This window comes from Arthrobacter sp. BK1 (assembly GCF_056680055.1).
The window spans coordinates 1605988-1828432 of sequence record NZ_CM155263.1 but is presented as its reverse complement, the minus strand read 5'-3'; the positions used below and the strand labels follow the sequence as shown (position 1 = coordinate 1828432).

Annotated in this window: 214 protein-coding genes, 4 tRNA genes, 1 other RNA gene, 3 pseudogenes and 1 riboswitch (2 of these 223 running past the window's edge); of the genes and pseudogenes, 127 read left to right on the top strand and 95 right to left on the bottom strand. The window is 65.8% G+C overall.

The window, feature by feature from the left end; translation table 11 throughout:
• The 5 genes from AC1MCA_RS08175 to AC1MCA_RS08155 all read left to right on the top strand — a co-directional run.
• Window positions 1-307: the 3' end of a glycerophosphodiester phosphodiesterase gene (locus AC1MCA_RS08175; RefSeq protein WP_479802572.1), read on the top strand. 602 nt of this gene lie to the left of the window's left edge; the window shows 307 of its 909 coding nt (coding positions 603-909); the start codon falls outside the window, past its left edge; its stop codon occupies window positions 305-307.
• A 25-nt stretch (window positions 308-332) separates the two neighbouring features.
• Window positions 333-1118, top strand: coding sequence for an AzlC family ABC transporter permease (locus AC1MCA_RS08170; protein ID WP_479802570.1), 786 nt, complete (start codon window positions 333-335; stop codon window positions 1116-1118).
• Entirely contained in the window at window positions 1115-1426 is a 312-nt protein-coding gene (locus tag AC1MCA_RS08165) for an AzlD domain-containing protein (RefSeq protein WP_479802568.1), read from the top strand. Before AC1MCA_RS08170 ends, AC1MCA_RS08165 begins: the two co-directional genes overlap by 4 nt.
• A gap of 89 nt (window positions 1427-1515) precedes the next feature.
• Window positions 1516-1758, top strand: a complete 243-nt coding sequence (locus AC1MCA_RS08160) for a hypothetical protein (protein ID WP_479802566.1) — start codon at window positions 1516-1518, stop codon at window positions 1756-1758.
• A gap of 96 nt (window positions 1759-1854) precedes the next feature.
• On the top strand, window positions 1855-2196 hold the full coding sequence (locus AC1MCA_RS08155) for a hypothetical protein (RefSeq protein WP_479802564.1): 342 nt from the start codon (window positions 1855-1857) through the stop codon (window positions 2194-2196).
• Between the two features lie 199 nt (window positions 2197-2395).
• Here AC1MCA_RS08155 and AC1MCA_RS08150 read toward each other — a convergent pair whose 3' ends face one another.
• Window positions 2396-2614: a hypothetical protein gene (locus AC1MCA_RS08150; protein ID WP_108600037.1), complete on the bottom strand. Its 219-nt coding sequence runs from the start codon at window positions 2612-2614 to the stop codon at window positions 2396-2398.
• Between the two features lie 160 nt (window positions 2615-2774).
• The gene (locus tag AC1MCA_RS08145) at window positions 2775-3470 is read right to left on the bottom strand and encodes a TetR/AcrR family transcriptional regulator (protein ID WP_479802561.1); all 696 of its coding nucleotides are present in this window, start codon (window positions 3468-3470) and stop codon (window positions 2775-2777) included.
• A gap of 120 nt (window positions 3471-3590) precedes the next feature.
• Between AC1MCA_RS08145 and AC1MCA_RS08140 the strand changes: the two genes are divergently transcribed.
• From AC1MCA_RS08140 to AC1MCA_RS08115, 6 genes are all read left to right on the top strand, one after another.
• Window positions 3591-3923 (top strand): thiamine-binding protein, encoded by a 333-nt coding sequence (locus AC1MCA_RS08140; protein WP_479802560.1) that lies wholly within the window; start codon window positions 3591-3593, stop codon window positions 3921-3923.
• A gap of 90 nt (window positions 3924-4013) precedes the next feature.
• Window positions 4014-4721, top strand: coding sequence for an O-methyltransferase (locus AC1MCA_RS08135; protein ID WP_479802558.1), 708 nt, complete (start codon window positions 4014-4016; stop codon window positions 4719-4721).
• A gap of 84 nt (window positions 4722-4805) precedes the next feature.
• Window positions 4806-5285, top strand: a complete 480-nt coding sequence (locus AC1MCA_RS08130; RefSeq protein WP_108600041.1) for a Dps family protein — start codon at window positions 4806-4808, stop codon at window positions 5283-5285.
• Between the two features lie 30 nt (window positions 5286-5315).
• On the top strand, window positions 5316-6371 hold the full coding sequence (locus tag AC1MCA_RS08125) for a hypothetical protein (protein WP_479802556.1): 1056 nt from the start codon (window positions 5316-5318) through the stop codon (window positions 6369-6371).
• Window positions 6365-7753 (top strand): PIG-L family deacetylase, encoded by a 1389-nt coding sequence (locus tag AC1MCA_RS08120; protein WP_479802554.1) that lies wholly within the window; start codon window positions 6365-6367, stop codon window positions 7751-7753. The genes AC1MCA_RS08125 and AC1MCA_RS08120 overlap by 7 nt, the downstream gene beginning before the upstream one ends.
• A complete protein-coding gene (locus AC1MCA_RS08115) occupies window positions 7728-8531 on the top strand; it encodes a glycosyltransferase family 2 protein (RefSeq protein ID WP_479802552.1) in 804 nt (267 codons plus the stop codon). Before AC1MCA_RS08120 ends, AC1MCA_RS08115 begins: the two co-directional genes overlap by 26 nt.
• Window positions 8532-8690: 159 nt before the next feature.
• Here the strand turns inward: AC1MCA_RS08115 and AC1MCA_RS08110 are convergent, their stop codons facing one another.
• The 4 genes from AC1MCA_RS08110 to AC1MCA_RS08095 form a co-directional block, all read right to left on the bottom strand.
• Window positions 8691-9839 carry a YihY/virulence factor BrkB family protein gene (locus AC1MCA_RS08110; RefSeq protein WP_479802551.1) on the bottom strand — a complete coding sequence of 383 codons (1149 nt, stop codon included), beginning with the start codon at window positions 9837-9839 and terminating at the stop codon, window positions 8691-8693.
• Between the two features lie 118 nt (window positions 9840-9957).
• Window positions 9958-10566 (bottom strand): DUF3618 domain-containing protein, encoded by a 609-nt coding sequence (locus tag AC1MCA_RS08105; RefSeq protein ID WP_479802550.1) that lies wholly within the window; start codon window positions 10564-10566, stop codon window positions 9958-9960.
• The gene (locus AC1MCA_RS08100) at window positions 10563-10994 is read right to left on the bottom strand and encodes a phage holin family protein (RefSeq protein WP_479802547.1); all 432 of its coding nucleotides are present in this window, start codon (window positions 10992-10994) and stop codon (window positions 10563-10565) included. The genes AC1MCA_RS08105 and AC1MCA_RS08100 overlap by 4 nt, the downstream gene beginning before the upstream one ends.
• Window positions 10994-11950 (bottom strand): hypothetical protein, encoded by a 957-nt coding sequence (locus AC1MCA_RS08095; RefSeq protein WP_479802544.1) that lies wholly within the window; start codon window positions 11948-11950, stop codon window positions 10994-10996. The genes AC1MCA_RS08100 and AC1MCA_RS08095 overlap by 1 nt, the downstream gene beginning before the upstream one ends.
• A gap of 189 nt (window positions 11951-12139) precedes the next feature.
• On the opposite strand from AC1MCA_RS08095, the gene AC1MCA_RS08090 reads away from it, so the two are divergent.
• Complete coding sequence (locus AC1MCA_RS08090) at window positions 12140-12811, top strand: hypothetical protein (protein WP_479802539.1); 672 nt, start codon at window positions 12140-12142, stop codon at window positions 12809-12811.
• 220 nt (window positions 12812-13031) lie between these two features.
• Complete coding sequence (locus AC1MCA_RS08085) at window positions 13032-13970, top strand: sigma-70 family RNA polymerase sigma factor (protein WP_479802535.1); 939 nt, start codon at window positions 13032-13034, stop codon at window positions 13968-13970.
• Here AC1MCA_RS08085 and AC1MCA_RS08080 read toward each other — a convergent pair.
• Window positions 13856-14812, bottom strand: a pseudogene (locus tag AC1MCA_RS08080) (glycosyltransferase family 9 protein); the annotation flags it as partial. The gene AC1MCA_RS08085 and the pseudogene AC1MCA_RS08080 sit on opposite strands and share 115 nt — an antisense overlap.
• 96 nt (window positions 14813-14908) lie before the next feature.
• Between AC1MCA_RS08080 and AC1MCA_RS08075 the strand changes: the two are divergent.
• Genes AC1MCA_RS08075 through AC1MCA_RS08045 form a run of 7 tightly spaced genes read left to right on the top strand, consistent with a single transcriptional unit; the run spans window position 14909 to window position 21750 of the window.
• Window positions 14909-15445: a D-glycero-alpha-D-manno-heptose-1,7-bisphosphate 7-phosphatase gene (locus AC1MCA_RS08075; RefSeq protein ID WP_479802533.1), complete on the top strand. Its 537-nt coding sequence runs from the start codon at window positions 14909-14911 to the stop codon at window positions 15443-15445.
• Window positions 15445-16533, top strand: coding sequence for a glycosyltransferase family 9 protein (locus AC1MCA_RS08070; RefSeq protein WP_479803337.1), 1089 nt, complete (start codon window positions 15445-15447; stop codon window positions 16531-16533). Before AC1MCA_RS08075 ends, AC1MCA_RS08070 begins: the two co-directional genes overlap by 1 nt.
• The gene (locus tag AC1MCA_RS08065; RefSeq protein WP_479802531.1) at window positions 16530-17552 is read left to right on the top strand and encodes a glycosyltransferase; all 1023 of its coding nucleotides are present in this window, start codon (window positions 16530-16532) and stop codon (window positions 17550-17552) included. The genes AC1MCA_RS08070 and AC1MCA_RS08065 overlap by 4 nt, the downstream gene beginning before the upstream one ends.
• Before the next feature lie 52 nt (window positions 17553-17604).
• Complete coding sequence (locus AC1MCA_RS08060) at window positions 17605-18858, top strand: glycosyltransferase (protein ID WP_479802529.1); 1254 nt, start codon at window positions 17605-17607, stop codon at window positions 18856-18858.
• Window positions 18855-19571, top strand: coding sequence for a D-sedoheptulose-7-phosphate isomerase (locus tag AC1MCA_RS08055; protein ID WP_479802527.1), 717 nt, complete (start codon window positions 18855-18857; stop codon window positions 19569-19571). The genes AC1MCA_RS08060 and AC1MCA_RS08055 overlap by 4 nt, the downstream gene beginning before the upstream one ends.
• Complete coding sequence (gene rfaE2 / locus AC1MCA_RS08050; protein ID WP_479802525.1) at window positions 19568-20947, top strand: D-glycero-beta-D-manno-heptose 1-phosphate adenylyltransferase; 1380 nt, start codon at window positions 19568-19570, stop codon at window positions 20945-20947. The genes AC1MCA_RS08055 and rfaE2 (AC1MCA_RS08050) overlap by 4 nt, the downstream gene beginning before the upstream one ends.
• Window positions 20948-20997: 50 nt before the next feature.
• Entirely contained in the window at window positions 20998-21750 is a 753-nt protein-coding gene (locus AC1MCA_RS08045; protein WP_479802523.1) for an SDR family oxidoreductase, read from the top strand.
• Between the two features lie 4 nt (window positions 21751-21754).
• Here AC1MCA_RS08045 and AC1MCA_RS08040 read toward each other — a convergent pair whose 3' ends face one another.
• Entirely contained in the window at window positions 21755-22924 is a 1170-nt protein-coding gene (locus AC1MCA_RS08040) for a glycosyltransferase family 9 protein (protein ID WP_479802521.1), read from the bottom strand.
• A 125-nt stretch (window positions 22925-23049) separates the two neighbouring features.
• Here AC1MCA_RS08040 and AC1MCA_RS08035 point away from each other — a divergent pair, with 125 nt between their 5' ends.
• The 3 genes from AC1MCA_RS08035 to AC1MCA_RS08025 are packed head-to-tail and all read left to right on the top strand — an operon-like array spanning window position 23050 to window position 27017.
• On the top strand, window positions 23050-24471 hold the full coding sequence (locus tag AC1MCA_RS08035; protein ID WP_479802519.1) for an aldehyde dehydrogenase family protein: 1422 nt from the start codon (window positions 23050-23052) through the stop codon (window positions 24469-24471).
• Entirely contained in the window at window positions 24468-26018 is a 1551-nt protein-coding gene (rfaE2, locus tag AC1MCA_RS08030) for a D-glycero-beta-D-manno-heptose 1-phosphate adenylyltransferase (protein ID WP_479802517.1), read from the top strand. The genes AC1MCA_RS08035 and rfaE2 (AC1MCA_RS08030) overlap by 4 nt, the downstream gene beginning before the upstream one ends.
• A 60-nt stretch (window positions 26019-26078) precedes the next feature.
• Window positions 26079-27017, top strand: coding sequence for a spermidine synthase (locus tag AC1MCA_RS08025; RefSeq protein ID WP_479802515.1), 939 nt, complete (start codon window positions 26079-26081; stop codon window positions 27015-27017).
• On the opposite strand, the gene AC1MCA_RS08020 is transcribed toward AC1MCA_RS08025, so the two are convergent.
• A complete protein-coding gene (locus AC1MCA_RS08020; protein ID WP_479802513.1) occupies window positions 27007-27933 on the bottom strand; it encodes a LysR family transcriptional regulator in 927 nt (308 codons plus the stop codon). The genes AC1MCA_RS08025 and AC1MCA_RS08020 overlap by 11 nt on opposite strands.
• A 130-nt stretch (window positions 27934-28063) precedes the next feature.
• Here AC1MCA_RS08020 and AC1MCA_RS08015 point away from each other — a divergent pair, with 130 nt between their 5' ends.
• Both AC1MCA_RS08015 and AC1MCA_RS08010 read left to right on the top strand, forming a co-directional pair.
• Window positions 28064-29446, top strand: a complete 1383-nt coding sequence (locus AC1MCA_RS08015; RefSeq protein WP_479802511.1) for an MFS transporter — start codon at window positions 28064-28066, stop codon at window positions 29444-29446.
• Window positions 29447-29502: 56 nt separating this feature from the next.
• Window positions 29503-30252: a 3-hydroxybutyrate dehydrogenase gene (locus tag AC1MCA_RS08010; RefSeq protein WP_479802509.1), complete on the top strand. Its 750-nt coding sequence runs from the start codon at window positions 29503-29505 to the stop codon at window positions 30250-30252.
• A 5-nt stretch (window positions 30253-30257) separates the two neighbouring features.
• Here the strand turns inward: AC1MCA_RS08010 and AC1MCA_RS08005 are convergent, their stop codons facing one another.
• Both AC1MCA_RS08005 and AC1MCA_RS08000 read right to left on the bottom strand, forming a co-directional pair.
• Complete coding sequence (locus AC1MCA_RS08005; protein WP_479802507.1) at window positions 30258-30620, bottom strand: hypothetical protein; 363 nt, start codon at window positions 30618-30620, stop codon at window positions 30258-30260.
• A gap of 124 nt (window positions 30621-30744) precedes the next feature.
• A complete protein-coding gene (locus AC1MCA_RS08000) occupies window positions 30745-31137 on the bottom strand; it encodes a winged helix-turn-helix transcriptional regulator (RefSeq protein WP_479802505.1) in 393 nt (130 codons plus the stop codon).
• A gap of 142 nt (window positions 31138-31279) precedes the next feature.
• On the opposite strand from AC1MCA_RS08000, the gene AC1MCA_RS07995 reads away from it, so the two are divergent.
• Window positions 31280-32146, top strand: coding sequence for an SDR family oxidoreductase (locus tag AC1MCA_RS07995; protein ID WP_479802503.1), 867 nt, complete (start codon window positions 31280-31282; stop codon window positions 32144-32146).
• A 215-nt stretch (window positions 32147-32361) separates the two neighbouring features.
• Here the strand turns inward: AC1MCA_RS07995 and AC1MCA_RS07990 are convergent, their stop codons facing one another.
• Window positions 32362-33000, bottom strand: a complete 639-nt coding sequence (locus tag AC1MCA_RS07990) for a LysE family translocator (RefSeq protein ID WP_479802501.1) — start codon at window positions 32998-33000, stop codon at window positions 32362-32364.
• Here AC1MCA_RS07990 and AC1MCA_RS07985 point away from each other — a divergent pair.
• From AC1MCA_RS07985 to AC1MCA_RS07970, 4 genes and pseudogenes are all read left to right on the top strand, one after another.
• Window positions 32999-33355, top strand: coding sequence for a hypothetical protein (locus AC1MCA_RS07985; protein ID WP_479802499.1), 357 nt, complete (start codon window positions 32999-33001; stop codon window positions 33353-33355). The genes AC1MCA_RS07990 and AC1MCA_RS07985 overlap by 2 nt on opposite strands.
• A pseudogene (locus AC1MCA_RS07980) lies at window positions 33349-33583 on the top strand (helix-turn-helix transcriptional regulator). Before AC1MCA_RS07985 ends, AC1MCA_RS07980 begins: the two are co-directional and overlap by 7 nt.
• Window positions 33580-34551: an NAD(P)-dependent alcohol dehydrogenase gene (locus AC1MCA_RS07975; RefSeq protein WP_479802498.1), complete on the top strand. Its 972-nt coding sequence runs from the start codon at window positions 33580-33582 to the stop codon at window positions 34549-34551. The pseudogene AC1MCA_RS07980 and the gene AC1MCA_RS07975 overlap by 4 nt, the downstream one beginning before the upstream one ends.
• Before the next feature lie 107 nt (window positions 34552-34658).
• Window positions 34659-36206, top strand: coding sequence for an HNH endonuclease signature motif containing protein (locus AC1MCA_RS07970; protein ID WP_479802496.1), 1548 nt, complete (start codon window positions 34659-34661; stop codon window positions 36204-36206).
• Window positions 36207-36310: 104 nt separating this feature from the next.
• On the opposite strand, the gene AC1MCA_RS07965 is transcribed toward AC1MCA_RS07970, so the two are convergent.
• On the bottom strand, window positions 36311-36928 hold the full coding sequence (locus AC1MCA_RS07965; protein ID WP_479802494.1) for a DinB family protein: 618 nt from the start codon (window positions 36926-36928) through the stop codon (window positions 36311-36313).
• A 10-nt stretch (window positions 36929-36938) separates the two neighbouring features.
• Window positions 36939-37751 (bottom strand): GNAT family N-acetyltransferase, encoded by an 813-nt coding sequence (locus tag AC1MCA_RS07960; protein ID WP_479802492.1) that lies wholly within the window; start codon window positions 37749-37751, stop codon window positions 36939-36941.
• 190 nt (window positions 37752-37941) lie between these two features.
• On the opposite strand from AC1MCA_RS07960, the gene AC1MCA_RS07955 reads away from it, so the two are divergent.
• From AC1MCA_RS07955 to AC1MCA_RS07940, 4 genes are all read left to right on the top strand, one after another.
• Window positions 37942-38763 carry an IclR family transcriptional regulator gene (locus tag AC1MCA_RS07955; protein WP_479803335.1) on the top strand — a complete coding sequence of 274 codons (822 nt, stop codon included), beginning with the start codon at window positions 37942-37944 and terminating at the stop codon, window positions 38761-38763.
• Window positions 38764-38985: 222 nt separating this feature from the next.
• A complete protein-coding gene (locus AC1MCA_RS07950; protein WP_479802490.1) occupies window positions 38986-40704 on the top strand; it encodes a urocanate hydratase in 1719 nt (572 codons plus the stop codon).
• Between the two features lie 4 nt (window positions 40705-40708).
• Window positions 40709-42355: a histidine ammonia-lyase gene (hutH, locus tag AC1MCA_RS07945; protein ID WP_479802488.1), complete on the top strand. Its 1647-nt coding sequence runs from the start codon at window positions 40709-40711 to the stop codon at window positions 42353-42355.
• A 152-nt stretch (window positions 42356-42507) separates the two neighbouring features.
• Window positions 42508-42744 (top strand): hypothetical protein, encoded by a 237-nt coding sequence (locus AC1MCA_RS07940; RefSeq protein ID WP_479802486.1) that lies wholly within the window; start codon window positions 42508-42510, stop codon window positions 42742-42744.
• Between the two features lie 71 nt (window positions 42745-42815).
• Here AC1MCA_RS07940 and AC1MCA_RS07935 read toward each other — a convergent pair whose 3' ends face one another.
• From AC1MCA_RS07935 to AC1MCA_RS07915, 5 genes are all read right to left on the bottom strand, one after another.
• The gene (locus AC1MCA_RS07935; protein ID WP_108599945.1) at window positions 42816-43073 is read right to left on the bottom strand and encodes a hypothetical protein; all 258 of its coding nucleotides are present in this window, start codon (window positions 43071-43073) and stop codon (window positions 42816-42818) included.
• Between the two features lie 180 nt (window positions 43074-43253).
• Window positions 43254-43655: a universal stress protein gene (locus AC1MCA_RS07930; RefSeq protein WP_108599944.1), complete on the bottom strand. Its 402-nt coding sequence runs from the start codon at window positions 43653-43655 to the stop codon at window positions 43254-43256.
• A gap of 60 nt (window positions 43656-43715) precedes the next feature.
• Entirely contained in the window at window positions 43716-45326 is a 1611-nt protein-coding gene (locus AC1MCA_RS07925; protein WP_479802484.1) for a tripartite tricarboxylate transporter permease, read from the bottom strand.
• The gene (locus AC1MCA_RS07920) at window positions 45326-45838 is read right to left on the bottom strand and encodes a tripartite tricarboxylate transporter TctB family protein (RefSeq protein ID WP_479802482.1); all 513 of its coding nucleotides are present in this window, start codon (window positions 45836-45838) and stop codon (window positions 45326-45328) included. The genes AC1MCA_RS07925 and AC1MCA_RS07920 overlap by 1 nt, the downstream gene beginning before the upstream one ends.
• Window positions 45835-46845, bottom strand: coding sequence for a Bug family tripartite tricarboxylate transporter substrate binding protein (locus AC1MCA_RS07915; RefSeq protein ID WP_108599941.1), 1011 nt, complete (start codon window positions 46843-46845; stop codon window positions 45835-45837). The genes AC1MCA_RS07920 and AC1MCA_RS07915 overlap by 4 nt, the downstream gene beginning before the upstream one ends.
• A gap of 234 nt (window positions 46846-47079) precedes the next feature.
• On the opposite strand from AC1MCA_RS07915, the gene AC1MCA_RS07910 reads away from it, so the two are divergent.
• Together AC1MCA_RS07910 and AC1MCA_RS07905 are read left to right on the top strand one after the other, a co-directional pair.
• On the top strand, window positions 47080-48672 hold the full coding sequence (locus tag AC1MCA_RS07910) for a sensor histidine kinase (RefSeq protein WP_479802480.1): 1593 nt from the start codon (window positions 47080-47082) through the stop codon (window positions 48670-48672).
• Window positions 48669-49343, top strand: a complete 675-nt coding sequence (locus AC1MCA_RS07905; protein WP_479802478.1) for a response regulator — start codon at window positions 48669-48671, stop codon at window positions 49341-49343. Before AC1MCA_RS07910 ends, AC1MCA_RS07905 begins: the two co-directional genes overlap by 4 nt.
• 58 nt (window positions 49344-49401) lie before the next feature.
• On the opposite strand, the gene AC1MCA_RS07900 is transcribed toward AC1MCA_RS07905, so the two are convergent.
• From AC1MCA_RS07900 to hutG, 3 genes are all read right to left on the bottom strand, one after another.
• Window positions 49402-50409, bottom strand: a complete 1008-nt coding sequence (locus AC1MCA_RS07900) for a cation efflux transmembrane domain-containing protein (protein ID WP_479802476.1) — start codon at window positions 50407-50409, stop codon at window positions 49402-49404.
• Window positions 50406-50891, bottom strand: coding sequence for a transporter substrate-binding domain-containing protein (locus AC1MCA_RS07895; RefSeq protein ID WP_479802474.1), 486 nt, complete (start codon window positions 50889-50891; stop codon window positions 50406-50408). Before AC1MCA_RS07895 ends, AC1MCA_RS07900 begins: the two co-directional genes overlap by 4 nt.
• A 113-nt stretch (window positions 50892-51004) precedes the next feature.
• Window positions 51005-51976, bottom strand: coding sequence for a formimidoylglutamase (hutG, locus tag AC1MCA_RS07890; RefSeq protein ID WP_479802472.1), 972 nt, complete (start codon window positions 51974-51976; stop codon window positions 51005-51007).
• Window positions 51977-52138: 162 nt separating this feature from the next.
• Between hutG and AC1MCA_RS07885 the strand changes: the two genes are divergently transcribed.
• On the top strand, window positions 52139-53443 hold the full coding sequence (locus tag AC1MCA_RS07885) for a cation:proton antiporter (protein ID WP_479802470.1): 1305 nt from the start codon (window positions 52139-52141) through the stop codon (window positions 53441-53443).
• Window positions 53444-53462: 19 nt separating this feature from the next.
• Here the strand turns inward: AC1MCA_RS07885 and AC1MCA_RS07880 are convergent, their stop codons facing one another.
• Window positions 53463-54905: an NCS2 family permease gene (locus AC1MCA_RS07880; RefSeq protein ID WP_108598998.1), complete on the bottom strand. Its 1443-nt coding sequence runs from the start codon at window positions 54903-54905 to the stop codon at window positions 53463-53465.
• Between the two features lie 176 nt (window positions 54906-55081).
• Between AC1MCA_RS07880 and AC1MCA_RS07875 the strand changes: the two genes are divergently transcribed.
• The 4 genes from AC1MCA_RS07875 (at window position 55082) to AC1MCA_RS07860 (ending at window position 59086) form a co-directional block, all read left to right on the top strand.
• On the top strand, window positions 55082-55525 hold the full coding sequence (locus AC1MCA_RS07875; RefSeq protein ID WP_479802468.1) for a helix-turn-helix transcriptional regulator: 444 nt from the start codon (window positions 55082-55084) through the stop codon (window positions 55523-55525).
• 9 nt (window positions 55526-55534) lie between these two features.
• Window positions 55535-55945 carry a VOC family protein gene (locus tag AC1MCA_RS07870; protein ID WP_108599000.1) on the top strand — a complete coding sequence of 137 codons (411 nt, stop codon included), beginning with the start codon at window positions 55535-55537 and terminating at the stop codon, window positions 55943-55945.
• The gene (locus AC1MCA_RS07865) at window positions 55942-58332 is read left to right on the top strand and encodes an ATP-binding cassette domain-containing protein (RefSeq protein WP_479802466.1); all 2391 of its coding nucleotides are present in this window, start codon (window positions 55942-55944) and stop codon (window positions 58330-58332) included. Before AC1MCA_RS07870 ends, AC1MCA_RS07865 begins: the two co-directional genes overlap by 4 nt.
• 70 nt (window positions 58333-58402) lie before the next feature.
• On the top strand, window positions 58403-59086 hold the full coding sequence (locus AC1MCA_RS07860; protein WP_479802465.1) for a copper resistance CopC family protein: 684 nt from the start codon (window positions 58403-58405) through the stop codon (window positions 59084-59086).
• A gap of 24 nt (window positions 59087-59110) precedes the next feature.
• On the opposite strand, the gene AC1MCA_RS07855 is transcribed toward AC1MCA_RS07860, so the two are convergent.
• Window positions 59111-59749, bottom strand: a complete 639-nt coding sequence (locus AC1MCA_RS07855) for an FAD-binding protein (RefSeq protein WP_479803333.1) — start codon at window positions 59747-59749, stop codon at window positions 59111-59113.
• Between the two features lie 418 nt (window positions 59750-60167).
• On the opposite strand from AC1MCA_RS07855, the gene AC1MCA_RS07850 reads away from it, so the two are divergent.
• From AC1MCA_RS07850 to AC1MCA_RS07830, 5 genes are all read left to right on the top strand, one after another.
• A complete protein-coding gene (locus AC1MCA_RS07850; RefSeq protein WP_108599004.1) occupies window positions 60168-61205 on the top strand; it encodes a universal stress protein in 1038 nt (345 codons plus the stop codon).
• Window positions 61206-61226: 21 nt separating this feature from the next.
• Window positions 61227-63989, top strand: coding sequence for a PEP/pyruvate-binding domain-containing protein (locus tag AC1MCA_RS07845; protein WP_479802463.1), 2763 nt, complete (start codon window positions 61227-61229; stop codon window positions 63987-63989).
• A gap of 99 nt (window positions 63990-64088) precedes the next feature.
• A complete protein-coding gene (locus tag AC1MCA_RS07840; RefSeq protein WP_479802461.1) occupies window positions 64089-65300 on the top strand; it encodes a LolA-like protein in 1212 nt (403 codons plus the stop codon).
• Window positions 65297-66265 (top strand): ABC transporter ATP-binding protein, encoded by a 969-nt coding sequence (locus tag AC1MCA_RS07835; protein WP_479802459.1) that lies wholly within the window; start codon window positions 65297-65299, stop codon window positions 66263-66265. The genes AC1MCA_RS07840 and AC1MCA_RS07835 overlap by 4 nt, the downstream gene beginning before the upstream one ends.
• A 106-nt stretch (window positions 66266-66371) precedes the next feature.
• Window positions 66372-67205, top strand: a complete 834-nt coding sequence (locus tag AC1MCA_RS07830) for an ABC transporter permease (RefSeq protein ID WP_479803332.1) — start codon at window positions 66372-66374, stop codon at window positions 67203-67205.
• A gap of 59 nt (window positions 67206-67264) precedes the next feature.
• Here the strand turns inward: AC1MCA_RS07830 and AC1MCA_RS07825 are convergent, their stop codons facing one another.
• From AC1MCA_RS07825 to AC1MCA_RS07810, 4 genes are all read right to left on the bottom strand, one after another.
• Entirely contained in the window at window positions 67265-68749 is a 1485-nt protein-coding gene (locus AC1MCA_RS07825; protein ID WP_479802457.1) for a C40 family peptidase, read from the bottom strand.
• Window positions 68750-68972: 223 nt separating this feature from the next.
• Window positions 68973-69893: a cation diffusion facilitator family transporter gene (locus AC1MCA_RS07820; protein WP_108599382.1), complete on the bottom strand. Its 921-nt coding sequence runs from the start codon at window positions 69891-69893 to the stop codon at window positions 68973-68975.
• 10 nt (window positions 69894-69903) lie between these two features.
• On the bottom strand, window positions 69904-70332 hold the full coding sequence (locus tag AC1MCA_RS07815) for a metallopeptidase family protein (protein ID WP_479802455.1): 429 nt from the start codon (window positions 70330-70332) through the stop codon (window positions 69904-69906).
• Between the two features lie 40 nt (window positions 70333-70372).
• Complete coding sequence (locus AC1MCA_RS07810) at window positions 70373-71347, bottom strand: DMT family transporter (protein ID WP_479802453.1); 975 nt, start codon at window positions 71345-71347, stop codon at window positions 70373-70375.
• A 124-nt stretch (window positions 71348-71471) separates the two neighbouring features.
• Here AC1MCA_RS07810 and AC1MCA_RS07805 point away from each other — a divergent pair, with 124 nt between their 5' ends.
• Window positions 71472-72164 (top strand): DsbA family protein, encoded by a 693-nt coding sequence (locus AC1MCA_RS07805; protein ID WP_479802451.1) that lies wholly within the window; start codon window positions 71472-71474, stop codon window positions 72162-72164.
• Here the strand turns inward: AC1MCA_RS07805 and AC1MCA_RS07800 are convergent.
• Window positions 72157-73188, bottom strand: a complete 1032-nt coding sequence (locus AC1MCA_RS07800; RefSeq protein ID WP_479803330.1) for a PHP domain-containing protein — start codon at window positions 73186-73188, stop codon at window positions 72157-72159. The genes AC1MCA_RS07805 and AC1MCA_RS07800 overlap by 8 nt on opposite strands.
• Window positions 73189-73356: 168 nt before the next feature.
• On the opposite strand from AC1MCA_RS07800, the gene AC1MCA_RS07795 reads away from it, so the two are divergent.
• The 8 genes from AC1MCA_RS07795 to AC1MCA_RS07760 all read left to right on the top strand — a co-directional run bounded on the left by AC1MCA_RS07795 (window position 73357) and on the right by AC1MCA_RS07760 (window position 76142).
• Window positions 73357-73429, top strand: a tRNA-Glu gene (locus tag AC1MCA_RS07795).
• Between the two features lie 91 nt (window positions 73430-73520).
• Window positions 73521-73594 (top strand) — tRNA-Asp (locus tag AC1MCA_RS07790).
• 48 nt (window positions 73595-73642) lie between these two features.
• Window positions 73643-73718: transfer RNA gene (locus AC1MCA_RS07785), tRNA-Phe, on the top strand.
• Between the two features lie 124 nt (window positions 73719-73842).
• Complete coding sequence (locus tag AC1MCA_RS07780) at window positions 73843-74325, top strand: Asp23/Gls24 family envelope stress response protein (RefSeq protein ID WP_479802449.1); 483 nt, start codon at window positions 73843-73845, stop codon at window positions 74323-74325.
• Window positions 74322-74513: a DUF2273 domain-containing protein gene (locus AC1MCA_RS07775; protein ID WP_108599379.1), complete on the top strand. Its 192-nt coding sequence runs from the start codon at window positions 74322-74324 to the stop codon at window positions 74511-74513. The genes AC1MCA_RS07780 and AC1MCA_RS07775 overlap by 4 nt, the downstream gene beginning before the upstream one ends.
• Window positions 74510-74890 carry a hypothetical protein gene (locus AC1MCA_RS07770; protein WP_479802446.1) on the top strand — a complete coding sequence of 127 codons (381 nt, stop codon included), beginning with the start codon at window positions 74510-74512 and terminating at the stop codon, window positions 74888-74890. Before AC1MCA_RS07775 ends, AC1MCA_RS07770 begins: the two co-directional genes overlap by 4 nt.
• Before the next feature lie 26 nt (window positions 74891-74916).
• Entirely contained in the window at window positions 74917-75534 is a 618-nt protein-coding gene (locus tag AC1MCA_RS07765; protein ID WP_479803328.1) for a hypothetical protein, read from the top strand.
• Window positions 75531-76142, top strand: a complete 612-nt coding sequence (locus tag AC1MCA_RS07760) for a hypothetical protein (RefSeq protein ID WP_479802444.1) — start codon at window positions 75531-75533, stop codon at window positions 76140-76142. The genes AC1MCA_RS07765 and AC1MCA_RS07760 overlap by 4 nt, the downstream gene beginning before the upstream one ends.
• Window positions 76143-76184: 42 nt before the next feature.
• Here AC1MCA_RS07760 and AC1MCA_RS07755 read toward each other — a convergent pair whose 3' ends face one another.
• Window positions 76185-78020, bottom strand: a complete 1836-nt coding sequence (locus AC1MCA_RS07755) for a glycoside hydrolase family 13 protein (protein WP_479802442.1) — start codon at window positions 78018-78020, stop codon at window positions 76185-76187.
• Window positions 78021-78160: 140 nt separating this feature from the next.
• Between AC1MCA_RS07755 and AC1MCA_RS07750 the strand changes: the two genes are divergently transcribed.
• From AC1MCA_RS07750 to AC1MCA_RS07730, 5 genes are all read left to right on the top strand, one after another.
• Window positions 78161-79447 carry an ABC transporter substrate-binding protein gene (locus AC1MCA_RS07750; RefSeq protein WP_479802440.1) on the top strand — a complete coding sequence of 429 codons (1287 nt, stop codon included), beginning with the start codon at window positions 78161-78163 and terminating at the stop codon, window positions 79445-79447.
• A gap of 6 nt (window positions 79448-79453) precedes the next feature.
• Window positions 79454-80491 (top strand): carbohydrate ABC transporter permease, encoded by a 1038-nt coding sequence (locus AC1MCA_RS07745; RefSeq protein WP_479802439.1) that lies wholly within the window; start codon window positions 79454-79456, stop codon window positions 80489-80491.
• A complete protein-coding gene (locus tag AC1MCA_RS07740) occupies window positions 80488-81384 on the top strand; it encodes a carbohydrate ABC transporter permease (RefSeq protein WP_479802437.1) in 897 nt (298 codons plus the stop codon). Before AC1MCA_RS07745 ends, AC1MCA_RS07740 begins: the two co-directional genes overlap by 4 nt.
• Complete coding sequence (locus AC1MCA_RS07735; RefSeq protein ID WP_479802436.1) at window positions 81381-81632, top strand: hypothetical protein; 252 nt, start codon at window positions 81381-81383, stop codon at window positions 81630-81632. The genes AC1MCA_RS07740 and AC1MCA_RS07735 overlap by 4 nt, the downstream gene beginning before the upstream one ends.
• Window positions 81633-81786: 154 nt before the next feature.
• Window positions 81787-82842: a LacI family DNA-binding transcriptional regulator gene (locus tag AC1MCA_RS07730; RefSeq protein WP_479802434.1), complete on the top strand. Its 1056-nt coding sequence runs from the start codon at window positions 81787-81789 to the stop codon at window positions 82840-82842.
• A 70-nt stretch (window positions 82843-82912) separates the two neighbouring features.
• Here AC1MCA_RS07730 and AC1MCA_RS07725 read toward each other — a convergent pair whose 3' ends face one another.
• Both AC1MCA_RS07725 and AC1MCA_RS07720 read right to left on the bottom strand, forming a co-directional pair.
• Complete coding sequence (locus tag AC1MCA_RS07725) at window positions 82913-83887, bottom strand: DUF8083 family protein (RefSeq protein WP_479802432.1); 975 nt, start codon at window positions 83885-83887, stop codon at window positions 82913-82915.
• A 34-nt stretch (window positions 83888-83921) separates the two neighbouring features.
• Window positions 83922-84728, bottom strand: a complete 807-nt coding sequence (locus AC1MCA_RS07720; protein WP_479802430.1) for an exodeoxyribonuclease III — start codon at window positions 84726-84728, stop codon at window positions 83922-83924.
• 142 nt (window positions 84729-84870) lie between these two features.
• Here AC1MCA_RS07720 and AC1MCA_RS07715 point away from each other — a divergent pair, with 142 nt between their 5' ends.
• From AC1MCA_RS07715 to AC1MCA_RS07700, 4 genes are read left to right on the top strand one after another with little or no spacing between them, the layout of a single operon-like run.
• Window positions 84871-86370, top strand: a complete 1500-nt coding sequence (locus tag AC1MCA_RS07715; RefSeq protein ID WP_479802428.1) for a CoA-acylating methylmalonate-semialdehyde dehydrogenase — start codon at window positions 84871-84873, stop codon at window positions 86368-86370.
• On the top strand, window positions 86370-87458 hold the full coding sequence (locus tag AC1MCA_RS07710; protein WP_479802426.1) for an enoyl-CoA hydratase/isomerase family protein: 1089 nt from the start codon (window positions 86370-86372) through the stop codon (window positions 87456-87458). The genes AC1MCA_RS07715 and AC1MCA_RS07710 overlap by 1 nt, the downstream gene beginning before the upstream one ends.
• Entirely contained in the window at window positions 87451-88401 is a 951-nt protein-coding gene (gene mmsB / locus AC1MCA_RS07705; RefSeq protein ID WP_479802424.1) for a 3-hydroxyisobutyrate dehydrogenase, read from the top strand. Before AC1MCA_RS07710 ends, mmsB begins: the two co-directional genes overlap by 8 nt.
• Window positions 88398-89174, top strand: a complete 777-nt coding sequence (locus AC1MCA_RS07700; RefSeq protein ID WP_479802422.1) for an enoyl-CoA hydratase — start codon at window positions 88398-88400, stop codon at window positions 89172-89174. Before mmsB ends, AC1MCA_RS07700 begins: the two co-directional genes overlap by 4 nt.
• Here the strand turns inward: AC1MCA_RS07700 and AC1MCA_RS07695 are convergent.
• Window positions 89161-90150: an NAD(P)/FAD-dependent oxidoreductase gene (locus AC1MCA_RS07695; protein ID WP_479802420.1), complete on the bottom strand. Its 990-nt coding sequence runs from the start codon at window positions 90148-90150 to the stop codon at window positions 89161-89163. The two genes, AC1MCA_RS07700 and AC1MCA_RS07695, sit on opposite strands and share 14 nt — an antisense overlap.
• Before the next feature lie 66 nt (window positions 90151-90216).
• On the opposite strand from AC1MCA_RS07695, the gene AC1MCA_RS07690 reads away from it, so the two are divergent.
• On the top strand, window positions 90217-90798 hold the full coding sequence (locus tag AC1MCA_RS07690) for a helix-turn-helix domain-containing protein (protein WP_479802418.1): 582 nt from the start codon (window positions 90217-90219) through the stop codon (window positions 90796-90798).
• A 61-nt stretch (window positions 90799-90859) separates the two neighbouring features.
• Window positions 90860-91516 (top strand): DedA family protein, encoded by a 657-nt coding sequence (locus tag AC1MCA_RS07685; protein ID WP_479802417.1) that lies wholly within the window; start codon window positions 90860-90862, stop codon window positions 91514-91516.
• A 9-nt stretch (window positions 91517-91525) separates the two neighbouring features.
• Here AC1MCA_RS07685 and AC1MCA_RS07680 read toward each other — a convergent pair whose 3' ends face one another.
• A complete protein-coding gene (locus AC1MCA_RS07680; RefSeq protein ID WP_479802415.1) occupies window positions 91526-92041 on the bottom strand; it encodes a MarR family winged helix-turn-helix transcriptional regulator in 516 nt (171 codons plus the stop codon).
• Window positions 92042-92138: 97 nt separating this feature from the next.
• Between AC1MCA_RS07680 and AC1MCA_RS07675 the strand changes: the two genes are divergently transcribed.
• Window positions 92139-93341 (top strand): acyl-CoA dehydrogenase family protein, encoded by a 1203-nt coding sequence (locus AC1MCA_RS07675; protein WP_479802413.1) that lies wholly within the window; start codon window positions 92139-92141, stop codon window positions 93339-93341.
• A gap of 90 nt (window positions 93342-93431) precedes the next feature.
• Here AC1MCA_RS07675 and AC1MCA_RS07670 read toward each other — a convergent pair whose 3' ends face one another.
• Window positions 93432-93635, bottom strand: coding sequence for a cold-shock protein (locus AC1MCA_RS07670; RefSeq protein WP_013599688.1), 204 nt, complete (start codon window positions 93633-93635; stop codon window positions 93432-93434).
• Between the two features lie 146 nt (window positions 93636-93781).
• Between AC1MCA_RS07670 and AC1MCA_RS07665 the strand changes: the two genes are divergently transcribed.
• Window positions 93782-94531, top strand: coding sequence for a glycosyltransferase family 2 protein (locus AC1MCA_RS07665; RefSeq protein WP_479802411.1), 750 nt, complete (start codon window positions 93782-93784; stop codon window positions 94529-94531).
• Window positions 94532-94535: 4 nt separating this feature from the next.
• On the opposite strand, the gene AC1MCA_RS07660 is transcribed toward AC1MCA_RS07665, so the two are convergent.
• The 5 genes from AC1MCA_RS07660 to AC1MCA_RS07640 all read right to left on the bottom strand — a co-directional run bounded on the left by AC1MCA_RS07660 (window position 94536) and on the right by AC1MCA_RS07640 (window position 99387).
• Window positions 94536-95462 carry an alpha/beta fold hydrolase gene (locus AC1MCA_RS07660; RefSeq protein ID WP_479802408.1) on the bottom strand — a complete coding sequence of 309 codons (927 nt, stop codon included), beginning with the start codon at window positions 95460-95462 and terminating at the stop codon, window positions 94536-94538.
• Between the two features lie 37 nt (window positions 95463-95499).
• Complete coding sequence (locus tag AC1MCA_RS07655) at window positions 95500-96498, bottom strand: alpha/beta hydrolase (protein WP_479802406.1); 999 nt, start codon at window positions 96496-96498, stop codon at window positions 95500-95502.
• A 174-nt stretch (window positions 96499-96672) separates the two neighbouring features.
• On the bottom strand, window positions 96673-97884 hold the full coding sequence (locus AC1MCA_RS07650; RefSeq protein ID WP_479802402.1) for an acetyl-CoA acetyltransferase: 1212 nt from the start codon (window positions 97882-97884) through the stop codon (window positions 96673-96675).
• Window positions 97881-98567, bottom strand: coding sequence for a CoA transferase subunit B (locus tag AC1MCA_RS07645; protein WP_479802399.1), 687 nt, complete (start codon window positions 98565-98567; stop codon window positions 97881-97883). Before AC1MCA_RS07645 ends, AC1MCA_RS07650 begins: the two co-directional genes overlap by 4 nt.
• 73 nt (window positions 98568-98640) lie before the next feature.
• Entirely contained in the window at window positions 98641-99387 is a 747-nt protein-coding gene (locus AC1MCA_RS07640; protein ID WP_479802396.1) for a CoA transferase subunit A, read from the bottom strand.
• 199 nt (window positions 99388-99586) lie between these two features.
• Here AC1MCA_RS07640 and AC1MCA_RS07635 point away from each other — a divergent pair, with 199 nt between their 5' ends.
• A complete protein-coding gene (locus AC1MCA_RS07635) occupies window positions 99587-100369 on the top strand; it encodes an IclR family transcriptional regulator (RefSeq protein WP_479802391.1) in 783 nt (260 codons plus the stop codon).
• 150 nt (window positions 100370-100519) lie between these two features.
• On the opposite strand, the gene nadE is transcribed toward AC1MCA_RS07635, so the two are convergent.
• Both nadE and AC1MCA_RS07625 read right to left on the bottom strand, forming a co-directional pair.
• The gene (gene nadE / locus AC1MCA_RS07630; RefSeq protein ID WP_479802388.1) at window positions 100520-101341 is read right to left on the bottom strand and encodes an ammonia-dependent NAD(+) synthetase; all 822 of its coding nucleotides are present in this window, start codon (window positions 101339-101341) and stop codon (window positions 100520-100522) included.
• Between the two features lie 137 nt (window positions 101342-101478).
• The gene (locus tag AC1MCA_RS07625; RefSeq protein ID WP_479803326.1) at window positions 101479-102495 is read right to left on the bottom strand and encodes a LacI family DNA-binding transcriptional regulator; all 1017 of its coding nucleotides are present in this window, start codon (window positions 102493-102495) and stop codon (window positions 101479-101481) included.
• Window positions 102496-102715: 220 nt separating this feature from the next.
• Between AC1MCA_RS07625 and AC1MCA_RS07620 the strand changes: the two genes are divergently transcribed.
• The 18 genes from AC1MCA_RS07620 to AC1MCA_RS07535 all read left to right on the top strand — a co-directional run bounded on the left by AC1MCA_RS07620 (window position 102716) and on the right by AC1MCA_RS07535 (window position 126487).
• The gene (locus tag AC1MCA_RS07620) at window positions 102716-103576 is read left to right on the top strand and encodes a sugar phosphate isomerase/epimerase family protein (protein ID WP_479802383.1); all 861 of its coding nucleotides are present in this window, start codon (window positions 102716-102718) and stop codon (window positions 103574-103576) included.
• Window positions 103573-104586, top strand: coding sequence for a Gfo/Idh/MocA family protein (locus tag AC1MCA_RS07615; RefSeq protein WP_479802378.1), 1014 nt, complete (start codon window positions 103573-103575; stop codon window positions 104584-104586). The genes AC1MCA_RS07620 and AC1MCA_RS07615 overlap by 4 nt, the downstream gene beginning before the upstream one ends.
• A gap of 193 nt (window positions 104587-104779) precedes the next feature.
• A complete protein-coding gene (locus AC1MCA_RS07610) occupies window positions 104780-106300 on the top strand; it encodes an ABC transporter substrate-binding protein (RefSeq protein ID WP_479802376.1) in 1521 nt (506 codons plus the stop codon).
• Between the two features lie 108 nt (window positions 106301-106408).
• Window positions 106409-107350 carry an ABC transporter permease gene (locus tag AC1MCA_RS07605; protein WP_479802374.1) on the top strand — a complete coding sequence of 314 codons (942 nt, stop codon included), beginning with the start codon at window positions 106409-106411 and terminating at the stop codon, window positions 107348-107350.
• Window positions 107347-109221, top strand: coding sequence for a dipeptide/oligopeptide/nickel ABC transporter permease/ATP-binding protein (locus AC1MCA_RS07600; RefSeq protein WP_252566820.1), 1875 nt, complete (start codon window positions 107347-107349; stop codon window positions 109219-109221). Before AC1MCA_RS07605 ends, AC1MCA_RS07600 begins: the two co-directional genes overlap by 4 nt.
• A complete protein-coding gene (locus AC1MCA_RS07595) occupies window positions 109218-110123 on the top strand; it encodes an ATP-binding cassette domain-containing protein (protein ID WP_252566822.1) in 906 nt (301 codons plus the stop codon). Before AC1MCA_RS07600 ends, AC1MCA_RS07595 begins: the two co-directional genes overlap by 4 nt.
• Window positions 110124-110170: 47 nt before the next feature.
• Window positions 110171-111031 (top strand): sugar phosphate isomerase/epimerase family protein, encoded by an 861-nt coding sequence (locus tag AC1MCA_RS07590; protein ID WP_479802372.1) that lies wholly within the window; start codon window positions 110171-110173, stop codon window positions 111029-111031.
• Window positions 111032-111104: 73 nt separating this feature from the next.
• Complete coding sequence (locus tag AC1MCA_RS07585; RefSeq protein WP_252575599.1) at window positions 111105-112271, top strand: Gfo/Idh/MocA family protein; 1167 nt, start codon at window positions 111105-111107, stop codon at window positions 112269-112271.
• Window positions 112272-112377: 106 nt separating this feature from the next.
• Entirely contained in the window at window positions 112378-113439 is a 1062-nt protein-coding gene (locus AC1MCA_RS07580) for a LacI family DNA-binding transcriptional regulator (protein ID WP_479802370.1), read from the top strand.
• Window positions 113440-113519: 80 nt separating this feature from the next.
• Entirely contained in the window at window positions 113520-114926 is a 1407-nt protein-coding gene (gene uxaC / locus AC1MCA_RS07575) for a glucuronate isomerase (protein WP_479802368.1), read from the top strand.
• Window positions 114923-116350 carry a mannitol dehydrogenase family protein gene (locus tag AC1MCA_RS07570; RefSeq protein WP_479802366.1) on the top strand — a complete coding sequence of 476 codons (1428 nt, stop codon included), beginning with the start codon at window positions 114923-114925 and terminating at the stop codon, window positions 116348-116350. Before uxaC ends, AC1MCA_RS07570 begins: the two co-directional genes overlap by 4 nt.
• A gap of 297 nt (window positions 116351-116647) precedes the next feature.
• Window positions 116648-118078 (top strand): glucuronide transporter, encoded by a 1431-nt coding sequence (gene uidB, locus AC1MCA_RS07565; protein ID WP_479802364.1) that lies wholly within the window; start codon window positions 116648-116650, stop codon window positions 118076-118078.
• A gap of 45 nt (window positions 118079-118123) precedes the next feature.
• The gene (manD, locus tag AC1MCA_RS07560) at window positions 118124-119353 is read left to right on the top strand and encodes a D-mannonate dehydratase ManD (RefSeq protein ID WP_160677348.1); all 1230 of its coding nucleotides are present in this window, start codon (window positions 118124-118126) and stop codon (window positions 119351-119353) included.
• Between the two features lie 76 nt (window positions 119354-119429).
• Window positions 119430-121709 carry a gluconokinase, GntK/IdnK-type gene (locus tag AC1MCA_RS07555; RefSeq protein WP_479803324.1) on the top strand — a complete coding sequence of 760 codons (2280 nt, stop codon included), beginning with the start codon at window positions 119430-119432 and terminating at the stop codon, window positions 121707-121709.
• A 141-nt stretch (window positions 121710-121850) separates the two neighbouring features.
• Entirely contained in the window at window positions 121851-123704 is a 1854-nt protein-coding gene (gene pyrE / locus AC1MCA_RS07550; protein ID WP_479802362.1) for an orotate phosphoribosyltransferase, read from the top strand.
• A gap of 136 nt (window positions 123705-123840) precedes the next feature.
• Window positions 123841-124599 carry a GAF and ANTAR domain-containing protein gene (locus AC1MCA_RS07545; protein ID WP_108600584.1) on the top strand — a complete coding sequence of 253 codons (759 nt, stop codon included), beginning with the start codon at window positions 123841-123843 and terminating at the stop codon, window positions 124597-124599.
• A 91-nt stretch (window positions 124600-124690) separates the two neighbouring features.
• Window positions 124691-125299: a hypothetical protein gene (locus tag AC1MCA_RS07540; RefSeq protein WP_479802360.1), complete on the top strand. Its 609-nt coding sequence runs from the start codon at window positions 124691-124693 to the stop codon at window positions 125297-125299.
• A 141-nt stretch (window positions 125300-125440) separates the two neighbouring features.
• The gene (locus AC1MCA_RS07535; protein ID WP_479802358.1) at window positions 125441-126487 is read left to right on the top strand and encodes a thioesterase domain-containing protein; all 1047 of its coding nucleotides are present in this window, start codon (window positions 125441-125443) and stop codon (window positions 126485-126487) included.
• Here AC1MCA_RS07535 and AC1MCA_RS07530 read toward each other — a convergent pair.
• Entirely contained in the window at window positions 126484-127314 is an 831-nt protein-coding gene (locus AC1MCA_RS07530) for an HAD-IIA family hydrolase (RefSeq protein ID WP_181365128.1), read from the bottom strand. The two genes, AC1MCA_RS07535 and AC1MCA_RS07530, sit on opposite strands and share 4 nt — an antisense overlap.
• Before the next feature lie 292 nt (window positions 127315-127606).
• On the opposite strand from AC1MCA_RS07530, the gene AC1MCA_RS07525 reads away from it, so the two are divergent.
• From AC1MCA_RS07525 to AC1MCA_RS07510, 4 genes are all read left to right on the top strand, one after another.
• Window positions 127607-128608, top strand: a complete 1002-nt coding sequence (locus AC1MCA_RS07525) for a hypothetical protein (protein ID WP_479802356.1) — start codon at window positions 127607-127609, stop codon at window positions 128606-128608.
• 19 nt (window positions 128609-128627) lie between these two features.
• Window positions 128628-129299, top strand: a complete 672-nt coding sequence (locus AC1MCA_RS07520; RefSeq protein WP_479802354.1) for a TrmH family RNA methyltransferase — start codon at window positions 128628-128630, stop codon at window positions 129297-129299.
• Window positions 129300-129640: 341 nt separating this feature from the next.
• Complete coding sequence (fbaA, locus tag AC1MCA_RS07515) at window positions 129641-130660, top strand: class II fructose-bisphosphate aldolase (RefSeq protein WP_108598986.1); 1020 nt, start codon at window positions 129641-129643, stop codon at window positions 130658-130660.
• Entirely contained in the window at window positions 130660-131085 is a 426-nt protein-coding gene (locus AC1MCA_RS07510; protein ID WP_479802352.1) for a DUF3151 domain-containing protein, read from the top strand. Before fbaA ends, AC1MCA_RS07510 begins: the two co-directional genes overlap by 1 nt.
• Window positions 131086-131249: 164 nt before the next feature.
• Here AC1MCA_RS07510 and AC1MCA_RS07505 read toward each other — a convergent pair whose 3' ends face one another.
• The gene (locus tag AC1MCA_RS07505; RefSeq protein ID WP_108598988.1) at window positions 131250-131882 is read right to left on the bottom strand and encodes a uracil-DNA glycosylase family protein; all 633 of its coding nucleotides are present in this window, start codon (window positions 131880-131882) and stop codon (window positions 131250-131252) included.
• 215 nt (window positions 131883-132097) lie between these two features.
• Window positions 132098-133306, bottom strand: coding sequence for a cobalamin-independent methionine synthase II family protein (locus AC1MCA_RS07500; RefSeq protein ID WP_479802350.1), 1209 nt, complete (start codon window positions 133304-133306; stop codon window positions 132098-132100).
• A gap of 12 nt (window positions 133307-133318) precedes the next feature.
• Window positions 133319-133425, bottom strand: a riboswitch (SAM riboswitch).
• Window positions 133426-133701: 276 nt separating this feature from the next.
• Here AC1MCA_RS07500 and AC1MCA_RS07495 point away from each other — a divergent pair.
• The 4 genes from AC1MCA_RS07495 to AC1MCA_RS07480 all read left to right on the top strand — a co-directional run bounded on the left by AC1MCA_RS07495 (window position 133702) and on the right by AC1MCA_RS07480 (window position 137332).
• Window positions 133702-134991 (top strand): adenylosuccinate synthase, encoded by a 1290-nt coding sequence (locus AC1MCA_RS07495; RefSeq protein WP_108598990.1) that lies wholly within the window; start codon window positions 133702-133704, stop codon window positions 134989-134991.
• A 308-nt stretch (window positions 134992-135299) separates the two neighbouring features.
• The gene (locus AC1MCA_RS07490; protein WP_479802348.1) at window positions 135300-135659 is read left to right on the top strand and encodes a YegP family protein; all 360 of its coding nucleotides are present in this window, start codon (window positions 135300-135302) and stop codon (window positions 135657-135659) included.
• A 255-nt stretch (window positions 135660-135914) separates the two neighbouring features.
• Window positions 135915-136466 carry an RNA polymerase sigma factor gene (locus AC1MCA_RS07485; RefSeq protein WP_479802346.1) on the top strand — a complete coding sequence of 184 codons (552 nt, stop codon included), beginning with the start codon at window positions 135915-135917 and terminating at the stop codon, window positions 136464-136466.
• Window positions 136463-137332, top strand: coding sequence for a hypothetical protein (locus tag AC1MCA_RS07480; RefSeq protein ID WP_479802344.1), 870 nt, complete (start codon window positions 136463-136465; stop codon window positions 137330-137332). The genes AC1MCA_RS07485 and AC1MCA_RS07480 overlap by 4 nt, the downstream gene beginning before the upstream one ends.
• A 52-nt stretch (window positions 137333-137384) precedes the next feature.
• Here the strand turns inward: AC1MCA_RS07480 and AC1MCA_RS07475 are convergent, their stop codons facing one another.
• Genes AC1MCA_RS07475 through acs form a run of 4 tightly spaced genes read right to left on the bottom strand, consistent with a single transcriptional unit; the run spans window position 137385 to window position 142655 of the window.
• Complete coding sequence (locus tag AC1MCA_RS07475) at window positions 137385-137879, bottom strand: CoA-binding protein (RefSeq protein ID WP_479802342.1); 495 nt, start codon at window positions 137877-137879, stop codon at window positions 137385-137387.
• On the bottom strand, window positions 137876-139246 hold the full coding sequence (locus AC1MCA_RS07470; protein WP_479802340.1) for an O-acetylhomoserine aminocarboxypropyltransferase/cysteine synthase family protein: 1371 nt from the start codon (window positions 139244-139246) through the stop codon (window positions 137876-137878). The genes AC1MCA_RS07475 and AC1MCA_RS07470 overlap by 4 nt, the downstream gene beginning before the upstream one ends.
• On the bottom strand, window positions 139246-140445 hold the full coding sequence (gene sfnG, locus AC1MCA_RS07465) for a dimethylsulfone monooxygenase SfnG (protein WP_479802338.1): 1200 nt from the start codon (window positions 140443-140445) through the stop codon (window positions 139246-139248). Before sfnG ends, AC1MCA_RS07470 begins: the two co-directional genes overlap by 1 nt.
• A complete protein-coding gene (gene acs / locus AC1MCA_RS07460) occupies window positions 140442-142655 on the bottom strand; it encodes an acetate--CoA ligase (protein WP_479802336.1) in 2214 nt (737 codons plus the stop codon). Before acs ends, sfnG begins: the two co-directional genes overlap by 4 nt.
• Window positions 142656-142943: 288 nt before the next feature.
• Between acs and AC1MCA_RS07455 the strand changes: the two genes are divergently transcribed.
• Window positions 142944-143369: a CoA-binding protein gene (locus tag AC1MCA_RS07455; RefSeq protein ID WP_479802334.1), complete on the top strand. Its 426-nt coding sequence runs from the start codon at window positions 142944-142946 to the stop codon at window positions 143367-143369.
• Between the two features lie 21 nt (window positions 143370-143390).
• On the opposite strand, the gene AC1MCA_RS07450 is transcribed toward AC1MCA_RS07455, so the two are convergent.
• On the bottom strand, window positions 143391-144419 hold the full coding sequence (locus AC1MCA_RS07450) for an isopenicillin N synthase family dioxygenase (RefSeq protein WP_479802333.1): 1029 nt from the start codon (window positions 144417-144419) through the stop codon (window positions 143391-143393).
• 45 nt (window positions 144420-144464) lie between these two features.
• Between AC1MCA_RS07450 and AC1MCA_RS07445 the strand changes: the two genes are divergently transcribed.
• Genes AC1MCA_RS07445 through AC1MCA_RS07430 form a run of 4 tightly spaced genes read left to right on the top strand, consistent with a single transcriptional unit; the run spans window position 144465 to window position 146099 of the window.
• Entirely contained in the window at window positions 144465-144899 is a 435-nt protein-coding gene (locus tag AC1MCA_RS07445; RefSeq protein ID WP_479802331.1) for an MmcQ/YjbR family DNA-binding protein, read from the top strand.
• Window positions 144892-145434: a DUF1990 family protein gene (locus AC1MCA_RS07440; RefSeq protein WP_108598598.1), complete on the top strand. Its 543-nt coding sequence runs from the start codon at window positions 144892-144894 to the stop codon at window positions 145432-145434. Before AC1MCA_RS07445 ends, AC1MCA_RS07440 begins: the two co-directional genes overlap by 8 nt.
• Before the next feature lie 32 nt (window positions 145435-145466).
• Window positions 145467-145784, top strand: a complete 318-nt coding sequence (locus AC1MCA_RS07435; protein ID WP_479802329.1) for a putative quinol monooxygenase — start codon at window positions 145467-145469, stop codon at window positions 145782-145784.
• Between the two features lie 21 nt (window positions 145785-145805).
• Window positions 145806-146099 carry a DUF503 family protein gene (locus AC1MCA_RS07430; RefSeq protein ID WP_131684587.1) on the top strand — a complete coding sequence of 98 codons (294 nt, stop codon included), beginning with the start codon at window positions 145806-145808 and terminating at the stop codon, window positions 146097-146099.
• Between the two features lie 79 nt (window positions 146100-146178).
• Here the strand turns inward: AC1MCA_RS07430 and purL are convergent, their stop codons facing one another.
• Genes purL through purS form a run of 3 tightly spaced genes read right to left on the bottom strand, consistent with a single transcriptional unit; the run spans window position 146179 to window position 149511 of the window.
• Window positions 146179-148488, bottom strand: a complete 2310-nt coding sequence (gene purL / locus AC1MCA_RS07425; protein WP_479802327.1) for a phosphoribosylformylglycinamidine synthase subunit PurL — start codon at window positions 148486-148488, stop codon at window positions 146179-146181.
• The gene (gene purQ / locus AC1MCA_RS07420; protein WP_108598602.1) at window positions 148485-149258 is read right to left on the bottom strand and encodes a phosphoribosylformylglycinamidine synthase subunit PurQ; all 774 of its coding nucleotides are present in this window, start codon (window positions 149256-149258) and stop codon (window positions 148485-148487) included. Before purQ ends, purL begins: the two co-directional genes overlap by 4 nt.
• A gap of 1 nt (window position 149259) precedes the next feature.
• Entirely contained in the window at window positions 149260-149511 is a 252-nt protein-coding gene (purS, locus tag AC1MCA_RS07415; protein WP_056631212.1) for a phosphoribosylformylglycinamidine synthase subunit PurS, read from the bottom strand.
• A 259-nt stretch (window positions 149512-149770) separates the two neighbouring features.
• Between purS and AC1MCA_RS07410 the strand changes: the two genes are divergently transcribed.
• The 3 genes from AC1MCA_RS07410 (at window position 149771) to AC1MCA_RS07400 (ending at window position 153736) form a co-directional block, all read left to right on the top strand.
• Window positions 149771-149968, top strand: coding sequence for a hypothetical protein (locus tag AC1MCA_RS07410; protein ID WP_131684584.1), 198 nt, complete (start codon window positions 149771-149773; stop codon window positions 149966-149968).
• A 128-nt stretch (window positions 149969-150096) separates the two neighbouring features.
• Window positions 150097-150414, top strand: a complete 318-nt coding sequence (locus AC1MCA_RS07405; protein ID WP_479803322.1) for a substrate-binding domain-containing protein — start codon at window positions 150097-150099, stop codon at window positions 150412-150414.
• A gap of 214 nt (window positions 150415-150628) precedes the next feature.
• The gene (locus AC1MCA_RS07400; RefSeq protein WP_479803321.1) at window positions 150629-153736 is read left to right on the top strand and encodes a S8 family serine peptidase; all 3108 of its coding nucleotides are present in this window, start codon (window positions 150629-150631) and stop codon (window positions 153734-153736) included.
• A gap of 63 nt (window positions 153737-153799) precedes the next feature.
• Here the strand turns inward: AC1MCA_RS07400 and AC1MCA_RS07395 are convergent, their stop codons facing one another.
• The 4 genes from AC1MCA_RS07395 to AC1MCA_RS07380 are packed head-to-tail and all read right to left on the bottom strand — an operon-like array spanning window position 153800 to window position 156223.
• Window positions 153800-154201: a serine protease inhibitor gene (locus AC1MCA_RS07395; protein ID WP_479802325.1), complete on the bottom strand. Its 402-nt coding sequence runs from the start codon at window positions 154199-154201 to the stop codon at window positions 153800-153802.
• Window positions 154198-155151: a 3-methyladenine DNA glycosylase gene (locus tag AC1MCA_RS07390; protein ID WP_479802323.1), complete on the bottom strand. Its 954-nt coding sequence runs from the start codon at window positions 155149-155151 to the stop codon at window positions 154198-154200. Before AC1MCA_RS07390 ends, AC1MCA_RS07395 begins: the two co-directional genes overlap by 4 nt.
• The gene (locus AC1MCA_RS07385; RefSeq protein ID WP_479802321.1) at window positions 155108-155689 is read right to left on the bottom strand and encodes a serine protease inhibitor; all 582 of its coding nucleotides are present in this window, start codon (window positions 155687-155689) and stop codon (window positions 155108-155110) included. Before AC1MCA_RS07385 ends, AC1MCA_RS07390 begins: the two co-directional genes overlap by 44 nt.
• A gap of 24 nt (window positions 155690-155713) precedes the next feature.
• Window positions 155714-156223, bottom strand: coding sequence for a MarR family winged helix-turn-helix transcriptional regulator (locus AC1MCA_RS07380; RefSeq protein WP_479802319.1), 510 nt, complete (start codon window positions 156221-156223; stop codon window positions 155714-155716).
• 79 nt (window positions 156224-156302) lie between these two features.
• Here AC1MCA_RS07380 and AC1MCA_RS07375 point away from each other — a divergent pair, with 79 nt between their 5' ends.
• Complete coding sequence (locus AC1MCA_RS07375; RefSeq protein WP_479802318.1) at window positions 156303-156545, top strand: hypothetical protein; 243 nt, start codon at window positions 156303-156305, stop codon at window positions 156543-156545.
• A gap of 141 nt (window positions 156546-156686) precedes the next feature.
• Window positions 156687-156902: a hypothetical protein gene (locus tag AC1MCA_RS07370; protein WP_108599893.1), complete on the top strand. Its 216-nt coding sequence runs from the start codon at window positions 156687-156689 to the stop codon at window positions 156900-156902.
• Window positions 156903-156990: 88 nt separating this feature from the next.
• On the opposite strand, the gene AC1MCA_RS07365 is transcribed toward AC1MCA_RS07370, so the two are convergent.
• Entirely contained in the window at window positions 156991-158349 is a 1359-nt protein-coding gene (locus AC1MCA_RS07365) for an aspartate kinase (protein ID WP_479802316.1), read from the bottom strand.
• 215 nt (window positions 158350-158564) lie between these two features.
• Here AC1MCA_RS07365 and AC1MCA_RS07360 point away from each other — a divergent pair, with 215 nt between their 5' ends.
• From AC1MCA_RS07360 to AC1MCA_RS07350, 3 genes are all read left to right on the top strand, one after another.
• A complete protein-coding gene (locus AC1MCA_RS07360; protein ID WP_479802314.1) occupies window positions 158565-159536 on the top strand; it encodes an ABC transporter ATP-binding protein in 972 nt (323 codons plus the stop codon).
• The gene (locus tag AC1MCA_RS07355) at window positions 159533-160678 is read left to right on the top strand and encodes an ABC transporter permease (protein ID WP_479802312.1); all 1146 of its coding nucleotides are present in this window, start codon (window positions 159533-159535) and stop codon (window positions 160676-160678) included. Before AC1MCA_RS07360 ends, AC1MCA_RS07355 begins: the two co-directional genes overlap by 4 nt.
• 273 nt (window positions 160679-160951) lie before the next feature.
• Window positions 160952-161893, top strand: coding sequence for a hypothetical protein (locus AC1MCA_RS07350; RefSeq protein ID WP_479802310.1), 942 nt, complete (start codon window positions 160952-160954; stop codon window positions 161891-161893).
• A 4-nt stretch (window positions 161894-161897) separates the two neighbouring features.
• On the opposite strand, the gene AC1MCA_RS07345 is transcribed toward AC1MCA_RS07350, so the two are convergent.
• The 5 genes from AC1MCA_RS07345 to AC1MCA_RS07325 form a co-directional block, all read right to left on the bottom strand.
• Window positions 161898-162494 (bottom strand): GNAT family N-acetyltransferase, encoded by a 597-nt coding sequence (locus tag AC1MCA_RS07345; protein WP_479802308.1) that lies wholly within the window; start codon window positions 162492-162494, stop codon window positions 161898-161900.
• A gap of 13 nt (window positions 162495-162507) precedes the next feature.
• Window positions 162508-163107: a recombination mediator RecR gene (recR, locus tag AC1MCA_RS07340; protein ID WP_108599898.1), complete on the bottom strand. Its 600-nt coding sequence runs from the start codon at window positions 163105-163107 to the stop codon at window positions 162508-162510.
• Window positions 163108-163185: 78 nt separating this feature from the next.
• Window positions 163186-166617 (bottom strand): DNA polymerase III subunit gamma and tau, encoded by a 3432-nt coding sequence (locus tag AC1MCA_RS07335; protein ID WP_479802306.1) that lies wholly within the window; start codon window positions 166615-166617, stop codon window positions 163186-163188.
• Window positions 166618-166692: 75 nt separating this feature from the next.
• Window positions 166693-166789, bottom strand: an RNA gene (gene ffs, locus AC1MCA_RS07330) — signal recognition particle sRNA small type.
• A gap of 93 nt (window positions 166790-166882) precedes the next feature.
• Entirely contained in the window at window positions 166883-167206 is a 324-nt protein-coding gene (locus AC1MCA_RS07325) for a hypothetical protein (RefSeq protein WP_479803319.1), read from the bottom strand.
• 313 nt (window positions 167207-167519) lie between these two features.
• On the opposite strand from AC1MCA_RS07325, the gene AC1MCA_RS07320 reads away from it, so the two are divergent.
• Window positions 167520-167604 (top strand) — tRNA-Ser (locus AC1MCA_RS07320).
• A 117-nt stretch (window positions 167605-167721) separates the two neighbouring features.
• Here AC1MCA_RS07320 and AC1MCA_RS07315 read toward each other — a convergent pair.
• On the bottom strand, window positions 167722-168639 hold the full coding sequence (locus AC1MCA_RS07315) for an oxygenase MpaB family protein (RefSeq protein ID WP_108600892.1): 918 nt from the start codon (window positions 168637-168639) through the stop codon (window positions 167722-167724).
• A gap of 230 nt (window positions 168640-168869) precedes the next feature.
• On the opposite strand from AC1MCA_RS07315, the gene AC1MCA_RS07310 reads away from it, so the two are divergent.
• The 3 genes from AC1MCA_RS07310 to AC1MCA_RS07300 all read left to right on the top strand — a co-directional run bounded on the left by AC1MCA_RS07310 (window position 168870) and on the right by AC1MCA_RS07300 (window position 172067).
• On the top strand, window positions 168870-170393 hold the full coding sequence (locus tag AC1MCA_RS07310; RefSeq protein ID WP_479802304.1) for a M23 family metallopeptidase: 1524 nt from the start codon (window positions 168870-168872) through the stop codon (window positions 170391-170393).
• Between the two features lie 77 nt (window positions 170394-170470).
• Window positions 170471-170956 carry a glutathione peroxidase gene (locus AC1MCA_RS07305; protein WP_479803317.1) on the top strand — a complete coding sequence of 162 codons (486 nt, stop codon included), beginning with the start codon at window positions 170471-170473 and terminating at the stop codon, window positions 170954-170956.
• Between the two features lie 163 nt (window positions 170957-171119).
• A complete protein-coding gene (locus AC1MCA_RS07300; RefSeq protein WP_479802302.1) occupies window positions 171120-172067 on the top strand; it encodes a phosphodiesterase in 948 nt (315 codons plus the stop codon).
• 28 nt (window positions 172068-172095) lie between these two features.
• Here AC1MCA_RS07300 and AC1MCA_RS07295 read toward each other — a convergent pair whose 3' ends face one another.
• Together AC1MCA_RS07295 and AC1MCA_RS07290 are read right to left on the bottom strand one after the other, a co-directional pair.
• Entirely contained in the window at window positions 172096-173511 is a 1416-nt protein-coding gene (locus AC1MCA_RS07295) for a stealth family protein (protein WP_108599407.1), read from the bottom strand.
• Between the two features lie 325 nt (window positions 173512-173836).
• On the bottom strand, window positions 173837-174766 hold the full coding sequence (locus tag AC1MCA_RS07290; RefSeq protein WP_479802301.1) for a hypothetical protein: 930 nt from the start codon (window positions 174764-174766) through the stop codon (window positions 173837-173839).
• Window positions 174767-174914: 148 nt separating this feature from the next.
• Between AC1MCA_RS07290 and AC1MCA_RS07285 the strand changes: the two genes are divergently transcribed.
• Complete coding sequence (locus tag AC1MCA_RS07285) at window positions 174915-175214, top strand: type II toxin-antitoxin system VapB family antitoxin (RefSeq protein WP_181365168.1); 300 nt, start codon at window positions 174915-174917, stop codon at window positions 175212-175214.
• Window positions 175207-175878, top strand: a complete 672-nt coding sequence (locus AC1MCA_RS07280) for a LytR C-terminal domain-containing protein (RefSeq protein WP_479802299.1) — start codon at window positions 175207-175209, stop codon at window positions 175876-175878. The genes AC1MCA_RS07285 and AC1MCA_RS07280 overlap by 8 nt, the downstream gene beginning before the upstream one ends.
• Window positions 175879-175896: 18 nt before the next feature.
• Here the strand turns inward: AC1MCA_RS07280 and AC1MCA_RS07275 are convergent, their stop codons facing one another.
• Both AC1MCA_RS07275 and AC1MCA_RS07270 read right to left on the bottom strand, forming a co-directional pair.
• The gene (locus AC1MCA_RS07275) at window positions 175897-176538 is read right to left on the bottom strand and encodes a TetR/AcrR family transcriptional regulator (protein WP_479802297.1); all 642 of its coding nucleotides are present in this window, start codon (window positions 176536-176538) and stop codon (window positions 175897-175899) included.
• A 38-nt stretch (window positions 176539-176576) separates the two neighbouring features.
• Window positions 176577-177296 (bottom strand): annotated as a pseudogene (locus tag AC1MCA_RS07270) (DsbA family oxidoreductase); the annotation flags it as partial.
• 168 nt (window positions 177297-177464) lie between these two features.
• Between AC1MCA_RS07270 and AC1MCA_RS07265 the strand changes: the two are divergent.
• The gene (locus AC1MCA_RS07265; protein ID WP_479802295.1) at window positions 177465-178583 is read left to right on the top strand and encodes a glycosyltransferase family 4 protein; all 1119 of its coding nucleotides are present in this window, start codon (window positions 177465-177467) and stop codon (window positions 178581-178583) included.
• An 18-nt stretch (window positions 178584-178601) separates the two neighbouring features.
• Complete coding sequence (locus tag AC1MCA_RS07260; protein WP_479802293.1) at window positions 178602-180824, top strand: amylo-alpha-1,6-glucosidase; 2223 nt, start codon at window positions 178602-178604, stop codon at window positions 180822-180824.
• On the opposite strand, the gene AC1MCA_RS07255 is transcribed toward AC1MCA_RS07260, so the two are convergent.
• The 5 genes from AC1MCA_RS07255 to AC1MCA_RS07235 are packed head-to-tail and all read right to left on the bottom strand — an operon-like array spanning window position 180765 to window position 185472.
• Entirely contained in the window at window positions 180765-181298 is a 534-nt protein-coding gene (locus AC1MCA_RS07255) for an N-acetyltransferase family protein (protein ID WP_479802291.1), read from the bottom strand. The genes AC1MCA_RS07260 and AC1MCA_RS07255 overlap by 60 nt on opposite strands.
• 28 nt (window positions 181299-181326) lie before the next feature.
• Window positions 181327-182322, bottom strand: coding sequence for a sugar phosphate isomerase/epimerase family protein (locus tag AC1MCA_RS07250; RefSeq protein ID WP_479802289.1), 996 nt, complete (start codon window positions 182320-182322; stop codon window positions 181327-181329).
• A 1-nt stretch (window position 182323) separates the two neighbouring features.
• Window positions 182324-183577, bottom strand: a complete 1254-nt coding sequence (locus AC1MCA_RS07245; RefSeq protein WP_479802287.1) for a Gfo/Idh/MocA family protein — start codon at window positions 183575-183577, stop codon at window positions 182324-182326.
• Window positions 183578-183586: 9 nt separating this feature from the next.
• Window positions 183587-184717: a Gfo/Idh/MocA family protein gene (locus tag AC1MCA_RS07240; RefSeq protein ID WP_479802285.1), complete on the bottom strand. Its 1131-nt coding sequence runs from the start codon at window positions 184715-184717 to the stop codon at window positions 183587-183589.
• Entirely contained in the window at window positions 184714-185472 is a 759-nt protein-coding gene (locus tag AC1MCA_RS07235) for a sugar phosphate isomerase/epimerase family protein (RefSeq protein WP_479802283.1), read from the bottom strand. The genes AC1MCA_RS07240 and AC1MCA_RS07235 overlap by 4 nt, the downstream gene beginning before the upstream one ends.
• A 134-nt stretch (window positions 185473-185606) precedes the next feature.
• On the opposite strand from AC1MCA_RS07235, the gene AC1MCA_RS07230 reads away from it, so the two are divergent.
• A complete protein-coding gene (locus tag AC1MCA_RS07230) occupies window positions 185607-186818 on the top strand; it encodes an ROK family protein (protein ID WP_479802281.1) in 1212 nt (403 codons plus the stop codon).
• Window positions 186819-186824: 6 nt separating this feature from the next.
• Here the strand turns inward: AC1MCA_RS07230 and AC1MCA_RS07225 are convergent, their stop codons facing one another.
• Entirely contained in the window at window positions 186825-187784 is a 960-nt protein-coding gene (locus AC1MCA_RS07225; RefSeq protein WP_479802279.1) for a D-2-hydroxyacid dehydrogenase family protein, read from the bottom strand.
• A 144-nt stretch (window positions 187785-187928) separates the two neighbouring features.
• On the opposite strand from AC1MCA_RS07225, the gene AC1MCA_RS07220 reads away from it, so the two are divergent.
• Entirely contained in the window at window positions 187929-189110 is a 1182-nt protein-coding gene (locus AC1MCA_RS07220; RefSeq protein ID WP_479803315.1) for an MFS transporter, read from the top strand.
• Window positions 189111-189379: 269 nt separating this feature from the next.
• Here AC1MCA_RS07220 and aceB read toward each other — a convergent pair whose 3' ends face one another.
• Together aceB and aceA are read right to left on the bottom strand one after the other, a co-directional pair.
• Window positions 189380-191032: a malate synthase A gene (aceB, locus tag AC1MCA_RS07215; protein WP_108598951.1), complete on the bottom strand. Its 1653-nt coding sequence runs from the start codon at window positions 191030-191032 to the stop codon at window positions 189380-189382.
• A gap of 250 nt (window positions 191033-191282) precedes the next feature.
• The gene (gene aceA, locus AC1MCA_RS07210; protein ID WP_479802277.1) at window positions 191283-192599 is read right to left on the bottom strand and encodes an isocitrate lyase; all 1317 of its coding nucleotides are present in this window, start codon (window positions 192597-192599) and stop codon (window positions 191283-191285) included.
• 181 nt (window positions 192600-192780) lie between these two features.
• Between aceA and AC1MCA_RS07205 the strand changes: the two genes are divergently transcribed.
• Window positions 192781-194268, top strand: coding sequence for a helix-turn-helix domain-containing protein (locus AC1MCA_RS07205; RefSeq protein ID WP_479802275.1), 1488 nt, complete (start codon window positions 192781-192783; stop codon window positions 194266-194268).
• A gap of 137 nt (window positions 194269-194405) precedes the next feature.
• Here the strand turns inward: AC1MCA_RS07205 and AC1MCA_RS07200 are convergent, their stop codons facing one another.
• From AC1MCA_RS07200 to AC1MCA_RS07190, 3 genes are read right to left on the bottom strand one after another with little or no spacing between them, the layout of a single operon-like run.
• Window positions 194406-195416 carry a TAXI family TRAP transporter solute-binding subunit gene (locus AC1MCA_RS07200; RefSeq protein ID WP_479802273.1) on the bottom strand — a complete coding sequence of 337 codons (1011 nt, stop codon included), beginning with the start codon at window positions 195414-195416 and terminating at the stop codon, window positions 194406-194408.
• Complete coding sequence (locus AC1MCA_RS07195; RefSeq protein ID WP_479802272.1) at window positions 195409-196929, bottom strand: sensor histidine kinase; 1521 nt, start codon at window positions 196927-196929, stop codon at window positions 195409-195411. The genes AC1MCA_RS07200 and AC1MCA_RS07195 overlap by 8 nt, the downstream gene beginning before the upstream one ends.
• Window positions 196926-197594 carry a response regulator transcription factor gene (locus tag AC1MCA_RS07190; RefSeq protein ID WP_479802270.1) on the bottom strand — a complete coding sequence of 223 codons (669 nt, stop codon included), beginning with the start codon at window positions 197592-197594 and terminating at the stop codon, window positions 196926-196928. The genes AC1MCA_RS07195 and AC1MCA_RS07190 overlap by 4 nt, the downstream gene beginning before the upstream one ends.
• A gap of 257 nt (window positions 197595-197851) precedes the next feature.
• Here AC1MCA_RS07190 and AC1MCA_RS07185 point away from each other — a divergent pair, with 257 nt between their 5' ends.
• The gene (locus tag AC1MCA_RS07185; RefSeq protein WP_479802268.1) at window positions 197852-199240 is read left to right on the top strand and encodes an MFS transporter; all 1389 of its coding nucleotides are present in this window, start codon (window positions 197852-197854) and stop codon (window positions 199238-199240) included.
• Window positions 199241-199684: 444 nt separating this feature from the next.
• Window positions 199685-200977 (top strand): serpin family protein, encoded by a 1293-nt coding sequence (locus AC1MCA_RS07180; protein ID WP_479802266.1) that lies wholly within the window; start codon window positions 199685-199687, stop codon window positions 200975-200977.
• Window positions 200978-201099: 122 nt separating this feature from the next.
• On the opposite strand, the gene AC1MCA_RS07175 is transcribed toward AC1MCA_RS07180, so the two are convergent.
• From AC1MCA_RS07175 to AC1MCA_RS07160, 4 genes are all read right to left on the bottom strand, one after another.
• Window positions 201100-201951 carry a hydroxymethylpyrimidine/phosphomethylpyrimidine kinase gene (locus AC1MCA_RS07175; protein WP_479802264.1) on the bottom strand — a complete coding sequence of 284 codons (852 nt, stop codon included), beginning with the start codon at window positions 201949-201951 and terminating at the stop codon, window positions 201100-201102.
• Window positions 201948-202157, bottom strand: coding sequence for a hypothetical protein (locus AC1MCA_RS07170; RefSeq protein ID WP_479802262.1), 210 nt, complete (start codon window positions 202155-202157; stop codon window positions 201948-201950). The genes AC1MCA_RS07175 and AC1MCA_RS07170 overlap by 4 nt, the downstream gene beginning before the upstream one ends.
• A gap of 189 nt (window positions 202158-202346) precedes the next feature.
• Window positions 202347-203264, bottom strand: a complete 918-nt coding sequence (locus AC1MCA_RS07165; protein WP_479802260.1) for a TIGR01777 family oxidoreductase — start codon at window positions 203262-203264, stop codon at window positions 202347-202349.
• Between the two features lie 17 nt (window positions 203265-203281).
• Window positions 203282-203938, bottom strand: a complete 657-nt coding sequence (locus AC1MCA_RS07160) for a TetR/AcrR family transcriptional regulator (protein WP_479802258.1) — start codon at window positions 203936-203938, stop codon at window positions 203282-203284.
• 198 nt (window positions 203939-204136) lie between these two features.
• On the opposite strand from AC1MCA_RS07160, the gene AC1MCA_RS07155 reads away from it, so the two are divergent.
• Entirely contained in the window at window positions 204137-204853 is a 717-nt protein-coding gene (locus AC1MCA_RS07155; RefSeq protein WP_108599652.1) for a queuosine precursor transporter, read from the top strand.
• A 176-nt stretch (window positions 204854-205029) separates the two neighbouring features.
• Here the strand turns inward: AC1MCA_RS07155 and AC1MCA_RS07150 are convergent, their stop codons facing one another.
• The 6 genes from AC1MCA_RS07150 to AC1MCA_RS07125 form a co-directional block, all read right to left on the bottom strand.
• Window positions 205030-205971 carry a type IV toxin-antitoxin system AbiEi family antitoxin domain-containing protein gene (locus AC1MCA_RS07150; protein ID WP_479802256.1) on the bottom strand — a complete coding sequence of 314 codons (942 nt, stop codon included), beginning with the start codon at window positions 205969-205971 and terminating at the stop codon, window positions 205030-205032.
• 185 nt (window positions 205972-206156) lie between these two features.
• Complete coding sequence (tgt, locus tag AC1MCA_RS07145; protein ID WP_479802254.1) at window positions 206157-207473, bottom strand: tRNA guanosine(34) transglycosylase Tgt; 1317 nt, start codon at window positions 207471-207473, stop codon at window positions 206157-206159.
• Between the two features lie 33 nt (window positions 207474-207506).
• Window positions 207507-208232 carry an SRPBCC family protein gene (locus AC1MCA_RS07140; protein WP_479802252.1) on the bottom strand — a complete coding sequence of 242 codons (726 nt, stop codon included), beginning with the start codon at window positions 208230-208232 and terminating at the stop codon, window positions 207507-207509.
• Window positions 208233-208293: 61 nt separating this feature from the next.
• On the bottom strand, window positions 208294-209283 hold the full coding sequence (locus AC1MCA_RS07135) for a DUF6707 family protein (RefSeq protein ID WP_479802250.1): 990 nt from the start codon (window positions 209281-209283) through the stop codon (window positions 208294-208296).
• An 87-nt stretch (window positions 209284-209370) separates the two neighbouring features.
• Window positions 209371-209910, bottom strand: a complete 540-nt coding sequence (locus tag AC1MCA_RS07130) for an NUDIX hydrolase family protein (RefSeq protein ID WP_108597822.1) — start codon at window positions 209908-209910, stop codon at window positions 209371-209373.
• 94 nt (window positions 209911-210004) lie between these two features.
• On the bottom strand, window positions 210005-210751 hold the full coding sequence (locus AC1MCA_RS07125) for a VOC family protein (protein WP_479802248.1): 747 nt from the start codon (window positions 210749-210751) through the stop codon (window positions 210005-210007).
• A gap of 105 nt (window positions 210752-210856) precedes the next feature.
• Here AC1MCA_RS07125 and AC1MCA_RS07120 point away from each other — a divergent pair, with 105 nt between their 5' ends.
• Window positions 210857-211459, top strand: a complete 603-nt coding sequence (locus AC1MCA_RS07120; RefSeq protein ID WP_479802246.1) for a YdeI/OmpD-associated family protein — start codon at window positions 210857-210859, stop codon at window positions 211457-211459.
• A 32-nt stretch (window positions 211460-211491) separates the two neighbouring features.
• Here AC1MCA_RS07120 and AC1MCA_RS07115 read toward each other — a convergent pair whose 3' ends face one another.
• The 4 genes from AC1MCA_RS07115 to AC1MCA_RS07100 all read right to left on the bottom strand — a co-directional run bounded on the left by AC1MCA_RS07115 (window position 211492) and on the right by AC1MCA_RS07100 (window position 216714).
• Entirely contained in the window at window positions 211492-212658 is a 1167-nt protein-coding gene (locus AC1MCA_RS07115) for an ABC transporter ATP-binding protein (RefSeq protein ID WP_479802245.1), read from the bottom strand.
• Window positions 212655-214247, bottom strand: coding sequence for an ABC transporter permease (locus tag AC1MCA_RS07110; RefSeq protein ID WP_479802243.1), 1593 nt, complete (start codon window positions 214245-214247; stop codon window positions 212655-212657). Before AC1MCA_RS07110 ends, AC1MCA_RS07115 begins: the two co-directional genes overlap by 4 nt.
• 4 nt (window positions 214248-214251) lie before the next feature.
• Window positions 214252-215313, bottom strand: coding sequence for an iron ABC transporter substrate-binding protein (locus tag AC1MCA_RS07105; protein ID WP_479802240.1), 1062 nt, complete (start codon window positions 215311-215313; stop codon window positions 214252-214254).
• 165 nt (window positions 215314-215478) lie between these two features.
• Window positions 215479-216714 carry a glycoside hydrolase family 76 protein gene (locus AC1MCA_RS07100; RefSeq protein WP_479802238.1) on the bottom strand — a complete coding sequence of 412 codons (1236 nt, stop codon included), beginning with the start codon at window positions 216712-216714 and terminating at the stop codon, window positions 215479-215481.
• Window positions 216715-216813: 99 nt separating this feature from the next.
• Here AC1MCA_RS07100 and AC1MCA_RS07095 point away from each other — a divergent pair, with 99 nt between their 5' ends.
• On the top strand, window positions 216814-217623 hold the full coding sequence (locus AC1MCA_RS07095) for an SDR family NAD(P)-dependent oxidoreductase (RefSeq protein WP_479802236.1): 810 nt from the start codon (window positions 216814-216816) through the stop codon (window positions 217621-217623).
• 77 nt (window positions 217624-217700) lie between these two features.
• Window positions 217701-218867: an acyl-CoA dehydrogenase family protein gene (locus AC1MCA_RS07090; RefSeq protein ID WP_479803313.1), complete on the top strand. Its 1167-nt coding sequence runs from the start codon at window positions 217701-217703 to the stop codon at window positions 218865-218867.
• 21 nt (window positions 218868-218888) lie between these two features.
• Here AC1MCA_RS07090 and AC1MCA_RS07085 read toward each other — a convergent pair whose 3' ends face one another.
• Together AC1MCA_RS07085 and AC1MCA_RS07080 are read right to left on the bottom strand one after the other, a co-directional pair.
• Window positions 218889-219731 carry a DUF1684 domain-containing protein gene (locus AC1MCA_RS07085; RefSeq protein WP_479802234.1) on the bottom strand — a complete coding sequence of 281 codons (843 nt, stop codon included), beginning with the start codon at window positions 219729-219731 and terminating at the stop codon, window positions 218889-218891.
• Complete coding sequence (locus AC1MCA_RS07080; RefSeq protein WP_479802232.1) at window positions 219728-220339, bottom strand: TetR/AcrR family transcriptional regulator; 612 nt, start codon at window positions 220337-220339, stop codon at window positions 219728-219730. Before AC1MCA_RS07080 ends, AC1MCA_RS07085 begins: the two co-directional genes overlap by 4 nt.
• 127 nt (window positions 220340-220466) lie before the next feature.
• Here AC1MCA_RS07080 and AC1MCA_RS07075 point away from each other — a divergent pair, with 127 nt between their 5' ends.
• Window positions 220467-221147 carry an NADPH-dependent F420 reductase gene (locus tag AC1MCA_RS07075; protein ID WP_479802231.1) on the top strand — a complete coding sequence of 227 codons (681 nt, stop codon included), beginning with the start codon at window positions 220467-220469 and terminating at the stop codon, window positions 221145-221147.
• A 131-nt stretch (window positions 221148-221278) separates the two neighbouring features.
• Window positions 221279-222445, top strand: the beginning of a protein-coding gene (gene ppc / locus AC1MCA_RS07070; RefSeq protein WP_479802229.1) for a phosphoenolpyruvate carboxylase. The gene runs 1656 nt beyond the window's last position; 1167 of the gene's 2823 nt are visible here — the first part of the coding sequence; the start codon lies at window positions 221279-221281; its stop codon lies beyond the right edge, outside the window.

Genomic DNA, 222445 nt, shown 5'->3' with positions numbered 1-222445 from the left:
GCTGGGGCCGCTCACGGGCACCGCCGTCGCAAACGTCATGAAGGCGGCACAGCTGGAAGGCGAACGCATCCTCGACGACTGCGAGGTTCTCCTCGCCGGTCCCGGAATCATCTACGTCCGCGAACACGCCAGGACCGTTCAGCGCTGGCTGGAGTCCGGCCGCCGCTTCCGGGTGTGGACAGTGGACACCGAACGTGACGTGGCACTGTGCCAGGGGCTGGGGATTCAGGAGATCACCACCAACAGGCCGGCCCAGGTGCTGGCGCAACTCCAGTCGACCGGGCAGCAGGTCCAGCTGCCGTCCTGACCTGTTCCTGTGATTGAGTGGAACCATGCCTTTCCGCCGGTCCGCACCGAAACTCCTCGCTTCTCCTGCGGTCCGGGTAGGCCTCTCCATCAGCATCGCCACCGGCCTGTACGGAATTTCCTTCGGCGCCCTGTCCGTCACCTCGGGACTTGATTTCTGGCAGACCATGGCGCTGAGCCTCCTGCTGTTCAGCGGAGGTTCCCAGTTCGCGTTTATCGGCGTGGTGGCCGGCGGCGGCTCAGGCGTGGCGGCCATGAGCGCGGCAACCCTGTTGGGCATGCGCAACGGGATCTACGGGATGCAGCTGAACGCCCTCCTGCATCCCACCGGGTGGCGGCGGTTTGTTGCCGCCCAGCTCACCATCGACGAGTCGACGGCAACCAGCAGCGGCCAGACCGACCCCGCTGAGCAGCAGCGCGGTTTCTGGACTGCAGGGATTGGCATCTACGTGCTCTGGAACCTGTTCACCGCGGTGGGTGCCCTTGCGGGAAGCGGGCTGGGCGACCCCAAGCAGTGGGGACTGGACGGGGCAGCCGTGGCCGCATTCCTGGCGCTGCTGTGGCCGCGGCTCAAGGGTCGCGAGCCTGCGGCGATTGCCGTGGTCTGCGCGCTGGCCACCGTTGTCGCCGTACCGTTCGTACCCGCCGGCGTGCCCATCCTCATCGCGGCCGTGGTTGCCGCCCTGATCGGCTGGTTCAGCCACGGGCGCAGCGATGAAGGGCTGGAACCGGATGTCGATCCCTACGAGGAGCATCACCACGGCCACGGCAACCCCCACGGCAACGGGGACGCACGGCGGGCGGGTCTATGAATCTCTGGATCTGGCTGCTGTTGGCCTGTGCCCTTGCCTATGCGTGGAAGCTGGTGGGCTACTTTGTCCCGGCCAAGCTGCTGAAGGACCCCCGGATGTCGCGGGTGGCCGGGACCATGACCATCGGACTTCTGGCCTCGCTGACCATTGTCAACACGGTTGCGTCCGGTCAGGCCCTGGCGGCTGACGCGCGGCTGGGTGCCCTCGCTGCCGCCGCCGTCGCCCTGGCCTTCCGGGCGCCCTTCCTGCTGGTGGTTCTGCTGGGTGCCGGCACAGCAGCATTGCTGCGGCTGATCGGGTGGAACTAGCGGCCGCCTCTGGTGGAGCAGCTCAGTGCGGTTGTAGGCTGGGTTTTGGCTATGCAGTTGGCCGTGGAACTCTGGCGTCAGGGATCACCATGGAAAAAAGACTGCACGCAGTAAGTGCCAGATCCGGCAAAGCCCGGAAGAATGGGCGGGCCGGGCTTCCGATCAGGCGGTTCTTCACAAGGTTCCGGTCGCTGGCCGATCTGCCCGCGGAGGATCTGGACCTGCTCTCCGAACGGATCAGGCTGGCGTTGGATCTCAGCCAGGGATCTGAAACGACCGCCTTGCACGCAGCCGTCCGGGCCGAACTCCGCAACCGCGAATCGGCGCGCTGAATATCGGCGCCGAAGTAAATGCTGGCTCAATGCTGAAACTATCGCCGGACACCATGTCGGCGGGAGCGATGTGTGCGCCCGAGAGGAGCCAAGTCGATGAACGAACCACAGACTGATGAACCCCAAACGGATAAGTCAGAGGCCGACGAGCCACAGACGATGGAATCACCGGCCACCGCTCCGGATGCCGAAGCTACCGGCGCTAAGCAGCAGGGCGCCGACAGATCGCGGCAGAGGTACGATGCGAGCACGTCAGAAGCGACCAGGGAAATGCGGGATACCTCCAGGCGCCGCCGTGATGCTGAAGAAAAGCTGCAGCAGCACCTGAAGGAGGCCAAGGACCACGTGCCACACCAGCACGAGGAGACTGACCAGCCCGATGACCAGCCCTCAGCCGCCGAGGGGCAAGATGCCCCAGAGGGGCACAACAACAGCTGAGGAGCACGACGCCGGAACCCGCCGTGCCACAGGCTGGGGGCGCCAGGAAGCTGCGGCCCAGGCAGGCCGCGCCCCAGCAACCGGGCATGACGAAACAGCCGACGAGAACTGCTGATCAGAAGCTTGGGCAGGTCAGCCGCTCAGGTAGGGAGCGCTTCAGGTCAGGTCGGGGCTGTCAGGTCTGGTCCGGCTGTGGGGTTCAGGCAGTTTGCTCGGCCTCTGGTGACCCGTTTCGACGGGCACTTTCTTCGACGGCAAGCTCATACCAGGACTGCGCGCCGAACGCCGGCGCAGGGGTATCGAGGTTTTGGTAGAGCGCGTCCAGTAAATTGGCGAGCTCTTCCGCTGCCAATGATGGAAGGACTTCTTCAGGGCCCCGGGGATCGCTGATGAACAGGGCAAGCTGGGTATCGTTCATCGCAGGATGAGGTGGGTCGGAATAAGTACGCAGGACGGCTTCATGGAGTGCTCCTCTGGTAATTCAGAGGCTGGCTGCGTAACCCCACTTGAGTCTAATCCAACGAAGTGATGCCTTCAATGACCGCGGCGGGAGGCCCGCCGCCGTCAGCTGAAACCGGTCAGCTGAACTGCGGTCCTTTGTACTGGTTCGGCTGGTACCGGGAGGGCTGCGACGGACTCTGGAACGGCGGCGGACCCGGGAGTTGCGACGCGGGCAGCGGAACGTACGCCGGCAGCGGACGGCTGGGCCGTTCGCTGCGGATGGCGTCCTCAATCAGCGCCACGGGCCTCCGCCAGGCATCCGACCCCGGCTCCATGGTGTCCACCACACCGATCAGCATGGCAAGCAGCCGGAACATGTCGGTCATGGAAATATCCGGACGCAGCGTTCCCTGACCCTGACCCCGGCTGAGCAGCACGCTGATGGAATCTATGAGGGATCCGGTGATCCCGGTCAGCAATTCGCGCCGGCCCGCCACGGCACCCAGGAGGTTTGCGTCATCACTGGCCGCAGCCATGATGGCCTCGATGACCCGCATCAGTCCGGTGGCCGGGTCGATATCGGCCAAGGCATCGACGATGACCGGATCAACCGTTTCGCGGAGCTGCCGGTTGAGGGCTGCCAGGACCAGTTCCTCCTTGTCGGCGAAGTTCCTGAACAGGGTGGCAGGGCCAACGCCCGCCGTCGTCGCGATTGTCTGGAGGGGAACTTCCGGACCATGCTCGCGGAAGCACTGACGCGCCGCCGTGATGATCTTGTCCACGTTCCGGGCAGCGTCTGCGCGTAGTGGTTTGCGGACTACGTCGATGCTCATCCGATCAGGCTAGCAACGCAGCAGACGGCGGACACGGTTACCCGGGGGTAGCTGGTTATGTGACGTTCCGGGCGTCGATTCAGCCCCGGGTGGAGCCCTGGTGCATGGGAGACTGGCCATATGTTGCTTGCATTTTCAGTTGCCCCCTCCGGTACGCCTGCCAGTGGTGCCCGCCCCACGGACGCTTCAGTGCACGACGCCGTTGCTGCCGCAGTGAGGATCGTCCGGGAATCCGGGCTCCCCAACCGGACGAGCTCGATGTTCACCGAGATCGAAGGCGAATGGGACGAGGTGTTCGAGGTCGTCAAGCGCGCCACGGAAGCTGTGGGCGAGTTCGGCAGCCGCGTCTCACTGGTCATCAAGGCTGATATCCGGCCAGGTTACTCGGGTGAACTCAGTGCCAAGGTCGACCGCCTGGAACAGGCACTCTCCGACGGTCAACCGGCCGAATAACAGGCTGCTGGGCTTCGCTGCGGGCGCGGTTCCGACGCCGCCCTCCTTGGAAGCCTTCCATGGCCGGAGGCGACCTGCCAGAATGTGGCCATGTCTGAGCACAAGCCCTCTGCGCGCGGGCCTTTTGAACACAAGCCCCAGGCTGGGTGGGTGGCTGTCGAAGATTTCCTCACCGAAACCGTGGTGCACCCTGACGCCGCCCTGGAGCGGGCCGTGCAGTCCGCTACCGATGCGGGCATGCCGCCCATCGAAGTGACGCCGAATGCCGGCAAGCTGCTCAAGCTCCTGGTCCAGGTGTCCGGTGCCCGCCGGGTGCTGGAGATCGGCACCCTCGCAGGGTTCAGCGCCATCTGGATGGCTCAGGGACTTCCCGACGGCGGCCGGCTGGTGACGTGCGAATACCTCACCAAACATGCGGAGATTGCCCGTGCCAACGTGGCGGCAGCGGGTCTGGCGGACAAGGTGGAGGTCAGGGTCGGCCCCGCTTTGGACACCTTGGCAGCCCTGCACGCCGAAGGCCAGGAACCTTTCGACTTCGTGTTCATCGACGCCGACAAGGAAAACAATTCCAACTATCTCGACTGGGCCGTCAGGCTGGGCAGGCCCGGCACCACGGTAGTCCTGGACAACGCGGTGTGGGAGGGAGTGGTCCTGGACCCTGCCATGGACCTGGTCAATGCGCCGGGGATCATCGGCGCCCTGGAGTTGCTGGGGAAGCACCCGCAACTCGATGCCACGGTGATCCAGACCGTCGGATCCAAAGGCTGGGACGGGTTCGCACTGGCCCGGGTGAGGTGACCAGCCGCGTCAAGTGGTAAGTATGCTTAGAATAAGTCTCCCGGCCGGATCCCCGGACGGAGTGCCCAGCAGCGGAGGAACATGATGAAAGCGTCACCCACCCTGGCCAGCAACCTTCAGATGGTGCTCACGGACCTGATCGAACTGCACATGCAGGGCAAGCAGGCGCACTGGAACATCGTCGGGACCAACTTCCGCGACCTCCACCTCCAGTTGGATGAGATCATCGCCGCTGCCCGGTTGTTCGCGGACCAGGCAGCCGAGCGCATGAGGGCCCTGCACGCCCTTCCTGATGGCCGGAGCAATACGGTCTCCGGCGATACCCGGCTCGACCAGTTCCCGGCAGGACTGACGTCCACGAAGGATGCGGTCAAGCTCGTCACGAACAGGCTTGAACGGACCGTCCAGACCATGCGGGATGTCCATGACGAGGTGGACGAAGAGGACCCCACCAGCGCGGACCTTCTGCACGCCGCCATTGAACGCCTCGAGCAGTTGGCATGGATGGTGAACGCGGAAACCATGAGCCCGTCGGCGGCCGTTACCGAACCTGCCGATAAATAGGCGCCCGTGGACCGCACCGTTCCGGGGCCCGTGCACTTTCGTTCCGATGCAGCGCCCGACGCCGGCCTGGTCACCTTGCTGGACGGCGTGGCCACTGCTGCGGGGGACGTTCCGGCCCTCCTGGCGATAGCCAGGGCGGCAGGGACCAAGGCGCCGCTGCCGGGCCAAGGCAGGACGGCCGCGCTGTGGGAGCTGCTGGCCTCAGTCGCGGCCGTGGACGTTGCGGCGGCGCGGATCTTCGAGCCGCACTTTGATGCACTGGCCATCCTCGCCCAGTCGGGCCGTGATCCCGGGCAGGTGCGCGGGGCCTGGGGTGTCTTCGCCGCCGAAGGTCCGGGCGCCAGGCTGGAGGCGAAATCGGGTGACGCCGGGATCCTGCTGAGCGGCTCAAAACCGTGGTGTTCCCTGGCCTCGAAATTGGACCATGCAGTGATCACTGCGCACACCAATACCGGGGGCAGGGCCGCCTTCACCGTGGACCTCCGCCAGCCCGGTGTGACGTGCGAGGAACCTGCCTGGGTGGCGCGTGGACTGCGTGAGATTCCTAGCGGTACCGTCCATTTCAGCCAGGTTCCGGCAGAACCCCTGGGCGGCGATAACTGGTACTTCAGCCGTCCCGGATTTGCCTGGGGCGGCATGGGAGTGGCCGCGTGCTGGCTTGGCGGTGCGGTGGGTGTGGCGCGGGACTACAGGGACTCGCTCATCACCGCTGCGGAGTCCGGCCGGGAACCCGACCAGCTTGCGCTGGCCGCCTTGGGCGAAACCGATCGGATCCTCACGGCTGCGCTCCAGTATCTTGCGCGCGCAGCCTCTCGGATCGACGCCGGCGCCGGCACCGAGGAGGACAAACCGGGCACAGGGCGAAGCGGGTGGAGCGAAGCGCTGCGTGTGCGCGGAACGGTAGCCTCCGCCGTCGAGCGTGTCCTTGCCCGGGTCACCGGCAACCGCGGGCCGGCGCCGCTGGCGTTCGACGAACCGTACGCCAAGCGGATGGCTGACCTTGCGCTGTACGTACGCCAGCACCATGGGATGCGGGACGACGCGCAGCTGGGAAAGCTGACGCTCACGGAGGAGTATCCATGGTGACCTTCTCCCACACAGACCAGGGCACGGACGAGGCAGCCTGGGCGGCGAGCGGGCTGCCGGCCATTGCCGAACTGCCCCTGGACGGACAGGAAATGGCGGCGATGCGGTTTCTGGTCCTCGTGGCACACCCGGATGACGAGGCCTTGGGTGCTGGTGGCCTGCTGGCGGGTCTGCATGCACTGGGCGGGGACGTCGAGGTGCTGCTGTTTACGGCGGGGGAGGGATCTCACCCGGACTCGGTGACCATCACACCGGAGCAGCTGGCGGCCACCCGGCTGCAGGAGTTTGCGGCCGCCATGGATGCTCTGGGACTGGGCGGGTCCTGGCGGTTTCTTGGCCTGCCGGACAGCGGCCTGGCGCAGCGGAAACCGGAAATCGCTGGTCTGTTGAGGAACGCCATTGACCGAAACCCCGGGCAGCATGTTGCCATGGTGGCTCCGTACCGTGCGGATGGCCACGCGGACCATGATGCACTGGGCTTGGTCGCGGCTGAGATCGCAGGCGAGGGTGGCCACGCCCTGCTCGAGTTTCCCATCTGGTACTGGTTCCGGGCCTCGCCGGAGGATCCTGCCTGGCACACGTGGGTCCGGCTTCCCCTGGACCGGAACCAGCAGGCCGCCAAGGCTGCCGCCCTCAGTGCCCACACCAGCCAGCACAGCCCACTCTCCGAGCTGCCGGGGGACGAAGTGCTCCTCGGCGAGGGCTTCCTGCAGCATTTCACCCGCGGGTTCGAGACCTTTGCCTGGACCCCGCCGCGTACGCTTGCAGCCCACACCAGCGCACCCCACACCAGCGCCGATGCGCAACGGATCTTCGATGCCGTCCACGCGGGCTCGGAGGATCCGTGGGAGTACACCACCAGCTGGTACGAACGCCGCAAACGCTCCCTCACCCTCGCCGTACTGCCGGGGGAACAGTACCGCTCAGGGCTGGAAATTGGCTGCTCCATCGGCACTCTCTCGGCTGAATTGGCGACCCGATGCACCCGGCTCCTGGCAGTGGATGCCAGCAGTACCGCGCTGGAACTCGCGGCCAAGCGGCTCGCGGAGTTCCCCGGCGTCGATACCCGGCAACTGACCCTGCCGGACGAGTGGCCCGGCGGCAGCTACGACCTGGTGGTGGTCTCAGAGGTGGGCTATTACCTGTCGCCCGCGGAGTTTGAGGTTCTGCTGCGGCGGATCGAGGACTCCATGGAGCCCGGCGGCACGCTGCTGCTGTGCCACTGGCGGCACCCGGTGTCAGGCTGGGAGCTCGACGGCGATTCGGTCCACTCGTTGGCGCGGAACCTCCTGCGCTGGCGCACCGCAGGGCTGTACCGGGAACGCGATTTTGTGCTGGAAACGCTGGTGGCGCCCGTTGATCCCGGACCCCGGCGGCGCTGAGATGGAGCACGGGCGGACGGACTTCCGGATCGCGAAAGTGGCCGTGGTGATCCCCGTCCACAACGAGGAACAGCACCTGGAGCGGGCTCTGGACGGCGTCCGGGCCGCAGCCGATGTACTTCAGGCCAGCCGTCCGGAGCTGGACCTGGCCATAGTGGTGGTCCTGGACAGCTGCACGGATAACTCAAGCGCGGTGGCCGCCCGAATCGCAGCCTCCGATCCCCGCCTCAGCCTGTGTCACGTACCGTTCCGCAGCGTCGGCAGAAGCAGGCGCGCCGGCATCAGGACCATCCTCAACGGACACCACAAGCCCGACCTCGAAGCGGGCCTCCCGCCCGCCACCGGGACGTTATGGCTGGCCAACACCGATGCCGATTCCCATGTTCCCGAAGATTGGCTGGTGCGCCAGGTGATGCTGGCCGACAGCGGGGCTGACGCAGTTCTGGGAACTGTGGAACCCGATGCCGCGGGGATGGACGGCGAACTGCTGCGGCGGTGGCACCTTCGGCATACTTTGGCCGAGGACCATCCGCACGTGTTCGGTGCGAATCTTGGCGTGCGGGCGTCGGCGTACCTGCTTGCCGGCGGCTTTCCCCGGCAGCGCTCGCACGAGGACCGGGTGCTGGTGGACCGGCTGCGCCGCCGGGGGTTCAGCGTTACTTCAACCGACACCGTCCGTGTACTGACCTCCGGGCGCACCGAAGGACGGGCGCCGCATGGGTTGGGCGCCTATCTTTTGGCGCTGCGGATGGAATCCGCGGTTGCCCTGGAAAGCTGAGGAGACAGAGCGAGGGGGCCGACGACGACTGGGGGGACTGGCCTCGGTCTCAGAAGAGGCCACCTCGCCGCCGACCCCGCCTGATACCCGGACAAGACCGACCCGGGAAACATTGAGGAATCTGCTGATAACAATTTTCCCCCAAGTTTCCCGCGCTGCCTAGTCCCGGCCTGCTTTCCTCCGGCCGGTGTTGTCCGGGACATTTTTATCCCGGTCGGTGTTGCCGTGACGTCCCGTCTCGTCCTGGTCCGACTGGTGGCTTTCGCGCAGCTCACGGCCACGCTTGATGTCCTCTTCTTCCTGTTTCTGCATCTTCTCGCTCTTCTTGGTGTCCCGCGGCGGCAGCTGGAGGGTTTCTTCAGCTTCGATTCCTGCCTGAAGCTGGCGTCCGCGTTCCATCTCAGCGTCGAACTCGGCACCGAACAGCAGGGACATGTTGAGGATCCAGAGCCACAGCAGCATGACGATCACGCCGCCCAATGCGCCGTAGGTCTTGTTGTAGTTGCCGAAGTTGCCAACATAGAAGCCGAATCCGAGGGAGGCCAGCATGAAGATCACCAAGGCGATGAGGGAGCCGAGGCTCATCCACCGGAACTTGGGCTGCTTCACGTTAGGGGTGGCGTAGTACAGCACAGCGATGATCACGATGACCAGCGCTATGATCACCGGCCATTTGGCGATGTTCCAGATAGCGAGGAAGACGCCGCTCAGCCCAATGAGTCCGCCCACGGCCTCAGCCACAGGCCCGCTCAGGACGAGCATGCCGGCGAGGAGGGCAACAATGACCACTGCAAGCAGCGTGACGGCCAGCATGGTGCCCCGCAACTTCACGAACGGGCGGCCTTCGTCGACCTCGTAGATCCGGTTCATGGCACGCCCAAAGGCGCCCACATAACCGGACGCGGACCACAGCGCGGTGGCAAGGCCGATGAACAGCGTGAAGCCGGCCGCGGGGGCTGAAGCGAGCTCCTCAACGGGGCCGCTGACGGTATTCACTGTTTCGGCCGGAGCGAATCCGCGGACAATTTCCAGTAGGGCCGTGGTCGTCTTTTCCGGATCGCCGAACAGGCCGATCAGCGACACCAGGGCAAGCATCGCGGGGAAGAGCGACAACACGGCGAAGTAGGTGAGCGCCGCGGCAAGGTCGGGGCACTGGTCCTTTGTAAACTCCCTGAAGGTCTTCTTGGCGATGTACTTCCACGAGGGCTTGGTGACGTCGGCAGGGCTGTCTGGTTTGCGGGAATCATCCGGTGCTGGAGCCTGGCCAGCCTTGGCGGTGCTGGTTTCTGAGGCATCTTGAGTGGCCATGATGCGTCCTCTCATTGTGGTTGGCAAAGGACAGGCCGGTTCCGCCAGCGGGGGCGGAACCGGCCTGTCGGTGATGCTGATGGAAGCAGGGCACCGCTGGGTGCCGGGTGCTTACGGGTCAGGTGTTCTGGACGTGGTCTTTGGCGTCGGTTGCCCGGTCTTTGACGTCGGTTGCTGCGACCTGGCCTTCGGCTTTGACGTGTTCGGCGGCGTCGGTGGCGGTGGCTTTGACGTTTTCCATGGCCTCGCGGGCGGGTTCCTTCAGGCCCTGGGCCATGTCCTTGGCGGCCTCGGTCAGTTCCGTGGTGACCGGTTCCGCGGCGGTCTTGAGGGCGTCGGCGGCTTCGCGTTCCTTCTCGCTGGCCGGGATCAGGGAGGAGAGCAGCATCCCGGCGCCGAAGGCGACAAGGCCTGCGGCCAGGGGGTTGCCCTGGGTCTTGGCCTTGACCTGCTGGGGTGCGTCCCCGATGGCCTGGCCGGCGTCGTGCAGGACGTTCCCGGCGCTGTCGGTGCGGTTGTGGACCCCGCTGTGGACGCGGGTGGTGGCGTCGTCGGCTGCTCCCATGACTTTCTCCTTCACGCCGAAGACGGCGTCTTTGACCTTGTCCGTTTGCCGGTGGACGATATTGGACGGGGTGACTTTGTCTGCCACGGCGTCCACGTTGGTGCCCAGGCGGGCGCGGGTGGCTTCAATGTCTGATCGGATTGCGTCCGGGTTATCGCTCATCGTTTTACCTCACCGGGTTTCAGGGTTGGGGGGATTTCAGAGAGTGTTTCGGCGGTCTGGGGCATGCCCTGGACCTGTTTGAGGTTCTTTCGACCCACCGAGGCCAGGACCGCGGCGATGATGCCCCAGATCACGGCGACAACGACGGCGGACCAGCCGAGGCCCATCAGCTCGCCCAGGGCGTACCAGAGGGCGAGGGAGAGGAACAGCAGGACGAAGTGTCCGGCGACGCCGGCGCCGGCGAGCATGCCGCCGCCCTTGCCGGCCCGGGTTGCGGACTGCTTCAGCTCGGCCTTGGCGAGTTCCACTTCCTGGCGCATCAGCGTGGACAGGTCACGGGTCACCTCACCGAGCAGATCACCCAAAGAGGTGTTATCCGCCTTCGCGTGCGCCGCCGATGGCGGAGATTCTGGAATCTGGCTGCTCATCACGGCCTGCCGGTCTGACCGTCCGCGGAACGGTCACGGGTCAGTGGATCATTGGCCATCGGATCGTCGGCAAGCTGCCGGTCGCCCAGGGGATCGTCAGCGAGGCGGTTGCCCGACCACGGCTCTTCCACGAGCTGGGGGCTGTCCAGGGCGCTGGCCGGACGCGCAGCATCGCCGTACGCGCTTCCCGGCGCGCCGCCGTCGTATCCTGCCGTAGTGGTTGCCGGGCCGGGGACCTGGACCGGTGGCGTCGGAATGGTCCCGCCGCCCGACGGCGTGTACCCCTCTGCCGTGGTGCCGTAGGTGCCGGAACCGTAGCTTGAGACGGCCCGGTTCGTGGAGGTTTCCGGTGCCCCCGCGCTCAAGCTGCGCGTCAGCCGGCCCGCGAGAACGCCGGCGCCGGCTGCCAGGAGGAGGAACGTTCCGGGACGCTGGCGGGCGAAGCTCTTGACTTCGTTCAGCAGTGAACCGGGGTCGCGGCCATCAAGCCAGGACGCTACGGCCTGCGAACGTTCGGCCGCCTGGCGGACCAGGTCCGAGGCGACGCCGGGCCGGTCGGAGGCCAGGGCCATGGCGTGCAGTTCGTCGGAAACCGACCGGAGGCCGCTGGCTACCTTCTGCTGCTGGGCACCGGCCTGGTGGGTGAGATCGCTGCGGGCCTGGTAGAGGAGATCCTTGGCATTCGACTTCGCTTCCGAGGCGACGTTGGCCGCTTCGGTCTTGGCGGTTGCAGCCACGCTTTGAGCCGATTCGGCCGCAGTCCGTGCGACGTCTCCGGCCTCCTCTCTCACAGCATCCTTGCGGGACGTCCCATAGGAATCGCCCGTCACCGGTGCTGTTTGCTGCGAGGTCGATGCTGCCGAGGGGAACGTGGTGGCTCTGCGCTCACCTGTGATCCCTGTTGTGGCCGGGGGAACCGTGTAATCCGAATCCTCAGGCCATTGGTTCTCTGTCATCTTCGCTCTCTCTTTCCAAAGAAGGCCGGTTGTTGATCAAGAACCAGCAATACTGGCCGTAAAATAGTAAGCATGATTACTAACAGAACGTAAGTACCCTTATTGATAGATTTTCAAACGGGCCGTCAGCGCCTGCCGTCTTGGCATCGCCGGACCCGGTCACAACGGAGTTGAAAGAGGTGGGTAGCTTTGGACGTTGCACCCTGGGTTTGGATAGTCATTGCGATTGTTGTGGTGGCGCTTATTGTGCTGCTGCTGCTAACCGGACGCCGCCGCCGGGCGCTGCAGGCGAAGCGGGATGAAGCGCACCGCGAAAAGGCCGCAGAAATACGCAGGGAGGCCGAGAACATCGAACTCGATGCCCGCGAAAACGAAGCCCGGGCTTCCAGGGCCCGCGCTGATGCGGAGCAGGCCCAGATCCAGGCGGCGCGGCTGAAGCAGGAAGCCGACAAGAAGGCCGCCGAAGCCAGGTCGCTCCGCGAGAATGTAGCCGAGCACACCCGTAAGGCTGACGAGATCGACCCCGACGTTCATGCAGACCGGGATGGCAGGACCAGGGAAAACCGGACAGCCGCGATGCAGCCGGCTGCGGATCGCACGGATGGCGCTGAGCACACCGACCGCGCTGAGACAGTCGGTGCGGATAGTAGAGACCGCAGGGATCGCTCCGATCGCGCACCCAGGGACCCGATGGACCGGTCCGATCAGCCTGACGAGACAGACGCTGGCCGAGCGGAGAGGACTGACGGTGACCGGGCGGAAGTGACCGATGCGGAACGTTCGCGGGTAGCCGATACTGACCGGGCGCGGTTGGCTGAACGGGAACGGGCCGCCCGCGACAAGCCGGCGTCGGGCATCTAGCCCAACCGATGCGCTGGCCCGCACAGGAAACAACGCGGGGTCACTTTTCGCCCAATGAAGGCAACTTATCGGGCGGGGAGTGACCCCGCGTTGCTTGTGCCCTGCGGCTACCCGGACCGCCACTTCCCGGGAAGGCATTGTTTTATAAGCAAGCTTATGATTTCCTACTGCTAAGTCTTGCCGCAGGCTTTCGGATCCAGACCCGAAGGAGCCACCGACAATGCCTGAATTCCTTGCTGCGTTCGACGGCGAAGCTGCACCAGTCCGGTCCACACCGCCGGAATTACCGTTGGATGTGCCGCTGGAGGCCCTTCCACGGAGCCCGGCGCAGGGACGCGGACGGCTTCGGGAGGCGTTTGAGAACGAACTGGTCCTGGACTATCTGGACCTTGCTGAAGCGCTGGCCGCGCGTTTCGAAGCCCGCGGCCGCGAGCGCGACGATCTGAACCAGGTGGCCTACCTTGGCCTGGTGAAGGCGGCACGTGGCTTTGACCAGGCCAAGGGCGGCAGTTTCCCTGCCTATGCCGCCCCCACCATCACCGGAGAGCTGAAGAGGTACCTGCGGGACCGGAGCTGGATGGTCCGGCCGCCGCGGCATATCCAGGACCTCCGTTCACGGCTGTTCCGGGCCGAGCCTGAGCTCGCGCAGATCCTTGGCAGAAATCCGAACGTCTCAGAACTTGCCGGTCACCTCGGCGTTGACGGTGCCGAGGTCCAGGAGGCCCTCAGCGCCTCCAACAGCCTCCATCCGGACTCGCTCGACGCCGTCGATCCCCACAGTGATGCACCGCCCATCGCGGAGGTGCTTGCTTGCCCCGACGTGCCGTTGGAGCGGCTGGAGGATCTCACCTGCCTCCGCGAGGCAATGCAGGAACTTGATGCCGCCGACCGGGAATTGCTTTACCGCAGGTACTTCTGCGAGGAGACCCAGGTGGAACTGGGCAGACGGCTGGGAATGTCGCAGATGCAGGTTTCCCGCCGGCTGGCCAGAGTGCTCGTGGACCTGCAGCACAAGCTGGCTGACAGCACTCAGTGTTCTGATTCGAGCTCTGACGCAGCCCTGAGCACCTCCTCAACTGTCACGCCCAGCAGGGCAGGGTCCGGCGTGTCGGCAAAGGGATCGCCGCGGCGGAGCCGGTCCCGCGTCAATACCCGGTGAGGCCCGGGGGGCGGACCCCAGCGCTCCGGGCCCACGGGGCCGAACAGAATGATCGAAGGCCGGGCATACGCGGATGCCAGGTGTGCTGCTCCGGTGTCTGCGGAAACCACCAGCCTCGCGCCGGCAATGCAGGCCGCGAAGGTTTGCAGGTCCAGCTTGCCTGCCAGGACGGCGGAGCCAGGAAGGCCCGCCAGGGTGCAGATCCCCACTGCCCGGGGACGTTCGTCGGCGCTTCCCGTGAACACCACCTGATGGCCGCTGCCGGACAACCGACTGGCCACCTGGGCGAAGCGCTCCGCGGGCCACAGCCTGCTCGGGAAGGCGGCACCTACGTGGATGACTGTGGCGCCCGGAAACGGTACAGCGACGGCGGGGCGGCGCAATGCACACTCCTGGGGGTCCGCGTCGATTCCGTGCCACTGCAGCAGGCGCGTCCAGCGTTCCCGCTCGTTCGTTTCCTCCACCCAGGCGGGTCCAGCCGGGCTGCCGCCCATTGGGCCCTTATGGGCAATAAGAACCTTCGGGCCCAAGGAGCGCAGCAGTTCAGTGCTTTGGGGTCCTTTGCCGTGCAGGTTGACGGCGATGTCAATCGCTTCCGCGCCGTCGGGCAGTGCCGGGAGCGGGCCTGTAAGCCCGGAGTGGGGCAGCAGCTCGTAGCCACCCACCAGGTCCAGCGCGCCGGCAAGCCACTCCGGGCCGGCATAAAGCAGCCGATGGTGCGGGTACGCCCGGCGCAGGGCATGGAGGGCTGGAACGGCTACCAGCAGGTCGCCGAGGCCAAGCGCGCGCAGCACCAAAAGGACTGGCCGGTGAGCTGCATGTCCGTCCTGCCCGGTGTTCATCGCCCCGCCTTTCGCTTCGCCATGTCAGTGGATTCTATTCCGGCGAATTGCTCCGCGCGCTGTTTAGGAGCAGTGGTGCGAGGGAACTACGTCGGTATGGGAAGCTCCGAAACTCCTCAGCTCAAGGCCGTGCTGTTCGATCGGGACGGGACGCTGGTGGTTGATGTGCCCTACAACGGCGACCCCGCGCTGGTCGAGGCGATGCCCGGTGCCAAGGCTGCGCTGGATTCCCTCCGTGCCGGCGGCTTTGCAGTGGGCGTCATCACCAACCAGTCCGGAGTGGCGCGGGGTCTCCTCACGGCCGCCGATGTGGTTGGCGTCAATGCAAGGGTGGAGGAACTCCTGGGACCTTTTGACGTGTGGGAGATGTGCCCGCACTCCGCGGAGGACGGCTGCCCCTGCCGGAAGCCGGCGCCGGGGATGGTGCTCAGCGCGTGCCGTCGCCTGGGAATCCTGGCCTCGGAAGCTGCGCTGATCGGCGACATCGGGAGCGACGTCCGGGCCGCAGAGGCTGCAGGGGCCCGCGGAGTCCTGGTGCCTACGCCGGTCACCCGGACCGAAGAGGTGGACGAGGCGAGGCTTGTGGCCCGGGACCTCGCCGCAGCTGTGGACCTGCTGCTGGAGCGGGCATGATGGCACACGTGCTGGTGGCGCGGCTCGATAGCCTGGGTGACGTCCTGTTGGCCGGGCCGGCAGTGCGGGCGGTGGCTAACGGACGCCTGCCGGACGGAAGCCGGCCCAACCACGTGGTGATGCTGTGCGGACGCCAGGGCGAAGCAGCAGCATCGATGTTGCCCGGCGTCGCGGAGGTCTACACCTGGGACAGCCCGTGGATCAGGAACCCGGCGCCGAAGATGACCGTGCCGCACGCGGACCGGCTGATTGAGTATGTGCGGAACTCCCGGATCACCGAGGCTGTCATCCTGACCTCCTTCCACCAGTCCCCGCTGCCCCTGGCGCTGCTGCTGCGGCTGGCGGGCGTGGAACGGATCACCGGGGTCTCCACCGATTATGCGGGCTCCCTGCTGGACGTCCGGCTGAGGCCCGGTGAGGACCTCGTGGAGGACCAGCCGGAAGCAGAACGGGCGCTGGGCATTGCCAGGGCAGCCGGCTTTCCGCTGCCCCTGGGCGACGATGGCAAACTCAGGGTCCAGCCGGTGCCTGCAGTGAACGATCTGGTGGGCGACGGGCCCTACGTGGTGGTCCACCCGGGAGCCGCGGTCCCGGCCAGGGCCTGGCCGCCGCTCCACCACGCCGCCGCCGTCGAACTCCTCGCCGGCGCCGGGCACCGGGTTGTGGTGACGGGCGGACCGGACGAGACGTCCCTGACGGCCACGGTCGCCGGCCCCTCGGCCATTGACCTGGGCGGCCGCACCGACCTGCGGACCCTGGCCGGAGTACTCGCCGGAGCCGACGCCGTGGTGGCCGGGAACACCGGGCCTGCCCATCTGGCTGCCGCCGTGGGAACCCCTGTGGCGTGCCTGTTCTCCCCGGTGGTGCCTGCCGTGCGCTGGGCCCCATACGGCGTCCCCCTCGAACTCCTTGGCGACCAGAACGCCGCCTGCCGGCTCACCCGGGCAAGGATCTGCCCGGTCCCCGGCCACCCGTGCCTGGATTCGGTATCGCCGGAGGATGTGATGCACGCCGTCGGGCGCCTGATCGGCGGTGTGTCCTCGTTAAGCACCCATCTCAGCACGCGCAGGAAGGACCGCAGCCGATGAGAATCCTCCTCTGGCATGTCCACGGTTCATGGACGGACGCCTTCGTCCGGGGCCGTCATGAATACCTGTTGCCGGTACTCCCGGAAGGTGGGCCGTGGGGCCTGGGACGCGCCGGCAGGCCGTGGCCGGGCTCAGTGCAGCAGGTACCGCTGGCGGAGCTCGACGCCGACAGCGTGGACGCCGTCGTGCTGCAACGGCCGGAGGAAATCGAGGCAGTCCACCAGGCTTTGGGGCGGCGTCCCGGCGTCGACCTCCCGGCCGTCTACCTGGAACACAACACCCCGAAAGGCAACTTCCCCTTCACCCGGCATCCGCTCGCCGATCAGGACAGCATTCCGCTGGTGCATGTGACCCACTTCAACAAGCTCGCCTGGGACAACGGGTCAGTGCCCGCGCTGGTGATCGAGCACGGCATACCGGACCCGGGTCCGCTTTACACCGGCGAACTGCCCGAACTGGCAGTGGTGGTCAATGAGCCCGTGCGGCGGGGACGCGTCACCGGAACGGACCTGTTGCCGGCCTTCGCCGCCGTGGCACCGCTGCACGTGTTCGGGATGAAGACCGAAGGCCTGCTCGCCGCGTCGGGTTTCGACGATGCCCGGCTGCATGTCCGGGGGGACCTGAAACCGCGGGAACTGCACCGCGAGCTGGCCCGCTGCCGGGTTTACGTCCACCCGATGCGCTGGACGTCGCTGGGACTTTCCCTCCTGGAAGCGATGCATCTTGGCATGCCGGTCCTTGCCCTGGCAACCACCGAGGCACCCCGGGCGGTACCGCCCGAAGCGGGCGCCGTGTCCGCCGACGTCGGCGAACTGCTCCGCAGCGCCGCCCGCCTCATCGCCAACCCGGAGGAAGCCCGACGGCGGGGCGCTGCGGCCAGGGAGGCGGCCCTCGCCAGGTACAGCCTGGCCCGTTTCCTGGCCGACTGGGACACCGTCCTGGCGGACCTGCGGCCCCGGGCCGTGTACTCCAACTACCACGATCACTACCGCGAGGCAGAAAAGCAGGCACTCAGATAAACCAACGTCTGGAAGAGAAGATCCTTGTTCCGGTGCGAGAGAGGAAGACCCCATGAAGATCTCCATGGTTTCAGAGCATGCCAGTCCGCTGGCCGCACTGGGCGGCGTGGACGCGGGCGGGCAGAACGTGCACGTGGCCGCACTGTCCGCGGCCCTCGCCAGGCGGGGACACGCCGTCACCGTCTACACGAGGAAGGACTCGCCGGACCTCCCACCCCGCGTCAAGGCAGGGCCGCGGCTCGAAGTGGTGCACGTGGAGGCCGGTCCGGCGAGCCACGTGCCCAAAGATGAACTGCTTCCCTACATGGAGGAACTGGCCCGCGGCATGGCCACGGACTGGGGCCAGCGGCCGCCGGACGTCGTGCATGGCCATTTCTGGATGTCCGGCATGGCAGCGCTTGATGCTGCCAGACGCGGCGAGACAGGCTACCGGATCCCGGTGGTCCAGACGTTCCATGCGCTCGGCACCGTTAAGCGACGGCACCAGGGCATCGATGACACCAGCCCCCTGGAACGCCGCTGGCTGGAGCCGAGGGTCGGACGCGACGCGGACCGGATCATCGCAACCTGCTCGGACGAAGTGTTCGAACTCAAAGCCATGGACATTGACACCGGCAAGGTGTCGATCGCACCCTGCGGCGTGGACCTGGACCTCTTCTCCGCTGACGGCCCGGCGGAGTCCCGTCCGCGCCGGCACCGTATCCTCTCGGTGGGAAGGCTCGTTCCACGGAAGGGTGTTGACCTGGTGATCCGCGCCCTGCCGCTCTTGGCCGCGGAAGGCTATGACGACGTCGAACTACTCATCGTGGGCGGTGGCGCCGAGCCCGGGCTCCTGGAATCAGACCCTGAAGTGCGCCGGCTCCTGACGCTCGCTCATGACCTCGGCGTCGCCAACCGCGTGACGCTGCGGGGGCAGGTGCCCCGCGACGCCATGCCCCGGACCTTCCGCAGTGCAGACGCGGTGGTCTGCACCCCCTGGTATGAACCCTTTGGCATCGTTCCCCTGGAAGCGATGGCCTGCGGCGTTCCCGTGGTGGCGGCCGCCGTGGGCGGGCTCCGCGACACCGTGGTGGACCACCGGACGGGGATCCACGTACCGCCACGGGATCCTGAGGCGATTGCCTCCGCGCTGGCCCTCCTGCTGGGCGACCCGGCACTCCGGGCGGAGCTTGGCGCCGCCGGCCAGCAACGTGCGCGCTCACGGTATTCGTGGGACCGGGTGGCTGTCGAAACGGAAAAGGCCTATCAGCTGGCAATCGCAGGAATGCCTGCCAGAACGGTCCCGATGGAAGGGGCTGTACTGTGACTGCCGAATGGTCCCTCCGCGACGACGAGCTCCAGGCCCTGGACGGTCAGGTCCGCTTCCCCGAAACCCTGCCGGGCCTCGATGCCATGGAAGCCCTTGACGGCGGCGCCGCGGAGGCAGTGCGGCTCCACCTGGACAATGTCATGCCGGCACTGGATTCACTCCGCGCCCAATCCGGCCGGCTGGCCGCCTGGGGTGTTGAACTGGCGAACCGGCTGCTCAGCGGGCAGCGGCTTCTGGCTGCCGGGAACGGCGGCTCGGCGGCCGAGGCCCAGCACCTGACGGCAGAACTGGTGGGCAGGTTCGACGGCGAGCGCGTCCCGTTTTCGGCAATCTCGCTGCACGCAGAAACCTCGGCAGTGACGGCCATCGCCAACGACTACGGGTTCGAGGAACTCTTCGCCCGCCAGGTCCGTGCGCACGGCCGCTCCGGGGACGTACTGGTCCTGCTGTCCACCAGCGGCCAAAGCCCCAACCTGCTGCGCGCTGCGGAGACGGCCGCAAGGCTGAATATCACCACGTGGGCGCTCACCGGCCCGGGCCCCAATCCACTGGCCACAGCGTGTGACGAGGCGGTAGTGATCGACGCCGTCAACGCCAATGCGCAGGAGGGGCACCTGATCGCCCTGCACGCAGTCTGCCGTGCCTTCGATCTTGAGATCAGCCGGCGCGGCTCCGCACACCGGTCTCCGGACGCGGGAGGCAGGCCATGAGAATCGTGGTGGTGGGCGATGTGATCCTGGACGTCGACCTGACCGGGACAGCAACGCGGCTCAGCCCGGATGCACCGGTTCCCGTGGTGGATGTGGCAAGCGTCAGGCGCCGCGCAGGCGGCGCGGGGCTCGTTGCCCGCATGCTGGTGCAGGACGGCTGGCCCGTCACCCTGGTCACGGTACTGGCGGACGACGACGCCGCGCGGCTGGTGGAGGCTGCGCTCGCGGGGGTGCGGCTGGTGGCCGGCCCCAGCGGCTCCCCGACGCCGGTGAAGACCCGTGTCCGGGCCGGAACGCACCCCGTGGTCCGTTTCGACCAGGGCTGCGGCGCGGCACCGGTTCCGGAGGTGACCCCTGCGATGCTGCGGGCAGTCGAAAAAGCGGGCGCGGTGATCGTGGCCGATTACGGGCGGGGCCTGGCCGCAAATCCCCAGCTGAGGGAACTGCTCGCAGGGCTGGCGGACGATGTCCCTATCGTGTGGGACCCCCATCCTTCCGGCGCCCCTCCGGTGGCCGGGGTTTCGGTGGTGACTCCCAACCTGGCCGAAGCGCACCAGGCCGCCGGTCCCCGGGCATCAGGACTTTACGGCTCCGCAGCGGACGGCGCAGCAGAAGTGGCCGGCATCCTGCTCGATGAATGGCGCAGCCGCGCCGTCCTGGTCACCACGGGGGAGCGCGGGGCGCTCCTGCTGCGGGAGCGGGACCGCACCCCCCGTCCGGTCCCGGCGCCCCGCGTTGAGTCGGGCGATCCTTGCGGCGCCGGTGACAGGCTGGCGGCGAGCCTTGCGGTCCACCTCCTCGGCGGCAGGGACCTCGAAGACGCTTCCGTGCTTGCCGTCCACGAGGCGGCGGACTTCCTGGCGGCCGGCGGGGTGGGTGCATTGCCGGATCCGCCGGTCCCGGGCAGGCCACGGCACCGCACCGCCGAACCCATGATGCTGGCCCGTCGGGTGCGGGACAACGGCGGAACGGTGGTTGCCACGGGCGGCTGTTTCGACCTGCTCCATGCCGGGCACGTCAGATCGCTCACCGCTGCCCGGGAATTGGGGGATTGCCTGATTGTCTGCCTGAACTCCGATGCGTCGGTGCGGCGGCTGAAGGGCGAACAGCGCCCCATCATGAACCAGCACGACAGGGCTGAACTGCTTCTGGCGCTCGAATCCGTGGACGCGGTCCTGGTTTTTGACGAAGACACCCCGGAAGTCGCCTTGGACCGCCTCCGGCCCGATATCTGGGTCAAGGGCGGGGACTACAAGGGGGCCCGGCTGCCTGAAGCCGAACTGGTGGAGAGCTGGGGTGGGCGCTGCGTTACCGTGCCGTACCAGCCGGCCCGCTCCACCACGGTCCTCGCAGATGCCCTCGGGAAAGTCAGCTAGGCCCGGAAGCAACAACCTGATGAACCTGCCGTCCATATGAAAGGAACACCATGACCACCGATCCAGCAGTGAGCACTGACCCATCCCCGGGACCCGGACCGTCCTGGCCCGAACCGGCCGGACCCGGCCGCGTCCTCGTCACGGGAGGGGCTTCGGGCCTGGGTGCCGCCGTCGTCGACGCAGTGCTGAGGGCGGGCGGGACGCCCGTGGTCCTGGACCGCGACATCAGCAGCGTCCCCGGCGTGAAAGCCTTCGAGGTGGACGTTGCGGACCGGGTGGCGGTGGAGCAGGCAGTCCGGGAGGCCGCGGAGTCGTTGGGCGGCCTCGATGCAGTGGTCACGGCGGCAGGAATCGACCGGTGCGGCAAACTGGCGGACGTTGCCGCCGGGGAGTGGGAGAAGGTGGTCGCCGTCAACCTGTTCGGCACCGTCTCGGTGGTCCGGGCCGCACTGCCATTTCTGAAGGGCTCCCACGGCAGGGTGGTAACCGTCGCGTCCACGCTGGGCAAGCGGGCGGTGGCCGATGCGACAGCCTATTGCGCCTCGAAATTCGGTGTGGTCGGCTTCAGTCACGCCTTGGCAGCCGAGACCGGCGGGGAGATCGGCGTGACCACCATGATCCCCGGCGGCATGAAGACCCGTTTCTTTGACGACAGGACCGAACAGTACAAACCCCAGGATGATTCCCGGCTCAACGATCCGGGCAACGTGGCCCAGGCGATCCTGTTTGTGCTGTCCCAGCCGACGGGCTGCGAAGTCCGGGAGATGCTGATCTGCCACGAGGAGGAGGGCTCCTGGCCGTGACCCGTTACTGTGCCAGCAGGCTCCGGACGTCTGCGGCGACCCCGTCCGTGTCGATTCCCTCCATCAGGGAATCGTTGTGCGGGCAGCGCGGAGCGGTCCAGCCCACCTGGGTCACGTCGGCGCCGCACGCCGGACAACGCGTCACCCAGGACAGGTGGATCCGGTGCCTGCCCCGCCCGAGGGGGCCTGAGGTCAGCGCGTTTCCGGCCCAGTAAATCCCCACGGTTGGTGTTCCCAGAGCCTGCGCCAGGTGACGGGGACCGCTGTCGTTGGCCAGGACGGCATCAGCCCGGGCGAGCAGGGCCGCCAGTCCGCCCAGTTCCAGCCGGCCGGCAACGTTGATGACAGGCCCGGCACCGTTCCCGGTGGAGTGCCCGACGGCGGCACTCACCACGGCTTCCGCCAGCCCCTTTTCGCCCGCGTCACCGATCACCAGCACCCGGCCGCCGTCGTCGGCAACTGCCCGGGCGACGGCTCCGAAAGCTTCGGCCGGCCAGCGGCGGCGGGGGTCGCTGGCGCCGGGATGGATGACCAGCAGGGGAGTGTCCCCGGGCGGCAGCTCGGTGCCCAGTGCCGCAGGCAGTTGCGCCACGAAGCGGGCCCGCGGGTTCAGCCTGGCCTCCAGCAGCACTGGCGCCGCGCCTGCGAGGCCCGCCACCTCCAGGGCGCGCGACGGTTCGTGCTGGTAGTAGGTGTAGGGCAGCGTCCGTTCCAGCGGCACCGCATCCGGGGTAGCGGATCCCACTGTGTGCCGGGCCCCCAGCCTCAGCAGGAACGGGTTCGAATAGCGTCCGCCGCCGTGGAGCTGCACCGCGAGATCGAAGTGCCGTTCGTGCGCGGTGTTAAAAAACCGTTCGACGGCGGCCGGTTCCTCCTTGCCCGGGCGGACCCCTTCGGCGAACGGCAGGATCATGACGTCGTCCAGCGCAGTGAGGGTGCCGGACACCAGGGCGTCCTGAAGGGGCGTCCCCAGCAACGTCACCGTGGAGCCCGGATAGGCCGCTTTCAGCGCGGAGACGGCCGGAAGGGCAAACATCAGGTCGCCGAGTCCGCCACCGCGCAACAGGGCGATCCGGGTGATGTCCCGGAATTTGTCCAGCAGCGGGCCGACGCCCGGGCCGGCGGCGGGTCCGGCGGCTGGTCTTTCAGCGGGTCCGTTCCCGGAATCTTCCATTGGACCGTTTCCTTCCGTGCGCGTGCTGCCACCCTACGGACGGACGGGCGGCGTGGCTACCTCGGTGTAAACGTCGCCACCCGGGGTAAGGGACAGCAAGGAGAAGTACCCCAGGGAGGAGTTCCATGGATACGAAGGCCATGCCCATTGCCGCTCAGACCGCATCCAACCACGCCGGGATCATTGTCCGGGATCCGCGGACAGGCGAGGTCCTGTGGTCCGTGCCCGAGCCGGAACCGGCGGACGTGGCGCATGCCGTAAAGGTTGCCCGGGAGGCGGCCGGCGGATGGGCGGCGAGCCCTGCCGCCGAGCGGGGCGCCGGGCTCCACGCCGCAGCCCGGGCACTGAAGGCTGCCGCGGCTGACCTGGCGGGCCTGAACGCCAGCGAGACCGGGCGCCCGGTGGAGGAAGCCCTGGCCGGGATCGATGCCGGGGTGTCCACGTTGGTGCAGTATGCAGAGGTGGGCCCGGTGCACCGGGGGCACAGCCTGAACGGCAACCGGTTCGCCGCCGATTACACCGTGGCCGAACCCCGCGGAGTGGCCGTATTGCTGACGCCATGGAATGATCCTGTGGCTGTTGCGTGCGGCCTGATCGGCGCGGCATTGGTCACCGGCAATACGGTGGTCCACAAACCGAGCGAACGTTGCCCGCGGCTTGGCGAGGCACTGGGCGAGGTGCTGGCGCCGGCGTTCCCGCCAGGTGTGCTCACCACGATCTCCGGCGGGGCGGGTGTGGGGAAGCTCCTCACCCAGGCAGGGGTGGACGTCATTGCCCACGTCGGGTCCAGCGAGGCCGGGGCGCGGATCGCCGAGGCCGGTCTGCTCAGCGGCGCGCACGTGATCCGCGAAAACGGCGGGAACGACCCGCTGCTGGTGGACCGGGACGTGGACCCGCTCTGGGCGGCGGAGCAGGCGGCCATTGGAGCGTTCAGCAACAGCGGCCAGATCTGCACCTCGGTGGAGCGGATCTACGTCCACGCGGACATTGCCCGCCCATTCTGCGCTGCGCTGGAAGCCGAGGCCGCGCTCCGCAACAGCAACGGAACCTTGGCCCCGCTGGTGGACACCCGGATGCGGGACGCGGTTCATGCCCAGGTGGCCCAGGCCCGGGAACTCGGGGCGCACGCGGTGGAAGGCGGGTCCGTCCCCGAAGGGCCCGGTGCTTTCTACCCGGCCACCGTGCTCGTGGAATGCACGGACCGCATGCGTGTGATGACAGAGGAGACGTTCGGGCCGGTGGCACCGGTGCAGGTGGTGGCGAGCTTTGAGGAAGGGCTTCGCCAGGCTGCGGGCGGCAAGTATGGCCTGGCCGCCACCGTGCTCACCGGAAACATCGCGCACGCCCAGCAGGCCATCGCCGCCCTTCCGGTGGGGACCGTAAAAATCAATGAGGTGTTCGGCGGCGCCCCCGGAGGTTCGGCGCAGCCCCGCGGCGTGAGCGGACATGGCTTCGGATACGGGCCCGAACTACTGGACGAATTCTCCCGTGTGAAGGTGGTCCACCTGGCCGCTCCGCCGCAGCAGTCCGCGGCAGGTGCGCCATGACCCCGCGGGACCCGGCAGGACAGGACAACCTCTCCAGCCAGCGTGCCCTGTCCGGCTGGCTTCCCAGGCGTCTGGCTGCCGAACGCCCTGCCATCCTGGTCATCGGCGACGTGATGCTCGACGGCTGGTGGAGCGGAACCATCGAACGGCTCTGCCGGGAGGCACCCGCCCCGGTGGTTGACATCACCTCCCGGGAATCCGCTCCGGGAGGCGCTGCCAACACAGCGATGAACCTCGCAGCCCTCGGTGCGCGGGTGTCCGTGGCCGGGATTATCGGCAACGACGACGCCGGGGCGGCCCTGCGCCGGAAACTTGAGGATGCCGGCATCGACGTCAGCCATTTGCACAGCCATCCGGCCATGGTCACCACCACCAAAATCCGCATCAGCAGCGGCGGCCAGGTGATGCTCCGCATCGATGACTCTGCCAGCACGGTTCCGGCCGAGGCGCTGGCCGCGCTCGCAGCCTCAGTTGCCGCCGCCGTCGAACATCAGGACGCGGTGATGGTGTGCGACTACGGCACCGGCGTGCTGGCGGATCCGGTGCAGGCTGCCATTCTTACAGCGCTCGCGGCCGGGGACACCGCGCCGGAACCAACAACGGAACGCCCGCTGACGGTGATTGACGCCCATGATCCCCGGCCCTGGGCGGTGCTCCGGCCGGACCTGGTGACCCCCAACGCCCGGGAAGCGGCACGTCTGCTGGACCTGCGCCTTCCCGGCGGCGCCGGCAGGATCGGCGTGGTGACCAGTCACCGGGACGCGCTCCTGGAGTCCACGGGAGCGCGGGCCGTTGTGGTCACGCTGGACCGGGACGGGACGGTGCTCTTTTCGTCGGATGGCAGCACCCACCGGACCTGGGCTCGCCCTGCGGCCGAAAAGCAGGCGTCCGGCGCAGGCGATACCTTTGTTGCTGCCCTTACCCTTGCCAGGTCGGTGGGTCTGCCGCTGACTGCCAGCCTGGATCTGGCCCAGGCAGCCGCGGACGTGGTGGTCCACCAGCCGGGCACGTCAGTGTGCAGCACAGCCCAGCTCAGCAGGCACCTGGAGAGCTTTGCCGATACCGCCCTGCCGGCGGATGAACTTGCCCGGCAGGTGCAGGCGCACCGGGCCCAGGGGCAGCGGATCGTGCTGACCAACGGCTGCTTCGACGTCCTCCACAGCGGCCACACCCGCTACCTCACGCAGGCCAAACAGCTCGGCGACATCCTGGTGGTGGCGCTGAACAGCGATGACTCCGTCCGCCGGCTCAAAGGCCCGGGCCGGCCCATCAACACTGAGGCTGATCGCGCAGCCGTGATCGCCGCACTCAGCTGTGTGGACTACGTAACAGTCTTTGACACCCCCACGGCCAGTCCGCTGATCCGCCGGCTCCAGCCCGAGGTCTATGCCAAAGGCGGGGACTACACTCCGGAAATGCTGGCGGAAGCGGACGTGGTGGAAGAATACGGCGGGCGGGTGGCCATCCTGGACTACGTCGCGGAACGGTCCACCTCCGCCGTGGTGCAGCGCATCCAGGCCGGCAAGGGTGCCGTGCAGGCAGACTAGGCTGCCTGCACCATGCCCCGTCCTCTAGGGTTGAACCATGACTGAAGCGGCACACGGATAATGGCTAAACGCGGCAAGTCAGGCGGTAGGAACAGCCAGCGTCCGGCGGCGGGTGTCATCGACGTGCCAAAGGGAACCCGGCCGGACGGCCCCGTTGAGGGCGTCTACTACATCGATACCGGCGACTGTGAGCTGATCGCGGACCAGGACAATTCCAACGGCTGGCTCCTGAAAATCAACGGTGTGATGAGCTCCCACATCGACCTCGCGGACCCGCTGTTCCTGGACTTTGAATACATGCGCTGGATGGCGGCGCTGATCGAGTCCCGCTGGCCGCTGCCGCCCAAAGGCGGCCAGTCCAAGGCGCCGGATTCCCACAAGCTGCGCGGCCTGCACCTGGGCGGGGGCGCCTGTTCCCTGGCCCGCTACTTCCATTCCGCCTACCCCGACGCACGCCAGGTGGTGGTGGAACTTGACGGCAAACTCGCCGAGTACGTCCGCGGCTGGTTCGACCTGCCCAAGGCACCCCTGCTGCGGCTCCGGGTGGGCGAAGCACGCACTGTCACCGAGACATTGACGGAGGACAGCCGGGACTTCATCATCCGCGACGTTTTTGCCGGATCCCTGACGCCGCGTCCGCTCACCACGGCGGAGTTCAACGGCCACATCAGGCGGGTCCTGGCTCCCGGCGGGATCTACGTGGTGAACTCAGGCGACGCCCCCGATCTGAAGAACGCCCGCGAGGACGCGGCCACCATCGCGGCCACCTTTGAGCACACGCTCATCATCGCCGATCCCGCAATGCTCAAGGGGCGCCGTTACGGGAACATGGTGATGGCCGGGAGCGACAGCCCGCTCGACGGCGACCCGCAGCTTGCCCGGCGGCTCCTGGGCGGTGCCGTTCCGGCGCACATCTGGAGCGACGCCCAGGTCCGCGCCTTTGCCGCAGGGTCGCCCGTGCGCCACGACCCCGCACCACCCCCGCTGGTTAATCCGTAGGGGCCCGTTCAGGACGGGGTTTTGCCCGCCCCAGCAGTGCTTCCCGATGCGCCAGGGTCTGGCCCCTCAGTGCCTGTACTACCGCTGCCACGGCCGGGCGCCGCATTGAGTCGGGCCGGAGCACCATCCAGTAGGGCAGCAGTTCGGCAAATTCATCCGGCAGCAGGCGGACCAGGTCCTGGTGCAGATCACCCATGAAACAGGGCAGGAAACCGATGCCTGCTCCGGCACGGGTGGCCTCCACATGGACAAACACGTTGGTGGAGGTGAGCCCGTCCCGCATGGCCGGCACCAGGCGGCGCGGAGCGTCGAGATCGTCAACCTGCAGCATGGAATCCACAAAGTACACCAGGGGGTGCTCCGTCAGTTCCGCCACGCTGGCGGGCGTTCCGTTCTCCGCCAGGTAGGCGCGGGAGGCGTACATCCCCAGCATGTATTCGCCCAGCCGTACGGCCTCGGCGCGGTGGACCTGTGGCTCACCCACCACCACTTCAATGTCCAGCCCCGAGCGCTGCTGCAGTGCGCGCCGGGTCATGGTGACCACCTCGACGCTGAGGCCGGGGTGGTCCCTGCGCAGCCGGGCCACCGCAGGGGCGGCGATGTAGGCGCTGAAACCGTCAGTCGCGGTCATGCGGACGGCGCCGGTGATCGGGTCCGGTACCTGGCCGGCCGGTCCCAGCGCACTGACTGCCGCTTCCACCTGCTCGGCAACCCGGACCGCTTCGGTTCCAAGTTCCGTGAGCTCCCAGCCGCCCGCGGCCCGGGCGAGGACGCGGCCGCCCAGCACTTTCTCCAGCGCGGCGATCCGGCGTGAAACAGTGGTGTGGTTCAGCCCCAGGGCCTGCGCCGCCGTCGTAAATTTTGCTGACCTGGACACCTCAAGGAGCACCAGCAGGTCATCGGGGTTAGCCTTCATATCTGCAATTATGCACATGGCTCCTGCTGGATTGGCCATTGAAGGCCCGACTTTGTGCAGGGATACTCAGTGGAGCCATTAGTGCTGTGGATCACAGCGCGTGTCAAAGTGGACACTAAGGAGAAACCCAATGAGCGTAGAGCAGCGCTCGGCAGATAATGCCGCCGGACCCGCATCCAAGGGATCCGGACTTAAGAAGATCGTGGCCGCCTCAATGGTGGGCACGGTAGTGGAATGGTACGAATTCTTCCTCTACGCCACTGCGGCAACCCTTGTCTTTGGCAAGTACTTCTTCCCCGCCACCGGCAACGAGCTGGACGGCATCATCCAGGCCTTCATCACCTACGCCGTGGGCTTCGTGGCCCGCCCGCTCGGTGGCATCGTGTTTGGCCAGATCGGCGACAAGCTGGGCCGCAAACCCACGCTTCAGCTCACCATCATCATTATCGGCGTGTCCACGTTCCTGATGGGCTGCCTCCCGGGCTTCGCCGACATCGGCTACCTTGCGCCGGCGCTCCTGGTGTTCCTCCGCTTCATCCAGGGCTTCGCCCTCGGTGGCGAATGGGGCGGCGCCGTCCTTCTGGTCGCCGAGCACAGCCCCAACAAGTCCCGCGGATTCTGGTCCAGCTGGCCCCAGTCCGCCGTTCCCGTGGGCAACCTGCTGGCCACCCTGGTCCTGTACATCATGTCCTCCACCCTCAGCCCGGAAGCATTCCTCAGCTGGGGCTGGCGCGTGGCGTTCTGGCTCTCAGCCGTGATCGTGTTCGTTGGCTACTACATCCGCACCCACGTCACCGAGGCCCCCATCTTCCTCGAGGCCAAGGCCTTGGTGGAGAAGGAGCAGGCTGTCAGCTACGGCGTCTTCGAAGTGGTCCGCAAGTACCCCAAGGGAATCCTGCAGGCCATGGGGCTGCGTTTCGCGGAGAACATCATGTACTACCTGGTGGTCAGCTTCGCGATTGTCTACCTCAAGAGCGTCCACAAGTACGACACGTCCTCGCTGCTGCTGGCGCTCCTGATCGCCCATGTCATCCACTTCCTGGTCATCCCGCAGGTGGGACGCCTCGTGGACAGCTGGGGCCGGAAGCCGGTGTACCTGATCGGTGCCATCACCGGCGCCACCTGGCCGTTCTTCGCCTTCCCGATGTTCGATACCAAGAACGCGTTTGTCATTGTCCTCGCCGTGACGATCGGCCTGTGCCTCCACGCGTTTATGTACGCCGGGCAGCCTGCCATCATGGCTGAGCTCTTCCCCACCCGGATGCGCTACGCCGGTGTGTCCCTGGGTTCACAGGTCACCTCGATCTTCGCCGGTTCGCTGGCGCCGCTCCTGGCCACCCAGTGGCTCAAGGACACCGGGTCCTGGCTTCCCACGGCCATCTACCTGGTAGTGGCGTGCGCCATCACCACAGTGGCAGTGTTGAGCCTGAAGGAGACAAAAGGCATCGCCCTGGAAGAAGTGGACAGGGCCGACGCCGAGCGCGAGGGTCTGCTCACGGCAAGCTCACGCTGAGCTCTTGAGCCGCTGACGCCTGAAGAATGAGGGACACGATGGGAACGGGATCTGCTATGGAAAACACACTGAACGGCCGCAAGGCCCTCGTGACCGGCGGTGCCAGCGGGATCGGCGCAGCGTGTGTCCGCGAGCTCGCCGCGCGTGGGGCGAAGGTGGTGGTTGCCGACGTCGACTCTGCCGGCGCCTCAGCCCTCGCCGACGAAGTGGGCGGCACCGCCTGGGCTCTTGACCTGCTGGACGTGGACAAGCTCGCTACCCTGAGCCTGGACTGCGACATCCTGGTGAACAACGCCGGAATCCAGCGCATCAGCCCTATCGAGAATTTTGATCCGGTGGAGTTCCGCCGGATTATCACCCTCATGCTGGAAGCGCCGTTCCTGCTGATCCGGGCAGCCCTTCCGCACATGTATGCCGGCGGATTCGGCCGCATCATCAACCTGTCCTCGGTGCACGGGATCCGTGCCTCCCCGTTCAAAAGCGCGTACGTATCCGCCAAGCACGGCCTGGAAGGGCTGAGCAAGGTGACGGCGCTGGAGGGCGGGGAGCGCGGGGTGACGTCCAACTGCATCAACCCCGGCTATGTCCGCACCCCGCTGGTGGAGTCGCAGATCGCCGACCAGGCCAAGGTCCATGGGATCCCGGAATCCGAGGTCCTCGCCAAGGTCATGCTCACCGAAGCCGCCATCAAACGGTTGGTTGAGCCGGAGGAAGTGGCCTCCCTGGTGGCCTGGCTGGCGTCCGATCACGCAGGCATGGTCACCGGAGCCAGCTACACCATGGACGGCGGCTGGTCCGCCCGCTAAGGCGCCTAATCCTGCCGCTTGAGCAGGCGGTGGTCGACATAGTAAATTCCCGCCGCGGTTCCGACTCCAACACTCGGACCGCGGCGGGATACCACTATCCCCTCGCGCCGGCCGTTGAACGGATCCTCTGCCACCACGGCATCGCCCACCCGGTAAGGGCTCCTCGGAGCCAGCGTTCTTCGGACCCATCCGCTGATGCGGGCCATAGCCCGGGCGATGAGGGCTGACAGGCTAAGCGGCCGGCCCATACTGGCCAGATCCTGGACGTGCGTTTTCACCATTGAAACCACTCCTTGGAGCAGCACCTGGCCGCTCGCTGCGGTGCGGTTGCCGGAACGCTCCCAGCAGAGGATGGTCCTCCTATTCACGGCTGGCACCTTAGGAATACGTTATGCGCTATTCACACCAGTCACACCAGTAACATGTACTCATTTTTTGTATGGCCACCACTTGGAAGCATTCCCGTCAGCCCTCCCCGGACAGAGTTGCCGCTCAGCGCTGGCCGTTGATGATGTCGTCGGCATTCTTGTAAGTCCATGTGACCAGCGGGACCAGCAGTGCGGTCAGTTCATAGCCGCGCCCAGTCAGGCTGTAGTCCACCCGCGGCGGTATCACCGGCTGGGCCTTCCGGAGCACCAGGCCATCCTTTTCAAGGGTTTTCAGGGTCTGCGCGAGCATCTTCTCGCTGATGCCTTCTGCGCGGCGCCGAAGTTCGCTCCACCGCTGCTCGCCCTCGGAGAGTGACAACAGGACCAACACGCCCCACTTGGAGGTGATGTGGTCCAGCACCGTGCGGCTGGGGCACCCTGCGGGGAACACGCCGTCGGCGAAGTCCACCGGCAGTGGAGCCGGCAGGAGACTTACTTCCAGGTTGCTGTTCGCCATGCCTTTAGCTTACCGAAAGATGCGTACCTAACCTACGGGTTAGTACCTAACTTTAAAGTGCGTACTCTCCCTGAGGAAGTTATTTGCCAGGTTCCTCGTTGTGCAGGGTGACCCCCTTTAGAGATGGTGAAAGGAACCACCCATGAGCATCGTTATTACCGGAGCAACCGGACAGCTTGGCCGCCACGTCGTCGAGGCCCTCCTGAAGGAGAACGTTCCGGCAGCGGGAATTGTGGCGGCAGGCCGCTCCATCGCGAAGCTTTCGGACTTCGCAGCACGCGGCGTGCAGGTCAGGGCCATGGACTACACGGACGCCGCTTCCGTGGCGAAGGCGCTCCAAGGAGCCACCAAAGTCCTCCTGATCTCCGGCAGCGAGGTAGGCCAGCGGGTTGAGCAGCACCGCACCGTCATTGAGGCCGCGAAGGCCGCGGGCGTCGGGCTCATTGCCTACACCAGCATTGCCAACGCCGATACCACCGGCATGAAGCTGGCTGCCGAACACCAGGCAACCGAGGCCATCCTCAAGGACTCCGGAATCCCGTTCACGATCCTCCGCAATGGTTGGTACCTCGAGAACTACACCGAGCAGCTTCCTGGCACGCTGGCGCAGGGCGCCCTCGCCGGCAGCGCCGGAGAAGGCAAAGTCAGCGCCGCGTCCCGCGTGGACTATGCCGAGGCTGCCGCCGCCGTGCTGGTTGCAACTGAGAACCAGGCGGGCAAGGTCTACGAGCTGGGCGGGGACCACTCGTTTACGCTGGCTGAACTTGCCCGGGAAATCAGCACTGCGTCCAACAAGACCGTGGCCTACCAGGACCTGCCCGCCGGGGACTACGCCGGGCTGCTGGCAGGCTTTGGCGTGCCGCAGGCCTTCGCCGACATCCTGGCGGACTCTGACCTCGGCATCGCGCGCGGCGACCTGCAGGTGGGCGGCTCCGATCTCCGCGACCTGATCGGCCGTCCCACCACCCCGATGCCCGCCGCCGTGCGCTCCGCCCTCGCCGCCGTCTGACGGGCACCCGGATTAGCGGACGCGGCGCCGCGACAGGGCGGGTGCCGTGAAGGAGGCGGGTGCTGTGAAGAAGGCGGGTGTGGTGAAGAAGGCGGTCGGGTAGGTCCCCGCCACCAGGCACCCTCCCCAGACGCTCTGGCACTACCTGCAGGTTTTCACCCAACGCTCTCTCACTTTTCTGACCGGTTCATGAGGTGGGGGAGCGTTGGCGGTTGTCAGGACTTGCTGCCCGTCAGCGCCAGCGTTCCGCCGAGGCCGATCATCATGACTCCGCCGGCGGCGCCAAGGGTGGAGATGCGCTTCGGGGAACGGGCAAACCAGTGCCGGGCACTGCCGGCGGCCAGTGCCCAGACGCTGTCGGACGCGAGTGCAATCAGCAGGAAAACCGCGCCCAACGACGCAAGCTGCAGCGGAATGCTGCCGGCCCGGTAGTCAACGAACTGAGGCAGCACGGCCACGAAGAAAACGATCGATTTGGGGTTCGTGGCACCCACCAGGAATCCCTCGCCCAGCATGCGCCAGGTGGACGACGGCGGCACTCGGCCGGCCGCCGTCGTCGTACGTCCGCCCCGGTGCCGGATCGCCTGAATGCCGAGATACACGAGATAAGCCGCGCCGGCGAACTTGATGATCGTGAACAGCACCATCGACTGTGCCAGTGCCACGCCGACTCCCAAGGCCACCGCGATGATCTGCGGCACCATGCCCAGTGCATTTCCCAGCACACTCAGGAGCCCGCCCTTTCGCCCGAGGGCGAGCGAACGGCCGATGACAAACAGCACGCTGGGGCCGGGAATGGCGATGAGGACCAGCGACGCCAGGGCGAACGCCAGGAGATTGGTGAGGGGAACCATGCCTGATAGTAACCTCGGCCTCCGCCAAGGGTCGATGCTGGCCGCCTGCGGAACCGCAGTGGCGGTTTCCGCCGCAGCGTTGAAGTCTCATCCGTCTGAAAATGTTGAAACCCATGTCTGGGTTTTTCATTGGCGATGTCAGGTTTGTTTTACATTGGGGCTTGCGGCGGGAGTGGGAATGGCCTTCGAAGAGAAGAGCGCCTGGATCATGGGGGTGGTTTCCGTGGGCTCCTGCGGCGCCTATCTGGCCATCGTGCTGGGCCTCGCCGGCATCTACCTGACGTTTGTGTTGTCGGCGATTCTGGGTTTTATTGCGAAAATCGTTGCCTACCGACGCGGTTTCGAGCCATGGTAAAGCCAACCCGGGTCACCAACGACATCCGTCGGATCCGGTTCGAGCGCGGGGAGATGACCCAGGCCGAGCTTGCGGAGCGCGTGGGCGTCACCCCGCCAGACAGTTATTGCCATAGAACAGGGGCGGTACTCGCCGTCGCTGGAGATGGCTTTTCAGATCGCCCACGTGCTCAGCGTTCCGCTGGAGGACGTCTTCCAGTACCCGGATCGTGAAGGAGACGCATCATGAAAGCTATCGTGCAGGATGTCTACGGGAATTCGGACGTGCTCAGGTTGCGGGAGATTGCCCGGCCCGCACCAGCTGAAGGCGAGGTGCTCATCCGGGTCCGCGCCGCTGGCGTCGACCAAGGAGTCTGGCACCTCATGATGGGATTGCCCTACCTCATCCGGCTCTTTGGCTACGGGCTGAGGAAGCCGAAGGTGCCGGTCCGTGGACGGGAGGTGGCCGGCGTCGTGGAAACCATTGGGGCCGGCGTGACCCGGTTCCAGCCAGGCGATGAGGTGTTCGGCACCTGTGAGGGGTCTTTTGCCGAGTATGTCTGCGCGAAGGAAAAGCTGCTGGCCCGCAAGCCAGCCAATCTGAGCTTCGAAGAGACTGCGGCCGCACCCATCTCGGCCGTTACCGCTCTGCAGGCGGTCCGGGATGCCGGACGGGTTGTTGGCGGTCAAAAGGTCCTGGTCATCGGGGCGGGCGGGGGAGTGGGGTCCTTCGCCGTGCAGGTTGCGAAGGCGTTCGGGGCAGAGGTCTCCGGGGTGTGCAGCACCGGCAAGGTGGACCTCGTCCGGTCCCTTGGCGCGGACCACGTCATCGACTACACCCGGGACGAATTTTCGCAGGCAGGAGTGCTCTACGACGTCATTGTGGACACCGCCGGCAACAGGCCGCTGTCGGTCCTACGGCGTGCGCTCACATCAAAGGGAGTGTTGGTGATCGTTGGAGGCGAAGGTGGCGGGAAGCTGACCGGCGGGTTCCAGCGGTCCCTCGGTGCGCCGTTGGTCTCGCTGTTCTCCGGACAAAAACTCAAGGGGCTCGTCGCGAAGGAGTCCTTCCACGATCTAGAGGCACTGACAACACTGATCGAAGATGGCAGCGTGAGGCCAGCGGTGGACAGGGTGTTTCCTCTGGCAGAAGCCCCCGCCGCTGTCGCCTACCTGCACGAGGGCAAAGCCCGCGGCAAGCTGGTTGTCAGCATTTAGGGAACCTGACGGTACAGAACATCCAGGCGATTGGACCGACTCGAGAGTTATCCACATAGGCCTTAGTTCACACCTTAAATGTCGGTGCCCCGCAGGATGATGGGGGTATGGAAAGCATGACGGCGGATGAGGTGTTGGAGCGCATTATGGCGTCTGCCGCTGTCCCCGTCGTTGCCGCTGGCCCCTTCGTAGCCGCCGGCCGCGTCGTTGCCGCTGACTGTGCCGTTGTCCCGTCCCGACGCCCTGGGAGTCGCGATGGCGCCGCCGGCGCCGAGGCCAAGGATGACGTAGCCCTGGGTGAGGTGCTGTTTCTGTCGGATCCTTTGCGTCGGCAGAAGGATGATTGCCTGGACCGGTTGGCCGGGATTGCCCGGCTTGAGGCCCGGACCGCGGCGGAGAAGGTCCGCGTACTCGCGGAATTGGTCGAGGTCTGCACGGCGTTGGACCCGCCGGCGCTGTCGCCGCAGGAGGCCACCGCGCAGGAAATGGCGTTGATCGCGGAGGTCGCCTGTGCCTTGACGGTCGGCGAGCGGACCGCCGGGGCCCTGCTGGCCGAATCCCACACTCTGACCACTGATTTGCCGTTGACCCTGTCCGCACTCACGGCCGGGGAAATCTCGTGGCAGCACGCCCGGGTGATGGTGGACGAGACCACCAACCTTGACCGCGCCGCAGCGGGGGCGTTGGAGGGGCACTTCCTGGACCCTGACGCACCCAACCCGGCCCGCGGCCCGGTCGGGGAACTGGTCGCGTCCCGGTTCCGGCATAAGGCCCGGACATGGCGGGAACGGCACCACCCGGTCAGCATCGAAAAACGCCACACCCGGTCCGTGGCGGACCGGCGGCTGGAATACCGCCCGGACCGGGACGGCATGGCCTGGCTCTCGGCGTACCTGCCCGCGGACCAGGCCGCCGGGATCTGGAACCAGCTCACGGCCGCGGCCCGGGCGCTGCAGGGCCCGGACGAGGACCGCACCCTGACCCAGATGCGCGCCGACACCACCGCGACCCTGCTCCTCGAAGGCACAGGTGAGATTGCCGGCCAGCCGGGTGGGGGCGGAACCATGGGTGGCGGCACGGGCGGAAGTGCCGTGGGGCGGGTCCCGGTGCCGCGGGCGCAGGTCCTGGTCACCGTGCCCGTCATGTCCCTGCTCGGTGCCACGGATGAACCGGCGATGCTGGACGGGTACGGTCCGATCCCGATCACCATGGCACGCAGGCTCATCGCCGACGGCGCCACCTCCTTCCACCGGGTCCTGATCGACCCCAGGGACGGTGCACCGCTGGAGATCGGCCGGACCAGCTACCCGGTCACCAAAGCCCAACGCCAATGGCTCAGACTGCGTGATGGGAAGTGCCCGTTCCCCGGTTGCAGCAACGCCTCCCTGGATAACGAAGCGGACCATCTCCTCGCCTGGGCGCACGGCGGAACCACCGGGATCAGCAACCTCGCCCAGCCGTGCCCGAAGCACCACAAGCTCCGGCACACCACAGGCTGGACACCCGGACCCGCCACCACGACCGAACCGCCGGGCTGGATCTCACCCACCGGCAGACACTACGCCAGCGAACAACCCGACTGGGAACCACCACGGTTACCGGACAAAATTGCAGGACACGCAACGGAAACAGGAGCCGCGTCGCAGCACGAGTGAAGAACCTGCACGGGTCGTTACCGCGCGCCTGGAATCCGGGCCGAGCTTTCCCCAGATTGGCGACCCGTGCAGGTTGGCGGACCCGTCCAGGTTGGCGGACCCGTTCAGGTTGAGGGGTTATGACGGTCTTGAGTCTTCGGCGTCGCATCGAAGGCAGCCCGCGCCGCGTCCTCAACGGCGGAACGGTGAGCGGCCCATTCCTCCGGGCTTCGTGGGGTGAGGTTCGGATCCCCGGGCCGCTGGCCGGCGGTTCCATCGATAAGTTCGCGCAGGATGTCTGCATGGCCCAGATGATGGGCCCTTTCCGCAACCATGTGAACCAAGATCTGGTGCAGGGTGACGTGCCGCCTGTCCTCTGGCCACCACGGCACCACCCCGGGTGCATCCAACGGCAGCGCATCGATGGTCGCGTCGCTGTGCGCCGCTGCCGACAGGTGCAGCTCAACGATGTCCGCACGGCTTTCGTCGGCGGGGACCCATAGGTCGGCGTCGGGCTTGGCATCGTCGTCGTACCAAGGCAGGGGGACTCCGCTGGGACGTCCGAAGACCTCACCAAAGTAGCCAAGTTCCACCCTGGCCAGGTGCTTGACCAGCCCCAACAGGTTGGTGCCTGTGGGAGTGAGAGGCCGGCGGATGTCGTACTCGCTCAGCCCGTCCAGCTTGCCCAGGAGGTTATCCCGCCGGACCCGCAGATAGCGGTGCAGCGTTTCCTTTTCGTCCATGACGGGCACTCTATCCAATGGCGCCGGAACCGCCGGCGGGCGGCGTCCACACATACGGTGTGGTGGTCGTGATTGCGGTGAATCCCAGCCTTCGCAGGATCGGCTCGCTGTCAGCAGAGGCATCCACTTGGAGGTACTTCACCCCTCGGGTGGCCGCCACCCGGGCGCGGACGGCCACCAAAGCCTTGTAGATCCCGCGACCACGCCATTCCTCCAAGGTCGAGCCACCCCAAAGGCCGCCGAAGTCCGTGCCGGGGTTGATCTCCAGCCAGGCTGCCGACACCACAACCCCTGCAGCCTCGGCCATAAAGACCACCAGGTTTTCCGGGTCCGCCGCCAAGCGGCCATGCAGATCGTCAGCCAGCCAGCCGTAATCAACGCCCCACACTGCGGATTTCATGGCGGCAATCCGTTCAAGGTCGCACAGTCCGGACACCTGTCTTAGCTGTACGTCTTCCGGGACCATGGGCTCAACGGCCATCGTGGCCGATTCGCCTGCCATGACGGTTTCCTTGCCTTCCGGCAGGAAACCTGCGGCGAGGAGGCGAAGCTCGAGATCTCCTGGGTGGTCATGCGCCCGGGTTTTCCACTCCACGGCTTCTCCGCAGCCGGCAAAGTACTCACGCTGTTCCTCGATCAGCCGGTCGAGTATTCCGCCCTCCGCCCCGAGATCACGGGCTGATTCGATGAAGCCCCGCCGCTGTCCGGTCACTCGAAGCAGATGTCCCAGCAGTTGATAGTCGTGGCCCGCCGGAACCACCAGGGGCACCAGTTTGCGGAGCTGGGAATCGTACGCAGCAAGGATCTCGGCGGGTGTGGTCACGCGGTTCAGCCTAGGACACTGTCGACGGGAAGGGTGACAGCCCACCATAGTCTGGTATTCCAGACGCAAATAGTGTTCTGATGGCTCTGAAGCCCTCGGCCAAGGGCGCAAGGTTGAGTACGGGATCCCGGACAGTGCGGGAGATGCCGGCACCAAAGAGCAGATCGACGGCAGAGGATGGAGACCCATGATGGCAAATGCGGAAGCTGAGCCCCCAAGAGGCCGTGAGCCAAAGGTGGCATCGAAGGTCCCAGCCGCCGAGAACACCCTGCGCATCCTCAAACTGCTGGCCTCGAAGCGGGGGCCGATGGCGGCGTCGAGCATTGCCACGTCACTGGGCCTGCCGCGGTCCAGTGTCTACCACCTCCTGGGCGTGATGGAGGCGAACGGGTTTGTCCTCCACCTGCATGAAGAGCAGCGCTACGGGCTCGGCATCAGCGCCTTTGAACTCAGCTCGGCCTATTCGCGGCAGGAGCCACTTTCGCGTTTGGGCCGGCCATTGCTGGCATCGCTGGTGGACGTCATCGGCGAAAGCGCTCACTTGGCGGTGCTCCATGGGCGGGACGTGCTGTACATCGTGGAGGAACGGGCCAAGAACCGCCCGTCGCTGGTGACCGACGTCGGCGTCCGTCTCCCGAGCCATCTCACCGCCAGCGGCCGGGCAATTCTTGCCGCGCTGCCGAAGTCACAGGTCCGGGCGCTCTATCCGAATGCCGCGGCGTTCACTGCCCGGCATGAGGTGGAAGGCGCCATCATGAAGTACTCGGCCCTTTCCTCGCATCTCGACCAGGTCAGGCAGCGCGGCTACGCCACGGAGCACGGCGAGGTGACGCCCGGGTTTGGTTCCATCGCCGCCGCCGTCACGGACCACCTGGGATGGCCGACGGCGGCAGTCGCCGTGACCTTCCTGGAAGACAAATTGCCGGCGGACCAGTGGCCGATGCTCGCTGCCCGGGTGCAGAAGGTTGCGGACGAACTCTCGGTCCGCATTCACGGACGCCCCGCCAAGTAACACTGACCCAAGAGAACTGACCAGATAGCACTTGCCCGGCTGGGCAATGCCCAACCGGCCGCCGAACTGGCAGCCGAATTTGGTTTGCCCCATAGTCGGGCTACGTCAGGACCGCGTCTGTAATACCGGACAGCACCCCCCGCAATGCCCTGTTGCCGCCGCTGGCGGGGGGCTTTAGTTGATAGAGAACCTCTTACAGGCACAACAGGAGAAGGAGCCACCATGGCACCCGCCGATTTCACCACCGGTGCCCGCCCGGTCAAAGCAGCCCGCGGCACCGAGCTCACCGCCAAGTCATGGCAGACCGAAGCGCCGCTGCGCATGCTCATGAACAACCTGGACCCGGAGGTCGCCGAACGCCCCGATGACCTCGTGGTCTACGGCGGCACCGGCCGGGCAGTCCGGTCCTGGGCTGCGTTCGACGCGATCACGCGCACCCTGGAAACCATGGAAAAGGACGAGACCCTGCTCGTCCAGTCCGGCAAGCCGGTGGGCGTTTTCCGCACCAACGAATGGGCGCCGCGCGTCCTCCTCGCCAACTCCAACCTCGTTGGCGACTGGGCCAACTGGCCGGAATTCCGCCGGCTCGAGGCCGAGGGCCTGATGATGTACGGCCAGATGACCGCCGGATCCTGGATCTACATCGGCACCCAGGGCATCCTGCAGGGTACTTTCGAAACCTTCGCCACAATCGCCCGCAAACTCACCGGTGACGAGAACGGCACCCTCGCCGGTACCCTGACGCTCACCGGAGGTTGCGGAGGGATGGGCGGGGCGCAGCCGCTCGCTGTCACGCTGAATGACGGCGCCTGCCTGATTGTCGACGTCGACGAGACCCGCCTGCGCCGCCGCGCCGGCAAGCGCTACCTGGACGAAGTGGAAACCGATCTCGACGCCGCCATCGCCAAGGTGCTCAAAGCCAAAGAGGAGCGCCGCGGCTGGTCAGTCGGCTACGTCGGCAACGCTGCCGCGGTCTTCCCGGAGATCCTGCGCCGCCACAACGCCGGCGAGCTCACTGTGGACATCGTCACGGACCAGACCTCCGCCCACGATCCGCTGAGCTACCTCCCCGAAGGCATCTCGGTAGCGGAATGGCACCGTGAAGCCCAGGCCGATCCGGAGGGCTTCACCAAAAAGGCCCAGGCGTCGATGGCCAGGCACGTCCAGGCCATGGTGGAATTTCAGGACGCCGGAGCCGAGGTCTTCGACTACGGCAACTCCATCCGCGACGAAGCCCGCAAGGGCGGCTACAACCGCGCCTTCGAGTTCCCCGGCTTCGTCCCCGCCTACATCCGCCCGCTGTTCTGCGAAGGACTTGGCCCGTTTCGCTGGGTGGCGCTCTCCGGTGACCCCGAGGATATCGCCGTCACCGACGCGGCCATCAAGGAACTCTTCCCTGAGAACAAGCACCTGCACCGCTGGATCGACGCCGCCCAGGAACGGGTGGAGTTCGAGGGACTGCCGGCGAGGATCTGCTGGCTGGGCTATGGCGACCGCGCCAAGGCCGGCCTGCTGTTCAACCAGCTCGTCAAGGAGGGCAAGGTCAAGGCGCCCATCGTGATCGGCCGCGACCACCTCGACTCCGGCTCCGTCGCTTCCCCGTACCGCGAGACCGAAGCCATGGCGGATGGCTCCGACGCGATCGCCGACTGGCCGCTGCTCAACGCCCTGCTCAACACAGCTTCCGGGGCCACCTGGGTCTCCATCCACCACGGCGGTGGGGTGGGCATCGGCCGCTCCATCCACGCCGGGCAGGTATCTGTCGCCGACGGCACCGACCTCGCGGCACAGAAACTCGAGCGCCTCCTCACCAACGACCCCGGCATGGGCGTCATCCGCCACGCCGACGCCGGTTACGACCGCGCCGTCGAGGTGGCCAAAGAACGCGGCGTCCGCATCCCCATGAAGGAATCGGCTGATTCCGCAGAAGAAACGAAGTAATACCATGACTGTCCCCACAAACTCCCTAACCTCGCAAGCACGGCCAGGGAACCCTGTTCGCGTGGGCCCAACCCACGAACCGCTGACCGTCACCCTCGGCTCCAGCGGAGTCACGCCCGAGGACGTCGTCGCCGTCGCGCGCCACAACGCCAAGGTGACCATCTCCCCGGAAGCCCTCGACACAGTGGCGAAGGTCCGCGCCCACATCGACGACCTCGCCAACAGCGAGACTCCTGCCTACGGCATCTCCACAGGCTTCGGTGCGCTGGCCAACAGGCACATCCCCAACGAGCTGCGCACGCAGCTGCAGAAATCCCTCATCCGGAGCCACGCGGCGGGTATGGGCCCGGCCGTGGAACGGGAAGTGGTCCGTGGCATCATGTTCCTGCGCGCCAAAACGCTCGCTTCGGGCCGCACAGGCGTCCGCCCCGTGGTGCTGCAGACCATGGTGGACGTGCTCAACGCAGGCATCACTCCCGTGGTCCGCGAATTCGGTTCACTCGGCTGCTCCGGCGATCTCGCCCCGCTCTCCCATTGCGCCCTGGTGCTGATGGGCGAGGGCGAGGCGGAAGGGCCCGACGGCGTGACATACGGCGGGCGGGGCGGGGAGCCTGTTGCCGCGCTGCTCGCCCGGCACGGCATCGAACCCGTCACCCTCGCCGAGAAGGAGGGCCTGGCGCTGGTCAACGGTACCGAGGGCATGCTGGGCATGCTCCTGATGGCCATCGCGGACCTTCGCCAACTGGTGACGACGGCTGATATCACCGCCGCGCTGAGCGTTGAGGCCCTGCTGGGTACCGATCAGGTGTTCCTGCCGGAGCTGCACGCTGCACTCCGGCCGCACCCGGGCCAGGCCGCCAGCGCTGACAACATGCTGCGTGTGCTGTCCAATTCGCCCATCGTGGCCTCCCACCGCGTGGGTGATTCCAAGGTCCAGGACGCCTACTCCCTGCGCTGCGCCCCCCAGGTTGCGGGCGCGGTAAGGGACACCGTTGACTACGCTGCCCTGGTTGCATCCAGGGAACTCGCCGCCGCGATCGACAATCCGGTGGTCCTCCCGGACGGCCGTGTCAGCTCCAATGGAAACTTCCACGGAGCCCCCGTGGCCTATGTGCTCGACTTCCTTGCCATAGCTGCAGCGGACCTGAGCTCCATCGCAGAGCGCCGCACGGACCGGATGCTTGATCCTGCGCGTTCACACGGACTTCCCGCTTTCCTCGCGGACGATCCCGGGGTCGATTCCGGCCTCATGATCGCGCAGTACACCCAGGCGGGCCTGGTCTCGGACAGCAAGCGGCTGGCAGTTCCCGCCTCGGTGGACTCGATCCCCAGTTCGGCCATGCAGGAGGACCACGTTTCGATGGGGTGGCACGCCGCCCGCAAGCTGCGCAAATCAGTGGAGAACCTGCGCCGCGTCCTCGCCATCGAACTGGTGACCTCAGCACGGGCCCTGGACTTCCGCACGCAGCAATCCGGGGGCCGCCTGGTTCCGGGCCCGGCGGGGAAGGCCGTGGTGGAGGTGCTGCGGACCGTCGTCGAGGGCCCTGGCACGGACCGGTTCCTGTCGCCGGAGCTGGAGGAAGCTGACCGGCTGGTCGCCTCCGGGCGTGTGCGGGCGGCTGCAGAATCTGCGGTGGGAGTACTTGCCTGAACGGGAATATTCTTCGCGGCTGCGGGCAATCTCGAAATATGATGCAACACGCACATTTTGCCGGCGGCAACTGTAGTAGAACTGAAGGTGTAGCAAAAGTCACATCAAGGATGCTGTGGCGCAGGACGTAATACAAAGGGGTAGAAGTTCACATGAAAGCACGTGGGGCAGTTCTTTCGAGGCGCAATGCCCATTCGGCCACGATCTCGGACTGGGGAGCGCTTCAGGCCGGGGACCGGGTGGAAATCATTAAGCACGCGCATGTCATTGCAGATGGCGTCGTGGAGGAAGTATCGCAGAGCGGGAACGTGCTGTGGCTCGTACCGGCCAGCCCGTCAGAGAAGGAGTCCTTCCTGAAATCCGACGGTGTCGAGGTCCGCAGGAGCTGACCAAACGCAACAAAGTCCCTGCAGTCCGGCGGTACCGGACTGCAGGGACTTTTGTGCTTAAACCGGCCGGATCAGGCCGCAATGCTTTCGTAGGTCTCACCGAAGGGAACCGACTCGTCCACGGCCACCTGGAAGCGTCCCGGGTGGAGGCGCGTCACCAGGATGCCGCAGGCAGATGCCTTCGCGGTCTCGATCAGCGTGGCAACAGCCTTGTCCAGTCCTTCGTGCATTTCATGCGCGGTGGAAAACTGCAGGTCCAGGGATCGGGAAGCTGCGGCCTCACCCGTCGCCACGGCGGCCAGGGGGCGTTCCATTGTTGCTGTATTCATGTGCCGAACTTTCTGTGTTTCGTGCCAAAGGCTCGGTCAATCATACCCGGTGAGGCAAGTGAGATGTCAGATGACTGGTCTTTGCGGCATCTTGACGCGCAAAATCCGAAGCTTCTTCGCCGGCCAGCGCCGCTTGGGCCGGAGTGGCGAAGAAGCTTCGGATCCGCAGGATGCCGCGGCTCAGGCCGTTGCACCTGCCTTGACGGCCAGCACGGGGCAGTCGGCCTCCAGCAGGATCCGCTGGGACGTGCTGCCCATGATCAGTTTGCCCACCGGTGTGCGGCGGCGCAGGCCGATCACAATCAGCTCGGCTTTTTGCTCCTCGGCGGCGTCCAGCACTTCGGCGGCTGCGTCGTGGCCGCGGACGGGCTGGATGATGGCGTGGTCTATACCCTGGGCGGCAAGGCGTTCCTCGATGGTCTGGATCTCGGGTTCCTGCGCGTAGCGGTTGTCCACCAGTGCGTCACCCTTGGAAGAGTTGATCACGAGCAGCTTGCTGTTGCTCTTCCGGGCTTCCAAAATTGCCTGGGTCAGGGCCGCTTCGCCCTCGGGCGTAGGGACGTATCCCACCACAATCGTCATGGCTGTTCCTCTGTTTCTGTCAGTTGATCTACTGCTGCGGGGCCGGGTGCCCCTGACTGGTTAGGCGTCGCCGTCGCCACCGGGGGTTGCATCAGCGCGGTGGCTGCCACCGCCGCCGCTGCCGCCGGCTTCCCCCGGGGGGACTGTGCCGGAGCCGGTTGAGGGTATCCCCGCAGAAACGGCCGCCGGCCGGTTCCGCCGGATCAGCTTGAACAGCAGCGGCCAGAGCAGGATGATCGCCACGATGATGTAGATGACGACGGCGATCGGCTCGCTGAAGAGGCCGGCAGGGTCGCCGGCGCTGAGCTGCAGCGTCTGGCGGAGCTGCTTTTCCAGGCGCGGTCCGAGGATAACGCCCAGGATGAGCGGCAGGACGGGAAGTCCGAAGCGCCGCATCATGAAGCCCAGCGCACCGAGCGCCAGCAGCAGGACCAGGTCGAACGCCTGCAGGTTCACCGAGTAGGCGCCCAGCGTGGCGAAGAACAGGATGCCTGCGTACAGGTAGGGCCGGGGGATCTGCAGGAGCTTCGCCCACATCGGTGCCAGCGGCAGGTTGATGACCAGCAGCAGCAGGTTGCCGATGAAGAGGCTGGCGATGAGGGCCCATACCAGTGGTCCCTCGCTCTCGAACAGCTGCGGCCCGGGCTGGATGCCGTACTGCGTGAACGCTGCCAGCATCACTGCCGCCGTGGCGTTCGTAGGCAGCCCCAGGGCCAGCATCGGGGTCAGTGTGCCCGCGGCTGCAGCGTTGTTGGCTGCTTCGGGACCGGCCACACCCTCGATGGCGCCTTTGCCGAACTCCTCGGGGTGCTTGCTGAGGCGCTTTTCCGTGACATACGAGAGGAAGGTGGGAATCTCGGCGCCGCCGGCAGGCAGTGCACCGAAGGGGAATCCGAAGGCCGTGCCGCGGAGCCAGGGCTTCCAGGACCGCTTCCAGTCCTGCTTTCCCATCCACGGGCGTCCCACCGGAATGACCTGCAGCGGGTTGCGGCGCAGGTGCGCGGCAACCCAGAGTGCCTCGCCCACGGCGAAGATGGCCACTGCCACCACCACGATGTCCAGGCCGTCCGCCAGGAGCGGCACGCCGAACGTGAGCCGGGCCTGGCCGGTGACCACGTCCAGTCCCACCAGGCCGATGGCCAGGCCAAGGCCCAAGGACGCAAAGCCCCGAAGCCGTGAGGAGCCCAGGACTGCGGTGACTGCCAGCAGGGCCAGGACCATGATGGCGAAGTAGCTCGGAGCGCCCAGGCTGACGGCGAAATCCACCACGATCGGAGCGCAGAGCGCCAGGAGGGCGGTGCCGATGGTGCCGGCCACGAACGAGCCGATGGCCGCCGTCGCCAGTGCCTGTGCGGCCCTGCCGGCTTTCGCCATCTTGTTGCCTTCGATGGCCGTGACCACCGACGACGATTCACCTGGCGTATTAAGCAGGATGGAGGTGGTGGAGCCGCCGTACATGCCGCCGTAATAGATGCCGGCGAACATAATGAACGCGCTGGTGGGTTCCAGGGCGTAGGTGACCGGAAGCAGCAGTGCCACGGTCATGGCCGGGCCGAGGCCCGGGAGGACGCCGACGGCGGTGCCCAGGATGACGCCGATGACGGCGTACATGAAGTTCAGGGGGGTCAGGGCGGTGGCAAAGCCGTCCATCAGGGAGGAGAAGACATCCATCAGAGAATCCCTTCCAGGAGCCCGGCGGGCAGGTTGATGCCAAGGCCAAGGTAGAAGCCGTAAAAGGTCAGGAGGGACATGGCCACGGAGATGAGGCCGTCACGGATGTAGTTCCGGCCGCCCAGTGCCCAGACGCTGCCCCAGAACAGGATGGTGCCGGAGATGACCCAGCCTGCCCAGTCGATGAGCAGGATGTTGGCGATGAAGGCTCCCATCAGCGGCAGGACGGTCTTCCAGTCGGCGGGGTGGGTGAGGTCCACGTCCTCGCCGCCTTCGGCTTCGCCCTGGCCGCCGCGGAGGACGTTGACTGCCAGGAACACAGCGCAGACCAGCAGCAGGCCGCCCACGATGAACGGCAGTGTCTTTGGTCCTACGGGATCAGACTGGGAGTAGGGGGTGATGATGCGGGCCGCGTCCGCGATGACCAGGGCCCCGGCCGCCCCGAGCAGGAGGACAACCCCCAGCTCGGAGCGGCCTTTGAGCCGTGAGGCCAGTGTGGGTGAGGAGCTCACGCCAGGCCAAGCTTCGTGAGGACGTCCGCCACCCGCTTGTCCTGCTCGGCAAGGAAGCTTTCGAACTCAGCTCCGGTGATGAAGGCGTCGCTCCAGCTGTTGGTCTTCAGGGCTTCCTTCCAGGCAGCCGTGCCGTGCATCTTTTCAAGCGCGGCGATCAGCTTGGCCTTGTCGGCGTCGGTGATGCCCGGAGGGGCCACGATACCGCGCCAGTTGGTGAACACCAGGTCGATGTTTGATTCCTTGAGCGTGGGGGCGTCCACGCCTTCCAGCCGCTTCTCGCCACTGGTGGCCAGGACGCGGACCGCACCGGATTCGATCTGCTTGAGGTACTCACCGGCACCGGAGGCCGCGAAGCCCACCTTGTTGCCGAGAATGGCCGGGAGGAGGTCCCCGCCGCCGTCGTAGGACACGAAGTTCACCTTGGTGGCATCGATGCCGAGGGCGCCGGCGAGCTGCATGGGCAGCAGGTGGTCCGGGCCGCCGGGGGAGGATCCGCCGCCAACGCTGATGGAACCGGGGTCAGCTTTCCACGCCGTGACCAGGTCGTCGATGGTCTTGAAGGGCGAATCCTTGCTGACCATGATGGCGCCAGGCTCTTCGATCAGTTTGGCCAGCGGAGTGGTGGCCGTCAGCTTGGACTCTGACTTGTTGGTGTAGCTCGCTCCCACCACGCCCAGGCCCATGAGCATGGTGAGGTTGCCGTTGCCCTTTTCGTTGACGATACGTGCGAGGCCCACGGTGCCTCCGGCGCCGGCGAGGTTGAAGACCTCGGGGTTCGTGGCGATTTTCTCGTCTTCGAGGACTTTGGCCGCCACGCGGGCGGTGGTGTCATAGCCGCCGCCTGCAGTGTTGGGGACCATGATCTGGAAATTGGTCAACGGACCTGCAGCGGCGCCCGTGGTGGTGGAATCGGTGGAGCTTTTCCCGGTGGCCCCGCAGCCGGTGGCCATCAGGGCGATGCCGGCGGCGACGGCGGCAATTCGCAATGCGCGGATCTGGCGCATGTGTTCCTCTTCTCTGAGAATGTTCAACAAAAAACTGACTGGTGATCCGATGCTAGGCCCGGAAGTGACGGGCATCACTCTTGTGTACGCAGAGAAAGTTAAGTTCATTGCGTTCACGTTTCCAGCGGCCCACCGGGCCCGGATAGCCCCGTACGCTGGGATATAGTTCCGGTACCCCCGCGAGGGCCCCGCGCCGCACCAGAGGAAAGAACAACAGTGTCTCGACGTAGAGGAATGTCCCTCGCTGGGCAGTACCTGGCGCTGCAGTTGCTGATTGTCCTCGCCGTGCTGGTGGCCGTGGCCGCGATTTCCCTCGCGCAATCGGCGGCCGATTTTGAACGGATCGAGGGCCGCCGGGCGCTGTCCGCCGCTGAAGCGCTGGGCGCCAATCCCACGGTGCGCGCTCTCCTTCCCGACGCCGAACCCAGGGTCGGCTCAGCCCTCCCCGCGGTGGCCGAGTCAGTGCGGACGGTCTCCGGGTCCTCACACGTGGCGATCGCCAAGCTGGACGGCACGGTGGTGACCTCGTCCGATCCGAGCCTCCTGGGCCAGCCGCTGGAGCTGGGTGAGAGCAGGGTCATGCAAGGCCGCGCCTGGACCGGCACTGTGGGTGGATCCGGTTCACAGACCCTCTCAGCGCACGTTCCTGTCCTTGATGACAGCGGCAGGATGATCGGGATTGCCTCCATCAGCCGGCACTATCCCTCCGTTCTCGAGCGCCTGGGCGACGCCGTCCCCAACCTGCTGACCTACCTCGGTATCGCCAGCGTGCTGGGAGTGGCGGGCTCCCTGTTGCTGGCCCGCCGGGTGAAGCGGCAGACGCTCGGCATGGAACCCAGCGAAATCACCGGCCTGGTGGAAAACCGCGAAGCCATGCTTCACGGGCTGAAGGAGGGTGTGGTGGCACTCGATCCGCACCAGCGCGTCACGGTTGCCAATGACAGTGCCCGCGAACTTCTCGGACTGCCTGCCGACTGTGTGGGCAAGGACCTCGCGGCGCTCGCGGTGGATCCTGCCCTCAAGGAAGTGCTCACCCAGGAGCAGGTGGATCCGGACCGGCTGGTGTTGGTGGGGGAGCGGCTCGTGGTGCTGAACCGGGTGCCGATCCGGTCCCGCGGCCGGAATATCGGCGCCGTCACCACCCTGCGTGACCGTACCGAACTGTCCTCGTTGGAACGCGAACTGGGTGCCACCCGCACCGCCACAGACACTCTGCGGGCGCAGGCCCACGAATTCGCCAACCAGCTGCACGTGATCTCGGGCCTGATCCAGATCGGTGAGTACGATTCGGTGGTGCAGTTCGTCAATGGTGCCACCGTGGACCGCACCCGCCTCAATGACGAGGTCACCAGCCGGATCCAGGACCCCGCGCTGGCCGCGCTGCTGATCGCCAAGGCCAGCCTCGCCACCGAACGCGGGGCGACGCTCCAGCTGGATCCCGAATCCGCCCTGGGCCGCGTGGATGACGATCTCTCACGGGACCTGGCCACCGTCGCCGGGAACCTCGTGGACAACGCGTTCGACGCCGTCGCCGGGCTTCCGGCGGGAAGCGTCAGCGTGCTGGTGCAGGACGGCGGCACTACGGTCACCGTAACTGTCCGGGACAACGGCCCGGGGGTCCCCGACGCCGGCCGCGAGGAGATCTTCCGCCAGGGCTTCACCACCAAACAGCCCGGCGGCCCGCAGCCCGGATCCGACGGCGGGCGTGGCTTCGGGCTGGCCCTCTCGAGGGTGGTCTGCCGGCGCGCCGGCGGCGACCTCACTGTGGCCAACGATAACGGCGCGGTATTTACTGCGAAGCTCAAACGAAGGAGGCCACAGTTATGATCAACGTCCTGATCATCGACGACGACTTCATGGTGGCCAAGGTCCACGCAGGATTCATCCAGCGCACGCCCGGATTCGCGGTCGTCGGCGTGGCCCATACCGGCGCGCAGGCCATGACGGAGACCGCCCGCCTGCAGCCCGACCTGGTCCTCCTGGACATCCACCTGCCGGACATCAATGGTCTGGACCTGATGCACAAACTGCGCGAGGTCGCCCCGGAACTGGACGTCCTGGTGATCAGTGCCGCGCGCGAAGTGGAAACTGTCCGGAAGGCGCTCCGTGGCGGGATAGTGCATTACCTGATCAAGCCGTTCTCGCAGACTGACCTGCAGGAACGCCTGGAGCACTACCGCAACGCGTACCACGGCCTGGACTCGTCCAAGGATGTGGCGGAACAGTCGGACGTCAACCGGGTCTTCGGCCTGGACCGGACCGAACGGCCCCTGCCCAAGGGCTGCAGCATCGAAACGCTGAAGCTGGTGGAGACGGCGCTGAAGGAGGCCGACGGCGATCTCTCCGCCGCTGAGGTGGCAGTCCAGCTGGGCACGTCCCGGGTCAGCGCCCGCCGGTACCTGGAGTACCTGCACGACGAGGGTGTCCTGGAGGTCCGGCTGAAGTACGGCGTGGGGCGCCCGGAGCGGCGCTATGTGCTCAAGGGTGCAGTGGCCTGAGTCTGAAGCTGAAGCTGAAGCTGAGGCTGAGGTTGAGCCGGGCAGGCGGGAGGGAGCTTCACCGTTCGCCGCCGGACGTCGGTCCAGGCAGGTACTCGGATGGCAGTTCCGCGACCGGAACCAGCACCATGTCCTGGACCTTCCAATCGAGGGCGATACAGGCTTTCCGGACGGCTTCCAGCTGTTCCACGCCGGGCATCGGTCCGGCAGGGACAATGAAGGATTCCACGTGGAAGACGTGGCCTTCGTCCCGGATGCGGGACTGCGCGGTGTCAACCCAGTCCAGGCCCTGGAGGTACTCGTCCAGTTGCCGGCCCACGGGGTGCGGTTCGGCGTCGTCGTAGGTCCGCGCCCGTTTATCCATCAGTGCCGAGATGGCTGCCCGGGTGTTGCGGATGCCATCGTGGAGGATGCTTCCCGAAATGATGAGCGCGGCGGCATAGTCAGCCCACCACCAGCCCAGGCCGATGCCCGCCACCCCAACGGCCGCAGCCGCAGCTGTCATCCAGTCGGCCTTGTTCATGTCGGCGTCGGCGTAGAGCACCTTGTCGTGGAGCTTTTCGGCCAGTTTCATCTTGACGTGGCCCAGGTAGATGGGCGGGCCGGCGGTGAGGATCATGGCCGCGATCATCAGCCAGCCCAGCCAGATGGTCTGGCCAAAGAAGTTGAAGCCGCCGATCGTGGGATGCTCGGCGGTGAGCAGGCCCATGGCGGAGTCCACGATCAGGTAGGCACCCATAACGGTCAATGCCACCGCTGCCACTACGTGGGCGATGCCCACTGCGCGATGGAAGCCGTAGGGGTGCTCCTCGGTGGGCCGCTTGCGGATAACGCGGGCGGCCAGCAGGAAGGACACCGGCGGGAGGAAGGACAGGACGTCCTCGATCCACGCGGCCTTCATGGCCTGGGAATTGCCCAGTACCGCAAACACCATAACGGTGGATACGGCCAGGAAGCCTATGGTGAGCCATTCGAAGGCGACGGCTTTGCGGAGTGCGGCCTGCTGTTCCGCCGGCAGTTCGGTATGGCCGAACCGGACGGCGCTGCGATTTTCCACCGCCGTCATTTCGCACCTGCCGTTTCCGCCAGGAACTTATCGAGCTCCAGCAGGAAGGCGTTTTCACCCAAAGGCACCAGCATCACATGCTTGTGCAGCGAGCCCCGGCTGTCCCGGGATTCCGTGTACGGCAAGGTGAGGCCGGCGTGGGTAGCCCATGGCGTTTTGTCATCCAGCCCGCCGATCACCACGTCCAGCCCGCCGTGCTTCAGCTCCTCAGCCAGGACGTGCTCGGTTCCGGGGACCCACTCAACCTTCGCGCCCAACGAGGCCGCAAACCGGCGGACCAGCTCGGCTTCGGTGCCTTCGACGTCGCCGCCAGGGCCGTCCGGAAGATCCACCCAGTCACCGTTTTCGCTGGCACCCACACGCAGGGTGCCCTCCTTGACCTTCTCGAGGGTTCCCGTCGGATCTCTGGGAAAGGACGTCCCGCAACCCGCGAGGAGCAGTGCGGAGAGCAGGAGGACCGCGGCTCGTCGTTGATGACTCATGGCAGGCTTCCTTTCGGCAGCGGGTAAACCGTTCAGCTCACAATAGACAGCTTACTTACCTTCTTGCATTCTCTCCCATCCCGGCACTGCAACGGCGAAAACAGTGGTTCGGGTCAGCGCAGCATGGTGTCCACGAGCCGCGCTGCGACCTTGGCTGTGCGGCCGTCGATGTCGAAAGCGGGGTTCAGTTCGGCGACATCAAAGTGCAGCAGTTTTCCGCTCTGCGCCACTTGCCTGCACACGGCACTGATGACCGGGAGCGGCACACCATAAGCGGCCGGCGCACTGACCCCGGGCGCCACGGAAGCGGGCAGTACGTCAAGGTCGATCGTCAGGTACAGCACGTCCACCCCGGCCAGGAAACCGGCCACAAAGGACTCCACCCGCGCGGCTGAGCAGTCCTCATCCAGCACATACTGCACGCCAAGGCGCCCGGCGGTGTTGAACAGTGCGCGCGTGTTGCCGGGTTCTGAAATCCCGACGACGGCGTACCGGAGTTCGCGTCCCGCGGCGGCTTCCGCGTGCGCCATCTGGAGGAACGGAGTCCCGGAGCTGGGCGCGGGTTCATCGCGCAGATCGAAATGGGCGTCAAGATTCAGCACGCCCAGCCGTTTGCCGGCCTGGACGGCTGCGGACGCTGCAACGCCCAGGTAACTGGCGAATGCGGTCTCGTGGCCGCCGCCCAGGACAGCGGTGAGATTCCCGGCGTCGAGCATTGCGGTGATGGCATGCCCGGCACGGGCCTGGCCGTCTTCCAGCGCGCCGCCGGAAACTTCCACGTCGCCGGCGTCGAACACCTGCCGGTCCAGATGGAAGGCAAGCGGGCCCAGCGCGGCGCGGAGGGCGGCGGGGGCCTGGGCCGCACCGGGGCGGCCCTTGTTCCGCCGGACCCCCTCGTCACTGGCAAACCCCAGGATGACAGCCGGGCGTGCGGCGACGGAGCCGGTGGAGCCACCTACCGGGCGGACCCCGCCGGAATACGGCGAGACCGCCTGCCACCAGCGGCGGTGTTCCTGGCCTTCGCCGTCGAACCGCCCCGTCCAGGGCTCGGGCGGGAGATCGACGGGAGGTGAGGGAAGGACCATGCCTCAACTTCACCGCATGCCGGGTGCGAAAACCAGTGGCGCCGCCGTCGTGCTGTCCGGCATTCCGGAAGCTGCAGGCTGCGGCGGGAAGCGTGCAACGTGCGCGGCGGGGCTATTGTGGATCAATCCCAATGCGCACGTCCGATTCCGGAAGAGCCGCCCATGCTAGAAGCCCCGAGTATTCTCTTTGCCGCCGCCGGCCTGGCCGTGTTTGTCGCAGCCATCCTGCCCAAAGCGCTGCGCAACGCTCCCTTTTCGATGCCCATGGTGTTCCTCGGCGCGGGACTGACCGCATTTTCCCTGATTCCCACCCTGCCGGACCCCGATCCACTCCAGCACAATGACTTCACCACCCACCTCGCGGAGGTCTGCGTGATCATCTCGCTGATGGGCGCGGGCTTGGCACTGGACCGTCCGGTGGGCCGCAGGAGCTGGTCCACCACCTGGCGGCTCCTGGGGATCGCCATGCCGGTGTGCATTGTCGTCCTGACTTTGCTCGGGATGTGGTTCCTCGGGCTCGGGCTCGGTGCCGCACTGCTGGTAGCCGCCAGCCTGGCCCCGACAGACCCGGTGCTGGCATCGGAAGTCCAGGTGGGCGAACCGGCGGATGCCGAGGAGGGCAGCGAGAACGAAGACGAGGTCCGGTTCGGCCTGACCTCCGAAGCCGGCCTGAATGACGGCCTGGCCTTCCCTTTTGTGTACCTCGCCATCGCCATCAGCATCGTGGGGTCCTCGCCCTTGGCGTGGTTCCCGGAATGGTTCGCCGTGGACGTTCTGTGGCGCCTGGCGGCCGGCCTCCTGGTCGGATTCCTGATGGGCAAACTCCTGGCCCGGCTTTTCTTCTCTGCTCAGAAAGAGAGCCTCCGCCTGGCCAACCATTCAGAGGGCTTCGTGGCTCTGGCGGCAACATTCCTGGCCTACGGCCTCACCGAAATGATCGAGGGGTACGGGTTCATTGCCGTGTTCGTCTGCGCCGTCACCATCCGATCGGCGGAACACTCGCACGGTTACCACAAGGTCCTGCACTCCTATGTGGAGCAGCTCGAACGCCTGATGACCGTGGTGATCCTGGTCCTGCTGGGCGGCGCCATCGCGAGGGGATTGCTTGACCGGATGGGCTGGGTTGAGGTTCTGGTGGCCCTGGCGTTCCTGCTCCTGGTCCGGCCGGTTGCCGGCTGGGTGGGGCTCATGGGCGGCAAGACGGGGCCGCGGGAGAGGATCGCGCTGTCCTTTTTTGGCATCCGCGGGATCGGCTCGCTGTACTACCTTGCCTACGCTGTGGGGAAAGGCGAATTCTCGGACCAGGCGGAATGGCTGTGGGGTTTTGTGGGGCTGGTGGTAGCGCTCTCCATCATCATTCACGGCGCCACCACCTCGCCGCTGATGAACCGGCTGGACAAGCTCCGTGAGCGCAAGGCGCTGGCAGAGACCGGCGACGAGGGGATGGCCCCCAACACTCCCGTGTAAGGGGCCATCCGCTGCAGGGTTACAGCATGCCCAGGGCGGCCTCGATCGGACCCACAGCGAAGAAGAGCAGGAAGGCCGCTGCCACCGCCCACATCAGCGGGTGGATCTCCTTGACCCGCCCCTGGACGGTGCGGATCAGGACGAAGGCGATGAACCCGGCGCCCAGGCCGTTGGCGATGGAGTAGGTGAACGGCATCAGGGTGAAGGTCAGGAACGCCGGGATCGCGATGCCCCAGTCCTGCCAGTCGATCTTGCCCACCTGGGACACCATCATGAAGCCCACCACCACCAGGGCCGGCGCCACCGCTTCGAAGGGCACCAGGTTGATCAGCGGCGTGAAGAACATGGCCACCAGGAACAGGAGGCCGGTCACGATGGATGCCACACCTGTCCGCGCGCCCTCGCCGATTCCGGCGCCTGCCTCCACATAGATCTGGTTGGAGGACACCGAGGCGCCGCCGCCCACAATGGCGCCCAGGGCATCAACCTGCAGCACACGGTCGACGTTGGGGATGTTGCCGTGCTCGTCGATGGTTCCGGCCTCGGTGGCGAGACCCACCATGGTGCCCATGGCGTCGAAGAAGATGCTGAGGAGGATCACGAAGGCCAGCAGCGTGGCGGCCACGAAGCCCAGGTGCTCAAAGGCGCCGAACGGGTTGGCCTTGCCGATCAGGGACAGGTCCGGAGCCGACCATTCGGTGAACGTGGGGGCTACCAGCGACCAGCCCTGGGGGTTGGAGACCTTGCCATCGAAGCTGGGGCCGATGTGCAGGGTCAGTTCCAGGATGACTGAAATAACCGTCGAGGTGATGATGCCGATCAGGATGGCGCCCTTGACCTGGCGGACCACCAGGGCGATGGTCAGGATCAGGCCGAAGACGAACACGGCCGTCGGCCAGCCCAGGAGTTTACCGTCGAAACCCAGGCCCACGGGAACGGTGGTGCCGGCCACGTCCGGGATGCGCCGGACGAAGCCGGCGTTGACCAGGCCGATCAGGGCGATGAAGAGGCCGATGCCCACCACGATCGCCGTCTTGAGCCCGTCGGGAACGGCCTTGAAGACGGCTGTGCGGAAGCCGGTCAGGACCAGGATCAGCATGGTCACACCGGAGATGACCACCAGGCCCATCATGTCCGGCCACGTCAGGCCCGGGTTGGTTGCCACGGTGACGGCAACAAACGCGTTGACGCCCAGGCCGGTGGCCAGGGCGAAGGGGTGCTTGGCCCACGCCCCCATCAGGATGGTGAGGATGCCTGCCACGAAGGCGGTGACGGCGGCTACGGCGGTGAACCCCAGCGTGGTGCCGTCGGAGTCCGGGCCGGAGAGAATGAGCGGGTTGAGAACCACGATGTAGCTCATCGCGAAGAAGGTGGCGAACCCGCCGCGGATCTCGCGGGAGAGGTTGGACCCCCGTTCGGTGATCTTGAAGTACCGGTCCAGGGCAGAGCCTTGCTTAAGCATTAATCCTCCGGGGGAGTCTTTTGGGGATACTTGATCCTATGCGGCGGAGGGCGGACTCCCGGACCACGGAGGGGCAGACCGGCCGTGAAGTTCGCTACCTTTAACAGGCGCGCAACAGGCCGGCAACGTGGATAAAACGCTGGACATCCCCGCTGCGGCGTGGCACTATCACGCACGTGAGGACCAATCCCGCCCAAGAGCAGCATCTGCGCGACCTCACCCTGATCCGCCGCGTGCGTGACCGGATCGACCGCGAGTACGCGCAACCGCTGGACGTCGAGGCGCTCGCCCGGGGTGTGAACATGTCCGGCGGGCACCTCAGCCGCCAGTTCCGCCTCGCCTACGGCGAGCCGCCGTATGGCTACCTGATGACCCGGCGCATCGAGCGTGCAATGGCACTGCTTCGCCGCGGTGACCTGAGCGTCACGGACGTCTGCTTCGCCGTCGGCTGCTCGTCGCTGGGTACCTTCAGCACCCGCTTTACGGAACTGGTGGGCATGTCGCCGGGCAGCTACCGGCGCGTGGCCGGCGGGCACGCGGCGGGCATGCCTTCCTGCGTGGTCAAGCAGGTCACCAGACCGATCAGGAATAGAGAAGCGCGGGCTCAAAGCCGCGCCTAGACTGGCGTCATGGAACTCACAATTCATTGGACATTCCTCCCCCATACCGATCCGGAAGCGTCTTTGGCGTTCTACCGGGACACCCTGGGGTTCGAGGTGCGCAACGACGTCGGATACGGCGGAATGCGCTGGCTGACCGTCGGGCCGGTCGGCCAGCCCCAGACCTCCATCGTCCTTGAGCCACCGACGGCGGACCCGGGCCTTACCGAGGATGAACGGCGGACCATCGCCGAACTGATGGCAAAGGGCAGCTACGCGCGGATCGTGCTCGCCACCCCGGACCTGGATGGAACCTTCGAGAAGGTGCAGGCAAGCGGCGCCGAAGTGGTCCAGGAGCCCATCGAGCAGGCCTATGGCATCCGGGACTGCGCCTTCCGCGATCCCGCCGGCAACATGATCCGCATCAACGAGGCAAAATGACTGCGGACACCACAACGGACCTGCAGGCACCCGCGGTCCACGCTGCAGACACGCATGACCTGATCCGTGTGCAGGGTGCGAGGGAGAACAACCTCAAGGACATCAGCCTTGAAATCCCCAAGCGCCGCCTGACGGTGTTCACCGGCGTCTCCGGGTCCGGCAAGAGTTCGCTGGTTTTCGCCACCATCGCCGCAGAGTCGCAGCGGATGATCAATGAAACCTACAGCGCTTTTGTGCAGGGGTTCATGCCCAACCTCGCGCGGCCTGACGTCGACTTTCTCGAGGGACTGACCACGGCGATCATCGTCGACCAGGAGCGGATGGGTGCCAACCCCCGCTCCACGGTGGGCACTGCCACCGACGCCAACGCCATGCTCAGGATCCTGTTCAGCCGCCTCGGCACACCTCATATCGGGCCGCCCACAGCGTTCTCCTTCAACGTCCCGACGCGCAAGGCGAGCGGGGTGATGAGTACCGAGAAGTCCGGCCGGACCGAGAAGAGCGTGGTGCAAAACGCCGTCTACCTGGGTGGCATGTGCCCGCGCTGCGAGGGTATGGGCTCCGTCTCCGATTTTGACCTCACCGCACTGTTCGATGACAGCAAGTCCCTGGGCGAGGGTGCCCTGACGGTCCCCGGCTACAGCATGGACGGCTGGTACGGCCGCATCTTCGCCGGCGCCGGCTTCAACATGGACAAGCCGATCGCGAAGTTTACGAAGAAGGAGATGCAGGACCTCCTCTACAAGGAGCCGACCAAGATCAAGGTTGAGGGGATCAACCTCACCTACGAGGGCCTGATTCCGAAAATCCAGAAATCGATGCTTTCCAAAGACGTCGAGGCCATGCAACCGCACATCCGGGCCTTCGTGGATCGGGCCATCACGTTCCAGGCGTGTCCTGAATGTGAGGGAACGCGGCTCAGCAAGGAGGCCCGCTCCTCGAAGATCAACGGCAGGAACATCGCGGATCTGTGCGGGATGCAGATTACCGATCTTGCCGGCTGGATCAGGGACCTCCAGGAACCCTCCGTTGCCCCGCTGCTCACCGGGCTGCGCCACATCCTGGAATCGTTCGCCGAAATCGGGCTGGGTTATCTTTCTCTGGACCGTCCGGCAGGCACCCTGTCAGGAGGAGAGGCCCAGCGGACCAAGATGATCCGGCACCTCGGCTCATCTCTCACGGACGTTACCTACGTCTTCGACGAGCCGACCATTGGCCTGCACCCCCATGACATTGAACGGATGAACAAGCTCCTCCTGCAATTGCGCGACAAAGGCAACACGGTGCTCGTGGTTGAGCACAAGCCCGAGACCATCGGGATCGCCGACCACGTGGTGGACCTAGGTCCCGGCGCCGGCACTCAAGGCGGGAACGTATGCTTCGAGGGCAGTGTCGAGGGCCTGCGGGGCAGCGACACCATCACCGGTCACCACCTCGATGACCGGGCGGCCCTGAAAGACAAAGTACGTTCCTCAGCCAGGAAGCTGGAGGTCCGTGGAGCTTCGACGCACAACCTCCAAAACGTTGATGTCGATATCCCGCTTGGAGTGCTCTGCGTCCTGACCGGGGTCGCCGGCTCGGGTAAGAGCTCGCTGATCCAAGGCTCGGTGGCCGACCGGGACGGAGTGGTGGTGATCGACCAGGGTGCCATCAAAGGCTCACGCCGAAGCAACCCCGCCACGTACACCGGGTTGCTCGAGCCCATCCGCAAGTCGTTCGCGAAGGCAAACAACGTGAAGCCGGCACTTTTCAGCTCGAATTCCGAGGGGGCCTGCCCTACCTGCAACGGCGCCGGCGTCATCTTCACCGAACTGGGTGTCATGGCAACGGTGGAATCCACCTGCGAGGACTGCGAAGGCAAGCGCTTCCAGGCGTCGGTGCTCGAATACAGGCTCGGGGGCCGCAACATCGCCGAGGTGCTGGCGATGTCGATGACCGAGGCGGAGGCCTTCTTCAGCGAAGGCGGGGCCCGTACGCCGGCGGCCCACAAGATCCTGGACAGGCTGGTGGATGTCGGGCTTGGCTACCTTACGCTCGGGCAGCCGCTCACCACCCTGTCCGGCGGCGAGCGGCAGCGCGTCAAGCTGGCCACCCAGATGGCCGAAAAGGGCGATGTCTACGTACTCGACGAACCGACCACAGGCCTGCACCTCGCGGACGTCAAGAACCTGTTGGGCCTCCTGGACCGGCTCGTGGACTCCGGGAAATCAGTGATCGTCATCGAGCACCACCAGGCAGTCATGGCGCACGCCGACTGGATCATCGATCTCGGTCCCGGAGCGGGCCATGACGGCGGAAAGATCGTTTTCGAGGGCCCGCCGGCCGGCCTCGTGGCAACGCGGTCCACCCTCACAGGCAAGCATCTGGCGGCATATGTGGGCGCCTAGGCGGGGAGCGGGGCCGGCCCGGAAGTTCGCCTAGGCTGGAGGGAATCCAATTTAAGGGAGCTGTCCACCCATGCGATCCACCCGCCGTCAGCTGCTGAGTGTTCTGCTCGGAGCCGTGTTTCTTGCCGCCGCGCTTTTGGGCGTCTCCGCTCCGGCGTCGGCGCACGACGCTGCGGAGTCCAGCAGCCCTGCCCAGGGCGCAACTCTGGCCACCCCGCCCGGGAAGGTTTCCGTCACCTTCAACAAAACCCCGCTGGGCATCGGCGCGCAGTTCTCCGTCAAGGATTCTGCCGGCGCCGAGTGGGCGGACGGGAACGTCGAAATCGTCGATAACGTGGCGTCCCAGAAGCTCAAAGCCGGCGCCCCGGCGGGCGCCTACACAGTGGCGTGGCGCGTTGTCAGCTCGGATTCGCACCCCATCGAGGGGACGTTCGGGTTTACCGCCACCGCCGGTGCGGCGGGAGCATCGGCGGCCGGATCGCCGTCGGCCGCGTCACCCGGAACCAGTACGACGACGGCGGCTGCCGTCCCCACCATGGGTTCCCCCCAGCCGGGGGCCACAGCGACCCCGCTGCCGGCGGTTGACGCGTCAGAGCCATTTCCCTGGAGCCTGGTGGTCTTCGCCGCCGTGGCGCTGGGACTGCTGGTGGCTATCGGCGTCCTGGCGAAACGACGGCTCGCAGCAGGCAGCGACGGCTCAGGCAGTGACGGCGCGGCACATGACGGCTCAGGCAGTGGCAGCGACCGGGGCTAAGCGGTCTTGGACGGCTGGGCGGTCCTAGACAGCGAAGCCGGTCAGGGCGGCGGGGCCGCCGTCCGGCTGCACCTTGGCGGAGATGGCCTGCCCCACGGTTTTGGCCTGGCGCAGCACCTCTTTGGGTGAGGGCGTGATCAGTTCGCCCACACCCACCAGGTAAATGCCGATGGTCCGCATGGCTGCCACCAGGTTGCTGCGGACGGTGATGCCGAAGTCGCTGAGCATACGCCGCAGCTGGCTGTGGGCGCAGCGGGTCAGCACAATGTTGTCGGCCAGCAGGATGCCGTTGGGCGTGTGCACCTCCCACTGGCGGGGAACGAAGGGTTCTGTGGTGCCGTCCCGCCCGCCATCGGCGGTTCCGCCTACCATGGTCAGCTGGACGGCCCGGGTGGTGTTGCGTACGTCCATATCGTGGCTCGCCGCGTAGTTGCGCAGGTGCCGGAGGATTTCGTTGCGTTCCCGCAGGGAGTCTGAATCCGCGGCGTCGCAGCGCTGCAGCGAGGCCGTGTTGGCCGGCTGCCCGGCGCCCAGGATGTCGAGTCCGTCCACCACGATCGCGTCCACGCCGCGCCGGCGCAGTTCGGCTCCCACGGCCAGGCCGGAAAGCCCCGTGCCGATGATCACCGTGGTGGTCCGTTCGGTCCCGCCATTCACAGGCATGCTTGACACTACAGTTTCCCTCCTTCGAAGATTTCGGCTGGCGCGGGCGTCGTCGCCCGCATGCGCCACCTTACCCCCAAAGTCCGGCCGCAGAACCGGCCCGGGATGCTTCCTTACTCAGGGCGTCCCGGACCGGCAGTGCCTCGAAGACTACAGAACATTTGCGCCCATGGGTAGCCCAAACCGAAACATTCCCTCCCGCATTGAATGCGCTTTCCACCCGGTCAGGGGCAGGCTGTGGATAACCTTCCCACGGGAGCTGTGGATAGCTTGCTAAGTGTTCACTGACCGAGAATAGTGAGTAGCGGAAGCAGGGTATTCCCGGTCCGGGCGGTGACACTGCCCCGGGTGCAGGCGGAGGGCCCCGCTTCTGGCAGAATAGCCGCAACATCAGGCAGTATTGCGAGGAGGCGGCCCCATGGGCGCACAGGAGATGCATCCGGATCCGGAACGGGACGACGCCGGAACGTCGCCCGCCCCGGGCGGAATCGTTGTGGGCGTGGACGGGTCCGATCACGGCCAGTGCGCACTGGTGTGGGCGGCCCGGGAAGCGGAGCGCCGCCGTCGGCCGTTGCATATTGTGACGGCGTATTCTGTGCCGATCTTCGCCGCGTCCGGGCTGGATGGCGGCTACGCCACCGTGGACGATTCGGTGATCCGCGAGGGCGCCGAGGCAGTGGTCCAGCAGGCACTGGACAAGGTTTCCGGCTACAACATCGACGTCGACGCCTCCGTGGAGAACGGTGACGCCTCGGGCGTGCTGCTGGAGCTGTCCGAAGCCGCCGAACTGCTGGTGGTGGGCACCCGGGGGCGCGGCGGGTTTGTGGGACGCCTGCTCGGTTCAGTCAGCAGCGCCCTGCCTGCCCACGCCAAATGCCCCACCGTCACAGTGCCCCTGATCTGCGCGGACCGGCTGGGCGAAACCACCGACGACAAACGCATCAGGGCTGAACAGGCCAAAGCCGGGCACCACCCCGTGGAAAATGTGGTGGTGGTCGGTGTCGACGGATCCGAGCAGGCGCGCGTCGCCGTCCTCGAGGCAGCCGCCCAGGCCGAGCGGCTCGGGGCAAAACTGCGGGTGCTCTGCGCGGTGCCGCAGTACAGCGGATCCCTCGCCTGGGTCCCGGCCCCCATGGACCGGAAGGCGCTCCTGGCCGACATCCAGGTACAGCTCGACGCCGGGATGGCCTGGCTGCGGAGCCATTACCCCGCTCTGCCCATGGAAGCAGCGCTCAAGGACGGCTCGCCGGTGGATGCCCTGGTGGAGGCGAGCCGGCAGGTGGAGCTTGTGGTGGTGGGCACCCGTGGCCGTGGTGGCTTCACCGGGATGCTCCTGGGTTCCACCTCTGCAGGGGTACTGCACCACGCCAAGAGCCCGGTGCTGGTTGTTCCGGACCGCGAGGATCCCCGCCTTGCAGACCGGGCAAACTTTGGACCCATCCTTGGCGCGGCCTAAGTAAGTTCCGCAGCGGGAGGCATGGAAATGCCTGGCACGGGAGGTTCACCGCCAATCCTGGGATTGGCGGACATCGGGGCGGGAATGGTGCCCCTGGTGGGAGGCAAAGCTGCCAACCTCGGGGTGCTGTGTGCCGCCGGATTCCCCGTCCCGGAAGGCTTTTGCCTCACCACGGAGGCCTACCGCCACGCAACGGCCGGGGACCCGCACGTACAGGGCCAGCTGGCAGGGCTCCACACGGCTCTGCAAACCACCGCTGAAGACGACCTCGCTGCCCTGGCAGCGCTGGCCGCCCGGGCTCGTGAGGTGATCCTCAGCGCTCCTGTTCCCGCGGAGACTGTTGAGGCGATCGAACGGGCCTATGCGGCGTTGGGTAACGACGTCCCCGTTGCCGTCCGCTCGTCCGCTACCGCCGAAGACCTTCCATCGGCGAGTTTCGCCGGGCAGCAGGACACCTACCTCAATGTGGTGGGGACCACCGCCGTCGTAGACGCTGTCCGCAGCTGCTGGGCCTCGCTCTGGACCGACCGGGCCGTTAGTTACCGGGCAAGCCGGAGGATCGATCCGGCGGCCGTGGCGCTCGCCGTGGTGGTCCAGAGGATGGTTGACGCCGCTGCAGCCGGTGTCCTGTTCACGGCCAATCCGCTCACCGGCCGGCGCCAACAGGCTGTGATCGATGCCAGCCCGGGCCTGGGGGAGGCCGTGGTGTCCGGAGCGGTCAACCCGGACCATTTTGTGGTGGACCCGGCCTCGGGGAGTGTCCTGGAACGGCGGCTCGGTGACAAGCGCATCGCCGTCCGGCCGATCTCCGGTGGCGGAACCCGCACGGTGGCTGCGTCCAATGGCGGTGCGGCGGCCTGTCTGACCGATCAGCAGGCGGCCGGGCTGGCTGCCCTTGGCCTGCAGGTGGAGCGCCACTTCGGCGCTCCCCAGGACATTGAGTGGGCCATCGCCGGAGACGGCCGGGTGTGGCTCGTCCAATCGCGCCCCATCACCACCCTTTTTCCCGTTCCGGAGCGGGCGGCTGCCCGTCCTGGCATCCGGGTCTACCTCTGCTTCAGCCTGGCGCAGGGCCTGACCCGCCCCATCACCCCGATGGGGCTGGCAACGTTCCGGGTCCTGGCGTCCTCGGTGGCCCGGGCCGCACGTTTCGACGTTCCCGAGCCACGCAACGGCCCGTCACCGTATGCGGAGGCTGCCCAGCGACTCTATTTCGACCTGACCGCAGCGGTCCGGAGCAGCCCCGGCCGGCGCATCATTCCCCGGGTCTTCGATGTGATGGAAGCGCGCTCGGCCACTGTGCTGCGGAAGGTTTTCGAGGACCCTCGGTTCTCCGTGACCCGCCGGACCCCGCTGGGCCTGCTCCGCCATGTGGTGCCGGCCGCAGTGCACGCGCGCGTCCCCGAAACACTGTTCCGGGCAGTATTCCGTCCGGCGGCCGCCCTGCGGCGGGCGAACCGGCTTGCGCGCGGATTCGGGGAGACCCTGGAACCGCCGGCCGACGCCACGCCAGTGGAGCGCCTGGACCATGCCGAACACTTGCTGGGCGCCCGGATTTTCCCTGTGGTTCCGGCCATCCTGCCCCTGCCTGCCCTCGGCTTCGCCGCACTGGCCGTGGCGGGGAAACTGCTGGGCGGCGGCCGCTGGGATGACCTGCAGGTGGTGCTCCGCGGGCTGCCTAACAACGTGACGACGGAAATGGACCTGGAACTCTGGCGCCTCGCGCAGGTCATCAGGAACGACGGCGGATCCCGCGCCGCGGTGGCGGGCCGGGAACCCGCAGAAGTCGCCGCAGACTACCGCTCGGGTGGGCTTCCCGCGGAGCTGCAGGCAGGCCTGGCGAGGTTTATGGGCCAGTACGGGCACCGCGCGGTGGCGGAGATCGACGTCGGGATGCCCCGCTGGTCAGATGACCCCACCCACATTATCGGCGTCCTGGCCAACTACCTTCGGCTCGAAAATTCTTCCGTGGCTCCGGATGTCCAGTTCAGCAATGCTGCCGAGGAGGCGGAGGCGTGTGTGGATCGCTTGGTGGCCGAGGCACGTGCCCGGGGCCGGCTCCGCGGCGCAGTGGTGCGGGCGGCGTTGCGGCGGGCCCGGCTGTTTGCCGGGCTCCGCGAGCTGCCGAAGTACCTGCTGGTGGTTGGCCTTGCTGAGGTGCGGAAGGAACTGGCCGTGGTGGGCGCCGCGCTGGCCGAATCCGGGGTGGTGGCCCAGGCGGACGACATCTTCTTCCTGGACCTGGTTGAAGCCAGGGCCGGCCTGGCGCACGGGATCGTGCACGCCGCAGATGTGCCTGCCGGTGGTGACGGAACGCGGCCGGCAGACCTGCGGGCCCTGGTGGCGCGGCGGCGTGCCGCGTACGCGCAGGAACTGGAGCGGCGCCACGTGCCGCGGGTGCTCCTCTCGGACGGAACGGAACCGGAGACGCTGCAGCCGGCCGGAACGCCGGGGATGCCCGCAGTGCCGGGCGCTCTCGCGGGGAGCCCTGCCTCGGCAGGAACGGTCACCGCAACGGCCCGGGTCATCCTGGACCCGGTGGGAGCACACCTGGAACCGGGCGAGATCCTGGTGGCACCGTCCACCGACCCCGGCTGGACCCCGCTGTTCCTGACGGCCGGTGGCCTGGTCATGGAAATGGGCGGTCCCAATTCACACGGGGCCGTCGTGGCGCGGGAGTACGGCATCCCGGCAGTGGTGGGTGTTCCGGACGCCACCCTGCGGCTCGCCACCGGCCAAAAAATTACGGTCGACGGCGGGGCCGGCACCGTGGTGCCCGCATAACCGGACTGTCCTCCGGTTGAGGCGCCGCCTTGGGGATGTGCGCGGCGCCCGCCAGGCGTAATCTGAACGTATGGGCTCCACGGATGAAACGGGTCTGGCATGAAACGCACCTGGTTGCGCTGGGTTCCCGCAGCAGCTGTTCCTGCAGTGATAGCCGTCGGTGTTCTGGCGGGATCCATTCCGGCGCGCGCGGGCGATCCGTTGCCCGGGAAATCCGCCGCCGAGGTCCTGACCTTCTTGGGCCAGCACAGCACCAGGTCATTTTCCGGAACAATCGAGCAGTCCTCCGAGCTGGGACTGCCTGATCTGCCTGCCGTCGGTCCCACGTCAGGACCGGCATCTGCCGGTGGGGCTGCTTCCATCGCTGAGCTTCTGACCGGCGAACACACCGCCCGGATCTTCATGGACGGGCCGGCAAAGGTCCGCGTCCAGGTGGTGGACAGGCTCGCCGAACGCGATGTCATCCGGCGGGACAGCGACGTGTGGTTCTACAACTCCAAGGACAACAGCGCGGCGCACCTGACCTTGCCCGCCAAAGCCAGCGACCTGCCCCTTCCGGCACCGGACGCCCCCGTTCCCTCCACCCATGCCATTCCCACCCCCGAAGAACTCGCCAAGCGGTTCCTTGACGCAGCGGACAGTTCCACTTCAGTGACGGTGGGCCCCGAGGTCCAGGTGGCCGGACGGGCCGCGTACAGCCTGGTCCTGGCGCCGCGGACGGACGGAACCTTGCTGGAGAGGGCGGTGATCGCCATTGACGGCGAGACGGGAATGCCGCTGAAGGTTACCGTTTCAGCCCGAGGCCAGCAGGAACCCGCATTCGAGGCGGGCTTCACCAGCCTGACCTTGGCTGCGCCGGAGGATGGGATGTTCAACTTCACGGCTCCTCCGGGTGCCACGGTCAAGGAGCTTCCGCTCCAACAGGGCCCCATGATGCCGCATCAGCCGGGCATGACGCATGAGCAGGGCATGCCGGGCTTCCAGGGCGATCCGGCAAGCCCGGGAATGCTGCCACCTGACCAGGTTCCCGGAAGTGAACTTCACCAGCGGGATGCCGGCGCGCCCAAGCCCACCGTGACAGGAAAGGGCTGGGAATCGGTGATCGGGTTCCCTGCACCGCCGGACGGCCAGGGGGCGCAGCTGACTGAGGCCTTACTGAAGGACCCGCTCCTGTCCCAGGCCGCCGTCGTCGTACCCGGCGGGCGGCTCCTGTCCACCTCGCTGGTCAACGTTCTGCTGACCGACGACGGCAGGATCTTTGTGGGGATGGTTCCGGCTGAGCGGCTGCAGGCCGCCGCCGGCGCAGCGTGAGGACCGCCGGGGCAACCGGCCTGAGCATAGAGACGCGCGGCCTGACCAAGCGGTTCGGCCAGCAGTTGGCGGTTGATGGTGTGGACCTCTCGGTGCCGCACGGCGCCGTGTTCGGTTTCCTGGGTCCCAACGGTTCCGGCAAAACCACCACCATCCGGATGCTGCTGGGCCTCGCCGCCGCGACGGCCGGGACAGTCAACGTCCTGGGCCATCAGATGCCGCAGCGGCTGGACGATGTCCTCCCGCGCGTCGGTGCCCTGGTGGAAGGGCCTGCTTTCTATCCCTTTCTGTCCGGTACGGCCAACCTGCGCCGGCTCGACGCCGCCAGCCGGCATGCGGCGCCTGCCACCCGGAACGCGCGCGTGGCTGCCGCGCTTGAGCGGGTGGGGCTCTCGCACGCCGCCGGCAAACGGGTGCACGCCTATTCGCTGGGGATGAAGCAGCGGCTGGGAATCGCCAACGCGCTGCTGTCACCACGGGACCTGTTGGTGCTCGATGAGCCCACCAACGGACTGGATCCGCAGGGGACGCGCGAGGTGCGGAGCCTGGTCCGGTCCCTCGCCGCAGACGGCGCCACCGTCTTCGTCTCCAGCCACCTGCTGGCGGAAGTGGAACAGATCTGCACGCATGCGGCCATTATGAGCGCGGGACGGCTGGTGGCCCAGGGGCCGCTCGCCGAGCTGCGCCAGGCGGGCGAAACCCGGATCCGCCTGATAACGCCCGACGCCGGGACGGCCTCCGCGGTCCTGGTGTGGTTGGGCCTGACCCCGGGAACCGTCCACCCGGAAGCGGAGGGACAGGTGCTGACCGCCGTCGCGGCTGCTGCCCGGCTGGAGGCCCCGGAGGACATCGTGGCCGAGCTGGTGGCCGCAGGGGTGCGGGTCCGTGGCTTTGCGGTGGAACGGGAGAGCCTCGAGGAACGTTTTGTTGCCTTGACGGGGGAGGGGTTCGACGTTGCCCAGTAGTGGTTCTGAAACAGCAGGAGCTCCGGACCAGGCCAGTGCTCCAGGTGCGGCACAGGCTGCTCCCGGTGCGTCACATGCACCCGGTGAGGCAGCTGCTCCCGGCCGGGTGCATGCCCTTGGCCGGGGGTCGAGCCTGTCCCTCCTGGCATCGGAGCTGAAGACCCTTTTCAGGCGCCGGCGGACGCTGGCCATGCTGCTGGCGCTGGCCGCGATACCGGTACTGATCGCCGTCGCGGTCCGGCTGTCTTCAACGGTGCCGCCGGGAAGGGGGCCGGCGTTCCTGGACAGGATCACGCAGAACGGGCTGTTCGTGGCGGTCACGGCGCTGCTGGTGGCCGTGCCGCTGTTCCTGCCCCTCACCATCGGGGTGGTAGCCGGAGACACCATCGCCGGAGAGGCGAGCCTCGGCACCCTCCGCTACCTGCTCGTGGCTCCAGCCGGGCGGATCCGGCTGCTGCTGGTCAAGTACGCCGGCGCCCTGGCCTTCTGCCTGGCCGCGCCCATCACCGTGGCCCTCGCCGGCGCCGCCATCGGAGCGGCGCTGTTCCCCATCGGGCCGGTGACGCTCCTGTCGGGGGATGTGGTGCAGCCCCCAGAGGCGGCGCTCCGCCTGGTCCTGATCGCTGCTTACCTTGCGGTCTCACTCGCGGGGCTATCGGCGATCGGGCTGTTTGTGTCCACCTTGACTGTGGTCCCGGTCGGCGCGATGGCGGCCACGGTGGTGATTTCGGTGGCATCACAGATCGCGGACCAGCTTCCGCAGCTGGAGTGGCTGCATCCCTGGCTGTTCAGTCATTACTGGTTCGGGTTCGCCGATGTCCTCCGCCAGCCGGTGCTGTGGGATTCGTTCGCCAATAACGCCCTGCTGCAGGCTGGTTACATCGCCGTCTTCGGAGCGCTCGCCTACGGCAGGTTCGTCACCAAGGACATCCTGTCGTGAGGACCGGGCCGGGAGCTCCGCCCCCTGGGGTTTGAAACCTGCCGGAGTCCGGGGCGGGGTCAGTAGCGGGCGGCGTAGGGGTGGAGCTGCATCCCGGCCATCCGACTGAGCTGAGTGATGCCAATGCCCTCGTCCGGATTCAGCGCCTGGACCACCTGGCCGTTACCCAGGTAGATGGCCACGTGGTAGAAACCCGGAGCCGAACCCCAAACCAGCAGGTCGCCTCGCTGGGCCTGCGAGAGGGGCACGTGGACAGGGGCGGCGGCATACTGCTGCGCCGCGGTCCGCGGCAGGTACTTGCCGGCGGCGGAAAACGCCGTCTGCACCAGGCCGGAGCAGTCAAAGCCGTAGGCGCCGGTACCACCGTATTGGTAGAAGAACGGCGCGCCCACCTTGGACATGGCCACGGAGATGGCGGTCTCATTGGACCCGCCGGGTGACGGCGCCGGAGCAGGCGCGGGGGCTGGTGCAGGTGCGGGGGCAGGCGCGGGGGCTGGTGCAGGTGCCGGGGCTGGAGCGGGGACGGGAGCAGGCGCCGGAACAGGCGCTGGAGCAGGCGCTGGAGCGGGTGCCGGCGGAGCAGCCGGAGCGGCAGGTGCGGCAGGTGCGGCGGCGGTCCCCGTTCCCTGGCCGGCAGGAGGAGGCGCGGCAGGAGTGCCTGCAGCAGATGCACTTCCTGCAGGAGCTTTTCCAGCCTGGCTGGAGGCTGCCCGGTCGGCAGCTGCGGTGATGGCCGCGAGCCTGGCTTCTTCGCGCTGGCGGTCCAGCCCATCCACCCGGGCCGATTCCAGCGCAACGGTGGTGTTCCTCAGCTGCGCCAGCTGTTCCACCAGAACGGTCCGCTGTACCTGCGCATCAGCCACGGCCTTCACCTGAGCGGCGTTGGCCTGGTCCGCTTCAGCCTTGCGGGCCTCGGCCGTTCGGGCGGCGTCGTCTGCGGCCCGGTTCGCGTCCTCAGCGGCAGCCGTCAAGGACCGGGCTGCGATGGCCGCCGTGTCCGCGGATTCAAAGGCGCGGCTGCGGCTGGCCGAAATGGCTTCCAGCGTCGCAGCCTGTTGCAGCGCGTCGCCGTTGCCGCTGACGAAGGTGGTCAGGGTGGGGTTCAGCCCGCCGTTGCGGTACAGGTCGCCTGCCAGTTGGCCCACCTGTTGGCGGGTTTTGTCCTGCAGCTCCGCTGCAGTCTTTGCTTTGGCGGTGGCGGCGTCAGCTGCCAGCCGGCGGCCCTGCAGCTCCACCAGGGACTCACCGTAAGCGTTGTTTGCCTGCATGGTCGCGGCGAAGGTGACCTGCTGGGCACTCGCGGCATCGGCCAGGAGACGCTCGATGGAGGTGACCTGATCCGCCGTCGCGCCCTCACTGGATTTCGCGGCGGCGATGTCTTCCGCCGAGGGAACCTCCGGCGAGGCCGGCCGCTGGACGGCGGCTGCGATGACGCCGGGAAGCTGGGGAGCAGGGGCTGCCTGGGCGGGGAGTGCAAGGCTTGCGGACAGCACGACGGCGGTGCACAGTGCGGCGGCCGTCAGGCCTGATCCAGTCAAACGCATTCGCAGAACCTCGCACGGTAAGGCTGGGGAGCGAGGTCCGGTGGCGGCGTGAAGAGCCCCTCTACTGATCTCCCAGCAGTCCGAGGCTACGTGACCGACTGCACTTTAGCAACACTGGTCACATCAATAACATAAACAACAAGAGTGTGATTCCGGCACATCTCAACCGGCGTGTCTAAATTCCGGATGGCCGCCCCACCGCCTGCCGTCACAGCGCCCGCCGTCATGCGTGCTGGCGCGACTCGTGTTCTGAATGGCTGGCGGGTTCCAGCTGGAAGGTGCAGTGCTCCGTGTCGAAGTGGGAGCCGAGGCAGGTGGTGAGTTTGTCCAGCAGCTGGTCGGCGCCGCGGGCGTTCAGGACGCCGTCCTCCACCACCACGTGCGCCGAAAATACCGGCACGCCGGAGGTGATGGTCCAGATGTGGATGTCATGCACGTCCACCACACCGTCAACGCTGAGGATGTGTTCGCGGATCATCTGCACTTCCACGCCTTTGGGGGTGGCCTCCAGCAGGACGTCCACCACATCGCGCAGCAGGTTCCACGCGCGCGGCAGGATCATCAGCGCGATCAGCACCGATGCAATGGTGTCGGCAGCCTGGTAACCGGTGAACAGGATGACCACGGCTGCGACAATCACCGCGAAAGAACCCAGGAGGTCACCCAGGACCTCGAGGTAGGCGCCGCGGACGTTCAGGCTGTCCTGGTGTGCGCCGCGCAAGATCAGGAGCGAGACCAGGTTGGCAACGGCGCCCAGGATCGCTGCGGCGAGCATGATGTCAGTGTGGACCTCGGGCGCATCACCTATCCGCCGGATCGCCTCAGTAAAGATCACTACGGAGATGACCACCAGGATCAGCGCGTTGGCCAGGGCGGCCAGGACTTCTGCCCGCTGGTAGCCGTAGGTCCGTTGGTCACTTGCAGGCCGGCCCGCGATCCATGCGGCAAGGAGTGCGATGGTCACGCCGGCTGCATCGGAGAGCATGTGCCCCGCATCGGCCAGCAGCGCCAGCGATCCGGAGAGCGCCGCGCCGGCCACCTGCACGACCACCACGGCCAGGGTGATGGCCAGGACGGCGACGAGCCGCTTGCGGTGCCGGCCGGTTGCCGTGATCCCGTGAGTGTGGCTGTGGTCGTGTCCCATGCCTACAAGGCTAGCCCCAGCCGAGCTCGTGAAGCCGCTCGTCGCCGATGCCGAAGTGGTGGGCAACCTCGTGCACCACCGTCACGGCCACCTCGTGGATCACTTCCTCGCGCGTGGAGCATATGTCCAGGATGGGCTGCCGGAAGATGGTGATCCGGTCCGGCAGGGAACCTGCGTCCCACCAGGAATCACGTTCGGTGAGCGGGACGCCCTCATACAGGCCCAGCAGGACGGTATCCGGGTCTTCGCCGGGCGAGGGGACGTAATCGTCCTCGACAAACACCGCCACGTTGTCCATCGCGGCCGCAATCTTGGCGGGGATCCGGCCCAGGGCGTCGGTGACGGCGGATTCAAAGTCGTCGTCAGACATCTCAAAAGGAAGCGGCTCGTGGGGCCCTTCCGGGATGATCGGCAGTCCGGGCGGCAGGTTGGCGGGCATGCCCTGACTGTAGCGCGAACTGCTGGTCCGCCGCCTGTGCTCAAGGACGCCTGGACGCCCTGACCTTCCGCCGGGTCAGTCCCACTCCCACCAGGCAGACCACTCCACCCACCAGGCCCCAGATGGTGGGGACCTCGCTGAGCAGCAGCCAGGAGATGAGGATGGTGGTGCCGGGAACCAGATAGGTGGTGGCCGCCAGTTTGCCGGCGTCGATCAAGGACAGCGCGTAGGCCCAGGTGGTGAAGGCGATCGCCGTGGGAAAAACGCCCAGATACACCAGCCCCAGGGTCGCGGGCAGTGGAGCCGACTGCAGTTCCGAGACCAGCTGCCCGGTGAAGGGCAAGCAGCAGAGGGCGCCCACCATGATCCCGAACCACGTGGCCTGTCCGGCCGGGAACTTCCGCAGCACCGGCTTCTGGATGATGACACTGACGGCGGCGAGCACCGCGGCAAGGAGGCAGAGCAGCACGCCGGCCACATCCGCCGTCGAACGTTCACCGCTTCCGGAACCTGAGCCGAGTGCGATCAGCGCAACCCCGCCGAACGCCACCAGGCTGCCAATGAGCAGCCAGCGGGGAAAGCCTTCCTTGAGGAAAAAGCCGGCCATAATGGCAACCAGGATGGGATTGACGTTGATCAGCAAGGCCGCGGTCCCGGCGTCGAGCAGGTGTTCCGCGGCGTTCAGGGCCACGTTGTAGCCGCCGAACCACATCACGCCGTACCCAAGGATGGGCCACCACTCGCGGCCCCGCGGCAGCAGCCGGCTTGTGAACAGTTGTGGCAGTACCAGGGCGCCAAGTACGACGGCGGCGACCGCCAACCTGCCCAGGGTCAGGGACCCGGGGGAAAAAACCGGCCCGATGGCCCTGATCCCGACGAAGGCCGATGCCCAGAGCACCACGGTGACCAGGACGGCAGCGGCGCCGAGTGCGCTGATCCTGCCGTCCGGCGCGGGAAGGGTTGCAGGTGGGTCGGTGTGGGCGCGGGGGTTGGGCGCGCGGTGGGTTGAAGCCATGCTGCCAATCTAGCCCCGACCAGGTGTTCCCGGCTGGCGGAAATCAGCCACCTCTCGTCGAGTTCCTGCCATATTGGGCGTGCCCGGCAGCCAGGCGATTCCAGGCCTCAGCTACGATGCCCCCATGGCAACAGCTTCCACTTCTTCCCCTGGTTCATCACAGGGCACAGCCAGGCGCGTGCGCCTTGTCATCTGGATCCTGCTGGGCGTCCTCGTGGCCGGCAGTGCCGCCTGGTACTTTGCGCTGACATCGGCGAAGCCGTCCCAGGACCCGCCGCAGGCAGGGGCGGAACAGCTTGTCCGGACGGAGAGCCACAGGCTGACCTCCCCCGCCGTTGAAAAAGCCCAGCTGGTGGAGTTCCTGGACTTCGAATGCGAAGCCTGCCGCTCGATCCACCCGTTCGTGGAGGAGCTGAAGGAGGAGTTCGGCGACAGGATCACCTTCGTCAGCCGCTACTTCCCGCTGTCCTCCCACCCGAACTCCGGCCCGGCGGCGCTCGCGGTGGAGGCCGCCGCCCAGCAGGGCAAGTTCGAAGCCATGTCGGCCAGGATGTTTGAGACCCAGGAGCAATGGCATGGGAAGGCAGAATCCCAGGGACCGCTGTTCCGGACCTTCGCCGAAGAACTTGGCCTTGACCTGGCTGCGTTCGACGCAGCAGTTGCCGACCAGAAAACGAAGGAACGCATCCGGGCCGACATCGCAGACGGCACTGCCCTGGGTGTGACAGGCACGCCGACGTTCTTCCTTAACGGCGAAAAGCTGACCCTGACCACAAAGCAGGACTTCCGGCAGAAGCTCCTCGACGCCGTCAAGTAGGCCGTTCAGCCTTTTTCGACCACTTCAGAAGCCGGTCCAGGGGCCAGGTGGTGATGATCCGCTCAGCAGGAACGTTGTTCTTGGCCGCGCGGGCCGCACCGTACTGAAGGAAGTCGAGCTGCCCCGGAGCGTGGGCGTCGCTGTCGATGGAAAACAGGCACCCGGCGTCCAGGGCGAGCTGGATCAGGTCGTCCGGCGGGTCCTGCCTTTCAGGGCGGGAATTGATCTCCACGGCCACATTGTTTTCGGCGCAGGCGGCAAACACCTTCCCGGCGTCGAACTCCGATTGCGGCCGTGTCCCGCGGGATCCTTCCACGAGACGGCCGGTGCAATGGCCCAGCACGTTGGTATGGGGATCGCGGATGCCCCCGAGCATGCGCCGGGTCATGGTGGCCCGGTCGGCCCGCAGTTTCGAGTGGACACTGGAGACCACAATATCCAGCCGGTCCAGCATGTCCGGCGTCTGGTCCAGCTCACCGGACTCGAGGATGTCCACCTCGATTCCGGTCAGCAGCCGGAAGCCGTTTGCGTTGCTGCCGTTGATCTCCGCCACCACCTCCAGCTGCTCCGTCAGCCGTTCGGCGCTGAGGCCGTTCGCGATCGTCAGGTTGGGCGAATGGTCGGTGAGCGCCAGGTACTCGCGGCCCAGAAGCCGGGCGGCGTCGGCCATCAACGGGATGGGGGAGCCGCCGTCGGACCAGTCGCTGTGGCTGTGGAGATCGCCGCGAAGTGCCGCGTACAGCCCGCTGCCGTCAGTGGTGAGCGGCTCGGCACTGCGCTCGCGCAGGTCCGCAAGGTAATCGGGCACCCCGCCGTCCACCGCCTGGCGGACCACCTGATAGGTCCTGTCGCCGATTCCCTTCATGCTTTTCAGCCTGCCGTCCCGCGCCCTGGCCTCCACCTCCGAAGGGTCAAGTCCGGCGATGATCCCGGCAGCCTTCCGGAAAGCCTGCACCTTGAACGCGGCAGCGCGCCCGCGCTCCAGCCAGAAAGCGATCTCATTGAGTGCGGCGGCGGCATCCATCTGTCCATCTTCGCCTGTCCCTGCCGCATTGTTCATGTACTTGCAGCCCGATTTTGGATAATTCCTGCCAAGGCCCTATAGTTTTAGAGTCCAGTTCGGAGCAACTGCAAACGAAAAGACTGAGAGCCATCGGCTTGAAGCCTTTTATTTTGTGCCGAACGGGTTCTGGCCCCCATCGTCTAGCGGCCTAGGACACCGCCCTTTCACGGCGGCGGCACGGGTTCGAATCCCGTTGGGGGTACGCAAGGAACTGGTCAGGCAGGCAGAAATTGTCTGGTAGGCTGGAAGCCTTGAAAAAAGCGGTAGCGATACTGCGGAAGCAAGAAAAGCAAGGCCCTGTAGCGCAGTTGGTTAGCGCGCCGCCCTGTCACGGCGGAGGTCGCGGGTTCAAGTCCCGTCAGGGTCGCTCTGATTGCCGGAAGAGATTCCGGCTCTCATGGTGACTAGTCACCTAGGCTCTGTAGCTCAGTTGGTAGAGCGTTCGACTGAAAATCGAAAGGTCACCGGATCGACGCCGGTCGGAGCCACCACTGGGAAGCATCAGTTCTTCGGAACTGGTGCTTTTCTTCGTTAAGCCGCCCTGCCCCCGGCGGATTCCAACGCCGTGACGGACCTAGGGGATAGGGTTGGGATCAACAGAAGGGGGAGTGCCTGATGGAATACCAGAACCCACAACCCGGTGCCGGCCTGGAGCGCCAGCAGGGTGCCGGCCAGCATGCTTCCAGCCCCGTGCCCGAACCCGTCCCCGGGCTTGGCCGCACGGTGATCGCCGAGGCCGCTGTAGCGAAAGTCGCGGGCATTGCGGCCCGCTCCGTACCGGGCGTCTACTCCTTGGGCTCGGTGCCGTCCCGGGCACTCGGTGCCATCCGCGACGCCGTCGGCAGCTCTGACCATGCCGCTGGCGTCCGTGCGGAGGTGGGGGAGACACAGGTGGCCGTTGATATCAGCCTGGTGGCCACCTACGGCACGCCCCTGCATTCCCTCGCCAACCAGGTCAGGGCCGCCGTCTACCGCGCCGTCGAGGAACTGGTGGGCCTGCAGGTCATCGAAGTGAATGTCGAAGTAACCGATGTGTTCGTGGCGCCGCCGCCGAAGTCAGCTGCGCCCGCCGGCACAGAACGGGAGGCCCTGCTGTGAATCTGACCGTTGTAGGCATCGCCGTGGGCGCCTTCGTGGCGTTTATGTCCTTCCAGTTCGGCTTGTGGGGCTTCCTTGTCGCGCTGCTGTTTATGGCCATCGGTGCCCTTCTGGGCCGCGCTGCGGAAGGGAAATTGGACCTTCGCGGCGTCTTGGATGCCATCATCGGCCGGCGCTCATCGTCATGACCGCATCCACCCCTTCCCTTAAGGGCCAGGCCCTGAGCGGCCATAACCGCATCAGCACACAGGCGCTGACCAGCCTCGCCAAGGCAGCGGCCGCAGAGGCCCTGGGTGTGGACACGCACGATGTCAGGGCGGACTGGGCGGACGACGCCGGGCTGCTGGCTCTGTCCCTCGTGTCGCCCATCAGGATCCCGCCACTGCCTGCGGTGGTCCGGGATGCTGGCCGGGTCGCTGCATTCGGGGGATCAATCCTGGACCGCACCGTCGCTGCCAAAGCCCGGATCATGTCGACCGTCACAGCCCTGAGCGGAGCCCGTCTGAGCCGCGTGGACATCCGGATCAGCGGAGTCAAACCCATCGAGGGAGGCAGGGTCCTATGAGCCAGGGTTCACTCGACGGGAAGCTGATGGACTCCGCGGAAGCCAACCAGGCGCCCGCGGAACGGAAGCCTGATATGCGCAGGATCCTGTACCGGGAGACCCATTCCTCCCGCGCGGCAGTGGCCACGGTCGCCGCAGTGCTGGTGATGGCAGCGGCGGCGTACGGCCTCCTGGAGTCCGGAGTGCACGCCATTGGGCAGCCCGCGTGGCTGATCGAACCCCAGTTGGCGGCTGAGCGCATTGTGGCACTCCCCGCCGGTATCCCGCCCCTGCTGCTCGGTGCCAGCGGCGCCGTGGTGGCCATGGCCGGGCTGTTTTTCCTGCTCAACGCTGTCCTGCCCGGCAGGCGCGCCCGGCATGTGCTGGACGTCTCGGGGACGTCGGCCGCCGTGGTGGTCGATGACGAGGTCATCGCGTCCGCCCTGGCCCGCAGCGCCCGGCTCGCAGCGAATGTCACTCCTGAACAGGTGATGGTGGTGGTCTCCCAGCGGCAGGTCATCGTCAATGTCCGCCCCACCTCGGGAGTGCCCGTCACCGAAACAGCGGTGCTTGCCGCCGTCCGGGAAGAGCTCCGCGAGATGTCCCTGTTCCCTTTGCCGGAGGTCCGTGTCAACATCGCCGCTGCCGGAGTGATCGGGGCATGAACAGCACTCCATCAGTACTCAACCGGATCCTGATCGGGATCCTCGGGCTGATCCTGCTCGCCGTGGGTTCCCTGCTGGTTGCGCTTGCCGCGGCGCCTTCGGTGGGGCCGTGGTGGCACACGTGGTCGCGGTCGGCCTGGGACGGCCTTAACCAGGCGTTCGACGACACCCGGTTTCCCGGCCGTCCGGAAAGCTGGCTATGGATCGTCATGGCCGTCGCCCTGCTGGTGCTGATCGGGCTCATGGTTGCCTGGATTGCGCAGCAAGGCAAAGGCCGGAGCGACGTTCTTGCCGCGGAGTTCGATCCCGGAACCGTGGCCGGGGACGTGCGGATCGCCGGCGGAGTGGCTGAACAGGCACTGAAGCATGCCCTTGCCGAGCGGCCGGACCTCGCCGGGGCCACAGTGGCCACCTACGACGTCCACGGCAGCCCGGCCCTGAAGATCCGGCTGCAGCCGCGCCAAGGCGTCGCCCCGCACCTTTTGGCGGCCGACGTCTCTGCACTCGTGGACGCCTTGGACGAGGTGGTGGGGAAACGGATTCCGGCGCTCATCCACATCGGTGTCGGCGCGAGGACACGGTTCAGCCGGGCCGAACGCGTGCGCTGACCGTCCCGGCGTCAACTGCGGGTCCGCGGCCTCAGGATGGACTCACTTGGTCAGGTAGACCGTTGAGTTCGGCAACACTTCGGTGACGGAGCGGGGCGGCACGGAGGTACTCGTCACTGCCACGGAATAACCGGCTGGGAGCGGCGCCGCGGTGGCCCCCATATTGCTGAGCACCAGGACGTCGCGGTTGTGGAACGCCACTATGCCCAGATCGGGCTGATGGATATCGGCCCACCGGAAAGTTCCCGATCCCAGCCTTTGGGCGGCACGGAACGCCAGGGCAGAACGGTAGAGCTCCAGGGTGGATCCTTCGACGCCGTCCTGCCTGTCCGCGGCGAGGTCCCGGAACGATTCGGGCTGGGGCAGCCAAGGCGCCGCGGGTTTGCCCGGGGCCAACCCCGCCGGGCCGCCGTCGTTCGCTTCATGAGTGAAAGTGTCGGCAAAGCCGAAACCGGGCGCAGTGGACTTCCACGGCAGCGGAACGCGGCAGCCGTCGCGGCCGATCTCAGCCCCGTTGGTGCGGAAGAACGTGGGGTCCTGCCGCGCGTCGTCCGGAAGCGTGGTGTGCTCCGGAAGGCCGAGTTCCTCGCCCTGGTAGATGTAGGCGGAGCCGGGCAGCGCGAAGGAGACCAGCGTAGCGGCACGGGCCCGCGCCAGGCCCAGGGCTGCATCAGGCTGCTCGTCATGTGCGCCGATGCCCTTGGGGAAGGTGGTCGGATCATTCAGCCCGAACCGGGTGGTGTGCCTGACGGTGTCATGGTTGCTCAGCACCCAGGTGGACGGAGCCCCTACCGAGGCGGCGGCTTTGAGTGAGTCCTCGATGGCTTCGGCCATCCGCCCGGCATCCCAGCCGGCCAGGAGGAAGTCGAAGTTGAAGGCCTGCTGCATTTCATCATGGCGGACATACCGGGCCAGCCGTTCGGCGGGTTCAACCCAGGCCTCGGCCACCATCATGCGATCGCCGTCGTACTCCGCCAGGACTTTGTGCCAGTCCCGGTAGATCTCATGCACGCCGTCCTGGTCAAAGAAGGGCGACGGCGGGTACTGCGGCGACACGGCGCGGTGCGGTTCCTGGGAGTCGGTGTGCGCGCCGGGAGCGTCACCGGGCGGGATGTGCCCTTTGCCAGGAGCGTCCGCTGTGCCTTCCACCATGGCTGCCACGCCTTCCCAATCGGGCAGGCCCGCCTCCTTGACCATGCCATGGGCAACATCCACCCGGAATCCGTCCACACCGCGGTCCAGCCAGAAACGGATCACGGCGCGCATTTCTTCCTGCACCTCGGCGTTTTCCCAGTTCAGGTCCGGTTGCTTGGTATCGAAAAGGTGGAGGTACCACTCACCGGGTTTTCCATCCTGTTCGGTGACACGGCTCCAGGCCGGTCCGCCGAAGATGGATTTCCAGTTGTTCGGTGCCAGGTTGCCGTCGCCGGAACCCGCCGTTTCGTCCTTGCCCGGCCGGAACATGTACCGGTCCCGCTCCGCGGTGCCCGGAGCTGCCGCCAGGGCCTGCTGGAACCATACGTGCTCATCGGAGGTGTGGTTGGGTACGAGATCGACGATGACCTTCAGGCCACGGCCGTGAGCATTCTGCAACAAAGCATCGAAGTCGGCCAGCGTTCCGAAAAGCGGGTCCACCTGGCGGTAGTCCGCCACGTCATAGCCGCCGTCGGCCTGGGGCGACTTATAGAACGGAGACAGCCAGATGGCGTCCACTCCCAAGGCCTGAAGATAGGGCAAACGGGCCGCTGTTCCGCGGAGATCACCCATTCCGTCGCCGTTGGCATCCGCGAAGGAACGCGGATAAATCTGATAAACAACAGCGCTTGCCCACCATGAACTACCCGTGGACGCAGGGGTGGGAACGGTCGAATGGTGCATTTGGTTCCTGTCCGGTAACTTTTTGATGTAAACGCTTGCATAAGCCGCAACAACCTTACTAGTGTGATGGTCACCACATCAAGGTCACCAACAACCACACTGTTCGACTTACTTGTCACTCAGCGAGGAGCCTCAAGCAAATGAAATCCCGTAAATTCCTACTCCCGGCAGCGACTGCCGGCATCCTGGCCCTGACGCTGTCCGCCTGTGCAGGCGGGGGCGGGGGGACCACCGGCGGCGGCGGCACCGATGCTGAAGCCAACCTCGACGGCCGCGGGCCCATTACGTATGTACAGGGCAAGGACAACAACAACGTTGTCCGGCCTTTGGTTGAAAAGTGGAATGCTGCCCACCCTGATGAAAAGGTCACCTTCAAGGAGCAGACCGACCAGGCCGACCAGCAGCACGACGACCTGGTCCAGCACTTCCAGGCCAAGCAGTCCGATTACGACGTCGTCAGCGTTGACGTTGTGTGGACAGCCGAGTTCGCCGCCAAGGGCTGGCTGCAGCCGCTCAAGGACAAGATGGCCATCGATACGTCCAAGATGCTTGAGGCCCCGGTCGAAGCAGCGTCGTACAAGGGCACACTGTACGCGGCCCCCCAGGATTCGGACGGTGGCATTCTCTTCTACCGCAAGGATCTGGTGCCCGAGGCTCCCAAGACGTGGGACGAAATGATGGGCATGTGCTCCATCGCCAAGGCCAACAACATGGCGTGCTACTCCGGCCAGTACAAGCAGTACGAAGGCTTGACCGTCAACGCGGCGGAAGCCATCAACTCTGCCGGCGGATCGGTCCTGGACAAGGACGGCAAGCCCAGCATGAACACCCCTGAGGCCAAGGAAGGTCTTGAGAACCTCGTGGAGGCCTACAAGAACGGCAACATCCCCGAGGAAGCCATCACATACCAGGAGGAACAGGGCCGGCGCTCGTTCCAGGAAGGCCAGCTTTTGTTCCACCGCAACTGGCCATACATCTACAGCCTGATCAGCACTGAGGGTTCCTCCGTGGTCAAGGATAAGTTCGGTATGGCGCCACTGCCCGGCAAGGACGGACCCGGGGCCTCGTCCCTCGGCGGTCACAGTTCTGCCATCAGCGTTTACTCAAAGAACAAGGCAACTGCTCTTGACTTCCTCAAATTCATGACGGACGAGGAGCAGCAGAAGTTTTTCGCCAACCAGGGTTCGAAAGCGCCGGTTCTCTCCGCGCTCTACGAGGACAAGGAACTGGTTGCGAAGCTGCCGTACCTGACAGTCCTGCAGACGTCCATCCAGAACGCCGTTCCCCGTCCCGTGACGCCGTTTTATCCTGCAGTTACTGAAGCTATCCAGGTCAACGCTTACGCAGCCCTGAAGGGCGAAAAATCCGCTGAACAGGCTTTGGCTGACATGCAGAAGTCCATCGAGTCCGCTGGCGCGGGATCGTAGCTAGTCATGGCAACCGAATTGGGCCCGACGCCGGCAACAAAGCCGGCGTCGGGCGGGACCCCGGTCCACCACGCACCCAAGGGTGTGGGGGAGGACAATAAGATCCTTAGCCAGGGTAAGTGGGCTTCCTGGCTGCTGGCACCCACCATCATTGCGCTCGGTGTCGTTATTGTTTATCCGATCATCAGCGCCATCATCATGTCCTTCCAGAAGGACGCCGGACTGGATCCGGTCACGGGCCTCTTCACCGAAGGCGGCCCTGCAGGAATTCAGAACTATGTGAACTGGCTCGGCCAGCAGTGTGCTGCCGCTGGCGGGGGCACCGTTGCCTGCCCGCCGGGAACACTTGGCGGCCAGTTCTGGAATGCAACGGGAACGACCTTCCTGTTCACGGCCATCACGGTTCTCTTCGAGACGATCCTTGGCTTCTGGATGGCCATGATTATGGCCAGGACCTTCAAGGGACGCAGCCTGGTCAGGGCAGCCGTTCTGGTGCCGTGGGCCATCCCCACCGCAGTAACCGCCCAGCTTTGGCTGTTCATGTTCGACTACCAAGGCATCATCAACAAGGTGTTCAACGCCTCCATCCTGTGGACGGGCAGCGAATGGCCCGCCAAGTGGGCGGTGATTATCGCCGATACGTGGAAGACCACTCCGTTTATGGCGCTCCTGATCCTCGCCGGGCTGCAGATGATCCCGGCCGAGGTCTATGAGGCAGCCAAGGTTGACGGTGCCACCGCCTGGCAGCGGTTCCGGATGATCACGTTGCCGCTGGTCAAGCCGGCGCTCATGGTAGCCATCCTGTTCCGTACCCTGGATGCGCTGCGCATGTTCGACCTTCCGTACATCCTGACGCAGGGCGCCAACAACACCACCACGCTCTCGATCCTGGTGATTAATCAGATCAGGCAAGGGTTCAACGCGGCGGCTGCCCTTTCAACCATCACCTTCATCATCATCTTCTTGGTCGCGTTCATCTTCGTGCGGTTCCTCGGCGCCAACGTTGTGGAACAAAGCGGCGCCTCAGGTAAGGGGAAGAAATGACCACCTCGACAGCCTCCACGGAGCTCCGCGCACGGCAGGATCAGGGACGCAAGAACGCCCAGAACAAAGAGAAATGGGCGCAGGCCCGCACGTATATCAGTGCCGCGGTAATCCTGATCTGGTGCCTTGCCCCGGCGTACTGGATGGTGGTGACGGCATTCCGCGAGGTGGGTTTCACTTACGACACCTCGATCCTGCCCACCCACGTGACGATGGACAACTTCACCACCGCATTCGATACGTCCTTCGGCAACAGGTTCGGCCAGGCGCTAGTGAACAGTGTCTTCATCGGCGCCGTTGTGACGGCGGTATCCCTGCTGATCGGCGTGTTCGCCGCGTACGCGTTGGCCCGGTTGAACTTCCGGTTCAAGTTCCTGGTACTGGGCTTCATCCTGGGAGCTTCCATGTTCCCCGGCGTCGCCCTCATTACCCCGCTCTTCCAGCTCTTCACCAACATCGGCTGGATGGGCACTTACCAGGCGCTGATCATCCCCAGCATCTCGTTTGTGCTTCCGCTGACCGTCTACACGCTGACATCCTTCTTCCGCGAAATGCCGTGGGAGCTGGAGGAATCAGCGCGCGTGGACGGCTGCACGCAGGGGCAGGCGTTCCGGAAGGTCATCATGCCGCTGGCGGCGCCGGCCATCTTCACCACGGCCATCCTGGCGTTCATCTCCTCGTGGAATGAATTCCTGATCGCCAGCCAGCTGTCCAGTGATGCCACCCAGCCGGTCACAGTGGCCATCGCCAACTTTGCCGGTGCCCAGCCCAACCAGATCCCGTACACCGCCATCATGGCTGCCGGAACCATCGTCACCATTCCTTTGGTGATCCTGGTACTGGTCTTCCAGCGCAAGATTGTGGCCGGCCTGACGGCGGGTGCAGTCAAGTGACAAAGGGCGTTTCCCGTCCCCCTCAGTCCAAGGGGGCGGGAAACGAACGCCGGCTGGTCCGCTCCGGCGAGGACTTTGACATCATCATCGGGTTCCTCGGATTCTGGGCCCTGGTCCTGCTGGTTGTCACGGTGTGGATGGAAATAACCGGTCAATTTGCGCTGTGGTGGGCACTGGGCCTGTTGGCCACACTCCTGGCCATTTACGGAATGATGCGGCTCCGGCGCCGCCTGCCGGACCGGAGGTAATCCACCGCGGTTCTCCGGGCCCGCTGCCTGCCGTCCCTGACTCCGCAGGTAACACTGCGAAGCGGGGCCGCATTCAAATTACGATGGCGCGGGGGTATCGCCAGGCATCATCCGGTGCCTGCACGGATTTGAACAGGGGGTCACGGTGGCACGCATGGAGAGGTCCCAACGAGGCGGCCACAGTGGCGTCAGCATCGAAGACGTGGCGGCCGCCGCGGGAGTGTCCACAGCCACCGTGTCCCGCGCCGTGCGGGGACTGCCCAGGGTTTCGCCCGCCACCCGGGAGAAAATCCTCGAAGTGGCGGGCGCCCTTGGCTACGTTGCTTCCTCGTCAGCCTCGGGGCTGGCGACCGGACGGACCAAGACCATCGGCGTGCTGGCACCATTCGTCAGCCGCTGGTTCTTTTCGAAGGCCATCGAGGGCGCCGACCGCGAGCTCCACGCGCGCAGCTATAACCTGTCCCTGTTCAACCTGGGCGGCCACGGCAGCCACCGCGAACGGCTCTTCAGCAAGACCATGGTGTACAAACAGATTGACGCCTTGCTGGTGCTTTGTATGGCGCTCACCCATGAAGAGTTGGATCACCTGCAGAAACTCGATATTCCGCTGGTGGTGGTGGGCGGCCATGTGGAGGAGTGCGCCTACATCGGCATTGACGATTACGCCGCCGCTTCCACAGCCGTCCGGCACCTGATCGACCTCGGCCACCGGGACATCGCCCTCCTGCATGGCGACGACGAAACAGACCTCAACTTCGACGTACCCCGCGTGCGGATCCTGGCTTTCAAGGACGTGATGGCAGCGGCAGGACTGCCCATCCGCCCGGAGTGGGACGAGATGGGGGACTTCACGGTCCGCAGTGGCCAGGAGGCATTCCGCCGCCTATGGGCCCTGCCGGCACCCAAACCCACCGCGATCTTCTGCGCCTCGGACGAGATGGCCATGGGCATCATCTTCGAAGCCGCCCGGGTGGGTGTCCGGGTGCCCGAGGATCTTTCCGTGGTGGGGATCGACAACCACGATTTCGCCGAAGCTGTGGGGCTGACCACCGTAGGCCAACGGCCGGACGAGCAGGCAGAGCTGGCCACTAAGATGCTCCTCGACGAGCTCGACGGCGTCAGCGGCGCGGTCCACTCAGCCGTCGCCGAACACCAGCTCATCGTGCGGCGCACGACGGCGGCGCCCCCTTCCGGGGGAACGGCTGCCTAACAGGCGCGGACCGTTTCGCAACGCCCGGGCACTGACAATCCGGCCCGAAGGACAATCCGGGCCGTCCGGATCAGGAGGCGCGGGCCAGCTGCCTGATGGGGATCCAGCGCGAGGCAAGCCGACGGTAGGCCGCAGCGGCACCGGTCATGTCCCCTTCAGCGAGGCATTCGATTCCCAGCCTGATGTCCATCGGGGACTCGTCCGGATACACCTTGTCCGCTACTGCCCCGTAGTCCAGTTCCACCATGGACTGGACATGGAACTGCTCCAGCCACTCGGTCAGCTGGGCGAGGTCATCGAGCATGTCCAGGTCCGGCGCCGCGAGGGCAAGATGGGCCACTGCGTAGCGTGCCCGTTCGATCGCCTCGGTGATGGGGGCCCAGACCCTGACGGTGAGGATACGGCCGCCGGATTCCACAACATCCTTGCGGTCGTCCTCCATAAACAGCGAGAACCAGCTGAACGGAATGCCCCAGGTGGAGGCGCGCGTGTGCACGCGGATGGAGCCGTCGCGGGCTTTGACCTGATCGATCCGTTCCTGGTGCTTGTCCCGCTGCTCCTCAGGAATCAGCATCTCAGCCAGGGGTCCGTGGATGCCTTCCATGAGGGCGTTCGCGGCGAGTCCGGCGCGGAGCACCAGTTGGCTGGGGCAGTACAGCAGGATCGTCGCGTCCCCTGATTCGGCTCCCGTCGCGGCAGCGGAATTGGTGGTGGCACCCGGCTGGGATCCGGCACCCGAAGGCGCGCCAGCACCGGCGTCGGACGTTCCGGTGTGTGGTTTGCCCCGGGGCGGCACGCCGGGCACGGTGGTGACGCGGACCAGGTCCGTGCGGCCGGTGGGGAAAGGGTCCCCGCCGGAACGGGTGATCCGGCCCAGCGAGGCAAGCAGTTCGGCGTTTTCGACGGCGGCGCGGGACGCCGACCGCGCACCGGCGGCCCGGATCGCTTCGCGTTGTCCTTCCGGGAAAGCGTCCAAGGGTTCGTAGACCCGCAGCGTGGAAGAGAACGGCAGGCCGGCCTGGCCCCGGTAGAGGTTTCCGGTCACTGCAGTCTCCTTTCCTGAGCCCACGCCGCGACCATCAGTCGGCCAGGTCCACCAGCACGGGGGCATGGTCAGAGGCGCCTTTGCCTTTTCGTTCCTCGCGGTCTATCGAGGCGCCGGTGACGCGGGCGGCCAGGGCGGGTGAGCCGAGGACGAAGTCGATCCGCATCCCTTCCTTCTTCGGGAAGCGGAGCTGGGTGTAGTCCCAGTACGTGTAGACACCGGGCCCGGGGGTGTACTGGCGCGCCACGTCGGTGAAACCGGCCTCTTCAAAGGCGTGGAATGCTGCGCGTTCCGGCGGGCTGACGTGGGTGTGGCCCTGGGTCAGGAACAGGTTGATGTCCCAGACGTCCTCATCCAGCGGGGCAATGTTCCAGTCGCCCATCAGGGCCACCTGGGCCGATGGATCAGTGGCGAGGAGGCTCTGGGCGTGATCCTTGAGGGAGCCGAGCCATTTGATCTTGTACGGCATGTGTTCGTCGTCGAGGGAGCGGCCGTTGGGTACGTAGAGGCTCCAGATCCGGACGCCGGCGCACGTGGCTGCTATGGCGCGCGCCTCCTGGACGGGGTCCTTGCCGGCTTTGCCGAACGTGGGCTGGTCCAGGAAGGTCCGCTCCACGTCTTCCAGCCCCACCCGGGAAGCGATGGCCACGCCGTTCCACTGGTCCACGCCGAAATGCGCCACTTCGTAGCCCATCCGCTCGAACAGTTCCCAGGGAAAGTTCTCGTCCTTGCACTTGGTCTCCTGGATGGCCAGGACGTCGCAGTCGCTGCGCTGCAGCCAGGCCTCCACGCGGTCGGCGCGGGCACGGAGGGAGTTCACGTTCCAGGTAGCAATCTTCACAGTCCCTAACTTACCGAACTTGGGCGCCTGGCAAAGCCGACGGCAGCCACCGGCCCGGACCGGACGTCTGGAATTTAGTAGGAAGTCCGAGTATATTCGCTTGCACAGATGATCTGGATCACATGCGAAGGAGCATTCAGCCATGGTGCGCGAACTGTCCCACTACGTCGGCGGCCAGAGAGTCGAGGGGAACTCAGGCCGTTACAGCGATGTTTTTGACCCCTGCACGGGCCAGGTCCAGGCCCGGGTGCCGCTGGCCGGCAGGGAGGAAGTCCAGAACGCGGTGGCCGCCGCGGAGAAGGCCCAGCTGGAATGGGGCGCCATGAACCCGCAGCGCCGCGGCCGGATCCTGCTGAAATTCGTCGACCTGGTCAACCAGAACATGGACGAATTGGCCACGTTGCTGTCGTCTGAGCATGGCAAGACGTTCGCGGATGCCAAGGGCGATATCCAGCGCGGAATCGAAGTGGTGGAGTTCGCAGCCGGCGCCCCGCACCTGCTCAAAGGCGAGTTTTCCACCGATGCCGGCCCCGGCATCGATATCCATTCCCTCCGGCAGCCGCTCGGCGTGGTTGCGGGCATTACGCCCTTCAACTTCCCGGCGATGATCCCGCTCTGGAAGTCGGGTCCGGCCCTGGCGGCAGGCAACGCCTTCATCCTGAAGCCTTCTGAACGGGATCCGTCGGTTCCCTTGCGGCTGGCCGAGCTGTACTCCGAGGCAGGTGTCCCGGACGGCGTGTTCAACGTGGTCAACGGGGACAAGGAAGCGGTCGATGCGCTGCTTGAGGACCCGCGCGTCAAGGCCATCGGCTTTGTGGGCTCGACGCCGATCGCCCAGTACATCTATGCCACAGCGGCAGCGCACGGCAAGCGCGCCCAATGCTTCGGCGGGGCCAAGAACCACATGGTGATCATGCCTGACGCCGATCTGGACATGGCCGCCGATGCCTTGATCGGAGCCGGTTACGGTTCCGCCGGTGAACGCTGCATGGCCATTTCCGTGGCCGTCCCCGTGGGAGAGGACACCGCCAACCGGCTGGCCGGCAAACTCCAGGACCGCATCAAGGGGCTCAAGGTGGGCCACAGCCTGGCCAAGGATTCCGACTTCGGGCCAGTGGTGGCACCCAGTGCCAAGGAACGGATTGAGGGCTACATCCAGTCCGGCGTTGACCAGGGCGCCACCCTGCTGGCCGACGGACGCGGACTCACCGTGGAAGGGTACGACGACGGGTTCTGGGTGGGGCCCACGCTCTTCGACCACGTCACCAAGGACATGAAGATCTACCAGGAGGAAATCTTCGGCCCCGTCCTGAGCATCCTCCGCGCTGCCGATTACGATGAGGCCCTCCGCCTGTGCAGCGAGCACGAATTCGGCAACGGTGTGGCCATTTACACGCGCGACGGCGATGCTGCCCGCGACTTCGCGAGCCGGGTGGAAGTGGGCATGGTGGGAATCAACGTCCCCATCCCTGTGCCGATCGCGTACTACACCTTCGGCGGCTGGAAGGCGTCCGGCTTTGGCGACCTGAACCAGCACGGTGCTGATGCGTTCCGCTTCTACACCAAGACCAAAACGGTCACCACGCGCTGGCCCTCCGGGATCCGCCAGGGCTCCAGCTTCGTGATGCCGGAAGGAAGCTGATGACCGGACTGCCACCGGAAAAAGCACTCGAACCGGAGATCCTCTTCGCCCGCCGCGGCCACCTCGGCATCGTCACACTCAACCGGCCCAAGGCGGTTAACGCGCTGACGGCCGGGATGGTGACGGCCATGCTGGAGCAGCTCATTGCCTGGGCGGACGACGACGGCGTGGCCACGGTGCTGGTGCACGGCGCCGGAGAGCGGGGCCTCTGCGCCGGCGGCGACATTGTGGCGATCTACCGGGACCTGCTCACCGGGGGGACCCAAACAGCCGGATTCTGGGCGACCGAGTACCGCCTGAACTCCCTGATCGCCCGCTACCCCAAGCCCTATGTGGCCCTGATGGACGGGCTGGTGCTTGGCGGCGGCGTCGGAATTTCGGCGCACGGTTCGTACCGGGTGGTCACCGAACGGACCCGGACGGGGATGCCGGAAACCACCATAGGTTTCGTGCCCGACGTCGGCGGAACCTATTTGCTGGCCAGGTCACCAGGGGAGTCGGGCACCCATGCCGCGCTGACCGGGGCACACCTCACCGGAGCGGATGCACTGTTCCTGGGCTTGGCGGACCACCACGTCCCGGCGGACGGACTCCCGGAGCTGGCAGCGGCTCTCGAAAGCGAAAGTGCGGAAGCCGCCGTCGTACGTTTTGCCCGCACTGCTCCGCCCGCGCCACTGGCGGGGCAGCGAGCATGGATCGATGAAGCCTATGCCAGCGACGACGCGGAGGACATTGTCCGGAGGCTGCGGGCCTTTGACGGGGCAGGGATGGAATCGGCCCACGAGGCAGCGGACACCATCGAGGCCAAATCGCCCACCGCAGTGAAGGTGGCGCTGGAGTCCTTGCGGAAGGCCAGGAGCCTGACCCTGGACGAGGCTCTGGCGCAGGAATACCGGGTGGGGCTGCGGTTCCTGGCCGCGCCGGATTTCCGCGAAGGAATCCGTGCGCAGGTGGTGGACAAGGACCGCACGCCGCTCTGGAAACCGGCCTCCCTCCACGAGGTGCGGCCGGCCGATGTTGACCGGTTCTTTGAACCGCTCGGAGACCGGGAGCTCACCCTCCAGCCAAAGGAGTCGGACCATGTCTGAAAACCCTTCTGTCGTATCCGGGAAGCCAACTGTCGCCTTCCTGGGCCTGGGCCATATGGGCGGGCCGATGGCGGTGAACCTGGTCAGGGCCGGCTATCCGGTGGCGGGCTACGACGTTGTTCCCGCGGCTTTCGAGTCCGCACGTGCCCACGGCGTGCCCATCAGCGGGAGCGCCGCCGACGCTGTGGCAGGTGCGGCGGTAGTGCTCACCATGTTCCCCAGCGGCCGGCACGTGCTGGACGCCTACCGCGGCGGGGACGGGAAACCGGGGCTGTTGGAGACAGCTGCTCCCGGAACCATGTTTCTGGACTGTTCCACCATTAACGTGGACGAAGCCAGGGAAGCCGCCGCACTGGCCATCCAGGCAGGCCACCGCTCCGTGGACGCGCCCGTTTCGGGCGGTGTGGTGGGCGCTGAAGCCGGCACCCTCACCTTTATGGTGGGCGGCGGGCCGGAGGATTTCGAAGCGGTGCTGCCCATGCTCGAGGTCATGGGCAAGCGGGTGGTGCACTGCGGCGGGCACGGCGGTGGCCAGGCGGCGAAAATCTGCAATAACCTCATCCTCGGCGTCTCCATGATCGCGGTGAGCGAGGCGTTTGTGCTCGGCGAGAAGCTGGGCCTGACACACCAGGCGCTGTACGACGTCGCCTCCGCGGCCTCGGGCCAATGCTGGGCGCTGACCACCAACTGCCCAGTTCCCGGACCGGTCCCCACCAGCCCTGCCAACCGCGACTACCAGCCGGGCTTTGCCGGCGCGCTGATGGCCAAGGACCTGCGGCTCGCGCTGAATGCCCTCCAAAGCACCGGGGTGGCAGCCCGGGTGGGGCCGCTCGCGTCCGAGATCTACGATACGTTTGCGGCTGAAGGCGGCGCAGACCGTGACTTCTCCGGAATCATCACGGAAATCCGCGCGAAGTCGCAAAATGACGGGAGTCAGGCATGACGGAGTACACGAACATCCTGGTGGAACAGCGCGGCCGGGTAGGCCTGGTCACGCTCAACCGGCCGGAGGCGCTCAACGCCCTGGACCACGCCACCATGGGCCAACTCGTGGCCGCAGTGTCCGCCATGGACACAGACCCGGCAGTGGGAGCGGTGGTGATCACCGGTTCAGCCAAGGCCTTTGCCGCCGGGGCCGACATCAAGGAGATGGCCGCGCAAGGCTACATGGACATGTACGCCGCCGACTGGTTCCGGGGCTGGGAGGACTTCACCCGGCTCCGCATCCCCACCATCGCTGCGGTGTCCGGCTTCGCGCTGGGCGGCGGCTGCGAACTGGCCATGATGTGCGATCTCGTCATCGCCGGCGAGAACGCCAAGTTCGGCCAGCCGGAGATCAACCTTGGCGTACTCCCCGGCATGGGCGGCTCGCAGCGCCTGACCCGTGCCGTGGGCAAAGCGAAGGCCATGGACATGATCCTCACCGGGCGTTTCATCGGCGCTGATGAGGCCGAACGCGCCGGGCTGGTCTCGCGTGTGGTGCCCGCGGCGGACGTCGTGGACGAGGCACTGAAAGCCGCCGAAGTCATCGCCTCCAAGTCCAAGCCGGTGGCCATGCTGGCGAAGGAAGCCGTCAACACCGCCTTCGAGGTAGGCCTGGCCCAGGGCGTTGTCTTTGAGCGGCGGCTCTTCCATTCACTCTTCGCCACCGAAGACCAGAAGGAAGGCATGGCCGCCTTCACGGAGAAGCGCCAGCCGGAGTTCAACCACCGCTGACCCCCGGACCAACCGACAGGGATTCGCGGTAGGCGGCGAGGTCTGCCGCCATTTCATCGGCCATCAGGCTGTTGTTAATGACGACGGCGGCCCACGAGCCAGCCGCTGCCGAGGCCAGGACCTGCGCGCGCATGTCCGTCACGTTGCCCGCCGCCCACACGCCCGGGACGGCTGTGGCGCCGTCGGCGTCCGTGGCCAGGAAGTCGCCGATGCCCATCGGGTGCGGCTCGGGCGTCAGGCCCAGGCCGGCAAATGCATCCAGCCGCGCCCGGACCTGAGGTCCCACTACCACGGCGTCCACAGCCACCTCCGGACCGCCGGCCAGGGCAATCCCGCGCAGCCGGTCATCCTCCACGCGCAGCGATTCCACCGCGCCGGCCACCACCCTGACGCCGCGGGCGGCCAACTGCTCCAGTTCTTCGTCGGAGGGCTGCACCAGATTGTTCAGGAACAACGTGATGTTGGCGCTCCACTGGCGGAACAGCAGGGCCTGGTGCACGGACCAGGGGCCCTTTCCGAGGATGCCGATGGCCTGGTCCTGGACTTCCCAGCCGTGGCAGAAGGGGCAGTGCAGCACGTCCTTGCCCCAGCGCTCGCGGAGCCCGGGAATGGCGGGGAGATCGTCCACCAGCCCGGTGGTGATCAGGACGCGGCTGCCCTTCAGGACGCGCCCGTCCGCCAGGGTCACGGTAAAGCCCTCGGCAATGGTGCCTGCGGCGGTAACCGCTGCGCCCTGGATGGTCCGGACCCCGTAACGCCCGGCTTCGGACCGGCCGATCTCCAGGAGTTCGGCCGGGCTGACACCATCGCGGGACAGGAATCCGTGAACCCCCTGCGCGGGGGCATTCCGGGGTTCGCCACTGTCCACCACCAGTACGGAACGGCGCGACCGCCCCAACATCTGGGCGGCGCTCAGGCCTGCGGCCCCGCCGCCGATCATCAGGACGTCATATTTTCTGTTGTTGTCTCTGCTCATGCATCCATGGTGGACTGAAGGCGCAATAAGTGGCAAAGAATATTGCCGGAATGGCAAACTTGGGAGATGGATCAGCAGATGGACGATGTGCTCGCCGCCGTGGGACCACGCCTGAAGGCATTGCGCCTGGGCAGCAACACCACCCTGGCTGCCCTCGCCGAGGCCACCGGAATTTCGGTGAGCACCCTGTCCAGGTTGGAATCCGGCCAGCGCCGCCCCAACCTCGAGTTGCTGCTGCCCCTGGCCAAAGCCCATAGGGTCCCACTGGATGAACTCGTGGGAGCACCGGAAACCGGAGACCCCCGCCTGCACCTGCGCCCGATGGTCCGCCACGGGATGACGATCATTCCGCTAACCAGGCGGCCGGGCGGAATCCAGGCGTACAAGCACATCCTGCCGGCCGGCCAGCCTGACGAGCCGAACCCGCAGGTTCACGAGGGGTACGAATGGCTGTACGTGCTCAACGGCCGGCTCCGGATGGTCCTGGGGAGCAAGGACCTGGTGATCGCGCCCGGTGAAGCCGTTGAATTCGATACCCGCGTCCCGCACTGGTTCGGCCGCGCAGATACCGGCGCTGTGGAGTTCCTCAGCCTTTTCGGCACCCAGGGCGAACGCATGCATGTGAGGTCCAGGCCCGGGTCCTCATAGACTCGTAGGGGCGCAGACTGCCACGGGACGGCTGGATAATTCGGGGAATGGGGAAATGTATATGTGGGGTACGTCCGAGGCCGCGTCCGGCTCAACCGAGAACCTGACAGGCCTGGTGGGCATTGCCGCGCGGGGCATTGAAACCCTTGGCGATTGGGGTGTGGGGCTGTTCACCCTCGCCGAGACCGTCCTGCCGCCCATCCCCAGCGAAGTGATCCTGCCGTTGGCCGGGTACCTGGCGAAGCAGGGGTCGCTGAACCTGGTCCTGATTTTCATCACCAGCACGCTTGGCGCCTATCTGGGGGCGCTCCTGCTGTATTGGCTCGGTGCCAGGCTCGGTTTGGAGCGGTCCATCCGGGGCCTGTCCAGGCTTCCCCTGGTGGACCGGGAGGACTTTGATCACGCCGCCGGCTGGTTTCGCCGTCATGGACGGTCATCGATCTTCTTCGGCCGGCTGCTCCCCGGTGTGCGCAGCCTGATTTCGTTGCCGGCCGGCGCGTCCAGCATGCACCTTGGCACCTTCAGCCTCTACACCCTCGGGGGAAGCGGGCTGTGGAATGGCGCTCTGATAGGCCTCGGTTATGCGCTGGGTACCCAGTACCAGGTGATTGAGGAGTATTCCCGCTTCCTCAACTACGCCGTCTATTTGGCGCTGGGCCTTTCGGTACTCTGGCTCGTCGTCAGGAGTGTCCGCCGCAGCAAGGCGGGCAGGCGCTGACCTGGCCTGTCACAGGCCCTGATCGGAGAAATCGCCGGCATCCCGGCGGAACCTGCCCAGGATGCTGATCAGGTGGTCCACGTCCTCCGGGCTGAACCCTGACTGGCTGAAGACTTCGGCATTCAGTGCCGCCGTGGCGCTTTTGGCGAGCGTCCGGCCTTCCGCAGTGATTTCGATAAGCGTGGTGCGGCCGTCAGTGGGGTGCGGCGCGCGCGAGACCAGCCCCGCCTTTTCGAGCCGGTCCACGGCGTTGGTCACCGACGTCGGATGGACCTGGAGCAGGGCGCTCGCCTTGTTCATGGGCAGCGCCCCGCTGCGGGCAAAGCTGAGCAGTGCCAGCAATTCGTAGCGCGCGAACGTCAGGCCCAGTGGTTTGAGGATGGCTTCCACCCGGGAGAGCAGGATCTGCTGGGTCCGCATGATGGCCGTAATGGCGGCCATGGGCGCGGCCACGTCCGCCCACCCGTGGTCCTCCCAATTGCGCCGGGCATCCGCGATGGGATCACGGGGGAGTGGTGTGGTCATCCTCGTCCGCCTTTCGCCACGTGATGCATCCCACTTTCTTTCTGATCCTGTGCAATATACTAGGACATCCAACGGTTTTGGAAGAGTGAAGGGATGAATGCCCGTGCAGCCACAAGGACGTGGGAGCGAAGAACCGCGAACGGTCCCCTTCCCGGACGCCGACCTGATGTACGTCGTCGACCTTCTGCCCGCGTCCGAACGGGAGCGGTATCTGGACATCCGCGCGTTCCTGCAGTCGTCCGTGCGGGAGGCATCCATCGAGTACTGGAACCGGGAGGAGTTTCCCTACGGCCTGCTCAAGGAGATGGGCCGGCATGGCCTGGGCGGCCTGCAGACGGACGGCAGCTCCAAGCTGTTCAAGGGATTGATGTACACAGAGGTTGCCCGCGCGGACGTTTCGCTCTCCGCCCTGGTGGGTATCCACAACGAACTGATTGTCGGCATGATCAACGAGCTCGGTTCTGCCGAGCAGAAGCGCCGCTGGCTTCCCGGCCTCGCGGACTTCAGCCAGTTGGGTGCCTTCGCCCTGACGGAACCGGACCACGGCTCGGATATCGCCGGCGGCCTGGCGACTTCTGCGCGGCTGGAGAACGGCGAATGGGTCATCAACGGCGCCAAGCGCTGGATCGGAGCCGGGACCATTGCCGACTTTGCCCTGGTGTGGGCCCGCGACTCCGCCGATGGGCAGATCAAAGGTTTCATCGTCGAGACCGACCGTCCGGGGTACTCGGCCACGACGATCGCCAACAAAATCGGCCTCCGCATCATGCAGAACGCGGACATTGTCCTGGCGGACGTCAGGATTCCGGAGTCCAATCTCCTCCCCGGCGCCACGGATTTTTCCAAGGCAAACGCGCTGCTGCGTGATTCACGTGCCTGGGTGGGCTGGCAGGCCGCCGGCATCCAACTGGCCGCGTTCGACGTCGCCCGCTCCTATTCGCTGGTACGCAGGCAGTTCGGCAGGGAACTCGCCCGGTTTCAGCTGATCCAGCAGCAACTTGCCGAAATACTGGGGAACGCCTCAGCCTCGCTGGCGCTGATGGCCCAGCTGGCCAGGATCCAGGAGGACGGAAAACTGGATATGGTGCAGGCGGCCATGGCCAAGGCCACGTGCACCCGCCTGGCCCGCGCATCCGTGGCGATGGGCAGGTCGCTCCTGGGCGGGAATGGGATCAGCACAGACTACGAAATGGGCAAGCTGTTTGGCGACGCCGAAATCCTGTACACCTACGAGGGCAGCTACGAGATCAACTCATTGATCGTGGGCCGGGCGGTGACGGGGAAGTCGGCCTTTGTGTAGACGCAAAAGTCCCGCTGAAACTGATGCTTCAGCGGGACCCTTGTTTTGTCCGGTAGTACTCCGGCCAGGCCGGTGCGTTACCTCGAGCTATTAGAGCGGACGGATGTTCTCTGCCTGCGGGCCCTTGGGACCCTGGGTCACATCGAATTCGACCTTCTGGTTCTCATCCAGCGAGCGGTAGCCGCTGCTGGCGATAGCCGAGTAGTGTGCGAAAACGTCGGCTGACCCGTCGTCAGGGGCAATGAAACCAAAACCCTTTTCGGCGTTGAACCATTTAACTGTGCCTGTTGCCATGCTGCATTCCTTCGTGTGACTCTGAGTTGCTCCGCCGGCACAAAGGCCCCCGGTGCTGCGAACTTCATCCGCTGTCCCAAACGTACGGGGCTGACGGCCCGCTTGCAAGGGTATTTGTCCCAATATGGCGCTATAGTCTGGCCAATATGGGATCTGTCTCTGTGGTGATACCGACCAGAAACGATGCTGACATGCTGGCGTCATGTCTTTCCATGCTGCAAGAGCAGACCCGTCCGGCTGACGAAATCATCGTGATAGACAACGCCAGTACCGACCATACCGCTGCCGTCTGTGACGCAGCGGGCGTGCGCAGGATCCCGGTCAGCCTGCCCGGAATTGCCGCCTCCACGGCGGCAGGTTTCGACGCAGCGGAGTCCGGCATCATCGCCCGGCTGGACACGGATTCACGGCCGCCAACGGATTGGCTGGAGCGTATTGAAGCCACCCTTGACCGCACCGGCCCCTTGTCGGCAGTGTCCGGGCCGGCATATTTCTATGGGGCAAACAGGCTCATGTGTTGGCTGGGCCGCCATGCCTACCTGGGTGGTTTTTTCTGGGCCGTCGGTCTGATGATGGGCCACACTCCACTCTTCGGCTCAAACTTTGCCCTGCGGTCCGATGTCTGGGCGAGGCTCAGCGGTACCGTCATCCGCGACAATTCCCGGGTTCATGACGACTTTGATATCTCCTACCATCTGCGTCCCGACATGACCGTCACCTACGATCCCTTGCTCCAGGTGGGCGTCTCGGCGAGGCCGTTCGCAAATCTCGAGGCAATGCGGAGCAGGATGGCGATGACGGTGGAGACATTCCGGGTGGAATTCGCTGCCGAGCCGCCGTTGCGGCGCCTCGCCGAACGCCGGCGGTGGGCACGGGAACACGGCCGCCGGCCCTGAGTGCCTACCCGGGCCCGGCGTAGAGGGCAAGGAGATCGCGCGCAAACTCGTGCGGTGACGTTTCGCAGGGGCTGTGGCCCCCGCGGTACACAGCGATGCGGGCGCCGATGGACCGGGCGAAACGCTGATGCAGTTCAAGCGGCCAGAGATCGTGTTCACCCACGGCCACGAACTTCGGCAAGGTGGCGGCGGCCAGCTCCTGCCGCAGGTCCGGCGCCCGCTTCATCAGTTCATAGATATCGCGCACAGACTGGCGGCGCGTGAACCGGAAACGGTGCCGGACAAACGTCAGCCGGTGCGGAGTGATTCTGTTGAAGTTCCGGCGGATGCCCCAGATCATCAGGGCTGCGCCTACCCGGCCATTTACCCAGCCGGTGACCTTGCCGAACTTGCTGACGCCCCGGAAGCCCTGCCCGGGTTCCGGCGGGCAACTCAGGAGGGTCAGGCTGCGGATGAGCTCCGGCCGCCGGGTGCACGCAATCTGCGCGACGATGCCGGCGAAGGAGTACCCGACCACGTGGGCCGGGCCTTCGCCGGACTCGAGGACCGCCAGGAAATCGTCAACGAAGAGCTCATAGTCGTAGTGCTTACGCGGCGGGACAAGGTTCTCTGGCCCTGCACCAGCTGATTCGTATTGCCCTGCCAGATCGTAGCTGAGCGCCTGGAAGCCTGCCTCAGCGAGGTCAGGCATCATGATGGCGAAGTCCTCCTTGGAACCGGTGACTCCGGGCACCAGCACCACACGGGTGTTCCCGGGCCTTCCCATGGTTGCCATCGCGAGGCTGCCGCTGGGAGCTGCAAAGCTGGAACTTACCGAACCTTCGGGCAGGACCGACCAGTCCCAGTCCCGGACCTCCGCATCTTCGCGGGTGACCTCATCCAGGGGCCCGGCTGAAGGCGCTGGGGGTTTCTTCGGCTCGTAGGACGCCATGGATCAAAGATAGCCCCCGGAAGTCTGCAGGAGTGCGTTACCCGGCCACCCGATCCACGAAGGCGTGGAGCCTGCGGTAGACCTCCTGCGACTCGGGATAGCGGTAGTTCTGCTGCCAGGTGTGTTCGGTGTTGGTGGACGCCCAGTCGTAGACGAGGGCGTCAACCGGCACAGAGTGCTCGCGCAGGCGGTTGATGAAGTTCAGGTTGGCAGTGTAGAAGTAGTCGCGTTCAGAGGTGGTGACAAGGACCGGCGGATGGCGGGAATCCAGCCACTCGATCGGCGAGAGGAACCTGGCGGCCCGGCGCAGGTGCTCGTGCCGTCCCGGTTTGGGCCGCTTTATGCCGCGGCCGGGGAGGAGCATCCGGACAAAGTTCAGGCTGAGGACAAAGCCTTTCTCGAAGAAGACGGAAAAGTCCACCACGCTGCAGTGCTGTACCAGCCCCTTGATGTCTTGAACCGCGACGGCGGGGTGGAGTTTGTAGTGGCTTGCCAGTTCCGAATGGATCGTCGCAGCTGTGAGCAGCGCAGCAATCTGGCCGCCGGCGGAGTCGCCCCCGAGCACCAGGCGGTGGGGGTCCCCGCCGAACCGGCCGATATTGCGCTGCACCCAGTTCAACGCCGCATTCGCATCGTCCAAAACATGGGCCATGTGGAACTCGGGCGCCACCCGGTAATTGACGTTCGCCACCACCATGCCGGCCTCGGCCTGGCTCGCGCAGTATTTGGTGAGGGCGGCTTTGTCGCCGGAGGTCCACCCCCCGCCGTGGAAGTAGACATACACCGGAAGGGCCAAGGTGGCGCCGTCACCGCCGGCCGGCGGGGCGATGACGTCCAAGAGCTGGTAACGGTGGCCTGCGCCGACAAAGTCAACGTCGAAGGTATATTCCAGGCCCGTGATGGGGTCTTTGTTGAACCGGGCCTGCTCGCTGGAACTCACGCTGTGCATCAGCAGGCGCCAAACCCACACAGGCACCCGGCGCAGGGAGCGCCGTACCTTGCGGGCGAGGACAGAGGTGGCCGGCGGGGTCTTCACGGCACCGCCACGGCCGTATGAAGGCGGGACTGCTTCAGGGACGCGACGCATTCAAGGCGGTGGCAAGCCGCAGAAATCATGCCCTCATCGTACTCCGCTCATCTGAAGCAACGCGGGGTCAGATCCGGCCCAATAAACCGCCCGGATCGGGCTGGATGTGACCCCGCGTTGCTTTTAGAGGGCTTCGAGGACGCTGACGTAGTTGGCGATTCCCACGCCGCCCATGTTCTGCACAGCAGCCCTGCGGGCGCGGCCCAGTTGCATGCCCCCGGCGGTACCGGTCAGCTGCATTGCGGCGATCACATGCTGCGAGACTCCGGTGGCGCCGACGGGGTGGCCCTTGGCTTTGAGGCCGCCGGAGACGTTGACGGGCAGCTTGCCGTCCTTGAAGACCCAGCCTTCCTCGAGCGCCCGGGCGCCCTGCCCGGGTTCGGTCAGGCCCATGGCCTCGTACATGAGCAGTTCGGCGATGGTGAAGCAGTCGTGCACTTCGGCGAAGTCCAGGTCCTCGAGCCCGACGCCGGCCATCGCCAGTGCGCGCTGCCAGGATACGCGGGTGGCGGCGAAGGCGGTGGGGTCCCGGCGTTCGGCCGGGAAGAAGTCGTTCGCGTGGCCGAACCCGGCGAGCCGCACCGGGGCGGTGGCCCCACCGGTTGGTGCGGTGGAAAGCACGACGGCGGCGGCACCGTCGGACACGGGGGAGCAGTCGGTGCGGCGCAGCGGGTCCGCCACCATGGGGTTTTTGTCCGAGACGGTGCGGCAGAACTCCTCGCCGAGGTCCTTGCGGAGCTGGGCGTACGGGTTGTCCACGCCGTTGCGGTGGTTTTTCGCGGCGATGGTGCCCAGGACGTCACCCAGCTTCCCTGAACCCGGTTGTCCCGAACCGCTGCCATAGCGTTTGTCGTAGTGCTTGGCGACGTCGGCAAACAGGCCCGTGAATCCCGTGGTGGAGGTCTGGCCGGCCATGTCGTAGTCAGCGCCGAGCAGGGCCGCACCCACGACGTCGGCACCGGCATCGGTCATCTTTTCGGCGCCGATCACCAGCACGGTCTTCGCAGTACCTGCCAGGAGGGACTTGGTCCCCTGTTGGAAAGCTGCTGAACCGGAGGCGCAGGCGTTCTCCACGCGGGTGGCCGGGACGTTGGCCAGCTGGTCCGAGACCTGCAATGCCAGCGAGGACGGGAAGGCCAGCGGCATCATGCCGGAGTTGAACTGGCCCAGGTAGATCTCATCGATCTGGCCCGGCTCGATCCCGGCGTTGCCGATGGCCTCGGCGGCCACCTGCACAATCAGCGACTCGAGGGTCTCGTCCGTGAGCTTGCCGAACCGGCTGTGGCCCCAGCCGGTGAGCAGAACATTCTTGCCGAACTGTTCTTTGAGGCTCATGCTGCCACTCCCGCGGTTTCAAGCTGGACGTCGAATGCGGCTTCGGTCTTATCGCGGATTTCCTCCACGGTGACCCCCGGCGCAAGGCGGGTCAGCGTGAGCTGCCGCCCGCCGCCGTCGTCCGATTCTTGTTCGGTCTTCACGATGTCAAAAACGGCGAGGTCGCTGATGATCCGGTCCACGCAACGCAGGCCGGTGAGCGGCAGGGTGCACACGGTGACGATCTTGGCCGTGCCGTCCTTGGCGTTGTGCTCGGTCAGAACCACCACGCGCGGCGTGCCGGCCACGAGGTCCATGGCACCGCCCATGCCCTTGACCATCTTGCCGGGAATCGTCCAGTTAGCGAGGTCGCCGTTGCCGGAGACCTGCATGGCGCCCAGGATGGCCACCTTGACGTGGCCGCCGCGGATCATGCCGAACGATGTGGCGGAGTCGAAGATGCTGCCGCCGGGCAGGACCGTGACGGTCTGCTTGCCGGCGTTGATGAGGTCCGCGTCTTCGTCGCCCTCATAGGGGAACGGGCCCATGCCGAGCAAGCCGTTTTCGCTCTGCAGGACCACGCGGACGCCGTCGGGCAGGTTGTTGGCCACCAGCGTGGGGATGCCGATGCCCAGGTTCACGTAGTCGCCGTCGTTCAGTTCCTCGGCCGCGATGGCAGCCATTTCATCCCTGGTCCAGGCCATGGGGTTCTCCTTGGGGTTCAAAGTTTTGCGGAGGCTTAAGTGTTCGTTCGCGCTGTGTGTGGAGGCCGGCGGGTCAGGCGGACACAGGTGTTGAGGCGGGGACTGCTGCGGAGGCGAGTTCGATCCTCGGCCGGACGGTGCGCTGTTCAATGTCCTTGACCCGGCCGCGCGCCTGAACCAGGTGCTGGACGTATACGCCCGGGGTGACGATGTGGTCGGGATCCAGTGCGCCGGGCTCCACGATGACTTCGGCTTCGGCGATGGTCACCAAGCCGGCGGTGGCCACCACGGGGTTGAAGTTCCGGGCCGTGTAGCGGTAGATCAGGTTGCCGTCCGTGTCCGCGGTGTGCGCGTGGACCAGTGCGACGTCGGCGCGGATGGCGCGCTCCTGGACGTACGTTTCGCCGTCGAACTCTGCGAGCGGTTTGCCTTCGGCCACCAGCGTTCCCACGCCGGTCTTGGTGTAGAAGGCGGGGATGCCGGCGCCGCCGGCACGGAGGCGCTCGGCCAGGGTGCCCTGCGGGGTGAACTCCACCTCAAGCAGGCCCGCGAGGTACTGCTCGGCGAAGAGTTTGTTCTCGCCTACATACGATGCGATGACCTTGCGGACCTGGCCGGCTTCGATCAGCACGCCCAGGCCTTTCCCGTCCACGCCCATGTTGTTGGACACAACGGTCAGGTCGCGCACACCGGAATCACGCACGGCCTCGATGAGGTCCGCCGGGATGCCGCTCAGGCCGAAACCGCCGACGGCGAGCGTCATGCCGTCCTGGAGCGTTTCCGCCAGGGCCGCGGCGGCGTTGGGTTTCAGTTTGGACATTCCGTCTCCTCGTCATCGAGCGTGCAGAGCCATTCGGGTTATCCACTTTGTGGACATTGGGCCTAGGGAAGGAGCCTAGGGCGGTCGCTGAAGCTGGTCAATGACGCAATCATGCCAGCAAGGCAGATATTTCACAGCGTGGACACTAGGCTTCGAGGTGTCCACATTGTGGAGGATTTATTGAAAGTTGGTGAGCTGAATGACAAATCCAGTCCAAGGGGCGCAGGTAGTGGGCCGCGTGGCGTCACTGCTGCGGCTGGTCGGCCGGAAGCCGGAGGGCAGCTCGATTGCCGGGCTGGTCCGGGAGTCCGGGCTGACCCGCCCCACCGTCCACCGGCTCCTGGCCTCCCTTGCCGCGGAAGGCCTCCTGGACCACGATGCCCGCAACGGAAACTGGATCCTGGGCCCCGAGATTTTCCTGCTGGGATCAGTGGCAGCGGCCCGCTTCCCGTTTGAAGACCTGGCCCGGCCAAGCCTGCGCCGCCTGGCGGAGGAGACCGGCGAGAGCGCGTTCTATTCCATCCGCAGGGGTCAGGAGACGGTCTGCGTGCTGCGGGAAGAGGGCAGCTTCCCGGTACGCTCCTTCGTGCTGCACGAGGGAGTCCGCTTTCCACAGGGAGTGGCCTCGGCCGGGACCGCCATCATGGCGTTCCTCCCGGACGAGGAACAGGAGGCCATCCTGTCCGGCTGGAACCGGCACGCCGGCAGCTTCGCGGCAGGCCACAGCATGGACGTGGTCCGCCGGAATCTGGAACGGACCAGGCTACATGGCTTTGCAGTGAATCCCGGCCTGGTGCTTGAGGGCAGCTGGGGAATGGGGGCTGCCGTGTTCGACCAGCTGGGCAGGCCCGTGGGCGCGCTTTCACTTACCGGCATCGAACCACGGTTCCGGCCGGAACGGCAGGAGTTCCTCGGCAAACTGCTGATGGAGGAAGCCCACCGGATCACGTCGCTGCTGACCCGTTCGCCGGGCTCCGCCTGAACTGCTCGGCACTGCTCGGCGTCGTGTGGCTGACCCCGTTGTGGGGCACATTGACACGGACGCGCCGTAATTCCGAGCGGGATCGGTCCAGACAGGGTTCAAAGTGCCCCGGTTCGGCGGACAGCCCGACCCGGAGTATCTCGGCTCAGCCTATTTCCACCACGTATCGAAGATGGTGACCGGCACGGTGCGCTTGTGGCGTGTGCGGAGGTACTTCTCTTCGATCAGCTCGGCCGCCGCTTCGGGGATCTCCCGGCCTTCGAGATAATCATCGATCTGGTCGTACGTGATTCCCAGTTCGTCCTCGTCGGTGCGTCCGGGCCTGCCGTCCAGGAGGTCCGCGGTGGGTACTTTTTCCCAGACGCGCGCAGGGGCGCCCAGTTCGGCCAGCAGCTCGCGGTTCTGGCGTTTGTTGAGGCCGAACAGCGGCAGGATGTCCGCGCCGCCGTCGCCGAATTTCGTGAAGAACCCGGTGACGGACTCTGCGCCGTGGTCGGTGCCGATCACCAGGTAGTTGTGCTCGCCGGCCAGCGCGTACTGCGCGATCATCCGGGTGCGTGCCTTGGTGTTTCCCTTGTGGAAATCGGAGATGCCGTTCCCCACAGTCTTCTCGAATTCGTCCTCGAAGCCATCCACGGCGGCCGAGATGTTGAAGGTCCATTCCGTCTTGGCCTTGATGAAGTCCAGGGCGGCCTGGGCGTCGTCCTCGTCGTGCTGGACGCCGTACGGGAGGCGGACCGCCACGAAGTTGGCCTCCACGCCTCCGGCCTCCAGCTCCTCCACGGCCAGCTGGGCCAGCCTGCCGGCGAGGGAGGAGTCCAGCCCGCCCGAGATTCCCAGGACAAAGCCCTTGGTGTGGGTTGCCCGGAGGTAATCCTTCAGGAAATCCACCCGCTTGCGCACCTCCCCGAGGGGGTCGATCCGGGGCTGCACGCCCATTTCTTCGATGATGGTGGCCTGGAGTTCGCGCATGTGATCCAGCCTAGTCAGCCGTGTCAACAACGCTCAACTGTGTCCACCCGAACCAGACACGTGTCCACGCGATCCACGCACAGCCCGGAGCGAACGGACGGGCACCCTAGCGCGAACGGACACTTGGGGCCCCGGACCTACAGCGCTGCCGGTGCCGCTCCGGTTGAACCGCGGACCGTGAGATGCGTAGGCATCAGGGAACGGCTGCGGCTGCCACCGCCCGCCAGCGGGTTGAGCTGGGCCAGGAGCATGGACACGGCCACCCGGCCGGCCTGTTCGATCGGCGATGTCATGGTGGTCAGCGGGGGATTGCAGAAGTCCGCGCCGAAGATGTCGTCGCAGCCCACCACGCTGATGTCCTCCGGGACCCGGATGCCGCGTTCGCGCAGCCGCTGGAGCATGCCGATGGCGATGAGGTCGTTGAAGGCAATGCACGCGGTGACGCCGGAGTGCACGGCCGCATCTGCCGCGGCGGCCCCTGATTGCGTCTTAGGGGCGAACGGGCCCAGCCTGCGCACCTCCACGCCGCGCTCCTCCGCGGCAGCCGACAGCGCATTCCATCGAAGAGTGCTGGACTGGGACGTGAGGGGGCCGGCCATGTAGGCGATGCGTGTGTGGCCGAGGGAAATCAGGTGGTCCAGTGCCTGGCTGGTGGCGGACGGCGTGTCAATGACGACGGCGGGAACGCCGGCTACGTCGCGGTTAATGGTCACCATGGGGATCTTGGCGGCGGCGGCCAGCAGCGACTCATCGCTGAGCCTGGACGCGGCGACGATGATTCCGTCGGCGCTCTTGCGCAGCTGTTCCATGGTGGATGCCTCCACCTCGTCGGACTCTTCCGTGTCCACGAGCAGCTGGGTGTAGCCGGCCGCCTTGAGCTGCAGCTGGGTGCCCCGGATGAGGTCAAAATAAAAGGGGTTGGTGATGTCAGGGACCAGGACGCCGACGGCGCCGGTGCGGCCGGAGCTCAGGGCCTTCGCCTGGCTGTTCGGTGTGTAGTTCAGCTCGGCGGCCGCCGCTTCGATGCGGGCGCGCGTCCGGATGTTGACCCGGTCCGGAGTGGAAAGTGCGCGGGACACGGTGGAGGCGGCCACTCCGCAGATCGCGGCGATGTCGTGGATGGTGGCAGGGCGGTCTGTTCCGGCTGCTTGCATCGCCATGGCGCTCCTCACTGAACGGAATGACAGGAGGCTTGTGACGGTTGCCACAGCCCTATAGCTCCTAGATTGCCACAGCCTGCAATCATTTGGCAATCGGTTGTCATTGACAGTTGACGTGTCTAGACTTAGAGCAGCATTTTTTGTGAACTGAATCACCCGCGCGCCGGAGCGGCACCAAGGCTGTCCCGTCGCGGGCATACCTAAGGAGATTCCCGTGACCGAAGCAACAACCGAAGCGGCCAGCACAGTCTGGACGCTCTCAGGATTCGGCGATGAAGTGGATACCGACCCCGCCATCCAGGCCGCTGTCCTGCTGGCACTTGGGGCGAGCTACATCGAAGTACGCAGCGCCTGGGGCGTTAACGTCTCCGAACTGACGCCTGGGCAGGTATCCGAGCTCAAGGAACTCCTGGACGCCAAGGGCCTGAAGGTCTCCGCCGTCGCCAGCCCCATCGGCAAGGTGGACATCAGCCTGCCCGTGGAGCACGAGGTGGAGCGCCTCCGCCAGATCATCTCCGTGGCCAAGGGCCTGGACACCAAGTACATCCGGATCTTCTCCTTCTTCCGGAGCGAAGACCAGACGCCGGAGGAAATCCGCGACGACGTCATCACGCGCATGCGGGCACTGGCCGCTGAAGCCGCAAGCGCCGGCGTCGTACTTTTGCACGAGAACGAAAAGGACATCTACGGCGATACGCCGCAGCGCGTCCTGGACATCATGGAGTCCGTGGACTCTCCCGCACTGCGGATCGCCTGGGACAACGCCAACTTCGTCCAGGTGGGCGTCCGGCCCTACACCGACGGCTACGCCATGCTGCGCCCGTACCTCGAATACCTCCAGGTTAAGGACGCCATCATGGCCACGGGTGAAGTTGTGCCTTCCGGCGAGGGCGACGGCGAACTCGACGCCACCATTGCCGCCCTGAAGGCGGACGGTTATGCCGGCTTTGCCTCCCTTGAGCCCCACCTGGCCAGCCACCACGAACTGGGCGGCTTCTCGGGGCCGGCTGCCTTTGGCTCCGCCGCCCGCGCCTTCGCGGGCCTGGCTGCCAAGAACGGAATCGTACTTTCGTGACCGGCCTCAGGGCCGCAGTCATCGGCTGCGGTGATGTTTCGGCAGTGCACTTTGAGGCCATCGCAAAGCTCGACGGCGCTCGGCTGGCCGGTGTCTGTGACTCAGATCCCGGCCGCCTTGCGGCCGCTGTGGCCGCCTATGGCGTCCCGGGATTCCCGGATCACCTCAGCCTGATCGAGGCCGTGGGGCCGGATGTTGTGCACATTACGACGCCGCACAACATGCATGCCTCCATCGCGGCGGACTGCCTGGAGCGCGGCGTGAATGTCATTGTGGAAAAGCCGCTGGCGCATACGCTCGAGGAGGGCCGCCGGCTGGTGGGGGCCGCCAAAGCGTCCACTGCCAAGATCGCCGTCTGCTTCCAGAACCGCTACAACGCCACCGCGCAGGCCATGCACGCACTGCTTTCCTCCGGCGAACTGGGCGCGGTACTAGGGGCGTCAGCTACGGTGCTGTGGCACCGCGACGCCGACTACTACCGCAGCCGGCCCTGGCGCGGCACCTGGGCGGGTGGCGGTGGTGGGCTCATGATGAACCAGGCCATCCACACCGTGGACCTGCTGCAGTGGCTGGTGGGCGACGTCGTTTCGTTGTCCGGCAACGCGGCCACCAGGTTCCTGGGCGAAACCATCGAGGTGGAGGATACGGCGGAGTTTGTTGCCCAGCACGCCAACGGTGCGCGCAGCGCCTTCTACGCAACGCTGGCCAACGCCGTGAACGCGCCGGTCACGCTGGACATTGTCACGGAAAGAGCGACTCTCAGTCTTCGTGGGGACTTGACGGTCACTTATGCGGACGGCCGCGTGGACGTGGTCCCCGAGCGTGTGGTGGAGTCCGGCGGGCGCGCCTACTGGGGGGTCTCGCATGAGCTGCTCATCAGTGACTTCTATGCCCGGCTCGGTGACGAAGGCCCGTTCTGGATCGATCCGGAAGAAGCAGAGAAATCTCTGAAGATCGTCAAGGAAATCTACCGCCAGAGCTACCCGGACGCGGCGGCGAAAGACTCCTGACCTCCTCGCGGCAACCGGTTGAAGGCCTTTAGAACGTTTCATTCACGGCGATTCTCGCTTAGATTGCAACAATATTGACAATCGGTTGCCAAAGTTGGCAATCATGCGTACTCTGAATCTCGGAAGGTCGGTGTGGCCCACGCCACACCGGCCCAATCGCAACTCTCACGTTCCACAGATTCAGGAGCCAACAATGAAGTTAGGTCCCAAGGCGGCAGCTGCCGCTCTTATCATCAGCTCAGCACTGGCGCTGACCGCCTGCGGCGGCGGCGCTCCCGCCGGCGCAACGGCCAAAACAGCGACGCTGTCACTGGGTGCAGTTCAGGAACTCCGCTCCTGGGACCCGGCACAGGCCCACGTCGGTCACTATCTCCAGCCTTACCAGGCAGCGTACGACTCCCTGATCCTGCGGGAACCGGACGGCAAGCTCAGCCCCATGCTGGCCACCGCGTGGAAGTACAACGAGACCAACACCAAGCTCACCGTTGACCTCCGCACGGACGTGACCTTCAGCGACGGCGCAAAGTTCGACGCTGAGGCCGCCAAGGCCAACATGGACCACTTCAAGAAGGCCAACGGCCCGCAGATGGCCCAGCTGACCGCCGTCTCAGACGTCAAGGTTGTTGACGCCGACACCATCGAACTGAACCTGACCGCCCCGGATCCGTCCCTGGAGTTCTACCTCAGCCAGGCCGCCGGCCTGATGGGCAGCCCCAAGGCGCTGGGCACCGACGCCATCAAGACCGAGCCCGTAGGCAGCGGCCCGTATGTTATGGACAAGGCCGCCACAGTGAAGGACTCGCAGTCGGTGTTCGCCGCCCGCAAGGACTACTGGAACAAGGACCTCCAGAAGTTCGAGAAGGTCACCTTCAAGATCCTGATTGACCTGACCGCCCGCACCAACGCCCTCGTTTCGGGCCAGGTGGACGCCACGCTGCTGGACCCCAAGACCGGCAAGCAGGCTGAAGGCGCCAAGATGAACCTGGTCGCCACCGAGGTGGACTGGCAGGGTCTCCTGTTGATGGACCGCGACGGTACCAAGAACCCCGCGCTGGGGAACGTCAAGGTCCGCCGGGCGATCAACTACGCCTTTGACCGCAAGACCATCCTGGACCAGGTCCTGATGGGCCAGGGCACCCCCACGTCGCAGCCGTTCGGCAAGGCCAGCGGTGCATGGACCGAAGAGCTGGAGAACTACTACAGCTACGATCCGGCCAAGGCCAAGGCCCTCCTGAAGGAAGCCGGCTACGAGACCGGCGTTGTCCTCGACATCCCGTCGGTTCCGGGCTGGGAAACCCAGCTCGCAGTGATCAAGCAGCAGCTGGCGGACGTTGGAATCACCGTGAACATTGGTGCCGCCATCACCAACACGTTCACCAGCGATGTCGCCGCCCAGAAGTTCACCACCATGTTCTTCTCCCTCTTCCAGGGTGAGCCGTGGGTTGCCACCAACCAGATCATCTCCACGAAGGCCCTCTACAACCCGTTCAAGAACACCACTCCCGAGCTGCAGGCCAAGATCGATGCAGTCGAGAAGGGCGGCAAGGACGCTGGCAAGCTGGCCCAGGAAGTCAACAAGTACGTTGTGGAGCAGGCCTGGTTCGCCCCGATGTTCCGCGTGAACCAGATGTATTACCACAACTCCAAGATCACCGTGGAACCGCAGGTCCAGCAGGCCGTTCCGTCGATCTACAACTACTCGCCGGCCAAGTAATACCGGGTACGTAGCCACACAATAACCCTGCGCAGGTCCGGCAGCCCATCACCAACGATGGGCTGCCGGACCGGGCAACCAATCCATGCCAGTTCAATGGAGCCAGCAATGATCACTTTCATCCTTAAACGCCTCGGCAGCGGACTCGTAGTCCTGTTCGCCGTCTCGATCCTCGTTTTTTCCCTGCTCTACGTATCGAGCGGCAGCATTGCGCGGAACATCCTGGGCGACCAGGCCACGCCGGATCAGCTGGCCGTGAAGGAAGCCGAGCTGGGGCTGGACCAGCCCATCATCACGCGCTACTTCAGCTGGCTCACGGGCGCCCTGCAGGGGGACCTGGGCACATCCTGGTTCACCTCTGAACCCGTCTCCCACGCCCTCGCCACGCGCATTCCGGTGACCATGACCATGGTGATTGCAGCCATGCTCCTGATCTCCATCATCGCCACCCTCATCGGCGTCGCCGCAGCAGTAAAGCGCGGCTGGGTGGACCGCGTGGTCCAGATCGGTGCCATCATCGGCGATTCTGTCCCCGGCTTTGTCATCGGCATCATCCTGGTGACCATCCTTGCTATCCAGATGGGCCTGTTCCCCGCCACCAGTACCATTTCGCCCGGTGTCGGCGCGGATGCCTGGGTGCTTTCCCTGACCCTTCCGGTGATCGCCCTGCTGATCAACGGCGTCACCGGCGGTGCCCAGCAGATTCGCAGCGCAGTCATCAAGCAGCTCGAACGCGATTACGTCCGCACCCTGCGCAGCCGCGGCATCGGTGAGCGCGAGGTCCTGTTCATGCACGTCCTGCGCAGCGCAGCTCCGGCTGGACTGACCGTGCTCAGCCTCCAGCTGATCGGCATGCTGGGCGGCGTGGTCATCATCGAGCAGATCTTTGCCCTTCCCGGCATGGGGCCGCTGGCCGTAGCCGCCACCAGCCAGAGTGACCAGCCGGTGGTCATGGGCGTTGTTATGTACACTGTCGCCGTCGTCATTGTGGTCAACCTCATCGTTGACCTGCTCAACGGCTGGCTTAACCCGAAGGTGCGTGCCTCGTGACCGAGTCCGTCGAAACCTCAGCCCTGACACCCATCCCCGGAACGTCAGGCCAGACCGGAACTGTCGTCCGGTCAACAGTCCTCAAACGGCTGTTCAAGAATCCAATGGGCATCATCTCCATCGCCATCCTTCTGGCCATGGCCAGCATGGCCGTCTTCGCCGATGTCCTGGCCCCGTTCGACGAAAACTTCGCCAACATCTCCAAGACTCTCGCAGCCCCGGACGCGGTTAACATCCTGGGCACTGACAGCTCAGGCCGTGACGTCTGGAGCCGGCTGCTCTTCGGGGCGCAGCTGACGCTCAGCTCCGCGCTCCTTTGCGCCGCCGTCGCCATCGCGATCGGCCTGCCCGCCGGCCTCGTGGCTGGCTACTACGCCGGCAAGTTCGAAGCCGTCTCCAACTGGGTTGTCAGCATCCTCATGAGCCTCCCCGGCCTGATCGTCCTGCTGACCATCCGGGCCGCTTTCGGTCCGTCAGTGTGGATTGCCATGATCGCGTTCGGTGTGCTGATCAGCCCTTCCTACTTCCGCCTGACGCGCTCAGCGGTGCAGTCGGTCCGCAACGAGCTCTACGTTGACGCCGCGCGCGTCTCCGGGCTGTCAGACCTCAGCATCATCACCCGCCACATCTTCTCCGTGGTCCGCGCGCCCATCATCATCCAGACGGCGGCGATCGCCGGCGTGGCCATCGCCATCCAGTCCGGACTCGAGTTCCTGGGCCTGGGCGATCCGGCCAAGGCCACCTGGGGTGTGATGCTCAGCGAAGGCTTCAAAAACGTCTACCTCACCCCGACGCTGCTTTTCTGGCCTGCATTTGCCATGGCGCTGACCATCGGTGCACTTGTCCTGTTGGGCAACGCCATCCGCGACGCCCTGGAAGACGGCGAAAAGATCAAGCACCGCAGGCAGAAAGCTCATCAAGCCGAAGATGCGGCCGCAGCCAGCGCCGCCAAGGCGGCGCGCAAGACCATTGCGGCCGTCGAGGCCGGAACCGAACACCACCTCGTTAAGGTGACCAACCTCGGCGTCGGCTACCCCCAGGCCGACGGATCCATCAAGAAAGTGGTGGATGACGTCTCCTTCCACGTTGACCGCGGCGAAATCCTCGGCATCGTGGGCGAATCCGGGTCGGGTAAGTCCCAGACGGCCTTCTCCATCCTGGGCCTGCTGCCGGACACCGCACGAATCGTGGGCGGCGCCATCCAGTTCGATGGCAACTACACGGTCGCTCCAGGTGAGGACAAGGTCAATCAGCACCGCCTCTCCAAGCTGCGCGGCAAACGGATTTCCTACATCCCGCAGGAACCCATGAGCAACCTGGACCCGGCCTTCACTATCGGCTACCAGCTGGTTACGCCCATGATGCGCGTCCTGGGAATCTCAAAGGCAGAGGCCACCAAGAGAGCCATGAAGCTCCTCTCCGACGTCGGCATCGTCAGCCCGGAGCGCACCTTCAAGGCCTACCCCCACGAGGTATCCGGCGGCATGGCCCAACGTGTGCTCATTGCCGGCGCCATCAGCTGCGAACCGGACCTCATCATTGCCGATGAGCCCACCACGGCACTGGACGTCACGGTCCAGGCCGATGTGCTGGACCTCATCCGCGACCTCCAGCGCCGGCTCGGCGTCGGCGTCATCCTGGTGACCCACAACTTCGGCGTTGTGGCTGACCTCTGCGACCGTGTTGTGGTCATGCAGAACGGCCGGCTGGTGGAGGAAGGCCCCGTGCGGGAGATCCTGCGCGAACCGAAGGAACGCTATACCCAGACTCTGTTGGCTTCGATGCTGGAAGGCAAAGAACCGATGACCATGCTGGTTTCAGCTGCTTCGTCTTCAACTGCGTCATCAAGTGCTAAGGAGAATGTCCTGTGACGGAAACTGCAGCCTCAAGCGCCGCGGTATCAGCCCCGGCACGCGAAGAACTCCTTCGCGTGGAAAACCTGGTGGTCGAGTACCCCGGCAAAGGATTCCGTGCACGGAAATTCCGCGCCCTGACCGACATTAATATCAGCATCGGCCAGGGTGAGACCTTGGGCCTGGTGGGCGAATCAGGGTCGGGTAAGACCACCCTGGGCCGGTCTGTACTGGGTCTCGCGCCGGTGAGCGGCGGCAAGATCACCTTCGAAGGCCAGGACATCAGCCACGCCACCCGCAAGCAGCGGCGCGTCCTCAGCCGTGACATGCAAGTGGTCTTCCAGGATCCCTACACGTCACTGAACCCCGCCCTGGAAATTGGAGACATTCTGGCCGAACCCCTGGGCGTGCAGGGCATGGAGCAGGCAGCAGCAAAGAAGCGCGTGAAGGAACTCCTGGATCAGGTTGGCCTCCCGTCGGATGCCATCCACCGGCTTCCGCGCGAGTTCAGCGGCGGCCAGCGCCAGCGCGTGGCGATTGCCCGCGCCCTGGCGCTGTCTCCCAAGCTCATCGTCTGTGATGAGCCGGTCAGCGCATTGGACCTGTCCACCCAGGCCCGCGTCCTGGATCTCTTCCTGCAGATCCAGAAGGACACTGGCGTCTCCTACCTGTTTGTCTCCCACGACCTTGACGTGGTCCGCCACATCAGCCACCGTGTAGCCGTGATGTACCGTGGAGAAATCGTGGAGCAGGGGCCGGCAGAGATCGTCACGCGCAACCCCGAGCACCCCTACACGCAGCGGTTGCTGCTCGCTTCCCCGGTGCCGGATCCGGACCGCCAGGAGAAGCGCCGTGCCGACCGTCACCGGCTGCTCGAAGAACAGCGCCAGCAGAACGAGCAGGCCGCTGTCCTTGCCTAGGGCTCGTGCCCGAACTAACTCAACAGCAACAACAATGGAGGAATAACGTGGCCAAAATTGGCGTGCAGGCAATGATGCTGAAGGACAGCTTCACCGAAATCGGGGCGTTCGAAACGCTCCGCAAGGTCAGCGACATCGGCTACAACGCCGTCGAGATCTCCCAGATCCCGATGACGCCGGAAAACGTCGCGGAACTGGACCGGTCCCGCAGCGATCTGGGCATGGACATCGCAGCCCTTTCCGTGGCCATGGAGACCCCCAAGGGCCGGCCTGGCGATTCCCTGGCGGAGCACTTTGACAAGATCGTGGATGACGCAAAGAGCCTGGACTCGAAGTTGCTGCGGATCGGTATGCTGCCGTTCGAGGCAATGACGTCCATCGGCGCGGTGATTGACTTCGCCAAGCAGGCCAACGAGTACGCCGAGCGCCTGCAGGAGCAGGGCCTTGGGCTGTACTACCACAACCACCACATCGAGTTCGCGAAGTTCGACGGCAAATACATGCTGGACATCATTGCGGAGAACTCCCCGGCCATGGGCATGGAAATCGACGTGCACTGGGTCCAGCGCGGCGGCCTGGACCCGGTCCGCACCCTGGAAAAGTACGCCGGCCGCACGGCCATGGTCCACCTGAAGGACTACCGGATAGGCCAAATGCCGGAGTCGGCCATGGGTCTGCTGGATTCCGGCGACGTTATGGGCTTCATGGCCGAGTTCAAGAATGTTGTCCAGTTCGCCGAAGTGGGCGAAGGCAACCTGGACTTCGCATCCATCATCCCGGCCGCGCAGGCTGCCGGCGCCGAGTACCTGCTGGTGGAGCAGGACGAACTCTATGGCCGCACGGTTTGGGAAGCGCTGCAGACTTCCTACGACAACCTGATTGCCCTGGGCCAGTCCGAGCTCTTCTAAGCGGACCGCTTTTGGTTTCGACAAGCTCAACCAACGAAACACAAGCTCAACCAACAAAGAAGGATAAATAACTGTGAGCAAGAAAGTACGCCTCGGCATCATCGGCCTGGGCCAGCAGGGCGGCGCTTACGCCAAGTTCATCACGGACGGCATGGTCCCCAACATGGTGATCGGCGCCATCTGCGACACCGATCCTGCCAAGAAGGAAATTGCCTCGGCCACTTACCCCGAGGCTCCCTTCTATGACGACTACATCGCGATGCTGGAAAGCGGCGACGTTGACGCCGTCGTGACCTGCGTACCGCACTTCCTGCACCCTGAAATGGGCATCGAGACCCTGAAGCGCAACGTCCATGCACTGGTGGAGAAGCCGGCCGGCGTCTACACGAAGCAGGTCAAGGAACTGAACGAGTTCGCTGCCTCCAAGCCCGAGCTCTCCTTCGGCATTATGTTCAACCAGCGCAACAACCCGCTGTACAAGAAGCTCAAAGAGATTGTGGAAAACGGCGAGATCGGCAAGATCCGCCGCAGCAACTGGATCATCACCAACTGGTGGCGTCCCCAGGGCTACTACAACTCCAGCGAATGGCGCGCGACATGGGGCGGCGAAGGCGGCGGGGTCCTGGTCAACCAGGCACCGCACCAGTTGGACCTGTGGCAGTGGATCTGCGGCGTGCCGAAGTCCGTCTACTCCAAGGTTTCCTTCGGCTTCCGCCGCGACATCGCCGTCGAAGATGAAGTGACCGCGGTGGTTGACTATGGAGACGGTGTTACCGGCGTATTTGTCACCGCCACCCACGATCTGACCGGGACCGACCGCTTCGAGATCCTGGGCGACCAGGGCAAGATCGTCGTCGAGGGCAGTAAGACCGCTACCGTGACACGCCTGAAGAAGCCCGAGCGCGAGCTCAGCGACGGCATGGGCATGGACGATGTCCGTAAGCTCTTCATGGGCGAGCTGAACCCGGAGGAGTACTACACCACTGAGGTCATCGAGTTCGAGTCCGCTTGGGGTGCTCAGCACTCCGGCGTCCTGGAGAACTTCGCCGCCAACATCCTGGACGGCACGCCGCTGCTCGCTCCGGGCTCGGACGGCATCAACGGCGTCCGCCTGGCCAACGCCATCCACCTCTCCGCCTGGACCGGCAAAGAAGTTGGACTGGACTTCGACGAGAACGAATTCCTCGCGGAGCTCAACAAGCGCATCGCCGAAGAGGGCAAGTTCCCGCAGCGCGCATAACCTCCTGCGCGAGTAGCGGAGCTGACCAGCAGCTGTGGCCGTTTTGGACCATCAAAACGGCCACAGCTGCGACCTGCTTAAGTGGTTTCATCGTTAGGATGGGGCGGTGACTGAACCCCAAACGCCGGACACCGCCCCATCAACGGGTTCGGTCAAAAAGCATGGCCGCGACGGCAAATCCAACGCGACCATCTACGATATCGCCAAGATGGCCGGCGTCAACGCGTCCACCGTTTCCCGCGCACTCAGCAAGCCGGGCAGGGTCAGCTCCAAAACACAGAAGCTCATCGAGGATGCGGCCGCCCAGCTGAACTACCAGGTCAATCCGTTTGCGCGCGCACTTCCCACGGGCAAGACCAACACGTTCGGCCTCATCGTCGCGGACATCACCAACCCCACATTCTTTGACATCATCCGCGGCGCCGAGACCACCGCAACCAGCAGGGATTACACCCTGGTGCTCGCCGAGTCGGCGGAGTCCCCGGCTACTGAACTGACTGCCGCCCGGCGGCTCATGGCCACCGTCGACGGCCTTATTCTCGCTAGCCCGCGCATGGACGATGACAACATCCGCGCCCTGGCCCAGGACAAGCCCGTGGTGGTCATCAACCGCGAAGTAGAGGGCGTGTCGTGCGTGGTGCCGGACGTCAACAAGGGGATCAGCGAGGCGATCCGGAGCATGGCCGCCAACGGACACCAGCGGATCGCCTATGTAGCGGGGCCGCCGCAGTCCTGGATGTCCGAACGCCGTTGGGAGGGTGTGCAGGCAGCTTGCGAATGGTCCCGGCTTGAGGCCGTGCGGCTTGAATCAACCAAACCAACGGTCGACGGCGGCCGGCAGACTGCGCGCGATGTCCGCGCCAGCGGTGCCACCGCGGTCATGACGTACAACGACTTGCTAGCCATCGGGCTCATGCAGGAACTCCAGGCCGCCGGCATGGTGGTGCCCGACGACATCAGCATCATCGGCTTTGACGATATCTTCGGCGCGGATTTCACGACGCCGCCGCTCACCACGGTGCGTTCGCCGCTGGGGGAGTGCGGCGAAGCTGCAGCGACGCGCCTGTTGGACTTTCTCCACGGGAGCGGGGAGCAGACCAGCACTTTGAGCGTGGAGACTGAGCTGGTGCTGCGCGGGTCCAGCGGTAGGATCCTGCCCGCGAAGTGAATACTGACGGGCCGATTCCAACATTTGGCAATTTATGGCAACCGGTTGACAAAGCGAGGCGCCAGGCAGATTATTGATCTATGTCACAGTCGATTGCTGCCAACCCAGACAGGCTCCTGCCCGCCGACCCAGGAACGCGCAGCATTGCGCGGGACCTCCTTACGCGCGTACAGGACCTCCCCATTATCTCCCCGCATGGCCACGTTGACGCCGCCGTCATCGAGCACAACACGCCGTTCCCGGACCCGGCAGCGCTGCTCGTCAGCCCGGACCACTACGTCACCCGCCTGATCCACGCCAACGGCGCACCACTGGACAAGCTGCGCGCCGGCGGTCCCACCACGCCCGAGTCACGCGAGATCTGGCGCACGTTCGTGGATGCCTGGCCCCTCTTCGAGGGCACGGCCTCCGGCTACTGGCTGCGCAATCAGTTCGACAGCGTCTTCAACCTGGGCGCAGACCTGGGCGAGATGTCCGCTGACGCCAGCTATGACGCCATCGCCGCCAAACTCGTGGAACCGGGCTTCCGTCCCCGCCAGCTGTTCAAGGACTTCAACATCGAAGTCCTTGCCACCACGGACGATCCCCTGGACAACCTCGCCAGCCACAAGGCCATCGCCGAGGACTCCACCTTCAACGGCCGCGTCCTGCCGACGTTCCGCCCGGACGCCTACCTGAACATTGCGCACCCCACGTGGAGCGCCAACGTTGACCGCCTGATCGAAACTGCCGGTGACGGCGCCAACGGCTACGCGGGCTACATCACGGCCCTGGAAAACCGCCGCCGCTACTTCGTGGAGCACGGCGCAGTCTCCGCCGACCACGGTGTCCTCACCCCGGCAACGCTTAAGCTGGACCGCGCCGAAGCCGAGAGGATCTTCGAGCTCGCCCGCGCCGGCAAGGCCACGGCTGAGGACCGCAACACCTTCGAAGCCCACATGATGTACCAGATGGGTCGCATGTCCGTCGAAGACGGCCTGGTCATGACCATCCACCCGGGTTCGTTCCGGAACCACCACACCGCAACGTTTGATGCCTTCGGCGCGGACACCGGCCACGACATCCCGTTCGCCACCAACTACACCGAGGCCATCCGACCGCTGCTGCAGGACTTCGGCACGGCCAAGGACTTCCACCTGGTGCTGTTCACGCTGGACGAGACCGTGTTTTCCCGCGAGCTCGCACCGCTGGCCGGCTTCTACCCGTCCGTCTATCTGGGCGCACCCTGGTGGTTCCTGGACGCCCCGGATGCCATGCTCCGGTTCCGCTCCGCCGTTACCGAAACGGCCGGGTTCTCCCGTTCCTCCGGTTTCATCGACGACACCAGGGCCTTCTGCTCCATCCCCGCCCGCCACGATGCGTCCCGCCGGATCGAAGCCTCCTTCCTGGCCCGCCTCGTGGCCGAGCACCGTGTCAGTGAAGACCGTGCCCACGAAATCATCGTGGACACCGTTGATTCCTCCCCGCGAAGGGTTTTCAAACTGTGAGCATCGAACAGACGGACGCAGCAGTCAAGGCAGTCGTTTCACTGCCGCAGCTGAACCGGACCACGCACGTCGCCGCCAAGCCGCCGGTGCGGATCGTCCACCTCGGACTCGGTGCCTTCCACCGCTCGCACCAGGCCTGGTACACCAGTCAGGCCAGCGATGCCGCTGACTGGGGCATCGCCGCTTTCACCGGCCGCCGCCCGGACGCTGCCCTGGCTCTTGCCGAGCAGGACGGCCTCTTCACGCTCGTGGAGCGCGCTGACAGCGGCGACTCGTTCTCCGTCGTCGGCAGCATCGTTGAAGCGGTCGACGGCGCGGACGTGCAGCGGCTCGCAGAGCTCGTTTCGGCACCTGCCACCGCCATGGTCACCCTGACGGTCACCGAAGCGGCGTACCGCCTCGGTGCCGACGGACAGCTGGACACTACAGCGCCCGACGTCGCCAGCGACCTTGCGCTGCTGGCTTCCGGCAGCGGAAACCCGTCGACGCCGCTGGGCCGGATGGTCTTCGCCCTCGCCGCGCGCCGGGCTGCGGGAGCCGGGCCGCTCGCCGTTGTCTGCTGCGACAACCTCGCCAACAACGGCACGGTAGCCCGCAACGCCGTGGCGGGCCTGGCACAGGCCTGGGACGCGGAGCTCGCTGCCTGGGTCGAGGAAAATGTCAGTTTTGTCAGCACGTCCGTGGACCGCATCACGCCGCGCACCACGGAAGCGGATATCGCCGCCGTCGAGGCCGCCTGCGGCTACCGCGACAACTCGCCTGTAGTGGCAGAGCCTTTCACCAACTGGGTGCTCAGCGGCGATTTCCCGGCCGGCCGTCCGCGCTGGGAAGATGCCGGCGCGGTCTTCGTTGACCACATCGAGCCTTACGAGAACCGCAAGCTGTGGCTCCTGAACGGCGCTCATTCCCTGCTGGCCTACGCCGGCCAGCTCCGCGGACACACCACGGTGGCGCAGGCCCTCGCGGACCCGCAGTGCCTGACCGCCGTCGAAAGCTTCTGGGACGAAGCCGAGGCGAACCTGTCCGGCGCCGCGGCCGGTGGCGCGGACCTGCAGATCCCGGCGTACCGCGCGGCCCTGCTGGCCCGCTTCAGCAATATGCGCATTGCCCACCACCTGGCCCAGATCGCCATGGACGGCAGCACCAAGCTGCGCATGCGGGCTGTGCCTGTCCTCTTGGCCGAACGGGCCCAGGGCAAGTCCGGTGCTGCTGCGGCACTGATGATCGCGGCCTGGATTGATTTCAGCGCAGCGGCCGGGACGTTCCACGATCCGCTGGCAACTGAGGTAGCCGCGGCCAACCAGCTGGTAGGCACGGAGCGCGTGCGGGCGGTCCTGGCGCTGGTGGATCCCGCTGTCGCAGCGGACGACGCCGTCGTGGAGCTCGTTTCCGGCCTGCTCGGAACATTCGCGGCGGGCTCCTAAGCACCATGCCAAGGCGCACTTCTGCTGCGTAATGAACAGCACTGCCCGGTCCAGGGTCCTGGACCGGGCAGTGCTGTTTCGATGACGGGCAGTTTATGAAGCATTAAGAGAAATTTATGGCAACCGCTTGCCATTTTATTGCCAAGTGACTAGGATTACAGGCAACGAGAAACACCCGGCGGTATGCCGAGCGATGCGGATTCTCCCCACTGCAGCATCGCCAAAGATTCACCGCTTCATAGCATTTCAATAATTTTCGCTGGCCAACACGGCGGCAAGGGTAAAGGAGCCCAATTCATGAAAAAGCTAAACAAGCTCAGCATCATCGGCTATGGCGCCGGCGATGCAGCCAACAACCTCGCCTTCACCACCGCCACCATGTTCCTGCTGGTGTACTACACCGACGTTGCTGGTATCTCCGCCGCAGCCGCCGGAACCCTGTTGCTGGTAGTCAGGCTCTTTGACGCCTTCGCCGATGTTTTTGCCGGCCGGCTCGTAGACCGGACCTACAGCAAGCGCTTCGGCAAGTTCCGTCCGTTCATCATGTTCGGCTCCATCCCGCTGCTCCTGCTGAGCGTGGCAACGTTCTCCGTCCCGCAGTTGGGTGAATCCGGCACCTTGCTGTACGCCTACGTCACCTACGCAGCCCTTGGCCTTGCCTACAGCCTCGTGAACATTCCGTACGGCTCGCTGGCCGGCGCTATGACGCAGGATCCGGGAGAGCGCGCAAAGCTGGGCTCGGCCCGCATGGTGGGTGCACTGCTGGTGGGCTCTGCCCTGGGTATCTTCGTTGCACCGCTGATCAAGCCGGGCGCCGACCTCCAGTCGACGTTCACCACCATCACCGTGGTCTTCGTGGTCATCGGAACGGCGCTGTACTTCTTCACGGCCTTGACCGCCAAGGAGCGCGTGCATCGAGCGGTCCCCAAGGTGACGTTCAAGCAGAGTGTGGAAACCCTCAAGGGCAACAAGCCCCTCATGATGCTGTGCCTCAGCTCGTTCTTCTTCCTCTCCGGCTACCTCGCCCTGACCTCCGTGCAGCTGTACTACCTGCGCGACGTCCTGGGCCGCCTGGACCTGTACCCCGTACTGTCCATCATCCAGCTGGCGCTCACCTTCTTCCTGGCCGCCTTTATGCCCAGGCTGGTCCGAAACGTTGGCAAGAAGAGCGTCTACATCTACTCCTCGCTGGTCACTGTCCTCGGCGGTGCGATCATTTTCTTCACCCCGGCCGGCCAGGTCTGGATGGGCTTTACCGGCCTCGTGGTCAGCCTGGTGGGTGTCCTCGCCGTCAACATCGTGGTGTGGGCCCTGGAAGCCGACACAGTGGAGTACGGCGAATGGCGGACCGGTGTCCGCACCGAAGGAATCACCTACGCCCTGTTCTCCTTCACCCGCAAGTCCGGCCAGGCTGTGGGCGGCGCCCTGGCGGCATACGCCCTGGCACTGGGCGGCTACAAGTCCGGTGCGGCCCAGACCGCTGACGCCCTGTTCGGCATTCAGATCGCTGCGGGTGCGATCCCTGCAGTGCTGACTATCCTTGCCGTATTAGTAATGTCCAAGTACACGCTGACCGACGCCAAGCACGCGGAAATCCTCAAGGAGATCCAGGAACGCTGGACCAAAACTGTCGGCGCCGGCGAAGCCGCTGACGCCACCGCCGCTGACGCCAGCACCACCGCTGACGCCGGCACGCCGGTTGGCGCCGGCAAAACTGCCAGCCACTAACTTCCAGCACCACCAACTGACCAGAAGTCCCCGAAAGGATCTGCCGTGAAAATCATTGCCGCCGAAGTCTTCGTGACAAGCCCGTCACGTAACTTCGTGACCCTGCGCATCACTACGGACGACGGGGTCACCGGCATCGGTGACGCCACCCTGAACGGCCGCGAACTGGCTGTTGCCGCGTACCTCAAAGAGCATGTGGCCCAGCTGCTGATCGGCAAGGATCCGCACCGGATCGAGGACACCTGGCAGTTCCTGTACCGCAGCTCCTACTGGCGCCGAGGCCCGGTCACCATGGCGGCCATCGCCGCCGTCGACATGGCCCTGTGGGACATCAAGGGCAAGATGGCGAACATGCCGGTCTACCAGCTCCTGGGCGGCGCGTCACGCAACGGCTTGCGGGCCTACGGCCACGCGTCCGGCGCGGACATCGAGTCGCTGTTCGATTCCGTCCGTGAGCACCTGGAACTGGGCTACAAGTCAGTCCGCATCCAGACCGCTGTCCCCGGCATTAAGGCCGTCTACGGTGTTGCTGCCCAGGCCCAGGCCTCGGGCGAGCGCTACGACTACGAGCCCGCCGGCCGCGGCGCCTTCCCCGTGGAGGAAGACTGGGACACCCGCGCGTACCTGCGCCACCTGCCCACCGTCTTCGAAGCCGTGCGCAACGAATTCGGTCCCGAGCTGCCGCTGCTGCATGACGGACACCACCGCATGACCCCCATCCAGGCCGCCAAGCTCGGCAAGGCCCTGGAACCGTACGACCTCTTCTGGCTCGAGGACTGCACCCCGGCCGAAAACCAAGAAGCACTGCGCTGGGTCCGCCATCACACCACCACCCCGCTGGCCATCGGTGAAATCTTCAACACCGTGTACGACTACCAGACCATCATCAAAGAACAGCTGATCGACTACGTCCGCGCCGCCTCCACCCACTTCGGCGGCATCTCCCCGCTAAAGAAGGTCATGGACTTCGCCGCCCAGTACCAGATCAAGTCCGGCTTCCACGGCCCCACGGACATCTCCCCGGTGGGCTTCGCGGCCCAGTTGCACGTGGGCCTGGCCATCCACAACTACGGCATCCAGGAGTACATGCAGCACTCCGACAAAACCAACGAGGTATTCGAGCAGTCCATGACCTTCGTGGACGGCTACCTGCACCCGGGCGACAAGCCCGGCATCGGCGTCGAATTCAACGAGGAAGCCGCGGCGGCCTACCCGTACCAGCAGGCGTACCTGCCCTACAACCGCCTTGTTGACGGTACCGTCCATGACTGGTGAGGCACGGCCGGTGGCCAGCGACCCATCAGCCCCACCCGAAGAGACGGCTGCCGGTTCCAGTATCCGCGTCATTGTCATGGGTGTCTCCGGCTGCGGCAAGACCACCATCGGTGACCTCGTGGCCCGCGAACTGGGCATTCCGTTCCTGGACGGCGATTCACTGCACCCGGTGGAGAACGTCGCCAAGATGGCTGCCGGTACGCCCCTGACCGACGAGGACCGCTGGCCGTGGCTCGCAACCGTGGGGTCCAGTCTTGCGGCTGCGGGCGACGGCGGCCTGGTGCTGGCGTGCTCGGCGCTCCGCCGCAGCTACCGTGACGCCATCCGCGCCCAGGCGCCGGACACCATTTTCCTTCACCTGCACGGCAGCAAAGAGGTGCTGAGGGCACGGACTGAAGGGCGCTCAGGACACTTCATGCCGCCCGCCCTGCTTGATTCCCAGCTCGCAACGCTTGAGCCGCTGGAATCGGACGAGGCTGGAGTGGTGGTGGACATCGCCGCCCCCGTGAACCGGGTGGTGACTGACGCGCTGGCAGGCATTGCCGCCGCCGCGAAGGAAGCTGCACCGGCTTCCGCCGGCACCGCCCCGGGTGCCACCGGCACCCAGCCCCGGCAGTTCGACGTCGACCTCCAGGCTGCTCCGTTCAACCTCGATGACTCAGCCGTTGAGTGGGTCAACACCACACTGGCGGGGATGACCCTCGAGGAAAAAATCGGGCAGCTTTTCATCAATCACAACAACGACTACTCCCCGGAGTACCTCGATGGTGTGCTGGAGAACTACCACGTGGGCGGCATGCGCTACCGTCCGGGACCCTCGGCAGCGGTGCAGGAGCACATCCGCTACGCACAATCGAAGTCCAAGGTGCCGCTGCTGGTGGCGTCCAACCCGGAAATGGGTGGGGCTGGAAGCTGCGATGACGGCACGTTCGTGTCCACGCACCTGCAGGCAGGGTCCCACCCGGACAAGTCCATCGCACGCCAGATGGGACAGGTGGCCGGCGTCGAAACCGCGGCGCTTGGCTGCAACTGGGCCTTCGCTCCGATCGTGGACATCCACTACAACTGGCGGAACACGGTCATTTCCACCCGGGCCTTCGGCAACACCCCGGAGATCGTGGTGGAACGGGCGAAGGAGTACTTCGACGGCATCAGCGAAGCTCCGACGGCCTGCGCCATGAAGCACTTCCCCGGTGACGGCATCGATGAACGGGACCAACACGTGGTCACGTCCTACAACACCCTCGGCTATGACGAGTGGAACCGGACATACGGTCACGTGTACCGCGAGATGATCGGGCACGGCGTGCAGTCCATCATGATCGGGCACATTGGGGCGCCGGAGCTTTCCCGGCACTTCCGCCCGGGAATCCCGGGTGCGGACATCATGCCCGCCACCCTGTCACCGGAACTGCTGCAGGACCTGCTGCGCGGCGAGCTCGGTTTCAACGGGCTCATCCTCACGGATGCCTCCCAGATGATCGGCCTGACGCAGGCGATGAAGCGCAAGGACCTTGTCCCCGCCACGATCGCCGCCGGATGCGACATGTTCCTGTTCTTCCGCAACGCGGCCGAGGACTTCGCGTACATGCTGGACGGCTACAAGTCCGGTGTCATCACGGAGCAGCGCCTGAACGACGCGCTGCGCCGGATCCTTGCCCTCAAGGCGAGCCTGGGCCTGCACCGAAAGGAACGCAGCGAGCTGGTTCCGCCGGTGGAAGCGCTGGCTGCCATTGGCAGCGACGCCCACCGGGCCATCGCGGCAGGCATTGCGGACAAGACCGTGACGCTGGTCAAAGACACCGCCAACAACCTTCCCATCACCCCGGAAACCCACAAACGGATCCGCCTGTACGGCATCTCCGGCGGCTCCGACTTCACGATGGCGGATCCGCTGGCTTACCTGGACGTGGTGGCTGCGGAACTGGAACGGGCAGGCTTCGAAGTGCACGTCTTCAAAACAGCCGCGCAGCGCAAGGCAGCAGGGGAAGAGGGCGTGAACTTCATGTCCGTCATCTCCGAGGAAGCAACGGGGGACTACGCGGATAAATACGACGCTGCGTTGATGTTCGCCAACGTCAAGGGCTTCGCCCAGGAAGCGGCCATCCGGATCAAGTGGTCCACCCCGATGGCGGCCGAAATTCCCTGGTACGTCACCGAGGTTCCCACGGTGTTTGTCTCGCTGAACCAGCCCAACCACCTGATCGACGTGCCGATGGTCAAGACCGCCATCCACGCCCATGCAGGATCCGTGGAGGCCATCCGCGCCACGATTGAAAAGATCATGGGCAAATCGGAGTTCCAGGGGACGTTCAACGAGAACGTTTTCTGCGATTCCTTCGACACCAGGCTGTAGCTTCCCGCTACGGTTCGTCACTGACGGCACGCAGACGGACTGGCGCTACGCGATACGCGTGGCGCCGGTCCGTTGCTGTGTCAGCGGGACATTTCCTTAGCGCCGGTATCCACCGCCGGGACCCCGGCGTACCGTGGGTGCATGGAGCGAACGGGGTGCGCTGTTGTCGGCGGGGGACCTGCGGGCATGATGCTTGGCCTGCTGCTGGCCCGGGCCGGGGTGCAGGTCACCGTCCTTGAAAAACACGGCGATTTCCTCCGGGATTTCCGCGGCGACACCGTGCACGCGTCCACCGTCAGGCTGATTGACGAGCTGGGCCTGGGCGAGGGTTTCCGCAACCTTCCGCAGAGCCGGCTGACGAGGGTCGCCTTTCCCATCCCTGGCGCCGGCCTGGTCACGCTCGGCGATTTCACCTCACTGAAGCCCCCGTACAACTACATCGCCATGATGCCGCAATGGGATTTCCTGAACTTCCTGGCCACTGAGGCCGCGCGCGAACCCTCCTTTACGCTCCTGATGGAGCATGAGGCGACGGCGTTGATTTTCGACGGCGGTACGGTCGCCGGTGTCCGCTACCGGACCCGCCGGCGTTCCGGTGGTTCGCATCCTGAGGGTTCAGCTGCGGACGGCGAGCTGTACGCGGACCTCGTGGTGGCCACGGACGGGCGGCATTCGGTCCTGCGCCGGGCCGCCGGTCTGCAGCCGAGAGAGTACCCGGTTCCTTTCGACACCTGGTGGTTCAAACTGCCGCGCCATGCTTCAGAAAAGGGCGCAGTGGCGGGCATCGTGCCGGCCTTCCGCGGCCGGGAGGCGATGATTGCGCTGTTCCGCGACGACTACTACCAGATGGGGTACCTCGGCCCCAAGGGATCGGATACGCGGATCCGCGCAGAAGGGGTTGAACGCTTCAGGGAACGCGTGGCTGCCCTGCGCCCCGATCTGGCGGACCGTGTGGACGCAATCCGGACACTGGACGATCTTCACTGGCTGGACGTGCGGCTGGACCGGCTGCGGCGGTGGTACGTGGATGGGCTTTTGTGTATCGGCGATGCGGCCCATGCCATGTCCCCGGCGGGCGGCGTGGGCATCAATCTGGCCATCCAGGATGCGGTAGCGGCGGCGGACCGGCTGGCGCCGGTATTGCTCCGGGGGAGGGTGCAGGTCAAGGACCTGGCGGCGGTTCAGCGGCGGCGGCGGCTGCCCACCGTGGTGCTCCAGACCGTACAACGAATCATGCACCGGGCGGTCTTTGTTCCGTTGTTTGCCGGCAGGATGACCGGGCCGCCGCCCGTCCTGCTGTTCTTTGTCCGGCACGCCCCCGTGGTCCGGCGGCTCCTGCCCCGGCTGATCGCGTTCGGACCCAGGCCCGAGCATGCACCCGCCTTTGCCCGAGCCACTAAACTGGAACCCATGACTTCCCCCACTGACACTGCAGTTGACGCTGCCGCCGCACGTGCCCGCCTGCTGGAACTGATCAAGGAACTCGCCGTGGTCCGCGGCAAGGTGATCCTGTCCAGCGGTGCTGAGGCTGACTACTACATCGACCTCCGCCGCATCACGCTGCATCACGAAGCCTCCAAACTGGTGGGCCAGGTCATGCTCTCACTGGTGGACGACGCCGGGATTGACTTTGAGTGCGCCGGCGGACTGACCATGGGTGCTGACCCCGTGGGCACCGCCGTGATGCACGCAGCTGTGGACGCCGGCCGCGCCGTGGACGCGTTCGTGGTCCGCAAGGCGCAGAAGTCCTACGGCATGGGCCGCCAGGTGGAGGGCCCGTCCGTTGACGGCCGTAACGTGCTGGTCCTCGAGGACACGTCCACTACCGGCGGCTCCGCCCTGACCGCCGTCGAAGGCGTCCGCAAGGCCGGCGGCAACGTGGTTGCCGTCGCTGTGATCGTGGACCGCGATACGGGAGCCAAGGAAAAGATCGAGGCCGAGACCGGTGTGCCCTACCTGTTCGCCTTCGGCAAGGACGAACTGGGACTTTCCTGACGGGTACCTGCCCGGCACCGGCACGCAGCCGGTGCCGGTTGGAAAGGTGCCGGCAAGGCCGGGCCCGGTTGGACTGCCATACAGGGGTGTAATAAAATTGTCCAACCCCCCTTTTGCAGCCATTGGAGAACGCGCCATGCTCCCACCGGACCTCCCTTTGAACACCACCGAGCAGGTTCAGAACCTCATTCTGGACAGCGCCGACTTCGAGCAGTTCCTGAACGAGCTGGCCAGGTTTTCAGCCCACCAGATGGCAGGCGACGGCGATGACGCCCTCTGCGGCATCACCCTCCTCCGGGACCGCAAGGCGGCCACCATCGGTTGGAGCAGCGATTCGGCCCGCGAAGTGGACGAGATCCAGTACTCCCTGTCCCAGGGCCCGTGCCTGACTGCCGCGGAAGAGGAACGGGAAGTCAACGTCCCGGACCTCTTTGAGGAAGACCGGTGGGGCCCGGACTACGCCAACGCCGTGGCCGCCCACGGCCTGCGTTCGGTACTGTCGCTGCCGTTCAACCTCCAGGGGGAAGCGAAGGCGGCCCTGAACCTCTACTCCGACGTGCCACGCAAATTCGACGAACGTGCGGCAGCCAAAGCGCGCGGCTACACCAGGGAGATCTCCCAGGCCCTGCGGCTTGCGGTCAGGTTCTCGCTGCATACTGACAGCGCCGCGAACCTGCGGGCCACCCTGGAATCCCGGACCACGATCGATATCGCCGTGGGCATCGTGATGGCACAAAACCGGTGCAGCCAGGAAGCGGCTGTCCGGATCCTCACGGAAGCGTCGAGCAACAGCAACACCAAGCTCCGTAATGTCGCCAAGTCGTTGGTGGAGTCCGTGGGCGGGAATGCAACCCGCACCCACTACCAGGAGCCGGGAGAAGTGCAGGCAGGCTGACACCTGATTGCCGCTTGTGCCGGGCCCCTGTCCGAAGATAGGCTCTACGAGGTTGAGCCGTCGGCCATAGACACCCTTAATTGGAGTACCTATGGACCGCTCATTGCACGCCCTCGTCACGCGTGACGCTCTCACGGACACCGTCCGGATTGACGTCCGCGGAAGCCTCAACGGGGAATCCCGCCCCTCCCTCGTCCACCTGATCACGCGCATCAGGGGAAGGGGCATTGCCTGCCACATTCGTGTAGACCTCTCCAGGGCCGTGCTCGTAGAGTCGGCCGCACTCGCCGGGCTCCGCAACGTACTCAACGCCGTGGACGAAGCGGCAGGCACCGGACTTTCGGGGGCTGGAGTTTCGCTGGTGCTCAGCGGCACAGCGGACGGGGCATCGCAGGGTGCCCGATCGGGCGGGCAGTTGCTCGTACTCTCCGATGAACCCGCTGAGGCGCAGACCAATCCCGCCGACGCTCCTTTGATGGGTCAGGGGTTTACGGAATATACCGACGAGGAGCTCTTCACTGCCAGCGACTCACTCTTTGCGCTGCTGGACAATCCGGTGACTTTCGGGGGTTCGGACCTTCTTGGCCGCTACAACGACGTCGGCGAGGAAATTTCACGCCGGAAGCTCCTGGGCGCCCCCGGCAAGCCAGCCAGCGAACGCCTCTACGAGCCAGCAGGCGAAAACCAGGTCGCCAGCTGACCCGTCCCCCGGCGGCTCGGCCGGTTGGGCCGCGTCCTCGGTTGGGCTGCGCCCTCGGTTGGGCCGCGCCGCAGGTGAAGTGCCGGCCCTTGGTTCCCCGGAAGTTGCGGTGCCGGCTTCCGCTGTGGCTACGGTAGGTGTGTGCCGTACAGGGCGGAAGACCCGCAGGAAAAACCTGAACAGCCGGGAATCGACCACGCCCGGCTGCTGGCTGGCGCGGCCTCCCTCAAGCGGTTCTCGCGCCGGGGTTTCCTGTCCGGTGTCGGGGCATCAGCGGTCTTGGTGGGGGACATGCTGGTCACCCGTACGGTGCAGGCCGAACGGCGCGTCAACAGGATCCTCCCGGTGGCGGACGATTTCGCGGACGCCTACTATCCGGATGCCAGCTGGTTTCTTTTCCCCGGCTACAAGACGAGCTGGGAAGAGGCGCAGTGGATCCTGAACGCCCTGCGCGGGGCGCTCAACCAGCGTGGCCGGCTCGCCGCCGTCGGCTATTCCAACCAGGGGCTGGACATTGACGGGCTGGTCATCGAAGTGATCCAGCATGTCAGGGCCAACAAGCTCACCAAGCTGTTTTTCTACGGCCACAGCTTCGGCGGCATGGTGGCCACCCAGGTGGCGGCCCGGCTCCGCGAACTCCATGGCGTCGAAGTGGCGTTTATCGTTCTCGACTCCAGCCCGTACAGCAAGTTCGACGTGCTCGACCAAAGCTGGTTCGACGGCGTCGTGTTCCTGTACGAACACGGCTTCCGTGTCCCGTCCGTGGTCCGCGGGGGCTACGAACTGGGGGAGCGGGTCATCCACAAGGACGAACGGAGCTGGCGGCAGATATTGGACCAGACGCTGGAGCAGTTATCGCCGATTGCCCCGTCAAGCGTGCTGATCCAGACGGAATCCGCCTACATCTACCACTTCAACGGCAGCAGATATGCGCAGAACCTGGGCGGAACCAAGATGGCCTACATCGGCAACCCCCGGGACGGGACCGTGAGCTACCCCACCGCGGTGGCAGCCTGGGCCACCGTTTTCCGTTCAAATATCGTCTCCACCCATCTCCAGACCGATGGTGCCTTGCCGGCGCACGCCAGCCCGGGCTGGAATCCCACCGTCTACCGGCCCATCCTGGAGCAGTTGCTGGACGAGTTCTTCCCGCTGCCCCGCGGAGGGTCCAGGGTCTCCGTTTTCTAGATCTGGTTTTTCAGGTCAGCGACGGAGTTCAGTACCTGGTTGGGCCGGAACGGATAGGACGCAATGTCCTCCCGCTGGGTAATGCCGGTCAGTACCAGTACCGTGTGCAGGCCCGCTTCCATCCCCGCGACGATGTCAGTGTCCATCCGGTCACCGATCATCGCTGTGGTTTCTGAGTGTGCGTCGATCTGGTTCATCGCCGAACGGAACATCATGGGGTTCGGCTTGCCCACGATGTACGGTTCCCGGCCGGTGGCCTTGGTGATGAGCGCGGCGATGGCCCCCGTGGCCGGCATCGGGCCGTCCTTGGACGGGCCGGTGGCGTCCGGGTTGGTGGCGATGAAACGGGCCCCGGCCAGGATCAGGCGGATGGCCATGGTGATGGCCTCGAAGGAGTAGGTGCGGGTTTCCCCGAGCACAACGAAGTCCGGGTCCTGGTCGGTGAGGATGAAGCCTGCCTCGTGCAGCGCCGTCGTGAGCCCGGCCTCCCCGATCGTGTAGGCGCGGTTTCCGGATCCCGAACCCCGCACCTGGTCCTTGAGGAACTGCGCCGTTGCCAGTGCTGAGGTCCAGATGTTCTCTTCGGGGACTTCCAGCCCGGAGGCACGCAGCCGTGCGGCCAGGTCACGCGGCGTGAAGATGGAGTTGTTCGTCAGCACCAGGAAGCGCTTGGAGGTGTCCACCCAGCGCTGGATCAGGTCTGCCGCTCCCGGGACCGGCTGGTTCTCGTGGACCAGCACACCGTCCATATCCGTCAGCCAGCATTCAATCTCCTGGCCGCTGCGGTAAACCGCGGGTGATCCCTTGACCTGGTCTGTCTCTGCCACGTTTACCTCCGGAAGATGTGCCGATACGTGCTCCAGTCTGTCATTCTTCGTGGCGCCGGCACACGCGGCGCCACTCACTGATGGAGGCACCCGCGGGCGTGGCTGTCCGCGCCCGCCGGCTGTCCCGCCGTCGGCTAGGCTCGTAGCTGGTACCAGAGTGCCCAGCGGCTGCGGATCGGGGGATGTCCGCGGCGGTTGTTGTGCCGGCACGCGCCGGCCGGTCCCCGTCGTCGGAAATCACCGGGCACCGCGCCAACCGCAGGATGCCCGCGAGCACCTGAAGGGGACCGCCATGAACAACAACTACAGCGCGCCACCGCCACCACCCAGGGATGCAGACGGTAACCCGCTGCCGCCGCAGCAGGGTCCGCAGTACCCGGGCCAGGCCGCCCATGACCAGCAGCACTACGCGGGGCAGTTCGCGCAGCCGCCTGCACAGGAGCCCCCGCACAGCAGGAAGAACCTGTTCATCGTTCTCGGCACCATCGCCGCCGTCGTGCTTGTTGCACTCGTCGCAGTCTTCGCCTGGTTGATCCCCACGTTCGCCAAACCGCAGGCCGGGGACGACCCGGTTCCCGTCGTTTCGTCGGAGGCAGCAACCGAAAGCGCCGCCCCCGAAGAATCGGCACCGGCGTCGGAGGATCCCGGCGCGAACGATGCGCCGGCCGGGGCTTTCGCACTCCCGCCGGGCTGGGAAGAACTCCAGGCCCCCGCGAATGTTCCTGCCGAGGGAGATCCGCTGTTCAGCCGGTTCGTTACGGGGGAGTCGTCCTTCCAGTACCTCACATCCTGGACAGGCGACGATACCTTCGGCATCACCACGGACCCGACCACCGGTGCCCCCATGCAGCAAAAAGCGCAAGGTACAGAGGAGCGCGACGGGGACGGCATCGCCTTGGCCTACGCGTTCTTCGCCGAGGCGGAGGAGGGCAAGCATGGCAAGGTGCCTGCGGACGTGCAGGCTGCCATCAAAGAGATCGAGGCGAAGTTCAAGGCCATGCCCGCGGCCGAATTGCCACAACACCTGGTGGGCCACAAATGTACATCCGATTTTGAAACCACGACGCCGGAAATCCGGGAGTTCCGCCGCACGGCAGCCGTTGTCATCGGCTTTTCGTGTCTTAACGGCCGGGGCGAGGCCATCCAGGCCGTAAACCTTTTCAGCGTGACCCCCTGGGGAACGCCGCAGATGGTGGGGGTCAGTGGCCACTCGACGTACTGGGACGAGAACCCGGAATTGCTGGAGCAGATCGCCAACTCGTACCGCGCCAACCGCTGGAAGCTCGAAGGCTGACCCCGGCTAGAGTTGACGTGTGACTGACCAGCCCCAAACCACGCCGCCCGTTTCGCCGCCCGATGACGGATCCGGGCCAAAGCCGGAGGTCGGCGTCGGGCCCTGGGAGGGCGAGGCTCCGGCCGGCGACCACTGGGATCCCGAACTGTTGGCGGACGGCGACCGGCGGAATGTTGTTGACCAGTACCGCTACTGGAAGCATGACGCGATCGTGGCGGATCTGGATTCCAAGCGGCACAACTTCCACATCGCCATCGAAAACTGGCAGCACGACATGAACATCGGCACGGTGGTGCGCACCGCCAACGCCTTCCTCGCCAAAGAGGTCCACATCATCGGACGACGGCGGTGGAACCGGCGCGGAGCCATGGTCACCGACCGCTACCAGCACGTCCGCTACCACCCCACCGTGGAGGACTTCGTCACGTGGGCGCAGGGGGAGGGGCTGGCCATCATCGGCATCGACATCTTCCCGGACTCCGTGCCGCTGGAAACCTACGAGCTGCCGAAGGACTGCGTGCTGGTCTTCGGCCAGGAAGGGCCGGGCCTGACGCCGGAGGTCCACGAGGCCGCCCTGGCCACCCTGTCCATCGAACAGTTCGGCTCCACCCGATCCATCAACGCCGCCTCCGCCGCGGCCATCGCCATGCACGCGTGGATCCGCCGGCACGTGTTCAACCAGCACGTCTGACACCGCGTCCGTACCCCTACCGCCCCGCCCCGCCACCGCGAACCCCTGCACGCTCTGTCACTTACCGCAGCTTTTTGGCCGACGCTCTCTCACTTAACGCAGGTTTTTGACCAACGCTCTCTCACTTTCTTCAAGAAAGTGAGAGAGCGTTGGGAATTAAGCGACATTAAGTGAGAGAGCGTCCGGGGGGCGGCGTCGTTCCCAAAGCCGGCGGGAGTATTACCGGCCCGCGTGACCGGAAACACGGCGCCGGGAAAGAACTGGCTAGGATGGTTCCTAGCCGACGAGGTTCACTCCAGGGCCTGATCGGCCCGCAGACGAAATTCACTTTAGGAGTCAGCATGCCCATTGCAACCCCAGAGATCTACTCCGAGATGATCGACCGCGCAAAGGCGGGCGGATACGCATTTCCAGCCGTCAACGTCACCTCCTCGCAGACGCTGAACGCAGCCCTGCGCGGTTTCGCTGAGGCCGAGTCCGATGGCATCGTCCAGGTATCCACCGGCGGCGCCGCCTACTGGTCCGGCGCAGCCACCAAGGACATGGTGGCCGGTTCGCTCGGCTTCGCCGCGTTCGCGCGTGAAGTGGCCAAGAACTACGGCGTCAACATCGCACTCCACACGGACCACTGCCCCAAAGACAAGCTGGACGGCTTTGTCCTGCCGCTCCTCGCAGCGTCCGAAGCCGAGGTCAAAGCGGGCCGCAACCCGATCTTCAACTCCCACATGTGGGACGGTTCGCACGAACCGCTGAACGAGAACCTGAGCACCGCCCGCGAACTGCTGGAGCGCACCGCCGCCGCAAAAATGATTCTCGAGGTTGAAATCGGCATCGTCGGTGGCGAGGAAGACGGCGTCGAGAACGCCATCAACGACAAGCTGTACACCACCGTCGAAGACGCCCTGGCCACCATCGAAGCCCTCGGTGCGGGCGAGAACGGCCGCTACATCACCGCCCTGACCTTCGGCAACGTGCACGGTGTCTACAAGCCCGGCGGTGTGAAGCTCCGCCCGGAGATCCTCAAGGACATCCAGGCCCAGGTGGGTGCCAAGCTCGGCAAGAACAGCCCGTTCGACCTCGTGTTCCACGGCGGCTCCGGCTCCTCGGACCAGGAAATCGCCGACGCCGTCTCCTACGGCGTGATCAAGATGAACATCGACACCGACACCCAGTACGCCTACACGCGTCCCGTGGTGGACCACATGTTCAGGAACTACGACGGCGTGCTGAAGGTCGACGGCGAAGTGGGCAACAAGAAGCTCTACGATCCCCGCGTCTGGGGCGCCTCCGCCGAGGCCGGCCTGTCTGCCCGCGTCGTTGAGGCCACCAAGCAGCTCGGCTCCGCCGGAAAGACGTTCTAGTGTCTGACGAGTTCCGGAAAAACCTGATGGGCCCTGAGCCCACGCTCCTGCCTGCCGAGACCGAGGTCTACCAGCAGCTCGAAGCGGGCCAGGAAGCCCTGGACCTCGTGGCAAAGAACCCCACGTCCTCGCTCCTGTGGGCTGTGCTGGCAGAGGAAGCCTGGGCCGAGGGCCGCGTCATTGATTCCTACGCGTACTCCCGCGTCGGCTACCACCGTGGCCTCGACTCGCTGCGCCGCAACGGCTGGCGCGGTACCGGGCCCATCCCGTGGGAGCACGGGCCCAACCGCGGCTTCCTGCGGGCGCTGTACTCCCTGGGCCGCGCTTCTTCGGCGATCGGTGAAGCGGAAGAGCCGGAACGGATCGAGAAGTTCCTGAACGACTCCGATCCTGCAGCCAAGGCAGCCATCGAGGCGAAGGCCTGACGCAGCACCACCCAACACAACGCGGGGTCACTTCCCGTCCAATAAACCATGGTTTTTGGGCCGGAAGTGACCCCGCGTTGTGGTTAAAAGTACGACGGCGGCGGGTCACCTTTTCGAAAAGGTGACCCGCCGCCGTCGTAGGTGGCCGTTATTCAGGCCAGTGTTCAGCTGGCTTTCTGCAGGCCGGTGCGGGCCATGGCGTCCGCGTAGGCGACGCGCATTTCCTCGAGGTACTGTTCCTGCCGGGCGGGGGTTCCGGCGAAGGCCCGGCCGCTGAGGCTGCGGACCTTGTAGGTCTTCAGGCCGCGGCGCCAGATCATGGGGACCTCGGTCTTCAGGAGCAGGTTGGCCAGGCGGTTGGCTTCGGTGCCGTGGGCCACGATCACCGAGGCGCGGGGCACCAGGGCCAGGAACTTGAGCAGGGGCTTGAGGCCGGAGGAAATCTGGTCCGGCGTGAACTTGCCGTTGGGCTCACCGGCGGTGTGCCACGGGTGGACATTCCACGGCATGACGCACTCGGGGCGCAGGCCCAGCTTCCACTGGATGCCCAGCATGCGGGTGGTGGCGTCGTCGTCGCCCGCGGTGATGAAGCCGGACGGGTCCGCCTCGCCGATGTTGGAGAAGAGGCTGATGATGCGGCACTGGTCGACGTCGTGCATGGGGTCAACGTAGGGGACCACGGTGTGCGGCTTGACGCTCTGCAGCGAATCGCACAGCTCGTTGACTGCCCCAACATTGGGATCGTAACGGCGGTTCAGGAGCTGTTCACGGAAAGATTCGGGTGCCAGGGCTGTCATGAAGTGCAATGTCTCCTGCGGGGATCGGTGCTGCTGCCAATCCGGAAAATGGGCGCGCGTTGGGCACGGCAAGTCCGGGGTGGTTTGAAATGTGTTGTGGACCGATTCCTGGTCGGTCTCTATCAGTTTAGCAAGCCCCGCAAAATGCAGGGCCCGTCCCGGGCCTTCCCGTGATGGAAGGCACAGGACGGACCCTGCGGCTGGATGGAGAATACCTACCAGAGGCGCTTGGTGGCGCGGCGGGCACCTTCGCCGAGGGCGTCCAGTTTGGCCCAGGCGATCTGCGGGTGGACGCGGCCGCCCAGCCCGCAGTCTGTGGATGCGATCACGTTCTCGCGGCCCACCACCTCGGCGAAACGGACTATCCGGTCCGCCACCAGGTCAGGGTGCTCCACCACGTTGGTGGCGTGTGAGACCACGCCGGGAATGATGACCTTGCCCTCGGGCAGTTTGGTCTCCTGCCAGACCCGCCATTCGTGCTCGTGACGGACGTTGCCGGCCTCGAAGGAGTACGCTCCGGCGTTGACCTGCAGCACGGAGCCGATAATGTCCGCCAAGGGAATGTCGGTGGTGTGCGGACCGTGCCAGGAACCCCAGCAGACGTGGAGGCGGATCTGTTCCTGGGGCAGGTCACGCAGGGCCCAGTTGGTGGCCTCGACCCGCAGCTGGATGAACTTGAGGTAGTCCTCCAGCGTCGGCTCCGGGTTGATCTGGTCCCAGCTTTCCGCCAGGGAAGGATCGTCGAGCTGGACGGTCAGGCCGGCGTCGATGATGGCCTTGTATTCCTCGCGCATCACGTCTGCACAGGCGTAGAGGAGTTCTTCATCGGACCTGTAGTAATCGTTGGCCACGCGTGCACAGGACCCGGGGGACAGGGATGCCACAAAACCCTGGGTGAGGCCGGTGGCGGCCAGCCCCTTCTTCAGGTTGGTGACATCGGAGTTCACCAGATCCTGTCCTGTGTAGGTCAGCGGCCCGGTGATCTTTGGCTGGGAAACGCTCTTGCGGTGCGCCAGGATCCCGGAGGAAGGATCGGTGTAGGCGTCATTGAAAGCCAGGCGGTCGCGGCGGTCAGGGAATGAGGTCAGCACAATGTGTCCCGGGGACGAGCGGTGCACGGTGGCGTCCTTCCACCGGTCCACGTCTGTCGGTTCCAGTCCGCCGAGCCTCGCGAACGAGTAGTTCCACCATGCGCCGTAATCCACCGAAGTGGACATGGTGTGCCCGAATTCTCCGTCGTTGGGGATGTCCACCCCGAGGTCCTTCTGCCGCTGGACGACGTCCACCACCGACGATTCGAGCAGTTCGAGGAATTCCGGGGTGATGCCTTCGGTTTCCTTCGCGGCGTTAGCGGCGATCAGCTCCGGCGTGCGGGGCAAGGAACCTGCGTGGGTGACCTGGATGTGGTCAGTGTTGAGCGACATGGGGAATTTTCCTTTCCATCGGTCCTGGCAGTAGCACCTGTGCCGGCAGGAAAATCCCTGCGCATGCGCGGTTGCTGCGGCGTCAACGATCCAGGTCTCTCGGCCGCTCCGGATGGGTACTCTCACTTAATGGCATCTGCACGGCCCGGGCAAGTCAGGGCCGGATTGTTTCGCGTGTGGGCCCTGCCAGGCCGAACGAGTGGAGAAACTCCGTCATCGGCTAAACTTGGGTGGTAAGAGCCCCGAACTCTTGCGTGGCAGGGCGTCCTAACCGTTCCCGCCAGGCTGTTGCCTTCGGGGCGTTCTCATGAACGGCGCCGTCCTTCGGTGAACCGTCCGGCGTACCGCCGGCGGGTCAGCCCGGAGTACGGCCCGAACGAATGGGGGAGGATCCCATGCCAGCAATCGTGATCGTAGGAGCCCAGTGGGGCGACGAAGGAAAAGGCAAGGCCACAGACCTTTTGGGTGGCCGCGTGGACTACGTCGTTAAGCCCAATGGTGGCAACAATGCCGGGCATACCGTCGTCGTAGGCGGTGAGAAGTATGAGCTCAAGCTCCTTCCGGCCGGCATCCTCAGCCCCAACGCGGTTCCCATCATCGGAAACGGCTGCGTGGTGAACCTGGAGGCTCTGTTCCAGGAAATTGATGGCTTGGAGGCCCGCGGTGCGGACACCTCCAAACTGCGCGTTTCCGCCAACGCCCACCTGGTAGCGCCTTACCACCAGGTCCTGGACAAGGTCACGGAGCGCTTCCTCGGCAGCCGCGCCATCGGCACCACGGGCCGCGGCATCGGCCCGGCATACATGGACAAGGTGGCCCGCCTGGGCATCCGCGTCCAGGACGTCTTTGACGAATCCATCCTCCGCCAGAAGGTGGAAGGCTCGCTGCGCCAGAAGAACGAACTCCTGGTCAAGGTCTACAACCGCCGCGACATCGAGGTGGAGGAGATCGTCAGCTACTTCCTTTCCTTCGCCGAGCGCCTGCGCCCGCTGGTCATCGACAGCACCTTCGTCCTGAACAAGGCGCTGGACGAGGGCAAAGTAGTGCTCATGGAGGGCGGCCAGGCCACGTTCCTGGACGTGGACCACGGGACGTACCCGTTCGTCACCTCGTCCAACCCGACGGCGGGCGGCGCGTCCGTGGGTTCCGGCATCGGCCCCACCCGCATCTCGCGCTCCATCGGCATCATCAAGGCCTACACCACGCGTGTCGGCGCCGGGCCGTTCCCCACGGAACTGTTCGACGAGATGGGCATGTACCTGCAGAAGACCGGCGGTGAGTTCGGCGTCAACACCGGCCGCCCGCGCCGCTGCGGCTGGTACGACGCCGTCCTGGCCCGCCACGCTTCCCGCGTCAACGGCTTCACGGACTACTTCGTCACCAAGCTGGATGTCCTGACCGGCATCGAGCAGATCCCGGTGTGTGTGGCGTACGACGTCGACGGCGTGCGGCACGATGAAATGCCCATGACGCAGACCGAGTTCCACCACGCAGTACCCATTTTCGAGTACTTCGAAGGCTGGACCGAGGACATCACCGGCGCCCGCACCCTGGAGGACCTCCCGGAGAACGCGCGGAACTACGTGCTCGCCCTGGAGAAGCTCTCCGGTACCCGGTTCTCCGCAATCGGCGTTGGCCCCGACCGGGACCAGACCATCGTGGTCAACGACCTCATCAAGGACTAGAAGCAACACCAGTACGACGCCGGCGGGCACCTGGGAGGGTGGCCCGCCGGCGTCGTCGGTTAAAGAAGCGTGCGTGGGCTCCGCTGCCCCGGGCGGCGGTCTTCCGGCGGTGTTACGCAATTTACACAGGGTTAACCCGGCCGGTCTTGTGAGGCCGCCGCTGCGGCGGCCAGACTCTTAAGCACACGCTGAACTGATCAACAGATCGTTCGACCAGACCCGCGGGACCGGACGCAGCAACGCGTTCGGGCAGGCCGGTGGCGAGGACGTCGCCGGAGCTGATCATCCGCAGACCGGAAGGATTTCTCATGGCCGGGATGTTTGAAGTTTTTGTGGACGCCGATTCGTTGTTCAGGTTCAGGCTGATGGGGCCGGACGGAACTGTGATGGCGGTGTCCGAGGCGTTCGCTGACAAGCCCGCGGTGGCGGCAGGGATCGCGGCGGTGCGTGAGTGCGCCGGGACGGGACTGGTCACCGACCTTTCACGCATTTCCCCGTTGCGCGCCGTAGCCCGCCCGCAGCCCGTACCAGAGCCGGTTGCCGTCCAGCCGGCCTGCGACGAGCAGCTGGTACCGGCGAACAGGCTCCGCGCCTTTGCCCATGCCAATTCTCCGCGGCGGCAGGCAGCCACGCCGCGGTGGATCGGAGCAGCGCAGGCCCCCGCCTGAGGCTGAATTCCGGCCTTGCCCAGGCTGAATCCGGCCACCCAAAAGATTTTCAAAGTTTTTTGTGACCGGGCGTAACCCTTTGGCCTGTGTCGGCGATTACCCCTATGAAGCGCCGGTCTGGAACTTGTCCCCCATCATGTTCCAGCCCGGCCTTTTTATTCCCCAGCCGGCTCGTGGGGTGCCGGCAGCACGGTTACCGGAGGGTAAAGTTAGCGGGGCAAACCCCTTCCCCTTTCACCGAAAGCCCTGCGTCCCGTGACCGATGCGCTGACAGACGACGTATTGCGTGCCCGTGCCCGCGATCCGGAGCTGTTCAACACCGTGTACCGAACCTATGCGGCACAGGTCCTGGGCTACCTCACAGCCCGCGGAGTAGAAGATCCGGAGGCGGTTATGCAGGAAGTCTTCCTCGCCGTCCTGCCGCGGCTCGGGACTGTCACCGGCGGGGTTGCCGGGCTTCGCACGTTCGTCTTCTCCGTGGCCCACGCCCGCATGGTGGATGACCACCGGCGGCAGCGGCGCAGACCGGTTGAACTCCCGTTCGAACCGGACCTGGACCGGCGCGAGGACACGTCGGCTGAAACTGAAGTCCTCCAGAAAATCTCTCCCCAGGAAGTCCTGGACCTGCTCAGCGGTCTGCCGGATGAGCAGCGGGAAGTATTGTCCCTGCGCCTCGTCGGCGGCCTGACCGTCGAACAGGTCGCGGACGTTATGGGGAAAACCGCCGGTTCTGTAAAGCAGCTGCAGCGCCGTGCATTGGTCAAACTCCGCGAGGAGTCCGCTGTAAAGGAATATGTGGTGCCATGAATGCCCCCTCCAGCCCGGTGTTTACCCGGTCCCTTGCCCGGACCGTGGATGACATGCTGCTCGACGCCGGCGAGACTGATGCCAGGCTCCGCTCTGCCCTGCTCTCATTGGGGTCCCTCCGTTCCCTCCCGGTCCCCGAGCCTGGTGCGGAACTGGCGGCCCTGCTTCTGTCCGGCCCGGCCCATCAGCTGGAGCGTCACCGCCTGCTCCGCCGGCACCGGGGCTCAGTGGTGGGACTCGCCGTCATCGCGGGTATGGGGCTCGGCGTCACGGGAGTGGCCGCCACCGGTTCGGTCCCCGACGGGTCTGCTAACAGTTCTGTCCAACAGATGCTGGCTGACTGGAGCCCCGCCTGGACCATTGCGGCAGCTCCGCTTGCCGTCCCGGAGGACGCCGGCCTCCCTGTGGAGCTGCAGGCTCCCGGGGACCAGGCAAGTGGCGATCAGGCAGTCGGGGGTGGCGCTGCGGGCCAGGCTGACCCTTCCGGCCCAGGAGACGCACAGCCCGGGAACCCGGGAGCCGGGTCGTCCCAGGCCGGGACGGGGCAGCAGGGCAACTCCGGTTCCGCCGGTAAGGGAAATGGGGCGGACGGCTCCTCGTCGACAGCGAACGACGACGGCGCCGCCGGCAATGCGGCAGGCGGTAACGCCGGCGGTACTGCCGTGAAGGACGCAGGGTCCGGGGATGGCAAGGAGCCGGCAGGCAATGCCGGTTCTGCCGCTGCGGGCGGGCAGGACAAGGCCGGAAAGTCCGGCCCCGTCACCTCTACGGTCGAGGAAGCTGCCCCCTTACTGGCAAAGACGGGCAAGACCGCGGCCGGCAAAGCTGACCAGGGCCTGATCTGGCTGAACAAGTTCAGCCGCTGACCACGCACCGGCGCGAAGATGCGCAGGATACATGGTCAGCGGGGGAATTCAGTCAGGAAAGCAGCTGCCGCTTCGAGGAGATCACGCCGGTATCGAAGCCGGCCAGGTGCAGGCCGCCATGGAACCGGGCATGCTCGATCTTCACGCAGCGGTCCATCACCACGTTGAGCCCGGCAGCTTCAGCGTCCGCGGCCACTTCCTCATGCCACGATCCCAGCTGCAGCCACAAGGTCTTGGCCCCGGCAGCAATGGTCTCGGCCAGGACGCCCGGGAGATCATCGTGCTTGCGGAACACATCCACAATGTCCGGGCTCTCCGGAAGGTCGGCAAGCGTCGCATACGTGGGCTGGCCAAGGATTTCCTTCACCACCGGGTTCACGAAATAGACCTTGTAGCTCGTGGAGGACTGCAGGTACGTCGCCACAAAGTAGCTCGCCCGTGACGGTTTGTCCGAGGCGCCCACGATCGCGATGGACTTGGCCTGCCGCAGCAGGTTCAGGCGATCCGGCGCGGACGGTCCGGTCCAGCTGCGTTCGGCGGTGCTCATGCGCTCGCTCCAATCGTGCAGGAATCCGCGGGTTCGGTGGCCGGGCCGTCCGAAGCGGTGGTTGAGCTTGTCGGAGCCGCGGCTGCCGAGGCTTCAGTCAGGGCCTGGTCAAGATCCCACAGGATGTCCTCGAGGTCCTCAAGCCCCACGGAAATGCGGACCAGGTCCTCGGGGACCCCGGCGGACTCGAGCTGCTCCGGGCTCAACTGCTGATGGGTGGTGGATCCGGGGTGGATCACCAGGGTCCGGGAATCGCCCACATTGGCCAGGTGCGAGGCGAGCTGCAGCGCTTCGATGAACTTCTGCCCGGCCGCCCGGCCGCCTTTCACACCGAACGAGAACACTGAACCCGGGCCCTTGGGCAGGTACTTCTTCGCACGCTCGAAATGCGGGTGCGAGGGAAGCCCGGAGAAATTCACGTACGCCACGCGCTCGTCAGCCTCCAGCCACTCAGCCACCGCCTGGGCGTTCTCCAGGTGTTCGTCAAGGCGCTGCGGGAGGGTTTCGACGCCCTGCAGCAGCTGGAATGCGGACTGCGGGCTAAGGGCGGGGCCGATGTCGCGCAGCTGCTCGCAGCGGAGCTTGGTGAGGAAGCCGTACTCGCCGAAGTTGCCCCACCAGGAGACGTTTCCGTAGGAGGCCACCGGTTCGGTCATGGTGGGGAACTTTCCGTTGCCCCAGTCGAACCGGCCGCTTTCGACGATCACGCCGCCGAGGGTGATGCCGTGGCCGCCCAGGAACTTGGTGGCGGAGTGGATGACAATGTCGGCTCCGTGCTCGATCGGCCGCACAAGGTACGGCGTGCTCAAGGTGGCGTCGACGACGAGGGGGATGCCGGCGTCGCGCGCTACCTTCACCAGCCCCTCCAGGTCCTGGACCTCCGAGGACGGGTTGGCCACCACCTCGACGAAGATCGCCTTGGTGTTCTCCCGGACGGCCGCGGCATAGTCCGCGGGGTCGGTGCCGGGAACAAAGGTGGTGTCCACGCCGAAGCGGCGAAGGGTCACATCAAGCTGGGTGACGGTGCCGCCGTACAGCTGGGAGGCGGCCACGATGTGGTCGCCGGCCTGTGTCAGCGCGGCGAAGGTGATGAACTCCGCGGCCATGCCGGAGGAGGTTGCGACCGCCCCAATGCCGCCCTCCAGGGACGCGATGCGCTCCTCGAATGCTGCCACGGTGGGGTTCCCGATCCGGGAGTAGATGTTGCCGTACTTCTGCAGGGCGAACAGGTTGGCGGCGTCCTGGGTGTCCTTGAAGACGAAGGACGTGGTCTGGTAGATCGGCACCGCGCGGGCGCCATGCTCAGCGTCGGGGGTGCCGCCGGCGTGCAGCGCGCGGGTGCGGAAGCCAAATTTGCGGTCGGCCATTACGCGGTCACCAGCCCGGTGGTTGAGCCTGCCGGAACGGCTGAGAGATCCAGCTCGGTGCCGTGCTTGCGGGCGAGGTCGGCCTCGAGCTCGCGGACGATCGGCAGGATGTCCGCACCGAAGGCCGCCACTTCCTCCTGGAAGTGCAGGTAGCCGGTGAGGAACAGGTTCACGCCGATCTTCTTGTACGCCACAATGCGCTCGGCGATTTGCTCCGGGGTGCCGATGAGCTGGGTCTTGAAGCCGTCGTTGTACTGGACCAGGTCCTCGAAGCTGGAATCGGCCCACATGCCCTTGCCGTCCTTGGTGGACGCGCCCGCTTCCTGGACGGCGTCGCGGAAGCCCTGGACGGCGGGCTTGTGCGCCTTCTCCACGATTTCGCGGAGCGTGTCCCGGGCCTCCTTCTCGGAATCGCGGGCGATGACAAAGCCGTTGAGGCCGAAGCAGGGTGCGGACAGGGCGCCGTCGGTGCCGCGCTTGGTTTCCCCTGCAGCGGCCACTACGCCGGCGATGTTCTCCTTGAAGCCTTCCAGGTCCTTGCCGTTGGAGAAGTACCAGTCCGCCACGCGGCCCGCGGTGGCCTGGGCCGCCGTCGAGTTGCCGCCAAAGAAGATCTCCGGGTGTGCGCGGCCGGGAACATCCACGGGGGCCGGGTTCAGCGTGAAATCGGTGATGTTGTAGTACTTGCCGGACTGGCTGTATTCCTGCTCGGTCCAGAGGCCGCGGAGGACCCTGATGAACTCCTCGGTGCGGACGTAGCGTTCGTCGTGTTCCAGCCATTCGAGGCCGAAGTTGGTGAACTCGTTCTTGAGCCAGCCCGAGACGATGTTGACGGCCGCGCGGCCGTTGGAGATGTGGTCTGCGGTGATGATGAACTTCGCCAGGACACCGGGGTGCCACATGCCCGGGTGGACGGCGGCGATGACCTTGAGGCGCTCGGTGGCGGCCAGCAGGGCCAGGCTGAACGAGGTGGCCTCGTGCTGCTTGTCCGCACCGTAGGAGGCGGCGTAGCGGGTCTGCGTGAGGGCGTATTCGAAGCCGGAGTCCTCGGCAATCTGCGCGAGCTTCCTGTTGTAATCGAAGTCCCAGCCGGTGCGCTGTTCGATGGTGGAGACCACCAGGCCGCCGGAAACGTTCGGCACCCAGTACGCGAACTTCAGCGGTTCGGAAAGACGGGCAACGTTGCTGATGTCATTCATGAATTTTCCTTAACTAGGGTCCGCTCGCGCAGGACGTCCTGGATGCCGGCGATCGCCGGTTCGTTCTGGAGTGAGGTGGTATCGCCCAGGGCGGTCCCCTCGAAGAGTTGGGTCAACAGCCGGCGCATGATCTTGCCGCTGCGGGTTTTGGGCACGTCCTGGACCACGACGACGTCGCGGGGCTTGGCGATCGGGCCGATCGCCTTCGCAACGTGGTTCCTGAGTTCCGCGGCGACGTCCCCGGAAACCCCGGACTTAAGCACGACGAAAGCGACGATCGCGTGCCCGGTCTTCGCGTCCGCGACCGGACAGACGCCGGCCTCCACCACGTCAGGGTGCGAGACCAGGGCCGACTCGATCTCGATCGTGGAGAGCAGGTGGCCCGAGACGTTCAGGGTGTCGTCCACGCGGCCCAGGATCCAGATGTCGCCGTCGGCGTCGTACTTGGCGCCGTCACCGGCCAGGAACCAGCCCTGTTCCACGTACTTGCTCCAGTAGGAGTCGTAGTAGCGGCGGGGATTTCCCCAGACGGTCCGCGCGATGGCCGGCCCGGGGGAGTCAACCACGATGAATCCCTGGACGCCCGGCGGCACTGTATTGCCGGCGTCGTCCACGATCCGGGTGCTGACGCCGGGCAACGGGCGGGCAGCGCAGCCCGGTTTGAAGTCGGTGTCCGTGGGGGCGGGCGAGAGGATGGTGGCGCCGGTTTCGGACTGCCACCAGGTGTCCACCACCGGAGCCGTGCCGGCACCAACGTTCCGGCGCAGCCAGCGCCAGGCCTCCGGGTTCACGGCCTCACCCACGGTGCCCAGCATCCGGATGGACGAGAGGTCGTAGGTGTCCGGAACGCCGTCCGGGAACCAGCCCATGAGCGAGCGGACCAGCGTGGGCGCCGTGTAGTACTGGGTCACGCCGTAGCGTTCGATGATCTCGAAGTGCCTGCCCGGATGCGGGGTGTTGGGAGTGCCTTCGAAGATCACCTGGGTCACGCCGTTGGAGAGCGGGCCGTAGATCTCGTAGGTGTGCGCGGTGACCCACGCCAGGTCAGCGGTGCACCAGTGCACATCGCCGTCCCGGAGCGCGGGATCCGGGTTGCTGAACAGGTGCTCGAAGCTCCAGGACGCCTGCGTGAGATAGCCGCCGGAGGTGTGGACCAGGCCCTTGGGTTTACCGGTGGTCCCGGAGGTGTACATGATGAACAGGGGCGTCTCGGCGTCGAACGCCTCCGGCTCGTGGACTTCCGGGGCGCGCCCGACGGCGTCATGCCACCACACGTCGCGGCCTTCGGTCATGTGGACGGTCGCCAGTTCGTCGGCAGGCGTGGTGCGGTTGACCACCAGTACGTGCTCGATCGCGTTGTCGCCGGCGACGGCGGCGTCGGCGTTGTCCTTGACCGGGACGGCGACGCCGCGGCGGAACTGGCCGTCCGTGGTGACCAGGAGCTTGGCCCCGGTGTCCTCCACCCGGAACTTCAGGGCCTCGGCGGAGAAACCGCCGAACACCAGGGAGTGGATGGCACCGATGCGGGCCACCGCGAGGGTGATGATGACGGTTTCGGGGATGACCGGAAGGTAGATGACCACACGGTCGCCCTTGGTGATGCCCAGTGCCAGGAGCGCGTTGGCCGCCTTGGACACTTCGCGCTGCAGTTCGGCATAGGTGATGGCGCGGCGGTCCCCGGGCTCGCCTTCGAAGTAAAGGGCCACCTTGCCGCCGCGGCCGTTGGCCACGTGGCGGTCCACGCAGTTGTACGCGACATTGAGCTTGCCGCCTTCAAACCAGGTGATCTCGGGACCCTTGCCGGCTTCGGCGTCGGCAAGGATGCGGCGGTGCGCCGTGTGCCAGGGTTTGCCGTCAGAGGTTCCCGTGGGTGCGGCCCAGTCCAGGCGGAGGGCCTGCTGTTCCCAGAAGGCCACTGTGTCCTGGATTGCCGGCTGGGCTTCCGGACCGGTGGGCGTGGTGGTGCTGCTGTGACGGGCCGGCCCGCCGGACGGTTCGCCGTGCACAGCGACGTCCTGCAACCCGGTCGAGGACCATCCCGATGGGCTGTTGGCGGGGCCGGCCGCGTCACGCAGCCCGGCTTCGACCGCCGTCGCGTTCGAAGTGGTGTGGGGGGATTCCACGGGCACGCGTGGCGAGGCCGTGCTGGCGGAACCCGGAGTGGGAACCGGGGTCAAAAGTGGCGTGGCAGGATAAATCTCCGGGGTCATGGGTATGCTCCATCGATCCTGGCGGTAGCACCGTGGCAGTTGGTTGAGGATGGTCGCCTCAACTGTGCTGCTTTGACGACGGCAGGCGTCGCCCAGGGATGCTGCGGCGTCATAGATCCAGGTCTCTCGGCCGCTCGGGATGGTCACTACCACTACAGCCGAACCGCGCGGCACGCGCCAAATCCCGCGTTGTGGAAGCGTAATATTCGTTCATTCCCCATGCGACAGCATCGCAATCATTCAATTGTTCGGCGGGAAGGTGGAGGATTCGCGATGTAGTCTTGCATTATGGCCCACGTCAACGATCCAGCCGTTATTGAGCGCCTTATGCGAAACAAAGGGCGGTGGGCGATCGTGGGCCTGACCACCAATGAATGGCGTGCCGCCTATGAGACGTCACTGTTCATCCGGGACAGGCTTAGGATGGAAATCATTCCCGTGAACCTGCCGGGCGATGCTGTGCATGGCGAAACCGGGTACCGCACGCTCGCCGATATTCCAGCGGACAGGCATCCCCTCGACGTCGTTGATTGCTTCGTCAACTCGCACAAGGTCGGGGCTGTGGTGGACCAGGCGATCGCTGTCGGCGCCAAGGCCGTATGGCTTCAGCTGGGCGTCATCGACGAGGCCGTCGCCGAGCGGGCAAAGTGGGCCGGACTGGACGTGGTGATGAACGCCTGCCCGGCCCAGCAGGCCTGGAAATACGACCTCTGACGTAGGCCCGCAGGCAGGGCCTCAGCCCTTCATCAGCTCTGGGTAGTGACGCTCAGTGACGTCCGGGTGGGCCCGCATCCGGCCCTTGAGCATATTCATGCCGAATGAGGCCAGCATCGGGTTGGACGGGTCGTCGGACAGCCCGCGCGCCTGTGCTTTGAGCTCGGGCGGCAGTGGCACCGGGTCGATCACGGCGTCAAGCCTCGGGGACCAGAAAAAGGGCACTGAATACCGGTCCACGCCCGGCGGCGGAGCCTTGACGCGGTGGATGGTGGCGGCCAGGTAGCCTTCCGTGGCCACTTCCAGCATCTCGCCCAGGTTCACCACCAGGGCTCCGGGAAGGTAATCCACTTCCACCCATTCGCTCGCCCCGGGCGGAAGGACCTCCAACCCGCCCACCTCGTCCTGGAGCAGGAGGGTGACAAAACCGTAGTCCGCGTGCGATCCCACACCCTGGTCACCGGCCTCTTCAACTATGCCGCCGACGTAGTGCACCAGTTTGCCCATCCACGCGGGTTCGTCGCCGAAAGGTTCGTCGAAGTGGTCCTCGGGCAGCCCCAAGGCGACAGCAATGCCACGCAGCAGTTCCATGCCCACGGCGGACATCAGATCTGCCCAGGCCATGGCTGCCGGCTTGAGCTCGGGCAATGACTCGTCCGGCCACAGATTATGGCCCTGGAGCAGCCAGTACGGCTGGTCCGCCGGGTAGTCGGGGATGGGGTCGCGCTCGGGGGAATAGTCGATCTGCTCGCGCGCGTCCGCCCGCCCCTGGGTGACCTCCGTGCCCATCCGGGTGTAGCCGCGGAAGTGGGGTGAGAGCCGGTTGTCCAGCTTCATCCGCTCCTCAAGCGGCAAGTCGAAGAAGCGTTTGATAATGCCCAGGAGCTCCTCTGCCTGGCCGGGAGCCGCACCGTAGCCCGTGATCTGGAAGAAACCGACGTTATGGGCGGCCTCCCGCAGCTGTTCGATGAATTCCGGGCTGAAGGAACCGTAGGGCTGCCGCGCGGTGCTCAAGTCCAGAACAGGGATGGTGGCCTGGTCAGGTGACATCTTCGCAGACTAGCACCGCCGCGAACGGCTTTGTAGGCTCACAGGATGGAACCAGCTCAGCTCAGGGAGATCTGCCTTTCTTTTCCCGGCGCGTACGAAGATTTCCCCTTTGGTCCGGAGACCTCGGTGTTCAAGGTGAGGGCGGCTGTGGCCGGCGGCAGCAGGCATGAAGCGAAGATGTTCGCCTCGTCCACCCTGGACGCGGATGACTTTTCCGTCAGCCTCAAATGCGAGCCGGCCCTGGCTGAGCAGCTCCGTGCCGCCCACCCGGGGATCGCCGGTGCGTGGCACATGAACAAGACCCACTGGAACGGCGTGAGGTTGGATGGTGCCCTCCCGGACTCCATGGTCCGGGACATGGTGGAGGACTCCTACGATCTGGTGGTGGCCACCCTGAGCCGCAGGCAACAGGAACAGCTGGGCTGGGCGCGGCTGGCATCTTTGCCTCACACCGGATCCAGGGAGGACTCCGTTGACTGACAAACGACTGGTGGGCGGCCGGCTCGACTACCCGGGTGTGGGCGCCACCGAGAACGGGCGGCCGCCGGAGGGGTACCCCAGCCTGGTGTCCCAGGCCTACCTTGGCGACGGGGCGGCGCTGTACCGCCGCGTGGCGCAGGGAATCCTGACCTGGGAACTGCAGCGGCGGTCGGGGCTGCGCGTCCGGGCCGAGTCCGACGTCGTCCGGCCGGGGACGCGCGTGGTGAGCGGATTCGGCGTCGGGCCTTTCCGGATCAATGCCCCTTGCGAAGTGGTGTGGGTGCGGCGGCCGGTGGCGGGCGACGGTCCGCAGTCTGCCGGCTTTGGGTACGGCACGCTGCCAGGGCATCCGGCGCGCGGCGAGGAAGCCTTTGAGGTGGAGATTGACGCCACCGGGCGGGTGTTTTTGAAGATCACGGCCTTCAGCAAGCCGGCCAACTGGATCTACCGCGTCGGGGGTCCGGTGACCAGGGCGGCGCAGAGGTACGTCACTTCGCGATACCTTGAAGGGGCACGCCAACTCGCCGCAGGCTGAGCCGCCAACCTCCCGGAACGGACGGAAATCCCATGATCTTCATCGTCGTCAAATTCAAGGTCAAACCCGACTGGTCCGAGCGCTGGCTGGATCTCGTGGAAGGGTTCACCCGGGCCACCCGTCAGGAGCCCGGCAATCTGTGGTTTGACTGGTCCCGCAGCGTGGAGGACCCCCACGAGTTTGTCCTGGTGGAAGCCTTCAAGGACGACGCCGCTGCTGACCACGTCAACAGCCCGCACTTCAAGCAGGCCATGGCGGACATGCCCCAGGCCCTGGCCGAGACGCCGCAGATCATCAGCCGCCAGCTCGACGGCGACGGCTGGGACCGGATGGGCGAGCTCGCCATCTGACCCCGTGGTTACGATGGGGTCATGTGGATCGGCTGGATTGAATTCGACATCCTCCTGGGCGATGTCCAAAGCCTGAAAGAGAAACGCTCCGTCATCAGGCCGCTCCTGGCCGAGGTCAAACGCCGGTTCGATGTGTCAGTTGCCGAGGTGGGCGGACACGATCAGTACCGGCGCTCGCAGGTGGGCGCGGGCCTGGTGGCAGCAGACCGGGCGCACCTCGTGGAGGTGCTCACCGCCGTCGAACGCTTCGTGGCGAACCGGCCCGAATTCGAGCTGCTCAGTTCACGTCAGCGGGAGCTCCACAGCGAAGATTAAAGCAACGCGGGGTCACTTCACGCCCAATCCAGGAGGATTATCGGGCGCGGAGTGACCCCGCGTTGCTTTGGGGGTGGGGCTAGCCGAAGTACTTCGGCAGGGTTGCCTCATGGGCTTCGCGGAGGGCATCCAGGGACAGGGTTTCGACGCCGTTGATCTCCAGCTGGCCGCTGGCCGCGTCCACAATACCGATCCGGGTGTGGGCGAAGCCGCGCGCAGTGCACATGTCCGTGAAGCGGATTTCCTCGGAGCGGGGCACGCCAACAATGGCGCGGCCCTGGGTCTCGGAGAACAGGGCCGTGAACAGGTCAACGCCGTCGCGGTCCATGACGTCCTGCAGGGCAATCCGGGCACCCACGCCGTAGCGCAGCGAGGACTCAACCAGGGCTGCCGCGAGGCCGCCCTCGGAGAGGTCGTGAGCCGAATCGACCATGCCGTCGCGGGACGCGTTGATCAGGATTTCACCCAGTGCGCGCTCTGCGGCGAGGTCAACCTTGGGCGGCAGTCCACCGAGGTGGCCGCGCAGGTTGGCCCACTCGGAACCGTCCAGTTCAGCCGCAGTGGTGCCCAGCAGGTAGATGGCCTGGCCATCCTCACGCCAGCCCGACGGCGTGCGGCGGGCGACGTCGTCGAGCTTTCCGAGAACTGCCACCACAGGGGAGGGGTGGATGGGTGTGGTGCCCGTCTGGTTGTACAGCGACACGTTGCCGCCGGTGACCGGGATGCCCAGCACCATGCAGGCGTCGGACAGGCCGCGGATGGCCTCGGCGAGCTGCCACATGACATCGGGGTCCTCGGGGGAGCCGAAGTTCAGGCAGTCGCTGACGGCCATGGGAACGGCGCCGGAGGTGGCCACGTTGCGGTAGGCCTCGGCCAGTGCCAGCTGTGCGCCGTGGTACGGGTCAAGGTACGTGTAGCGGCCGTTGGCATCGGTGGCCAGGGCAACGCCCAGGCCGGTTTCCTCATCCACGCGGACCACGCCGGCGTCGTCCGGGTACGCCAGGGCGGTGTTGCCGCCGACGTAGCGGTCGTACTGGTTGGTGATCCAGTCCTTGCTGCACATGTTCGGTGAGGCAATGAGCTCGGTGACGGCAGCTGCCAGCGCGGCGGGAGCCGAGGGACGGCCGGCGTCCTGGACCGAACCGGTGAAGGTGTCCGCCTGGAGGGAATCCTGCCACTCGGGCCGGGCAAACGGGCGGTCGTAGACCGGTCCGTCATGGGCTACGGTGCGTGGGTCAACGTCCACGATGACCACGCCGTCCCACGTGATGATCAGGCGGCCGGTGTCGGTCACCTCGCCGAGCCAGGAATACTCCACAGCCCACTTGTCCATCACGGCTTCGAAAGCGGCGATGTTTTCCGGGGTGACCACGGCCATCATGCGTTCCTGCGACTCCGACATCAGGATTTCGCCCGGGGTCAGGGTGGGGTCGCGGAGCAGGACGGAGGTCAGCTCAACCTCCATGCCGCCGTCGCCGTTGGACGCGAGCTCCGAGGTGGCGCAGGAGATGCCTGCGGCGCCGAGGTCCTGGATGCCTTCAACGAGGGAACCCTTGAACAGCTCGAGGCAGCATTCGATCAGGACCTTCTCGGCGAAGGGGTCACCCACCTGGACGGCGGGGCGCTTGGACGGCTTGGTGTCGTCGAAGGACTCCGAGGCGAGCACTGAGGCGCCGCCAATGCCGTCGCCGCCGGTGCGGGCACCGAACAGGACAACCTTGTTGCCCTTGCCCGAGGCGTTGGCGAGGCGGATGTCCTCGTGGCGCATAACGCCGACAGCCAGTGCGTTGACCAGCGGGTTGCCCTGGTACACGGAGTCGAAGACCATTTCGCCGCCGATGTTGGGCAGGCCAAGGGAGTTGCCGTAGCCGCCGATGCCGGCAACGGCACCGTGCATGACGCGGGCAGTGTCCGGGTGGTCGATGGCGCCGAAACGGAGCGGATCCATCACGGCCACCGGGCGGGCGCCCATGGAAATGATGTCGCGGACAATGCCGCCGATGCCGGTTGCAGCACCCTGGTAGGGTTCCACGAACGACGGCGAGTTGTGGGACTCGATCTTGAACGTCACGGCCCAGCCGTCGCCCAGGTTGGTGACGCCGGCGTTTTCGCCGATGCCCACCAGCATGTCCTTCTTCATTTCCTCGGTCACCTTGTCGCCGAACTGGCGCAGGTGGTTCTTGGAGGACTTGTAGGAGCAGTGCTCGCTCCACATCACCGAGTACATGGCGAGCTCGGCACCGGTGGGGCGGCGGCCCAGGACTTTGACTACCTCGTCGAACTCGTTCTGCTTCAGGCCCAGTTCGGCCCAGGGAAGCTCGGTGTCCGGCGTCTTGGCAGCGTTCTCGACGGTGTCGATGTTGAACTTCTTGGTGGTTTCCGTGGTCACTTGGCGCCTCCCACAATCTTGTTCAAAACGGAGGTGAAGAAACCCAGGCCATCGGTATCGGACCCGCCGATTCCGTCCAGGGACTGCGGGCCGAAGCCCACCTCCACGGCGTGCTCCGGGTGCGGCATAAGTCCCACCACGTTGCCGGCGGCGTTGGAGATGCCGGCGATGTCGCGGCGTGAGCCGTTCGGGTTAAAGCCCACGTAACGGAACACCACGCGGCCTTCGGCCTCGAGGGCGTCCAGGACCTTTTCGTCGGCGATGTACTGGCCGTCCTGGTTCTTCAGCGGCACAGTGATTTCCTGGCCTGCTTCGTAGTCCAGGGTCCAGGCGGTGTTGCTGTTTTCAACCCGCAGCACCTGGTCGCGGCACATGAATTTCAGGTGGTCGTTCTTGATCATGGAGCCGGGCAGCAGGTGCGATTCGGTCAGGATCTGGAAGCCGTTGCAGATACCCAGGACGGGAAGCTTGGCGTCAGAGTTGGCCGCATCGATGATCTTGGACATCAGCGGCGCGAAGCGGGCAATGGCGCCGGCGCGGAGGTAATCGCCATAGGAGAATCCACCGGGAATCACGACGGCGTCCACGTCACCCAGGGCGGTATCCGCGTGCCAGAGCGGCACCGCGGTGCCACCGGCGAGCCGGACTGCACGGGCGGCGTCGCGGTCGTCCAGTGTGCCGGGGAAAGTGACGACGCCGATCCGGGCGCCTGCCAGGCGCGGCTCGGCGGCGACGGCGGTTGCCTCGCCGATCAGGGGAAGTTCAGTCATCTCAGGCCTCGACGACCTCGACGTTGACGACGTCTTCGATCACCGGGTTGGACAGCAGGGTTTCGGCTGCCTCGCGGGCCTGGGCCAGGATTGCGTCGGTCACCTCGCCGTCGACAGTCAGTTCAAAACGCTTGCCCTGGCGGACAGAGCTAAAGCTGGTGAAGCCCAGGCGGGGGAGTGCACCCACGATGGCCTTCCCCTGCGGGTCCAGAATCTCGGGCTTGGGCATGACGTCAACAACGATCCGGGGCATCCGGCAACTCCTGTGCGTGAGCATTGGGTAAGGGCGCAGCGGAGTCACGCCGTCTTACGCCGTTCCAGAGTTGGGGACATGCTTTTTGCAACAGTGTGGACGGGCGCTCCGCGAGCTTGCTAGCCCATTCTACCGGCCGGAGCGCCGGACCCAGTATTCGGTGGGCGCCGTCACTGTCATCAGGATGGGGACCCGCTTCTAGGCGTGATGAACGACGGCGGCTCTGGCACTGCGGGTGCCGCGTCACTAGGATGGCGGAATGGCTGAGAAATCGAAATCCCTGCTGTTGCCGTTCGTCGCTGCGGCGGTTTTTGCCGGGCTGGGCCGGATGGTCTTCCAGAAAATCCTCGCGGACAAGGCGGCCCGGGAAAACCGTGTGGCTGGCCCCGTCGATGAAAAGACCCGTCAATGGATCAGCGAGGTCGTCCGCACGCCACGCGAGGCTCCGCGCGAATAGACCCACCCAAAACACGGGCTCACTCAGGGCACTCCCTCAAGGGGAGTGCCCTTTTTGATGCGTCCCTGGAGACCTCCAAGAAACCATAATTAGGGGAGGCGAGAACGCCGCATTGGAGTGGCTGGCCCATCCCACCTCCTGCCGTAAGCGCCTACAATGACGAGATGGCCATGGGATTCATTCGGGCCGTTCAAAAGCGCAGCATCAGAGTCCCTGAGGACGTCAGTGTGGTGGGCTTTGACAACAGCTACGAAACCGGACCGGTCGTTCTTGCCCTGACTACGGTGGAAGCACCCCTCCGCGCCCTCGGGTCCGCCGCAGTCTCCAATCTGCTCGCCTTTGCCCAGGGCGCCCAGTCCCGGCCGGGCCAGGCCTTGGTCCTGCCGACACGCCTTATGGGCAGGGACTCCACCTCAGCCCCTGCCCGGCTTCCTGTACTCACCTGACCTCATTCGGAGTGCGTATGACTGACTCGGAAAACGTTCTGTGTCCTATGTCATATTGAGCTATCAGTCTGTACTGTTTGAATACGCTGGTCTCATCGCATTACAAGATCTGTAATGTCATTTTGCCGTTCCAGCTTCTTCATACCGGCAACGTGGCCGGCCCGTTTCCTCGTGAAAGGTGTAGTCGCTCGTGAAATCAACTGGAAAGCGCCCCATGCAGGGCGGGGGACTGAGGAGGGCGACGGCAATGGCCGTGGGCCTGCCGCTGCTCCTCACCTCGCTGGCGATGAGCCCCGCTACCGCGGCGCCCGCCGGGCAGGACACGGCAATAACCGCAAAGAACACCGCTGCCTCAGAGTTCAAGGACGGCCGCTACATTGTGGTTCTCGCGGCCAAGGCTGCTGCTGCCTACGAGGGGGAAACTCCCGGGCTGGGGGCCACCAAGCCGCAGAACGGGCGGAAGCTCGATGCCGGCAGTCCCAGCTACCAGGCCTACGACGCCCACCTGCGCAAGGTCCAGCGTGAGGTTGCCGCGGAACAGGGAGTAACGCCGGCCAAGCAGTTCACTGCTGCCCTGAACGGCTTCACCGCCGAACTGAGCGCGGCCCAGGCCGCAGAGCTGTCCAAAGACACCCGGGTGCTGACAGTCTCGCCCGACGTCGAAAACGCCCCTGACTACACCACCACAGATTTCCTGAAGCTCACCGGAGCCGAAGGCGCATGGGCAACAAAGTTTGGCGGCGAGGCCAACGCCGGCAAGGGTGTTGTGGTTGGCGTGATCGATTCAGGCTACGCCCCGGACAACCCGTTCCTGCAGGGCGAGCCGGTCCAGCCGCTCAGCGGAAAGGCCCAGGTGGGGGTGCCGTACCGCACCGGTGATGGGAAAATTGCCATGCTCAAGGCCGACGGCACCACCTTCGTAGGCGAATGCGAGAAAGGCGAGGGCACCGGGGCGGCGTTCGATGGAACATTGTGCAACTCGAAGGTCATCAGCGCCCGGTACTTCGCCGACGCCTTCCTGCAGTTCGTTCCCGCCGCGAACCGCGCACCGGAGGAACTCATCTCCCCGGTGGACGTGGGAAGCCACGGCACCCACACGGCCACCACGGCTGCCGGCAACGCCAACATTGAGCAGGTCCTCGACGGCGTGAGCTTCGGCAAGAGCTCCGGTGTGGCGCCGGCGGCAAAGGTCTCCGTCTACAAGATCTGCTGGGAAGACACCGATCCGGCAACAGGAGGCTGCTACTCCTCCGCCTCCATCGACGCAATCGACACCGCCATCAAGGACGGCGTCGACGTGCTGAACTACTCGATTTCCGGTAACACGGACAGCACCACCGATCCCGTGGCCCTGGCCTTCCTGAACGCTGCTGCAGCCGGCGTCTTCGTGGCTGCCTCTGCCGGCAACTCCGGCCCCGCGGAATCCACCGTCAACCATGCTTCCCCGTGGCTGACCACCGTGGCCGCCTCCACGTTCCCCAGCGACCTGCAGGGAACGGTCAAGGTATCGGACGGCACCCTCTACCGCGGTGCCTCTATCATGAAGTCCGAAGTCACGGACAAGCCCGTGGTGGTTGCCGCCGCGGCCGCTGCGGCAGGCGTCACGAACGCCAACCTGTGCGGCCCCGGCACGCTGGACCCGGCGAAGGTTGCCGGCAAGGTTGTGGTCTGCGACCGTGGTGTGGTGGACCGGACGGCCAAGAGCCTCGAGGTCCAGAACAAGGGCGGCGTTGGCATGATCCTGGTGAACCTTGCCAACAGCTCCGAGGACGCCGATAACCACGTTCTCCCCACAGTCCACGTCAACGCTCCCAAGGGACCCGAACTGAAGGCCAAGCTGGCCGCCGACACCTCACTCACCGTCAGCCTCGTCAAGGGCGACCTCACCGGTGACCCCCAGGCTCCGGCTCCCCAGGTGGCCGGGTTCTCCTCCAGGGGTCCCAGCCTCGCCTCCGGCGGTGACCTGTTGAAGCCGGACATTTCCGCCCCCGGCGTCAACGTCCTTGCCGGTGTATCAACTATCGGAAACGCCGGCGAGCAGTTCGGCTTTATGTCCGGCACGTCCATGGCAGCTCCCCACATCGCCGGTTTCGGTGCGCTGGTTCTCGGCAAGCAGCCGCAGTGGAGCCCCGCGATGGTCAAATCCGCCATGATGACCACCGCCTACCCGCTGCTCAATGCAGATGGAACCCCCAACACGAATCCGTTCGACGGCGGGGCAGGCCACATTGATTCACTGCGGGTGCTTGATCCCGGCCTGGTCTATAACTCGGGCATCAAGGACTGGCTCGGCTTCCTCAACGGACAGGGAGTGGACACCGGCGCACCGCAGGCCGGCACAGTCGCGGCCAAGGACCTGAACCTCCCCTCCATTGCCCTCGGCAGCCTGGTGGGTGAAGTCCAGGTCAAGCGCCAGCTGACCGCCCTGGTTCCCGGAATGTACCGTCCGGAGGTCAACATGCCGGGCTTCAACGTCCAGGTGGAGCCGCAGTCGCTGAACTTCTCCAAGGCAGGCCAGACCCGCGAGGTCACCCTCACCATCAGGAATGTCAGCGCCCCCGTGGGTGAGTTCACCACCGGCTCACTGACCTGGAAGGGCCCCCGCACGGTCACCTCGCCGATAGCCATCCGGCCTGTTGACGCGCAAATCGCGCCGTCCTTCTCGTTCAGTTCCGTCACCGGTACGGGCACCGGAACCATGGACCTGGTGTCCGGCTCCGACAAGCCCATCGGCGTCGCAGTGGAGGGACTCGCCCCGGTCAGCCAGACCGGAATCAACAAGGTTCCGGGTGCCTATGCTGCCAAAAACGATGCACACAACGCCGTGGTGGCCGTCAAGATTCCGGAAGGCGCCACCTTCGCGCGGCTCGGCGTGCAGGCAGAGACGAACGACGTCGACTGGGACATGGTGGTTTACGGTCCCAACGGAACGGGCGGTCTCGTGGCCACCCAGGTTGCCACCGCTGCAGCCAGTGAGTTTCTGGACCTCGAGGCACCGAAGGCGGGAACGTACTACATCGTGGCCAACCTGTACTCCACACCCAGTGGCGGGGCTGCCAACGCGGCGATCCAGGCCGTGTCCTTCTCCGGTGATGCAGGGAACCTGACAGTCAATCCGAATCCGATCGTGGCACCGAACGGCACGGCCACGGCAGCCACTCTGAACTGGACCGGGCTGTCGGAGGGTTCCTACGCATCCCGCCTCAGCCTGGGGGAGAACGGCATCCGGACCTGGGTCAACGTCCAGGTGGGCGCAGGCACGGCACCGGCTCCGGCCGGGTCCCCGGCCATGGCCACCGTTGAGGGGATCCCCGGCGTGTAGCGCACGTGTAGCGCAATAGAAGCAGTGTAAAACGTCCCGGTCAGCTGAGCTGGCCGGGACGTTTTATGTCCAGGACCCGCCGGCCGATCGTCCGGTTCCGGGCGCACCGCCGAGGAGCGGCGCCAGGGCCTTCCAGCGGGCAATCTCGCACCCATCGGTCTTCTGGAACCTCGCATTGACCTCCCGGCCATGGAAGGTCCCGGTGACCAGGGCAACCTGCGGTCCGCCGTACTGCTGCGTGCACAGTTTGGGCGGCCCCGGCAGGGGAAAGAAAATATCCTGGCCGAACCGCTCCACGGCTTCCAGGGCGGCGTCCGGGTCCGGCAGCGTGGATTCTTCCCTGGACCGGCCATCCTCGGCGACGAGCCGGAATACATACTCTTCCGCGTCCGGTTCCTCCCTGAGCCTGATGGTCAGGTCAAGGGGATCTGCTGCGCGGTGGTTGGGGGAGTCCAGGTGGTTCACTGCCTTTCCGATGGTGTGAGCGGCGCCAGCACGGCGGCCAGGCGGCCCCGGAGCTCCGCAGCCTCGGTGGCGAAGGCCCGTTGATGCTCCACGTAGGCGGCCTTGCCGTCAGCCGTCTCAATCCTGATTGCAGGATAGCCCCACTCCTCAAGATCGTACGGGGACGCCTGCATGTCCATGGCCCTGATCCGCCACGACAGCTCAAAACAGTCCATTACCAGTTCGCTGGGCAGTGCCGGCAGGAGTTTGTAAGCCCACTTGTAGAGGTCCATGTTGGCGTGCAGGCACCCCGGCTGTTCCATGTGCCGCTGGTTCTCGCGGCTGGGCGTCAGCTCGTTGAGCGCGATGGCGTCGGGGGTGTAGAAACGGAAGGCGTCGAAGTGCGAACACCTGATCCGGTTCTTTTCCACCACCTGGTCCGTTCCGGCAGAACCCAGCCTGAGCTTCAGGTACTCGTGACGCAGATCAAACTTGTCCTGACGGTAGACCATGGCCCATTCATGCAACCCGAAGCAGCCGAACTGGGCCGGACGCGCCGCTGTACCGCGGAGAATGATCCCGGCAAACGTCACGGCGTCCTGCCGGTCGGCCAGGAACTTCCCGCGGTCAAAAGTGACCGCCACGCTTCCCGCCGCCAGCCCGAGTGAGGCGAGTTCGCCGTCGTCGAGCGTTCTGTAGTGCTTCCAGCCCGTGCGGACAGCGGCCCGCTCCCCGGTTAGCACGACGCCTGCACCCGGGTGCCAGCGCAGCAGCTGGCCTGGTTTTTGGGTGTAGTACGTGAAGAGGAAATCCTCGACCGGGTGCTTCCGGCCCGCTGAACGGCGGGCGAGGTAGGGATCGGCGTAGCGGCGGACGCGTTGTGCGTGAGCATCTTCGCGCTCCCGCCAGGCGCTGGCCGGCAGCAGGCTAAGCTGCTCCACCGCTGGCACCCAGAACGTCCTCGGCTGCATCCCAGGCGCCGATTTCGCAGCCGTTGGTCCGGGCGAACGCGACATCCACGGGAGTCTCGTCCACGATCCCGGTGACCGTAGCCTGCTGCGGCCCGCCGTACTGCTCGGTGCACGCCTGTGCAGTGTTCATGGTGTCCGGGCTGAGGAGGGCCGCGTTGCTTTTCAGGGCCGCGCACGCAGCGTCAGGCTTGGGGTGCTTGCTTTCATCGGTGGGCAGGCCATCCCGGCAGACCAGGGTGTAGTTCAGGTCCGCTTCGCCGGGGGCGGGCTTGACCATGATCGAGAGTTCGGCATTCCCCGCCCCTGGTCCGGCGGAAGGGACCGGAGGTGCGGATGGCGAGGGAGCCGGAATGGACGTCTCGGTGTCAGGGGAGGGGGTACCGGACGCCGTTGGAGCGGTGGTCACCGTCGAGCTTGCCGAGGGGCTGGCGGTCGGTGTGGCTGTGTCGTCGGGACCCGCCGTGCAGGCAGCCAGCCCTGCCACGGCCAGGACGGCCAGCAGCGGCCGCAGTGTTCGCAGCCATGTTGGCAAGCGCATGAACCCTCCTAGTTTGCTGCCATTTTACGCCGTTGAGCTGGCCGTCAGGACTGGGTGCTCGCTGCCCGCTTCACCCACTGCGGCGGTAGCGGCAATGAGCCCCATCATGGATTTGTGCAGCTGGTTGACCTGGTCCCGGGTCAGACCCAGACGCTCCATCATGGTGCCCGGGACCGCGAGGGCCTGCTGGCGCAACGCGGCGCCTGTGGGGGTCAGGCCCACGGCCAGGGCGCGTTCGTTTCCGTCCACCCGCTGGCGGGTGATGAATCCTGCTTCTTCAAGCCGCCGGAGCAGGGGGGAGATGGTGGCAGGTGCCTGGGCCAGGGCGTCACTGATGCTGCGCAGGGTCCGGGGCGCCGTCTCCCAGAGACACAGCATCACCAGGTATTGCGGGTGGGTCAGTCCGAGCTTGTCCAGCACCGGTTTGTAGGCGCCCACCACGCTCCGGGACGCAACAGTCAGGGCAAAACAGAGCTGCTGCTCCAGCAGGAGGTCGTTGTCCTGCTGCTCCTCAGCGCCGGCTATGGCCGTCATCACAGTCCTCCAATAATTAGTGCACTAATTGTTAGCGTACACTGGTGGGAGGAATCCGTTCTATCGAAGGGTCGCGACAATGGGTAAGGACAACGCAGGAGGGCGCGAAAATGCTTCTCAGCGGTTCATGCGCGCAACGGGCAGGCTCCGGGCAATTTTCGGCCCGGCCAACCGCAGTTCGCTGGTGCATGACATGACTGATGAGAACAAGCGCCTGCTTGCCCAGCGCGAAGTCGAGACCCAGCAGTGGGAAACCCTGCGCCGCCCCGACGGCAGCACCTACGTGGTGCCAAAGAACCCCGAGGACCAGTCCCTCCGCTGAGGCCCACAAGCAGCGAGGCCCCCCCTTTGATCCAGCAAACCCCGCGGGATATTTTCGCGCCTCCGGGCGTAAAATAAGGGCACTGGCTCCATTTAGGGCTGGAAGCTCTTTTCGCCCGGGATGCGGGGAGGGGGTGGAAATATGGCACATGCACTCAGCGGTTTCATGAACGTCACTGAGAGGCTGCGTTTCGTCTTCGGGCCGGCAACGCGCCTGGATACAGATGCTCCGGTGGTACACAAGCACGACGAGTTTGAGCAGGCCTCAGAGGAAGAACTTTCCCACTTCGTCGTGGAGACTGACACTGAAGGCCACCACTACGCAGTCCGCCGTGAAGAGCTCGGCAAGCAGTCCTGAAGCAGAAGCAACGCGGGGTCATTTCCTGCCTGATAAACGAAGGTTATCGGGCAGGAAATGACCCCGCGTTGCTTTAAAGGTCTACGGGTCAGCGGCCCGTGCCGCCGTAGACCGTGGCCTCATTCTCGCTGTCGAGGTCAAACGCCTTGTGGATGGCGCGGACGGCGTCGTCGAGCAGGTCGGCGTGGGTCACCACGGAGATGCGGATCTCCGAGGTCGAGATCATGTTGATGTTGATTCCTGCATTGGACAGGGCCTTGAAGAACGTTGCCGAAACACCCGGGTGCGAACGCATGCCGGCTCCGATCAGTGACAGCTTGCCGATCTGTTCGTTGTATTCGATGTTCTCGAAGCCGATTTCCTCCTGGGCCGCCTTCAGGGCAGCCAAAGCATCGGCGCCTTCCACGATGGGCAGCGTGAAGGAAATGTCCGTCCGGCCGGTGCCGTGAGTGGAGACGTTCTGCACGATCATGTCGATGTTGGAGTGGGCGTCGGCGATGACCTGGAAGATGGCGGCGGCTTTGCCAGGGATGTCCGGAACGCCCACCACTGTGACCTTGGCTTCGGAACGGTCGTGTGCAACGCCGGAGATGATTGGCTGCTCCAAGGCAACTCCCTCTTGAGTGGTGATCTTGTCGTCGGCGCTGGGGATGACCCAGGTGCCTTCGTTCTGGCTGAATGAGGACCGGACGTGCAGCGGAACGCCGAACCGGCGCGCGTATTCGACACAGCGAAGGTGCAGGATCTTTGCGCCCGAGGCGGCGAGTTCCAGCATTTCCTCGCTGGAGATGGTGTCGATCTTCTGGGCGGACGGCACTACCCGCGGGTCCGCGGTATAGATGCCGTCAACGTCGGTGTAGATTTCGCAGACGTCGGCGTCGAGGGCTGCCGCCAGGGCGACGGCGGTGGTGTCCGAGCCGCCGCGGCCGAGCGTGGTGATCTCGTGGGTGGTCCGGCTCATGCCCTGGAAGCCGGCGACGATGGCAATGTGGCCCTTGTCCAGGGACGTGCGGATCCGGTGGGGGTCGACGTCGATGATGCGGGCCTTGCCGTGGATACCATCGGTGATCATGCCGGCCTGGGAGCCTGTGAAGGACTGGGCCGAGGCGCCGAACTTGTTGATTGCCATGGCCAGCAGGGCCATCGAGATGCGTTCGCCGGCGGAGAGCAGCATGTCCATTTCGCGGGCGGGCGCGGAGTCCGTCACCTGGGCGGCGAGGTCCAGTAGCTCGTCCGTGGTGTCACCCATGGCGGAGACCACCACCACCACTTCATTGCCGGCCCGCTGGGCATCCACAACGCGCCGTGCGACGCGCTTGATGCCGTCGGCGTCCGACACGGAGGAACCGCCGAACTTCTGCACGATCAGCTGTTTGGTCACCGCACCGCCGCGGGGCGGCTCCTGCGGCTGCGTTGCTGCGTGCACTTCGGTAGTGGGCGTACTCATGCGCGTACCTTCACTGGATCAATCGGAGTTCTGGATGTCAGGCACAGCCCTTGAGGGCGCGACGGCGTGACTTTCAGTCCAGTTTATCGCCGTAGGCTGCGGGGCGTTGAATTGTGACCGAATCTCAGCCATGTGCCGGCCCCGCGGGTCATACGGCGGGACTACGCTCAGATAGTCAGTATGCATGCCACGGTTGGGGGACAGGTGCTCGGAGTATGACTGCAAATCAGGACGGTACGGATGTGACGGCGGAGCCGGAACAGCACGACGACGGCGGCATCACCGCCACCGCGGTAAGCCGCAGCTTCGGTCAGGTCCACGCCGTCGAACTCATGGATTTCCATGCGCCGGCCGGGAAAGTCACGGCCCTGATCGGGCCCAACGGGGCCGGCAAAACGACGTTGCTGCTGATGCTGGCCTCGCTGCTGGCGCCCGATTCGGGGACCGTCACTGTGGGCGGTCTGGACCCGCAGCACCACCGGGCACAGGTGCGGAGCAGGATCGGTTGGATGCCTGACACCCTGGGTGTGTGGGACTCACTGACGGCCCGCGAGATCCTCACCCAGATGGCACGTTTCTACCAGCTGCCCAAGGACGGAATTGCGCAGCGGGTCACCGAAATGCTGGACCGGGTCCGCTTGACGGACCTGGCCGACCAGCCGGCCCGCGTCCTGTCCAGGGGCCAGCAACAGCGGCTCAGCCTGGCCCGCGCGCTGATCCACGACCCCTCCGTCCTGCTTCTCGACGAGCCGGCGTCCGGACTTGACCCCGGATCGCGGGTGGAGCTCCGGGTGATGTTGCGCCAGCTGGCCGCGGAGGGGAAAGCGGTTGTTGTCTCTTCACATGTGCTGAGCGAGCTTGACGAAATTGCCGACGCCGCCGTCTTCGTCAACCGGGGACGGACCGTCCGGCACCAGACCACGGACGAAGCCGCTGCTGCGGGCCGCCGCTACGCCATCACTGCGGCGGACACCAAGGCACTTGCCGCCAAGCTCACGGAGCTGGGACTTACCTTCCGGATTGAGGACGGCCGGCGGCCGGCCATCAGCCTGCTGCTGCTGAACGACGACGACGCCGCGCGCCTGTTGCGCGATCTGGTGCTCGCCGGCGTTGTGGTCACCTCTTTCGCCCCCGCCTCGGGTGCCTTGGAAGAGACGTACATGAATCTTGAGGGGGAGCGGCGATGAGCCAGCCGACAGTGACGATGCAGCCGCCGGTCCATGGCCGCGCGGCCGGCTATTTCGCAGGTATCCGCGACGTGGTGGTCCTTGAACTCAAGCAACGGCTCCGGTCCCGCGGCTGGTACATCATGCTGGCCATCTGGTTTATTTTGACCGGCCTGGTGACCTGGCTGACGTGGGCGAGCTGGAACGCCCAGCGCGAGGCCCAGCGCCCTTATGGCGGCTTCGGTCCGGCAGAGTCCGCCGGGCCGGGATCAATGATCTTCGAAGTGGTCCTGGCTTTTGTGCTCCTCTTCGCGCTCCTGGTGGCTCCTGCACTTTCCGCCAACGCGGTTAACGGTGACCGCGCCGGCGGCACGCTGGCCATCCTGCAGGTGACCCTGCTCCGCCCCGGCCAGATCCTCTGGGGCAAATTCCTGGCGGCCTGGTTCGCGGCTCTGGCATTCCTCGTTGCCAGCACGCCGTTCCTGGTGATCGGGGTGGCCCTGGGCGGCATGACTCCCGGCCACGTTGTGGTTGCGCTGCTGATGCTCGCCGTTGAGGTCGGCGTGGTGTGCGCCATTGGCGTCGGAATTTCTGCCCTCGCCAACAGGCCGCTGTTCTCCATTGTGGTGACATATCTCGCGGTGGCCGGGCTGGTCTTCGGATCCCTGATTTCGTTTGGTCTCGGCACCGGGCTCTCGCAGGGCACCATCATGGCGAACCAGGCGCAGTACCGCGGCTACTCGCCTTATGAGCCGCTGCAGGAACAGCCCATGCCGATGGAACCGGAGTACACATGCTCAGGTCCCCTGGTGGCGCAGCCTGCGGTGCACACCGAGAGGGTGGCGTGGATGCTGGCAATGAACCCTTACGTGGTGGTGGCCGACGCCATCCCGTACCCGGTCCGGGCGACCACAAACTTCGGATCTCCGCAGGGCGCCATCGAATCGATCAGCCAGGCGGCGCGCTACGCCATGGCCGGGCCCGAAGGCACCCACCCGTGCGCCAACGGCGAGGCCAAGCCGCGCTATCTGGCGCAGGAGACTCCCTTGTGGCCGCTGGGACTGGGGCTGCAGTTGCTGCTGGCCGGCCTGCTCCTGTGGCTCGGATGGCGCTCCCTGCGCACACCGGCCCACAGGCTGGCCCGGGGAACCCGCATCGCCTAGGGCCACTACTGGACAGGCCCGCTGCAGCGGATCACGATTGGATCAGCCGGCGTATCCGCCGGAGGCTGGGCCTGACCAGTGGAAGTGGGAGCCTTTCGAACTGTGGCTGAAAACGAACGCAAGGAGCCCGGACGCTCCACTGGGGACCCGGTTTACGAGCCGATAGGCCCCGGCTGGAATCGCGGAGGGGATGGTCCTGACGACGATGCCGGCCGGGCGTCCGGCCCAAGCGTCCTGTGGGGAGCGCTCAGGGCGGCGGCCGAGGATTGGCTGATGTCCGTGGGAAGCATCCGGTTCTGGCTTGCTGCGGCAGCTGTCCCGGTGGCAACCTCCGTGGCGGCGTGGGTTCTCCTGGCGGCCGTGCTGGTTCCGCAGACAGACCCCGGCCTCGCTGAAGGCCGGCTCTGGGTCTACCTGCTGGCGGCCGCGTTCGTACCGGCAGCCTCATCATTCCTGGCGGTGCACTGGGGTATTACCGGGATCCGCCGCATAGGTCCATGTCAGCCATTGGCAGCTGTGGATCCGGGCCCGTGGGCTTCTTTTTTTGGAGTGGTTGCCCGTGGGGCCGTGGTGGCGGCGCTGACGCTGGTCATCCTGCTGGGGCAGGCGTGGATTGCAGGGGGTTCCGGGGAGGTGGCTGCCGCTTCCGCCGGTGTCGTTGCACTGGAGTTCGCCGTCTTTGGGGCTATCGGTGCGGGCGCATCCGCGATGTCCCGCCGCCGGTTGTGGGTGGCGATCGTGGCGTGGGGCGTGGCCGGCGTCCTCGTGGTGGTCAACGTTGTGGCCGTCGTGGCGTTGTTGCCGGCGGTGCGGGCGGATGAACCCGTGTCTGCAGTCTTCAATATTGTCCGGGGGCCCGGGGGTACCTTGGAGGCCTATGAATGCTCGCCGCTACTGTCGGGCACGGCTGAGGTGCCCCATACCGAACGGATCATGTGGATGGTGGCGCCCAACCCGGTGGTGATGTTTTTGATGTTGGCCGACAACGGCGGAGGGAACCTCGACAGGCAAAGCTGGATGCGGGACGCATTCCAGGAAGCCGCGGATGGCCTGCAGGTCCCCTGCGTTAATGCCGAGCCGCGCGCAAAAGACGCTGCACGGATGCCGCTGGAAGTGCTCGGGCTTGGCATTCAGGCTGGTCTGGCGGGCGCGTTCCTTGCCGGCGGGCAACTGGCCACCCGGCGTAGGCAAGCTCAGCAAGGTGAGTCAGTCTGACCTGTCAGCCTGATTGGTCATCAGGCCTTTCCAGACTGAACATGAGCAGCGGGAATCTTTTGCCGCCGGTCGGCTGATCGGTCAGGGCGGGATCCTTCCGGAATCCGAGGCTCTGGAGGAGGCGGATGGAAGGCGTGTTCGGCTCGTAGACGCCTGCCACGATGGTGCTGATGCTTGAGCCTGTGAAGAGCCAGTCCACCAGCGCCACTGCTGCCTCGCGGCCGTACCCCTGGTGCTGGTGATCGGGGTGCAGGACGTAGGCCAAAGCGGCGTGATGGGCGGGATGCCGGCCCGGGGCCAGCACGCCCGCAGGGGTGAGTTCGGCGGTGTTCCAGGTCCGGGCATCGCCCACCACCTCCCCGGACTCCTGCAGGACGATAGCCCAGCTGTGGTTGAACCATGGGGGCATGGACGCCTCGCTCAGTGCCATGGCTGCCGCCAACCTCTCCAGGTTTGCCGTTTCCGTGAGGGGACCGTGGGAGAGGTAGGTGGTGGCTGCGGGGTTGCCGCGGAACCGGTGGATGGCATCAGCGTCAGAGGCACGTACCAGCCGCAGGGCCAGCCGCGCAGTGACCAGCGGTCCGATCCCGTCCAAGATCACGCCCTTCCGATTCTTACGTGAGGGCGTTCCGGCGGCCCTCGAAGGCGCGGCCGAGGGTGACCTCATCTGCGTACTCAAGATCGCCTCCCACCGGCAGGCCTGATGCGAGGCGGGTGACAACTATTCCGATGGACTTCAGCATTCGGGCAAGATAAGTGGCAGTCGCTTCTCCCTCAAGGTTGGGATCGGTGGCGATAATGACTTCCTGGATGGCGCCGTCGTTCAGCCTGGTCAGGAGTTCCCGGATCCGGAGCTGCTCCGGTCCCACCCCGGCGATCGGGTTAATCGCCCCGCCGAGCACGTGGTAGCGGCCCCTGAACGAACGGGTGCGCTCTACTGCCAGGACGTCCTTGGACTCCTCCACGACGCAGATGACTGAGGGGTCCCGCCGTGGGTCGCGGCAGATGTTGCACAGCTCCTGCTCGGTGACATTTCCGCAGACCGTGCAGAACTTCACGCGCTCCTTCACTGTGGTGATTGCTTCCACCAGGCGTTTCATGTCCTGCGGGTCCGCTTCGAGGATATGGAAGGCCAGCCGTTGGGCGGACTTGGGACCGACACCCGGAAGGCGTCCGAGCTCATCGATCAGCTCCTGGACTGCACCTTCGTACACGTTTTCCTCTTTTGGGTTGGCTTGGAGATGGATGGAGCTGTGGCGCCGGCTGCACCGGTGTGGATCGGAGTTGCAGGCCTAGAACCGGGGAGGGATGGGGCTGCCGTCCGGGGACCGCTCCTCGATCAGTTTCCCGCCCAGAATACGCTCGACGGCGGCGCGTCCGAACACGCCGGAGTCTTCGATGGTTTCGTCGTCCGCGCTCGGGATGTCCTGGACCAAGGCGGCCACCGCCCTGGCCGGAGCCTTGGCTCGTCCGGCCTCTGCTTCAGGGCTGTTGGACAGCCGCTGGTACAGGCTTTGCCTTGCTGCGGCCGCCGATGCATTGGCGGCCGGGGCTGGCTGAAGCGGCGCGGAAGGCGCAACAGCCGATGCCATCGCGTATTCGCGGACTTCTGCAGGCTCCGGCGCGGAGCTTACTCCACCCCGCGGTGCCGGTTGCGCTGCAGGGGCGGCCTGAACCTCGCGAGGTGAGGCGCTCCCACCGGGCACAGACCCAGCACTAACTGCTGCGATGCTGTCAGATACGTGGCCAGCCGTTTGTTCTGCTGGTTGACTGGCTTCACTGGGAAGCAGGCCCCAGCTCGCGTCGGCTTCGGACAGGCCGGTGACCCGGGAAGTCTGGGGGACCACGGCAGGCTGCGGGACCTCGGTAGGCTGCGGGACCTGGGCCGTGGCGGGCTCGTAGCTGGGTGCGGGCGCGGGAGTGAAGTCTTCCGCGGGCGGCGTTTCCCGTTTCTTACCCACGTTGGTCTCTGAACCAATGACCCAGACGCCGGGTGCCTGCTCGACGGCACGCGCCCACGGATCAGGCGCTGCGTCCGGCTGGGACGCGGCGACCGCCGAAGCAGATGCAGGTGCAGGTGCAGACCGCGGGCTGCTTCGGGGCGCCTTCTTGCCGGCTGGCGCCGGTGCCTGCGAGGGCTCGCGCCTGGATGGTGTGCGCTGCGGTTCAAAGGGACCTGACGGGTCCCAGTCCATGGGCGGTTCCTCGTCCAGCGGAGGAGCATCTTCGTCCCGCGGGGGACCCCAATCGTCGTCCGAGTAGGCATAGGACCCATCGGTGGCTGCGGCCGGCTGGGACAACGGGGGAGGTTCCGGCGAAGGGCCAGCCGGTGGCGGCTGCTCCGGGGACGCCTGAGTCCGTGACGCGTGTTCCTGTGACTGGTGTTCCTGAGACTGCTGCCCGCGCTGAGCGGGAGTAACCGGTGAACGCTCATCTGGGGCAACGGCCATAGCCTGTGGGGCGGCACCGGCACTCTGGGTGGAAGCTTCCGACGAAGCCTCCGGAGTGGCGACGGATTGCTCGATGATGTGGCCAGCCGCCGGAGCGGGGTCCACAGTCCGCGCGGCAGGTGCAGCAGCCTGGTCTGCTGCCCGAACGGCAGGTGCCGGGGGAGCGGCTGCGGCGGCCTCCCGCGAGGTGGCGCCTGCCGGGGCCAGGCCCCAGGCTACGTCCGCGGAACTGGCCGGAGCTTCCTGGCTAGCGGGTGCTTTTGGGTTTGGCTCAGAGCTCGCTGCGCCGGCGGCGCCACCGGCCACCGCAGTGATCTGGCAGTCGATGCCCACGGTTTTGTGGATGGCCTGCCTCAGGTTCTCCGAATGGTCCGCCCGGCCGAATGCTCCGGCCAAGCCCGTCGTGGTGAACGCGAGAGTGAGGACCTGGCCGTCAAAAGCACCGACCTGGGCATTGGGCTCCACCAGCGCCCACGTGCTGCGCTTGATCTTGGACAGCGTCTGCAGGACCTCAGGCCAGGCACGGCGCATGATTTCGACATCGCCGCCCGCCGCTGGACCGGCAGCCGCCGAAGCAGGGGCCTGCATACCCGTGGCCTGATGACCCGTCGTCCGGGGTCCTGCTGCGGGTGGCGCGGCGGCCGGAGGCAAGGCCGGGGAAGGATCCGGGGCCGGTGAGGCCGTGGCAGCCGGCGGCGCGGAAGGCGTGACCCCCGCAGCGGGGCGTCCCTCGCGATCAGCGGGACGGGCGCCACCGGGTGCGGCGGATGATGCCCGGCTGCTTCCAGACTCCTCGACTGGCCAGTCGTTGGTGCTGACCCTGGGTGCAGTCAGCGTGGGGCGGGACACTTCCGGGGAGGCAGGCTGCGGTGCGGCAGCAGCAGCGCGGGCCGCCGCGGCCGGAACCGGGGAGGTGGGCTGCGCTGCACCGGAAGTTTCAGTAGCCGGTGCGTCAACGGGTGAAGGCACTCCCTGCCCAGCGTCGCGACGGACCGTCTCACCCTGGACAGCCTCAACGGTCACCGCATGAGGCGGCGGGACCTCGGCGGGCGCAGCAGGACCGGCGGCAGCCGCCGGGACTGAAGCGCCGGCGTCGTTCCCTGCGTAATTCAGGCGCCGCTCCACCCGGTCAATGCGTGCTGCAATGCCGCGTTCGGTCTGTTCCGAGCTGGGCAGCAGGATGCGGGCGCAGAGGAGCTCCAGGTGAAGGCGCGGCGACGTGGCACCGGTCATCTCGGTCAGCGCCGTGTTGGTCACATCCGCGGCCCGTGAGAGTTCTGCAGCGCCCAAATTGTGCGCCTGGTTCTGGAGACGGGCGATCTGGTCCGCGGGCATGCCGCGCAAAATAACCTGCGCGCTTTCAGGCATGGCCTGGACGACGATCAGGTCGCGGAAGCGTTCCAGCAGGTCCTCCACAAACCGCCGGGGATCGTGGCCGGTCTGAATGACCCGGTCCACAGCCCGGAACACGGTGGCGGAATCAGATGCGGCGATTGCCTCCACGACGTCATCCAGCAGCGACGCGTGGGTGTAGCCGAGCAGTGCCACAGCCAGCTCGTAGTCGAGACCGTTGGGTCCGGCACCGGCCATCAGCTGGTCCAGTACTGACAGCGAATCGCGCACAGAACCACCGCCTGCCCGGACCACCAGCGAGAGCACGCCGGGGGCGACCGGCACGTTCTCCTGGTTGCACAGAAGCTCCAGGTAAGCCATCAGCGGCTCCGGCGGAACAAGCCGGAACGGGTAATGGTGGGTCCGCGAACGGATGGTGCCGATGACTTTGTCCGGCTCCGTGGTGGCGAAGATGAATTTGATGTGCTCCGGCGGCTCTTCAACGATCTTGAGGAGGGCGTTGAACCCGGCCGACGTGACCATGTGGGCCTCGTCAATGATGAAGATCTTGTAGCGGTCCCGCACCGGGGCGTAGGTTGCGCGCTCGCGGAGATCGCGGGCGTCGTCAACACCACCGTGGCTCGCAGCATCGATCTCGATGACGTCCAGCGAGCCGGAACCGCCCCGGGCCAGTTCGACGCAGCTGGGGCAGGTTCCGCAGGGAGTGTCCGTGGGGCCCTCGGCACAGTTGAGGCAGCGGGCCAGAATGCGGGCGGATGTGGTCTTTCCGCAGCCGCGCGGGCCGGAGAAAAGGTAGGCGTGGTTGACGCGGTTTTTCCGGAGGGCCGTCATCAGCGGATCTGTGACATGTTCCTGCCCGATAACGTCAGCGAAGGAGTCCGGACGGTATCTGCGGTAAAGGGCGGTGGTAGTAACAGTCACGAGAAAACCCTACCAATCAGGGCCGACAATCAGGATCCCTCGCCGGTGGTGGCCCTGTGGTCACCTGGGGGGAAGAGTAAAGACCCCCCATGCACCCGCCAGAGCCCGTTTACCCTTGCTACCTTCCGGTCCTGGGGGAGTTCAACAGGATGACGCCACATGAGGGGCCGCAGATAAGTTTACCCGAAGATTCGGAATGGTCCGGACGACGCCCTGACGACCCCGGAATGCCACCGGAATGCCCCCCGGCCGGCCCGCGGGCAGGCTAGCGCCAGCCGTCCACCGGCCAGCTCATAAAAGCAGGCTCCTCATACGGGTGGGCAGCGCGCAGGGCCAGCACCACGGCCTCGAGCAGCTCTTCCTCAACAACGCATTCGATCCTGTCTTCAGCCACGGTGGCCGCCCGCCCTTCCCCGCCAATGAATGGCGTAGCCCCTACGCCCGGCGTGAAGTGGCCGGTCCCGGGTGTGATGAAGGAACAATGCGAATAGTTTCCAAGCCGGCCCGCTCCGGCATCGCCGATGGCTGACAGCAGCATTTCGGTGTGGGTGGCAGGGACGTAAATCACCAGGGCATTCAGGAGGGTCATGGCTTCATCGTCCCAGTAACCGCAGGTGTCAACGCCCACTTTTCATTGCTTATCCGGCGGGCAGGCCTGATCATGGGTATGTACACCGATTGGGGCAATCTCAAGATTGTGAGCTGCGGGGCCTGGCGCGACGGCCGGACCCGGCAGCTCAACGGGTACCGGTGGAATGGGCGCGTTGGGGGCGTCCATTTTGGCGTTAAGGCGCGGGGTCGTTTCCTCGGGCCGACCGTGGCGGGCTGGGGCCCGGGGCGTCAATTGGGCGAAGCCGAAAAGTTCAGGTAGTCTAGTATCTGCTTTTGATTCAGAAGCAGCTGGAGAATTCGCCTAGCGGCCTATGGCGCACGCCTGGAACGCGTGTTGGGTTAACGCCCTCGGGGGTTCAAATCCCCCATTCTCCGCGCAATTAATCCCGGTCCTGACCTACGTCAGGGCCGGGATTTTGCATTTTGCGGGCACAGCCGCATTTCATCTGCATGAGCTATCCAGAGCCGAATTTTCCCTCGACGGTGATATTTTCAGCTGTCGAAGTTGTAGCCCAGCCGCCTGAGCCGCTCGCGGGCAGCAAGTTCGCTGGGTCCCCGCCGTCCCAAAGCCAGGCGTACGACGCCGAGAGCCACCGTGGTGGCGAACCGCACCGGCAGGGGGAGGGGCCCTAAAGACGGCACGCGAAGACCAAGCATGCGGCGGTACTTCGGCTCGAGGCTGTACACGGCGCCTGCGAACATCACCCGGTAGCCCGGGCGCAGCAGCGGATGCAGCGGCGGGTTGCGGATGAACTCAACAGTTTCTGCGAGCCGGCTGTCCGCGCGGAGCTCACCGGCGTCGTACCAGCGGTCCAGTTGCCCGCGCATCTCCGCCTCGGTAAGCGGCGGATCCTCTACCCCCATCAGCCGTCCGGCCTGGGCCCACTCACGGACATAGGCATCCGGGCCGCCCGGGATGGTGCCGCCCCAGATCTTGTGGGCCGTCAGGAAAGCGTCCACGAAGGCGATGTGGACCCACCGTGCCAGATCGGGATCGTTGGCCGAGTAGCTTCGCTGCATGCCGTGGCCGTTGGTGAAGCTGCCCTGCACGGGCTCGTGCAGGCGCCGAAGCCGCGCCGACGCCTCCTCGGCGGCAGCCTTGGACCCGTACGTCACGGTGAAGATCCAGCGGATGGTCCGGGCCAGCCTGCCCAACGGATCGTCCCGGAAAGCCGAATGCTCGTGGACTCCGGCCAAGGCGGCAGGATGCAGGGCCTGCATCAGCAGCGCGCGGATCCCGGCAACAATTGTCGGCATGGAACCATGCACGGCCCACACCGCGGAGCCTGGCAGGTGGTAACCGGGATCGTCCCCTTCGGCTAGGTGCGGAACCCAGGCCGGAAGGGCATCAGCGCTGCCGGTAAAGGCACGCTTCAACTCGCCCTGCCATTCCCTGAGGAGGTTGCGCATATCCCCATTCTGTCGCAGATTTCCTGCCGGCAGGACGGCCCACCGGCTGGGGTCCACAAAATAACCACAACGCTTGGACGCCGGGGTTCACAGGCTCCATTCGATGTGGTCCCATGAGAGGGTACGCCTGTTCGGATTGGGGTCCAGCGGGTCTATCCGGGAGTCGACGCGTGGGAAATCATTGGGGAGCAGGCCGCGGGAGGGAGTCCGCCGGACCCTGTGCTTCAGCGGTGCGCGTGCTCGCGGCCGCCGTGGCGGTTTCTGCCTCAGCCCTGGCTCTCGGACTCCCATGGATCCCGCCGCCCGGCAAAACGTCCGACGTCGGCCCGGCAGCCCTGAGCGCCGGCCCCGCAACGTCTGTGGTCACCCCTCCGTCTGTGGGCCCGTCCGGGACCGTCGATCAGACGCCGCTTCCGGCGCCGGCCGGCGGCTTTGCTATCGACGCCAGGGCGCTGGTCCCGTTCCATCGCACCATCGTTACGACCGTGGCAAAGGGTGAACAGCCCAAGCTCAATGTTGCCTCGGCAGGCTTGAAGCGGCCGCCCGCTGGATCCCTGATGGCTCCGCTGGAAGTGCTCAACGAGAGCTCACACTTTGGGTACCGGGTCAGTCCGCTCACCGGCACCGGCGGGGACTTTCATCTGGGCCAGGATTACGCAGCCCGCTGCGGCACCAGGGTCTACGCCGCGGACACCGGGGTGGTGCGGGCGGCGGGCTGGCACCCTTGGGGTGGCGGCAACCGGGTGGAGATTGACCACGGCAACGGCCTCATCACCACGTACAACCACCTGGAAGCCATCGCCGTGAAGACCGGCGAATCCGTTCAGGTGGGTCAGGTGGTTGCCCGCGTTGGGAGCACCGGCTGGTCGACCGGCTGTCATCTTCACTTCGAGACCATACTGGGCGGCAAACACACCAGCCCCCTGAATTGGATCCTTATACCCACCCGGCAGCTGGATGAGCTGGCCGACATCGCCATGGAGAGCTTCGTTGCCAGGCCTTCGTCCCCGGCTGCGGAAGCCCTCCGCTGGGCCATCCCTGTCGCCACGGACCAAAGTCATACGGTGTTGTTCGGGGACGACGAGCTGCCCGATCCGCCAAGTCCTGACCCCACCACCCCCGCCCCGGAAACACAGGTATCCACGCCTGCTGCGTCGCCGTCGGACACTACCTCACCGTCCGGGACTGCCTCGCCCTCCGAAACTTCCACGCCGTCCGGGACTGCCTCGCCCTCCGAAACTTCCACGCGGTCCGGTACCGCGACTCAGACCCCCACTGAGACGGAGACGCCGACACCCAGCCACACATCGCCGACGACGACATCGCCGACGACGACATCGCCGACGACGACATCGCCCACCACGACGTCCCCATCCGGGACTGCGACGTCGACGCCTGCCCCCACAACGACGGCCACGCCGTCGCAGCCGACGCCAACATCCACCTCCCCATCGCCGTCCGGCACTGCCACGTCGACGCCTGCCCCCACAACCGCGTCGGGGTCTTCCACCGGGACCCCCGCCGGCACGGCCACTCCAACGCCGGTAGCTTCCGACTGGCGAGACCGGAGGGCAGCCGGTCCGACGCCCACGCCCACGCCGACGCCGACGCCGACGCCCACGCCGACGCCGACGCCGACGTCGACGCCGACGCCCACGCCGGCGTCGACCACTGAGAGTGACCCGGCCACGGAGTCGCCGACGGCGGATCCTGTCACCCCGGAAGCTACCCCGTCCCCGATGGCCGGATCCTGAGAGGAGGCTCCAGAGTGGACCCGTACGATGGCCTCTTGGCTACGAATAACCCGTATGAACCACTTCCGGAGGACCCCATGACAGCCCTGCACTCCATTCCACTCACGCTCAACGACGGCTCCGAGACCGATTTCGGCCGTTTCAATGGGAACGCTGTACTGGTGGTCAACGTGGCATCCAATTGCGGCTTCACCCGGCAGTACGCGGGGCTCGAAACCCTCTACGGAAAGTTCCAGGACCGCGGCCTCGAGGTCCTGGGCGTCCCCTGCAACCAATTCGCCGGCCAGGAACCCGGAGACGACGTTGAAATCGCGGAATTCTGCGAACGGAACTTCGGCGTAACATTCCCGCTGACGTCCAAGGCGGACGTGCGGGGCAAGAACCAGCATCCGCTCTATGCCGAGCTGACAAAGTTCAAATCCGGAATATTGCCCGGACTCGTTAAGTGGAACTTCGAAAAGTTCCTGGTCAACCGCGAGGGGAAAGTGGTGGCCCGCTTCGCACCCACAGTCGAACCGGACTCCGCCGAGATCATTGACGCGATTGAGGAGGTGCTGTCCTGACACGTGCCGGACCGTCCACCCTGGACGCGTCCCGGAAGTAATTCTTCAGCCTTTTTCCAACACGGCGGCGGCGATTTGCCTAATGTTTGCCAAATGTCTGGTTGGATTGGGCGTACTGAAGGTAGAAGGGAAGAGCCGCTTCCCGCCGACCATAGAGGTAGCAATGAAGCACATCGAGGCCGAACACCCCCGGCCACGCCACTTCCTTCTCCACCTGAGCGATCCCCATCTGATGGGGGGTCCGGAACCTCTTTATGGCGCAGTCGACAGCGAAGCCAGGCTTGTACAGCTCTTCGAGGAAGTCCGGGCATCTGGCGCCAGGCCTGAAGCAGTCATTTTCACCGGCGATCTTGCGGACCAGGGCGAGGCCGAGGCCTACGCCAAGCTCCGGGCCATCGTCGAGCCGGCCTGCCGGGACATGGGAGCCAAAGTCATCTGGGCCATGGGAAACCACGACAACCGGGCAAACTTCCGCAAGGGCCTGTTGGACCAGGTGGGTACCGACGACCCCGTGGATCACAGCTATTTCCTCAATGGGCTGCGCGTCATCACCATGGACACCTCTGTGCCGGGATACCACCACGGCGAACTGAGCGCTGCACAACTGGAGTGGCTGAGCCGCGAACTCGAGACTCCGGCCCCGGATGGCACCATCCTGGCACTGCATCACCCCCCGGTTCCGTCCGTCCTGGACCTGTCAGTTTTGGTGGAACTCAGGGACCAGGCGTCCTTGGCCGCCGTCGTCCGTAACTCAGACGTCCGCACCATCCTGGCCGGACACCTGCATTATTCGACCACTGCCAGCTTCGCCGGAGTACCCGTCTCTGTCGCGTCAGCCTCGTGCTACACGCAGGACCTCAACGTGCCGGTGGGTGGCACCCGCGGACGCGACGCCGGCCAGTCGTTCAACCTGGTCCACGTCTATGAGCACACCATCGTCCACTCGGTGGTTCCCCTGGGCAGCGCCATCACTGTGGGCGAGTACGTCACCGCCGAGGAGACCACCCGGCGCCTGGCCGACGCCGGAGTAACGATCCCGGAAACCGCGAAGGCACCGACCAAGGCAGGCACCAAGGCTGCGACCAACGCCGGACTGCCTGCGGCCGGCTAGCAGCTTCTGCCGGCCGGGCCTGCAACGGCTAAAGCTCCCAGGGCGCCTTGATGGGGAAGTACTTCTCCAGGAAGTCGGTCACCAGCTGCGCCCGCTCGTCCGCAGGGACTTCGGGGAAACTGCCGTCGTTCAGGCAAAAGAAATCCATGTTGCGCTTGGCCAGGAGCTTGGGCAGGTAGTTCAGCCCGGCGCGGGCGGTGGTGTCCACATAGCGCACTTTGGCCGCGGTCTGGGTGACTGCCCGTCCGGTGAGCAGGGCGTAGTAGTGGTAGAAGGAGTTGGTGACCGAGATGTTGTCAGCGGCCCGGAACCTGCTCGCCGCCGTCTTCTGGAACTCCGCCGGGAACTCACGTTCCATCTTTGCCACAACGCTGCGCCGCAGCGGAGCGGCTGTGTGCTCCAGGTGACGGGTGGTGATCCGCCCGAAGCGGGTCCACAGCAGCTTGCGGTTCACGCGTGCTGCGTTCTCGAAGCCGCTGCGCTCGGCGTCGTTGTCTCCCAGCCCGATCCGGGTGTCGGCCTCGATGAACTTGGTGATGCCTCCGGGAGTGAAGAACATATCCGGGCCCACCGGCCGGCCGAAGAACATGTCGTCATTGGAGTACAGGAAGTGCTCGGAGAGGCCCTCGATGTTGTGGAGCTGGCATTCGACTGCCTGCGAGTTGTGCGTGGGCAGCACTGAAGGATCCGAGAAAAATTCCTCGCTGCGGACAATGGTCACCGACGGGTGCTCGGCAAGCCACTCAGGGGCAGGGGAATCCGTGGCGATGAAGATCCGGCGGATCCACGGCGCAAACATATAGACCGAGCGCAGGGCGTACTTGAGCTCGTTGATCTGGCGGAAGCGGGCTTCGCTGTCGTCGCCTTCGCCCAGGACCACGCCTTTTTGCTGGGCCCGGCGGGCGGCGATGTACTCGGGTGAGCTGCCGTCAACCCACGAGAAAACCAGATCGATGTCGAAACTGATGTCGCTGGCGTGGTCCGCGAACATGTTCTCGATGGTCGGCCAAGTGTGCCCGTAGCGCTCAACCGTCCCGCGGACCGCGTCCTGGGTCAGCATGGTGCGGCGCGTCAGCGAGTTCTCGATCGGGAGGATCAGCTGGTTACCCTCGAAGCTCCAGAGCTCAATCTGGACGCCGGCGGAGGAACCGAACTCGAAGCCGCCGTCGGGCTCAACGCGGGGACGGTACAGGCGGAAGATACGGGCCTGCCTGTTGGGGGAGAGCTCGCCGTCAGCCACCAGCACGGAGGACTTCTTTTTCGCATCAACGGTCATGGAGTAGACCGGCTCGTTGCGGCAGGCCTTCACCAGGGCGGACCGGAGCTTCTTCCGGTCTTTCCAGTCCAGGGCGATCACCGGACGGTCGCTGTTGCCCCGGACCAGCAGGTAATCCAGGCCTTCGGCCGCGAGGACGCCACGAAGGAACAACAGGTCCTCCACCATGGCCTGGTAGGGCGTCCGGTTGTGGTTGATCAGGGCGTACCTGCCCTTGTGGCGGACCACGTCCGGCCTGTTCTTCAGCCGCGCCTCAGCTGCCGGAGATGTCACCTCCGTATGGCTCCGTACTTCTACGGACGCCTGGCCACCGTAATAAATCTCGTCCTGGACCGGTGCTTCTGTAATGGTTGTCTCCGTCGCGGCTAAATGGTAATGGTTCTCTCTTGAATAATAGCGGCACCGCCAAGCGGCGGGCCCCAAGCGGGCCCCAAGGGGGCCCCAAGCAGGCCCCAAGCAGGCCCCAAGCGCGGGAAAGCTGCCGGGGACGGACTCAGCCTGCCGCCGCTTCCCGCCAGCTGCGCAGGAAGGCGCCGCCGGCGTCGTCGTGAATCACGTCTTCGCCGAGCCCCAGATCCGTGGCCGTCAGCACCTCGTAGGGCTTCACCGGGACCCCGTCCGCCGGGCGGACGTCGACGTGCTTTACCGGGTGGTCGTTGTGGTGCAGCCAGTCCGCCATGGCGTAGTCGGTACGGGAATCACCCACGGTCCGCCACGCCTGCGGGGTGATCCCCTGCGCAGCCAGGAGTTCAACGGCACGGCTGGCGCCCAGGTCCTTGCCCAGCCGCACTGACTCAATGTCCGTGGAAATGATGGTGGGGTCCACCCGGTAGTCCACCTCGTCGTCGGAATTCGGCTCATGGTGGTCCAGCCGGACCACACCGAGACCGTGCCTGGCCATCAGCTCCATGGCCTCGGCGTCGAAGAGCTTCTGTTCGGCGAGGTATTCAGCGGACGCTACCTCGATGTGCTGCTCCACGGATACCATGGCCCGCTTGGTTTCATCGAAGAACATGTGCGCCGAAAAGTCCTCGGCGACCAGCCTGCGGACGTCGTCGCCGTAGGCCTGGGGTACAGCCAGCTCGTGGTCCACATGGATGGGGCCGGGCCCGGCAGCGGTGTAGCTGAACCAGACTGCACCCTTTTCGCAGATGGCGTGGATGATGGTTCCCGCGGGAATGCCGGCGGCAATCATCGGTTCCATCACCTGTTCCCTGATGAAGGCATCGGAGCGTCCGGTGTTAAAAACCACCGGAATCCCGGCCGCAGCAAGGGCCACCAGGTCTGCGATGATCTCCGGTTTCACGTCACGGGTCACCGGGCTGGCCACCGGGCCGTCGACGTCGAGCAGGAGGGCGAGGGGCGGGGCGGACGGCAGGCGGACGCCCGGCGTGGAACCGGCAGGGAACTCGGGTGCAGTCATGGCTCTATTCTGTCAGCCGGCCGCAGTCGTGCCGGCGCCGGCGGCCCAAGTCCCCGGGATGTGACGGATGGTCACTGTTTGGCTACAACCTGAGGGCTCCGCGGGCCTGACACTTCTCTTGGGAAGCCAACATGCCTAGTGTGGCATGGTGATCTTCAAAGCTGTGGGCGAAGGACGCCCGTACCCCGACCATGGCTACAACACGCCCAAACAATGGGCATCGCTACCGCCGCGCCCCGTCCGCCTTGACGAATTGGTGACCACCAAGCGGACCTTGGACCTGGAAGCGCTCCTGGCCGAAGACTCCACCTTCTTCGGGGATCTCTTTCCCCACGTGGTGCAGTACCAGGGCACCCTCTACCTTGAGGACGGGCTGCACCGGGCTGTGCGCACCGCGCTGCACCAGCGGACTGCCATCCACGCCCGTGTGCTGGTGATCGATGGCTAGGAAACTCAAGGACGTCAGCGTCCTGCACGGCCACCACGTAGTGACCGGGCCCGAGTTGCGGGCAACCTTTGAGGCTGCGGGGGATCCTGACGACCCCGCCCGGCTGCGCCGCCGGGTGGTGCACGGTGTCGTGCTGGTACTCCTGCTGGGCCTGATCGTGGGCGCGATCATCACGGCAGTGGCCATTGTGAGCGGCCAGCTCCGGATTCCGGCCACCGAGGCCAGCGATGAACCTGCGTCGATCTGCCCGGGTGCAACCTTCGATTACACCCCCAACGAGCAGATCAACCTCAACGTCTACAACTCCACCAGCCGGCCGGGCCTGGCCAGGACGGTGGCCGATGACTTGCTCGGCCGGAAGTTCGTGGTGGGGGCCGTGGCCAACACTGATGCCGGCTACCGGGGAGTTGCCGCGGTGGTGTCCGGGGCAGCCGGGCAGTCCGCTGCGTTCAGCGTCCAGCGGAACGTGCCCGGCTCGGATTACTTCCAGGACGGACGCACTGACGCCAGCGTGGACCTGATTCTTGCAGGGGATTACCAGGCGCTTGCCGCGGCGGACCAGGTGGACCAGACGCCCGGGCTGTTGAGTTGCCCCCGGGAAAGCCGGCGCATCGCGGACGACGCCAAGTGGCCGGTCATTCCGACGGCGGGCCCCACACCGTAGAAGCCTTTTTCCTGGGGATCAGGAAAGCGGGAGGCCGACGCGCTGGGGAGTGCCGTCGTCGTCGAACCTCGCGCCGGCACCCAACAGGATGAAGCGCACAGTCCGGGTGATCCGTGCCTCCAGTTCAGCGGGCTCGTTGCTGCCGCGCGCTGCACTGGAGGACAGCGTGCCGTGGATGAGCTGCGCCTGCTGGCTGATATCGGCCTCCGGCAGGTAACCCTGGGCCATGGCGTCACGCAGGATGCCCTGCAGCATGATGCTCAGCTCGCCCACGTGGTCGGCCAGTTTGGCAAAGGACGACGGCGACAGTACCGCCGCCATCGCAGGTCCCGGCGGCAGATGGCGGCGGCTCAGGTCCTCCACCTGGGTGCGGACGTACAGCGCCAGCCGCTCCACGGGATTTTCGAGCCGGGCCAGGGATTCCCGGAGTTCGGCGAGGAACCGCTCAGTCTCATCCAGCGCATAGGCGATCAGGAGCTCTTCGATATCGGCGTAGTAGTTGTACACCGCGGTGCGCCCCACTCCGGCATGCCGGGCAACGTCCGTCATGGTCAGCCCCGGGAGGCCGTGGGAGAAGAGGAGTTCGCCGAAGGCTGTCAGGACCCGGCGTTGCGTCTCGGCGCGTTGCGCGGCATTGGTCGCCGCCGAAATCCTGGGCATGCAGACACTTTACCGCGATGTGTCAGTAAAATCTGGTATCAGACAGCGCAGCCGTCCGGGCCGCACGCTTCGCCGTCCGCAGAGTTGACCAGTACCAGTGGATTGGCGTCCTGCCAAGCCTGGTTCAGGGCTGCGGTGAACGTCTCGGCGGGCTGGGCGCCGGAGAGCCCGAACTTGCGGTCGATCACAAAGAACGGGACGCCGCTGATGCCCAGGGCCCGGGCCTCCGCGAAGTCGGCGCGGACGTCGGCGGCGTACTTGCCAGTGGTGAAAAGCGCAGCCACTTCATCGGCGTCGATTCCCAGCTCACGGCCCAAGGTGGTGAGGTATTCAGTGCTGCCGATGTCCTGGCCATGCTCGAAGTGGTCGCTGAGCAGGCGCTCCTTGGCCGCGTCCTGCTTGCCATGGGCCGCAGCGAGGTGGATCAGCCGGTGGGCCGTGAAGCTGTTGGCCACCACAACCTTGTCGAAGCGGTAGTCCAGGCCCTCGCCCTTTGCCTGCTCCGTGACATGGCTGAACATCTGCGAGACCTGTTGCGGGGCCATGCCTTTAAGGGTGCTCAAATAGTCGAGCTCCGTGCCGTCATAGTGCTCCGGAAGGGTCGGGTCCAGCTGGTAGCTGCGCCACGTGACCTCCACGGAATCGCGGTGCGGAAACCCGGACAGGGCGGCTTCGAAACGGCGCTTGCCGATGTAGCACCAGGGGCACGCGACGTCTGACCAGATCTCAATCTTCATGTCAGCCACAACTGCGCCCCTTCGGTGGCCATTCCCGAGGCCGTTGTTTGATTCGTCACACCGGGGGGCTTGAGGGACTTGTCAGGGTGCCTCCCGTGGGGAGATAGTCGGAGTAACAGGTTAAGCAGACGCCTAGGAACGTTCAGTTGCCAGGTCGGGGGACCTTGGACTGTCACCCCGGAGGCACGCATGCGGATAGGACTTGTAGCTGCACCATGGATTCCGATCCCCCCCATCGGATACGGCGGCATAGAGAGGGTTGTTGACTCCCTTGCCCGTGGTTTTGTCGCGGCGGGTCATGAGGTGCTGTTGGCGGCATCGTCGGACAGCACCTGCCCGGTACCGCGGGTTCCCGGCATGAGGCCGTCAGAGCCGGCGGAACTCGGGTTCACCCTCTCGGAACTCAGCCATGTCATCCGGGCGTATGAAGGCCTGGGCGACGTCGACATCATCCACGACCACACCTTGGCCGGACCACTGTGTACCGTCCGGCGGGGAGCCCCGCCGGTGGTCACCACCATCCACGGACCCCTCATCCCGGCGTCGGCCGATCTGTACCGCGCCATGGCGCGCGACACCGCCATCATCGGCATTTCGCGTGACCAGACCTCCCACGTGCCTGACGTCCCTGTCACCCGGGTGATCCACCACGGAATGGACGTCGCTGCCGTTCCCGTCGGTCCGGGGAAGGGCGGCTATGCCTGCTTTGTCGGCAGGATGTGCCCGGACAAAGGTGTGCTCGAGGCAATCCACATTGCCCGTGCGGCGGGCATTCCGCTGCGACTTGCCGCCAAGATGCGCGAGCCGGACGAGATTGAGTACTTCCGCTCCACCATCGAGCCGATCCTGGGCACCAACGAGGAGTTCCTCGGCGAACTGGCGGACACGGACAAGTACCGCCTGATGGGTGACGCGATGGCTTTCCTGAATCCCATCCAATGGTCCGAGCCGTTCGGCCTGGTGATGATTGAATCCCTCTCCACGGGTACTCCCGTGGTGGGCACGCTGATCGGGTCCGCGCCCGAAATCGTGGACCACGGAAAGACAGGCTATCTGGGCTCAACAGAGGAGCTGCACCGCTTCCTTCCGCTGGCCGCATCGCTGGACCGGGCGCACTGCAGGGACCGGGCCCTGAAACTGTTCAGCACTGAGAGGATGGTTGCAAACCACCTGGACCTGTACGCGAAACTGCTGGAAAAGAGTCAGCTCCCAGGGGTTCCGGATGGTTCGCACTTGCACCAGAATCGAGTACGGGGAACCGTCATCCGGACGCCGGAACCGAGCCCGATCACCACCCGGCGGCCATGAGGTAAGGAGAGCACCTAAATGACCGCCTGGAACGCCGACACGGAAGCCGATATCGGCGGAGCCGACGCAGTAACCCTCGTGGAAGGGTCGTCGTTCTGCATTTCTGCCCACAGCGGCGACATCAGTTCTGAGGGCGGTACCAACGGTGCCTTTTACCAGGACACCCGGATTGTGTCCCGCTGGGTTTTGCGCATCAACGGCGCACTGCGCGAACCTCTCGTGGCGCATCGTCCCGACGCCTACGAGGCCACCTTCGTGGGCCGGGCAAAGTGGCCCGACGGCCGGTTCGACAGCCCGCTGGTTGTCCGCCAGGACCGCCACATCGGACCGGGCCTGCAGGATGACATCACCCTGGAGAACTATTCCGCGGAGAGCGTCGACTGCGAGATCGAACTCCTGGTGGATGCCGACCAGGCTGACCTTTTCGATGTCAAGGGTGGCCGCCTGAGCACCGAGGCCACCCTGACGAGGAGTGTCCGCGACGGCGAGCTTCTGGTCGAAGCGGTCCGTGACGGCCAGCGCCGCGGGTCAGCGGTACGTGCCGCGGGTGCAGAGGTCACTGAGGACGCTTTGCGTTTCCGCGCAACCATCCCGGCAAGGGGCAAGTGGTCCACATCAGTCATTGTGGTCCCCCTGATCAACGGCGTGGCTCCCAAGGAGCCCTTCACGGAGGCCGGGCTGCCCCGGCACCGTGAGGGCGTGCAGCGGCACCTGGCGTGGGAGGAAAATGTCCCGCGGATCTCCGTGGAAGACAGAAACATTGAAGAAACCCTGCTGAGGAGCCAGGCGGATCTGGGATCGCTGCGGATTTTCGACGCCGAACACCCCGACCGTGCGGCCGTTGCCGCCGGTGCACCCTGGTTCATGGCGCTCTTCGGGCGCGACTCACTGCTTTCCTCGTACATGTCCCTGCTGGTCGATTCGACGCTGGCGGTCGGCACCCTCCAGACGCTGGCTTCCATCCAGGGCACCAAGGTGGACGATGATTCCGAAGAAGAGCCCGGCCGCATTCCGCATGAAGTCAGGCTGGGCGTGACGGCCGGGATGGCTCTGGGCGGTACCGCGTATTACGGCACTGCAGATGCCACGCCGCTGTTTGTCAGCGTCCTGGGCGAGCTCAGCCGTTGGGGTCTGTCCGATGACATCATCGAATCCCTGTTGCCGCATGCCGACCGGGCCCTTGAATGGATGGAGAAGTACGGGGACCGTGATGGCGACGGATTTGTGGAGTACATGCGTCCGAATCCGCATGGGCTGCTGAACCAGGGGTGGAAGGATTCGTGGGACGGGATCAACTTCGCGGACGGGCGGATGGCAGAGCCTCCAATCGCGTTGTGCGAGGTCCAGGGGTACGTCTATTCCGCCTATGTCGCCCGCTCCCTGCTGGCACGCTCGGCCGGCGACACCGAAAAGGAGTCCTACTGGGCTGAGCGCGCTGCCACGCTGAAAAAGACCTTTAACGAGAAGTTCTGGCTGCCGGACAAGGGCTATTTCGCCGTGGCACTGGATAAGGACAAGAACCCCGTTGATGCATGTACGTCGAACATGGGCCATTGCCTCTGGGTGGGCATAGTCGACGAGGATAAGGCCGCGTCGGTGGTGGAACACCTGATGTCGCCGGAGATGTTCACCGGTTGGGGGATCCGCACGCTGGCTTCGGACATGGGCGCGTACAACCCGGTGAGCTATCACAACGGATCGGTCTGGCCGCACGACTCGGCACTCGTGGCGACCGGCCTGATGCGCTACGGTTTTGTGGCCGAGGCCAAGCGGCTGGCCCGGGGAATTTTTGATGCGGCAGCCCATTTCGATGGTCAGCTGCCGGAACTGTTCTGCGGGTTCGACCGGTCCGAGTTCTATGGCCCGGTTCCGTATCCGACGGCCTGTTCCCCGCAGGCCTGGGCAGCTGCGGCACCCATCCAGCTTGCCCGGATCCTGCTGCGCTTCGATCCTGACTTCACCCGCGGGGTTGTCCATCTGGCGCCCATCCTTGCTGAGGATAAGGGTGACTTCAGGGCCGAGAACGTCCGCCTGGGGCACGCCCGGATCACCATCAGCGCGAACCGCACCGAGGGAAGCATCGAGGGTCTGCCCGCGGGACTGAAGCTTTTGAAGGAGCCCCGGCCACCGCTGGACGAACACCTGGGCGGGCGGCCCGGCGACGAGGGGAGGGCCGCCGTATCAGGGAACAGCGCGTTCCAGGACAAAATCGTGTTCCACGGTGGTGCCCAGCCGGAATGACTTGCTTCCCACCTTGCGGAAGCCTGACTTTTCGTAGAAGCGGATGGCGCGGGCGTTCTGGCTGTTCACGCCCAGCCAGACGCCGGCCGCCCCGGTTTCCGCGGCGGCCTGCAGGCTGGCGTGCATCAGTTCCGCCGCGGCGCCCAACCCGTGGTGTTCGGGGTGGACGTAGCACTTGCTGAGCTCGACGGACGGCAGCAGCTTCAGCGCCGCGGTCACATCGGGGTCCTGGGTGGGCCGGTTCGCCAGCAGGCTGTAGCCGCGCAGGCCGCCGTCGGCGTCGATGACCAGGATGGTGACCGCCGGGTCCGCGAGATAGTCCCGGAAGTGCCTCTCGCTGAGCGTATTGGCCAGGTGGGCGGCAATATCTTCCGGTGACGCCGACGGCGGGCAGGCGAGCGGAAAGGTGACGGCCGCGAGGGCGGCAAGCGGGCCGGCGTCGTCCGCTGTTGCCTTCCGGATGGTGTGGGTCATGCACGCATTCTAAATCCCGCGCCTGGCGTTACTGCTTGAAGGCGGCGTCGAAGGAGGTGTTCGAGGCCGGGAAGTCGAACTTCTTGAGGGCGGCGAGGGCTTCGGGGGCGCCGTGGAGGCGGTCCATGCCGGCGTCCTCCCATTCGACGGAGATGGGGCCGTTGTAGCCGATGGCGGCGAGGGCGCGGAAGGATGCTTCCCAGGGGACGTCGCCGCGGCCGGCGGAGACGAAGTCCCAGCCGCGGCGGGGGTCGCCCCAGGCCAGGTGGGAGCCGAGGACGGTGTTCCGGCCGGTCTGGCGAAGCTTGGTGTCCTTGCAGTCCACGTGGTAGATCCGGTCCTTGAAGTCCCAGATGAAGGAGACGGGGTCGATGCCCTGCCACATCATGTGCGAGGGGTCCCAGTTCAGGCCGAACGCCGGACGGTGCCCGATGGCTTCGAGGGTGCGGACGGTGGTCCAGTAGTCGTACGCGATCTCGGAGGGGTGGACTTCGTGGGCGAAGCGGACGCCGCATTCGTCGAAGACGTCCAGGATGGGGTTCCAGCGGTCGGCGAAGTCCTGGTAGCCGGCCTCGATCACGGCGGCCGGGACGGGCGGGAACATGGCCACGTATTGCCAGATGGAGGAGCCGGTGAATCCGACGACGGTGTCCACGCCGAGTGCTTTGGCGAGCCGGGCGGTGTGTTTCATTTCCTCGGCGGCGCGGGTGCGGACGCCTTCGGGGCCGCCGTCGCCCCAGACTTTTGCCCCGACGATGGCTTCGTGGCGGAAGTCGATGGGGTCATCGCAGACGGCCTGGCCCTTGAGGTGGTTGGAGATGGCCCAGACTTTGAGGTTGTATTTGTCCAGGACGGCGAGTTTGGCTTCGACGTAGCCGGGTTCGTCCCAGCGCCAGGCGTCCAGGTGGTCCCCGGAGACGGCGATTTCCAGGCCGTCGTAGCCCCAGCCGGATGCCAGGCGGGCGACTTCCTCGAAGGGGAGGTCGGCCCACTGGCCGGTGAAGAGGGTATAGGGGCGGGGCATGTCAGGCTCCTTCTGCGGGTGCGTTGGCTGCGGGTGCGTTGGTCGCGGGTGCGTTGGCGGCGGCCTGGGCGGCGCGGGCCAGTTCGATGATGGTGCTTTTCGTGGCAGCGGATTCCTCGACGGCGGCCAGGATGCGCTGGACGGCGAGTCCGTCCTCGAACGACGGGGAGGGCGGGGTGCCGTTTTCGATGGCCAGCAGGAAGTCGCGGGCCTGGTGGGTGAAGCTGTGTTCCCAGCCGATGATGTGGCCCTGCGGCCACCAGGCGTCCAGGTAGGGGTGTTCGGGTTCGGTGACCAGGATCCGGCGGAAGCCCTGTTCCCGGGCCGGTGCGGTGGCGTCGAGGAAGCGGAGTTCGTTGAGGTTTTCGAGGTCGAACATCAGGGAGCCCTTGTCGCCGTAGATCTCCAATTGCAGCGAGTTCTTCCGGCCGGTGGCTACCCGGGATACTTCCACCGAGGCGATCGCCCCGGACGCGAGGGACAGCGTTGCCCAGGCGGCGTCGTCGACCGTAACATCCTCCAGCCCGGCAGCGGGACCGCTCGCGTTGGGGCGGCGGGTGGTGAACGTGTGGGTCCGGCCGGAGACTTCGGTGGCCGTGTCCCCGAGCAGGAACAGGACCTGGTCGATGGCGTGCGATGCGATGTCCCCGAGCGCCCCGGACCCCGCCGATTCCTTCCTGAGCCGCCAGGTCATGGGCGTTGTTGCGTCCGCGAGCCAGTCCTGGAGGTAGGCGGCGCGGACATGCCGGACGGTCCCCAGCCTGCCTTCGGCGATCAGTTCCTTCGCCAGGGCAAGGGCGGGGACCCGGCGGTAGGTGAACCCGACCATGGACTGGACGCCCCGGGCCCTGGCGTTCTGGGCCGCGGCGGCCATGGCTTCAGCCTCGGCCAGGGTGTTGGCGAGCGGCTTCTCCAGGAGCACGTGCTTGCCGGCTTCGAGCGCGGCGATGGCGATCTCGGCGTGCAGCCAGCCCGGCGCGCAGATATCGACGATCTGGATGTCGTCCCGTTCCAGGACAGTGCGCCAGTCCGTGGCGGTCTCAGCCCAGCCGTACTTCCCGGCGGCTTCGGCCACCCCGGCGGCATCCCGGCCCACCAGGACTTTCTGCTCGAACGCCGGCACGTTAAAGTAGCCGGCAACGTTGCGCCAGGCGTTCGAATGGGCCTTGCCCATAAACGCGTAGCCGATCATCGCCACACCCAGTGGTTTTGCGTCCGGCTGCGGGGTGGTGGGGAGTGAATCCGGTGGAGTCATGGTGAATTCCTAAAGGGTGGCTGTTTCCGGCGCCCAGTCCTCGGGGACAGCCGGGGATGCGGGAGCGGAGCTGTTGACATCCACGAACGTGCCGGAGTCCATTGACTCGGTGATCGAGACCATGGAATCCAGGACGTGGTAGGCGAGGTCTCCAGTGGCGCGGTGGGGGACGCCGGCGCGCAGTGAACGCGCCATGTCCAGGACGCCCATGCCGCGGCCGTTCGCCGGACCCGTTGCCGGAACAGTGGTCCAGTCCTCGTCCCCGGCCCGCCAGAGCCGGAGGTCGCCGTCGAAATGGTTGGGATCCGGCAGCGAAAGCGTGGCCTCGGTGCCGGTGATTTCCACGAAACCCATGCGGACACGCGGCGATTCGAAGGAGAAGACACTGTGGGAGGAGGCGCCGTTTTCGAACTGAGCCATCGCGGAAACGTGGGTAGGCACGTCCACGGTGAATTCCTCGCCGGCCTTGGGGCCGGAACCGATGACGCGGACCTCCTTGGATTTGGATCCGACGGCGGCCACCTTGCGGATGGGGCCGAACGTCTGGACCAGGGCGGTGAGGTAGTACGGGCCCATGTCGAACAGAGGGCCGGCGCCGGACTGGAACAGGAAGGCCGGGTTGGGGTGCCAGGATTCCGGGCCGGGCGTCTGGAACGTGGTCATGGCGGTCAGCGGAGTGCCGATGTCGCCGCGCTCGATGATCCGCCGCGCCGTCTGCAACCCTGCACCGAGGAAGGTGTCCGGGGCGCAGCCAAGACGGATCCCGGCGTCGTCGGCGGTCTTCAACAGACCCAGGCCGGACTCACGGTCCAGCGAGAACGGCTTTTCCGTCCAGACATGCTTGCCAGCCTTGACGGCGGCAGTGGCAACCTCCACGTGGGCCGCCGGGATAGTCAGGTTGACGATGATTTCGACGTCGGGGTGGTTCAGTGCGGCGTCAACGCCGCCCCACTCCGGGATGCCGTATTCCTTGGCACGCGCCTGGGCCGCCTCTTCGAACAAGTCGGCAATGACGAGCACTTTGAGGTCGGGGAAGACAGTGAGGTTGTCCAGATACTGCTTGCTGATGTTTCCGGCCCCGATGACGGCGACGCCCACCGGCCCCCGGCCCGAGGCTGCGCCTGTACCTGCCGGGCTCATGCCTTGCCGCCCTCGGCTGCGGAAGCGTCGGCGGCGTTCAGGAAGGCGAGGCTCTCGGCGATCCCTTCGAAAATGTCCCCGTCATAGTCATCAAACTCCACCACGCCGGTCTCCAGGGATTGTGCCGCGGCAATGACATCCAGAACGGCAACCTTGCCCTTCCCGGCGGGCTGCTGGGCCTTGGTGTCGGTGGTCAGCGGCCCGTCCTTGATGTGGATGAGCTTCACCCGGTCCCCGAGCTTGCCCAGGATGTCCACGGGGTCCTGTCCGCCCACGGCCACCCAGTAGGTGTCCACCTCGAGGACGAGTTCGGGGTCCAGGAGATCGGCGAAGTACTCCAAGGCCGTGCGCCCCTCGATGGTGGACTCCAATTCCCAGGCATGGTTGTGGTAACCCACTCGGATGCCGTATTCAGCGCCTTTTTTGGCGGCGGCGTTGAGTCCGGCTGCGGTGGCCTGGATGTCCTCAGCGGTCTGCCAGCGCTCGGCCGCTATGAACGGATCAATGACGGTGCTGATGCCCAAATCCCTGGCTGCGGCGAAGATTTCATCCTGGTCCTGGCTGAGCAGGGGTGCGTGGCCGGACGGCGCGGTGAGGCCGTTCTCCTTCAGGGCAGCGCCAAGTTCCTTGGCAGTGGCGACGAAGTTGTACGGCTCCACCTGCGTGAAGCCGATCCCGGCCACCCGCCGGATGGTGCCCGGGAGGTCCTCCTGGATGGCAGCGCGCAGGGTGTACAGCTGGAGTGAGTACGGCAAGGGGCTCTCCTGAAGTGACGACGATTTCCCCTAAAGCTAAGGCGACTTTTGTCGAACGTCAAGCAAAAGATGCTGGAGTGTCGATTTTCTTTCCCCGTGTGACATGCAGAAGCCCGGTGTGTTATCCATGATTCATGACCACGCACCCCGGCCCTTTTCAGCCTGCGGCAGATTCAGGCGGCAACCTGGCGCGCGCCGGTGACCTCTTCCAGCTGTTGCGGGACGGTAAGGCACGTACCCGCGCCGACCTCGCCCTGACGACGGGGCTGGCGCGCTCCACCGTGGCATCCAGGATCGATGCCTTGCTCCTGTCCGGACTGGTGGGTCCCGCGGGAGAGGCTAATTCCAGTGGCGGCAGGCCGCCGTCGCGCTTTGCCTTCAACCCGGCGGCGCGGGCCGTACTGGCCGTCGACGTCGGGGCCACCCACGTGATCGTTGCCGTCACCGATCTCAGCGGCCGGGTGCTGGCCGAGCAGCGACTTGCCCAGGATGTAGCCGCTGGTCCGGAGGCTGTGCTGGACCGTGTGGTGAGTGAGGGCCTGGCGGTCCTCGCCAAAGCCGGCCGGACAGCCGGCGAGGTTGCCGGCATAGGCATTGGGCTGCCCGGTCCCGTGGAGCACGCCACTGGCCGGCCGGTCAAGCCGCCCATCATGCCTGGCTGGGACGGGTTCGACGTCGTCAGTTACGTCCAGCGCTCGCTGCCGGTGCCGGTGCTGGTGGACAACGACGTCAACATCATGGCGCTGGGGGAGCGCGCCGCGCATTGGCCCGAGCACAGTAATTTCCTCTTCGTCAAGGTGGCCACCGGCATTGGCGCGGGGATCATCAGCAACGGTGAACTCCAGCGCGGTGCCAACGGAACGGCCGGCGATCTTGGCCACGTGAGGGTGCCCCGCGGTGATGATGTGCTGTGCCGCTGCGGTAACACCGGCTGCTTGGAAGCGCTTGCATCCGGGCCCGCGATCGCCGCGGAACTCAGCCGGCTGGGCGTTCCGGCCAGCAAGGGCAGCGATGTCCGGCGGCTGGTCAACGAGGGCAATCCGCTGGCCGTCCAGGCCCTGCGCCAGGCCGGACGCGATCTGGGGGACGTCCTGGCCACCGTGGTGAACCTTCTCAACCCCTCAGTCATCGTCCTCGGCGGAAGCCTGGGCCAAGTGGGCGATCATCTGATGGCAGGCGTGCGCGAGGTGGTGTACCGGCGCTCGCTTCCGCTGGCGACCTCGCACCTGCGGATCGCCCTGTCCATCGCCGGTGACCAGGCGGCGATTCTCGGCGCGAGTCAGATGGTCACCCAACATGTGCTTTCGCCTGCCGCGATTGAGGCAACCCTCCAGGCGGCCGGCTAAAGCGCGTCAGGAACCGATCACGCGGACCGGCGAACCCGCCAGCCACGCGCTGACATCCTCAAAAGCGCCGCCGTAAAACTGCCGGTAGCTCTCCCGCGTGACGTAACCCAGATGCGGGGACAGTACTGTGTTCGGGGCGCTGAGCAGCGGATGGCCGGACGGGATTGGCTCCTCGTCGAACACGTCCAGCGCAGCTCCCCGGATCCAGCCCTCGCTCAAGGCCCGGACCAGGGCGTCCTGGTCAACCAACGGTCCCCGCGCCGTGTTCACCAGCAGGCCCTCCGGGCCCAGGAGGCGCAATTCCTGCTCGCCCACGATCCCCTCTGAACGGGGAGAGAGCCGCAGGTGCAAGGTGGCGACGTCGGAATTCCGGAAAAGATCTTCCTTACTGACTCTCCGGGCACCGGCCTCCGCCGCCGCTTCCTCCGTCAGGTTCTGGCTCCAGGCCAGCACCTCCATGCCAAAGGCCTGCCCGTAGGCCGCGATCCGCCGCCCGATCTTGCCCAGGCCCACAATTCCCAGGGTCTTGCCCGCGAGCTCGATGCCCACGGAGGTCTGCCAGGTTCCGGCCCGCAGGGAGTTCTCCTCGGCCGGAAGATTCCGGGCAAGCGCCAGGAGCAGGGCCCAGGTCAGTTCCGGAGCAGCGGTGGGCGAGCCGGGTGTCCCGCACACCGTGATGCCAAGTTCGCCGGCCGCCTCCACGTCGATGGCGGCGTTCGCCATGCCGGTGGTGACAAGCAGTTTCAAGGCGGGAAGTTTCTCCAGCACTGCCCGGGGAAAGGGCGTCCGCTCCCGCATCGCCACCACGATCCGGCAGTCGACCAGCGCCGCCACCAGCGCATCCGGGGACGTGAAGGGTTCGCGGAAGACAGACGTTGTGACGCCGGCCTGTTCCAGGGAGGCCCAGTCGGCGAAGCCGTGCGCAACGTCCTGGTAGTCGTCAAGGATGGCAAGCCGCTGCTGCATATCTGGTCCTTCGTCCGTGGTCCGGGGCCGTGATGTTCATCCTAGGCCCCCTCAAAGGTGCGCGGAGCCAACGGGGGGCGTGATAGCAATGGGGGTGATGAAATCATTTTTAAGCCCTCCGGAATCGCTGTGAGCGGGCGGCTCATGGCGAGGGTTCCGAAATCCTGGATCCTGCTCGCGTGCATCGGCCTCTTGGCCCTGAACCTGCGTGGACCTTTCGTGGCCGTTGCCCCCGTGGTGGACATCATGCAGGCGGACCTCGGGTTTTCACCGGTGGTCCTGGGGCTCCTCACCAGCATCCCGGTGCTGTGTTTTGCGCTCGCTGCCCCGCTGGCATCCCTGACGGCGCGGCGTTTCGGCGCTGAGTTCGCCGTCACCCTCACCATTCTGGGCGTGCTGGCCGGGGTGATCGTCCGTTCCGCCGGAGGCCCGGCGCTCGTGCTCGTGGGAACCGTGATGATCGGCCTGGCCATCACCATCGGCAACATCGGCGTGCCGCTGATCGTCCGCCGTGACTTCTCGCCGCGGCGGCAGGGCACAGCGATGGGTGTCTACACGGCGGCCCTGAACATCGGATCGTTCCTGACGTCCATGGTGGCGGCGCCGCTGGCCGAGCTCGCGGGTTGGCAAATCTCCCTCGCCTCCGTCGGCATCCTGGCGGTGGTGGCCATCATTTTCTGGACGCTGGCTGTGGGCGCCCGCACCGCATTTGTGCCCTCGGCTGAGGTGGTTCCCGGCGGCCAGGAGCATCCCGCGGTCAAGGGGTCAGGCTGGATCACTGCCGGCCTGACCGCAGGCTTCGCCGGGCAGGCTTTTTCCTACTACGCTGTGACCGCCTGGCTCCCGAGCTACCTCAACGACGAGCTGGACATGACCGCTTCCGCCGCCGGGGCGGGGTCCTCCCTGTTCCAGATCTTCGCGATCGTGGGCGGCCTGGGCGTGCCGCTTGCCACCAAATACTTCAGTACGACGACGACGGCGGTCACCTTGGGCGTGTTGTGGGTGGCCGTACCCGCCGGGCTGATGCTCGCACCGCAGCTGTGGTGGCTCTGGTCCATCTCCGGCGGCATCGCCCAGGGCGGCGGCATCACGGTCATCTTCATCGCCATCATCAAACTGGCCCGGGACCAGGCCTCGGCCGGCAGGATGTCCGCCACGGTTCAGGGGCTCGGGTACTGCTTCGCCGCCGTTGCCCCGCCCCTCGTCGGGTTCGTCCACAACGCCACCGGTTCCTGGACCCCGGCGTTGCTCCTGATCCTGGCCTCGACGCTGACCTTCTTCCTCAGCACGACCCTCTCCGTGCGGCTGGTGCCCAAGGGCCGCTGACCCGGCCTCCCCCTGCTCCGGACGCTCTCTCACTTAATGCAGCTTAAACACCATCGCTCTCTCACTTTCTTGTGGAAAGTGAGAGAGCGATCAGGGTTTTCCTGCATTGAGTGAGAGAGCGTCGGGGGGTGCGCCGCGTGTGGTGCGTCCCGCCGTCGTCTCCTTGCTGAATGGTGGTTCCGTCGCCGGGCCGGCTCCCCGGATCTCGGGGTGCCTGTTGCGAAGGGCGTGCCGGCCCGGCAGACGGAATTCTGTGCGGCTGCTGCCTCTTAGGCGGCGGCGAGTTCCTCGGCGGAGGCCTTCGTCTTGGCTTCCGTGAGGTAGCGGGCGTAGGCGGGGAGGGTGAGGAAGGACGGGAAATCCCGGGCGAGGGTGACTTCTTCGAAGATGTCGCGGGCGTCTTCGAAGCGGTCGCCGTCGAAGCGTTCCAGGCGGGCGAACTCTTCGTCGAGGAGTTCCTCGATCCAGTGGTGGGTGATGATTTCGCCGTGATCGGTGATGGCGGACGCGTACATCCACTGCCAGAGCTGGGAGCGGGAGATTTCCGCGGTGGCGGCGTCCTCCATGAGGTTGTGGATGGCGACGGCACCGTTGCCCCGGAGCCAGGATTCGATGTAGCGGATGCCTACCTCGATGTTGTTCCGGATGCCCTGTTCGGTGATGGTCCCTTCGGTGGCGGCCACGTTGATCAGGGCGGCGTCGTCCGGGATCACGTCCTCACGGGTGCGCTCAAGCTGGTTGGGACGTTCGCCGAGGATGGAGTCGAACACTTCGCGGCAGACCGGAACGAGGTCGGGGTGGGCCACCCAGGAGCCGTCGAAGCCATCGTTGGCCTCGCGGGTCTTATCGGCGCGGACCTTTTCGAAGGCGTTGGTGTTGGCGGCTTCGTCCTTGCGGTTGGGGACGGCTGCTGCCATGCCGCCGATGGCCATGGCGCCGCGCTTGTGGCAGGCCCGTACCAGCTGTTCGGTGTAGGCGCGCATAAAGGGCTGGGTCATGGTCACCTGGCCGCGGTCCGGCAGGACGAACCGGGGGCCGCGGGTGCGGAAGTTTTTGATCAGGGAGAAGATGTAGTCCCAGCGGCCGGCGTTCAGGCCTGCGGCGTGATCACGCAGTTCATAGAGGATTTCCTCCATTTCGAACGCGGCGGTGATGGTCTCGATCAGGACGGTGGCGCGGATGGTGCCCTGCGGGATTCCCAGCAGGTCCTGGGCGAGGATGAAGATGTCGTTCCACAGCCGTGCTTCGAGGTGGTTCTCGATCTTGGGCAGGTAGAAGTAGGGGCCTTTGCCCTGGGCCAGGAGGCGGTGTGCGTTGTGGAAGAAGAACAGGCCGAAGTCCACGATGCCGCCGGCGATCGGGGCGCCGTCGATGATCATGTGCTTCTCGGGCAGGTGCCAGCCGCGGGGGCGGACCACGATGGTGGGCAGTTCGCCGGCGGGGCGGAGCTTGTATTCCTTGCCCTCGGGGGAGGTGAAGTCGATCCGGCGTTCCAGGGCGTCGGTAAGGTTCAGCTGGCCCTTGATGACGTTGCGCCAGGTGGGGGTGGAGGAGTCCTCCATGTCCGCGAGCCAGACCTTCGCGCCGGAGTTCAGGGCGTTGATGGTCATTTTCTGGTCCACCGGTCCGGTGATTTCCACGCGGCGATCCTCCAGGCCCGGGGCCGGGGGAGCGACGCGCCAGGACGGGTCGTTGCGGATGTCCTCGGTTTCCCGGAGGAACCGGGGGTCCTGGCCGGCCGCGATCTCGGCCCGCCGGGTCCGGCGTGCCTGCAGCAGTTCCTGCCGGCGCTCGGCAGTTGCCCGGTGCAGTTTCGCGACGAACTCCAGAGCGTCCGGAGTAAGAACCTCGTTCTGCCGGCAGATGGGCTGCGCGGTCATGGTGATTCCGTTGATCGTGAAGTCGTCAGTAAAGCTGTTCATGTCAATCTCTCCTCGGAGACGCAAAGTGTTCGACGGCGGGGTACAGGGCGGGGCCGAAAAAAGGTAATCCTCCGTGTGCTATTCCCCATCCCCGCCGGGGCCTCGCAAAGCTCGGCCGGGCGGGGACAGGGCCCCTTTTACGCACACTTCCGGATCACCTTCCCCGGCCCCCGGTGGCATCGGCACCTTCGTGCCGGCCGCCGTCGTGCCTTCGGGTGAGCAGTTCGTCCGCTCACCGTGGGCGGGAGTTTTAGTGGAATTGGCCCTCTTCGGTCGATCCGACCAGAGCGAGGGTGGATGCGTTCGGGTTGAGCGCAGTTGCGATGTCGTCGAAGTAGCCGGTGCCGACTTCGCGCTGGTGCTTGGTTGCGGTGTAGCCGCGGGATTCGGAGGCGAATTCCTTCTCCTGGAGCTCGACGTAGGCGCTCATGCCTTCACGGGCGTAACCGTGGGCGAGATCGAACATCGAGTAGTTCAGGGCGTGGAAGCCGGCCAAGGTGATGAACTGGAACGTGAAGCCCATGGCGCCGAGTTCACGCTGGAACTTGGCGATGGTGGCGTCGTCCAGGTGCTTGCGCCAGTTGAACGACGGCGAGCAGTTGTAGGAGAGCATCTGGTCCGGGAAGTCGGCCTTGACGGCTTCGGCGAACTTGCGGGCCAGCTCCAGGTCCGGGGTGCCCGTTTCCATCCAAATGAGGTCGGAGTACGGGGCGTAGGCCTTGGCGCGGGCGATGCAGGGTTCGATGCCGTTGCGGACCTTGTAGAAGCCTTCCGGGGTGCGCTCACCGGTGACGAATTCCTGGTCGCGGGGATCGACGTCGGAGGTGATCAGGGTTGCTGCCTCGGCGTCGGTGCGGGCGATGACCACGGACGGGGTGCCGGCGACGTCCGCGGCGAGGCGGGCGGCGTTCAGGGTGCGGACGTGCTGCTGGGTGGGGATGAGGACCTTGCCGCCGAGGTGGCCGCACTTCTTCTCCGAGGCGAGCTGGTCTTCCCAGTGAACGCCTGAGGCGCCGGCCTGGATCATGGATTTCATGAGTTCGTAGGCGTTCAGCGGGCCACCGAAGCCGGCCTCGGCGTCGGCGATGATCGGGACCATCCAGTCCTCAACAGTCTGGACACCCTCGGAGAACTCGATCTGGTCGGCGCGGAGCAGGGCGTTGTTGATGCGGCGGACCACGGTGGGAACGGAGTTGGCCGGGTAAAGGGACTGGTCCGGGTAGGTGTGGCCGGAGTTGTTGGCGTCCGCGGCGACCTGCCAGCCGGAGAGGTAGATGGCGCGCAGGCCGGCCTTGACCTGCTGCACGGCCTGGTTGCCGGTCAAGGCGCCCAGGGCGTTGGTGTAGCCGCCGGTCTTGTGCTCTTCGGTGAGCTGCTTCCACAGCTTCTCCGAGCCGCGGCGGGCCAGGGTGTGCTCTTCGGAGACGCGGCCGCGGAGCTTGACGACGTCCGAGGCCTTGTAGTCACGGGTCACACCTTCCCAGCGGGGATTGGCCGACCACTCAAGCTCCAGGGCGGCGGCCTGCTGTTCGGGCGTCTGCTGGGTGGGCTCAAAAGCTGCAGTCATCGTTGATCTCCTTGATTGAGCTCCGGTGGTTATCCGCTGACCGGAACTGCTCCGTTGCAGTTCCGGCCAGCTACCCCCGGTGCGGTGTTTCTTTCCGTGATTACTACTTTTCAGCACTTCACAACACTTCGATAGAGGAAAACCGTAGAAAGAAACGCACTTCTTCGCGTATCCTCAAGAAATGTCCCCTGGAAGTTGGAATCGTGAAGCCGCACCGTCGTCGTCGTCCTCTGCCGCCCCGGAATTGGACGTCATCAGCCTGGGCCGCCGCGTGCGCCATCTCCGCAAGCAGGCCGGCTTCACCCTCGATGACCTGAGTGCCGCCGTCGGGACCGCACCCAGTCAGCTGAGCCTGATCGAGAACGGCAAGCGGGAGCCCAAGCTCTCCCTGCTGCAGGGGCTGGCCGGCGCCTTCAACGTCAGCATCGACCAGCTGCTCGGGGCCGAACCGCCCAGCCGCCGTGCAGCCCTGGAAATCGAGCTTGAACGCTACCAGCGCGGGCCACTCTATGAGTCCCTCAACCTCCCCAAAATCCGCATCAGCTCACGGCTTCCCCTCGATGTGCTGGAAGCCCAGGTGGGTCTGCTGCACGAGCTCGAACGGAAGCTGAACGAACAAGTGGCAACGCCCGAGGAGGCCCGCCGCGCGAACGGCGAGCTGCGTGCCATGATGCGCGAGCGCGGCAACTACTTCCCGGAGTATGAGGCCGAGGCGCAGAAGGTGCTGGGCCTGGTGGGGTACACGGGCGGACCGCTGAGCCAGCACGTGATCGCCGATATCGCCGAAAAGCTGGGATTCACCCTCCACCACGTGGGTGACCTGCCGCATTCCACCCGCTCCGTGACCGATTTGAAGAACCACAGAATTTACCTGACGCAGAACCAGCGGCAGGACCACGACCCCAGATCTGTCCTGCTGCAGGCTTTGGGACATTACGTCCTGGGGCATGAGACGCCTAAAAACTACGGCGACTTCCTGGCCCAGCGTGTGGCGACCAATTACTTCGCGGCAGCGTTGCTGCTGCCGGAGCAGGCCACTGTGGACTTCCTGCAGACCGCCAAAACCGCCAAGGAAATCGCGGTGGAGGACATCCGGGACGCCTTCGCCGTCTCCTACGAGACCGCCGCGCACCGCTTCACCAACCTGGCCACCAAGCACCTGGGCATCACCACCCACTTCCAGAAGACCCATCAAAGCGGCATCATCTACAAGGCATACGAGAACGACGGCGTGGCGTTCCCGCAGGACCACACCGGCGCCATTGAGGGCCAGCCGTCGTGCAAGGCCTGGACATCGCGGGCGGTGTTTGATGTGCCGGACAAGTTCAGCGCCTACAGCCAGTACACCGATACCCCGTCCGGAACCTACTGGTGCACGGCACGGACTGAGCGCTCGGCCAACGGCGAGTTCTCGCTGTCGATCGGGGTGCCGTACCAGCACGTGAAGTGGTTCCGTGGGCGGGAGACGACCGCGCGGGCAACCTCAACGTGCCCCGATCCGAAATGCTGCAAGCGTCCCCCCGCGGAACTGACCACCGCCTGGGCCGGGAATGCCTGGCCGTCGGCCCGCGCCCATTCGCACCTGCTCGCCGCCATGCCGCCCGGCGCGTTTCCCGGCGTGGACGAGACCGAGGTGTACAGCTTCCTGCAGGCCCACTCCGGGGCCTGACGCTCTGGCACTTCCTGCCGGTTTTCCGGCGACGGTCTATCACTTACTGCCGGTTTTTCCACGACGCTCCATCACTTTCTTCAAGAAAGTGATGGAGCGTTCGTGAATTTATTGCATCAAGTGAGAGAGCGTTGGGCCTAGCCGTGCAGCTCCCGGTAGGCGGCTGCCGCGGCGGGGTGCAGCGGAAGTCCCGGAGTGTTGATCAACGACTCCGGGCTCAGGAACTGCACGCCCAGGCTGGAGCGCGGGACCAGTTCCTGAGCATGATTGACCAGAATCTCCACAGTCTTTTTCACCGTGCGGGCATCCGTATCGCTCCGGCACAGCAGGAGGTTCGCCAGGCCCACCGTCCAGACCGCCGGAATGCCCGGATAGGCACTCTCCGGGATCAGCACGCGGTCATAGAAAAGCCCGTGTTTGGCACGCAGCGCCGGCAGGAGCGGCGAGAGGTCCAGGAGAGCCAGCCCTGCGTCACGGTGGGCGGCCGCAATGGCCGCGGTAGGCACGCCGCCGGACCAGAACAACGCGTCCACGGACTTGTTCCGCAGGGCTGCAAGGCCCTCGTTGAGCCCAAGGTTGAGGACGCTGACGGTCCCTCCGGAGGTGGCAGTTGCGCCGGCGCCAAGTGCGGTGAAGCCCAGCCCGGCGGCCTCGATCAGCCGGGGAGTGGTCAGCGACGTCCCCGAGCCAGGCTCACCGACTGCCACGGTCCGGCCTGCCAGCCCGCCGATATCCCGGATCCCGCTGTCCCGCCGGACAACGCAGTGGATGTAGTTCTCGTAGACCTTCCCGACGGCGGAGATTCCGACGGCGTTTGTGTCACCTGCCGCTGAGCGCTGGGCAGCTGCGTCCGAGAGTGCGATGGCGAACGTTGCCTTGCCCGAGAGCAGGAATTCAATATTATCCAGGCTGCCACCGGTGGTCAGCGCCGTGGCCTGGCCTGCTGCACCATAGCGCTGCAGCGATGCGGCGAGCAGTCCGGCGAACTCCAGATAAAAGCCCCCGGGCTCGCCGCCGGCAACCGTGATCGTGTCCGGGCGGTCTTCAGGTGTGCATCCACTGAGGGCTGGCAGCAGCAGCCCGGTCAGGCCGGCTGCCAGGCCTGCTTTGAGGGCAGTCCGGCGGGAAAAAACGTACAAGTCACTCATTCGAGGCAACCTGCCCTGGACCGGTTGCCTGGTCTTGCCCGGTCAGGGCTGCCTGCCCGGGCAAGGAGGCAGGCCCGGCAGCGGCATCAGGCCCGGTCACTGCGGGCGGGAACTCAAGGCGCGCAACCAGGCCGTGGGGGATGGCCCCGGCAAGCACCAGGCGGCCTGAATTGGCGCTGGCCAGCTTGTCCACGATGGTCATGCCCAGGCCATTGCCGCCGATGCCGCGGTTGCGCGGTGAGCGCCAGAACCGGCCGGTGGCCGCTGCCCGTTCGTCGGCCGAAAGCCCGGGGCCGTCGTCGGACACCTCGATGGTGACGGCGCCTCCGCTACGCAGGGCACCGATAGAGATTCGGGCGCCCGGCGCGTACTTGATGGCGTTGTTGATCAGTTCCGCCACCATCTGGGCCAGTTCGGCGGGGTTGGCGGCGATCTGCACGGCCGGTTCCGGCGGACCGTGCAGCAGGATTGTCGCCCCACTGCGGAGGGCTGCGGGTCCGGCCCGTTCGGCTTCCTCCTGGAGGATCGGGTGCGGATCGATGGGAGCCTGAACCCGGCCTGCGGGGCTGCTCCAAGATCCGCCCAGTGGGCTCCGGGCAGAGTATTCACTTGCCCTGTGCTCAGCCGCCGCCAGCCTCAGGACCCCCTCGAGGAGGTCTTCCACATGCTCCAGTTCTGCCACGACCCCGGCTGCGGCGTCCTGCTGGCGGGCAGTTTGGAGTTCCAGCTGGAGCAGATCGATCCTGAGCCGCAGGGCGCCTACCGGGTTGCGGAGCTCGTGCGAGGTGTCGGCGATCAGTTGCCGCTGGGACTCCAGGCTGTTGCTGACGGTCCGGGCCATCGTGGTGAAGGAACGGCTCAACTCCCGCAGCTCCGGCGGCCCATCCTCAGGAAGCTGACCGGTCCGGCCGGTTGCCTCGAACTGGGTCACTGCCGCGTTCAGGCGATGGACCGGGCGCAGCACCCACCGGGTCACCCTTGCAGCAACCAGGAGGAGCATGGCTGCGAGCGCGGCGGCCGCCAACCCGACGACGAGCCACCGCTCACGCAGTTTCTGCCGGGCCGGTTCCACCTTCACCTCCAGGACCACCTCGCCCAGCACCTGGCTGGCACTGCCGAAGGACCGGGACAGCACCTCTGAGTCCGGGCCAAAAGGCTGAAGCGGGGGCAGAGTGGTGTCGCTGAGGTTCAGGTTCGCCCGGGCCAGTGCGTCACCGACGTCGGCCCTGTCCTCGCTGAGGCCCCCCGAGCGCAAGGTGCCCTGCTGGAGGCGGATCAGGACTCCCTCGCCGTAGAGCTCGGAATATCTGTCCATTTCCGTCTGGAGCCCCGCAGAAACCTCGGCGGTTGTGGCGTCCAGGGCCACCTGCGCGAACCGGTTCAGTGCGGCCACCCGTTTGATCTGGAGTTCCTGGGTCAGCTCGCGGCTGACCGACGCCAGGATGGCGGTGGAGCCCAGCAGGACCAGCAGGACGGACAGTACGCTCAGGATGCCCAGGACGCGCAGCTTCACGCGGAGTCAGCCTCGATCCGGTAGCCCACGCCGCGGACGTTGATGATGAAGCCGGGCAGTTGGAGCTTGGCCCGCAGCCCGGTCAGGTGGACGTCGAGGGCGCGGGAGGTGGCTACGAAGGCGTCTCCCCACAGCGCGTCGAGGATCTGTTCCCTGGTCACTACAGAACCCGCATGACCAGCCAGCAGGGCAAGCAGATCGAACTCCGTGGCGGTCAAAGGCAATTCCTCTGAACCCCGGGTTGCCACACGCCGTTCGAGGTCGATCTGCAGATCCCGCAGGGCGATGACCTGCTGCGGCGCGGCGGCGTGGCGGCCCGCCCGTCGCGTCACTGCTTCGATGCGGGCCAAAAGCTCAACGAGCTTCACAGGCTTGACGAGGTAGTCGTCCGCTCCGGACCGCAGGCCGAGCACCACGCTGCGTTCGTCGTCGCGCGCTGTCAGGATCAGGATCGGCACCGGGGTGACCTGGCGCAGCTTCCGCAGGACTTCAAGGCCATCCATGTCCGGAAGCCCCAGGTCCAGGAGGATCACCCCGAACTTCCGGTGGACCAGCAGGGCGTCGGCGCCGCGCGCCACGCGGGTGGGGTGGTGCCCGGCCGTTACCACCGCGGCGGCCAGTGCGGAAGCCATGGCGTCGTCGTCCTCGACGATCAGCAATTCCATGGCACGGTCCCTTTTCGTTGACTGGGCACCAAAATCTGCCCGCTTTGGAGATTACCCTCCGGCCCCGGCGAAACCTAAGGAAGTGTTAGGAAATGGCCTGCCACGTAGGTTGTGCTGTGCATCACCCATAACTTGGATGAGTCCCTTGGCGTGTGCAGGGACCGTCAACGTCGAGGAGGAACCATGGGCAATGTCGCCATGGACAGCACGAAACTGCGCCAGGAAGCCGCGGCGCCGCAATCCAGGAAGGTTCAGCGATGAGCACCCAGCAAACCGAAATCCAGAGCGAGGCAGCCCAGACCCGCCGGGCAGTGAGCAACATCCTGAAAGGCTCCGCGGGCAACCTGGTGGAGTGGTACGACCTGTACGTCTACACCGTCTTCGCCGCCTACTTCCAATCCCACTTCTTCAACTCCCAGGACGATCTTCAAGCGGGACTGGAAGCGATGGCGGTCTTCTCGACGTCGTTCCTCATGCGCCCCATCGGCGCCTGGTTCTTCGGCCGCTATGCCGACCGGAAGGGCCGCAAAGCCGCGCTGACGCTCAGCGTGACGCTGATGTCTGCAGGGTCCTTTGCCATCGCGATCCTGCCCACCACGCAACAGGTGGGCGTCTGGGCCCTGGTGATGCTGATTTTTGTCCGCCTGGTCCAAGGCTTCTCCGTGGGCGGCGAGTACGGCACCAGCGCCACCTACATGTCCGAGGCCGCCACCTCCAAGCGCCGCGGCTTCTTCTCCAGCTTCCAGTACGTGACCCTGATCGGCGGCCAGATGCTGGCTCTGCTGGTGCTGGTCATCCTCCAGAACGTGATGCCCAAGGGCGACCTGACCGAGTGGGGCTGGCGTATCCCGTTCGCCATCGGCGGTGTGGCCGCTCTGGTGGTTCTGTGGCTGCGGCGTTCGATGGAGGAAACTGTCTCTGAAGAGCAGGTCCTTGCTGCCAAGGCGCCCATCGCGGCCGGTGAGGCCCAGCCCGGCACTATGCGGTTGCTCTTCACGCAGTACTGGAAGCCGCTGCTGATCTGCATCGGCGTGACCCTCGGCGGCACCGTGGCGTTCTACACCTACACCAACTTCATCCTGAAGTTCATGAACGATACGTCCGGCATCGCCAAGACCGACACCTCCGTCATCAACTTCTGGGCCCTGTTCATCTTCATGCTGCTCCAGCCTGTCTACGGCCTGATTTCGGACAAGGTGGGCCGCAAGCCGCTGCTGCTGTGGTTCGGCATCACCGGTGTCCTGTTCACCTGGCCGCTGCTGTCCACGCTGGCCGGCACCAAAGACCCGTTCATGGCGTTCATGCTGATGCTCGGTGGCCTGCTGATCGTTGGCGGCTACACCTCCATCAACGCGCTGGTCAAGGCTGAGCTGTTCCCCGCTTCCATCCGCGCCCTGGGCGTCGGGCTGGGCTACGCGATCGCCAACTCGCTCTTCGGCGGCACGGTCCCGCTGCTCGGCGCTGCGTTCCAGAAAGCCGAGCGGGTGGACCTGTTCTTCGCCTACGTCACGGTTGCCATTGCCATCTCGCTGGTGGTCTACATCTTCGCCCTGAAGAACAAGAAGACCACCCACCTGGACCGCGAGCAGGGCGACGCCTGGAACCGCCCGGCCAAGGACGACGACAAGGACCTCCTCAACGTCTAGTGCCCGGGACAACAGACACAGGGGACGTACGACGGCGGGTGGCCGCCCGCCGTCGTACACCCACCCCACCGGGGCGCTCTGGCAGATCCTGCTGGTTTTCCCCCGATGCTCTCTCACTTTCTTTGGGAAAGTGAGAGAGCGTCGGGGGATTTCCTGCGTTTAGTGAGAGAGCGTTCCGATCGGGGTGGGGGCTATGTTGGCCGTGTCAGCTGATGAGCCCACCCACGTGATCGCGGGAGTGCGCACCCGTGGCCAAGGACCTCGCCACCCATCCCCGAGGTTTTGTTTCGGGAAACAGGCGGTCCCGTCGTCGCCCGTTTCCGAGACCGAAACGACGGCAAACCGTGACCCTACGGGCATCGTTCCGTGGCGGGCCGGCTGGTTGACTGAAAGTGCAGGCGGAATCCCCTGCAGCGTCGGCCAACCATGTCTCAGGGGGACAAGATGAAGACAACCAGAGCGGCCAGAATCGCGACGGCCGGTGCCCTGGTTGCGCTCACCGCCTGTTCGGCGCCCGCGCCGGAGCTTCTGACGGCCGACGGCGTGGAACGGGTGTCGGTGGACCGTGCGGACTACGCCGCCGAGCTGCGTTCCTTCCGGGCTTCGGCTTTTGGGCTCGGCGAGGCGCTGCTGGCCGACGGCGGCGAGGGGGCCGCGGGGAACGTGGTGTCCTCACCCACGAGCCTGCTGATTGCCCTGTCGATGCTCCGCGTTGGGGCCTCCGGCGAGACCGCCGCTGAGATGGACAGCGTTCTCACATTTCCCGCGGAGAAGCGTGACGAGGCCATGAATGCGGTGCTCGGCTCGCTGGAGAAGGTCGACGGCGACCCGGGCTCCGTGGACGAGGACAACCCGCCGCGGAACCCGGTCATGCACGCCGCCAACGGGCTCTTTGTGGACAAAGGTGTCCCCACTGGTGCGTCATTTTTGGACACCCTGGCCCGGCACTACGGGACCGGCGTCTATCCCGTGGACTTCAGCAATGAGGGGGCGACGAAGCCGGCCATTGATGCCTGGGTCAACAAGAACACGGGCGGCCGGATCAAGGAAGCTCCCGCAAAGTACGATCCCGACAATACCTTCAGCCTGCTCAACGCCCTCTACTTCGCATCAGCATGGAGCGAGCCGTTTGACCCGAACGCCACCTCTGACCTGCCCTTCACCACGGCCGCCGGCGAGGAAATCGAGGCGCCCGCCATGCATAACGAACTTGAGATGAACTACGCGGAGGGGACCGGCTGGAGCGGCGTGGACTTGCCGTACGCTGACGGTTTCGTCATGCGGCTGGTCCTGCCGGAAGTCGGGAAGGGCACCGCGGACCGCCCCGCCGCCGCCGCCTTGACCGCTGAGGAGCTGACGGAGATCGCAGACACCTTTGATGCGTCCCCGTTGGTGTCAGTGCGGATCCAGCTGCCCCGCTGGGACCACAAGTCCAGTTTTGACCTGCGGAAGGTCCTCGGGTCCTTGGGACTGGTCAGGACACTCAACAATGCTGAGGACTTCAACAACATCCAGCCCGACATGAAGATCACCCAGGCCGCCCAGGCTGCCAACATCACCGTGGCGGAAAAGGGTACTGTCGCGGCGGCTGTCACCCAGATCAGCGGGATGGCCTCCGGCGCGCCGGCGGAGCCCGAACGGACCATCGATTTCGACCGGCCGTTCCATTACCAGATCGTCCACGTTGAGACCGGCCTGCCGCTCTTCATGGGAATCGTGGCCGACCCCCGCTCCTGAGACTGTTGAGTGGGGCACCCTGGCACGGTGCCAGAGGGTTTGGGAAAACCCTGCAGGGAGTGCCAGAGGGTCTGGGAAAATCCTGCAGGAAGTGCCAGAGGGTCGCGGGGGCGGGGGAGTGGTTAGCGGGGCCCGCCCTGCCAGAGGGCGTCGAACGGGGCGCCCGAGGCAACCCGGTTGCGGATGCCCGCGGTCACAAACTCCTTGGCCGTCCGGGCCGCTTCCAGCGGGCTGGCTCCCTTGGCCAGTTCGGCCGTCACCGCCGCAGCAAGCGAGCAGCCCGCACCGGACACAGCAACCTCGCCCACCTTGGGCGCGCTGAGCACCTCGAGTGTCTCGCCGTCGTAGTAAACGTCGACGGCGTCCGGGCCTGACAGCCTCACGCCGCCCTTGGCGAGCACCGCGGCGCCGCTGAGCTCGTGAATGCGGATGGCTGCGGCTTTGAGGGACTCGACGTCGGTGATCGCCAGCCCGGACAGCGACTCCGCTTCGAAGTGGTTGGGAGTGACGAACGTGGCCAACGGCAGGATCTGTGCCTTCAGGGCGAGGTCAGTGTCCAGCGCATGGCCGGGCTCCTGGCCCTTGCAGATGAGCACCGGATCCAGGACCACATGGCGGAATCCTGCGCCCGACAGTGCGGTGGCGACGGTGTTGATGGTCGCCGGGCTGCCCAGCATGCCGATCTTCACGGCGTCCAGAACCGGCCCATAGGCCGCCGTCGTGGCTTCCAGCTGGTCCGCGATCACCTGCTGGTCCACCGGCACAAAGCGGTGGTTCCAGTTGTCGTTCGGATTGAACGACACGATGCACGTCAGGTTGGCGATGCCAAAGACGCCCAACTCCTGGAACGTCTTCAGATCGGCCTGGGCGCCGGCGCCGCCCGTAGCCTCGGATCCCGCAATGGTCAGGACGACGGCGGGAGCAAGGGCGGGAGCAGCGGCTGGGGACTGGGAGTCAGTTGAAGCGAACGTCATGGTTCCATCCTGCCATCAGGCGCCGGGCCTCCGCCGGGGATGACGCCGCGAAAGGGCTCCGCCCCGTCATGCGTGGTCACGAGGCGGACCACAGCCAACCGTCCTGCGCCGGCACAAATGCCGGCCCACAGGACAAGGCCCCACATGGTGTACCAGCCGCCACCGGCCATGAACAGGAGGGTGAGTAATCCCGCGACCAGCAACATGCAGCAGCTGGTCCCGGACACCCCGCATCAGGATTCCGGTGGCCAGGGCCAGCGGCATTCCCAGCAGCAGCGCCGCGGCGGTGCCAAAAACGTAGCCTGTGGCCCCGAGCGGAATACCAAACAGGGCCACGGTGATTCCGGTCCCAAGGAGGAAGGCCCCTGGCCCGAACGTCACGCGACGCAGGCGGTTCATGGACTCCCCTTGGCGATCGCGAGCAGCGCGCGCCCCAGCTCAGGGTGCCGGAACGTGAACCCCGCATCGATGAGTTTCCGCGGCTGCACCCACCGGCTTTTCAGCACGAGTTCCGTATCGGTGCGGATCAGCACGGCCCCCAGCCGCAGGAGCCAGGTAGGAGTGGGGAGGCCCGGCCGCACCCCGTACGCGCGCCGGACAAGCCGCATCAGTTCACGGTTGTCCACCACGTCGGGAGAGGCCACGTTCACCGGACCGGAGATGTCCGTCCGTGAGTGGAGGAAGAGGATGGTGCGGTACACGTCCTCCACATGAATCCAGCTGAACTTCTGGCGGCCGGATCCCATGTGCCCGCCCAGGCCAAGCCGCGCCAAGGCTGCGAACGGGCGCAGGGCGCCGCCGCCGGGGCCCAGGACGATGGCGATCCGTAAGGCGATTTTCCGCACCCCGGGCGTGGGGACAGCTTCCAGCGCGGTTTCCCATGCCCGCGCCACGTCCACCGAGAAGCCGGTGCCGGGTTCGCCGTCGGACTCCGTCTGGGGCCGGTCGTCCGCGTGCCGGTAGATGGTGCCGGTGCTGGCGTTCAGCCAGGCCGACGGCGGCGCCTGGCACCGCGCGAGGGCACGGCCCAGTGCCTCGGTAGTGGAGACGCGGGAATTGAGGATGGCCGCCCTGTTCCGCGCGTTGTAGCGGCAGTTGACGGAGCGTCCCGCGAGGTTGACCAGAAGGTCGGCGCCGTCCAGCACCCGGGTGATGGCGCCGTCGTCGTTCCAATTCGCCGAATCGGCTGCACCCGGTGCCGCCCGGCGGCCGATGGTGCGAACCTTCCAGCCGTCCCGCTCGAAGCGGTCCCGGAGGCAGGTGCCGATGAAGCCCGAAGCCCCGGCGAGCACCACGGTGTTTGTTTTGGTCATCTCTTCCCCTTTGTCGTTCAGTCCCGGATACTGCGGCTCAGGTTCAGGACGTCGTCAAGCATCCTGTTGACGCCCGGAATCCGTGCCAGTGACAGGCCCCGGGTGATCAGCGGGACAACGCCGTCCACCAGCTTCCGGGTCCGGCGCTGGTCCTCGGAGGTGTCGTAGACCCAGAACAACGCGATGCCCATGTAAGCCAGCCACAGCAGTTCCGGCAGCTCCGAACGGAGCTTCTTCGGAGCCGGCGGGCTGGAACCTTCCACTGCCGCCCGGAAGATGGCGAGTGAAGCCTCCCGGGCCGCCGCCGACTTTCCTGCGAAGGGATTGACGGGCGAGGTGGGGCGGATGGCCGTGGCCACGAAGTCTGCGCCGAACCGGTGATACGGTGCCATGACGTCCAGTCCGGTGTGCAGTGTGGCCCTTAGGCGGCTGCCCAGGTCCTTCAGGCCTTCGAGTGACTCCTCTGCTGTGGCCGCGTGCTCGGCCTGGACCTGGATATAGAGTTCCTGGACCAGATCGTCCTTGGACGCAAAGTAGTAGTAGGCGTTGCCCACGGAGACCCCGGCCTCGGCTGCAATGGCGCGCATGGTGGTCTTCTCGAAGCCGATCTCGCGGAACATGCGAAGTGCCACGTCTGCTACCCGTTGCCTGGTCTGTTCACTCTTGGCTGCCATGCTCACTCCTTTTGAACGTGTTCAAAAGTCAGTCTGCCATGGAACTGAACGTGTTCAAAATAGTGCGGTGCCTGTTCGGTGGAAGAGTCGCGCCTGTTCGGTGGGAGAATAGCGTGACAGTGCTAATACAGCCGGTGTCCCGAACCTCCATTGGGTAACGCGGAGACCCGAGCGAACCACTACGAAACGGATTCCCCCATGCCTTCCCCCTCGGGCCCTGACGCCCTTAAACTCGACAACTCCGCACGGACAGCGCCGAAATTCGCGTCGATCGGATCGCCTTACTTCGGCATCATGCTGGCCTTCATGGCCGTGGTGCTGATCCTGTCCAACATCGGTGCATCCAAGGGTGTGGCGATCGGCCCGATCATTACCGACGGTGGCTTCTTCCTGTTCCCGCTGGCCTACATCCTGGGCGATGTGATCAGCGAGGTGTACGGCTTCAAGGTGGCCCGTAAAGCCATTTTCACCACCTTCGCCCTGTCCGTCTTCGCCTCGGTCTGCTACTGGGTGATCATCGCCCTGCCCGGCTTCGACGACGAGTTTGGCACGTCCAAGCAGGCCGCCCTTGAGGGTGCGCTTGGCCCGGTTCCGCAGATTGTGCTCGCCTCGCTGCTGGCGTTCCTGGCAGGCCAGACCATCAACTCCTGGATCCTGGTGAAAATGAAGGCCCGCTCGGGGGAGAAGTCCCTGTGGGCAAGGCTGATGGGCTCGTCCGGCGCGGGCGAGTTCGTGGACACCCTGATTTTCTGCAGCATCGCAGCCTCCGTCATCGGCATCACGGACTTCGGCACCTTCCTGAACTACGTGGTGGTGGGCTTCGTCTACAAGACCCTGGTGGAGTTCCTCTTCGTGCCGGTGACCTCGCTGGTGATCGGCTGGATCAAGAAGCGCGAACCGAGCTACGGGGCGTAGCCACCCCGGGCCACCCGCCCCGCGCCCCGGCCACCCACCCCACTCCGCGCCCCGCCACCCCCCGCCCCGCCCCACCCCGCGCCCGGCCACCCACCCGCGCCCCGTTTCGACGGTTCCCTGCGCACACGACGTCTGCAGCCGTCGAGTGTGCAGGGAACCAGCGAAATGGGCCGACCCTAGGCAGCGGATTTCCTCCGGAGTGCCCGGAGGACGGTCATCTTGAACTCCTGCTCGCGGAACAGGTGTTTCCATTCGACCCGGACGAAGCTCCAGCCAAGGGCCATCAAGGCTTTTTCGCGCTGGCGTTCGGCGAAGATGGCCTCGTCAGTGGGCTGGTAGTCGAAGTACTTCACCTTGCCGTCAAATTCCAAGGCCACCTTCTTATCCCGCCACGCGAAGTCCAAGCGGTGCTGGCCGGCCGCGGACCCCACCGCCACTTGAAGTTCGGGTGGCTCGATGCAGAGCCGGTGGAGAAGCTCGCGGGAGAGCGTTTCGCCGGGAGATTCGGACCGGGCATCGCTGTTTTCGATGGCCCGGCGAAGGGCCAGGACGCCGTTTCTTCCAGTCAATGCAGAGCACATTGCCCGGAGCTTCTCCGCATCCGCGCCCTTCCTCAAGGCGTGGTCCATCAGGACCAGGGACTGCCTGTAATTAAGCATGAGGCAGCAATCCACGACCGTCCGCTCCAGCGACGTGCAGGGCAGGCCATCCACGAAAATGATGTCCCCCGCCTCCAGCGTCCGCGTGTGTGCCACGACGTCCTTGCCATGGGATACGGGCGAGGGGCACGTCTGCTGGGTGATGTGGACGCGGTCGTCGACATCCCACAGGTACAGCGCATGGAGCCTGGCAGCGGAGGTGTGGCTGTACACAAAGCCCCCGCCCGACGTCGTCAGCGTTCCGTGGGCATGGGCTGCGATCACTTGGCGGCTGCGCACCCATCGCTTCTGCTTCGCCCAGATGCTTCCGCGGATGTAGCAGCCGCGCCGGAGCCGGACCAGGTCCTGGGACCGGACCAATGCAGCGATGGCCCGTGCGTTGAGACCTGCTTCCAGCAGCTCCCCGGTCCGCCACAGGTCCACTCCAACCGGAAGGCCGCGGGTAGATTCTTTTGCCATGGGCCCAGCCTCCACCGGTCGCCCTGGCCGCGGCAGACCGTGGAGTTGCTATGTGGACAAGCCCGGTTCGACGGTTCCCGGCGCACACGACGTTCGTAGCCGTCGAGTGCGCAGGGAACCGTCGAAACGGTGCGATGCACCCGCCGCGGAGCACACCTGCCGAAGGGGCCAGGCGCGGAAGGCGCTCAGGAGTAGTACTGCGCCAGGGTCTCGGCCTTGAAGTCGAAGAAGGTGCCTGACTCGATGGCCAGCCGGGCGTCGTCCACCATCTTCACCACAAAGCGTTCGTTGTGGATGGAGATCAGCGTGGCCGAGAGCATCTCCTTGGCCTTGAACAGGTGGTGGATGTAGGCGCGGGAGTAGTTGGCGCAGGCGTAGCAGTCACACCCGTCCTGCAGCGGACCGAAATCACGCTTGTACTTGGCGCCGGAGAGGTTGAAGCGGCCCTGCGGCGTGTAGAACGCGGAGTTGCGGGCCACCCGGGTGGGGGAGACACAGTCGAAGGTGTCGGCGCCGTTCTCGATCGCGGTGAAGATATCGTCCGGTTCGGAAATGCCCAGCAGGTGCCGCGGCTTGTCCTCGGGCAGCTCCTCATTGCACCAGCGGACAATCGTGCCCAGGTTCTCCTTCTCCAGCGCACCGCCGATCCCGTACCCGTCGAAGTCCATGGCACCAAGGTCCCGGCAGGCTTTCCGCCGCAGGTCCTCGTACTGGGCGCCCTGGATGACGCCGAAGAGTGCCTGGTACGGCTTGCCCACCCGGGACGAGGTCAGCCGGAAGTGCTCGTCGAGGCAGCGCAAAGCCCACAGCCGCGTCCGCTCCAGCGACTCTTCCTGGTAGCCACGGGAGTTCTGCAGGGTGGTCAGTTCGTCGAAGGCGAACATGATGTCCGCGCCGATCCGGTGCTGGACCTGCATGGAGATTTCGGGGGAGAAGCGGTGCCGGTCGCCGTTGAGGTGCGATTTGAACCACACCCCGTCGTCGTCGATGTGGGCCAGGCGTTCCTTGCCGGGCGCCACGGCGTCGTCCGGACCGGAGGCGTCCACCGACTTCATGTCGATGACCTTCTTGAACCCGGAGCCCAGGCTCATCACCTGGAACCCGCCGGAGTCCGTGAAAGTGGGGCCCTGCCAGTTCATGAAGGCGCCCAGCCCGCCGGCTTCGTCCAGGATGTCCGCGCCCGGCTGGAGGTACAGGTGGTAGGCGTTGGCCAGGAGCGCCTGCGCCCCGAGCTCCGCCATGGACTCCGGCAGGACTGACTTCACGGTGGCCTTGGTCCCGACGGCGATGAAAGCCGGCGTCCGGATCTCACCGTGCGGCGTGGTGATGGTCCCGGTGCGGCCCAGGAACTCGCCGCCGTTGGCGGCCTCCTGGGCGGACGACGGCGCGCAGCGCCCGGCCAGGCGGGTGCCAACGGTGAACGAGAACTGCGACTGGTCAGCCGCCGCCGCGGGAGTGGACGTCTCGGCTGCGGGCATGGCTGGGGAGGGGTTGGCTGGCACGGTTCCAGTGTGCCAGCTATCGGTCCTGTTCCCTCAGTGGAGCGCGTTTGATGTGGGGTAGTTCTCAGCCCGCCAGCCATCCCAGTGCGAATTGATGGCCTCAAGCTTGTGGGCGCCCAGATCGTAGGTGGATATGATCACCAGGGAGCCGCCCTCGGGCCGCACGTCGTCGATGACGGGCTGGTCGGCAACGATCAGCAGGCCGTCCCCGTGCTCCGCATAGCTGTGGACGGTCAGGCCCACCTGGTGGTTGGTGCGGTACCAGACCTTGCCGGAGATTTCCTCGCCGGTCCCCAGCGTCAGCTCGTACGGCTCCCCGGGAGCGGGTACGCCGGACAGCCCCAGTTTGTCGATGGCGGAGCTTTTCCCGCCGGGAAACTCGAAGAACAGGGTGTGCCGTTTGCCGTGGGGATGGCGTTCCAGGGCGAAGCGGAGCTGCTGGAGGAAAGTCAGCCAGCCCTGGGTGATGTCCTCGTCCCAGGCCGCCCACTCGGAGTTGTGGTCCAGTGCTGCCCGGGTGACGCTGACCAATGTCCCGCCGGGCACCGGTTTCAGGTCGAAGACGTCCCCGCCGTGGGTGGTCAGGCTGGTGTGGTCCGGGGCTTCAACCACGTCCTTGTGGAAGTAGATCTCATGGATCTCGGCAGCCAGTTCGTCGGCCTCCCAGCCATGCCACTGCGCTACTTTGGCCGGTTCGCGCAGCATGGTCCAAACCTGCGGCGCATCAGCATTGATTACTACGCTCAGATTGTTCGTCATAGCCCGAATGTACAACGCAGGCGCGGCCCCGGGTAGGGGGAATTCCCCTCACCCGGACCGCTCAGGCCCTGACGGCCTCGAGTTCGTTGCTGATCCGGCGCTGTAGTTCGCCGGCGCCTATGGTTTCCGATCCGCCGTGGGCCCGCAGGAAAAGCAGGGACTCAAGGCGCAACAGCCGCCACTCCCGCTCGGCCTCGTGGTTGGAGTTGTCGATGGAACGGAAGATTTCTTTGTCGTACAGGTTCGGTTCATTCAGGGAACGCTGGCGGATCTTGGCATTCATCCGGGACTTGAAGGGGTCCGTTTCCTGGTTCTCCGGAGAGCGCAGCAGCTTTTCATAGACCTCGGCCCGGTCCTCCTGCCGGTCCTGGCGGCAAATGTAGCTGGACAGGGCGAGGGAGGCCTCCACGGACGCCCATCTGCCCGGGTTTCCGTCGAACGGCAGGACGTTGAGCAGGTCCGCGACCGCCAGCGCACCGTCAGGATCCTTGAGCGTGATGAACAGTTCGTGTGCCAGGTCGCTGAGGTCTTTGAGGCAGCTTCCGGACTTGAAGTTGATGCCTTTGGTCAGCTTGTCGGCGAGCAGCAGCACCCCTCCGGCGTCGGGGTGTGCTTCTGCAGCAGCTTCCACGACGGCTTCGGGCGTGCCCTGCGGCTCAGGGATGCGTGCAAGCTCTGCCGCGGTTGGCCCGCTCACGGCGGGCGGAATCGCAGGCAGGGGAGGTACGACGACGGCAGGAGACACCGGGGCTTCCTCCGGTTCCGTCGCGGCAGGTTCCACGGCCAGGGACAGCGGCGCGCCGGCGTCGGGCGTTTCGTCAAGGGCGCTGGTGTTCACGATCTTCACGGCTGAGCCTGCGGCGATGCGCACTGTGCCGCCGCCGGAAAGGCTGGCCAGGATCAGAGCGGGGGCCCCGTAGTCATCGGACTCAAGCTCCACCTGCTGGATTTCCGCGGTCCGTTCACCGTCCGGCAGGAGGAGCTGATCGCCGGTGGTCAAAGAGCCAGCCTGCTGTTCGCTGTAGTACCGGGAGACTGGGGTTTCGGTCATGGAAGTCCTTAAATTCTCTTGCGGTCCGCCCTACAGTCTACAAAGGCAGGTGCCGGAAGTCGGGGACCCCGGGGTTTCGCGCGGGGCTTAGAAGCCCACTCCGGCGAAGGCCAGCGCCTGGCGGATCAGAGCACCGCGGCCACCGCTGAACTCGAGCTGCACGTCGGGGCTGAGCACTTCCTCAGGCGTCATCCAGGTCAGTTCCAGGGCGTCCTGGCGGGGCTCGCACTCGCCGGTCACGGGAATGACGTACACCAGCGATACGGCGTGTTGGCGGTCATCGGTGAAGCCGGTGTGGGACGGGGCGGGGAAGTATTCGGCCACGGTAAACGGCACAGGGCTGATGGGGAGCTGAGGGAAGGCGAGGGGGCCGAGGTCCTTCTCCATGTGGCGCAGGAGCGCGGCGCGGACGGTCTCCCGGTAGATCACGCGGCCCGAAACCAGCGACCGGATCATGGTTCCGTCTTCATCGGCCTGCAGCAGCGTGCCCACCTCGTTCACGAATCCCAGCGGATCCAGCCTGACCGGAACGGCTTCCACATAGATCATGGGGAGCCTCCCGCGGGCCTCAAAGAGGTCTTCTTCGGAAAGCCAGCCGGGATTCGGGTCAGGAGTACGAACGTTCATGGTTAAGTTCTACCCCATCGGACGCGTGCGGGCCGGTGAGGAGTGAGCTATCAGCGTAAAGCGTCGCTGAAAGCGGTGGAATCCCGCCTGTGGATTATTGCGTGGCGAGCCGCTGGGAGATCCAGAGGGTGGGAGGGACATGGGCGCCGGAGCTGCCGGAGCGTTCCGCCGCATCCGGGTTGGCCACGTGCAGCGTCCTGGCGAAGGCCTCCTCCGTCTCGGACACGGCGATTCCCGCAGCGGTGAGCCGGTCGCGCACGGTGCGCAGATCGCCGTCGTACTCAAATCCGAGGCCGGAGCGCGGGCTGCCGGACGCGGGACGCACCATCAGCACCCCGCCGTTCTTGGCAGTGAAGTCTGCCGTTTCGTCGGCGTCGGGGACCGGGCGGAAGCGGGCGCCGATATCCTGCAGGGTCACCGCGGCCGCGCCCGGATCAGTGGTAAACCAGACCCCGACGACGGTGAGGGCCGTGTCAGCCTCCGCGCAGACCGCGCCGTGGGCGCCTTTGTCCGCGAGGAAGCTGAAGCCGTCCTTGCTGCTGACGCGGCAGGACTCGCCATGATCGGCGGTGATGAGGTCGGCGGTGGTGGTTTCGGATTCGACCGCGGCGAGGTTGGTGCGCCGGGCGAACTCCGCCAGATCGCGCACCTCAACGCCAAGGGCCGTCATGCCGTCGTCAGCGGCGCCTGCCTCCGCCAGATGCAGTGCCAGCCGGCCGGCACCGGCGTCGAACTCCCGCCACGGGCCCTCATCAACGGTCTTGGCCATGCCCAGAGCCGTCAGGAGCTCCTCCCACGCGTCCGGCCGGGACGTGAAGTGGATGGGGCGGACACGCAGCATGGGTTTCTCCTCGCATCGTCAAACGGGCAGACATGGCCATCATGCCACGCCCTGAAACGGCTGGAACAGTGCCGTTGGCGGGCAGCCGGCAGGCAGAATAGGGCCATGGCCATTGAACTGGAGGAACTGCTGGTGCCGGATGCGGCAGCGTGGCGGCTGTGGCTGGAGAACAACCATACGGACAGTCCCGGCGTGTGGCTTATCCTCCACAAAAAAGGCGGCAACGTCACCGAACTGGACTACGACGCAGCCCTCGATGAGGCGCTGTGCTTCGGGTGGATCGATGGCCAGGTCCGGAAGCGCGACGACGAGAGCTACTTCCAGCGGATGACCCGCCGCGTCCGCAGGAGTCCATGGTCCGCCCGCAACGTGGGGATCGTCGCGCGGTTGGAAACCGAAGGCAGGATGACGGACGCCGGCCGGGCCGCCGTCGAAAGCGCCAAGGCCGATGGCCGTTGGGATGCCGCTTATGGCGGGCAAGGGACAGCGGAGGTACCGGCGGACCTGGCTGCCGCCATCGCCGCCGTCCCGGCGGCGCAGGAAATGTTCAATGTCCTCACCAAGGTGAACCGGTACGCACTGATCTACCGGACGAACACCGCCAAGCGGCCGGAGACCCGGGCAGCGCGGATAGCTTCCTTTGTGGAGATGCTGGCACGCGGCGAGACGCTGTATCCGCAGAAAAGGAAGCCTGCGGCGGAGCACTGACTGTGACGGACTAAGTCACCGTAGGGACAAGGTCAGGCAACGGCGGGATCGAAGGGAAATGCCACGCCTTCGCCCACCACCCGGAGGCACAGTTCCATTCCCGGCCTCGCGATCGACGCGTTCCAGTGCCGGATGGTGATGATTTCGCCGCCGCCGGGGTATCGGTGATCGGCGCCGCTGGCCAGCTCAGGGGGCACCGCGAGTTTCAGCCGCACCGTGGTTTCCGGGCCGAAGTAGTCGGTGTCCACCACCACGCCGCGGATGGGGCCGTCCTCGGCGATGCGGATCTGCTCGGGCCGAAGCATGAGCTGCACCAGGCCCTGGGCCGGCGGGCGGCGGACGGGGATGCCGCCCAGGGAGCAGGTGGCCAGCGTGCCTTCCATCCAGGCATCCAGGATGACGGCATCGCCCAGGAATTCGGCGGTTTCACGGTCTGCGGGCTTGGTGTAGACCACAAACGGGTTGCCGATCTGGGCCAGCTTGCCGCCACGCATCACCGCCACCTGGTCGGCGAAGGACAGCGCTTCGGCCTGGTCGTGGGTGACCAGGATGGTGGTGACGCCGGCCTGGGCCAGGACCTTGGCCACGGCTCGCCTGGTGGCCACGCGGAGGCCTGCGTCCAGGGCTGAGAACGGCTCATCCAGCAGCATCAGTTCGGGTTCGCGGGCCAGCGCGCGGGCCAGCGCCACACGCTGCTGCTGCCCGCCGGAGAGTTGGTGCGGCCGCCGCCGGCTCATGCCCTCCTCCAGGGAAACCATCGCCAGGAGTTCGCTGATCCGCGCCTGCACGGCGCTGCGGCCGCCGGGAAGTTTGCGCGCATCCAGGCCGAACGCGATGTTCTGGCCCACGCTCAGGTGCGGGAACAGGGCGCCGTCCTGGGCCACGTACCCGATGTGGCGTTTGTGGGCGGGCAGCCAGACGCCGTCGCCTGCGACCTTGGCGCCGTTGAGCGAAATGCTGCCTGTGGCCGGGTGTTCGAAGCCGGCGATCAGCCGCAGGAGGGTGGTTTTGCCGGAGCCGGATGGTCCCACGATGGCGGTGGTGCTGCCCTTGGCCACGGACAGGTTGACGCCTTTGAGGACGGCCTGGGAGCCGAAGTTCTTGGTGACATCGGTGATGGTCAGGTGGCTGTTGGTGCTTGGTGCCACCGATGCCGCGATCCGGGGTTCGGGAAGCCTGGAGGGGGATTGTTCGGTCACTGTCCGGCCGCTTTCTTGGACTGCTGGAAGAGCAGGTAGGTCATGGGGGCCGAGAGCAGGATCATCAGCAGGGCGTACGGTGCCGCTCCGGCGTAATCGATCTCGCTGCTCTTGGACCAGAATTCGGTGGCGAGCGTCCGGGTCCCGTTGGGGGAGAGGAGCAAGGTGGCGGTGAGCTCGTTGGCGATCGCGAGGAACACCAGGGCGGCTCCGCCGGCGGCGGCCGGAGCCGTGAGCCGCAAGGTCACCCGGATGAACGAGAGCAGCGGCGCTTTGCCCAGGGCCTGGGCGGCCTCGTCCAGTTCCTTGGGGGCCTGGGCCAGGCCAGCGCGGAGGTTGACCAGCGCCCTCGGCAGGAACAGCAGGACGTAGGCGGCCACGAGCAGGCCCGCGCTCTGGTAGACGCCGGGCACCAGCCGGATGCTGACCGTCACGAATGCGAGGCCCACCACGATCCCGGGCAGGGAACTGGTGACGTAGTTCGAAAGCTCCAAAGACTTGCTGAACCAGCCGGGGTGCCGGACGGCCAGGTAGGCCATGGGGAACGCGACGACAGTGGTCACCGCTGCGCCGGCCAGGCCGTAGCCCAGCGTGGTCAGGAGGGCCGGCAGAAACTCGTCCGCCGCCCAGATGGCCGGGCCGCCGGCGGCGGTCCAGCGGAGGACGAAGAACAGCGGGAGCCCGAACGCCAGAGCCGTCAGCGCAAGCAGCGCCAGTTGGGCGGGAGCCTGGTAGGCGTGCAGCGGCAGCCGCAGTGCCTTGGCCTGGGCACCGGAGCCTACCCGGGCGTAGCGTGCCGTTCCGCGGCCGCGGGACTCCACTACCAGCAGGATCAGGCAGAAGAACACCAGGACGCTCGCCAGCATGTTTCCGGCGGTGCCGTTGAAGGTGGACTGGTACTGGACCATGATCGCGGTGGTGAAGGTGTCAAAGCGGATCATGGCAAAGGCGCCGTATTCGGCGAGCAGGTGAAGGCCCACCAGGAGCGCGCCGCCGGTCATGGCGATGCGCAGCTGCGGCAGGACCACCCGAAAAAAGACCCGCCAGGCGCCGAGCCCCAGCGCGGCGGCGGACTGTTCGATCGCAGGGTCCAGGCGGCTGAGCGTTGCGGCCGCCGGAATGTACACGAGCGGGAAGTAGGAGAGGCTGGCGACCAGGACGCCGGAGCCGAGCCCCTCCAGCGACGGAATGGCCGAAACCCAGGCATAGCTGTTCACAAACGCGGGGATGGCCAGCGGCGCCGCCAGCAGCACGGCCCAGATCTTGTGGCCGCGCAGCTTGGTGCGTTCCACCAGCCAGGCACCGCCGACACCCAGGGCAAGGCACAGCGGCACAGTCACCAGCATCAGCAGCACGGTGTTAAGCAGGAGCTCCCCGACGCGCGGCCGGAAGATCAGTCCGATGGCGGTGTCCCACCCGGTCACTGCCGTCATGTAGACGACGTAGCCCAGCGGAACGAGGGAAAACAGTGCGATCAGCACCGCCAGGACGGACACGACGGAAACGCCGAAAGGCGGGCGGGGGCTTTTGCCCCGGCCCGCCGTCGTCGTGCTCCCCGTGGAAGGGGGAGCCGATAGATCAGTGGTCACAGAATTACAGCAGTCCTGCCTTGGTCATGAGCTCGGTGACCTTGGTGGAGTTCAGCTTCGCCGGGTCCACAGTGGGGGCCTGGAGATCAGCCAGCGGGACAAGCTTCTCGTTCGCCGGTACGTCAGAGGCGATGGCGTACTCGAAGGAGGTGCCCTTCTGCAGCACTTCCTGGCCCTTCTTGCCGGTGACGAACTTCAGGAAGGCCTGGGCAGCTGCCGCGTTCTTTGCGGTTTTCAGCACGCCGCCGCCGGAAACGGACACAAACGCGCCCGGGTCCTGGTTCTTGAAGTAGTACGGGGTGACGTTCTTGGAGTTCTCGCCGGTCTTGGCCTGGTCACCGTAGTAGTAGTAGTGGTAGATCAGGGCGGCGTCGACTTCACCGGCGTTGACTGCCTTCATGGCCGTGCTGTTGCCCTTGTAGGCCTTGAAGTTTTCCTTCATGCCCGTGAGCCACTCGTCGGCTGCGGCCTCGCCCTTGAGCTCGACCAGGGCGGCAACGATGGCCTGGAAGTCAGCACCCGACGGGGATGCGGCCCACTTGCCCTTCCACTCAGGGTTGGCGAGGTCCAGCATCGACTTGGGCAGCTGGTCTTCGGTCAGCTTGGCTTTGTCGTACACCAGGACAGTGGAGCGTGCGGCGATGCCGGTCCACTTGTTGGTGCTGGGACGGTACTCTTCCGGAACCTGCTCCACGGTGGCTGCGTCGACATCGGCGAAAAGGCCGGCGTTCTCGATCTGCGCCATGGCGGGCGAGTTTTCGGTGAGGAAGACATCAGCCGGGGATGCTGCGCCCTCCTGGACAATCTGGTTGGACAGCTCCGTGTCCGAACCCTGGCGCATGGTCACCTTGACACCGGTCTCAGCCGTGAAGGCGTCGATCCATTCCTTGGTCAGGCTTTCGTGCTGGGCGTTGTACACCGTGATCTCACCGGAGACTTTCGCGTCGCCCGAGGCGGAGGGTGCGGTGGTGGCTGCCGGGGAAGTGCTGCCGCCACAGGCGGTCAGTCCCAGGGCTGCGGTGGCGGCGAGTGCGATACCGGCCAGGGCGCTGTTGCGGATCTTCATTGAGGCTACTTTCTGGGGAAAAGTGTTGTGGACCGATGGTCCGGGTAAGCCGGGAAGGGGGCTGGCTCACTCGAGAACTGTAGGTTAGCCATACCTAAGGTACCAAGCCCGATCCACCAGAAGTGATCAGGATCACATCAATTACGTAACTGTTGCGTGACTTAATTACCTGGCGCCTTGTGGCTGAAGAGTCGTGGCGGCTTCCAGGACCATCCACGCCTGTAACTGGGTGGAAAGTTCGACGGCGGCCCCCGGGGGATAGGTCGCCACGGCCGGTTGCGTGGCGTGGATGGAGAAGATCACGTTGCCCTGGCCCGGGGTGTCGTGTTCCGGCCGCCGGCCGGCCCAGAACGCTTCGGCCGTGGCCAGTACGAGTTCCGCGGCGGTGGACCGGGCGGACGCGGGAAGCCGGTCATCGAGGGCGGCGAGTGCCAGGTAGCGGCAGAGGATCCCGGTGAAGAGTCCGCCGTCGCCCGTTCCATCGCACCGCAGGACCCGCGCGGGCGCGGCGGGGGACGCCATGCCGGGCGCAGTGACGGGAACCTGGGTGGGGGCAGGGGTGGCCACTGTCAGGTGCCGGGCCACGGCACCGATGACGTCTGCGGCCCGGGCCAGGTTTGCTTCGCCGCCAAGTTTCAGCAGCGCTCCGAGTACAGGCCCTTGGTTGTAGGTGTAGATGGTGCCTTCCACCACCACTTCCCCGGCCGCATTGAGCCGGGCGCCGTCGAGGTATAGCCCCTGTGCCTGGTCAAAGAGTACGGCGTTGAGCCAGTCCACCAGCCGCTGGGCCTTTGCCTGCTGGCCGGTGCGGGCGTAGTACAGCGCTACAGGGGCCGTGGCTGGGGTGTTTTTGAAATCCCGTTTCTTGCTCCAGAAGGTCCCGCCGCCGAGGTCATCGGTGGAGGCGGAATCGAATTGCAGCGTCAGTTTTTCGCGGACCCTGGCGTTGCGGCGGCGCCCGGGCTTGCGGGTTTCCTCCGCCAGTTTCTCCAGCCGGTGCGTGGCCAGCGCCAGCCATGCCATGTCGTCGTAGTAGCTGTTCACGAAGGTGAAGGCGTTGCGCAGCCGGATGCCGGTGACCAGCCGGGAAGCGAGCTTGCCGGCGCTCGGACGGTCCGGACCGTTGAAGCGCGCCGCCGGGGTTGCACCGTTGCCCAGTTCACGGCGCCCGGCGTCCACCAGGCAGTCCACGTAGTGCGCCTGCCACCAGTAATGCCACGGCTGCAGGAGGTTCTGCAGCTGTTTCGACGGCCATTGCACGGCTCCCAAATGGGTGCCGGGCAGCAGAAGCAGGCGGCGGCCAAACAGTGCCGTGACGGAGCGGGCAGCCACATTTGCCCTGTCCTGCCAGTCGATCGGCTGCAGGCTGGACGGGGCGGTACTGGGGTCCGGCGAGGTCATGGTTTCCAGCCTAGCGGGTGCAGGCCGCCGGTATTTCAGTTAACATTCACTAACTAATGGTCGCGCTGGCAGCTCCGGTGGCCGCATCAAGGAGGATGTATGGACGTCTTGGGTACTGTCGCTCTGATTACGGGCGGGGCATCCGGTCTGGGTGCCGCCACGGCCAGGCGATTGTTCGACGCCGGCGCGTCGGTTGTGCTGATCGACCTGCCGTCGTCGGCCGGTGCGGATTTCGCGGCGGAGCTGAACAGGACCGGCTCCTCTGGCGGCGGCACAACCGGCCGGACTGCCGTCTTTGTTCCGGCTGACGTCACCGATGAGTCGCAGGTGCAGGCCGCCGTCGATGCCGCGGTGGCGCTGGGGCCCTTGCGGATTGTGGTGAACTGCGCCGGTATTGCCACCCCCGGCAAGGTGCTGGGGCGCGAGGGCGTGCTGCCGCTGGACACCTTCAACCGCGTCATCCAGGTAAACCTCATCGGCACGTTCAACGTGTTGCGCCTGGCGGCTGCGGCCATGGTCTCCACGGAACCGGTCAGCACCGAACTGGGTGGTCCGGAGCGCGGGGTCATCATCAATACGGCGTCGGTTGCGGCGTTCGACGGCCAGATCGGCCAGCCCGCCTACGCTGCGTCCAAGGGTGCCGTTGCCGCCATGACGCTGCCGCTCGCCCGTGAGCTCGCACGCTCGCTGGTCCGCGTGGTCACCATCGCCCCGGGCATTTTCGAGACACCCATGATGGCCACCCTTCCGCAGGAGGCCCAGGAATCCTTGGGTCAGCAGGTTCCGCACCCGTCCCGCCTCGGCAGGCCCGCCGAGTACGCCAAGCTGGTGGCCCACATTGTGGAGAACGCCATGCTCAACGGGGAAACCATCAGGCTCGACGGCGCCATCCGCATGGGCCCGAAGTGAACGTGGCTCCGGCTGCTGCAGCGACGCCGCCGCGGCTCGAGGACCTGCCCACGGCCGACTTTTTCGCGTTCGAATCGATGCTCAGCCCGAAGGAACAGGCCAAACTGGCCGAGCTGCGCGGCTTCCTTGCCACCGAGATCGCACCGTACGCCGCCGACTGGTGGAACAATGCTGAGTTTCCGACGCATATCCTCCCAAAGCTCGCGGCCCTTGAGCTGAGTACGCCGGCGCAGCGCGGCTACAGCAACCTGTTCGCCGGACTTGTCATCGCCGAGATGACCCGCGTGGACACCTCGATCGCAACGTTCTTCCTGGTCCACCACGATCTGTTTGTTGAGTCGCTCTACGGCTTCGGCTCCGCGGACCAGAAGGAGCGGCTGCTGGCGGACGCCTCAAGCCTGCGCATCACCGGCGCGTTTGCGCTCACCGAACCGGGCCACGGCTCCGATGTGGCCGGCGGGATGGAGACCCGGGCACGCCGGATTTCCTCAGCGACAGGGGAGCCCGACGACGACGGCGACACGTGGGTGCTGAACGGTGCCAAGCGCTGGATAGGGAACGGGACGTTCTGCGACCACCTGCTTGTGTGGGCCCGGGAGGAGACCGTAGGCGGCGCCGCCGGCCGCGGCGCTGTCCGTGGGTTCATCGTTGACGCTTCCCTGCCGGGCGTGACACGGAGCCGGATCGAAAACAAGATTGCTTTGCGGACGGTACAGAACGCGGACATCGTCTTCGAGGATGTCCGCGTACCGGAAGCAGACCGGTTTGCCGGGATAAGTAGCTTCGAGGACACCAACCAGCTCCTGCGCGGGTCCCGGATCATGGTGGCCTGGCAGGCCGTGGGGCAACAGCTGGCGGCGTTCGACGTGGCCCGGCAGTACGCCGTCGAACGCCACCAGTTCGGGCGGCCGCTGGCGAAGTTCCAGCTCATCCAGCAGCAGCTGGTCACGATGCTGGGCAACGCGGTCGCGGGCATGGGGATGATGGTGCGGATCGCCCAGCTGCAGGACGCCGGGGCGGCGGACATGGCGCAGGTTGCGCTGGCGAAGTCCTACACGAGTGCCCGGATGCGGGAGACCGTGGCGCTGGGCAGGTCAATCCTGGGCGGCAACGGCATTGTGACCGATTACCGGATGGCCAAGATCTTCTCCGATGCCGAGGCCATCTACACCTATGAGGGGTCGTTCGAAATCAACACCCTCATTGTGGGCCGGGCGGTCACAGGGGTCTCAGCCATCGTCTAGGACGGCGTCTGGAACAGGGCCTTAGAAAAGTGCGGGCTCTTTCTCGCCGGCTTCGATCCGGTAGTCCAGGCTGTTGTTCTTCACCGGCATGGGGCAGGTGCCGTACGGGGTGAAGGCGCTGGGATAATTGATGGCGCGGTTGAAATCCAGGATGACGGTCCGGTTTCCCAGCGCATCAACGCGTGGCCGGGCGGTGGAGACCTTCCGCCACTCGTCGGTGGATTCCCCGTTGGTTTCGTCGTGGAACGTAATGGTCAGGGCGCCGAGTTTTTCCTCCTCGGCCTGCAGACGGAATTCGTGGTCCTTGCCCGGCAGCCTGAAAACCACCTCACCCACCGAGTAGTGCACGCCGTCCACCAGCGGATTGGCGGTGCCGATGGGGATGGCCACCGGCTCGGGGTACGGCTGGTAGCCAGCCTCGATCACCAGGTCCGGGTTGTACTCGAACGTGGGCGCGCCGTCGAATTCGGTGAACACCGGTGAGGCGGAGTCCCGGGTGCGGATGGCGTACCGGTCCGCACGCATGGCAAGTTCCACCACCACCTGCTTGCCGTCCGCACCGCCGAACTGGACCCACATCAGAGACTCCTCGTCGGCGAGGGTGGCCGTGATGGTTCCGTCAACTGCTTCGCCGGTTTCCACGAGCGTCAGGCCGTCCTCCGCCACGGCGGTGAGCGCCGCCGTCGTGCCGTCTGTTGACCAGAGACCGGGGGCGGGTTCGACGCCGGCGGGCTGCGTCCCGAGCCACTGGAAGGAGGTGAGGGTGAGCCAGCCGTGGGGAGTTGCAAGGGCGGCGTTCCGGTTGGTGCGGAAGCGCTCCCAGCGTTTCAGCTGCGCCTCGGGGGCGGATTGCCGAGCGTTCACGGGTTCCTCCCCAGGCTTGCGGACACCAGCTGCGAGGCCGTCTCACGTGCGGCGAGGGCCGCTGCCGGGTCGGCATCGAGCACGCCGCTGGCCAGGCCGCCGTCGAGCACCAGGGTCAGGCTGCGCGCCAGGTGGTCCGGCTCAGGGGCACCCGCCTGGGCGGCCAGGTCCCGGATCCAGGCAGTGATCTTCCTCTTGTGCGCCACGGTCCTTTCGTGGACGCGCGTTCCGCTGGGGGACTCGGCCGCGGCGTTGATAAAGGCGCAGCCCCGGTAGCCGTCGCGGCGGCAGGCGCTGGCCAGGGCATCGAACAGCCCGACGAGCTGGTCGGCAGGAGCGGGACCGGCGGCCTCCGCCGCGGCGTGGAGCTGGCCTGTCCACACGCCGTCGACCTTCTCCAGATAGGCAAGGATCAGGTCATCCTTGGCCGGAAAGTACTTGTAGAACGTGGCCTTGGCCACCCCGGACTCGGCGATGATCGTATCGATGCCGGCGGCCCGTAGCCCCTGAGCGTAGAACAGCCGGAAGGCAGTGGCGAGGATTTTTTCCCTGGCCTGCCCGGCAGGCGTGCGGGGCGCCGCTGGTGCCGGCGTGGCGGACGACTTCATGGCTCCATGGTACACAGACAAGTCTGTCTATAGCCTAGGCGTTGCCGTAGACAGACCTGTCTGATAGCGTCATGGCCAAATCATAGACGAACCTGTCTACCCCTTTCGCTTTGGAATGAGGATCACCATGAAGATTGCCGTACTCGGAACCGGAAGTGTCGGACCGGCCATCGCGGCTGCATTATCGGAGCTTGGCCACGACGTGGTGATCGGAACACGGGATCCCCAAGCCACCCTGGCGCGCACCGAGCCTGGCGCGACCGGCGGGCCGGCTTTTTCCGAATGGCATGCGTCCCACCAGGAGATCGGCGTGGCCACCCTCGTTGATGCAGCGGCAGCCAGTGACCTGGTGGTGAACGCCACCAATGGAGCTGCATCCCTCGAAGCCCTCAGTGCTGCCGGGGCCGAAAACCTTGCCGGAAAAATCCTGATGGACATCGCCAACCCGCTCGATTTCTCCCAGGGCTTCCCGCCATCCTTGAATCCGGTGAATGACGACAGCCTGGGCGAACAGATCCAGCGGGCCTTCCCGGAAGCCAGGGTGGTCAAGACGCTGAATACCATGACGAACAGCGTGATGGTTGACCCCATGCACGTTGCCGGCGGGGACCACACGGTTTTCGTCTCGGGCAATGATGCCGGGGCCAAGGCGGAGGTGACCGGGATCCTGAAGGCCCTCGGCCACACAGATGTGCTGGATCTCGGTGACATCACCACTGCCCGCGGCGCCGAGATGATCTTGCCCCTCTGGGTGCGGCTCTGGGGCGCGCTGGGGACCGGCGACTTTAATTTCAAGGTGGCACGCTAAGGATCGGCGTCACCATCTGAGACGGATTCCGCCCGGGGGCGAGGTGCGGGTAGCATCGAAAGCCAGTAACGTGGCTCACAGTATCCAGCGCAGTGTACGAGCCAAGTCCGAACCCTCGAAAGACAGTTTCCATGGCTAACACTGCAATGAATTCCGCTACCGATCTCGCCTCCGAACTCAGGGCCGATGTCCGCCGCGTTTCCACGCTGCTGGGCGAATCCCTGGTGCGCCAGCACGGTCCGGAGCTTCTGGACCTCGTGGAGCAGGTGCGCCTGCTGACCAAGGAATCCAAGGAGGCCGCCCGTGGCGGCGCCGACGCCACCGGCCCGTGGAGTGCGCACGACGTCGTCGAACAGGTCCGCGAACTGCTCGGCTCCCTGCCCATCGAGCAGGCCACCGACCTTGTGCGGGCGTTCGCGTTCTACTTCCACTTGGCGAATGCCGCCGAGCAGGTCCACCGCGTCCGTGGGCTGCGGACCCGGCAGGAGAAGGACGGCTGGCTTGCCAAGGCCGTCTCCGAAATCGCCGCCCAGGCCGGGCCCGGGGTTCTCCAGGAAGTGGTTAACGGGCTGGATGTCCGGCCCATTTTCACTGCCCATCCCACCGAGGCCTCCCGGCGTTCGGTGCTGGACAAGATCCGGAAGCTTTCGGACGTTCTGGCCCAGCCCACCAAGGAAGGCACCACCGCCCGCCGGCGTCAGGACCGGCAGCTTGCCGAGGTCATCGACCAGATGTGGCAGACCGACGAACTCCGCCAGGTGCGTCCCACGCCCGTGGACGAGGCCCGCAACGCCATCTACTACCTTGGCGGGATCCTCACTGACGCCATGCCCGAGATGCTGACGGAACTATCCGAGCTGCTCGATGAACATGGCGTGAGCCTGGCTTCCCAGAACGCCCCCATCCGGTTCGGGTCATGGATCGGCGGCGACCGCGACGGCAACCCCAACGTCACCGCTGCGGTCACCAGGGAAATCCTCCAGATCCAGAGCCAGCACGCCATCCGCATCAGCATCGGCATGATGGACGGCCTGATCTCCATCCTGTCCAACTCCACCGCGCTGGCCGGAGCTGACCAGAACCTGCTGGACTCCATCGACGTCGACCTGAAGAAACTCCCGGGCCTGGACCGGCGCGTCCTCGAGCTCAACGCCCAGGAGCCCTACCGGCTCAAGCTCACCTGCATCAAGGCCAAGCTGATCAACACCGGCAAGCGCATTGCCGCGGATTCCACCCATGAGCACGGCCGCGACTACAGCGCCACCGATGAGCTGCTGGCCGATCTCGAACTGCTGGAA

Bases quoted from the DNA above. Each gene is read 5' to 3' on its own strand.
- AC1MCA_RS07970 (WP_479802496.1), top strand. From the start codon at position 34,659: ATGGAAAGCATGACGGCGGATGAGGTGTTGGAGCGCATTATGGCGTCT.
- AC1MCA_RS07660 (WP_479802408.1), bottom strand. From the start codon at position 95,462: ATGGCGTCCTACGAGCCGAAGAAACCCCCAGCGCCTTCAGCCGGGCCC.
- AC1MCA_RS07940 (WP_479802486.1), top strand. From the start codon at position 42,508: ATGAAAGCACGTGGGGCAGTTCTTTCGAGGCGCAATGCCCATTCGGCC.
- AC1MCA_RS08015 (WP_479802511.1), top strand. From the start codon at position 28,064: ATGAGCGTAGAGCAGCGCTCGGCAGATAATGCCGCCGGACCCGCATCC.
- AC1MCA_RS08100 (WP_479802547.1), bottom strand. From the start codon at position 10,994: ATGAGCAGCCAGATTCCAGAATCTCCGCCATCGGCGGCGCACGCGAAG.
- AC1MCA_RS07675 (WP_479802413.1), top strand. From the start codon at position 92,139: ATGCCCGTGCAGCCACAAGGACGTGGGAGCGAAGAACCGCGAACGGTC.
- AC1MCA_RS07975 (WP_479802498.1), top strand. From the start codon at position 33,580: ATGAAAGCTATCGTGCAGGATGTCTACGGGAATTCGGACGTGCTCAGG.
- AC1MCA_RS07490 (WP_479802348.1), top strand. From the start codon at position 135,300: ATGGCCGGGATGTTTGAAGTTTTTGTGGACGCCGATTCGTTGTTCAGG.
- AC1MCA_RS07865 (WP_479802466.1), top strand. From the start codon at position 55,942: ATGACTGCGGACACCACAACGGACCTGCAGGCACCCGCGGTCCACGCT.
- rfaE2 (WP_479802525.1), top strand. From the start codon at position 19,568: ATGAGAATCGTGGTGGTGGGCGATGTGATCCTGGACGTCGACCTGACC.
- AC1MCA_RS07105 (WP_479802240.1), bottom strand. From the start codon at position 215,313: ATGAAGATCCGCAACAGCGCCCTGGCCGGTATCGCACTCGCCGCCACC.
- AC1MCA_RS08155 (WP_479802564.1), top strand. From the start codon at position 1,855: ATGAACGAACCACAGACTGATGAACCCCAAACGGATAAGTCAGAGGCC.
- AC1MCA_RS07170 (WP_479802262.1), bottom strand. From the start codon at position 202,157: ATGTTGCTGGTCGCGGGATTACTCACCCTCCTGTTCATGGCCGGTGGC.
- AC1MCA_RS08150 (WP_108600037.1), bottom strand. From the start codon at position 2,614: ATGAACGATACCCAGCTTGCCCTGTTCATCAGCGATCCCCGGGGCCCT.
- AC1MCA_RS07325 (WP_479803319.1), bottom strand. From the start codon at position 167,206: ATGACCCTCCTGAATGCCCTGGTGATTTACGTCCCTGCCACCCACACC.
- AC1MCA_RS07555 (WP_479803324.1), top strand. From the start codon at position 119,430: ATGGGTGTCTCCGGCTGCGGCAAGACCACCATCGGTGACCTCGTGGCC.
- aceB (WP_108598951.1), bottom strand. From the start codon at position 191,032: ATGAACAGCTTTACTGACGACTTCACGATCAACGGAATCACCATGACC.
- AC1MCA_RS08060 (WP_479802529.1), top strand. From the start codon at position 17,605: ATGAAGATCTCCATGGTTTCAGAGCATGCCAGTCCGCTGGCCGCACTG.
- sfnG (WP_479802338.1), bottom strand. From the start codon at position 140,445: ATGAATGACATCAGCAACGTTGCCCGTCTTTCCGAACCGCTGAAGTTC.
- AC1MCA_RS08075 (WP_479802533.1), top strand. From the start codon at position 14,909: ATGGGAAGCTCCGAAACTCCTCAGCTCAAGGCCGTGCTGTTCGATCGG.
- AC1MCA_RS07605 (WP_479802374.1), top strand. From the start codon at position 106,409: ATGATCACTTTCATCCTTAAACGCCTCGGCAGCGGACTCGTAGTCCTG.
- AC1MCA_RS07930 (WP_108599944.1), bottom strand. From the start codon at position 43,655: ATGACGATTGTGGTGGGATACGTCCCTACGCCCGAGGGCGAAGCGGCC.
- AC1MCA_RS07545 (WP_108600584.1), top strand. From the start codon at position 123,841: ATGCTCCCACCGGACCTCCCTTTGAACACCACCGAGCAGGTTCAGAAC.
- AC1MCA_RS07990 (WP_479802501.1), bottom strand. From the start codon at position 33,000: ATGGTTCCCCTCACCAATCTCCTGGCGTTCGCCCTGGCGTCGCTGGTC.
- AC1MCA_RS07995 (WP_479802503.1), top strand. From the start codon at position 31,280: ATGAGCATCGTTATTACCGGAGCAACCGGACAGCTTGGCCGCCACGTC.
- AC1MCA_RS07880 (WP_108598998.1), bottom strand. From the start codon at position 54,905: ATGCTTAAGCAAGGCTCTGCCCTGGACCGGTACTTCAAGATCACCGAA.
- AC1MCA_RS08140 (WP_479802560.1), top strand. From the start codon at position 3,591: ATGTTGCTTGCATTTTCAGTTGCCCCCTCCGGTACGCCTGCCAGTGGT.
- AC1MCA_RS07140 (WP_479802252.1), bottom strand. From the start codon at position 208,232: ATGACGAACAATCTGAGCGTAGTAATCAATGCTGATGCGCCGCAGGTT.
- AC1MCA_RS07895 (WP_479802474.1), bottom strand. From the start codon at position 50,891: ATGAGTCATCAACGACGAGCCGCGGTCCTCCTGCTCTCCGCACTGCTC.
- AC1MCA_RS07915 (WP_108599941.1), bottom strand. From the start codon at position 46,845: ATGCGCCAGATCCGCGCATTGCGAATTGCCGCCGTCGCCGCCGGCATC.
- AC1MCA_RS07635 (WP_479802391.1), top strand. From the start codon at position 99,587: ATGACAAATCCAGTCCAAGGGGCGCAGGTAGTGGGCCGCGTGGCGTCA.
- AC1MCA_RS07800 (WP_479803330.1), bottom strand. From the start codon at position 73,188: ATGGATGCCGCCGCCGCACTCAATGAGATCGCTTTCTGGCTGGAGCGC.
- pyrE (WP_479802362.1), top strand. From the start codon at position 121,851: ATGGAGCGAACGGGGTGCGCTGTTGTCGGCGGGGGACCTGCGGGCATG.
- AC1MCA_RS07410 (WP_131684584.1), top strand. From the start codon at position 149,771: ATGGCTGAGAAATCGAAATCCCTGCTGTTGCCGTTCGTCGCTGCGGCG.
- AC1MCA_RS07090 (WP_479803313.1), top strand. From the start codon at position 217,701: ATGCTCAGCCCGAAGGAACAGGCCAAACTGGCCGAGCTGCGCGGCTTC.
- AC1MCA_RS07710 (WP_479802426.1), top strand. From the start codon at position 86,370: ATGACCGGACTGCCACCGGAAAAAGCACTCGAACCGGAGATCCTCTTC.
- purS (WP_056631212.1), bottom strand. From the start codon at position 149,511: ATGCCCCGGATCGTTGTTGACGTCATGCCCAAGCCCGAGATTCTGGAC.
- hutH (WP_479802488.1), top strand. From the start codon at position 40,709: ATGACTGTCCCCACAAACTCCCTAACCTCGCAAGCACGGCCAGGGAAC.
- AC1MCA_RS08170 (WP_479802570.1), top strand. From the start codon at position 333: ATGCCTTTCCGCCGGTCCGCACCGAAACTCCTCGCTTCTCCTGCGGTC.
- AC1MCA_RS07780 (WP_479802449.1), top strand. From the start codon at position 73,843: ATGGAATACCAGAACCCACAACCCGGTGCCGGCCTGGAGCGCCAGCAG.
- AC1MCA_RS07260 (WP_479802293.1), top strand. From the start codon at position 178,602: ATGACCGCCTGGAACGCCGACACGGAAGCCGATATCGGCGGAGCCGAC.
- AC1MCA_RS08085 (WP_479802535.1), top strand. From the start codon at position 13,032: ATGCCTGAATTCCTTGCTGCGTTCGACGGCGAAGCTGCACCAGTCCGG.
- mmsB (WP_479802424.1), top strand. From the start codon at position 87,451: ATGTCTGAAAACCCTTCTGTCGTATCCGGGAAGCCAACTGTCGCCTTC.
- AC1MCA_RS07700 (WP_479802422.1), top strand. From the start codon at position 88,398: ATGACGGAGTACACGAACATCCTGGTGGAACAGCGCGGCCGGGTAGGC.
- AC1MCA_RS07845 (WP_479802463.1), top strand. From the start codon at position 61,227: ATGGAAATGCCTGGCACGGGAGGTTCACCGCCAATCCTGGGATTGGCG.
- AC1MCA_RS07355 (WP_479802312.1), top strand. From the start codon at position 159,533: ATGAGCCAGCCGACAGTGACGATGCAGCCGCCGGTCCATGGCCGCGCG.
- AC1MCA_RS07860 (WP_479802465.1), top strand. From the start codon at position 58,403: ATGCGATCCACCCGCCGTCAGCTGCTGAGTGTTCTGCTCGGAGCCGTG.
- AC1MCA_RS08020 (WP_479802513.1), bottom strand. From the start codon at position 27,933: ATGAAGGCTAACCCCGATGACCTGCTGGTGCTCCTTGAGGTGTCCAGG.
- AC1MCA_RS07180 (WP_479802266.1), top strand. From the start codon at position 199,685: ATGAAGACAACCAGAGCGGCCAGAATCGCGACGGCCGGTGCCCTGGTT.
- AC1MCA_RS07300 (WP_479802302.1), top strand. From the start codon at position 171,120: ATGAAGCACATCGAGGCCGAACACCCCCGGCCACGCCACTTCCTTCTC.
- AC1MCA_RS07245 (WP_479802287.1), bottom strand. From the start codon at position 183,577: ATGACTCCACCGGATTCACTCCCCACCACCCCGCAGCCGGACGCAAAA.
- AC1MCA_RS08000 (WP_479802505.1), bottom strand. From the start codon at position 31,137: ATGGCGAACAGCAACCTGGAAGTAAGTCTCCTGCCGGCTCCACTGCCG.
- AC1MCA_RS07840 (WP_479802461.1), top strand. From the start codon at position 64,089: ATGAAACGCACCTGGTTGCGCTGGGTTCCCGCAGCAGCTGTTCCTGCA.
- AC1MCA_RS08035 (WP_479802519.1), top strand. From the start codon at position 23,050: ATGGATACGAAGGCCATGCCCATTGCCGCTCAGACCGCATCCAACCAC.
- AC1MCA_RS07650 (WP_479802402.1), bottom strand. From the start codon at position 97,884: ATGAGCCTCAAAGAACAGTTCGGCAAGAATGTTCTGCTCACCGGCTGG.
- AC1MCA_RS07155 (WP_108599652.1), top strand. From the start codon at position 204,137: ATGCCTTCCCCCTCGGGCCCTGACGCCCTTAAACTCGACAACTCCGCA.
- AC1MCA_RS07375 (WP_479802318.1), top strand. From the start codon at position 156,303: ATGGGTAAGGACAACGCAGGAGGGCGCGAAAATGCTTCTCAGCGGTTC.
- AC1MCA_RS07125 (WP_479802248.1), bottom strand. From the start codon at position 210,751: ATGCTGCGTGTCCGCCCCATCCACTTCACGTCCCGGCCGGACGCGTGG.
- AC1MCA_RS07160 (WP_479802258.1), bottom strand. From the start codon at position 203,938: ATGGCAGCCAAGAGTGAACAGACCAGGCAACGGGTAGCAGACGTGGCA.
- AC1MCA_RS07445 (WP_479802331.1), top strand. From the start codon at position 144,465: ATGGAACCAGCTCAGCTCAGGGAGATCTGCCTTTCTTTTCCCGGCGCG.
- AC1MCA_RS07805 (WP_479802451.1), top strand. From the start codon at position 71,472: ATGGCAACAGCTTCCACTTCTTCCCCTGGTTCATCACAGGGCACAGCC.
- AC1MCA_RS07665 (WP_479802411.1), top strand. From the start codon at position 93,782: ATGGGATCTGTCTCTGTGGTGATACCGACCAGAAACGATGCTGACATG.
- AC1MCA_RS07715 (WP_479802428.1), top strand. From the start codon at position 84,871: ATGGTGCGCGAACTGTCCCACTACGTCGGCGGCCAGAGAGTCGAGGGG.
- fbaA (WP_108598986.1), top strand. From the start codon at position 129,641: ATGCCCATTGCAACCCCAGAGATCTACTCCGAGATGATCGACCGCGCA.
- AC1MCA_RS07360 (WP_479802314.1), top strand. From the start codon at position 158,565: ATGACTGCAAATCAGGACGGTACGGATGTGACGGCGGAGCCGGAACAG.
- AC1MCA_RS07265 (WP_479802295.1), top strand. From the start codon at position 177,465: ATGCGGATAGGACTTGTAGCTGCACCATGGATTCCGATCCCCCCCATC.
- AC1MCA_RS07365 (WP_479802316.1), bottom strand. From the start codon at position 158,349: ATGAGTACGCCCACTACCGAAGTGCACGCAGCAACGCAGCCGCAGGAG.
- aceA (WP_479802277.1), bottom strand. From the start codon at position 192,599: ATGACTGCAGCTTTTGAGCCCACCCAGCAGACGCCCGAACAGCAGGCC.
- AC1MCA_RS08045 (WP_479802523.1), top strand. From the start codon at position 20,998: ATGACCACCGATCCAGCAGTGAGCACTGACCCATCCCCGGGACCCGGA.
- AC1MCA_RS07740 (WP_479802437.1), top strand. From the start codon at position 80,488: ATGACCACCTCGACAGCCTCCACGGAGCTCCGCGCACGGCAGGATCAG.
- rfaE2 (WP_479802517.1), top strand. From the start codon at position 24,468: ATGACCCCGCGGGACCCGGCAGGACAGGACAACCTCTCCAGCCAGCGT.
- AC1MCA_RS07815 (WP_479802455.1), bottom strand. From the start codon at position 70,332: ATGCCCGCCAACCTGCCGCCCGGACTGCCGATCATCCCGGAAGGGCCC.
- AC1MCA_RS07625 (WP_479803326.1), bottom strand. From the start codon at position 102,495: ATGCAAGCAGCCGGAACAGACCGCCCTGCCACCATCCACGACATCGCC.
- nadE (WP_479802388.1), bottom strand. From the start codon at position 101,341: ATGCGCGAACTCCAGGCCACCATCATCGAAGAAATGGGCGTGCAGCCC.
- AC1MCA_RS07745 (WP_479802439.1), top strand. From the start codon at position 79,454: ATGGCAACCGAATTGGGCCCGACGCCGGCAACAAAGCCGGCGTCGGGC.
- AC1MCA_RS07130 (WP_108597822.1), bottom strand. From the start codon at position 209,910: ATGAACGTTCGTACTCCTGACCCGAATCCCGGCTGGCTTTCCGAAGAA.
- AC1MCA_RS08160 (WP_479802566.1), top strand. From the start codon at position 1,516: ATGGAAAAAAGACTGCACGCAGTAAGTGCCAGATCCGGCAAAGCCCGG.
- AC1MCA_RS07250 (WP_479802289.1), bottom strand. From the start codon at position 182,322: ATGCCCCGCCCCTATACCCTCTTCACCGGCCAGTGGGCCGACCTCCCC.
- AC1MCA_RS08095 (WP_479802544.1), bottom strand. From the start codon at position 11,950: ATGACAGAGAACCAATGGCCTGAGGATTCGGATTACACGGTTCCCCCG.
- AC1MCA_RS07175 (WP_479802264.1), bottom strand. From the start codon at position 201,951: ATGACGTTCGCTTCAACTGACTCCCAGTCCCCAGCCGCTGCTCCCGCC.
- AC1MCA_RS07610 (WP_479802376.1), top strand. From the start codon at position 104,780: ATGAAGTTAGGTCCCAAGGCGGCAGCTGCCGCTCTTATCATCAGCTCA.
- AC1MCA_RS08010 (WP_479802509.1), top strand. From the start codon at position 29,503: ATGGAAAACACACTGAACGGCCGCAAGGCCCTCGTGACCGGCGGTGCC.
- AC1MCA_RS07470 (WP_479802340.1), bottom strand. From the start codon at position 139,246: ATGGCCGACCGCAAATTTGGCTTCCGCACCCGCGCGCTGCACGCCGGC.
- acs (WP_479802336.1), bottom strand. From the start codon at position 142,655: ATGACCCCGGAGATTTATCCTGCCACGCCACTTTTGACCCCGGTTCCC.
- AC1MCA_RS08040 (WP_479802521.1), bottom strand. From the start codon at position 22,924: ATGGAAGATTCCGGGAACGGACCCGCTGAAAGACCAGCCGCCGGACCC.
- AC1MCA_RS07370 (WP_108599893.1), top strand. From the start codon at position 156,687: ATGGCACATGCACTCAGCGGTTTCATGAACGTCACTGAGAGGCTGCGT.
- AC1MCA_RS08120 (WP_479802554.1), top strand. From the start codon at position 6,365: ATGGTGACCTTCTCCCACACAGACCAGGGCACGGACGAGGCAGCCTGG.
- AC1MCA_RS07230 (WP_479802281.1), top strand. From the start codon at position 185,607: ATGACCACGCACCCCGGCCCTTTTCAGCCTGCGGCAGATTCAGGCGGC.
- AC1MCA_RS07120 (WP_479802246.1), top strand. From the start codon at position 210,857: ATGGCCATTGAACTGGAGGAACTGCTGGTGCCGGATGCGGCAGCGTGG.
- uxaC (WP_479802368.1), top strand. From the start codon at position 113,520: ATGTCACAGTCGATTGCTGCCAACCCAGACAGGCTCCTGCCCGCCGAC.
- AC1MCA_RS07985 (WP_479802499.1), top strand. From the start codon at position 32,999: ATGCCTGATAGTAACCTCGGCCTCCGCCAAGGGTCGATGCTGGCCGCC.
- AC1MCA_RS07900 (WP_479802476.1), bottom strand. From the start codon at position 50,409: ATGACGGCGGTGGAAAATCGCAGCGCCGTCCGGTTCGGCCATACCGAA.
- AC1MCA_RS07075 (WP_479802231.1), top strand. From the start codon at position 220,467: ATGAAGATTGCCGTACTCGGAACCGGAAGTGTCGGACCGGCCATCGCG.
- AC1MCA_RS07100 (WP_479802238.1), bottom strand. From the start codon at position 216,714: ATGACCTCGCCGGACCCCAGTACCGCCCCGTCCAGCCTGCAGCCGATC.
- AC1MCA_RS07295 (WP_108599407.1), bottom strand. From the start codon at position 173,511: ATGGTGGAGGACCTGTTGTTCCTTCGTGGCGTCCTCGCGGCCGAAGGC.
- AC1MCA_RS07240 (WP_479802285.1), bottom strand. From the start codon at position 184,717: ATGAGCCCGGCAGGTACAGGCGCAGCCTCGGGCCGGGGGCCGGTGGGC.
- AC1MCA_RS07955 (WP_479803335.1), top strand. From the start codon at position 37,942: ATGGCAAATGCGGAAGCTGAGCCCCCAAGAGGCCGTGAGCCAAAGGTG.
- AC1MCA_RS07290 (WP_479802301.1), bottom strand. From the start codon at position 174,766: ATGACTGCACCCGAGTTCCCTGCCGGTTCCACGCCGGGCGTCCGCCTG.
- AC1MCA_RS07280 (WP_479802299.1), top strand. From the start codon at position 175,207: ATGGCTAGGAAACTCAAGGACGTCAGCGTCCTGCACGGCCACCACGTA.
- AC1MCA_RS07190 (WP_479802270.1), bottom strand. From the start codon at position 197,594: ATGGAATTGCTGATCGTCGAGGACGACGACGCCATGGCTTCCGCACTG.
- AC1MCA_RS07820 (WP_108599382.1), bottom strand. From the start codon at position 69,893: ATGGGACACGACCACAGCCACACTCACGGGATCACGGCAACCGGCCGG.
- AC1MCA_RS07435 (WP_479802329.1), top strand. From the start codon at position 145,467: ATGATCTTCATCGTCGTCAAATTCAAGGTCAAACCCGACTGGTCCGAG.
- AC1MCA_RS07165 (WP_479802260.1), bottom strand. From the start codon at position 203,264: ATGACCAAAACAAACACCGTGGTGCTCGCCGGGGCTTCGGGCTTCATC.
- AC1MCA_RS08110 (WP_479802551.1), bottom strand. From the start codon at position 9,839: ATGGCCACTCAAGATGCCTCAGAAACCAGCACCGCCAAGGCTGGCCAG.
- AC1MCA_RS07810 (WP_479802453.1), bottom strand. From the start codon at position 71,347: ATGGCTTCAACCCACCGCGCGCCCAACCCCCGCGCCCACACCGACCCA.
- AC1MCA_RS07645 (WP_479802399.1), bottom strand. From the start codon at position 98,567: ATGGCCTGGACCAGGGATGAAATGGCTGCCATCGCGGCCGAGGAACTG.
- AC1MCA_RS07695 (WP_479802420.1), bottom strand. From the start codon at position 90,150: ATGAGCAGAGACAACAACAGAAAATATGACGTCCTGATGATCGGCGGC.
- AC1MCA_RS07525 (WP_479802356.1), top strand. From the start codon at position 127,607: ATGAACAACAACTACAGCGCGCCACCGCCACCACCCAGGGATGCAGAC.
- AC1MCA_RS07255 (WP_479802291.1), bottom strand. From the start codon at position 181,298: ATGACCCACACCATCCGGAAGGCAACAGCGGACGACGCCGGCCCGCTT.
- AC1MCA_RS07765 (WP_479803328.1), top strand. From the start codon at position 74,917: ATGGACTCCGCGGAAGCCAACCAGGCGCCCGCGGAACGGAAGCCTGAT.
- AC1MCA_RS07225 (WP_479802279.1), bottom strand. From the start codon at position 187,784: ATGCAGCAGCGGCTTGCCATCCTTGACGACTACCAGGACGTTGCGCAC.
- AC1MCA_RS07505 (WP_108598988.1), bottom strand. From the start codon at position 131,882: ATGACAGCCCTGGCACCCGAATCTTTCCGTGAACAGCTCCTGAACCGC.
- AC1MCA_RS07855 (WP_479803333.1), bottom strand. From the start codon at position 59,749: ATGCCTGTGAATGGCGGGACCGAACGGACCACCACGGTGATCATCGGC.
- AC1MCA_RS07350 (WP_479802310.1), top strand. From the start codon at position 160,952: ATGTCCGTGGGAAGCATCCGGTTCTGGCTTGCTGCGGCAGCTGTCCCG.
- AC1MCA_RS07750 (WP_479802440.1), top strand. From the start codon at position 78,161: ATGAAATCCCGTAAATTCCTACTCCCGGCAGCGACTGCCGGCATCCTG.
- AC1MCA_RS07680 (WP_479802415.1), bottom strand. From the start codon at position 92,041: ATGACCACACCACTCCCCCGTGATCCCATCGCGGATGCCCGGCGCAAT.
- AC1MCA_RS07220 (WP_479803315.1), top strand. From the start codon at position 187,929: ATGGCGAGGGTTCCGAAATCCTGGATCCTGCTCGCGTGCATCGGCCTC.
- AC1MCA_RS07910 (WP_479802480.1), top strand. From the start codon at position 47,080: ATGTCCCTCGCTGGGCAGTACCTGGCGCTGCAGTTGCTGATTGTCCTC.
- AC1MCA_RS08070 (WP_479803337.1), top strand. From the start codon at position 15,445: ATGGCACACGTGCTGGTGGCGCGGCTCGATAGCCTGGGTGACGTCCTG.
- AC1MCA_RS07760 (WP_479802444.1), top strand. From the start codon at position 75,531: ATGAACAGCACTCCATCAGTACTCAACCGGATCCTGATCGGGATCCTC.
- AC1MCA_RS07965 (WP_479802494.1), bottom strand. From the start codon at position 36,928: ATGGACGAAAAGGAAACGCTGCACCGCTATCTGCGGGTCCGGCGGGAT.
- AC1MCA_RS07755 (WP_479802442.1), bottom strand. From the start codon at position 78,020: ATGCACCATTCGACCGTTCCCACCCCTGCGTCCACGGGTAGTTCATGG.
- AC1MCA_RS07495 (WP_108598990.1), top strand. From the start codon at position 133,702: ATGCCAGCAATCGTGATCGTAGGAGCCCAGTGGGGCGACGAAGGAAAA.
- AC1MCA_RS07185 (WP_479802268.1), top strand. From the start codon at position 197,852: ATGAGCACCCAGCAAACCGAAATCCAGAGCGAGGCAGCCCAGACCCGC.
- AC1MCA_RS07475 (WP_479802342.1), bottom strand. From the start codon at position 137,879: ATGAGCACCGCCGAACGCAGCTGGACCGGACCGTCCGCGCCGGATCGC.
- AC1MCA_RS07455 (WP_479802334.1), top strand. From the start codon at position 142,944: ATGGCCCACGTCAACGATCCAGCCGTTATTGAGCGCCTTATGCGAAAC.
- AC1MCA_RS07685 (WP_479802417.1), top strand. From the start codon at position 90,860: ATGTGGGGTACGTCCGAGGCCGCGTCCGGCTCAACCGAGAACCTGACA.
- AC1MCA_RS07950 (WP_479802490.1), top strand. From the start codon at position 38,986: ATGGCACCCGCCGATTTCACCACCGGTGCCCGCCCGGTCAAAGCAGCC.
- AC1MCA_RS07690 (WP_479802418.1), top strand. From the start codon at position 90,217: ATGGATCAGCAGATGGACGATGTGCTCGCCGCCGTGGGACCACGCCTG.
- AC1MCA_RS07640 (WP_479802396.1), bottom strand. From the start codon at position 99,387: ATGTCCAAACTGAAACCCAACGCCGCCGCGGCCCTGGCGGAAACGCTC.
- AC1MCA_RS07205 (WP_479802275.1), top strand. From the start codon at position 192,781: ATGTCCCCTGGAAGTTGGAATCGTGAAGCCGCACCGTCGTCGTCGTCC.
- AC1MCA_RS07380 (WP_479802319.1), bottom strand. From the start codon at position 156,223: ATGACGGCCATAGCCGGCGCTGAGGAGCAGCAGGACAACGACCTCCTG.
- AC1MCA_RS07095 (WP_479802236.1), top strand. From the start codon at position 216,814: ATGGACGTCTTGGGTACTGTCGCTCTGATTACGGGCGGGGCATCCGGT.
- AC1MCA_RS07315 (WP_108600892.1), bottom strand. From the start codon at position 168,639: ATGCGCAACCTCCTCAGGGAATGGCAGGGCGAGTTGAAGCGTGCCTTT.
- AC1MCA_RS07770 (WP_479802446.1), top strand. From the start codon at position 74,510: ATGACCGCATCCACCCCTTCCCTTAAGGGCCAGGCCCTGAGCGGCCAT.
- AC1MCA_RS07885 (WP_479802470.1), top strand. From the start codon at position 52,139: ATGCTAGAAGCCCCGAGTATTCTCTTTGCCGCCGCCGGCCTGGCCGTG.
- AC1MCA_RS07935 (WP_108599945.1), bottom strand. From the start codon at position 43,073: ATGAATACAGCAACAATGGAACGCCCCCTGGCCGCCGTGGCGACGGGT.
- AC1MCA_RS07305 (WP_479803317.1), top strand. From the start codon at position 170,471: ATGACAGCCCTGCACTCCATTCCACTCACGCTCAACGACGGCTCCGAG.
- AC1MCA_RS07400 (WP_479803321.1), top strand. From the start codon at position 150,629: ATGCAGGGCGGGGGACTGAGGAGGGCGACGGCAATGGCCGTGGGCCTG.
- AC1MCA_RS07450 (WP_479802333.1), bottom strand. From the start codon at position 144,419: ATGTCACCTGACCAGGCCACCATCCCTGTTCTGGACTTGAGCACCGCG.
- AC1MCA_RS08025 (WP_479802515.1), top strand. From the start codon at position 26,079: ATGGCTAAACGCGGCAAGTCAGGCGGTAGGAACAGCCAGCGTCCGGCG.
- AC1MCA_RS07850 (WP_108599004.1), top strand. From the start codon at position 60,168: ATGGGCGCACAGGAGATGCATCCGGATCCGGAACGGGACGACGCCGGA.
- AC1MCA_RS08165 (WP_479802568.1), top strand. From the start codon at position 1,115: ATGAATCTCTGGATCTGGCTGCTGTTGGCCTGTGCCCTTGCCTATGCG.
- AC1MCA_RS08130 (WP_108600041.1), top strand. From the start codon at position 4,806: ATGAAAGCGTCACCCACCCTGGCCAGCAACCTTCAGATGGTGCTCACG.
- AC1MCA_RS07275 (WP_479802297.1), bottom strand. From the start codon at position 176,538: ATGCCCAGGATTTCGGCGGCGACCAATGCCGCGCAACGCGCCGAGACG.
- AC1MCA_RS07925 (WP_479802484.1), bottom strand. From the start codon at position 45,326: ATGGATGTCTTCTCCTCCCTGATGGACGGCTTTGCCACCGCCCTGACC.
- AC1MCA_RS07730 (WP_479802434.1), top strand. From the start codon at position 81,787: ATGGAGAGGTCCCAACGAGGCGGCCACAGTGGCGTCAGCATCGAAGAC.
- AC1MCA_RS07080 (WP_479802232.1), bottom strand. From the start codon at position 220,339: ATGAAGTCGTCCGCCACGCCGGCACCAGCGGCGCCCCGCACGCCTGCC.
- AC1MCA_RS08105 (WP_479802550.1), bottom strand. From the start codon at position 10,566: ATGAGCGATAACCCGGACGCAATCCGATCAGACATTGAAGCCACCCGC.
- AC1MCA_RS07135 (WP_479802250.1), bottom strand. From the start codon at position 209,283: ATGACCGAAACCCCAGTCTCCCGGTACTACAGCGAACAGCAGGCTGGC.
- AC1MCA_RS07540 (WP_479802360.1), top strand. From the start codon at position 124,691: ATGGACCGCTCATTGCACGCCCTCGTCACGCGTGACGCTCTCACGGAC.
- AC1MCA_RS08065 (WP_479802531.1), top strand. From the start codon at position 16,530: ATGAGAATCCTCCTCTGGCATGTCCACGGTTCATGGACGGACGCCTTC.
- AC1MCA_RS07200 (WP_479802273.1), bottom strand. From the start codon at position 195,416: ATGAGTGACTTGTACGTTTTTTCCCGCCGGACTGCCCTCAAAGCAGGC.
- AC1MCA_RS07385 (WP_479802321.1), bottom strand. From the start codon at position 155,689: ATGCGCTTGCCAACATGGCTGCGAACACTGCGGCCGCTGCTGGCCGTC.
- AC1MCA_RS07670 (WP_013599688.1), bottom strand. From the start codon at position 93,635: ATGGCAACAGGCACAGTTAAATGGTTCAACGCCGAAAAGGGTTTTGGT.
- AC1MCA_RS07500 (WP_479802350.1), bottom strand. From the start codon at position 133,306: ATGTCGCTCAACACTGACCACATCCAGGTCACCCACGCAGGTTCCTTG.
- AC1MCA_RS08145 (WP_479802561.1), bottom strand. From the start codon at position 3,470: ATGAGCATCGACGTAGTCCGCAAACCACTACGCGCAGACGCTGCCCGG.
- hutG (WP_479802472.1), bottom strand. From the start codon at position 51,976: ATGGTCCTTCCCTCACCTCCCGTCGATCTCCCGCCCGAGCCCTGGACG.
- AC1MCA_RS07150 (WP_479802256.1), bottom strand. From the start codon at position 205,971: ATGGCAAAAGAATCTACCCGCGGCCTTCCGGTTGGAGTGGACCTGTGG.
- purQ (WP_108598602.1), bottom strand. From the start codon at position 149,258: ATGACTGAACTTCCCCTGATCGGCGAGGCAACCGCCGTCGCCGCCGAG.
- AC1MCA_RS07905 (WP_479802478.1), top strand. From the start codon at position 48,669: ATGATCAACGTCCTGATCATCGACGACGACTTCATGGTGGCCAAGGTC.
- AC1MCA_RS07480 (WP_479802344.1), top strand. From the start codon at position 136,463: ATGAATGCCCCCTCCAGCCCGGTGTTTACCCGGTCCCTTGCCCGGACC.
- AC1MCA_RS07870 (WP_108599000.1), top strand. From the start codon at position 55,535: ATGGAACTCACAATTCATTGGACATTCCTCCCCCATACCGATCCGGAA.
- AC1MCA_RS08135 (WP_479802558.1), top strand. From the start codon at position 4,014: ATGTCTGAGCACAAGCCCTCTGCGCGCGGGCCTTTTGAACACAAGCCC.
- AC1MCA_RS07390 (WP_479802323.1), bottom strand. From the start codon at position 155,151: ATGCAGCCGAGGACGTTCTGGGTGCCAGCGGTGGAGCAGCTTAGCCTG.
- uidB (WP_479802364.1), top strand. From the start codon at position 116,648: ATGAAAAAGCTAAACAAGCTCAGCATCATCGGCTATGGCGCCGGCGAT.
- AC1MCA_RS07430 (WP_131684587.1), top strand. From the start codon at position 145,806: ATGTGGATCGGCTGGATTGAATTCGACATCCTCCTGGGCGATGTCCAA.
- AC1MCA_RS07825 (WP_479802457.1), bottom strand. From the start codon at position 68,749: ATGCGTTTGACTGGATCAGGCCTGACGGCCGCCGCACTGTGCACCGCC.